The sequence below is a fragment of the Ruegeria sp. AI3 genome (assembly GCF_056541245.1).
Genome location: NZ_JBQFYA010000004.1, coordinates 1 through 228,674, shown reverse-complemented (window position 1 = coordinate 228,674; position 228,674 = coordinate 1). Strand labels below are relative to the sequence as shown.

The following is a 228,674-nucleotide window of genomic DNA, read 5'->3' as shown; positions in this document are numbered from 1 at the left end:
CGTCGACTGTAACAACGGCGCTCGCATTCACGCCGATGATCTTGTTGCCGGGACCCGCCGGCGACTTTGTCGGTGCCATCGCCATAGCCGTGGTGCTTATGCTTGTCTGGTCCCTAATTGTGGCCTTGACGGTGACCCCTGCGATTGCGGGCTGGGTACTGTCCGACCGCCCCGACGCAGGAATGCTTAGCCGCGGTATCGGCATCCCGCCGCTTGCTCGAGTGTTCGAGGCCTCAATTCGATTGTCAGTCACTAATCCGGTGCGCTCCATCGCGTTGGCAATGGTCTTGCCCGTGCTTGGCTTTGCGGCCTTTCCAACGCTGACCGCGCAATTCTTTCCGGGCGTCGACCGAAACCAATTCTATATCGAGGTCGACATGCCGGGTGGAACATCAATTGCCACCACCGAAGCAACCGCCCGCCAGATCGATGAGATGCTGCTGACTGATGACGGCGTCAAAAGTGTCTATTGGACGGTTGGAGAATCCGGCCCGGCATTCTACTACAACATCGTTGGCAACCGTTCACGCGAGCCCGGTTTTGCACAGGCCATGATCACGACCGACACAGCCGACGACGCAGCCCGCCTTGTCGGAGCCTTGCAGGGTCGTTTGGATACCGACTTTCCTGACGCGCAGATCATCGTTCGTGGTCTCGTGCAGGGCCCTCCGGTCGACGCACCAGTTGAAGTCAAGATTCAAGGGCAGGACATCACGGTTTTGCGCGATCTTGGCGACGAGGTGCGTTCAGTTATGGCCAATCTCGATCTGGTGACGCAGGCGCGCGCCAGCGTGAACGGCGGCAATCCTCAAATCCGGTTCGAGATTGATGAGGTCAAAGCCCGTCTGCTGGGACTGGACGTGGCGGATATAGCTGGTCAGCTGGACACGGCGCTTGTTGGCGTCACTGGTGGATCACTGATCGAAGGGACTGAACAGTTGCCGGTGCGTGTTCGTCTGGGTAACAAGGTGCGATCAGACCTAAGCGCCATTGTCAGTATGCCCATCCTGCTGCCCAATGCTGCCGCCATATCCGCCACTAGTGTTTTCCCTGCTGTGCCGTTGTCGGAACTCGCCAGACCGGTGATCGAACCTGCGGAGAGCGTAATAACCCGAACGGACGGCGTGCGCGAAAACACCATACAGGCGTTTATCGTCCCCGGTGTTTTACCCGAAGAGGCGTTGCAGGACGTTTTAGAAGCGCTTGAAGCGTCCGGATTTGTATTACCGCAAGGCTATTCGATGTCCTTAGGCGGCGACAGTGATGCCCGATCCAACACCGTGGGCAATCTGCTTGCCTCTGTCGGTTTGATTGTCACACTCTCCATCGCGACCATCGTTCTGACCTTTAACTCGTTCCGACTGACGCTCGTGACCTTGGTCGTGTGCGTGTTGTCTGCAGGCCTTTCAATGCTGTCGCTGGCGGTCTTGCAATTCCCGTTCGGAATTACTGCGATCATCGGAGTCATCGGCTCGATCGGGGTTTCGATCAACGCGGCGATAATAATTCTGACCGGGTTGCAACAAGACGTTGACGCAAGCCAAGGCGACCGAGCAGCCATGGCGCGCGTTGTGACTGGTTCAAGTCGGCACATCATCTCGACAACGGTCACAACCTTTGGCGGGTTCCTACCCTTAATCATAGGCGGTGGAGCATTTTGGCCACCATTCGCCGTGGCCGTCGCCGGAGGGGTACTTTTGTCGACCGTCGTATCCTTCTATTTTACGCCGCCCGTGTTCGCGTTGATGTATCGTGGATCATTCAACAAAAGACGTTTGGCCAATCACCCTCATTCCCAGCCCCACGAAGCCGTCGTCGCGCTTGTGGCGGAATGAGGATCTAGACCACTTCTTAAGAAGAATTATCATGCTTCAAAGCCGTTATTGTGTGAAGTAGGAAAAGGGCTGCTATCGGCCCTTAGTTGGCTTTTGCAAAGTCTGCTTTTGCGCTAAGCTGCCGTACTTGGCTATCCCAGCAATAGCCGTCTTGCGCTCACGGCGGCCGTTCTCTGCAAGTACGGTGAACGCCTGATGCAAGACAGAACCAAGTGAAATTGTGTTGGAGACACAGGCCGTTTGACCACTCAACCAGAGATCCTGTCAACTATAACCGGCCTAAGCGATCTTCACGGTTCGATATGACGCCAACAAAAACCCAATGGTTGTAAATCTCGCAATTCGAGTCGCATATCAACCTTGGCGACCTTGTAGAGCATAAAGCTATTCGGTTGGCGGAATTTGTGTACTTTTCCCGACAAAAGCTCGGACTGCTAGAACAGATCGGTCGCCGACACCAACCTGCCTCAAGTTGGCTTGTTCAGCTCATTTGCAAGGGTTGGCAAATGTTTGTGGACGCTTCAATTCGCGCTTGTTCGATGGTAGCTCTTTGCCCATCGGACGGCTTGTCGCCTGTTTGTTTTGTATGTGGTTGATGGGTATTTCAACCATTCGCAGGAAGGGCTGAAAGGTGAAGCACGCAGGGATTGTTGAGCCGTATTATGCCTAAATTAATTGGCTACTTTCCAGTTTCGTGCGATCGACTTTGGAGGCATGGCGCTTGTCCATAGGGATGCTCTCAATCGACACCACATTGGGAACGCCAAACCCAAGCGCAGAACGCTTCCAATCCTCGAGGTACTTTTGTGTTCCTTGGACGCAGAGTGTGGGGCCTACTTTCGTTGTGACAAAAGCGCATCGATCCACACCCGGCCATTGCTGGGCCGCGACTTCGATGGCAAAGGGGAAAAGCGTACCTGAAGCGACTTCAATTTCGGACCCGATACGCCCCCAAAGCCACAAACGTCCGTCATCATCCAGCGTGCCCGCGTCACCAGTCCGGTGCCAAACAATGTCACCTTCCTGGACTTTGTTTTGCCGTGAGTGATTTGGGTCCAAATACCCTTCATTCACATGTGCGCCGGCGACCTGAATCTCGTTGTCGCGAATGCGGAGCGTGATATCAGGGACCGGATAGCCCACGAGCAGCCCCCTTCCAGAAGCCATGTCGCGGTAATCCTCCTCCGAGATGTCGAGGGCATTGAGATGCGCGATTGGTTCAGCTTCGGTCGAGCCGTAGACGCACACAACCGACAGCCTGTGCCGGCTTCTCAATGTCTCCACCAGGTTTGGAAACACCGGGCCACCGCCGGTGAATACCGTGTGCAACGGCCCTGTGTCCTCGGATCGAACCAGCTTTTCGCACAGTGATGGCGGGATCAGAGCGCGGGTGACGTTCTGTGCCTGAATCCACCGTTCCAACTGCGTGGGTGATAGGCGGTCCAGTTTGCTGAGCTTCCAATTAGGTAAAACACTTGTGCGCCCGGCCGCCAGATTGATCAGGGTGAACACCGGAAAGGCGACCAGGTCCCGCTCGGAATTGCTGCTGTGGAGGAGGGGTGCGATCGCATCGTGCTGTGCCATCAGAAACGCGTGCGAGCGGGGAATGGCTTTGGGCTGACCTGTTGTGCCGGAGGTGAAGGAGATCAGGGCGATATCATCCGGTTGCACCTTGTGCACTGTCGGGGTGATGTGGCCTTCTCGGGGCGTGAGCAAGGGAAGGGTCCAAAGGCTGGGAAGCAGAAACTTTAGCAAGGAATACGGGCCCGCCGAACAGAACGCTTTTGGGTTTGTTGTCCGAATGGTATGGCGCAGACCGGCCAGTCCCATGGCTGGCTCCGGCAAGACTACGGTGGCGCCAAGGGACCACAGGGCGGCCAGGCTGGCATAGAGGTCCGCGTTGACCGGCATTGCCAACAGCACACGATCCCCCGGTTGGATGCCCCACTCTTGCCACCGACCCGCCAATTGTTGAACGCGTTTGTGTAGGGCATGAAATCTCACTTGGTGCCCTTTGCCGTCTACGATGGCGGTCTGGTTTGGAACCCGCTCAACCGCAGCGGCGAAATGGGACAACAGGTCAGCCATTCAGCTTGCGTCCAAGCAGGGTATAGCGCCGAAAAATCGTCGCACCTTCGGCGGCGCTGCGGTCCGCCGAGGTGTTGTCATCATGGATCAGCGCATGAATTGCCATGTCGTACCCCATGATGAAGGCTATCTTGTGAAACCTGTGGGCCAAATGCCGCCCAGCTCCCGGTTCGAGACTGGCGTAGGTCTTAAGGATGGCGGATTTCGGATTGGGGCCTTCGGCATAGTTGGGAATGCCGAACAAAAACCCTGCCAGGGTTCCGTCGTTGCGGCGCGCAAACAGGATCAGGTCGCGCTTCATTATCGGCACAACCGGCAAATACATGGCCAGAAAATCGGCCTCGGATATTGGCTTGTAGAACGCGTTGTTTGAGAACGCCCGGGTTGAGAGTTCAAAGACCTGACGAAACAGGGCCTCGGGGTCCGTTCCGTCCCAAGCTTCCACCACGAGCCCGTCGCCGTCCGGTGGTGCGGTCGCAGCAGCGGCCTGCAGCGGCACCCGGGCCGAGAAATACCGGCTGATCTCTGCAAACCCAGCCGACCGGAATACCTCGGGCTCATGGGACTTGTTGCTGGGTTCCATCAGGAACGGAGCGGACCCATCGCTGTCCGAGACGAACCGGTAGCTGTGCCAGGTATCGCCCGACATCGGCCCAATAATGCGGTCGAGGCCCGCGTCTTGTACCCGCTCGATCCCCTCGCGCAGGATTTCAGCACCGGCCCCAGACGTTTTGCAGGAAAAATCACCGAAAGTTGCTGTCGGCGCGCCCTCCCAGTGCGGGCCGTTCAGATAGACAGTCAATTTTGCATCCGCTGTTTTGATGGTCTCTTTGATCATGAACCAACTCCGGCAAAGACCCCTGCACCAAGTGATCTGGCAAGGAACCAAACGTAGTAAAACAAGGGCAGGGCGAGGGCCAACAGCGTGAGTCTAGACACTCTGTCTTTTTCGAACCATTGTGGTCGAGCCAACGGCACTGCGGCTGTAAGAAAGAGTGAAAACAGTGCCAAAGCCGTCAGAGGCTCGGCCCAGTTCGACTGTTCGGAATTCTGGTAAACAACCCAAGTCCGTATGGCGAACAAAACAGCTGCAGCAAGCGGTATCGCGATTGGGCTAGAACGCAGCGCCACCGCGATATGCCCCATGGCCAGCCCCATTGCACTTAGCCCAAAAAAGGAAATCGCATCCCATCCTGTTGCATTACCCATCGCAAGCCAACCAAACCCCAAAAGACCCAAGGCGGCGATGATATCCAGATCGGGGTACTTGCTGTCACAAGGAGAAGCAGTGCGCGCCCATCCGTGCGCAGCAAGAACCATGATCGGCAGTACTGTGTTCTGCAATTTTGCGGCGGCCAGCAGCAAAAAAACCGCAACAACATAAACACGGGTCGCATGTTTGGTCAGGCCCAGTTTGGTTCCAACCACGCCGAAACTGGTAAGAGCAGCAAAGAACAGAGCAGCCAACAGGGCGAGTTCTGCCAAAGAGCTGTGGTAGTGGCCGTTCAGAAAAATCAACAAGCCAAGCGGTAGGAACAGGTTGTCAAACCCGCGCCAACTCTGCGCTTCGACCAATGTGCCAAAACCCGCCACCATGAGGCACAACATCATGATGTTGGACGGTGGGAGGCTCGACATGAACAAGAAGCAGATGATCGCAACCAACAGCGTTACGACAAAAAACACGACTGAGCCTTCCAAGCTCTTGTCGCCATCCTCCACCACGTAGCGTTTGGTTCCATAGGTAGTTCCGGCCAGCGCAGCGGCGGCATCCGCCAGTGTCAGAACAGCAATCGGCAGGATGTAGAACAGTGTGTTTTCCCCAGCCAGCAGGAAGCAAAGCCCAACCGACAAGGCGAGCAGAAAGTCACCGTAGGACGTACGCTCTACCCCATGCAGAGTCGCGCCCAGACCCGATGAAAAGCGCGGAAGGCGGAGCACCAGCATCACCAGTATTGTGGCTGCAATCAGCATGTAAACCGGCCAACGATCGGGAAAGAGCCAAGGTAAAAGCAGTGCAAAGAGGCCGGTACTGACATGCATAAGTTTGCGCTGTACTTCGGCACTCAACCCCGCCGTTTTGGCCAGATACCGTATGACCATCATGACGCCGATCAAGGCGACCACGGACCCCGCCGCAAGCGGAATCTGCCCAAGAACAGTCACGGCAGAACCTCTTCGACGACGAAATCGGAATAGAAGAATGCCATGTCGCGGGCTTTCTGCTGGGTTTCGATGTTAGTCAGGGTTTTGACACGGTTTGAGTATTTCGAAGGAACTCGGCGGGGCGCCATCATGTTCCAATAGACCAATCGGGCGTTTGGTTCGGCGGCGGTCAGGATAGAGCCGTAAACCTGCGGGAAGGTCTCGGGGGACATGTATTCAAAGATGTCGGAAAGGTTGAAACCACTGGCTTTTTCACTGGTTGAAACAAAAGCCTCCAACGATCCGAGGCGTATGTCCAGACGATCCAACCGGGATCGGATCGCCTCATAGTGCTCGGGCCGCCAGGCCATCGGCAGCGCGTCGCCGTGGTTGCCCTTGAGAATCCAGTGCATATAGGGGTTTTGCGAGGGATCAGTGGTAACCCCTGCATGACGGATACGGCGGGCGACATGTTGGGCGGGGCTGCCCTCGACATGGTCGAAGAACGCACTGTCCCGACCCATGCGCCCCATGACGAAACGCGAGAAGAAGAGGTTCAGCAACAGCCGCCATCGAACCGTGTTGAACCGCGTGTCGAAAAAGGTTTGGCGCTCTGTCGGCGAGCGGGGGGTGAACACTGCGTCAATGGTCCTACGAGAATGCACCAGTGGCAGCAGCCAGCTTCGGAAGATGCGAAAATAGCGCTCGAACTTACCGACGCCGCCGATACCATGTCTTTCAACCTCCGGGGTTAGCGTCTGCCAGAAGGCGCGCGTCTCAGTATCGGTGGCCTCTAAAACCCGGTTCAATAATGCACCCCGTCGCGTACTTGCGCGCGAGCCTGTGAGTTCTACGAATTCCGGATGGGTCAGAACCTGATAGGCCGCGATCCGAAGCTTGAGGCAGGCAATCTGCGCCGGTGACAGGTCCAAAACCACAACGCGCGCAGGATCGAGTATCAGCATTGCCAGCGCATTGTCCCCGGCTGAGCAGATTGACACAAGTGTCTTGCCTGCACAATCACCCAGGGCTGAGGTGAGGACATCTGCGTCCTCCCACAGTTGGGCATAGCGGATATGGTCGAAATCCGCTTTTGTCTCGATCTCGCTGCTACCCATCGCACCGCTCCACTGCGCCGCTTGCCCCGTCTACACGGATCATCTCGCCATCTTCGATCCAGTGCGTGGCGCCTTTCAGGCCGACAACGCAAGGGATGCCCAACTCGCGCGCGACAATGGCCGAATGTGACAACAGCGACCCTCGTTCAACGACGATGGCGGAGGCGTTCGAGAACACGGCAATCCAGCCCGGGTCGGTGTGGCGGGCGACCAGAATGTCTCCGGGGTTCAGGGCTTCGTTGCGCGGGTCACGGATCACACGCGCGCGCGCTTTGATCTGTCCTGCGGAACAACCCGTGCCGTGTTTCACTCGTGCCGTATCTGCCTCGGCTTCCACATCTTCTGACCAGATCGGTGCGATAGCGGGACCACGGATTTCGATACGTTCGGGCGGTTCGGGGCGTCGGGAGGAGGCGTCATCCTCGCGTTTGCGCCGCGCAACGATGCCCTTTAGGTCAGGTGACAGGCTAAAGCCCTCAACCGCTCCGAGGACTTCATGTGTTGTCAGGAAGAATATATGCTTGGGTGAGGACAGCAGGTCGCGGGCGGCGAATTCCCGACCGATGCCTAAAAACACACGCCGGGCGTAGCCAAAAATACGCGTGCGCTCAAAGCGCAGGTTTTCCCGGTCGCGGACGCGCGCTTTGGTCCAGACCAAAATCCATTTGGCCAAATGCCGTTTGAAGGGGTTTGACGGAAACAGCGCCTTCCAGTCCGGCTCAGTACCTTCCTGACGCCCAGTCGTGGGACGTTCGGCGCTGGCTGCAATCGCTAGCAACAGGCTGGTCGGGTCGTCGCGCAGCGGAACGCTTTCCAGTTTGAGTTCCTCCGTACACCGGTCGCCGAACTTCTCAAGAAAGGCATCAATCTCGGCTTCGATCTGGGGGTGTCCGGACAAAACCGACAGTTCCGCACTGGCCTTTAGCGGCTCGGCAAGACCTGCCTGCCGGACCAGTTCTCCCATTCGGGCAATGCGTTGCGCGGGTTCCGCTGAAACGATATCGCCTTGCCCGATCATGAGGTCATTGTGCAGGGTCAACCCGTCCTCGCCCAGCCACTTTTGCAACAGGTTGCGAGAGCCGCCAAAGGCAATCATGCACAGGAAATCGTTGATCAGCGGGGCATCCCAACGATCCAGCAGGGTGCTTTCAATGCGACGATACTCGGCGGCCAGTTCGGTCGCATTTGAGGCATCCACATCCAGCCCTGTCTGTAAGATGTCGTTCAACCTGCGATAAAAATCACGCCGGGTCCGTGGCAGTCGGACGGCTTGCCAGATAAGGCCGCCCGCAACCTTTAACAGTTTCGCGTATTCCACAAGTTTGCGCCAGCCGGCGGCGGGCGGCGGGGCAAGAGCATCCGTAACCTCACGTGGCATCGGTTCAGAAACGCCCATCATCGTTTCCATGTAGTCGCGGTTTAGCGAAAACCCGGGCAGCAGCGCCAGCGCGCGATACCAGTTGATCAGATTATAATAGGCGCGCCCGTCCACCCGGCCCAGCAAGTTGTCAAACACGGTTGGGTTCCGGGCAATCGTATGCCGGGACACGCCCAGCAGCCTTACGAAAGCTCGATACACCTGAGAATATACATGCAGAGCAAAGGAATAAGTCAGCGGGCTGACGATCCCCGGATAGCTTTCGACGATATTGGAATTGTCGAAAATGGTCAGAGTCTGATCTGCAAGCGGCGCCGGGCGCAGGGTCGTGGTGATCGGTCGGGCCTGCAGAATATGCAGCCCTTGTGCATCGATCGCCCATTCGATGTCCTGAGGGGAACCGAACAGCGCCTCGGCCTTTCGGGCGAGGGCTGCAATGGATTGTGCCTCGGGCAGGGTCAAATGCGCGGGCGTGTCCAGAGTGTTTTCTGGTGTGCCATCCAAACCAATGACCCAGTCTTCTCCGTCCGCTTCGCCTGACACAAGCTGCTCCGCAAGCCCGTCAATGGCCGAGATCACGACCACATTGCGCCGACCACTGACCGGATCGGCGGAAAAGGCGACACCGGCCGCTTTTGCATCGATCATGCATTGCACGATGATCGCAGGGGCTTCGGCCTCACCGCCGGATTTGACCGCCCGATAAGTCTCAATCGTGGCTGAGAAACCGGATCGCCAGACCTGCTTGGCCGCTGCGATCACATCTTTGCCGGGAACTTTCAGGACCGTTTCGAACTGTCCTGCATGGCTGTGGTCCACACCATCTTCGGACCGGCCGGAACTGCGCACCGCGTAAGGTCCGGGTCCGAGTGTTTCAAGCGCGGCGGTCATAGCGGATTGCAGGCCCTTTCGCGCGATGGGTCCAGATTGCCCCATACGAAACGCATCGTTGGTGATGACAAAGAATAAGGGCGGGGAAAACCCGTGCTGCGCCAGATGCGAAAGGGCTGCCGCTTTCCCACCGACGACCGAGACATCGGTGGCATCCGATTGCGCAATGACGAAACTCATGCAACGGCTCCGATGAAGAAGGGTAGGAAACCAGCCGTAGCATAGCAGAAGAACACCCATAGGCCGGATACCGTGTCCATCCTGTGTTGAGCTTTTGCGATGGGTTTCTGAATGTAGCGGAGGGCGGCAAATCCGCAGGGCACAAGTGCCAGCGCGCCGATCAGGGCGGTGGGCCAGCCGACTCCGGTGGCGCTGCCAGTGCCGACAAGCAGGGCGTAGGAAACCAGGACGCAGCCGATCCAGATACGTCCCGCCAGACGCGGACCCCATAGGCCGGAGTAGGTGTCGACCCCGGTGATTTCGTTTTCTGGGGCCCATAATTTGCGCCCGATCTCAAGGACGCAGCCGTTCACAAAGGACAGTGCCAGGAACAGCCAGAGCGAGGGTGCTGCCCCACCTGCTGGCAGCCACTCGAGACCGGTTAGCAACAGGTCAATCAAGGGCATGATGGCCATATGGCTAAGCAGGTAAAGAACCGGTCGGGCCTTCAGCCAGACCGGGGCGCCAAATTCCACCGTCATTGCCGCGAGCCAAATCCAGACCGCACCCAACAGCCACAAAACGGGAGGGTGCGAGAACCATGCCGCAGCAAGCGCCAATGGGATGGTGAGCAATCCCAGGCTCAGGACTTCGCCTGGTGAGACCAATCCGCGTGGGATCGGCCTGTCCGGCCTGTACCGCCGGTCATCCTCGGCGTCCTTGAACTCATCGCAGACCCGCATCTGGAAGAACAACGCCATGGCCAGCACAAAACCGGCGGCAAAGGCGGGCCACTCGGGCAGGGGGCGGTCGGCCAGACGAGCGGACACGCAGATACTGGCCGAGGAAAACACCAGCAGCAGAGGGACGGTTTTCTTCAGCGGAAAACGCTCGGACTGGTAAATCCAGAATCGGTTCTGAATGCTCATCTGTGGCGGGCCAGGCTTTCATGGGCGCGGGTGAAATGGCCCGCTGCGATCGCGGCGACGATGGAGATTTCGCCGCACAGGCATGTGGCTGCGGCCACCTCGGCCAAAGCCGTGCCACATCCGTTGCCTTTGAGACCAAGTATATTCAGCGCCGCTGTCTGGCTGGGCAAACCGGTCCCGCCACCGACCGAGCCGACAAGGATGTTAGGAAGTGTCACCGAGCAGAACAGATCGTCGCCTCTAGGTTCCATGCGCGTGACGCCCATTGCGCTTTCGGCAACGCAGGCCGCGTCCTGTCCGGTTGCAATATAGAACGCCGCCAGCCCGTTTGCATAATGTGCCTGCGCGCCAAACTGGCCGGACAAGTGTGCCCCCAGATTGGCGACGCGCCCATAGTCCAGCATCGCCTCGACCGTGGTTCCCAGCGTCTTCTCGACAATCTCAGCTGGAAGCGTGACCGAAGCGCTGACCTTCCGCCCGCGCCCCGTCACCAACCCTAAAGCCGAGGCCTTTTTGTCGCCCGAGAAATTACCTTCGACATACCAGTTTTCAATCGCGACAGGGCAGCTATCTGCGATGGCGTGGCACAAGGCGTCGGTGGCGATGGTCACCATGTTCTGACCCGCAGCATCCCCTGTGGTATACCGACAAATCAGGAAAACGACGTTGGTGTCGATGAACGGCTCCAGTGAGACAAGCTTGCCATGACGGGTTGTCGCTTCGGCCGCAGATTGGAGTATGTCGACATTTGTCACCACCCAATCCACGAATTGCCCAGCCTTTAGCAGGCTCTCAAATACAAAGGCTGGTGTACGGAGCACACCTTCGTACAGAACGGCAGTGCTGACACCGCCTGAACGGGTGGCGGCGTAAGCGCCCCGGGCGTAAGACGCGACCAGCGCGGCCTCGGTGGTCGCGAGGGGGACATGGAAATCGCCATTTGCGTTCATCCCGTTTAAGCGCAAGGGGCCAATAACCCCGACAGGCAGCTTAACCGTCCCGATGAAATTCTCGATATTGGCACCGTAGATTTCGGCGTCTTTGATGGTCGCCGGATCCGCGATCTGTGCTTGATCGTCTGCGCTGGCTGTGGGTTTCAATTTGCCCCAAAAGCGTTCGACCATCTCTTTGGTCGGCTTGCGGGAGGGGCGCAGTGTTGAAAACTCCGCGTCGTTTGGCGCCATCTGATGGGGTATCTGATCGGCGTCAAATCGCGCTTTAATGCGTTGAAGCATTTCCCGAACGTGAAAAGGAATGACCAAAAGTGTGCTCCAATAGACTTTTCGTACATATGTTGTGCAGCTAAAAACCGATGCGAGGGCAAGGTATCAGTCGCGGGATCGAAATCCAGCCAAATGTTCGCTGATCATGTGTTTGATTCAAAGGGGTCTTGCATTCGTCAAAGAGCCCGAAGGATAAGTCTGTCAGAGGAAAGGGGGGGAGCAAGCCTTCTCCTCGATTTGTGCAACGAAGCCGCATGAATTCGAACAAAAAAACCAGCGGCGTTGTTCAAATTGGTGGATGCACCAACTCGCTTGAAAAATAGGCGTTTCTTCCAGAAGTGCTTACCAAAAAGGACCGAATGACTTGAAAACCCCGAATTGATCGTCAAACTTCTCGCATGAGTGAGTATTTTGATGAAATGTTCAACAGCGATGGATCGCTCCGAGGTCCATACGAAGAGATCGGTCGTTGGTTTGATGCGGAAGATGTATCGCGGCTAAGAGCTAAGCAGCGCGAGGCTGAGGAAGTCTTCAGGCTGACGGGCATAACCTTTAATGTCTACGGAAAAGCGGAAGCAGAGGAACGGTTGATACCGTTTGATATCGTGCCGCGCGTCATTTCCGCACGAGAGTGGCAGCGGCTGGAACGCGGCATCGAACAAAGGGTGCGGGCAATCAATGCCTTTCTTCACGACATCTACCACCGCCAAGAAATCGTAAGGGCCGGACGTGTACCGGCCGAGATGATCGCCGGAAACGAAGCGTTCCTGCCGCAGATGCTCGGTGTCTCGCCGCCCGGTCAGGTTTATACGCATATCGTCGGTGTTGACCTGGTGCGAACCGGACCAGATGAGTTCTTTGTGCTTGAGGACAACGCGCGCACGCCATCCGGTGTCAGCTATATGCTGGAGAACCGGGAAACGATGCTGAAGATGTTCCCCGAGCTCTTCAGTGCCACAAATGTTCGAAATGTTTCCGACTACCCGCGAAATTTGAGGCGGTCTCTTGCAACCTGCGCACCGGCCTGTGCAGAGGGAGAGCCCACGGTCGCGGTTTTGACCCCCGGTATCTACAACTCAGCCTACTACGAACATGCGTTTCTTGCGGATCAGATGGCAGTGGAGTTGGTCGAAGGACACGATCTGAGGGTTGTCGACGGCCGCGTTTGTATGCGCACTACACGCGGCTACAAGCCTATCGACGTACTGTATCGACGGGTCGATGACGATTTCTTAGACCCGCTGAATTTCAACCCTGATAGCGCGCTGGGCGTTCCTGGCATCCTGGATGTCTACCGCGCGGGGGGCATCACTATTGCGAACGCTCCGGGCACAGGAATTGCGGATGATAAGGCAATCTACTCCTACATGCCTGAAATCGTTGAATTCTACACGGGCGAAAAACCTCTGCTTCAAAATGTACCCACCTGGCGTTGCAGCGATCCAGAGTCTCTGTCCTACGTGCTGGACAACCTGTCCGACCTCGTGGTCAAGGAAGTACATGGGTCTGGCGGTTACGGCATGTTGATTGGCCCTACGGCCAGCAAGAAAGAGATTTCAGCTTTCCGTGAAAAGCTGAAGAAGAGACCCGGGAACTATATAGCTCAGCCGACTCTGTCGCTTTCAACGGTTCCAATTTTCGCGCGCTCGGGGCTCGCACCCAGGCACGTTGATCTGCGCCCCTTTGTTTTGGTGTCTCCAGATGGGGTTAATATCACGCCCGGCGGTTTGACACGCGTGGCGCTGAAGAAAGGGTCGCTCGTCGTGAACTCAAGTCAGGGCGGCGGGACCAAAGACACCTGGGTTCTGGAGGACTGACCATGCTGGGAAAAACTGCTGGCGGGTTGTTCTGGATGTCCCGTTACCTCGAACGGGCGGAAAACACGGCGAGGCTGCTTGAAACAGGTCAGAGGATGGCATTGACCCGTTCCAAGAACTCTGCCGAAGAATGGGGCTCTGTACTGAAAACGGCTGGTGTTTTGGATGGATACCACGCCAAGTACGATGACATTTCAAAAGACAACGCTGTGGATTGGGTGTTGCGCGATGCCGACAACCCATCCTCGATCAAGTCGGTCATCAAACAGGCAAGGAACAACGCACGCCTTGTTCGAACCGCACTGACCCACGATGTTTGGAGCGCGGTAAACGCAAGTTGGATGCAAATTGACGAGGCGATGAAGCGCCGCGTGAATGAGCGCGACTTGCCGGCCATGCTGGAGCTTATTCGCCACCAGGCCGCATTGGTCCGTGGCGCCACTTTGGGCACCATGCTGCGCAATGATATTTTCGATTTCACCCGCATCGGCACTTTTGTCGAACGGGCCGATAACACGGGGCGCATATTGGACGTGAAGTACTACGTTCTGTTGCCCACGGCGTTCTCAGTCGGCTCGTCACTGGACAACATCCAGTGGGAAAGCATCCTTCGCTCCGTCGGTGCTGGCGGCGGTTATCGAATGACCCACGGTCAGAAAACCCGACCGTCTGACATCGCTGAGTTTTTGATCTTGGATGAGCGGATGCCCCGCAGTCTTCACTTTTGTTGTAGAAAGATTCAAGAAAACCTGTCCTACCTGAAGAAAGACTATGGCTTTGCGGGTCCGTCATGCGCCGCGTCAAATGCACTGTACGAGAAATATCTGGACCAGAAGATATCTGATATCTTTGAGTTGGGGCTTCATGAATACATTCAGGATTTTCTGAAAGATCTCGGCAACTTAAGTCGCCAGATCGAGATTGACTACCGGTTCTATGAGTAGCCCATGAAACTGCACATTCGCCATGAGACACGATACGATTTCGACGCGCCGGTCCCCTTTGGACTCCAGCAGCTTAGAAAAACGCCAAAGTCATTTCGCAACCAGACCATTGAACGCTGGAGCACTGAAGTTATCGGAGGGGTCAAAGAGCTGAGCTTTGAAGACTACCACCGCAACACAGTGGAATTGATCAGTTTCGAAGCAAATACCCAAAGCATTTCCTTGATATCCGAAGGCGTTGTGGCGGTGGAAGACACACATGGTGTCCTGGGACGCCACGAAGGGTCGACACCGCTGTGGCTTTTTAATCGGAGCACGCCTCAGACAACGCCAGGAAAAGGGGTTGCCGACGTGATCGGCGCGCTGCCTGAAGGCGAACCGCTTCAACAGATGCACGCCTTGTCCGAAAGAATTCGATCTCGGGTCACCTATGAAGTTGGAAGTTCGCATCCGGGTTGGAGTGCTGAAGAGGCCCTCGCGGCTGGGTGCGGCGTGTGCCAGGACCATGCGCATATCTTCATTACCTGCGCTCGACAGATCGGACTGCCAGCTCGCTATGTTTCGGGTTACCTGATGATGAACGAAACGGAGCTGCAGGACGCGACCCATGCCTGGGCCGAAGTGCATTTGGACGGGCTCGGATGGGTGGGATTTGACGTTTCCAACGGGATCTCGCCTGATCATCGTTACGTACGCGTCGCAACCGGTCTGGACTATGCCCAAGCTGCGCCGGTAATAGGGAACCGAATTGGGACAGCGGGCGAGCAATTGACAGTACAGTTGCAAGTCGCACAGCAGTAACGGAGAACTTAATGACCTATGCTGTGGGCATGCGGCTGAACCGCGGACTGGTGTTCATGTCCGATACGCGGACGAATGCAGGCGTCGATAACATTTCGACCTTCAACAAGATGTTCAACTGGACGGTGGAAGGTGAGCGGTCGATCACTCTGCTGACCGCAGGCAACCTGGCAACCACTCAGGCCACAGTAAGCCTGCTTGAGGAGCGTACAAAGGCGCCGGAAGATCGTTCTCCCTCGATTCTGGAAGCGCCGACAATGTTTCAGGTCGCGCAACTGGTGGCGGCTACACTGAACGATGTCATCGAAGAGCACGCCCGGTCTGGGCAACAAGCTGACAGCGCCTTTCACGCGACACTCATTCTGGGTGGGCAGATTAAGGGTGGGCCGTCTCGATTGTTCCTTATCTACCCCGAAGGCAACTTTATCGAGGCAGGCGACGACACCCCATTCTTTCAGATCGGAGAGACAAAATACGGCCGCCCAATTCTGGTGCGTGCCTACGATCCCGAAATGAGCTTTCCAGAGACCGTGAAACTCTTGCTCGTCAGCTTCGATTCCACGATCAAGGCAAACTTGTCTGTTGGGGCACCGTTGGATCTACTGCTTTACGATGAAGACAGCCTTGAGGCTGGCACGAGGTCCAGGTTTGAGAATGACGATCAGTACTTTCGAACGATATCGGAAGGTTGGGGCGACGCCTTGAAGTCTGCCTTGTCCAAACTTCCAGAATACAAAGCGGTGTAAGAGCGAAATAGTCGATCCTCGGCTTAGTCCGCGCCCAGGTCATTGCCTGCTCATAGTTCACGCCCTCGCACTAATGTCTGTTGTTGCGCCTGCCGCCGCAGCAACTTGAAGGTTGGACGAACTGCCGCAAAGGGCCGTCGGTGTTTTGGGCTGCATGCGCGGTATAATTGCCCCAAAAGCGCGACCTTCACCTTAGAGCTGAGCGACATTCCACATCTGTCACCGTTCAGAAAGGGTGCCGTGCCCACGGTTCCAAATGCCGCCCAGAGCGCCGCCGGGGGCGGCATTTGATTGACATTTTGGGGATTTTGGCGCAGAATAATAGCATATTTTATTAACATTAACCCTATTTGAAATTTGCATATCACACTTGGTCGCCATTGGTGCAAAGCGTCCTTTTTGGCGCAATTCCCAAGTGAAATCAGCAGAAGTTCATATTTAAATCGGAGGCTTGTTTCAGCTATGCCTAGTCACTTTCAATTTGTTTTCGGTCGTGTCACTCAGAAGGGAAACGGCCAACCCGTACACGGACTACTGGTTAATATTCGCGCCGTTTTTGGCGACGTCTGGCACAAGCGAGATGACTGTAAGATCGACTTGGGGTGTGTATTGACGGCCGCTGATGGCCGATTTGTGCTCACAGTAGATCCGTCAAAAATCCCTGAGGATTGTAAATGCGAAGGCCCCATGGAACTTCGGATGAAGCTGCGCGATCGCGATGGAAAGCGCATTCACAAGGCCCGGCTCAAGGTAGAAGACTGTTCCTGCAGCGAAGGCATCAATTTCGACGTTGCCGTTCCGGCAGAAGAACTCATCTGCCACCTGAACCGCCCGTTAAGCTGGGTCGTACCCGACAAGCCATTTTTACCGGACAGTATCTTGGATGACATAGAGGAAGCACTTGAGCTTGCCGATGCCGGACGGCTGCAGCGAAAGCGCGTGGACCTCTCTGAGTGCGTTCGACCTACGCTTGCGATCTTCGGTAATGCGCTTGATGACGCATGGCACGTTATGAACGGAAATATTGCTGCCAAGGGGCGATTTGTGGATGTGTTAAATGCCCTTTGCGCCACGTCGTCAATGGGTTGCAGCTGTAACGGCGCGTCCGGCGAGGACGCTGGAACCGTGTTGCAGGATATTTTTGACGAAGATTGCAACAACGACGACTGCAAACCGGTCAAATCCAAACATAAGTCGGCCTGCTGCTCCGACCCTGTCTGTCCGACGGGAAAATCCCTGATCGCCGACGAAGACATGAGCCTGATGGTATTCGCTGCGATGCATGTGTCCTGCGGTCACCGTCCAACAATGGTCAAGTATGTCGGTGCGTTGTTGGAGCAACTATGTCGTTTCCAAGTGTTAACCGCGCTACACCAAGCAGCCGTCAACCTGATCTGCAAAAAGCCTCATTCAGAGCGGCACTTTATTGATTTGTTAGAATACGTGCTGTGTATCTGCACTGGTCAGGTCCACTGCGGTCAGGTGCCTTGCTGCCACCTCTGTGTCCGTCAGCCCATTTTGGATTGCATCACAGATGCCTATCGGAACTGGTGCGGTATCGACTGCTACACCGTGACCGAGATCAACCCCGAGCGTGCTTGCCCTGGTGATACTGTCGCTATTTGCGGATGCGGCTTTGGCGAAACAGCTGGGAAAGTGCAGTTCACTCAGCATGGAACGATGAATCCCGGCCCAATCGTGGAGCCGACCTCATGGTCGGGCAAACGCATCTGCGTGGTGGTGCCCACCAGTGCGGGGTGCGGATTGACGATCATCCCGCCTGCTCAGACCATCAACGTCTGTGATCGTTTTCTGGACTACCGCATAAGCGGAAAGATGTTGGCTGAGTTCGAAGGAACAAGCGCTGATATCCTCAAGTTCATCGTCAAAGGGCATCAAAATGACGACTGTCTGTTGCCTGGCGAGGTCCTCAAAATCCGCTGGAAAGTCTGTGCCGCAGACACCGTGACAGTTCGCATCGTGAACACCGAAACCGGTGCTGTCATTGCAAAGATTGCACCGGCTCCCGATCTGGGGCGTTGGGACTTTGATCAAACCGATTTCAATCAGACGACAAAGGTACGTGTCGAAATCGTCGCGACCGGGCAATGCAAACCATCTACCGTCAGTCAGGGTCTGGACCTCGTTTTCCAGAACCCGCCGGACCTGACCATCGACGGGATAGAGGTGACTCAGGCGATCCAGTATTACCGTGCCGCCCAGCATCTGACCGATCCTGCCGATCGGGGCCCAGACAACTCGTTGCAACTGGTGGCCAATAAATCGGCTTGGGTTCGGACATATTTGCGCAGCGGGCAGGATCCGAGTTTCGACAACGGACAGCTCGGCAATGTCGGCGGCACACTTCAAGTGGAACGCCGGGTTGGCGGAGTTTGGTCCACGGTGACCAATATCCCTCCGTTCAACGCCCCGATGACAGCCCAGGACAGTTTCTCCAGCTATGACGCAGAGCGCCGCGATATCGATGCGACTCTGAACTTCATCATCCCGGCAAATGTTATGACAGGGCTATTGCGTCTTTCGATCACCGTCTCTTCGCCGGATGATTGCTATGGCGGTAGTGACGCAGCCCAACAGCTTGTCGATGTCGACCTTGAGCAAGAGTTGCGCGTTGCAGCCGTCACGATCGGCTATCAAGGCCCACCAATGGGTGGTGGAGCGAATATTGCGTTGCCAGCCCCTAACGCAGCACAGGTGGCCGCTGACACAAGTTTTGCGCTTCGGGTCTTCCCCGTGGGCAGTACGCCTAACGTGCGGATCATCGACAGTCAGACCACAACACAGGGGCTGACAAACAATATGTTCCCGGCGGGCGGATGCGATCCCAACTGGACACCAATCCTGAATTTCGTGGCCAATGCGCGCACGAATGACGGCAATCAGGGCGACTGGCTTTACTATGGTCTGGTGAATGCGGCGATCCCGCGTTCGCATGGCAACACAGGATGCGCCAGCGGCGGCAGCGGTGCTGGCCTGTCCAACAATCCGGTCACGCTCGCGCATGAATTGGGCCATCAGGCGGGCCTGCCGCATGCCCCATGCGGAGCGGTTGGCACACCGAACGCGAGCTATCCGCTGTACGAACCCTACGATACCGGCATGACAACAACCAATTCCAGCGGCAATACAGTCTATTCGGATGCGAGCATCGGCGAATACGGTCTCGACACAAATGACGGGACCATACACCGACCGGCCAACAGCGAGGATCTGATGGGCTATTGCGGCCCGCGTTGGGTTTCGATCTTTACGCACAACTACATGCTGAACCGCGCCGAATTTGACCCGGTTGCACTGGCAACGGGCGTCTCTGGCGGCAATGCGACAGGGGCAGGTGACATGGAAGTCGACCGGCAAGACCAGATACGTCCATTCGTGACGATTGTCGGAGCGGTTGACAAAGACATGCAAGCATCAGTCGCAAGCCTCGTGCGGGTTCCAACGCGGCCCCTACGGATGTCTGGCGTGCGCACTGATCTTGTTATTCAATTGATCGGCGACAACAACGAGGTGATTTCATCCGCGCCGGTTTTCACAATGGATACGCACGACGCCAATGGTGATGACTGCGGTTGCGGCGGAGGCGGCAAAAAGGATCCGGCTGAACCGCCCTACAACTTCATTGCAGCAATGGGTGATGTCGACCTCGGAACCGCAATTCGAATTTGCCAGGGTGATACGACGCTATGGGAACGCAAACGGCCGGCGCGGTCCATTCAAGTAGCATCGGCCGAAGCCAGTATTGGCAAATCTGGTATAAAGGTTTCCTGGAAAACGAATGGAGCCAAACGAGGTTATGCCCCTGATGTCTGGCTGCAATGGTCCGCTGATGGCGAACGCTGGAACGGCCTGACCGTTGGCGTGACGGGTAACTCTGTTGAGATCGACCCAGCCGTCATCCCAGCCGACAAAGTCAGGATCAGGGTACTCGCGCATGACGGCTATTCCACCGCGACGGCCGACACCAAGCCAGTTAAACTACCCGTGGCGCCGCCCGAGCTTGCTATCATTCATCCCTTGGAGGGTCAGGTGGTGCGCGCAGACAGACCGCTACACCTCTGGGGCACATTCACAGGGCGAACAACAGTAAAACCTGTTGAATGGTATCTGGACGGTAAAAAGGTCGCGAAAGATCTGGATGCCTGGGTCGATGCATCCAAACCCGGTGAGCATGTGGCAGAACTGCGCGCAAAAGGTGCGAACCGGGTAGCCGTCAAGTTTTCTACAAGTGCCCGCTAGTTGACCACCTTTGATGCGCTGCAGAACACAACGTTCCAATGATCGCATCCAGGGCTGACGCCTGAAGTCCGGCGCGCGTAAGAAGTGATTGCAGAGTCCACATGGCAAGAGGCAATACGCGCAGTGTGCTGAGGACTGAGAAAAGCGACAAAGACCTAACTTAAGAGTGTCTCATCAAAATCTGCACATCTTGGGCAGGGGAAATGCGCATTTGCCAGTCACATCTGGCGGCATGAAACGTTTGACCGCAGATAACTTGGCATGGTGCGCCTTCGCGACCGCCTCCGCAATATTGGCAGCGCAGCCTTTGCAATGGCTTGCACAAAGCTGGCTTAGCCCGGCTTACGGGTCGCACGGATACATCTATGTTCTGCTGATTTTTGGTTTGGCCGGCATGAGCCTTCTGAGCGGCCGTTCGAATGTAGCGGGCTATCAAATACCAACGATTGCCTTGTTGTTACTGGCAGCTTTGATCCGATTTTTAGGACAGGTTTTGTCGGTCAATATCCTCAGTGCTTTCGCGCTTTCATTGGATGTTTTCGCGCTGGTTGGGGTCTTGCAGCTGCATCGGCGCCCCTTCGCGCTTTCGCCATTCTGGATGGCCACTCTGTTTTTGTTTTCCTTACCAGCCGAGATGGTCTTGCAGCGCACGCTTGGCTTCTCCATCGAAATGGCAAAGGCTATTCCCCGAAAGGCAAAGAGTGAATGGCGTGACCTACATTCTGAAAGTTGTTTTTAGATTTCAAGTTCACCCGGACACTAATAGAAATTGATCGGAATGGTTTCATAGAGTCCGCACGTGATCGATTGTCTAAATTTTTTTGTTTTCAATACAGTAAGGCGCTGTATCTTGAGGCTAACGGACCAGCGTTAGCACCCGGGAGATTTCACAATGGAATTGATTACAGAACAGCTTCGCGCCTTCCCGATCATGGCATTGTTTCTTTGTCTGGGTCTTGGATACGGCGTCGGAAAGTTTCGGGTCGGCAAGTTCGAATTGGGGGGCATCGCTGGCACTTTGTTGGTGGCCGTCTTCATTGGCCAGATCGGTGGGATCAACCTTAGTACCGATGTTCAGAATGTATTCTTTTCCCTCTTCATATTCATGGTCGGTTACAATGGGGGGCCTCAGTTTTTTGCGGCCTTGAACCGAACTGCGCTGACCAAGCTACTGGCCGCGTTTATGATGACCCTCTGGGGGTTGTTTTTTGTTATCGTTGTTGCTCGATTGGCGGGCTTGGACAAAGGGCTGGCCGCGGGGCTGGCCGCTGGCGGCCTGACACAATCTGCAATCATTGGCACCGCTGGAAACGCCATAGATCTGCTTGGGCTCGCCGCTGATGAGGCGGAAAAACTGAAAACCAACATCGCCGTAGGATACTCGGTTACTTACATCTTCGGCTCAATCGGCCCGATATTGGCAGTTAGCATCATTCCCATCATCATGCGTGTCGATCTGCGGCAAGAAGCGATTAAGTTGGCTCAGAAACTCGGCGGCGGTGGTCCCAAACTAGAGGAAGGTGAGTTCCTTCCCATGAATCGGTTTGACGCCCGCGCCTATCAAGTAAATGCCGATGCAAGCATTGCCGGAAAGTCCGTCAAGGACATCGAAAGCGGCTATGATGGCGATCTGATCGTAGAACGATTGCTCCACGATGGCGCTCCTGTAGATCCGACCCCCGAAACGATAGTCAATGCCGGAGACACGGTGGTCGTCTCCGGCCTCGTCGCGACTTTGACCCAGTTCGAGGGGAGCGCCAGTGGTGAAATCGGAGAGTATCCTCCTGAACTGACTGTTGTGGAGGAACGTCGCAACGTCGTGGTCACCAACCGCAAACTGACCGGTAAAACCTTGGCAGAACTGCGCGAGGCTCTGACGGCGGATCAAAGGCGCGGTGTTCATATCTCAAAGATCACTCGCATGGGCCATGATGTTCCCGTCCTGCACAATACTGAGATCCACGCAGGTGACGAGATCAGTATTGTCGGCCACAAGGACGACCTGAATCGAGTTGCCAAAGTTGCGGGCTATGTGCCGCCTTCGGCCTCGGTCACCAATTTCATTGCGTTGGGGATTGGCGTGGCCATCGGCTATCTGATCGGAGAGATCAGTTTCGTCATCGCAGGAACGAAGGTGGCTTTGGGGTCCGGCCTCGGTTGCCTGGTTACAGGATTGATCATCGGCTATTTGCGCATCCGGCAACCCAAGATCGGCGGTATCAACCGTGGGGCCGCGAATTTCCTTCAGAGCTTTGGTTTAGCTGTGTTTGTTGGTGTTGTTGGCCTAAATGCAGGCAAACCTGCACTAGAGGCAATTCAGGAATATGGGATCATACTTCTGCTTTTGGGTGTTGTGGTTACATTGATGCCCATGATCGTGCAGTTCCCAATCAACTATTTCGCCCTACGCATTAAGAACCCGGTTGAGGCCTGTGCGGTTGTGACCGGATCACGCTCGGGCAATCCCGGTTTTGCGACACTATTAGAAAAAGCCGGGAACTCGACACCCACACCCGCCTTTACCATGACCTATGCCGTGGCCAATATCTTCCTGACACTCTGGGGGCCGTTGGTTGTGGCTTTTGTTCCGTAAGTCAGACCGCACAACAACCGGGACCCTAGCTTGGAAGCGTGAGATCAGCATGTGTGTCAACCACCACGCTGATCCGTTGCTCTACGCCGTTGCGAGATCTCAACCGTGCAAAGGCAGTCCTTTCGAGGCACGGTAGGCCTGCACGTAACCAGTGGCCACTGCGCGTACAGCTCTTCCAATCTGGCGGTAAGCACTATCATCCAAGTTGGCGAAGGATACCCGCGCCGACCAGTTCGGCGCGTCAAAGCCCGATCCATTCAGCAACACGATCCCGTGGTCCTGAGCCAGTTTGAAGGATATATCCAGCGGGTGGACATTCTCTTTGATCCACTCGACCACCTCTTCGCCCACGTATTTGCGAAGCCAGAATTCGAAGTCGATAATACCGTAGTATTTGTCGAACAGCGGATTATCCGGAACTTCGATGCCCATTCCATCGACCAACTCGTCAAAGCGATGCTTCAGAATACCCCAGCAGAATTTCTGATAGGCCTTCTCGTCGTCCACAAGCTCGACCAACGAAAACAAAGTCATCATCACTTGTTGTGGCAGCGATAGGCCAGCAGTGTGGTTCAGCGCAACATCGCGGCTGTCGGCGACGATCCGGTCGATGAACTTGAACGAGGATGGGTCAGGCGTCAGCGTTTCGTAGCGTGCGTTGACGACGGCTTTGGTTTCATCGGGAGCATCCGCTATCATCTTGTCGAAGATGTTATTCTCAGCCACCAAAATCGCGCCTAAACGCCACCCTGTGCAACCAAAATACTTGGAGTAGGAATAAACCCCGATAGTGTTCTCAGGTAGATGCCCCAAGATAGACTGAAAGTTTGGAACGAAGGTCCCATAAACATCGTCAGTCAAAATGATCAGGTCCGGGCGGCGGGTCTTTACGAACTCAACAAGCCGAGCCGAGACTTCGGGGCTGATAGCGACTGAAGACGGGTTGCCCGGGTTGACCAGAAAGAGTGCTTTGACTTTTGGGTCGGACAGAATTTCGAAATCTTCGTCGTTGAGTTGGAAGTGGTCCTCTTCTTTCGAAGATACATCCACTGTGTTCAGCCCGTAGTCTTCAAGGACCGGCATTTCCAGATAGGGCGTGAAAATCGGTGTACCCAACGCAATCGTGTCACCGGCATTCAGCAATCTCTGGTTCTTGAGCGCTTTGAAGATGTAACACATCGCTGCGGTTCCGCCCTCAACTGCATAGATATCAAACTTTGCATCCGGTCGGTGCCCCGCGCACATCGCCCACATAACGTATTCGTGGACGATCGCTTCGTTGTGTTCCATGCAACGGTCGGGCATTGGGTAATGGTCGCCGACGATACCATCGGTCAACTCGAGCACGAAATCGTCTGGCGTAAACCCAAATTTCTCAATCGCAAAATCAACGACCGCCACCAAAGTATCTGCACCAGGAGGGCCGTTTTCTTCAACCGATTTGGCGCAATACTTTTTTAACCGGTCATAGCATCCTGGCCCTTGCGGCATCCCAGCCAGACCGACCTCCGGCTCATTCCGATGGCGCTGAGCTTCTGTCATGGCGAACTGCCCCAAAAGGAAAAATGCCTCACGCGCTTTGGTGGCGATCCAGTTTGGGTTCCCTCGACCGGCATTTAGATATGGCAAAGCCATCTGCCGCGCCTCTTTTTGCGCCAACTTGATAAGTTCGTCTTTGATTTGGAAAGGACTTAGGTTTTCAAATTTATGCAGATTGAGCGATTCTGGCATGACTTCCAATCCTTGCGTTAAAACAGATGACGTAGCTCAGCGGATCGCATGCAAGGCAATGTGTCAATGAAAACAACGCTAGTTGTAGGGGTCAGTGCGCAACCGAGGATTGGGTGTCGTCATTAGAAGCTTTGGCTGCAACCTTTTTTGCAAGGTAGTCAGAGTGATAGAAATTGCGCTGAGGCTCTGAGCTGACATGCCGCGAGAAGTTGCAATGGCCGAATAGGGGGCGTCACAATCATTCTGCGTGCGTATGATAAACGCCGCTTTCTGAGGGTCTGTCGAGAAGCGTTGGGTAGCGTGCAACTCTACTGAAAGTCGCTTCACAAAACACCCGGGCTGTGAAGTTCTTGTTTACGTTGATGTCCAAGGTTTAATTCTAGGCGAACAGAAGCGTTTGCTCCTAATGGTTCGAAATCTAACCAGAATGCGGTTGTGCCAATGGGAAAGGCCAGGTGATCTGCCGAAACCAATTTTTCTGAAATTCTAAGAAAATTCCAACGAGCATTGAGCAATCGACTCAAAACTCACGTTCTTCTTGTCGCTTCAAAAGATGTGTCTCAATCAGTTGAAAAGCATATCCGATGTAGACTCTCTGCAGAAATCCGACAGCGGCGATGTCTTCACGCTCCAGTGCGTTGGCCAAATCAGAGGTCTCTCGCACCAATGAGTCGTAGGCAATTATGCCAACAATCTGTTCCATACGATGCCAGACGCTGGACGACTGGAAATATGCCTGGTTCCAGAATTCGCGCAGAGAGTGGTTTCCGATCAGAGATGTGATCAGGGTCTGTAGTCGTTGGTTCAGTTTTACGTATTCCTGAGAGTCCAGCTGCTCGCGCAACGCGACGGCTTTTTCATGGATCGAACGCGCTTCTTCGCGGTGAAATTTTGTGACAGTGATCGGCGACAAGGTTCCGATCAACTGTGCAAGCTCCATCCTCATTTCGTAAAGATGGCGGACACGTTCTGCTGAAAGCTCGATGACAACGGTGCCGACACCATTGCGCGTCTCTACTAATCCAAGATGCCCGATGCGCGCGATGGCATCTCTGACGGGGGTTCTGCTGACACCGAATTCTGTGGCAAGCGCAGCCTCTTTCAGTTGAGTGCCCGGAGGGTAGTGCGCGAAGCAGATGCGCTCCAAGATTTGTTCTTGGATCTCGTCTACGGTTGCCTTTGAGGGCGTCGCAATTCCTGAATCTGCGATAGTCACGTTTCTGATCCCTCTGGGTGCTCTTTGCTGTCTTAGACTACCAATCAGTAGTCTCTCAACAACCGACCGTACCCAGTAATTTGGTCATCAACACCCGCTTTACGCAAGACATCCCAGGCCATGGCTTGATTGGAACAAACTACGGGTTTGTTCAGGGCGTCTTCGAGCCGTTCAATGACTTCGAGTGACCGCAACGCACTGCAGCTAATAAACACGGCATCGGCCGTCCGAGAATCGACCGAATGGGCCAACTGTTCGATCACGTCCGGGCGCACACGGATCATGTCGCTGTCTTTTTCCAGATTCAGGCCGAGTATATCAGTGACATGGAACCCTTGATTTTCAAGATATTGTTTTTCTCTCAGATTCACTTCTTCCAAATAGGGTGTGCACACCGCGATCTTTTCTGCCGCAAGTGTTTTGAGAGCGCGAATGGCGGAGGTGATCAAAGAGGTCGCGATCGCGTTGGGTGCGCCTTTGCGCAGTTCGCGAAATACGTTTTCTTCTCCTAGGACCAAACTGCCGGACGTGCAGGCATAGCTGATCACATCCAGACTACCATCTGGCAACAGGGTTGACGCAGCGCGTGCCAGGTCAGCCCCGACTGCGGTCAGACTGTCAACTGTGATGCTGTCTGGAATGGCCACTCGGGTGAAATGTGCGCCGACGCCTTCTGGCATCAGTTTCATCATATCGTCTTCGATTGTCTGCTCGGTCGCGAGTAGGACGAAACCCATTTTTGCCCGTTTGTGGCGGCCCTCATCGAACATGGATCCTGGATCAATTCTCATAGCCTGCATGCACCTTAATCATTTTGTCGTGAAAATAGTGAGTAAAATTGATCATTGACATTAAGCTGTATACAGGACAACTGTCCCGCCAGCCTGATTGGGGTTCCTCAAACACAGGCCGAGATTCGATCAAAGGGAGGTACCTTCGCAAATGCAGGTGTCAAAATTTCTGAAAACTGGGGCTGTCGCGCTCGGCTTTGCCGGGTTCGCCGCGTCCAGTGTATCGGCTCAGGACATCATTCTGGGCCACGTCATGGATCAGGAACACATCTTCCACAAAGTATCCGAACAGTTCATCGAACGGCTGGACGAGCTTTCTGGTGGAACCATGTCGGTTTCTTATCACCCCGGTGGTGATCTAGGCGATTGGACATCGATCGTTGAGCAGGTCGCTCAAGGCGCTGTTCAGATGACAATGTCGTGGAACCATTCCGAACTTGATCCGCGCTGGGACGTGTCCGTTCTGGGCTATGTCGCAAACGACTGGGAGTCGGGCAAGGAAGTCTACGGTCCCGGTTCGACGATGAACGAAGTCTACAACGGCATCATGAACGACCTGGGCATGGAGTTGCTGGGTACGATTCCAACGGACTTCACGGGTTTCGTTGTGCGCAAAGGCGTTGACGTTCCCGTAAACTTCCCGGCCGATGCAGAAGGTTTCAAGATGCGCGTTCCGGGTATGCCCATGGCGATCGAGCGGTACAAAGCAACCGGCTTTTCGGCCGTTCCGATGGCATTCTCCGAGGTGCATACAGCATTGCAGACCGGCGCCATTGACGGTCGGGCTTACTCGCCGCCATCCGAAGTTCTGTTGTTCAAGGACGTGTTGAGCGCGTACGTCTTCACGCGCGAGAACTTTGAACACACCTTCTGGACTGCAAACAAAGCCTGGTTTGATGGCCTGACAGCGGAGCAGCAAGGCTGGGTGAAAGAGGCGGCCAACGAGGCTGTTACTTGGGCGTGGGAAAACGCCGAGTCCGAAAGCCCCAAGTGGTTCGAGCAGATCGAAGCGGCCGGGATTGAAGTCGTTGAACTGACCCCCGAGCAGCTGGATGCCTACCGCTCAAAGGTTGTCGCCGTCGAATACCCCTACATGGAGGAGATCATCGGCACAGAAGTGATGGGTGCCATCAAGCAGGCGGCCGGCGTGGAATAGCGCCACTTACGAACACGCGCAAAGCCCGCTTTGCGCGTGTTTCCTTTTGGGGATGGGAGGGAAAATGACGAAGGATATCTTGCATACGGACAGTCTGGACGATGTCCTGGTGCCATCGCCGATCATACCGGTGCCTGCGGCAGAGGATCGCGAACTGCCTGTCTATCGCGGCCTGGATGGCCTGTACTCGCTGGAATCCCAAGTTGCGTGGCTGATGCGAGTCATCATGTTTGTCGCAATGCTTGCCCTTGGCCTGGTCATGGCCGCGCAGGTGTTCATGCGATATGTCATTTCGTCTCCGTTTCTCGGTATCGAAGAGCTGGCACCGATGATGGCCTTGTGGATCTACTTCATCGGAATGGCGTATTGCTCCCGCGAGCGTGACCACATCGAAGGTGGTGTAATGTCGCTGATCTTTCGGAATCGAAAGACATTGCTTGCCTTCCGTTTGTTCGGGTCGATCCTCTGCCTGGTCGCACTAGTCGTTTTCGCCAAATACGCGTGGGACTTTGCGCAGTTCAACATCAACCTGAACCGTAAAAGCTCGTATATGAAATTTCCAAAGTACATGTGGGATTTCAGTATGGTCTTCGGCTTCGTGCTGATGGGTTTCTACATGCTGCTTCAGATCTTTCTCGAAGCCCGCGCCCTGAACACTGGCAAGGGAGGAGAATGACATGACGCTGTTCTTCGTTGCTATCGCAATCGTCATTGTCCTGCTGCTGATCGAAGTACCCGTCGGCTTTGCCTTCGGCATCGGTGCGCTTGTCTTTGGCACTTTACAGGGCACAGACATCTCGTTTCATGCCGGGTTCGGCTATTCGCAGGTCAGTGCCTTCTCGCTTCTTGCCATTCCGCTGTTTATCCTGTCGGGCACCCTGATGGGCGCTTCGGGGATATCCGAGCGACTCCTGGATTTCGTTAATTCCTTCGTCGGACGCACCAAGGGCGGGCTTGGCGCAGTTACTGTTGTGACTTGTGCGTTGTTTGGCGCGATTTCGGGATCGGCCTCTGCTGCGATTGCGGCCATCGGGAAAATCATGGTCCCGCGCATGATCAAGGAAGGGTATCCGCCGGGCCATGCAACTGCGCTAGTGGCTGTTTCTTCTGTTCTTGCGCTGATGATCCCACCCAGCATTCCAATGATTGTCTTCGCGATTGCGATCCGCGAGTCAGTGGCCAAGTGTTTTCTTGCAACCATGGGCCCCGGGATCCTGCTTGCCGCGACCTATTGCGCGTTGAACTTCTGGTTTCTGCGCAACAATACGACGATCACAGTTTCAGAGAAACTTTCTTTTTCCGGCACCGTGAAGGAAATCGGCCAAACCGGTAAACGTGCGAGCCTTGCGATTATCATGCCTGTGATCATTTTGGGTGGCATCTACAGCGGCATCGCCACTCCGACCGAAGCAGGGTCGATGGCGCTGGTTTATACTCTGGCCGTTGGTCTGTTGATCTACCGTACGCTGCCGTTCGACAAACTGTTTGCCTCAACAGTCGAAGCCGCACGTCTGACTGGCGCGATCCTGATGGTTCTGTTTTTCCTGTTCGTCATGAGCCGCGGTATGGTTTTGGCCAAGGTGCCGACACAGTTTGCCGATCTGTTGCTGACCATATCGGAAAACAAGATTGTCATCCTGTTGTTGATCAATCTGCTGTTGCTGATCATGGGCATGATCATCGACGACGTTTCGGGTGGAGTTCTGGCTGCGATTATCCTGCTGCCGGTAACGCAGAAGATTGGTTTGGATCCGATCCATTTCGCTGCCATTGTCGGTACAAACCTGGGATTGGGCAACATCTCTCCGCCCTGTGCACCGCTGCTTTACATGGCCGGGGGCGTCACACGACAACCCCTGTCAACCTATGTCGGCCCGACCTTGAAGTTCCTGCTGTTGGGTCACCTGCCAATGGTCTTCGTTGTTACCTTCGTGCCGCCGGTCGCTCTTTTCTTGCCGGGTCTCCTAATCTGAGGCGCGAAAACGCCGCCCGCGTGGAAGGCGGGCGGCGTTGAAATTGAAAATCGAAATGGCCGCCCATGCGACAATGACAGGACGGCCTGAAGTTCAACCCTGCCATCGGTTTTGGTGTCATGCCGTTGGCTTTTCTCGAAGGAAAAAGGCACATGCTTGAACACGCAAAACAAAGAACGACTGAGCTTCAGAGCCGCATGAAGGATGCAGGCATTCAAAAGGCAGTGTTTACGGATGAAAGCTCAATGGCCTATCTGGCAGGTTTCTGGGGTTACCTGGGGATCGAGTTCGGGCGCCCAACGATGTTGGTGGTGGACGCGGATGACTCGCCTGTCGTCATCACACCGCTGATGGAGTCGGAGATGGTCGGTGCGATGACATGGGTCGAAGACGTGCGCACCTGGGAAGATATCGGACAACGCACATGGGGCCGCGCGCTGGCCGGTGCTTTGGGCGAGAGCCCATCCGAGATCTGGGTTGAAAAGGGTTCGATCCCTGCAATTGTCCGCAATCATCTGGACGAGACTTATCCGGGTGTTCCTCTCAAGGATATCTCTCCGGTATTGGGCGCGATGCGGACCATCAAGTCACCTTTCGAAATAGAAGTGATGAAACAGGCTGGAGAGATCGCTGGTGCGATGATGCTTGCGGCGCACAATTCCTTGAAAGAAGGCGCACAGGAATACGAGAGCGCGCTGGCGGTAATTGATGCAGGTTCGCGCAAGGCGGCCACTTTCTTGACTGACAAAGGTTGGGACAGCTTCGTCTCCCCTATGATCCACAACCTGCAGATTGTTCAAAGCGGCAAGAATACCTCGATGGTGCATGGTCGTGCCGGTGTGAAAGCATATGAAAAGTTTGATCCCGTCTATTTCTGCTTCTGCAACATGGCGCAGTTCAAACAGTACAAGCTGGGCTTTGACCGTATGTTCCACATCGGTGAAGTGAAAGACCTGGACCGCGAGGTGCAGCAGGCTGCGATTGACGCACAGCAAGCCGCGATCCACGCGATCCGCCCGGGCGTTCTGGCCGAAGACGTCGCTGCAGCCGCCAACGAAGTCTATCAAGAGCGTGGTTTTGAAACCGGCTACCGTACCGGTCGATCCATCGGTGTTGCATATCTGGAAGCGCCGGAGCTCAAAGCCGGAGACAAGACAGTTCTGCAGCCGGGCATGACCTTTGCGGTCGACGGCGGCATTTCGGTCGATGGTGTCACTGCAGGTCGGATTGGTGACTCGGTGGTCGTGACGGAAACCGGGTTTGACTACATCACCAACTTTCCGCGTGAGATCCTGCTTAGTAAATAGGCCTACAGACGGTGGTATCGGTCAGGGCAGCAGATTGCCAAATGGTTGAACTATCGCAACTGTGACGCACGAGTGCGGCGCGCGTCTTGGCGCGCCGGAGGATTCATCGGAACCTGCGTGGATGGGTAACATGCAAAAACTGAAAAAAGAGACTCTGAAAGGTATCTGCAACCAGATGGCCTCACACGACTGGAGCGATGCGGAAATAGACGAACTTGTAGACCCGAAACTGGGCATCATTACCGGATTTCAGGAGTTGCTGGACGAGTTGGAGGTCCTTCGCAAGATCGACCTTGGCACAATACCTCCGGCCCTGACTGTTCAGAAGCGATAGACAGATGACAAATGAAATAGCATTTGACACTGTCCGCGGTCTGAAATCCAGGCTCGATGCCGGTGACATAACGCCAACTGAACTCGTCGCGGTTTTTGCCGAGCGGATTGCAAGGCACAATGACCGATCCAAAGCCTTTATCACCGTGACAGATAAATCTGCGCGCCAGGTGGCCGAAACCCTCACGCGCGACGATCTGGAGCGGTCGCGTTTTGCGGGTATTCCATACGCATCCAAAGATCTTTTCGACATCGAAGGTGTTCTGACATCAGCGGGATCGCGCGTGTTTCATGACAGAATTGCATCGGAGGACGCCTTTGTCATCGCCCGTACGCGAGAGGCAAACGCGCTGAGCCTGGGCAAGACCAATCTTCATGAGTTTGCTTACGGCGCAACCGGCGAGAATGAGGTCTATGGAACTTGCGTGAACGCCTATGACCCAAGCCGACTGGCCGGAGGATCATCCAGCGGATCAGCGGCAGCTGTGGCCTTCGGCTTGGTCCCTGCCAGCCTAGGTACGGACACTGGCGGATCGGTGCGTGCTCCAGCAGCGCTGAACGGGCTAGTCGGACTGAAGCCAACCATTGGCCGAGTGCCGACGACGGGTGTGGTGCCGTATTGCTGGACGTTAGACCATGTGGGCATCATGACTCGGGACATCACAGATTGCGCTGATTTACTCGGGATCATTGCGGGCTACGATCCACGCGATCCGGGTTCGCAAAACCTTGCGGTCGAAGACTATGCCGCAGCGCTCGATGGCGATATCTCTGGGTCGCGCATCGGCATTCCCACAAATTTCTATTTCGAGCGAACTGATCCGGAAATCTTGACAGCATTGGAAGATGTCAAACGCTTTGTGACTGCGAAGGGCGCGGCCTTGGTCCCCGTGACCTTTCCGGATCTCGAATATAGCCGCGCCGTGTCTCTCGCCGTTCAGATGCCGGAAGCTCTGAGCGCGCATTCGGCCTATTTGCAAGACCGGGGTGAGCTTTATGGGCAGGACTTTCGCGCCGGATTGGCGCTGGGACAGACGCTCCTGGCGGAACACTACATTCGGGCCAAGCGCTTCGTAGAACTCTATCGGCAAGAGACCAACGCGTTGTTTGATGAGGTCGACCTGATCCTGACGCCGGCGACGCCGGAAATTGCGCAAAAGCTGGGAACTGTGAAGACAACCCGTGACGGTGTGGAAGAAGCAGTTGGCAATGCCATCACGCGCTTTACCACCTTCTTCAACATGTCCGGCCATCCTGCGCTGACGATGCCCTGTGCAATGCACTCGGAAGGATTGCCGATAGGGTTGCAGCTGGTTGGCAGGTATTTCGAAGAAAGCACAGTTCTTCGTGCCGCCTTTGCCATTGAAAACGACGGGGCGTTCACAATCCCGCGCCCGAATGTAGACGGCTAAGGATGAAACTTCGAACCTTTATTGTCGATGCTTTTTCCGACCGTACGCTTAGCGGAAACCCTGCTGGCGTTTGCCCACTGCATCAATGGCTGCCTGTACAGGTCATGCAATCCATCGCGAGTGAGCTGAACCAATCTGAAACGGTGTTTTTTGTTCCTCGCGCAATTGCGCGCAATCGCGCAGGGCATGCCGAATTCGACATACGTTGGTTCACCCCAACGCGCGAGGTGGATATGATCGGGCACGCGACCCTAGCGGCCGCTCACATCGTGTTTTCCAATCTCGAGGTCCGGTTGGAGGTGGTCACCTTCCATTCCAAGTCCGCCCGGATGACCGTTCGACGTGGGGAAAACGGATTGCGTCTGGATATGCCCGCACTTGTGCCAGAGGTGGTCGATGCCCCCACGGGTCTGATCGAAGCACTGGGGAAGAAGCCTTCAGCTTTATTGGCTGCAAAGCACTATCTGGCTGTTTTTGAGAGCGAAAATGATATTCTGAGCTGTGCTCCGGAATTTGCTGCTCTGGCAAAACTACCATTGCCCGCAGTGATCATATCGGCGCAAGGGACAGGGGAATTTGATTTCGTTTCACGGTTCTTTGCCCCGGCAAATGGTGTGCCAGAAGATTCCGTATCAGGCGTTTCACATTGCTGTTTGACGCCATACTGGTCTCGGAGACTGGAGAAAAAACATTTGTTGGCTCGTCAGCTTTCTGCGCGAGGCGGAGTCATTGCTTGTGAAGCGGATGGCAACCGCGTCATCCTTGAAGGCGTTGCTGTTACTTCGTTGGAGGGTTTTTTGTTCGCTCAATAGAGCGACTGCCAACCGACCCTGGGCGCCAAACGGACCGCAGAGGCTCTTAGGCACGTTTCTGCCGCGCTGATCGTGCTGGATGGCTTGCGACTTTTGGTGGTTTTGACATATAAGCCGAGATAACCTCTGGGGGGGATATAGAAAGGCCGCAGAGGCACTGACAACGTGAGAGCAGTTCAAAGATATACGCAGAATGCGATGGCAGCTTTACTCTGCCTGTCTTTGATCTTTTGGTCGCTTCAGCCAAACGTGGGCCATGCTCCGACAGTGATTGAAACCGTGCAGGAGCATTTGCAGATCATTGCAGAGCACGGGCATACCCATGGCTTTGAAGAAGATTTGTTGTGGGCGATGCACGGGCACAGTCATGATGGTGCAGATCACGACCACAGCCAAATGGTCATACCGGAACCGGAAAATGCGCTGTCACTAGCCTCGCTTTCTGATGACAGGGCGTTCGACCGAGTGCCGGACGGCCCAACCAAGAACTACGGTATAGACCGACCTCCGCGCATGTGACGTCGCCCCATTCGGGGTTTTCGACATCACATAACAACGGAGAACATCCATGAATCTAATCTCACGGGGTCTGGACAGGCGCGCGACGCTCCTGCTGGCCCTCATTATAACCAATCTGGCACTGAGTAGTCTCAGGTACTGGCTCATAACGTCACGGAAGGCGATGCGGGCTATATCCAGGAAATTTGGGGCGTGAACATCATTCCCTTCATGTATCTTGGCGCCAAACACATGGTCACAGGCTACGATCACATCCTATTCCTGCTTGGCGTTGTGTTCTTTCTCTACCGAGCCAAAGATGTCGGCATCTATGTCAGCCTCTTTGCGATCGGTCACTCGACAACAATGCTGTTGGGCGTTTGGTTCGGCTGGGGCGTAAACGCATATATCGTCGACGCCATTATCGGCCTTTCGGTTGTCTACAAGGCGCTCGACAATCTTGGTGCGTTCCAGCGCTGGTTGGGGTTTCAGCCGAATACCAAAGTCGCGACGCTTATCTTTGGCCTGTTCCACGGCATGGGTCTGGCGACCAAAATCCTCGACTACGATATCGCTCCGGAAGGGCTTCTTGCCAATCTGTTGGCGTTCAACGTGGGTGTGGAACTTGGCCAGCTTACGGCCCTTGCGATCATCCTTATCGTTATGGGGTTCTGGCGCAAAAGCCCTTACTTCTTCCAGCAAGCTTACAGCGTAAACGTCATCATGATGACCCTCGGGTTCATTCTGATGGGCTATCAGATGACCAGCTATTTTGTTGCCGCGTAACGGAGTTCAGAAAATGTTCAACACAGAAAGACCAAGTCTTGAAGAACTGCCAAGCTCGGCTCAGCTTATCCGCTCGACCGTCATTGCAGGTGCGTCTGCCGTCGCGATCCTTGTCACGGTGGTTCTGCCAGCCGAATACGGGATCGACCCGACCGGCGTTGGCCGCGTGCTCGGGCTGCAAGAGATGGGCGAGATTAAATCGCAACTTGCAGACGAGGCCGAAGCAGACCGCAAACTCGAAAGCCAGGATCAGTCGAGCTTGCTGAACGACGTCCTTGGCCTCTTTGTTGGGTCGGCTCATGCGCAAGAGGCCGAGGTCTGGCAGGATGAAACCAGCTTTATACTGACGCCCGGAGAGTCGACTGAATGGAAGCTGGTCATGGAAGAAGGCGCGACGGTTGAGTACCGTATGGTCGTTACAGGCGGTCGGGTGAACTTCGACCTGCATGGTCACGGTGGCGGTCAGTCGATCACCTATGAAAAGGGGCGTGGATCGACCGGTGCCGAAGGCACCATCGAAGCGGCCTTTGCCGGTGAACATGGTTGGTTCTGGCGCAACCGAGACTCTGGTGACGTATCAGTGATGGTTCAAGTCCGCGGGGACTACAGCGAGGTCGTCGATTAAACGAAGCATTCGTCGCGCAGGTTTTCTGCGCGGCGGATCATTTAGGCGAAGGGAGGTTTCGGGCCTTTAGTACCGCATCATGTCAACACGCTGTCCACGCCCGTCTTGGCGCCGTGCGGCGACGCGGTAGGACACTGTCGCCACTTTGCTCATCTATTGGCTATATGTCTCGCGCCCAATGTTCACCTCACAGGCCAAGCCCCCCAGGCGCTTCGATATTCCAAGTTCCAGCGTTCCACCGTAGGCGGCCAATAAATCAACGGAAATCGGCAGCCCCAACCCTGTTCCTTTTACAGAGGTATCGAGTCGACCGCCGGAACGCAGGACCTCAAGCCGGGCCTCCTCTGGGATTCCGGGGCCGTCGTCCTCGACGCGAAGTTCGATGCCTCTTTCCGTTCGCCTCGCGGTGATTTGGAATGTCGTCCGGCTCCACTTGAGGGCATTGTCGAGGAGGTTTCCGATCACTTCCTCGATGTCTTGGGGGTCCATGCGAACGTGAAGACCAGTCTCGCAATTCGAAACAAGCGTCTTCCCCTCGCGTTCGGCCATCACCGAGAACAACCGGGACAGTCGTTCCACCGAATTCGAAAGATCTGTCCTGGAATGCGTTAACTCTCCGGTGTTTGATGCGCGCATGCGCGCAAGTGAACGGCTAAGCTGGGCGTCAATTCGGGTTAGGGCTTCTTCCGCAGGTTCCGTATGTGCGCCGGCGTCTGCGAGTTCTGCCAATTCGTTTCGCAAGATGGCCGTCGGTGTCTTGAGGGCATGTGCCAGATCCGCTGCTTGCCTTCGCGAACCTGAGACAATCTCGCGGTTTCGATGCAGAAGTTTGTTGAGATCTTCCACCAGGGGAGAAACCTCCTCCGGGTAGTCTTCGGGAGCCAACTCATCGCCTCGATCCCAACGATGAGCGACATCGGCGCGCAATTTCCGGAGCGGGCCAACAATGGCGGACATCAACAAAAGAGAGCTTGCCACTCCGATCAACCCAACTAATCCGAAAACCGGGAGCAGGTATCTTTGTGCAGCGCTGCGTTCGTTGATCAGTTCGCTCCTGCTTTCGGCGACAGTTACGCCCCACTCCGTTCCATCTTCGAATGTGATCTTTTGATAGACGCTACGAATGGCTTCGCTATCTGGACCGGAGGTGTTCCAAATGATTGTTTCGTCATTTCCGCGCGGAGGCTCGGCGATCGTTTCATCGAAGAGTGAAGCGGATGTATAGATGGCGCCGGTACTGTCCGTTACTTGCCAATACCGCCCCGAATATGGCGTGCTATAGGCCGGGTCGAATACCAACTGCCGCAGGGTTTCAGGGTCATCCGTGGTGGCGCTGAGGCCAACAACAACCTGCGTGTGCCGGTCTTGTAGCGTTGCGTCGAACTGCTCCAGAACGCGCGTATTGATGTAGGAAAACACCATCAGCGTACCGACCCCTACGGACAGCGCTCCCGAAGCGATACCTCCGAGTAATGCCCGTTGGCGCAACGAGAGCATTAGGCGGAGTCAATCATATAGCCGCGACCCCGGACGGTTGTGATCAAATCGGAGCCCAGTTTCTTGCGCAGGCGGGTCACAAATACTGCAATCGTGTTGGAATCTCGGTCGCCGTCATATTCGTAGATGTGTTCAGACAACTCAGTACGCGACACCATGCGACCGATGTTGTGCGCCAGATAGGTCAGAACAGCGATCTCCTGCGCGGTCAAATCGACAGGTATGCCCCCAACGGTGACCCGACCATTCCGCGTATCCAGAGAAACCTCTCCCATTTCTATCACGGGGTTCAACTGACCGCTCTGACGTCGCAAGATGGCCCGTACCCGCGCCGCCAATTCAGGCATGTGAAACGGTTTGGTCATATAGTCATCCGCGCCAGCATCCAGACCGTCGACGCGTTCGCTCCAGCCATCTCTGGCCGTCAGGATCAAGACCGGGGTTTTGACACCCGCGCTGCGCCATTCGCGCAGGACCGAAATGCCGTCACGCTCAGGCAGGCCGATGTCGAGGATGATCATGTCGTACGGTTCAGTCGACCCCAGATGCAGGGCATCTGTACCATTGTGGGCCACGTCGACCACGCGACCTTCCGCACCCAATAGCTTTTTGACTTGCTCACAAAGCTGGGGTTCGTCTTCAGCAAGGAGTATTCGCATATCCAGAGACTACAGCTAAATCAGCGCGATCTTAACTCTAATTTTTTCCACCGCCATTGCCGCCGCCGTTGCCACCGCCATTGCCGCCGCCGTTGCCACCGCCATTGCCGCCGCCGTTGCCACCGCCATTGCCGCCGCCGTTGCCACCGCCGTTGCCACCGCCATTGCCGTTTCCATTTCCACCGCCGTTGCCGTTGCCGCCAGCATTGCTTCGGCCCGCACTGTTCCCACGGGTGGCAGAGGCGCTCTGACCGTTGTTGCTTTGGGATTTGGTCGAATTGCGTGCGGCTTCGGAAATCTCGCGCCCGGTACTTGAGCGGTTCGAGACGACTGTGCCGGTTTCGGCGTTCACGATCACGCTTACGATCTTTCCGCCCGGCTTTTTGACCAGAATACGATAGTAGATCTTGTCTGTTTTGAATGCGCGCGCATCAACAGGGGTTCCGCCGTATGCTTTCTTCACGCCTTTGATGACACGGTTCAGCCGTATTGCACTGCCTGACAACGTTGCCATACGCAGTTCAGACTGTTTGAGTTCGCGTGCATCTGCCGCCGCTTGTCCCCCGGACAAGGCGGTTAGCAAAGCTGCAACCAGAAAAAACGCTTTGGCCTGCATAACACCCTCAAACACCTTCATCGAAGACTACTAGGCCAGACATGAACCGATGATGAACAAGCAGTTAGCCCTGCGTTCAAGCGACCTCAAGTTAAATCAGTGGCAAGGGCTTTGATTCGGCTGCGAGTCATACTGCCGAAACACTGTGGTCAACCTCAGCACGCTGATTGCCGTTGCTGAAGGTTTTGAGGAGATTGAAAATGAAAACCACCAAGTGCGGACTGCTAAAAGCTTCGACGATCGCGATTGCCTTGTTGGGGTCCACGGCCATTGTAGCCACCGTCGCAGCTCCTGATTTTGCTTATGCCAAACCAGGCAACGGTAATGGTGGCGGCAATGGCGGTGGAAACGGTGGTGGTAACGGCGGCGGCAACGGCAATGGCGGCGGAAACGGCAACAGCGGCGGCAATGGCGGAGGCAATGGAAACGGCGGCGGGAATGGCAACGGCGCTCAGGGAGATCGCGGAGACAACAGCTCGGCTGGAAATGGTAGCCGTGGCAACGGGGCCGACAAAAGCCGTGGCGGCACCAGAGTCGGGATATTCGGACAAGGGAAAACAAAGTCTCAGTCTGCTCGGTCAGGTACGAAAAAAGGCGGAGGGTTCTCTCTGAAAGATCTGTTCAACGGGAATGGCAAAACCCGCCAAACGACAACCGTTCGAACGCAAAAGGCCAAGGTGCAAAGAACGGTTCGTCAGACTGTCATTGTAGAAGAGTCCAAGCGCCCTGTTTCCCGCACCAAAGGTAATCGTATGGCTGCGCTGCTTGGTGCACATCCGTCCGAGTTGGGTGCCCTGAACGCGGCCAATGCAAGTCCAACGGCCCTCGCCAATGCTGCGCCCAATTCACGGGTTGGCAGAATTGCCACGTACCGCGACACTGTGCTGGCCGGAGAACCCTTGCGTGAGGAACTGGAAGAACAGTTGGAGTTTCTCGAGGGACTGGAAGAGCCAGATCGTACAGTTCAAGAAATCGAGGATGACTTGGAAGTCGCATTGGGTGAGGTTCAAACCAATCGGGACACAGTCGCAGAGCTTGAACAGGCTTTGGAGGACGCGGGCGGTAGCGACCCGGATATCGAAGCACAGCTAGAAGAGGCCCAAGTTGAATTGGACGCTTCGATCGATGAAGCTCAGACTTTGAATGACGAGAGACAGGCAGCCATTGAATACAATGAAGCCGTTGAAGAGGTGGAAGAGCTGACAGAACTTGTTGAAGAGCAAGATCTGGCTGAACGTGAGGCCCTGGAAGCCGCTGCCAACAAGCCTGTCACCGATGCGGTTGAGGAACAGGTCAAAGCGCTGCTGGGACTGTGACCTGAGGCTTACTGGCCATCGCCCGCTTCCACTTCAGGATGAACTGAAGGCTGTAGCGCCGGCGAGCCTTTCGGATACCAAGTTGGCAGGTCGACCTAGTCGGCCTGCTAGGCGCAAACTCTTGATGATTGCGATGCGCAACAAGAAAATCCCGCCCCAATTTGGGGCGGGATTTGTGTTACAATTCCCATGTTTAGGACGATAATCGAGAATTGTCGGGGGGGTCAGCTGATTTGTCTTCAGACGTTCTGGTGAGCCTCGGATAGCCGCTTGTTTTTTATGATCTCTGTCAGTGCGTTTTCAATAGGAGGGAAGCGGCTATTGCTCGAATTCATTGTGGTTTGCAGGCGCTCTTCAGCAGATTCGCTAGAGGTCCTCATCGCAATTTCAGTGCTGCGATCTTCAGTCATAAAGGCAGGCTTGACCATTTTGTTCCCCTTGTTTTCGTCAAACGATGTACGTCTCGTTCGATCCAACTTAGTCAGTATGCCTAAAGTTGTTTGAACCCACTGCGAATACACTGTTCACGTTCGGTTAATGTTGTTTACGAAATAAGAACAAACGAATTGTCCGGCCGTGCGCTCCTTCAATTACCCCATTCCAACTTTGCGGTTTGAAAGGTCGTTAGCTGAGGCTGTCGTGCCAACGAACCATCGCGTCATAGTGGGAGACTTCAGCGGTAAGCCAGTCTCCGCCTATTGCATTGGCCAAATCCCGACGGGGATCATAAATGGAAGACGCAGTTAAAGGAGGCAAAAGGATGAAAACGGCTCTAGCAATCACAGCGACGGTGTTCGTAATGCAAACCGGGTCGGTTGCGAGTGCGAGTTTTGACATCCAGTCTCTTGATCTGAGACAGACTGTTGGGTCGCACAATGCTATGCAGCCTGTTCTCGTGAAATCAAAAGCAGGACATTGTCCACCGGGCTTGGCCAAAAAAGCAGTTCCGTGCGTCCCCCCCGGACAAGTCAAACGATACCGAGCTGGGGATTACATCTACGATGGCTATGTGCGCATCAACGATCCCTACAGATATGGTCTGAAAAGAAACGGTTACTATGTGCGGGCCGGAAACTATGTCTACGAGGTAGATCGACGAACGAACGAAGTGCTGAACTTGATCGGTGCAATAGCGGATATTCTCAACTGACGGCCAAATGGCGTAAAAAGAAAACTGGGGAGAATCGGCTGATCCGTAGGCCGTCACGTGCGGCCTTTTCCTGCCATGGGCCAACAACCTCAATTGCTACAATGCGACCCGCCAAAACTGACATTCGTTACAACCGCAAGATTGTGGAGTAGGTTGCGGACGCGGACTAAGCCGTCCTTCGATGTCTGGCAGTGAGCAATTTTGTTGCGCTTTATTGCCAGCAACTAAACCGAGGGAAAGCGCAGTAACGGGCACTACCTGCAGTCGCCGACCTGCAGGCAAAGACGTCGCGATCATTCTGCAAAGACAGTACTTTTTCTGATCCGTTGCATTCCATGACGCGTAGTCACTCAATGAATGACTTGGGTGAGGTGTACGGATTTGCAAGTCGTCTGGTTCAAGCGAGATCTCCGTGTTTTGGATCATGCGACCTTGGCACATGCGGCCAGGGTTGGTCCCGTGCTGCCGCTCTATGTTGTTGAACCCGAGTTTTGGCTGCAGCCCGATGCCTCAGAACGACAATGGAGCTTTGTTTCTGAGACACTTGCGGAATTGCGTGAGGCAACTGCTCAGTTGGGACAGCCACTGGTCGTTCGTATCGGAACAGTGATTGAGACACTTACGGAACTGAAAAAACAGGGATTTCTGGAGGCCTTATGGTCACACGAGGAGACGGGGAACGATTGGACCTATCGCAGGGATCGAGATGTCGCGGCTTGGTGTCGTGACGCAGGTGTCCCTTGGCATGAGATTCAAAACCACGGCGTTATCCGCCGACTGAAATCCCGAGACGGCTGGGCGAACCATTGGGACGCGCAGATGTCGCGACCAACAGAAAAGGCGCCGCAGCTTGCACCCTTGTCCATTGAGCTTGGTGCGCTCCCAAGCAGCAAAGATCTTGGCCTCGCAGGGGCCGTATGTACGGGTCGGCAAATGGGCGGGCGTCAAGTGGGGCTGGGGCTTTTGAACAGCTTTCTGAGCAACAGGAGCATTGACTACCAGCGTGCAATGTCCAGTCCCTTGAGTGGTGCGACGGCATGTTCGCGGCTGTCTCCCTATATTGCGTGGGGCGCGATCTCTGTTCGCGAAATTGCGCAACAGACGGAAAATGCGCGGCGCACGCTTCCCGTGGGCGCAGGGAAATGGCAGAAATCGATGCGATCCTTTTCAGCGCGTTTGCACTGGCATTGTCATTTCATTCAAAAGTTGGAGGACGAACCGCAAATAGAGTTCGAAAACCTTCACCCGCTCTATGATGGCTTGCGCCCCAAGAAACCGGATGCGGTGCTTCTACAAGCATGGTCAACAGGTGAGACAGGGTATCCTTTCTTGGACGCCTGCATGCGATCTCTGCGCGCGACAGGTTGGTTGAATTTCCGCATGCGGGCAATGGTGATGGCAGTCGCAAGCTATCATTTGTGGCTCCATTGGCGCTCGCCGGGCCTGCATCTGGCCAGGATGTTCACCGACTATGAGCCCGGTATCCATTGGAGTCAGGTCCAGATGCAATCTGGCACAACCGGCATCAACACCATCCGTATTTACAACCCCGTCAAACAAGGCCTGGATCAGGATCCGAACGGCATATTCATTCGTCGGTGGGTGCCGGAACTGGCAGAGATACCGGATGCACATCTGCATGATCCATGGAATGCGGATAACGCAGCTGCGGTTCTTGGCCGAAAATACCCAATGCGCGTCTTTGACCATCTGGCGGCGGCAAAGGCTGCGCGAGAAAAAGTGTGGGCGGTGAGGCGCGGGCCGGAATTTCGCGATCGAGCGCACGCAATCGCCACCAAACACGCAAGCCGAAAGGCTGAACGCTCTCGTAAAAGAAAAGCCAAAACACCGCGGAATGTGGCTCAACTTGACCTACCGTTCGGAGACCTCAAGTGAAAATGCGCAAGAAGGCGGATTTACCGCAAAAGATCTGTCCAGTCTGCCAACGTCCCTTCGTGTGGCGCAAGAAATGGGAGAAGGTCTGGGATGACGTCAAATACTGCTCGAAACGCTGCAAGGCTGCCGCATGACTTTGGAATTTCGTGTGGTGGATAACGCTTTTGCACAGCTGAGGTTCGAATCTACGCGCGCCGCAGGATTGAGGCGTTTGGAGCAATTCGTGCCCCGCACTGGACGCGACTATGCGCAAAGCCGAAATTATGACTTTGGCCCCGACCGACGCGGCAATGTATCTACTCTCTCACCCTGGCTGCGACACCGCTTGATAACTGAGGAAGAGGTTCTTTCACGCGTTCTGTCCGCACATGGTGAAATGGTTGCCGACAAGTTCATTCACGAAGTGTTTTGGCGCACGTATTTCAAAGGCTGGTTGGAGCAACGGCCAAGTGTTTGGTTTAGCTACCAAAGAAACTTGGTAGCGCAAGTGGAGCGTTTGGAAGCCGATACAACGTTGAATGCGGCGTATCGGGATGCTGTGTCAGGCCGCACAGGTATCGAGTGTTTTGATTTCTGGATGCGCGAGTTAAGCGCAACGGGATATCTCCATAACCACGTAAGGATGTGGGTGGCCTCCATTTGGATTTTCACGCTCAGACTCCCTTGGGAACTGGGCGCAGATGTCTTCATGCGCCACCTTGTCGACGGCGATCCGGCGTCAAATACCCTGAGTTGGCGTTGGGTGGCGGGTCTCCACACAAAGGGAAAAACCTATCTCGCGCGCGCCGACAATATCGCGAAATACACCGATGGACGGTTTCAGCCCCAAGGCTTGGCCAACGTCGCTGAGCCACTGGTTGAAGCAACAGATCATCCGCGCATCGAAATCCGCCCGCAGTCAGAAAAACCCCTCTCAAAGCCGTATCTGCTGCTGGTGACAGAGGAAGACATGTCCGCAGCAGATGCCGTCTCGTTGCGCCCCGCAAGCGTGGTCGGCCTAACGGCTACACATGGTCGTTCGCCGGGTCCGGTCGGTGACTTGCCGTCTGCTTTTGTCAAACAAGCAATGAATAGCGCACTCTCGCCGTTCGGAGAGATTGGACAAGTCAAGGACGATTGGTCCGAGCCCCTGATCAAGGCGGCTCATACAAATAAAGTTGATACGATTGTCACAGCCTATTGTCCTATCGGTCCGACACGGGTGCGCTTGGACCGTGCCGTACCAAAGCTGAACGAGGCCGGCATTGATCTGCGTCGTATCTGGCGCCCTTACGATGCGCACGCGTGGCCACACGCCAGAGCAGGGTTCTTTGGCTTCAAGAAGAAGATCCCGTCCATAATGCAGGTCCTGAATCTGACCCGCTAGCCGTGTAAACAAAACCGGGAAAACGCCGTGACATACGCCGCAATTGTGCTTCCAAATCAAATTTTTGCAGAACACCCCGCATTTGAATTGCCGTTGCAAAAGGTGATCTTGTTCGAAGATCCGTTGTTCTTCGGAGACCCGCAGTATCCCGCCAAAATGCACAAGCAGAAGCTCTGGCTCCATAGGGCGAGCATGGCTCGATATCGCCAAGAGCTCGAGATCAAGGGCTTTGATGTGGACCTCTTTAAGTATGAGCCCTCGACCAAAGCGTGCCTGCATTTGTTCGAGCGGCTTTCTCTGGATCAGATTTCTCGGGTCGCGATGGCTGATCCCGTAGATTCAGTCGTGGAAAAGCGTTTGAGTGAGGCATCGCAAGCAACAGGAATTGCGATCGAATTCCTTCCTTCGCCCGGCTTTCTGAACACACGTGCCAGCAATCAGGCCTGGTCTGCCGGCCGAAAACGTTGGTTTATGGCGGAATATTACAAAAGCCAGCGACGCCGATTGAACATTTTGCTTGAGAACGATATGCCATTGGGCGGCCAGTGGAGTTTCGACGAAGACAATCGCAAAAAGGTTCCAAAAGCCCTGCTACAAAGCTTGCCTTGGATCGACTGGCCGCAGCACGACAGTGTGGACCAAGCGGCGAAAGACAATGTTCTGTCTGAATTTCCCGACGCGCGCGGACATCTCGATACCCTTTATTATCCAACTTCGCACGCGGCTGCACTGGCGTGGCTTCACCAGTTTTTGGAACGGCGTTTCGACCGGTTCGGTGACTTTGAGGATGCGATTGTTGAGGGCGAAAGCTGGCTTTGGCATGCTGTCCTCACACCTGCATTGAACATTGGCTTGATCACGCCAAGGCAAGTCATTGACGCGACTCTGAACCATGCCCAGCGCAAGAAGACGCCCCTCAACTCTGTAGAGGGGTTTATCCGTCAGATCATAGGTTGGAGAGAGTTCATGCGCGCCACCTATGAAGATTTGGGCGTACGTATGCGCACAACCAATCATTGGCGTCACAACCGACCAATGCCTTCCTCCTTCTATGACGGCACAACAGGGATAGACCCGATTGACGATACGATCAGACGGATCCTGCAGACTGGCTACTGTCACCACATCGAAAGGCTGATGGTACTCGGCGGGTTTATGTTCTTGTGTGAAATCAAGCCAGACGACGTCTACCTGTGGTTCATGGAAATGTTCGTGGACAGCTACGATTGGGTCATGGTTCCAAATGTTTATGCAATGAGTCAAAACGCGGATGGGGGGCTGATCACGACCAAGCCTTATTTTTCCGGATCAAACTACATTCGGAAGATGAGCCATTGGGGCAAAGGCGAATGGGCCGAGATTTGGGACGGCTTGTATTGGCGCTTCATTTTCAAACATAGAGACACGCTTTCAAAAAATCCGCGTTGGGCCATGATGTGTCGCACAGGCGATAGGATGTCGCTGGAAACAAAAGAGAAGCATCTGGAAAAGGCCAACTCTTTTCTGGCCGAATTGAACTGAGTGCAACTACGGTTCCGCTCAATAAGGGTTAGGGAAGTTTACGCCCATTGCGTGTCACGATTAGTGTCGCTTTGCCTATGTGGTGGCATAGTCGGTAACCGCTGCTCGGCAACCAACTTGCCAGATTGTGGACAGCCAAGCGGAAAACGCTTCTGCAAACCGCGTGTTGCCAGCTAGCTCACCATAATACTGGCTTTGCTCGATCCACAATTTCGCATCGGCCTTGGAGGCCCGAGCAGTGTTTTGCAAATGCTCCCATTGGGGGTCGTTTGGCGCGATCTCCGAGCCATCTTCACGAACGCCTGCGCACATCCGGCACCAGAAGGCTTCGGCCAGTGCCAAACCAGTCAGAGAACGGCCGGAAGCAATGGCATCGCGCAACGAAGGCAGCAAGAACCCGGGATGTCGTGAAGACCCGTCAAATGCCACGCGACGTGTCGTGTCGCGGATGGTGCTGTTTGCAAATCGCTTTTCAACCAATCCAAGATATTCAGTTGGCGTGGTGCCAGGAACGGCTTCGACATAGGGCAAGATCTCTTCTGTCTGAACCTTCTTGAAAAACGCTACGATGTCCGGATCCTGCATGCAGTCTGAAATCGTCGGTACGTTCAGAATTTCCCCAATATTGGCAAGCAGCTGATGACCTCCGTTCAGGATGCGCAGCTTCATCATTTCATATCCGTGAACATCGTGTGTCATCGTGACCCCAGCCTGTTCGAGGGGCGGTCGCCCGGCACAGAAGTCATCCTCGACGACCCATTGACGAAAATTCTCATGCGAGACCGGAGCGCGATCGTCGATTCCAAGCGCCCGACATTGCGAAATGACCTGCTCGGTCGTCGCGGGCACGATGCAATCCACCATCGAGTTCGGGAATGCGCCCTTTTGGGCGATCCAATCCGCCAGCTCCGTGTCGACCAGACGTGCCAAACCAACAATGCAGGTTTTTAGTATTGCGCCGTTGCCCTGAAGATTGTCGCAGCTAAGCGCCGTAAACGGTTCCAATCCATTCTCACGTCTTTGCCTGTATGACTCGACCATCGCACCGAAAACTGTGCGTGGCTCATGCGGGTTCTTCGCGTCGTACCTTATGTCTTCATGATCCAAGTTGAACACGCCGGTGTTGGCATCCAGAAAATAGCCGCCCTCGGTTACAGTCAGGGACACAATTCTGATAGACGGATCAGCCATCCGGCGGATGAGTGCTGCGTTACCTGCCTCAATCGGCAGATAGTCGATCATCGGGCCTATGACCTCTGCGGATATTCCTTGTGGATCCAACTCGATCAACGTGGTCAGGCAATCCTGCGCCAACAGCCTCTCACGCATCTCAGCGTCGTAGCTGCGCACTCCGGCTCCGATAATGCCCCAATCGTAGGCTTGGCCCTGCTGCAAGAGCTGATGAATGTACCACGCCTGGTGGGCGCGGTGGAAATTTCCAAGACCGATATGAACAATGCCCGGCGTCAGCTCCGAACGCTTATAGTTAGGGGTGCCGACAGTCGCTGGGAGGTCTGCAAGCCTGTCTTGCCGCAGCTGGATCAGAGGGTTTGAGTGTGCCACAGGGTTCATCAGCTCATCCAATTTCCACCGTCGACATTGTAGGTTTGTGCAACGATGTATTTTGCCTCGTCCGAGGCGAGAAACACTGCCATGCCCGTCAGGTCTTCGGCCCGGCCCATGCGGCCATAGGGAACGGCAGCGGCCACTTCGCGTTTCTTCTGTCCCGGCAGTTTACCTTCGTGTTTGGCAAAGAACGCATCGACGCCGTCCCAGTGTTCGCCGTCCACCACACCTGGCGCGATCGCGTTCACGTTGATCCCGTGCGCGATCAGGTTCAAGCCCGCAGATTGGGTCAGGGAAATGATCGCGGCCTTGCTGGCACAATAGACGGCGACCAGCGGTTCACCGCGCCGCCCGGCTTGCGACGCCATATTGATGATCCGGCCTTTGGTGCCATGTGCGATCATATGGCGCGCGACGGCTTGCATGGTGAACAAGGCACCGGCAACGTTGATGTCAAAGACGCGCTCATAGTCGACGCGCTCAATCTCGACAATCGGGGCGGCTGTGAAGATCGCGGCGTTGTTGACCAGGATGTCAATTGGGCCGAAATGCGATGCCGTGCGGGCGACGGCGTCGTCGATACTCTGCTGGTTTGTCACGTCCATTTCGACAGCCAGAGCGGACGCGCCGATCTCGGCTGCGGCCTGTTTAGCGCGTTCGATGTCGATATCCGCGATGGCAACGCGTGCGCCTTCCGCGACATAGGATTTGGCAAAGGCCAGCCCGATGCCGCGCGCGGCACCGGTGATCAGAGCGATTTTGCCATTCAGACGGGTCATTCGATCCGCAGTCCTTTTTCATCGAAGCGGTGGATGACGTCGGCCCGTGGCGTCAGGTGAATACGATCCCCGTGACGGAACCCAACCTCGCCATCGGCGCGAACCGTGATCGTTTCGGCCAGTCCGGTGTCGTGGACATGGAAGAAGGTGTCTGAACCCAAATGCTCCGAGACGCTGACAACCCCGGACCACTCGCCCTCGGTTTCCGAAACAGCGATATGTTCCGGGCGGATGCCGATGGTTTTCGCGCCATGTTTTGCGGCCTCTTCACCCTCGATGAAGTTCATTTTGGGGGAGCCGATGAAGCCCGCAACAAACAAGTTACGAGGTGTACGATAAAGCTCCAGCGGGCTGCCGACCTGTTCGATCACTCCGGCCTGAAGGACGACGATCTTGTCAGCCATGGTCATGGCTTCGACCTGATCGTGGGTCACGTAGATCATAGTGGTCGCTAGACGCTCATGCAGCTCGCTGATCTCAAGCCGCATGCCAACGCGTAGTGCCGCGTCGAGGTTGGATAGAGGTTCGTCGAACAGAAACGCCGCAGGTTCGCGCACGATTGCGCGCCCGATGGCGACCCGCTGGCGTTGGCCGCCGGACAGCTGGCCGGGGCGACGGTCGAGATAATCGGTCAGGTTTAGGACGCTGGCGGCACCTTCGACCCGCTTATCGATCTCAGCCTGATCCAGCTTCGCCATCCGAAGAGGAAAGGCGATGTTCTTGCGCACGGTCATATGGGGGTAGAGCGCATAGGACTGGAAAACCATCGCCAGCCCTCGTTTCGCGGGAGGGACATCGGTGGCATCCGCGCCGTCGATGTCGATAGAGCCCGAGGTGATATCCTCTAACCCTGCGATCAGACGCAGCAGGGTGGACTTACCGCAGCCCGAGGGGCCGACGAAGACGGTGAACTCGCCATCTTCGATGGTCAGGTCCAGCGGTGGAATGACCTGCACGTCGCCGAAGCTTTTGGTCACGGACTTGAGTTGAATACGTCCCATGTGTCGTTTCCTTATTTCACAGCGCCGAAGGTCAGGCCGCGGACAAGTTGTTTCTGGCTGAACCAGCCAAGGATCAGGATTGGTGCAATCGCCATGGTCGAGGCCGCGCTGAGCTTGGCAAAGAACAGGCCTTCGGGGCTGGAGTAGCTGGCGATGAACGCTGTTAGCGGAGCCGCGTCGACGGCAGTGAGGTTGAGGGTCCAGAACGCCTCGTTCCAAGCCAGAATGAAGTTCAGCAGCACGGTCGAAGCGATGCCGGGGATGGCCATTGGCGTCAGGACGTAGAGAATTTCTTCTTTCAATGTCGCCCCGTCCATCCGTGCAGCTTCCAGAATTTCACCCGGAATTTCGCGGAAATAGGTGTACAGCATCCAGACGATGATCGGCAGGTTGATGAGCATCAGGACGACGACCAGCCCTCCGCGCGTATCCAGCAGGCCCAACCGAATGAACAGCAGGTAGATTGGGTAGAGAACGCCGACCGCAGGCAACATCTTGGTCGACAGCATCCAAAGCAGAATGTCCTTGGTGCGCTTGGACGGAACGAAGGCCATCGCCCATGCGGCGGGGACGGCGATGATGACGCCCAGAATGGTCGAGCCCCCGGCTATGATGACCGAATTCCATAGGAACCGCATATAGTCGGACCGTTCCTGCACGATGGCGTAGTTTTCCAGCGTCCAGTTGAAGTTCAGGAACAACGGTGGGCTGGCGATTGCCTGCGCCTCGGTCTTGAAGCTGGTCAGGATGGTCCAGAGTATCGGGAAAAAGATCAGCAAACCAACGGCCCAGGCGAGGGCGGTATTCAGCGATTTGCGGCGGGTTGTGACAGCGCGGGCCATGATCTTACCTCCTCACGCGTCCAGGTTCTTGCCGACGATGCGCATCAGGAAGATCGCAACGATGTTGGCTAAGATGATTGCGTAGACACCTCCGGCTGATCCGAGGCCAACGTTCTGGCTCTCCAGCACGCGCTGGAAGATCAGGTAGGTGAGTGTACGGGTGCCGAATGCGCCGCCGGTGGTCACGAAAATCTCAGCGAAGATCGACAAAAGGAAGATTGTCTGGATCAGGATCACGATGGTGATCGCGCGGCTCAGATGCGGCAGGATGATGTGGTAGAACCGCTTCAGGACCGGCGCGCCGTCCATCTCAGCCGCTTCCAACTGCTCACTGTCCAGCGATTGGATCGCGGTCAACAGGATCAGCGTCGCGAATGGCAGCCACTGCCAAGATACGATCATGATGATCGAGGTCATAGACGCCTCGGACAGCCACGAGATCGGCTCGGCCCCGAAAAAGCGCCACAGATGGGCCAACAGGCCGTTTACCGGATCCATGAACATGTTCTTCCAGACCAATGCAGACACGGTTGGCATGACGAAGAAGGGTGCGATCACGAGGATGCGGACAACACCTTGGCCCCACATCGGTTGGTCCAGAAGCATCGCCAGAAGGATGCCCAGGATAACGGTGATGACCAGAACCCCTCCGACGATCACAAGCGTTGCCTGAACCGCGGGCCAGAAGGAACTGGACGATACGAACCGGACGTAGTTGTCGAAGCCGACCCAGCCCAGATCCCCACCGCGCAGGGGCAGATATTTCTTGAAGGAAAAATACAGCGTCATCGTCAGGGGCACGAGCATCCAGCCAAGTAGCAGGACCACTGCGGGTGCCATCATCAGGCGCGCGACGGATCGGGAGTGTTGAGTAGCCATTACGCAAACCCTCTCTGTTCAGGCGTAGCTTAGCCTGCGAGAAAAATGTGGGTTGTGGAAGGGGTGAGCGGGGGGCAGCTCTTTGCCCGCCCGCGTGGGAGGATGCCTCAGTACCCTGCGGCTTCCATTTCTTCGGCGGTGAAGGCCTGAGCTTTGGCCAGCGCCTCATCCACCGTTTGTTGTCCGGCATAGACTGCCGAGAATTCCTGGCTCACCTGAGTGGCAATGCCAGCAAATTCGGGGATCGCGACAAACTGGATGCCGGTATAGGGCGTCGGTTGTGCGCAGCAGTTCTGCGGATCAGCCGCAAGGATCGATTCCAGCGTCATTTTCGCGAACGGAACATCCACGTAGTTCGGATTCTCGTACAGCGAGGTTCGCGCGCCCGGCGGGACGTTGGCCCAGCCTTCGTTTTCAGCCACCAGTTCGATGTAGTCCTTTGAGGTCGCCCATTCGATGAACTGCTTGGCGGCGTCTTCCTGTTGTGTACCCGCAGGGATCGCCAATGCCCATGCCCACAACCAGTTGGCGCGCTTGTCCACGCCTTCCGAATTCGGAGCCAGAGCAAAGCCGACCTTGTCCGCAACAGTCGAGTCATCCGGATTAGTCACGAAGGACGCGGCAACCGTTGCATCGATCCACATGCCGCATTTGCCTTGCTGGAACAGCGACAGGTTTTCGTTGAACCCATTGGTCGCGTAACCGGCCGGGCCGGATTCATTCATCATGTCTACAAAGAAGGTCAGCGCTTCTTTCCACTCGGGCTGATCGAACTGGGGTTTCCAGTCCTCATCAAACCAACGCGCGCCGAATGAGTTTCCGGTCACAGTGATAAAGGCACCGCCTTCACCCCAACCGGCCTTTCCGCGCAGGCAGATACCGTTGATGTCATTGTCCCGGTCGGTCATGGCCGCTGCCGCTTCGCGGATGAACTGCCATGTGGGGGCTTCGGGCATTTCTAGACCAGCCTTTTCCATCAGATCGGTGCGGTACATGATCATCGAGCTTTCGCCATAGAACGGAGCAGCGTATAGCGTGCCTTCGTGGCTCAGACCGCCAGCCATCGCAGGCAGAAGATCGTCAACGTCATATTCTTCTGACATCCCGTCGAGCGGAACTAGCCAGCCATTTGCGCCCCAAATCGGGGTCTCGTACATACCAATGGTCATGATGTCGAACTGACCACCTTTTGTGGTGATATCAGTGGTCACGCGCTGGCGCAGTACGTTTTCTTCCAGCGTCACCCACTCGACGTCGATACCCGTCGCTTCGGTGAATTTGTCAGTGTAGCCCTGCATCCGGATCATGTCGCCGTTGTTTACTGTGGCGATCGTGATGGATTGTGCGTGGGCCGCGGCCGTCGCGACGAACGTCAAAGCTGTCGCCGCACGAAGTGCGTGTTTCAAGTACATCCCTGTCCTCCCTGAGCTTGGATGCTGTGCAGAAAGACTAGTTCAAGATTTGTCGCGGCGTCAATAGAAACTTTACGCGCGTTAATTTTTGGCGCTATGCGGATTCCCTGAGAACCAATCGTGCCGGGAACAGGGTTTCTGTCCGCTTCTCAAATTTCCCACCGTTTTCAATAAGTTCGAAAAGCGTTTCGACACTTCGGGCCGCCACATTGTCATAGTCATGCGCCGCGGTTGTCAGTGAGGGGCATGTGAACTTTGCAAAGGGATGATCGTCGTTCGAGGCCACACGCAGCGTACAATCGGCTTTCCGCCCGACGCGAATCCCCTGCTCAAAACACGCTGCCAGAAAGCCGATCGCCAATCGGTCATTGCTGCACAAAACCGAATCCGTGCGTAACTTGCGTTCATCCAAAACCTTGAGCGCACCCAGTCGACCAATCTCCTCAAAGGCCCAGCCAGCGCCTTCGATTTTGATCACATGCGGCTCAAAACCCAAACGCTCCATCACCTCGACATAGGCCTTCCGCCGTTTGTTGGCGTTGGGGTTTGCAGGTGTCCGCATTTCGAAGAACGAGGGCGGCTCGCCAGTGCGGGTCATGTATTCCACGGTCTGAGACACAAAGCTGAAATTGTCGGAACCGATAAACGCCGCGCCCAAACCGTCGAGGTTGCTGTCGAAAAGAACTGTTGGCACACTGGCGCAGAATTTCTCGATCGCCGACTTGTCAGAGATACGCCCCAAAGGCGCCAACAACACGCCCGCAGGTTTCAGGGACTGTAAACCGTCCAGGATTTCGTTTTCCAGCTTTTGTTCACCGTGAGCGCTGAAAAGAAACGGACGATACCCGGCTGCGATACAGCTTTGTTCAAGATACCGAGCGATTTCAGCAAAGAACGGATCAGCCAGATAGGGTACGACAATGCCGATATTCTTGGTCAGTTTACGGTTCTGGTTCACCGCATAGATGTTCGGGCGATAGTCAAACCGCTCCAGCGCCTCTTCGATGCGCGCCCTCGTCGTTGGGCGAACGCTATCGGGGTCGTGGAAGTATTTGGACACCGTGGGCCGCGATATTCCGCTGAGCGCCGCGAACTCTTCCATATTCTTGATTTTGGTCATGCCAGTCTGCCTGCGGATCACAGCCGCTTTGATCTTATCTTACTTTTACATATTCTTTGCGCGCGCTAAAAAGATCAATAGCCAGGCAAGTTCTGTTTGTTTCCGTGGGCACAGGGTTTGAATGTATCTCGTGATTGATACCAGGACATCGGCGGTCAAGCTTGTTTGATCGAATTTTCGCGACGTCCTCAATGGGGACTACAACGTCTCCGCAACACCCCGGCTGGTCAGAGCAGCACCCAAACCTTTGGTGGAAGGCGACGCTTGATGAGTTGAACCAGCTTTCAGGGCCAATCGCACTATCAGTGCGATCGAATGACCTTGTTTCAGTCATTTTCTTTAGGCACGTGGGTCGGTTTTCTACCATCGTAGATAAACGCGTTTCAAACGCATTCGATCTGCTCGCATGTTTGCAGGAATTGGAACTCAGGGCTTTTGCAACGCAGGCAACCGGCATAACGTTCCTTTTTTTGATGAAATTGGCGACGAGTTGCAGATCTACGTGACGGAGAACCGAATTGAATTTCGGCAGCGAGCCCAAAGCAGATAACTTGAACGTCAGGGTCTTTGAAGATTTGCACTCGATTTTGCGACTTGCGATTTCGATGTGCCCTGCTAGCAATAAACTATGAAAAAGTGGATAATCTCAAATATTAGTTTTAGTTGCAGTATCGTCATTTATGGCGGGTCAGAAGTTTCACCAGTTTATGTACGATGATATTTGTTTGGACAAGGGTGGTGGGCGAAACCCGGGCGACTTTCCGATCTGCGTAGTTGAATAGCTCAACGACAGCTAAGTCCGCATAGCTGACAACTGTCCAAAAGGCTCCACTCTTTCTATTGAGACGGAACGGCTTGCCGTTTGGGCCAATATTGCGCGATGGACTGTTCTGATATGTCCCAGAAATCTCGCATCGAAGAGTGCGGCTGAAAAGCTGGTCAGAGGTGTCAAACGAAAGACACCCAAGCAGTACTTAGCTGAGGAGGAAATCAGGACTATATTTCGACCGACCTCGGTGGACAGACAAGTACTGCCACCCTGTGCTGCTGCTAAGTCGCAGAAAGCCTGTATTCCTTCTGATCGAAAGAGTTTTGCGAAGCTGGGAAGAACCGTATGGCGGGTGACACGGTCAATGAGGCTATCACGTCGGAAGTCAACGAGCGGCTATCCGAAGTTCCGACCCAGATGCGCGGCGTATGCCGCTTTTGCAATGGGCCTTTGAAGCAGGCAGAGCGTCCGAGCCTGCCTGCTTCTCTGCGTATTCAAGCGCGACTATGCGTCGGAGCGCAGGATGACGGGCGTGATCCGCGTGCCTTCGCCCTGAACATAGGCCATCTGAATGATCAACTCGGCCAGAGGTTCCAGATACCGTGCGCTCAGCATGGCCCCGCTATCGACCGGGTCATAATTGATGGCACGCACCAACTCGGCCACCGTTTCTTTTGCCCCAGCATCGTCCCCGGCAAGGAACACCTGAGGGCGGATGCCGCCATAGGTTGGATCCGAGTCAACGACATCAGCAAAGATCGCGTTGAAGGCCTTGACGACCGGAACGCCCGGCAGCTTCGCCTGGCAGACCTCGCCTGCGGACGTGGAATGCCCCAGGGTCAAAGCCATGTAGTCATCGGTCAGGGGGTTGGTGCAGTCGACCACCAACTTGCCTTCCAGTGACCCCAGAGCGTCCAATGTATCGTCCAGCGCCGTGAATGGGACGGCGATGAACACAACCTCGGCGTGTTGAACCAGATCGGCTGCAAGGCCACCTTTTATACCATGTCGGTCCGCGGCCTCGGCCCCCCGTCCGGCATCTCGCGAGCCTATATGAACCACATGATCCGTTGCAGAAAACCGGCGCGCAAGCGCGTTGGCGACATTGCCAGTTCCGACGATAAGCAAATTTCTTGAGTTGGGCACGACGACGTTCTTCCCCTTGATAATGTTGCGATTCCGAGGATAGTGGAATCGGTATCATGATGATAATTGTTTTTTGCGCTCTCTTTCAGATTGCAGCGCTTCAGGCGGGCGATTGGTGTGTTTCAGCCGCGCTGTAAGTGCCCGTTGGCAGGGTGAATGGTGAAATAACACGATGGCAATTGATCTCGACGATTGGCTGCGCGCGCTTGGAATGGAGCGCTACATCTCAGCGTTTCATGACCATGATGTGGATGGCAGCCTGTTGCCGACGATCACTGCAGAAGATCTCAGGGATATGGGGGTCGCGTCGGTTGGCCATCGCCGTCAGTTGCTGAACGCAATTGCTTTGCTCCGCAGTGGTCAGGCATCGGACCTGACAAACGGTCCATTTGCGGAAAAGGCGGATCGCAGTCACTCGGTCGCGCCGCAACAGCGGCGGCAGCTTTCAGTGGTGTTCACGGATCTTGTCGGCTCGACCCAACTGTCCGAACAATTGGATGCAGAAGAGCTTTCGACCCTGTTGACCAGCTACAAAAGCGCCGTGACCGAGATTGTCGAGGAATATGGCGGCTTTGTCGCGCAATATCTTGGTGATGGCGTTCTGGCCTATTTCGGCTGGCCGCAGGCCTATGATCATGACGCCGAACGGGCGATCCGATCGGGGCTGAGCATCGCCGATTCGATGCATTTTCTGGGGCGGCCGCATGGGGTCAAGCTGAATTGCCGCATTGGCATCGCAACGGGCAATGTCGTTGTCGGGGACCTGATCCGCAACTCGTATATCGAAGAGGATCAGGCCGTCGGGCGCGCGCCCAACCTGGCTGCCCGTATCCAGTTGATGGCAAAACCGGGCACCTTGGCGATTTCGGATGAAACCAAAAAGATCGTCGAAGGCAAATTCGATCTGACCGATCTGGGAAATCACAAATTGAAAGGCTTCCGGGGCGAGGTGCGTATCTGGCGCGTCGAAGGCGCAACGGACGGCCCCTCCCCCGATTTCAAGCGTCGGTCCAAAGAGAAGCTACCGATCATCAACCGCAAGGTTGAGCTGGGCCAGTTGGATAGCGCGTGGGAGCAGGTCGAGCAGGGCGTTCCGCGCTCGATGCTCATTTCCGGTGAGCCGGGGATCGGCAAGTCCCGACTGGTGGAAGAGTTCGTATCGCATGTGCTTGAGGCAGAGGGCGACGTTCTGCGCTTTCAATGCTCGCCCTTTCACACCAATGACGCCTTGTATCCGGTGCTGAACCAAATCTGGTCTATGGTTTTGGGCGGGGGGCAGCTTTCGGCCGGGGACACGGCCCAGCGGCTGGAACAGATTTTTTCGGCTACAACTCTGGATCCGAGCAAGACAGCCTCATTGGCGGATGCCTTGATGCAGTTTCGCGAACACGGGCGCGACACCACGCTGCCTCTTGATGCGCTGGGCCGGAAAGAGATGACGTTTCAGGCGCTGATTGCTCTGTTCGAATGGTATGTGCGCGACAAGAAAGTGCTGGTTGTCTTCGAGGACCTTCACTGGATCGACCCGACCACCAAAGAGCTATTGGGACGGCTGCTCGAGACGTTCAAAGATGAGCAGGTCATGGTACTGCTTACCTGCAGGCCCGCGTTTCAAACCGCGTGGGAGGTCAATTCCCGCGTCGAACTGACCCGGCTGTCCAACGAGGAAATCGGCGAGATTGCCGCACATGTCTACGATCTGAAACCAGTTCCGATGCCAGTGCTGGAATTGATCGCAGATCGGTCCGACGGGGTGCCGCTTTTTGCCGAAGAGCTTTCCAAGTCGTTCATTGAAACCGGGGTCTTTGACCGAACCGATGGGGGCGGCACCTCGATTGATGAGACGGCGGTACCGACCACGCTGAACGAGTTGTTGGTCGCCCGCCTTGATCGTCACCCCGAATCCCGCCGGATACTGCAGACGGCTGCGGCCATTGGTCGGGATTTTTCCTTCGACGTTCTGTCTGCCGTGATTGATGAATCCGATCATGCGCTGTCGGCTCATTTAAACACGTTGGTATCGGCGCAGATTATTGTTCCCGCCCCGGCTGCGGCTCGCAGATACTCATTCCGCCACGCCCTGATGCGCGATGCAGCGTATGAGACCATGCTGCGATCCGTGCGTGCAATGGTGCATGCGCGTATTGCGGCTGTACTTGGTGCGCGGTTTCGCAAAATCACGCCCGCTCATGTTCTCGGCAGCCATTGGGGGTTGTCCGGCAACCATGCGGAAGCGACTCGGTGCTTCCAACAAGCTGCGGAGCAGGCAAGTTCGCGCTATGCAAATACAGAGGCCACGGCCTATTTTAAATCCGCGTTGAACCATCTGGAACAGGTCACCCTTTCAGACGGGTTACACCCCGGCACCCTGCCGGAACGTGCCGATCTGCTGGAACAGCTTGGCACCGTCTTGACCTTGGTTCACGACCTTGACGGCGCGGTTGCGGCTTATCGTGAGGCCGTAGTGTTGGTTCAAGACAACCCGCGGAAAACTGCTCGGTTGCACCGTCTGACCGGCAATGCGTTGCAACAGGATCGCGCGGGATCACTGGCCGAACTTGCCGCCGCCGAGGCTGCGCTGGATCAAACCGCGTGGCGGGACGACGCCGAGCTGCTGCGAGAGTGGATCGACATCCAGCTTAATACGCTCAATGTTCACTACTGGAGCGGGGATGGCGAGGCGATGTCTCAACTGGCGGCCGGGCTTGCGCAGGATGTGGGCAGCATGACCGCAGAACAACGCGCCGAGTATTTCGATCAACTGGTGCTGCGTGACCTCAGAATGTCGCGCTATGATCCGACTGAAGACACGATTGGAACCGCATCGAACTATGTGTCTGCGGCTGAGGAAACCGGCAATCTCGCCATAGTTGCCTCGGCCCTGTTTATCCTTGGGTTCGTCAATCTGCACAGCATCCGCCTGCCTCAGGCACAGGAGGCGATGAGCGCAGGTTTGGAGGCCGCGCGCAAATCCGGTCACCGGAAGATCGAGGTGCGCTGCATGACCTATCTGTCGCTCGTCTACCGGCGCATGCACAACCCATCCGAGGCCACGCGCCTGTCTCATGAAAGCATTGCGCTGGCGCGGGAACTACAGATGCACGAATATATTGCATTGGCGACCGCCAACCTGTCGTGGGAGGCATGGCAGCGCAGCGCAGACAGTACCGCGTGCAAGCTGGCCCGCGACGCGATGGTTCAATTCGAGAAGACCTCGATCGCTTATCCGTTTGAATGGTCCGCGCTGTTGCCTTTGATTGCATCCAGCCAGACGCAGAAAGACCTGTCAGAAGTACCCAACCTGTGCGCCCGCCTTCTGGACAGCAGCCAGCAAAACCTGCCCGAGACGCTGCGCAATGTCGTGGCAGATATCGCCACCCTGACAGGCTCGGATGACATGCCCCTGATCAAACAGCGCATCGCTGCGTTGATCGACGCTGCACGCTATTCTGGGTTCCTCTAACACGGCCCATTGGCCCAAGACTGCCCCAGCCCGAGGGAAAGCTTGCGGCAACGGGTTCGATTTGCTGTAGTGAACGTGCCTGTATTGAGTGGAGGAGACATAATGTCCGAAAGCGATATTGAGAATTTTAGACACGACCTGATTATTGCAAGCGATGATGGCACAGTGCTGCATATCCCGCGTGAGGTCTGGGACAACAAAGCCTATCAGGTTGATCCCGAGAAGTACCAGAACGACAAGGGCTGGGCCTTGGTGCGAGAGCTTCTGGAATGTGGTGTGAACCTTGCCACCATCCCGCCCAAAGACTTCCTGCCGCCTGACAAGTTCGAACCCGAAGGGACCTGCTATCTGGTCAATATCGACGGGCTGAAACAGAGGCACAAATTCACACGCAGCTAGGATCAGCCCCTCTGACAGACATGGGGCAGGAGGGGGAAGACCAGCACCGAGCGCCTGCCCACGCGGTTCCGTCCGTACAGGTTCTGGACCGTGTCTTGCCCCATATGAAACGCCTTGGCGTCACCCGGCTGGCTGAACTGACCGGCCTGGATTGCATCGGCATTCCCGTCTACGCCGCGCATCGCCCGAATGCGCGGTCTCTGGCCGTGACGCAAGGCAAAGGCGCGACCGTCGCGGATGCAAAGGTTTCGGCCTTGATGGAGGCGGTCGAGCTCAGCTGCGCCGAAACTCCGGTTTTGCCCCTGCGTCTGGCATGCGCCGATGACTTGGCGAAGTCGGAAAAAGTGATTGATCTTGAGCGTCTGCCCAGGATCTCAGATCACCCCATTTCGCGCGGCAAACCCGTGCTTTGGGCCGAGGGAAAGGCGCTCTCAGATGATCATTCGGTCTGGGTCCCCTTTGAACTAGTCCACATGGATTACACGCTACCCCTGCAGCCCGGATTGGGGTGTTGTCTGATGTCGTCGACCGGCCTCGCCTCGGGCAGCAGCGTTGATGAGGCTACCTGTCAGGCTCTGGCCGAAACGCTGGAGCGTGATGCGGTGACTTTGTGGAAGCTCAACCCAAGCAACATGGCGTCCTGCCGGGTCGATCTGCACTCCGTCACAGACCCGACTTGCAAAGCGCTTCTTGACAGGTTTGACGCCGCAGGCGTGGCTTGCGCGATCTGGGACGTGACCTCGGACCTTGGAATTCCCGCATTCTTTGCAACAATCATCGACCGTCAGGATGACACGAGACGTGGCTTGCAGGCGGCCTCGGGGGCAGGGTGCCACCCTGCGCGGGGCATCGCCTTGTCTCGTGCCCTGACCGAAGCGGCGCAAAGTCGGCTGACCCTCATCTCAGGCGCGCGGGATGATCGCACGCGCGACTATTATGAAGCACGGCGTAATGCGGAAACGCTCTGGTCGCAGCGCGCCGAGATCGTTGAGGCGGACACGCCACACCGGTTCGATCGAGTGCCGTTTCATCAGGTCCGCTCCCCTCGTGATAGCCTTGACTGCATGCTGGCCGCGCTAGAACGGGCCGGGCTTGAGGTGCCGGTTGCAGTTGATCTTTCGGTTCCCGACCTGCCCGCAACGGTCATGCGGGTCATTGCGCCGGGGCTTGAAGGTACATCCTACGCGCCCGGATACCGCCCCGGAGCGCGCGCGCGGAAGGTGTCATGAGCCAAGGTGACATCGTCCTCTTTGCCGGTCCTTCCCTGCCGCGCCGGTGTGACGTGGAAGACCGGTTGCCGATCCGGCGTCTTGGGCCTGCGGCGCAGGGCGATCTGCTGAAGGCAGCGCTTGCTCGCCCGCGTGCCATCATCCTGCTGGATGGCTATTTCGAGGCCTTGCCTGCCGTCTACCACAAGGAAATCCTGTGGGCCTTGTCCGAAGGCATCCCCGTCTATGGTGCCGCCTCGATCGGTGCTCTGCGCGCGTGTGAGCTTGGCAGTTTTGGCATGGTCGGGGTCGGTGAGATCTTTGACGCGTTCGCCCAATTCCGGCTTGAAGCTGATGATGAGGTCGCCCTGATCCATGCGCCTGAAGAGGTCGGTTTTGCCAACCTTTCCGAGCCACTGGTGAACATCCGCTGGACACTGGATGCCGCTGTCGCCGCGCAGGTTGTTGAGCGGCAGTTGGCGGATGCCCTTGTCGCAGCCGCCCGTCGCAGGTTTTATCCCGATCGCAGCTTTGACAGCCTCTTGGAAGACTGTGCAGCTTTGGACCCGGTCGCCGCAGACCGCCTTGAGGCATGGCTTCCCGAGGGTCGAATTGATCAGAAAAACCGCGATGCACAGGCCTGTTTGAAGCGTGTGGAGAACGACTGGCGGAACGATACGCTTCCCGCCGCGCCAGCGTTCGAGTTCCGGCATACGGATGCGTTCGAAACCCTTCTGACAGGCGTGCTGTCTCATAACCCGCTGAATGATCCTGAGGTCCTTGCGCGATGCATGACCGCCTCCGGTGATCGGTTCGACGCGCTGCGCCTTGCCGCAGAGATCGACGCGCTGGCTCTTGCGCTGGACCAGCACTCCGGGCAACCCGTTCCGGGCGAAGACCTTGTGCTTGCAGTATCAGAGTTTCGGCAGCGGCACGGCCTGCTTGATCAGCAGGCGCTGCAGCACTGGCTGAGTCGAAACGGCGTGGATATCGACGCCCTGTCCCGCAAGTTGGAGGAAAGCGCGCGGATCGCCCGTGCGCGGCAACAGATTGAGCCCCACCTGAACGACCGTATGCGAGACTTGCTCGTCTTTGCACAGGGGTCGTCACAACCTGCGGACAAAGGCTAGCGCTGACGCCGTTTTCGTTCGACCTTACGCTTGATCTTGTCCTTCTTGCGCTTGGTGCTGACCGACTTGCGTCTGGTTGCGCGTCCCTTCGGCCCGCGTCCTCGGGGCAGGGCCTGATCGTCAATGGAGAGTAACTCCAATTCCAAGCCGCCCGTGACCGGTGTCGCCTCGGTCAATCGCACAGTGACACGTTGGCCTATTGCTATGATCAGACCGGTATCCGAGCCCATGAGGGTTCCCGCTTCGCGGTCGAAATGGAAGAACTCACGCCCCAGCGATCGGACAGGCACCAGCCCGTCCGCGCCGGTTTCGTCCATCTTCACGAAGGCCCCGAAGCGCGCGATTCCGCTGATCCGGCCCTTGAACTCATTGCCCACACGTTCGCTGAGATAGGCCGCCAAATAGCGGTCAGTCGTGTCGCGTTCAGCCATCATCGAGCGTCGCTCAGTGTCCGAGATATGGGTCGCGGTTTCGTCAAGCCGGGCGATTTCATCCTCGGTCAGACCGTCATCACCCCAGCCATGGCCCGAGATCAGCGCGCGGTGGACGATCAGGTCAGCATAGCGACGAATGGGCGAGGTGAAATGTGCATAGTTCCGTAATGCCAACCCGAAATGACCGAAGTTTTCGGGATTGTAATAGGCCTGCGCCATCGACCGCAGGGTCGTCAGGTTGATCAGTTCCGCATCCTCGGTACCCGCAGCCGCATTCAGCAGGGCGTTCAGGTGACGGGTTTGCAGAACCTGACCCTTGGCAAGGTTCAGGCCAGCGGCTTGGGCCGTTTCGCGCAAGCTTTCCAGCTTTTCAGGCGCGGGTTCTTCGTGGACGCGGAACAACAGTGGCCGACGTTTCGCAATCAGCGCTTCAGCTGCGGCGACGTTGGCAAGGATCATGAACTCTTCGATCAGCTTATGCGCGTCCAAACGGTCGCGGAAGGCGACGCTGGTGACCTCGCCCGTATCGGACAGAACAATCTTGCGTTCCGGTAGGTCCAGCTCCAGCGGTTGCCGCGCCGCGCGCGCGGTTTTAAGCGCGGTATAGGCGGCGTAGAGCGGCTTCAGAACCGTCTCCAACAACGGTCCCGTGCGGTCATTGGGGGAGCCGTCGATGGCCTCCTGCACCTCAGCATAGTGCAGCGACGCGGCCGAGCGCATCAAACCTCGCACGAAGCGATGGCCGATCTTGTTGCCCTCGGCGTCGATTTGCATCCGCACGGCGATACAGGCCCGCGGGACACCTTCGTGCAGGGAACACAGATCACCTGACAGGCGATCCGGCAGCATCGGCACGACGCGATCCGGGAAATAGCTGGAGTTGCCACGCTTGCGCGCCTCGCGGTCCAGTGCGGTGCCGGGCTGTACATAGGCGGCGACGTCGGCAATTGCGACCCAGATCACATGGCCGCGGGGGTTCTTGGGGTCGTCATCGGCATGAGCATAGCAGGCGTCATCATGGTCGCGCGCATCCGAGGGGTCGATGGTCAGCAGCGGCATGTCCCGCAAGTCTTCGCGACCCTTCAGACCAACGGGTTTGGCCTTGTCAGCTTCGGCGATGACCTTGTCGGGAAAATCGTCGGGGATGCCATGTTGATGGATCGCGATCAGCGACACAGCCTTTGGCGCGGACGGGTCGCCCAAACGTTCGACAATGCGGGCGCGGGGCAGGCCCATGCGAGATTTGGGTCCGGCCTGTTCGGCCTCGACCAGTTCACCGTCTTTGGCCCCATGCACCGCGCCTTCGGGCACTTGCCATTCGGTCTGGCTGGCCTTGTCGATGGGCACGATCCGCCCGCCTTCGGCCCCTTTGCGGAACAGACCTACGATCTTGCGCGGGTTGGTCCCGATGCGGCGGATCAGGCGGGCCTCGTAATTGTGGTCTTCTTCCTGCACCACAGTCAGACGGGCCAGAATCCGGTCGCCTTCGCCCAACGCGGGATCGCTGGCGCGGGTGATCAGGAGGACAATCGGCTCAACCCCTTCCCCATGCCATTCCAATGGCCGCGCGAACAGGTCGCCATCCTCATTGGGGGCCTTCACCTGCAGCACACTGACCGGAGGTAGGCGATCCGGGTCGCGGTAACTGCGCTTGCGCTTTTCCAGATGCCCTTCGGCCTCAAGCTCTTTGAGGATGCGTTTCAGATCAATCCGATCCGCGCCCTTGATGCCAAAGGCCTTTGCGATATCGCGTTTCGAGGTCAGGGTGGGGTTCGCCGAGATCCAATCCAGGACCTCTTGCTTGGTGGGGATGCGAGTCATGGGTTTGGCCTAGCACGGTGGTGAGACGGCGTCATGACTAAAATCGCAGCCCCCTGACCCAGTCAGGCGAAGTAGTCTTTCAGGATGCGGGTATAGATCGCCTTGAGCTGCTTGATCTGAGCTACCTCGACGCATTCGTCCACCTGATGCATAGTCCGCCCGACCAGCCCGAACTCGACCACCGGGCAGTGGTTCTTGACAAACCGCGCGTCGGACGTGCCGCCCGTTGTCGACAGCTCGGGCGTGATGCCAGTCTCGGCTTCGACGGCTTTTGACACCAGATCGGAAAGCGTGCCCGGAGGGGTCAGAAAGCTTTCGCCCGAGATCTTGATCCGTGTCTCAATCTCAACGCCGAAATCCTGCGCCACCTGATCGGCCTGCTGCAGCAACCAATCGCTAAGGGCAGCCCCGGAATGCAGGTCGTTAAAGCGGATATTCACCGCCCCGCTGCATTGCGCCGGGATCACGTTGGTCGCGGCATTGCCAGTGTCGATTGTCACTACGGCCAGCGTAGAGGCATCGAAGTGATCGCTTCCCTGATCCAACTCGTGACTGGCGAGCCGATCCATTAACCGCGCCATCGCCGGCAGAGGGTTCTTCGCCCGATGCGGATAGGCCGAATGCCCCTGCACCCCGGTCACTGTAAACCAAGCGGTCATTGAGCCGCGACGACCGATCTTGATCATCTCGCCCATACGGTTGGGACAGGTTGGCTCGCCCACCAGACAGACCGACATCCGCTCGTGCGATTGATCCATATAGTCCAGCAGGGCCGTCGTGCCGTCCAGCGCGTCGCCTTCCTCATCCCCGGTAATGGTCAGGATGATGGCCCCATCGGGTGGGGTATCGCGGACGAAATCAATAGCTGCGGCTGCAAAGGCCGCGACCCCGGATTTCATGTCGTTTGTGCCGCGTCCGAACATGACGCCGTCATGCACCTCGGCTCCGAATGGTGGCTTGGTCCATGCGGCCTCATCGCCTACCGGAACAACATCGGTATGGCCATTGAAGCCAAAACTGCGCGGATGCCCTTTGCCCCCCCAACGAGCGAACAGGTTGCTGATGCCGCCACGATCCACCCGCGTGCAGTCAAACCCCGCATCTGACAGCAGATTTTCCAACAAGACCAAAGCCCCCCCTTCAACGGGTGTGACCGATGGGCAACGGATCAAATCCGCTGTCAATTGAACTGCGTCCGTCATTTCGGGCCTCGGGGTTGGGTTTTCGTTCAGGTTACCGCACAGATTCAACGAATTGGCCGGATTGCCAACCCCAATCCGCCAGATTCCCCCGGTAATTCCCACAATGTGTCGAGTTGAGACGCCAATAAAACATGGTGCTTTACCCTGCGGTGACCTTGCTGTTTTGACCTCAATCGCGCTACAGGGCGGCGAAACAGGTAATTTGACCATGAAACGCGCCTTTTACGCATTGATCAGCCTGACTTTCGCCGTTCTCGCACAGCAAAGCCTGGCCCAAACCTTGAACGTCACCACGGTGACCCGCCCACCGTTTTCCTATGTCGAGGACGGTGCCGAGGCTGGTTTTTCCATGGATCTGCTAGCAGCGCTCGCCGAGTCGCTGGAGTGGGAGTATTCCGTCACCCGGGTCGAGGCCTTCGGTGACATGCTGGGGGCTGTGCAGGATGGAACGGCGGATCTGGCGATCGCAAATATCTCGATCACCGCGCTGCGCGAGACGCAGATGGATTTCAGCCAGCCGATCTTCGAGGCCGGGTTGCAGATCATGGTGCCCTCGGATTCGGCACGCAAGCCGTCGCTGCTGCAGGCGCTGCTGTCGGCTGAGCTGTTCTTTGCCATCGGCTTGGCCTTTGCCATCCTTCTTGGGGGCGGCATGCTGATGTGGGGGTTCGAACGTCGCGCGCAGCCCTATTTCGATCGGAAATTGAACGAGGCTTGGTTTCCATCCTTCTGGTGGGCACTGAATCTGGTCGTCAACGGCGGCTTTGAAGAGAGGATGCCCCGCACGCCCTTTGGCCGGATTTTGGGCGTCATACTGGTGGTGTCGTCCCTGTTCATCGTCTCGGTCTTCACCGCCCGTATCACCAGTGTCATGACTGTGGATGCGATCACCGGAAATGTGAACTCGGTCAATGACCTTTACGGCAAGAATGTCGGCACGATCGAGGGATCGACGGCGGCCAGTTTCCTCAACCGGCGCGAGATCGAATACGTCGCCTACCCCGGGCTTGATGAAATGTTGGAGGCTTTCAAGGCCGAAGACTTGAATGCCGTCGTATTCGACGCCCCGGTCCTGTCCTATTTCGCCGCCCATGAGGGTCGCCGTATCGCCACGATGACCGGAGGGATCTTCCTGCGCGAAAACTACGGCATAGCCTTCCCGACGGGATCACCCTTGGTGGAAGAGGTCAATCAGGCGCTGCTGGCTTTGCGCGAAGACGGTACCTATGACGAGATTTACCGTAAATGGTTCGGGTCGCGAAACTAAGGGGCAGGCCTCTGGTTTCACAGGGACAGCCAACTGAGCGGACCAGCTGAAACGCTTCAATTATCGCCTATGGACATCAGTGGTGCGGGTGGAGGGACTTGAACCCCCACGCCTTGCGGCGCCAGAACCTAAATCTGGTGCGTCTACCAATTTCGCCACACCCGCAACCGGACGCTTACGCGTCGAACTGGAGCGCTGGATAGCAAAGCTTTTCCTCCAGCGCGAGGGGTAAAATCCACCCAATGGCAAGTTTTTGCACTTGAACAAAACGCCATTGCGATTCGCTGGTATTTGCCAAGCGCTGCGGTATAGTCCGCCAACGTTGCCAATTTGCAGACTATGCGGTTTGTCGCGAGATAGATGTTTTTGAAGGACAACCCCGTACACGTAGGGGTTGAGGCATTCTTATGAATCGCGCGCCTTAATGGCGCCACATTTGAAACGCCAAAATATCTTATTCGCGTCAAAATAACACCGCCTTGAACGGGCTTCTTGGTCGCGTAGGAGTTAATGAGTCTTTTCTGCCACTTAGGCGCCCTTACGAGTTTTTTTGCTCAACTCCAGTCTCGAGGTTCTTTGCTGTGACCGATCCGAACAACTCCGCTGCCCACGAGCAGGATGCCGTCATCTTTGCACGTGAGAGTTTTCTGGGTGAACTCAAAACCCTGAACCGTGACTACCCCAATACCGGCTTTGGAATTTCACTGCGCACCCATTCGGGTCAGCACTATCTGCTGGCAAACGCGCGGATGCCGCTGCCCGCCAGCAAATCTGATGGCTTTCCGACCGGGCGTCGCGTTGCCTGCCTTGAAAACGGCGACCGCTTCAGCTCGATCGAGGTTCTGGCAGATTCCGAAGGCTACGAAACCATTACACCACGGGCCGAGGCCGAGATTCTGGGCAACGCCCTGAACCTTATTGCCCGTATCGACACCCTGACCGGGATCCCGGCTCAAGGCGCGGATCACGCGCACCGGATCGCGGCAACAGGAACCGGAGGCTAAACATGGCGCGCAATGACCACCTTTTGTCTGTGGGCAACGAAGCTCTGATGCCGATGACGTCGGCGATGACGTCGTTGACATCGCAGATCGACCAACTGACAGAGGTGGCGGATGCGCGCTCCTCGGCGCGTCTGGCGACGCTCAAAACGCGGATGGAGAACTTCACCGCCAGCGTGACGATGGTGGGGCAGGTCAAGGCCGGCAAGTCCTCGATCGTGAATATTCTGGCGGGCCGTCCTGCGCTGCTGCCTTCTGACGTCAACCCGTGGACCTCGGTGGTCACGACGCTGAACATCAATACGCGTCCGCCGGGCGACACCAAGTCCAAGTTCACTTTCTTCGAGCAGGAAGAATGGGACAACCTGATGGTGGGTGGTGGTCGTCTGGGCGAGCTGGCCAACCGCGCCGGTGCAGATGACGAAATGGACGATATCCGCCGCCAGATCGGTGAGATGAAGGCCAAATCAGAAGAACGTCTTGGCAAGCATTTCGACCTGATTCTGGGTCAAAGTCACCAGTACGACTATTTCGACGAAGAGCTGATCCAGCGCTACGTCTGTCTGGGCGATGAGGAAGATCCGGATATCGACCCCAAGACCGGACGGTTCGCCGATGTGACGAAGTCGGCCGAGCTCTACATGGACATCCCGCAATACCCGATTGCGCTGAAGCTCTGCGATACACCCGGTGTGAACGATACCTTCATGGTGCGCGAGCAGATCACGCTGCGCAGCCTGCGCGGGTCCGAGGTTTGTGTTGTCGTGCTGGCTGCAAGTCAGGCGCTGACCACAATGGATATGGCGCTGATGCGGATCATCGCTCAGTTCGAAAACCGTCAGATCGTCCTGTTCGTGAACCGAATTGACGAGCTGGCTGATCCGGTGAACCAGGTGCCCGAGATCCGCGACCGGATTCTGGACACACTGAAACAGAACAATATCGACGCCAACACGAGTGTTGTCTTCGGCAGCGCCCTCTGGGCCGAGGCGGCCTTGACCGGCAACCCGGATATTCTGACCGAGGAATCGCGCGAAACCCTGAACACCTTCTACCTTGCCGCAGGGTTCGGGGATCAGGCACCGTCGCTCGACAAGATTTGGGCGCTTTCGGGCTTGCCTGACTTGCTATTGGCAATGAACGAACGTATCGCCGAAGGGGCAGGGGCCAGGTTACTGGACCGCGTGCGCCACCGGGCGCGCAACATTGCCAGCCAGATTCGCGCCACCGCAGTTGCAAAGACTTTGTCCGGGGGTGAGGGTGTCGTCCGCGATCTTGACGGCGCGTCGCCTGAAGATGCGATTGCCGCTGTTTCCGCCGAGTATGACAAAAAGGCCGCCGACCTGACCGCCAAGCTGCGCGACAAGGTGCTGGAGCGTTTGAACTCGGCCGAAACGAGCTTTGTCAAAAGGGCCACGGACTCTCTGATTTCGCATCTGGAACAGAATGGTGAACAGGGTACGTGGCAGTATGACCCTGCAGGTCTGCGGACGCTGCAAAAAGCGGCGTATTTTAGTTTTGCCCGTTCGATGCGCAAAGAAGCCGGCGCGCTTTATTCGGCTGCGGCGGCGGATGTCGAGGCGCTCTATCATAAACTGCTTGGCAATCATCTGGGTGAATTCAACATCGAAGCCCCGATTGTGCCCCGTGTACCGCCCCCGCTGGGGATCGGTCGCACCATCGCGCTGGACCTGCAAAGCACATGGTGGCGGCGCTGGTGGCAGCGGCGTAAAGGTTTTGAAGCTTATGCATCTGACTATACCCGCCTGATCGCGTCCGAGGCGAACTCGATCACCAAAGATATCGAGGAAAATCAGGTTGCCGCCGTACTTGAAAACGTGCGGGCCGTCCTGACCGATTTCCTGCGTGAGCAAAAGGAAACCCTGCTGAATATCTCAGCAACGGCCGAGAAGGATGCAGGGCAGAATCCGGCGCTGATGGCGGGTCTGCAATTGCAGAAATCCCGTGATGAGATTCTGGGTAGCATCCTCAAAGATCTAAGCAACGAAGCGGCGTAAGTAGAAAAATGGCAAAAGACATCCAAAACCGTTTCATCACCCCCAAGGCATGGGAGCGTATCGAGCAGTGGTCGCGCCGTAAGCCGGTTTTCGCCCTTATGGGCGAGTTCAGCGCCGGTAAATCGACGCTTATGAATTTTCTGCTGCGCAAGCAGGCCTTGCCGACGCAAGTCACAGCAACCCAGCTGCCGCCGGTTTGGTTCAGCTATGGCAACCGCTCAGCTTACGTCAAACGCCATGATGGCAGCACCGAAGATATCTCGCTGGATCAGCTTGAGAGTGTGGGTGTCAATGACGCGCAGTTCATCCGAATTTTCCTTGAGGCTGATATTCTTGAGGCGGTGGATCTGATCGACACGCCTGGTATCTCGGACCCCAAAATCTCGACCGATGTTTGGCAGCGCGCTGTCGGGCAGGCTAATGGCGTTCTGTGGTGTACACATGCGACACAGGCCTGGCGGGAAACTGAACGTGCGACATGGGTCTCTCTGCCCGAACGGTTGCAGCACAATTCGATCCTGCTGATTACGCGCGCCGACGCGCTGGGCCAGAAGGACCGCCAAAAAGTTCTGCGGCGGGTCAACCGCGAGGCCGGGCATCTGTTTAACCGTTCGATCCTGTTTTCCGCCCGCGACGCGATTACCGCGCGTGACAAGACCGGCGACCCCGAGATGTGGGCGCGCAGCGGTGGCGGCAAGATGATCGACTGCTTCCTTGGGATCACCGAGCAGATCATGGACACCCGCGCCGGCCATCTGTCGCGGTACCAAATTGACAAGAGCCAGTCTGACGGCCCGCTGGTGCGCCCGACCCGGCCCAAGCGCAAGGATGAGACCGCTGAGGTCGCGCCGCTGCAGCTGGTGGATCCGGTTCCTTCGGAGACCCCGGAGGTGGCAGATCAGGACAGTGGCGTGGTCACCAATTTCCCAGTGCGCCCGTCCCGCGTCGAACGCCGCTCGGACGAGGTAGAGCGGGAGCGGATCAATGCGGACGAGGCCGAGCGCCTGCGCGCCGAAATGGTCCCGACGCCGGACCCTCAACCCGCCGAGACGGAAGAGGACCAGCTGCGCGCCCAGTTCAGAGAAGAGCCCAAAAACCCGCTGGACCTGTCCTCTTTCGCTGACACCGAGGCGGATCTGGACGTGTTCGAATTCTCAGGCGCAGAAGACGAAGATGAGAATGTCTTTGCCGAAGAGGAGGATACGCCTAGCTCGGCCAATGACGTGGTTGAGGCAGCGCCGGAGGCTGAGGAATCCGAAGACCTTCTGGTTTCGCTCAACAAGACCTTGTCCAACACACCCGAGGCTGCGCCGACAGAGATCGCCGAAGACCAGTCTGATGCGCCCGGGATCGAGGTTTCGGTCTCGTCGATCACGGCTTTGATGGCGGAACAGTCGGGCAGCGATGACGACGACTTTGAACCGGAGCCCGAAACTAACGGTCTGGTCGAAGTGCGTCTGATGCCGCAGCCCGAACCGGAAGAGGTTGAGGAAGATGCAAACGAGGGGCTGCTGGACATCCCCGCAGGCGAGCTTCCCAGCGCAGCCGCAATGTGGCGAGAGCTTGCCGCCGCTGGGGATCTGCCAACCGATGCCGAGGGGCTTACACGCGCGTTCTTGGCCTTCCTGGCCGAGTTCGACCAGATTGCCCACGAACACATCGAAACTCAGGCCAAAGAGGCGATCAGGTCCATTCCCAAAGCCGGGGAACACAGAGGGGCAGAATGGCATGTTCTATAGCCGACGCCGACAAGACACGAAGAAGGTCAGGGTTTAGATGTCTATTCAAGTTGCTCTGACCGCGGCGATGGAGACCATACCCGACTGCGTCGCAGCCGGGTATGTCGACATGGAGACGGGGATGTTGTTGGGCACCAGCGTCAAGGACCCTGATGCCTCAGACGTGCTGGACACGCTGGCTTTGGCCGCGGCAAACCTGTTTCAAGGGCGCGGGGTGGTGGCTTTTGAAACCATGCTGCGCGAGGCAGGCGGGGACGCTTCTGAAACACCGGGATTTGGGGAAATCGCGGTGTTTTCCGGCGACAGGTTGATCATTTTCCAGCGGACCCGGGAATATCCCGAACATGTGGTCTGCTACATCTGCAGCAACAGCGCGAATGTAGGGTTGGCGCTTACCAAATCACATCTCAGCTTAGGGCCGGTTGCGGCCGCAGTCTGAACGGGACCAGAGGGGGTCACGGTATGATGGATACGAACATACTCGACATGCTCGACAATATCGGGCGGTCCTCGGTTGCACGTTTGTCGCGCTCTGTCGCGGTCGAGGGCGAGACCTCGGTTGCGCGCCGAGCGGGTGTTCTGCGCGCAATTCGCGGTACCGTTCTGCCGCGCCGGTTGGAGTTCACCGCGGCCAACGGCGACGTGCTGGCGATCGAGGTTAGCAATGCTCGCGTGACCGATGTGTTCCGCGTGCGGTCGGGTATGGTGCCGGATTTTGAAACCGAACCACGCGAAGGGCTGATCGGCAAACTTGCGCAGCTGGTGTCGGACATCGCCGACGCGCCCGCGCCGCTGGAATTTGTCTCGCTAAAACCCGACGCCGAGCTTGAGGCCGATGACGTCGGTGTCACGCTTGGCGAAATCGAAACGGCCTGCGCCCGGATTGAACTCCCGGCGGAGCCGATTGTTTCGGTGGTACCGGATATTGAAGAGCCTGCGCTTCAGACAACGGATGCCACCTCTGCCGCGCGGGGGTTCTTTGACAGTGCCGAGCGTTTCGCGCAGGCGCGTGGCCTGATCGACGGAGGTGATCCTCAGTTCGAAGGAGACGCCGCACTGCGCCCGGATGCCGGTCTTCTGGCGCGTTTCATGGCGGATCTGACCGGATGGAACGATGATAACCAGTCCGAGCTGCAGCAACCTCAACTGATTGTCATGCGTCCTTCGGGGGGCAAGGGGGCCGCCGTGGCGGTGGTGCAGGATCAAGGTCAGACCGCTATTGCCGTCCATGACGCGCGCAAGCTGGGTGCCGTTGTTGGCCTGTGGACCAAACTTTCCGGGGGTGACTCATGAGCGCCTCCCGATCCTTCAAATTTTCCATCAATTCAAACCAGTGTTTCTTGTTGCCAGGGTAAAAAGTTATGAGTGAAACCAGTCGCCGCGAGCTTATTCGCGTTGCCGAAGACATGAACGAGACGAGTAACGACGAAACCCGTCAGTTCATCTCGCGCATTGTCGGAGACCTTTCGGGGTTGAAACCGTCGATCGCCTTTGTCGGGCAGATCAAGGCGGGAAAATCGCGTTTGATCAACGGCTTCACGGGGCAGGCCGAATACCTGCCCTCGGATGTGAACCCGTGGACGACGGTGATCACCGATATGCATTTCGGCCATCCTTCGGGCCGGACCGACGGGGCAGAGTTCCACTTCTTCGACAACCACCAGTGGCAGGCTCTGATCGCCGAGGGTGAAGAGCTGCGCAACATGTTCCCTGATGAAGAGGACAGCTATAAGCGCGAGATGATCGAAGAGCAGGTCGAGGCGATGAAAACCCGCGCCCGTCTGCGTCTTGGCGACAGTTACGAACAATTGTTGGGTCAGCACCACGATCTGGAAGACCTGAACTCGGACGATCTGGCCCGCTATGTCTGCGCGGGCGATGATCCGAGCGATAGCGAAACCCACGATCCCGGCTCGGATCGGGGGCTCTACAGCGATATCACCCGTAAGGCCGAGGTCTATTTTGACATCGGCCATTTCCCGTTTCCACTGACCGTTACCGACACGCCGGGCGTCAACGACCCGCTGCTGATCCGCGAGGAAATCTCGCGCCAGTACCTAAAGGAATCCGATTTCTTTGTGGTGGTTCTGTCTGCGCATCAGGCCTTGTCGCGGGCTGACCTGAAGCTGTTCCGCCTGATGCAGGCGCTGGAACTGGGTCAGATCGTCGTCTTCATCAACCGCGTGGATGAGCTGGGCGGCGGGGCCGAGGATGCAGGCAAGGTTCGCAGTGATGTTCTGGATGGTCTGGAGCAGGCGCTGGGGAATTCGGACATTGACGTGCTGATGGGCAGTGCCCAATGGGCGCATTATGCGCTGACCGGGGATGAGACCGGCGTCAATCACGATGACGTTCTGGCCTGGCTGCGTGCCCACCCCGAGCAGATGAAACAGTATCTGGACGGTGTGGAAGAGATCAAGCAAGGTCCCGGCCCAATCAGCCGCGAAGGCGTGCTGCGCTTTGCCGCCATGATCGCCTCGGGCCTGCCGGATCTGCGGCGGCATGTGACGCAGGCCTTGGCCGACGGCCCTCGCAGCGAACAGCTACGGATGGCGTGGCAACATCTGAACAGTTTCGCGCAAGGCGAATTGGAACGGTCGCAGGCCGAGCTGCGCGCGCTGGAGTCCGAGGATGGCTCGGCCACAGTCGATCTGGACGAAAACAACAAGACGCTTGGTGAACTCAGGGCGCTTGTCGCCGACAAAACCGAGGTGATGACGCGCGATATGGATGACGTGCTGGCCAATCTGCGTGGCGTCATGGATGACACGGTGGCCGAGGCGGTCTCGGCCGTGGTGCGTGGCCCGGATGGCAATTCGCCTCTGTTGGCCAAAGGCGCTGAGACCGAGCTGAACTTTACCCCTCTACGCGACCGGATGCGCGAGTTGATCCAGGGGGCCACGCAGGTCGTCCGCCAGCGCATGCTGAGCGAGCTTTACGCGATCGACATGCAGGCCAACGCGGCCCTGCGCGCCTTGCCCGGATGGCAGGACCCGGTCGACAACCGCATGAACACCAGCGCGGTGCGGTGGTTCCGTCCGGACACCACAGCTCTTACTCGCGGTATTACGGTGGAGTTGCGGGTGAACTGGCTGTCGCGCCTGATTTCGCGCAAAAGCGTCGTCACGCGCGCAGAGCGGATGATCGTGCAGGAATTCGAACTGATCGGGGATGATCTGATCGACACGGCTCGCGAAAACATGATGGAGCGGCTGAAAACGGTTCTGGACCACTATGTGGCGCTGTTGGGCGGCTATCTTGAACACCGGACCGGATCGGGTGAAACTAATGCTCAGGCCGAAGCGCAGGATGCGTTCGATCGGGCCCGTCGCATCGCCGATGAACTGGAAACGGTGTTCGGCCCGGTGCGCGCGGATGAAGGACAAGCAAAGGCAGCGGAATGATCGAATTTCCCGGAACCGAACAGGACGTCAGACAGCTTGAGCGCTTTCTGAACGCAACCGAATCCCTGCCAAAGGATTCGGCGCTGGAGGATATGCGCGCGAAGGCTTTGGCCCATGCCGAGCGTCTGTCCAATGCGGTCAATATCGGTTTTGCCGGGGAATTCGGGGCGGGCAAATCCAGCCTCGCCAATATGCTGGCCGGGGCGGACATCCTGCCTACCGGCCCACAGCATCTGAAGCTGCCGCTCGTGATCGTCGCCTACGCGGACGCACCGGAAACCACCGTCGGCTGGTGGGACAAGGAGCCCAAGACTTACTCGGGGATTGTGCTTGAGAAAGCGGCTGAGGATAAGCCGGACTTCATCTCCGTCGGGTTGAACACGCCCGCGCTGCGCGAGATATCCCTGTTCGATCTGCCCGGCTCGGGCGCGTTGGATGAGACTTACAAGCCAACGCTCGACCTGCTGCGTTTTGTGGACTGCGCCATCTGGTGTACCAACGGCACAAACGCCTGGCGCGAGACCGAACGTCATCTCTGGACACAGGTCCCGCAGGAATTGCGCGACAACAGTCTGCTGGCCGTTACCCATACCGATTTGCCTCACGTCCGTGATGCACTGGACCGTGTGCTTGCCCGGTTGAACAAGGAAAAAACAGGCCTTTTCAACGCCGTGGTTCCAATCGGTACACCTGTCGCCGTGAAAGCTATGGCGCAAGAGCCTGAACCAGATTTTGATCTGTGGGAAAACTGCGGCGGTCAGAATCTAGCCGAGAAGGTGCTCGAGGCGGCTTCCGCTCGTCGGATGCATGACCTGAACGCAGCCCGAAAAGACATCGCCGAGCTGTTCCAGCCATTTCTGGAAACTCTCGCTGGCCCCGAGTCAGAGCCGGAGACCGAGAGCCCTTCGGTTCAAGCTGCGCTCGGATCGGCCCTGCCACCGTTGAACAACCCGATCCTCGAAGACTGGCTGGCCGCGATTGCCAGCATCTATGAGGACCTGCGTGAATCCTCGGATATCGAACCGGCCGCGTTTCTGCAGAGCTGTCAGGAAATCGTCGAGGACTTTGCCGAACGTCTGGAACAGGGCGGTGAAATCGACCCCGATGCGGACTGGATTCCCGGTGAATTCGAAAAGGCCACCGACCTTCTGCTGCTGCTGCAATTCGAAAGCGGCGACGCGCCTTTGCGCGATGCCATCAGCATTCTGGCGCAGCTGAGCGACAACCTCGCCTGGGCTGGTAGCACTGTGGCGACCGAACAGTCCAAGACCGGAACCTGACGCTCTCCACCTGGAATTGAGCTGCACTGCGGCGATTCGAAGCCTGTCCAAAACGATTCCCTATTGTTTCGAATTCGTAGACCAACCGCGTGTTTTGGACGGTTCAGTTTTCGAATCATATATGTGAATTTACCACATATATGATTGCAATATGGGATCAACACTATATGTTGATTTAGGGGAAATACGATCCATAGTGAAGCCATGAGGCGGCCCCAATAAAGTCAAATTTGAAACGTCTAACCGGACTTAAGTGTCCTGCGGTTGTTTTTGGTTATGAGTTCGCGGGCTGATCGCCCAGTTTTCTGTACCGCGATTTGAGAAATACGGGCGGATAGAAATGAGCCATAACCAGGCTGTCGGTGCATCGCACGACGAACCAAAAATTGAAGGTCTGCAACCCGGAGCCAAGCTCCTGCGGGGGCAGTATGAAATCCTGAGCTATCTCAGCAATGGCGGCTTCGGAATCACCTATCTGGCCCGTGACAGCCTGGAGCGGGATGTGGTGATCAAAGAGTGTTTCCCCGGCGCGCTCTGCCGTCGCGATGGTGACTTGGTTGAAGCCGCTGATCCGTCCTACTCTGAAGATCTGCGCGCGATTGTGGACCTCTTCATTCAGGAAGCACGCAACCACGCGCGGCTGGTGCATCCCAACATCGTCGACGTTCATCAGGTGTTTGAGGACAACAACACCGCCTATATCGCTATGGACCTGATCCGCGGATGCGACCTGCTGGACTACATGGACAAGCCCGATAACGAAAGCGGCCCTGACTTCATCGTGCAGGTGACAGAAAAGATGCTGTCGGCGGTCTCGTTCATCCACCAGAGCGGCATGCTGCACCGGGACATTTCCCCTGACAACATCCTGATCGACGAGAATGGCGATCCGGTTCTGATCGACTTTGGTGCGGCACGCGAGCAGGCGGCGAACAAGTCGGCGGCGCTGTTGACGCTGCGGGTGATCAAGGATGGCTACTCGCCCCATGAATTCTATGTGCGCGGAGCTGAGCAAGGCCCCAGCAGTGACCTCTATGTGCTGGCGGCAACGCTGTATCACGCGATCAGCGGAGAGCGTCCGATTGACGGTCAAAGCCGCCTGAACGCGTTCAATAACGGTCAGGAAGATCCGTATACCCCGCTGACCGGTCGGTTCGAAGGCTATCCCGAGGGATTCCTGGAAGCGATCGACAAGGCGATGGAAGTTCACGCCACCGACCGTCTGCAATCGGCGCTGGACTGGCTGCGCATGTTCCGCGGCCCGGGAGTGATGTTCGATACATTCGCCTATCGTCCGGTCTCGGTCATCGTTGGTATGGACCGTGAAGACAAAGAGGCCGAGAAAGCTAGGATCAAGGCAGAAAGCGAAAATGCCGAGGCGGTTGTGACCGCTTTGTTGGCGGGCAATTCCGATATTGTCATGGGCAATGAGGACAAGGCCGAAGAGGATCTGTCCAAGCTCTCGCCCCGCGAGGAACCGGCGGTTGCCGTTGATACGGTTGTCAAAAGCGGATCGAGCGGCAATGGCAAGCTGTTGGCAGGCGTGGCTGTTGTGGCCATCGCATTGGCCGCAGGTGGGTATGTGATGATGTCCGGTGAAGCGGACAAGGTTGAGACCGCGGCGGCGGCCCCTGCGACGGAAGCGGCGGAACCCGCCACCGCAGCGGTGGCAACCGAAACAGCGGCCGTCGAACCGGCCCAAACGGAAGAGCCTTCACAGGAACTGGAACAAGTCAGCGCTGCAGTGCAGCCTGTCGAGCAGGAGCCGGTTGAAACTGCGGAGACGGTTGCCACAGAAGCAGCCCCCGCAGAAACGGTGATCGAAGAAGCAACGCCCGAAGAAACCGCTTCTGCGCTCGAAGAAACCGCAGCCGCGCCCGAAGAAACCGCGCCTGAGGCTGAGGCCCCGGCAGCTCCGGTCAATCTGGCAGAGGCTCAGGTTGCGTTCTCGCATTGGGATGTTGAGGTTCCGTTTGACACGTCCCGCCGTCGCGCCTCGACCGGCAATATGTTCTCGATCACGGGCGTGGATGCCAATCAGGACATGTCGGTGATCGGCGACTGGGTTCAGCGCGGGGCCACCATCTTTACTTTGAACGGCAAGCCGGTACGCGATGATGCCTCGTTTGCGGCACAGGTGCTTGAGAACCTGCAGGTGGATCCCGACGGGTATCTGCGCGTGGCTGCGCGCTACCGTCCTCTGGGTGAGACACGAGCGCAGAACGGATTGCTGGCGCTGCCTGCATTCCGCACGATCGGGTTGGAAAACGGCTACGGCTTTAGCGTCAACGGCAATGGGGCCGGTGGCTGGCAGACAGTGGTGACTGACGTGCCCGAAGGCGCGTCGGGCAGCTTGCAAACTGGGGATGTTCTGGTCAGCGAGGCCGAAACGGGTCTTGCGTTCGAAGGACCGGAAAGCCTCGATGCGGTGTTGGCGGAACTGGTGTCGGGCGAACAGCCTCAGGCGCGGTTTGCGGTATTGCGCAACGGTGCAGATGCCAACGCAACCATGCCTCTTGCGCAGGAGTGATCAGACCGGTTCGAACGTAATCTGCCAGCGTGTGTTTGCTGAGGGTGGCCCCCGAAAGACAGCCACCCTGACGGGATCCGGCCCGACGCAGAAAGGTAAAAAGTTTCCTGGTTTCAAGATTAAAGACTGCAGCGCGGACAGACGCGGTGCGGGTAGCGAAACGGCACAGAATTGCGTGCCAACAAGTTGAAGGTGTCGACACCATGTTCAAATACAAAAGCCCTCTCAGCCGGCTTCTAGAAGGTGCCGGCAAAGCCAAAGAAGAAGAAACGACCGAGGCAGCAACCCCGGCTGAGGAAAAGCCCGAACCGATTGCGGATTTCAACGCGCTGCGCGCGGCGCTGGGCGGTGGCAATCTGGCCTCTGAGGCGTATGAAGAGAATTATGACGAAGAGGATGAGCTGACCGCCGAAGGTGAGATGCCCGAGTTTTCAGATGCCGAAGACGTGGCCGAGGACATCGAGGAAGAGACTTCGATCTTCGCAGAAGAGGCTCCGGTGACCGAAGAGGTGGCCGAGGAAGTGGCGTTTGATGAGGCGGATGCCGATGAGCAGATCGTAACCTTGCATCTGTCCGAAGACGAGCGGGTCGAAGTGCCGGTTCAGGATGACGTCGACGTGGCTGAGCCCGAAGTGATCGAACCGGTCGCGGTCGAGCCTACTCCGGAAGCAACCTCGGCTCCGGTCGAGCCTGAGATCGAAGTTCAGGAACCGGTGGCGGAAGCCGCCGAACCGCAGCCTGAACCGCAGCCCGAACCCGAGGTGCAGGCCACAGCGGTTGAGCCGACACCGACACCAGCGCCGACTCCGGCCCCAGCCCCAGCCGAGGACCGCCGTTCGCGTGTTAAGACCACTTTCCTGGGTTTCGAACGCGCAGATACCCACGTTCAGGACCTGATCGAAACCGCCGAGCCGGTGGCTAAGACCGAAGCCGCGCAAGAGACCTTCCCGGTGGGTTGGCTGGTTGTCACCCAAGGCCCCGGCCGTGGGTCGAGCATCACCCTCACGGAAGGTCTGATGCAGATCGGTCGCAATGATGATCAGGCCATCCAGCTGGATTTCGGCGACACCGGCATCTCGCGCAGCAACCATGCCGTGATTGCCTATGACCCTGAAGATCGCAAATGCTATCTGGGTCATGGCGGCAAGGCCAATCTGGTGCGCCTGAATGGCAAGCCGGTCCTCAGCACCGTGGCGCTGTCCAATGGCGACCTGATCCGCATCAGCGAAACCTCGATCCGTTTCATGGCCTTCTGTGACGAAGGTTTTGATTGGCGGGATTCCTGATAGATGCTCGCGACTCCGGCATATGACGTTGCGCTGATCCTGAGTCAGGGTCAGCGGGACACGCAGGAGGATGCTATCGCTGCGCGTATGTTCGACGCGGCGGATGCAGGCTATGTGGTGATTGCCGACGGTATGGGCGGGCATGAGGCCGGTGAGGTCGCCTCAAGCCTCGTGGTTGCCGCCTGGCGCGAGGCGTTGGACGCCGAGCTGGAAAGCGACACTCTGTCGGAACGCGCGGCGATAGATGCGCTGCCTTTGGCGGCCATGCAGGCCAACGCGCTGATTTCGAACCGCAATGAAGAACAGGGCGATGGCTGCAACATGGGGTCCACCTTGCTGGGCACCTTGCTGTTGGGGCAGCGTTTGTTCTGGATTTCGATTGGCGACAGCCCGCTCTACCTGTTTCGGGACGGCGGGCTGATGCAGATCAATGAAGACCATTCAATGGCGCCGATGATCGACGCGCAGGTCGCCGACGGCACGCTGACCGAAGCGCAGGCGCGGTCTCATCCGGACCGCAATCAGCTGACCTCGGTCATCATGGGCGGTGCGATTCCCAAAGTGGATTGCCCAGAAGATCCGCTGGCAATGACGGCTGCAGATATCCTCATCCTCGGCAGTGATGGCCTGCAGACCCTGACGGATGACGAGCTTCAGGCGGTCGTAGGCAGCCACGCGCAGGCATTGGCGCAAGAAATCGCAGAGGCACTGCAGCAGGCGGTGCTGGCGAAGAACAACCCTGATCAAGACAACCTCTCAATCGCAGTCGTGAAACTTGCGAAACAATAATAAGGCAAAGCAACGGGACCCATGAAAAACACATTGATCATATCGAGCCTGGCCCTGGCGGCGGCGACAGGTGCAGCATCCGCGCAAGAGGCGTGCTCGAACTACGAGATTCAGCGCGGCGACAGTCTGCGAGAGCTGGCGATTCAGGTCTATGCGACGGAAGATTTCCGCATCATTTTTGACGCCAACCGCGATGTGATTGGATCCAATCCGAACATCATTCGGGTCGGTGACGTGCTGGCAATGCCTTGCCTTGAAGATATCGGTCGTACTCCGGTTCTGGCTGATACCGAGGCCGAGCGTCTGGCCGCCGAAATGGCTGCCGAACTGGTCAAAGCTGCCGAAGAGCGTGCGGAACAGGCAATCGCTGAGGCCGAAGCCCGTGTGGCCGCCGCCGAAGCCGAGGCCAAGCAGGTGAGTGAACAGGCCGTGGTTGAAGCCAAGGCCGCCGCGCGTGAAGAAATCGAGGCCGCACGCGCCGAAGGCGCCGCCCTGATCCGCGACGCCGGTGCAGGCGAACGCCCCGAGGTGCGTGACCGTCAGGTGCTATTGATCACCGGCGGCGACTATCAGCCATTCACGGACGAAGCTCTGCCACATCGGGGCCTCTATACGCATCTGGTGGAAACCGCGATGCTGCGCGCCGCGCCCGAGCAGGCCTACAAGATTCAGTTCGTCAACGACTGGAACTCGCATCTGGATCTGTTGATGCCGACGCTTGCGTTTGACGGAACTTTCCCCTGGTCGCGTCCGAATTGCGAAGAACCTGCGGCGCTCTCTGAAAACGACCGCAACCGCTGTGAGACCTACAACTTCTCGAACCCGTTCTACGAAGTGGTCGACACGTTCTTCGCCCGCGAAGGCACAAGCTATGTCGAAGCGCTCAGTTACGCTGATTTCGCCGGCACCACGATCTGCCGCCCTGAAGGTTGGTCGCTGTCACACATGGATGCGGTCAGCCTGTACGAGCCGATCATCACCTTGCTGCGCCCGGAATCGCCGGACGAGTGCTTTGAAGCAGTGATGACGGGCGAGGCCGACATTGTCGCAATCGAAGCGCACCTCGCCGACGGAGCCATCGGTCGCCTTGGTTACGAGCACCGCATTGTCGAGAACCCGAATTTGGCGGCGATCAAGTCGCTGAATGTCATGACGCATAAGGACAACCCGGACGGAGAAGCGATTCTGGAAACGCTCAACAAGGGTCTGGCGATCATGCAGCAATCCGGCGAATGGCGAGACATCGTCTCATCCGCTCTTCGCTATCAAATGGAAAACGGCTGAAAAAACTGAAAAGCCATCTCAAATTTTATCTGGAGAAAACACCGAATGCCCAACTTCACGCTCCAAAATGTTGCGTTGACAACCGCTGCCGTATTGACGGTCAGTGCCGGAGCCGCTGCCGCCCAACAAGCCTGTACGAATTATACCGTACAGGACGGCGATACCATGGCGTCCATCGCGTTGACCGCGTATGGCACGTCCAACTACCAGCCCATCTTCAACGCGAACCGCGATGCGATCAGCAACCCCAACGCGCTGGATCCCGGGCTGTCTCTGGTCCTGCCTTGTGAGGACGGAAACCTGCCAAACGGTCAGAGCGCAAGCGACATCATCGCGGCGCAGCAGGAACGTTTTGCAAATTCTGCGCAGAGCAGTGCGTTCAAACGGCCGATCAAACTGGTGACCGGCAATGGCTGGGCTCCGTTCGCGGATGAAACCCTGAACGGTGGCGGGTTCATCACTCGTCTGGGCACCACAACGCTGCAGCGTGGTGGCAATAACGAGCAATTCTCGATCAGCTTCGTGGATGACTGGAACTCGCATATCGAAACCCTGCTGCCGCTGGGTGCGTTTGATGTGTCGATGGCCTGGAATATCCCCGACTGCACCAACCGCAGCTATGAATGGTCATGGGAGACCGAGGTTCGCTGCACGCAGTTCCACGCCTCGGCCCCGGTCTATGACATTGTGTTCGGCTTCTACAGCGTGCCCGAAGGCAAATACGCCGGAGCCACCAGCTTTGATGATCTGCACGGCGCCACGATCTGTCGTATGGAAGGCTGGCCTCTGCACGATCTGGAACAAGAAGGTTTGCTGCGCGACGACACCATGACGGTTGTGCAGCCCGCCACCGCACGGGAATGCCTGGATGCGGTCATCACTGGAACAGCCGACATCGCCACGTTCGAATTGCAGCTGTTCGCAGACGCCATGAGCGAAATGGGCCTGAATGCCAACGACCTAGTCGAGAACCCCTATGTCTCGACGCTGTCGTCCCTTCGCTTCATCACTCACCGGTCCAATCCTCAGGGTCAAAGATACCTTGCCCTGATGAACAAAGGCCTGAACGAAATGCGTGAAACCGGGGAATGGTACGCCATCATCTCGGATAGCCTGAATGAGCATAACGAAAGACTGCTAGACGCAATCAACTGAAACCTCATCTCCACATTCCAACTTATGGGAGGAATTAAAAATGCTAAGAGAAAAACTCAATACCAAAGTGATGACGGCAACCGCCGTCCTCACACTCTCCGCAGGTGCTGCAGCAGCGCAGGAAGCCTGTTCAAACTACACCGTGCAGGACGGCGACACGATGGCAACCATCGCGATCGCAGCCTACGGCACATCGAACTATCAGCCGATCTTCAACGCGAACCGCAACGAGATCACCAACCCCAATTCGCTAGAGCCCGGCTTGGTCCTGGCTCTGCCGTGTGAGGATGGCAGCCTGCCCAACGGTCAGTCGGCGCAGGAAATCATCGCGGCGGAAGAACAGCGTGCGGCCAGCGTGAAACGGTCGAACGTCTATGCACCGCCGATCAAACTGGTTGCGGGCAACGGCTGGGAACCGTTCACGACAGAATCCCTGAGCGGTGGCGGCATCATGACCCGTCTGGCAACGACCAGCCTGCAGCGTGCCGGCAACAGCCGCGACTTCTCGGTCAGCTTCGTGGATGACTGGTCTTCGCACTTGGACACTCTGCTGCCGCTGGGCGCATTCGACATCTCGATCGCCTGGACGCTGCCCGATTGTACAAACCGCTCTTATGAGTGGTCTGAGGCGACCGAAGCTCGCTGCACACAGTTCGTGGCGTCTGTTCCGATCTACGACGTTGTTGGTGGCTTCTTCACGCTGCCCGAAAGCGAATATGCCGCCGCAACAGAGTTTTCGGATCTCGAAGGCGCAACCCTTTGCCGTATGGCGGGTTGGAGCATGGTCGTTCTGGAAGAAGTTGGCCTGAACGGCAAAAACCTGAACCTGGTTCATCCCAACTCAGCGCGTGAATGCCTGGACGCCGTTCTCACCGGCACAGCAGACGTTGCTGCATTCGAGGTTGAGTTGTTTGCTTCGACCATGAACGACATGGGTTTGACATCGGACGATATCGTCGAAAACCCCTATGTTTCGACACTCTCGTCGATGAGCTTCATGGCTCACCGTTCGAACCCGTTTGCCCGCGAATACATCGCGATGATGAACAAGGGTCTGAACGAGATGCGCCAGTCCGGCGAATGGTACGCGATCATCTCGGACACGCTGCGCGAGCAGAACGAAAAGCTGAACGCCGGTTCGAACTGATCCCTCGGTTCAACTGACGCAGAAGGGCCGGTTGTTTCAACCGGCCCTTTTTCTTGTCATGAAGACAAAACCGGTGTTTGAATTCGATCTGTTCGGCACGCCCGTGCAAGCTGTCCGAACGCTCTGACTTTCCACAGGACTGACCCATGATCCAAGACAACCCCGCGCTTATTGATGCCATTCGCGACAGGTTCGCCCATGTCGACACGTGCCCGTTTCAGGGCGAACGCATTTTCTTTGAGAATGCAGGCGGCGCCCTGACGTTGAAATCGGTGGCTGAGACCTCGGCTTTCTATGCGGCGATCCCGGACAATCCGGGCCGTATCAACCCTGCGGGGCAGGGTACGCAAAATGTGATCAACAAAGCCAAGCAGGATCTAGGCGTGTTCATGAACGCCTCTGGCGGTCAGTTCATTGCTGGCGAAAGCGGGACCGAGCTGTTGTTCCGCATGATCCGTACTGCGTGTTTGGCCGCACCCAAGGGGGTCAAAGTGATTGGCTCCTCCATCGAACACCCAGCCACCCGAAGCGCCGCGCGCCGCTGGGCCGAGATTGCTGGGCTGGACTATGTGAACGTGCTCCATGACAACGATACCGGTCTGGTTACACCCGACGACTACGCCGCACTGATGACCCCGGATGTGGCGGTGGCGACGATCCTGCATGCCTCACCTGTGACAGGCATGGGCATGGATGTGGCCGCGATCTCGGCCGCGATCCGGGCGGTTGCGCCGGATTGCATGATCATCGTCGATGGCATCCAGCACGCAGCCCATGGGCAGCTCGATCTGGATGCTTACAACGTCGATGGCTATGTGATCTCACCTTACAAAGTGTTCTCGCGCCACGGGTACGGGATTGCATGGATCTCTGACCGTCTGACCCATACGCCGCATGACATGCTGATCGACGCCCCCGCGACAGGGTGGGAGTTCGGCACCCGCGATACCGGTTCCTACGCGACGGTCTCGGATGTGGTGTCCTATTTCGACTGGCTGGGTGGGGAAGTATCGGACGAGACTGACCCGCGCGCCCGGATCGAGGCTGCGGGTCGTGCCATTCACGCCTATGAAACCCATCTGACCAACACAGCCATCAACGGCACCGGCAACCTGCCCGGTCTGCGCGATATGGATCATGTCACCATTCTGGCCGGGGCCGACAACCCAGCGCGCGAGGGGCTGGTGTCGATCGTGGTCAAAGGCAAGGCATCCGAAGATGTGGTCGAGACACTGAATCAGCAGGGCATCCGAACCCATACGCGCAAGGCCGACCATTACTCGGGCAATGTGCTGGGGCCATTGGGGCTATCGGATTGCATCCGCATTTCCTTCTGTCACTACAACACGGAACAGGAAATCGCACGCCTCTTGGCCGCCGTCAAAGAGCTAGGGGAAGACGCGTAGCGCTACAGTCTCTGACCGTCCTCGCCAAAGGCGAGGACGTTGGCCTGATCGAACGCGATCCCTGTCTGCGCGCCCGGTTCAACCCTGTGTTGACCGAAGGCGCGGATGGTGAAGGGTTTTCCGGTCCCGATATCGACCATGATGTTCGTATCCGCACCCAGGTTTTCCACATGCACCACGGTGCCGGATAGAGCCCCGGTTTCAGAATGGGTGGCGTATTCCGGACGGATGCCGAAATAGGTGCCCTTTGGTCCGCCGATCATATCCGCCGGGACAAAATTCATGGCGGGGGAGCCGATGAACTCGGCCACAAAGCGGTTGGCGGGGTTGTTGTAGAGGTCCATTGGGCTGCCGATCTGTTCCACGCGTCCATCCCGCAGAACCACGATCTTGTCGGCGAGTGTCATCGCCTCAGTCTGATCATGGGTCACGTAGATCATGCTGGCGTCAATCTGTCGGTGCAGATTGGCGATCTCGACCCGTGTGTTCAGGCGCAGGGCGGCGTCCAGATTGGACAGCGGCTCATCAAACAGGAACAGTTTCGGGTTGCGCACAATCGCACGTCCGATGGCGACGCGTTGCCGTTGGCCGCCTGAGAGTTCGGCGGGACGGCGCTCCAGATAGTCCTCAAGCGACAGCATCCGGCTGGCCTCGGAAATGCGGCGCGAGATTTCATCCTTCGGGTGCCCAGCCTGTTTAAGCCCAAGCGCCATATTTCCACGCACCGTGAGATGCGGGTATAGCGCGTATGACTGGAACACCATCGCGAGCCCGCGTTTCGCCGGTGGCACGGTATTGACCTGCTCGCCGTCGATTTCGACCGTGCCCGAGGTCGCATCCTCCAATCCCGCAATTACCCGCAGCAAGGTCGATTTCCCGCAGCCCGAGGGGCCGACAAAGACCACGAATTCGTTTTCCTCGACCGTCAGGTCGATGTTCTTCAACACCTCAACTGGCCCGAAGGATTTACACACTTTGCTCAACTTCAGGGCGGTCACGTCACGCCTCCTTCAGGTCAACCGGTTGCCCGGTTCTAATGCTTTCATCAGCCGCCAAGCAGATCCGCAGGGATTGCACCGCGTCGCTCATGTGGCGGGTCAGGTCGATATTCTCGGCGATGACGCGCAGCATGTAGGCTTGCTCTGCATCGCACAGCTCCTGATGGCCCGGTTCGCCGTCCATTTCGATCAGAGTGTCCCGATCCGGGCGATGTACTAGAATGCCGCCCACTTTGGTGTGCCCGTCCACATCGTCCGAAGCGCCTTTGTTGCCCTCGGTGATCGAAACGGCGCCATTGGGCGAGATGATGTCTTTCACGAAGAACGCGGTTTCGGACATCATCGGGCCCCATCCGGCCTCGTACCAGCCGACTGAGCCGTCCTCGAACACCACCTGGAACTGGCCGTAGTTATACATATCCGGTGCGATCTCGTCCGATAGGCGCAGGCCCATGCCGTTGACCCGAACGGGCAGGGCGTCGGTGATCTGGCACATCACATCCACGTAGTGCACGCCACAATCGACGATGGGCGAGGTGGTCTGCATCAGCGCCTTATGCGTCTCCCATGTCGGGCCGGTGGATTGCTGGTTCAGGTTCAGCCGGAACACGTAGGGGCCGCCCAGATCTCGCGCCTCGGATATCAATCGCATCCACGAGGGGTGGTAGCGCAGGATATAGCCGATCACCAGCTTGCGCCCCGTCTCGACCGCTTTGGCGACAACGCGGCGTGCATCCTCGACCGTGGTGGCCAGAGGTTTCTCGACAAACACATGCGCGCCCGCCTCCATCGCAGCGCAGGCATAGTCAGCGTGGCTATCGGAATAGGTCGCGATGACCACGAGATCAGGTGCGGTCTCTGCCAGGGCGGTGTGGAAGTCCGAGAAGGCGGGATAGCCCTGCAACTCCGACTGATCGACCTGGCCAGAGCGATTGACTAACCCAACAATCTGCGCGTCGGTATGATGATGATGCGCCAGCGCGTGGCTGAGGCCCATATTGCCCAGACCTGCGATAAGGACTCGGATCATTTGACCGCCCCCGAGGTGATGCCGCGGATCAATTGCCGCGAGAAGATGACATAGAGAACCATGACCGGCAGGATCGCCATGCTCAGCGCGGACAGAACCGCGTTCCAGTCGGTGACGAACTGCCCGATGAAGACCTGACTACCCAGCGTGAGCGTCTTGGTTTCCTCGGCCGGGGCGAGGATCAGTGGGAACCACAGATCGTTCCAGATCGGGATCATGTTGAACACCGCCACCGTCGCCATGGCCGGGCGCACAAGCGGTAGAACCAGCCGGAAGAAAATCGTGTATTCGCTGAGGCCGTCAATACGCCCCGCGTTTTTCAGATCGTCGCTGACCTGACGCATGAACTCGGACAAGATAAAGACAGCCAGTGGCAGGCCCTGCGCAGTGTAGACCAAGATCAGGGCCATCAGAGTGTTCACCAACCCGGTTGCGACCATCATCTCAAGGATGGCGACCGTGCCGATGCGGATCGGGATCATGATGCCCAAGGCCAGATAGAGGCCCATCAGGGTGTTGCCGCGAAAGCGATACTCGCTGAGGGCAAAGGCGGCCATTGCGCCGAACAGCAGGATGAAGAACAGCGACACAACCGTGACGATCATCGAGTTCTGGAAGTAGAGGAAGAAATCCCCTTGTTTCATCACCGTCTGATAGCCGATCATCGAGAACGTCTCGGCATCCGGCAGGGCCAGCGGCTCGCGAAAGATCGCTTTGCGGGACTTGAAGCTGTTGATCACGATCACGAAGACCGGGAACAGCGCGATCAGGGTGTACAGGATCAGCGCGCCATGCATGGCGGCGATATTGAACGGGTTTCTGCGGGCTTTGTTCATCTTGCTACCCTCAGAACTGATACCGGCGGATGCGGGTCTGGATCAGGAACAGATAGACGCAGACGCCGGTTAGGATGATCGCAAACATCCCCGTCGCAATGGCCGAGCCCATATGCGGATCGCCAAGCTGCAACTGGAACCCGAAGAAGGTGCGGTACATGAAGGTGCCCAGAATATCGGTCGAGAAATCGGGGCCTGCCAGAGCTCCTTGGGCGGCATAGATCAGGTCAAACGCGTTGAAATTCCCCACGAAGGTCAGGATCGAGATGATGCCGATCGACGGCAGGATCAGCGGCAGTTTGATCTTCCAGAAGGCGGCCATACCGGTGATGCCTTCGACCTCGGCGGCCTCAAGGATTTCTTCTGGGATTGAAAGCAGCGCGGCGTAGATCAGCATCATCGGGATACCGACAAACTGCCAGACTGACACGAGCGCCAGGGTGGTCAGGGCATACTCCTCTTTCCCCAACCACGGAGCATAGAGGGATTTCAAGCCAACAGCGGCCAGCATGTCCGGCGCAATGCCCCAGATCGGCGACAGGATCAGTTTCCAGGCAAAGCCAACGATTACGAAAGACAGGATTGTCGGAATGAAGATGGCCGAGCGGTAGAAAGCGGCAAACCTCAGCCGCGGGTGGCTGAGCATGGCGGCCAGAGCGATGCCGATCGGGTTCTGCACCAGCATGTGAATGAAGAAAAACCAGAAGTTGTTACCTAATGCATTCCAGAACGCATCCGACCATAAGGGATCGCCGAACAGGGTACGGAAATTGTCCAGCCCGACAAAGACGCGGGATTGATCGACCTCGGTATAAAGCGCCAGCCGCAGCGTGTTGAAAAGCGGCAGGATCATCACGGCAGTGTAAACCAGCACGGCGGGTGCAAGGAACACCACTATGTGCCATTTGATCCGGCTGTTGCCCATCTTGTGCCTCGACTTTTTTGGGTGGGTCCGGCCCGAAGGCCGAACCCGTTGGTTTCGTGAGTGGTTATTGGTGCGGCGCGTACCAGGAGGCGAGGCCATCCTGCAGGCGCTGCCCGGCGTCCTCGGGGCTTTCTTCGCCCTTGATGACCTGAGCCGAGGCGTTCCAGGTCTCGTTCTCAAGGTTCGGCGTGCCGCGCGACAGGATCTGGTAGGTCGAGCGGATGGTCGAGCCACACTCGCCACGCCAGCTTACGAACTCCTGCGCCAGTGGGTCATCCATCGCGACGTCAAAGCTGGACAGCGAGAAGAAGCCGGGCAGGGCGTTGGCGTAGATGGTTGCGAACTCTTCCGAGCCAACCCAATCCAGGAAGGTGCGCGCGGCCTCAGCGTTGGGCGAGGCTGCGTTCAAGCCGATGGCGATATCGGTGTGATCCGAGATATAGCACTCATCGCCCGCATTCTGGACCGGAGGTTTGAATGCGCCCATTTCGAAATCGGCCAGATTGTTGAAACCGCTGATCTCCCAGCTGCCTGCCGGATAGACGGCTGCGCGGCCCAGAGTGAACAGGTTCTGGCTGTCCGGATAGGTCTGGGCTTCGAACCCGTCGCCCATGTACTCACCCCATTTCGCCAATTGGCGATAGGGCGCGACCCAGGCTTCATCCGTCAGCTTTTGCGAGCCTTCGATCAGCGCCAGACGGCCTTCTTCACCTTTCCAGTAGTTCGGGCCGATATTGTTGTAGCCCATGGTGGCCGCTTCCCACTGGTCATTGGTGCCCATGGCCATCGGAATATAGGTGCCGTCCTCTTTGATCTTGTCGAGCGCGGCGAAGAACTCAGCCTCGGTTGTGGGCACGTCGATGCCCAGCTCGTTGAAGGCGTCTTTGTTGTAGATGAAACCGTGAATGACCGAGGCCATGGGAACGCAGAAGGTCGCCGCACCATCATCGGTCTGCCACGCAGATTTCGCAACGTCCGAGAAATTGGCCATGCCGCCCAGATCGGACAGATCCGTCAGGTGACCGGCCTCATAAAGACCAAGCGAAGTGTCAAACGGACGGCAGGTGATCAGGTCTCCGGCCGACCCGGCATCCAGTTTGGCGTTCAGGGCCGCGTTGTATTCCGCAGGGGCCGAAGGCGTGAATCGAATTTTGATATCCGGGTTCTGTGCCTCAAACGCGGGGATGATCTTTTCCTGCCAGAGCGCCAGATCGTCATTGCGCCAGCTTTCGATAGTCAGAACCGTTTCGGCATATGCGGCGCCTGCAAGGGCCGACGACGCCAGCAAAACGGCGCTTAGTGATACTTTCTTCATGGTCTTTTCTCCCTTGGTACTTTGTTTGGTTTTAAAGTTGTTTTAGCGCTGGGCGTAGGTGGCCATCAGATTGCGCCAAAAGCGCCTCGGCCCGGTCCGGGCTGTCGGCGCCCGCGGCCAGCAAGATTGCCTGTTTCACGTTACCGGACGCCTGCGTAAGCGCAGCACTGGCCTGCTCTGCCGAAACCCCGGCGATTTTTCCAACGATCCCTTCGGCGCGTTGGCGCAGTTTATGGTTGTCGGCGATGACGTTGATCATCATCCCGTCATGGACGTGGCCAAGGCGAATGCCCATCAGCGTGGACATCATATTCAGAGCCACTTTCTGCGCCGTCGCGGCCCCAAGGCGCGTTGAGCCAGCGATGGGTTCGGGTGGCGTGTTCAGGTGGACGGCGCAATCCACGTAGTCGAATAGCGGGGCCTCTGCGTTGTTGGCGATCCCGATGACCTTGGCACCCTGCGCGCGCGCATGACGGGCGAATTCGACGGCATAGGGCGTGCTGCCACTGGCGGAAAGGGCGATTACAGCGTCACTCGGTTGTACCTTGGCCGCCGCAGTTTGCGCCGCAGTTTCATCATCTTCGGTATGACCGGGCATCGCCGCGCCCTGTGGTACCCCGCCTGCCATGCAGATCGCCATGGACTCAGGCGAAAGGCCAAAGGTTCCGGACAGCTCGGCTCCGTCCGCCAGTCCCATTAGGCCCGACGAACCGGCCGCAGCGTAGTAAATCTTGCCGCCCAGACGCACCGTATCCGTAAGAATGGCAGCCCCCTCTGAAAGGGCATCCAAGCAGCCGTCAAGTCCGCGCAATGCCGCCTTCTGTGCCTCAAGCAGATAGCCCAGGATGTTGACATCCGGCCGCAGGTCCAGCCCTTCGACCTCGTCGCGCAGCATTTCGGTTTGCGGCAGCATTTGATTCCTCCCCAGATGAGAGTAATACCTATATAATACCTTTTGTCTACCTCTCGTTGGAAAAATATGCCAAAAACCCCTGAAATAACCAATAATTCTCAGTTTCTATAAGCTGAGGTCTTTTTTTTCGGCAAAAGGTATCTTAAAGGTATCTATATGGATGAGTCCTTCCAATACCTGATTGCAATCGACGGCGGTGGCACAAAATGCCGTTTCGCGATGGTCACACCTGACGGTCGGGTCGAGGTGACATTGGGTAGTGCCAATGCCTTCTCGGATCGTCAGAAAGCGCTGCGCACCCTCGATGAGGGGCTGCAGGCCTTGGCCTATAAGGCGCAATTGCCCCGAGCACATCTGGCCGAGATTCCGACCTACGCGGGGCTGGCTGGGGTGACGGATGCCGTTGCGGCGTCTGAGGTTGCGCGCAGCCTTCCCTCGCGGATTGTCGAGGTCGAAGATGATCGCAGATCAGCGGTTGTGGGCGCGCTGGGCGCGCAGGACGGTTCTGTGATTGGCGTTGGAACGGGGTCCTTTCTGGCCCGCCAGGCCGATGGGCGAACGCACTTTATTGGCGGCTACGGGGCTTTGATCGGCGATCAGGCCTCGGGCAATTGGTTGGGCGTTCAGCTGCTGCAACGCGTTCTATTGGCGATGGACGGCATTCAACCCCACGGCGCGCTGACCCGAAAAATCAGCACGGAATATGACGACGATCCCATGCAAATCGTTGCGTTTGTTGGTCAGGCGAACCCCTCTGATTTCGCAGGCCTTGCCCCCGAGATCATCGCGGCTGCGGCTGGTGGCGATCCCGTGGCGCAGGAACTGATGCAAGGCGGGGCCGACTATCTGGCGCAGGGGCTGCGCGCCCTCGGTCACACCGACGGATCGCCCATCTGCATGATCGGCGGGGTCGCACCGCACTATACAGATTATCTGCCCCCTCACATGCAGGCCTGCCTGACCGAGGCCAAGGGCTCGCCGCTAGACGGAGCCCTGATATTGGCGCGTCACCTGGCTGAGCGGGCAAAGGTAGGGGCGGGCTAGTGAGCGACACGATCGAGACATTCCTGAAACCCGCGGATTGGCTGCAGGAGGCCACAGGCCCTCTTTACGTTCGGTTGCGCAAGCGACTTGAGCAAAGCATTGAGGCCGGAGTTTTGGCCGAAAGCGCCCCGCTGCCAGGCGAGCGCGAGATGGCCCATCTGACCGGCCTGTCCCGTGTTACCGTCCGGCGCGCGCTGCAGGATTTGGTCGAGCGTGGCATCATCGTGCAGCGTCAGGGCTCGGGCAGTTTCGTGGCGGACGGAACGCCTCGGGTCGAACAATCGCTGTCTCTGCTGACCTCTTTTACCGAAGACATGACCCGCCGCGGATTGGATTCGACCAGCGAGTGGCTGGACCGGGGCATCCACACACCCTCACCGGAAGAGGTTATGGCACTGGCCCTGTCCTCGGGCGAAGAGGTGGCGCGGCTGTCGCGCCTGCGCATGGCCAATGACAGGCCAATGGCGATTGAGCACGCGGCCCTGCCGGTCGATATCCTGCCGCATCCCGAAGGCGTGACATCCTCGCTCTACGAGGTGCTGGAACGCGACGGCAACCGCCCGGTGCGCGCCATGCAGCGGATTTCAGCGATCAACCTTGAGGCCAACGATGCCGCCGTTCTGGGGGTCGAGCCGGGCGTGGCCGGGCTGCGGATCGTCAGGACCTCGTTCCTGTCCAATCGACGGGTGGTGGAATTCACCCGCTCTGTCTATCGCGGTGATGCCTACGATTTCGTGGCCGAACTGCGCCTTGCAAACAGCTAGGAAAGCACATGCAACAGCAGATCACCCGGATGCGCCGGGAAATCGATGAGATACCCGAAGCGGTCGAACGGCTGCTCAGCCTGGGTCAAAAGGACATCACGGCCACGGCCGAGGTCGCCCGGACCCTTGATCCCGCTTTTCTGACGAGCGTGGCGCGTGGGTCGTCGGATCATGTCTGCACCTATCTCAAATACGCGTCGGAAATCCTGTTGGGCCTGCCGGTGGCCTCGGTTGGTCCTTCTGTCGCGTCTATCTACAACGCGCCGCTTCGGTTGCAAAACAGCCTGTGTCTGGCCGTGTCCCAGTCCGGGCAAAGCCCGGATATCCTGGCGATGGTGCGCAGCGCGGATCGTGATGGCGCGCTGACCATCGGGCTGACAAATGACGCGGCCTCTCCATTGGCGGCATCCTGTGCCCACACCATTGATATACAGGCAGGCCCCGAACTGAGTGTGGCCGCGACCAAGACATTTGTGTCCTCGGCCGTGGCGGGCCTTTGGGTCTTGGCTGAATGGGCGCGGGATGAGGCGCTTTTGGCGGCCATTCGCGGCTTGCCAGAACGGCTGGCGCAGGCTGCGCGTATCGACTGGCCTGAGGTTCGGGCCGCGATTGGGGCAAACCCGTCGCTGTTCACGCTTGGGCGCGGGCAAGTGCTGGCCATGTCCAACGAGGCGGCGTTGAAGTTCAAAGAGACCTGCCAGTTGCACGCGGAGAGCTATTCTTCGGCCGAAGTGCTGCATGGGCCGGTCTCGATTGTCGAAGAAGGGTTTCCTGTCCTCAGCTTTGCTGCTGCCGACGCTGCGGAACCCGCGTTGTCCGAGGTCGCCGACGCGATCAGCGCCAAAGGGGCCCGCGTTTTTGCGACCACGATCAAGGTCAAATCTGCGTCGCCGGTCGAACATGTCCGCACGCAACACCCGCTGACCGACGCGCTGAGCCTGATCGTTTCGTTCTACTCCATGGTCGAGGTTTTCGCCGCCTCGCGCGGCATTGACCCGGATGCCCCCCGGCACCTCAAGAAGGTGACGGAGACGGTATGACGGAGACGACCCACGCCCTCATCGGAGCGGATATTCTGACGCCGGACGGCATCGTGAAAGACCACGCGCTGTTGCATCGGGGTGGGCGGGTTGATGGCGTCGTTCCCATGTCGGAACTTGGCTCTGGGCACGTGCCAGTCACGCTGGAGGGTGGACTTCTCGCGCCGGGTTTCGTCGATCTGCAGGTCAATGGCGGTGGTGGGGTGATGTTCAACAACCAGCCGGATGTTGACGCGCTACAGATCATGGCTGGGGCTCATGCGCAGATCGGGGCGACCTCGATCCTGCCGACCTTGATCACGGATTCGCCCCAGATCACCGCAAACGCCATCTCGGTCGCGATTGAGGCCGTGCGGCAAGGCGTTCCGGGCATCTTGGGTTTGCATCTGGAAGGCCCGCATCTGGCCGTCTCACGCAAAGGCGCGCATGACGCTGCCTTTATCCGCCCGATGGGGGATGCGGATGTCGCGGCCCTGCTTGAGGCCGCCGCCCAATTGCCGGTGCTTAAAGTGACACTGGCGCCCGAAAGCGTCACGAACGCCCAGATTGAAACACTGACGGCGGCAGGTGTATTGGTCTCCTTGGGGCATACCGATGCCAGTTATGAGGTCTGCGTTGCCGCCGCAAAGGCTGGTGCGCGCTGTGTGACGCATCTGTTCAACGCGCAAAGCCAGATGCAAGGACGCGCGCCGGGAACCGTTGGCGCGGCATTGGCCGAGGGAAAATTCTCGGCGGGTCTTATCGCGGACATGATCCATGTTCATCCCGCCATGATCCGCAATGCGTTGAATGCCAAGCTGGGACCCGGTGAGATTTTTCTGGTCAGCGATGCCATGGCGACGGCAGGGTCGGATATCCGCGTGTTTGAACTCAACGGCCGCGAAATCCTCCGCGACGACAACCGGCTGACGCTGGCCGACGGAACGCTGGCAGGCGCGCATCTGGAATTGCTTCAAGCGGCGCGGAATCTTACCGAACAGGTCGGTGTGTCGTTTGAACAAGCCCTGCACATGACCAGCCTTGTGCCTGCGAATCTGATCGGCAATCGTCAGATCGGACGTCTGACCAGAGGCGCGCTGGCACATGTCTTGCATATCGGCCCTGAGGGGGATCTGCTGGCCGTCTGGCAGAACGGGCAGAAAATCCTCGGATGACCCTATCGGCAGAACCGGTCTGCGTGCTTTGAAAACCGCCCATTTTGCGCTATCCTGAGGCGGAGCAGTAATCAGGAAAAAACGGAATGCGTAAATGCATAGGCGGCGTCATGACCGCCGCATTGTGGGCATCCATGATGCAGGCAGGTTCAGCAGAAACTTATCAAGGGTCAGAAAATCGACTTTTGGACAATACGATACAACTGGCCTCGGCGGATGTGGTGATCTCCCTCCGGCCGGTGCCGCGACCTTCGGCTGAGGCCGTTCGGGTGTCGGTAGAAGGCAATGCCCGCTTTCAGGCATGGCTTGGCGCGTTTCAGCGGAGGGCGGTTGCGCAGGGGATCACTCAGCAGACTTTGGACCAGGCACTAGCCGGGCTGAGCTATGACCAAAAGGTCATCAAGCGGGACCGTAATCAGGCAGAGTTTTCAAAGCCGATCTGGGAGTATCTGGACGCGGCCGTCTCGGACACGCGCATCTCCAATGGTCGCGCGGCATTGGACCGGCATCGGAAAGTCCTGCGGCAGATCGAGGCGCAATATGGCGTCGAGAAAGAGGTCGTAACTGCCATTTGGGGCCTAGAGACCTCCTTCGGGTCGTATCGTGGCAGCAACCAGACGATCCGCTCGCTGGCGACATTGGCCTTCGATGCCCGCCGCGCTTCGTTTTTCGAGACCCAGTTGATTGCCGCTTTGCGGATCATTCAGGCCGGGGATGTAAGTGCGGGTCGCATGGTGGGCAGCTGGGCTGGCGCCATGGGGCATACGCAATTCATGCCGACCTCGTATCTGGATCACGCGGTTGATTTCGATGGCGACGGTCGGCGTGACATCTGGTCTGAGGACCCGACGGACGCGCTTGCCTCGGCCGCCGCCTATCTGGCCCGGAATGGGTGGACTAAGGGGCAGCCCTGGGGTGTTGAGGTGCGTCTGCCCGAGGGGTTCGACTATGCGACTGCCAAGCGGGATTTCACTCTGATGCCGTCTGACTGGGCGGCACTTGGTGTGGTCGGGCTGGATGGCAACCCGGTGCGAGACCACGGTCAAGCTGCGATCTTGCTTCCCGCGGGCGGGCAAGGTGTAGCGCTGATGATCTTCGACAATTTCAGCGTGATCGAGGCGTACAATGGCGCGGATGCCTATGTGATCGGAATTGGTCACCTGTCGGATCGGCTGAGCGGAGATGCTCCGTTTCAGGCCGGTTGGCCGCGTGGCGACCGGGTGCTGAGTTTTACCGAGAAAAAGGAATTGCAAACGCGGTTAACGCAGGCCGGGTTTGATACCCAGGGCATAGACGGACGTACCGGACCGAATACGGTGAATGCGGTGCGGGCCTATCAACTGGCACAAGGACTGCTGCCAGATGGCTATGCGTCCATTCGTTTGCTTGAGCGGTTGAGGTAGAGGAGGGGCGCGCAGCCAAGCTGTCGATTGCACTATTGTTTGGTATTGCCTCGCACTTGCCAGCTTGGGCCAAATACCTTGGTGCTCTCGCACTTAGCCGAGCGCTAAGGCGAAAAACGCGATTGCATGCTAATCGTGTTTAGGGTGTTTGGGCGGCGCGGACTGCTCTTTTGCGCTCGTTGGCTGGACGGAAGCAGGTGCGGCGCGCATGCGGACAGCCTCGGCACTCCAGCTGAACTCGGTTCTTATGCCTAATGATCCTTCGTTACCATCAAAACCTCAGAGACAGGCATGACATGCCGCCATCCAACTTGGCGCAATCGGTGTTGTCGATCTGGATGACCTCATACCCAGCCTTGTCCAAAACATCTGCAGTACGCGAGAAACCGGCCGCCATGAGCACCAGATTGTTGAAACGTATTGCATTGGCGGCCGCTTCTTCACCGTCGGCAACATGCAGAACCCGGTAGCCTTTAAAACACCCGGACGTATCCAGGCGCTTGGTTGAAAGGATGGTTTCGGCATCCATCAGCGAACAATCGGTCTTGAAATGCAACACGCCTTCAGGCGTGAACACCTCGCGCAAAGTATGGCCCCACTCACTGGCGATTTCTGCCAGTTCGGCCACTCCTGCAGCGTCGGTTCGATCCGAGCGGCCGACCAGAATTTCCTTTCCGGTCACCAGAATATCACCTCCTTCGACATGGCCGGGCCCCTTGATCTCGCGGACGTCGTCGTAACAGGCACGGATCGTCGACGATATTTCTGCCACCTCACCCAGGCGGGAGGGCGCGCCAGGTCGCATCAGGATAGCACCTTGCGGCAGGCATAGCGCAGTGTCCTCGACGAACTGGGCGTCCGGGTACGCTTCCAGTGGGTGTAGCTCAATAACTTCTGCTCCAGTGCTCCGCAGCGCGCTGACATAGGCCGAATGCGCAGCCAGCATACCCTCTAGGCTGGGATTGCCGATATCCTCGGCACGCAGGCCGTCTGCAATGGTCGAGGCAGGCTTGCGCGTTATGGCACGGGTAAATTCAAAGGTCGGGTTTCGCATGAGTCACTCCTGATCCGAGCGGCGCCCGGCAGTATCAATTTCCAGAATCGAGGGGCCGTTTTGGGCATCGGCTTCTGCCAGTGCAGCGGCAACAGCTGTTGGATCTTGCCGAACGCGTTTGTAGGGGACGCCAAACGAGGCAGCAGTGGCCGCAAAGTCAGGTGGGGTTGGGTCGCAACCGATCACTTCGACGCCCACGCCCTCCATGGACGTGGCGATTTCGCCATAGCCACGATTGTTCCAAAGAACAAAGGTAATACGCAGGTTTTGCTCCACTGCGGCCATGATCTCGGGCAGTGAGAATTGGGCACCTCCGTCTCCGGCGATGCAAATCACGGACGCCTCCGGGTCGGCAATCGCGGCACCGATGGCGGCCGGAATGCCATAGCCAAGAGCCCCGTATCCGGTGGCCGCATTGAACCAACCGCCGGGACGGTCGTGATCATAGTAGAGGTTGCCCGCATAAATCGGCTGGGTGGAATCTCCGATCATGAGCGCATTCGGGACTGCGGCGCGCATGGCCGCCAGAATCCCGACTTGAGCGCGGTAGTCCGAACCTATCTCTTCGAACGCTGCGGCGCGGGTTCTTTCAGCGCGGTCCATTCCATCTCGCTGGTTGGATTTTCCGGGCAAGGCCGACAGCAAGGACGAAACAACCTGACCGGTCCGACCCTCTATGGTTATTGCGGCTTCGTGACGGGTCAATTGATCCGGACAAATATCCACTCGTATGAGCCCTGACATAGAGGCCATATCTCCGGTGGCATACATGTCATAGTCCGTTGGGCCCAACTCGGTCCCCAAAGCGAGGACGCAATCGGCTTCTTCGATCAATGCCCGGACGGCTTTCAAGCTTGGACTAGCGGGAACAGTCAGTGGGTGCCCATGCATCAGACCGCGCGCATTTACGGTTTGCACGACAGGCGCATCGAGACGCTCTGCGAGAGTTTGAAGACCTTCCTCGGTCGCTTTCGATCCGCCCCCTGCCAAGATGACGATTCTTCGCGCAGCCGACAACCGGTCTGCGGCTTGTTGGACTAAGTCGCGGTCCAATGCCTGATGGGGATGATCTTTCGAAGTCAGGGCGCTTTCAGCGACCAACCCCGCCACATCCAGCGGGATTTGGATATGGGTGGGGCCTGGTCGTCCAGCGGAATAGGGTGCAAACGTGCGATCCAATGCAGCGCTCAAATCACCGGGCTGGTCCACATGTTCGGACACCAGCGCAACAGTTTTGGCGAGCGCATGTTGGTCGGGCAGTTCATGCAAGTGGCCAAGACCCTTGTGTAGCGTGCTCTTCTCGTTGACGCCGGAAACCACCAGCATCGGAACGGAATCTGCGCGGGCCTGCGCCATCGGCGTCAGCGTATTTGTCAGGCCGGGCCCCGTGATCACGAAGGCCACGCCCGGCTTGCCTGAAACACGCGCATAGCCGTCAGCCATAAAACCTGCACCTTGCTCGTGCCTTGGGGTCACATGCTGAATGCCCGAGGCCGCAAGACCGCGGTACAGCTCAACTGTGTGCACACCGGGAATACCGAACACGCAGGATACGCCCCGTTGCTTCAACTCGGCGACCAGTGCCTCGCCCACTGTTTGGTTGGTCATGCAACACTCCGTTTGCTAAGGTTTGCATGGGCGACGATACGGTCTAGCGCAGTCGCGAATTGGCTGTCGTCGATGGTGAGGGCGACCCGAACCCAGTCCTTTAGGCTTTCACCAAAGGCCGAGCCGGGCATCACCGAAACGCCGTGTTCCAGCAGATCCCAGGCATAGGTGTCACCATCCATCCCAATGCCCGTCACGTTGACCAGCGCAAACATGCCCGCATCCGGTTGGTGGACAGTCAGCGGCGTTTCACTGTGAAGGCGGCGTGCCAGACCATCGGCGCGGGCTGCAAAACGCGACGCCATGCCTGCAGCGACCGATGATCCGTCTCGCACAGCTTTTTCGGTCATGTCTGCGATAAAGGGCTGGTTGCCAAACAGCATCGTTTCCGAGACCGGTAGCAACGCAGTACAGAACGCAGCTGGACCGACGCACCAGCCGCTGCGAAACCCGGGGGCTGCGTGCGATTTGGAAATCGACGACACGGCGATGACCCTATCGGCCAGATCCGGGTCCGACAGCGGAGAGACAAATTCCGCCCCTTCAAACACCAGATGCTCGTACACTTCGTCCGAGTTGATCCAGAGGTCGTGCTTGATCGCAAGCTCGCCGATTTTCCGCACATCTTCTGCGGTCAGGATCGCGCCCGTTGGATTATGCGGAGTCGTTAAAAGTATAGCGCGGCTGCGTGGGGTGATGCGCGCGGCGATGTCTTCGGCCTGCAACCGAAATCCGCTTTCCGGGCGCAGCGGCACCGGCACGGGTTCGGCGCCTGATGCGCGGATCACGCCCTCGTATGTGGCATACATCGGGTCGCCGACCAACACCTCGGACCCGGCTTCGGCAACGCCCTGCATCACCGTATAAAGCGCGGTCTGCGTGCCGGGAAAACAAAGGATATTCTCGGGCAAAAATTGCCGACCGCGGCTTTTGGTGTAGGACTCTGCCAAGGCATCGCAAAGCCCGGCCTCTCCGCGGCCGTTGGAATAGCCGGTACGGCCCGACTGCAGCGCCAAGGCAGCGGCATCGCAAAGCTCTGGTGGGGTTGGCACGTCGGGCTCGCCGATTGTCATTTCCACCAGATCAGCACCTGCCTCAACCATGGCTCGCGCCTTCAAGTGTACCTCCCACTTGCCGCCGCCCAATCCGGCCAGCCGGTCAGTGATTGCTGTCAACCTCATAGGGGCTCACTCTCCTGCGTTAGATTCAAATCGATAATGGCGGAAACGGATTGCAGCCCGATTTCGACCAGTTCACCCTGCTCAAAGGCATCGGGTAAAGCGCCGCCTTCCAGCCACAGACCGTCGATGACCGCGTTGCAAGCGATAGCCAGCTGCCGCAACTGGGCAGGCGAGACCGAGCGGTTCGCTTCTTTCAGAGAGGCCGCGATCAACCCTTCGAGCTGGTCCCGAAAATAGGCGTATGTGCGTTCGTGGGTCGCCTTCATTTGCTGGTCATTCTGTACTTTGTTCAAAAAGCTGGCCCAAAGAGCGATAGCACGGGGGTCGACAACCGGCGGCGTCAATGACGCGGTCACGAAAGCTGCCAACTTGGCTTGGGCGCTAGCTTCGACTTCGTTCGCAGGCGCGAATGTCTGATCTGTCATAGAGTTCATGTGGTGCTCATACGCCGCGACGATCAGCTCCTCTTTGGAGTTAAAATAATGACGGATGAGCCCCTGCGTAACATCCGCGCGGTCCGCGATTCCCCGCACTGTGGCGCCACGGACGCCTTGTTCTGCCACCAAATCAAGCGTCGCGAGAATCAGTGCGTGTTGTCTGGCTTCAGCCGACTCACGCTTAAATTTCTTGCGGTCTTCGCTCACGATTGGTCCTATTTTGCGGATGCTGTAATTATACGCTTGCATAATTACTATGCTCGCGGCTTACTGCAATCAGAAAGTTGGGGTCAAAGAAAAAATGGACACAGCCGCCGCTGACGCAGTTGCTCAAGAAACGGATACGCGCCGAGAGGCGATCCGCGTTGAGGACTTGCACAAGTCTTTTGGAAATCTCGAGGTGCTAAAAGGCGTGGATCTCACAGCACATCAGGGTGATGTCGTGGCGATCATCGGTGGCTCGGGGTCTGGCAAGTCGACCATGTTGCGATGCATCAATTTCCTTGAAACACCGACCTCCGGCAAAATCGTAATCGGAGGCGAGGAAGTGGCAATGCGGGCAGATGGCAGTCCCGCCAGCCAGAAGCAGATAGAGCGCATTCGAACAAAGCTGGCGATGGTGTTCCAGCAGTTCAACCTGTGGACCCACCGCACTCTTCTTGAGAATGTGATCGAGGTTCCGGTACATGTGTTGAAGGTGCCCAAACCCGAGGCGATCGAACGCGCGCGCGAATTGCTGGTCAGGGTAGGCCTGGGCGGCAAAGAGGACACCTTCCCAGCATATCTATCCGGGGGCCAGCAGCAGAGGGCCGCTATTGCTCGGGCATTGGCGGTTGATCCTTCCGCCATGCTCTTTGACGAGCCAACATCCGCACTGGATCCGGAACTCGTGGGCGAAGTGCTGACGGTAATCCGTGATCTGGCTGCCGAAGGGCGAACCATGTTATTGGTCACCCATGAGATGAAGTTCGCGCGCGAAGTGGCGAACCATGTCGTCTACCTCTACCAGGGGCGCATTGAAGAGCAGGGACCACCTGCCGACCTCTTTGGAAATCCGCAATCGGAACGACTGAAGCAATTCCTCAGATCCGTCGGATAGTATCAAAACACTAAATAACACCAACCGGGAGACTCCTAATGAAATTGAAAGCACTTTTGACTGCAGCAACAGCCGCAGCCGTTCTGACTGCCGGCGCGGCCGCAGCTGAACAAGTTAAGATCGGTATCGCTGCCGAACCCTATCCCCCATTTGCGTCACCCGACAGCTCGGGCAATTGGGTCGGATGGGAGATCGAGGTGATCAATGCCGTCTGCGCCGCAGCCGAGCTTGACTGTGTCATCACCCCTGTCGCCTGGGATGGTATCATTCCGTCGCTGACCGGCCAGCAGATCGACGCGATCATGGCGTCGATGTCGATCACCGAAGAGCGTCTGAAAACCATCGACTTCAGTGATGCGTATTACAACACACCCGCAGTGATTGTGGCCGACAAGTCGATGGATATCGAGCCCACCGCAGAGTCCCTTGCTGGCAAAATCATCGGGATCCAAGCCTCGACCATCCACCAAGCCTATGCCCAGGAATACTTCAAGGATTCAGAACTGAAAGTCTATCAGACTCAGGATGAGGCCAACCAAGACCTTTTCGCGGGTCGCATCGATGCCACTCAGGCCGACAGCATTGCCATGGCGGATTTTGTGAATTCGGACAATGGCGGCTGCTGTGAAATCAAAGGCGCTGTCGCGGATGATCCGGCAATCTTGGGCCGTGGCGTCGGTGCCGGTGTGCGCAAGGGCGATACCGAACTTCTTGAAGCGCTCAACAAAGGGATCGCTGCGATCCTGGCCGATGGGACCCACGAGAAAATCACCTCGGGTTATTTCACCACCAGCATCTACTAAGGCGTAGCTGTGACCGGACTGTTAGAGACACTGGGCCTTGGCACCAGCATGGAGTTGCTGTCGCTGTCTAGTTGGGGTGGCAACCTGTTACGCGGGCTTGCCAATTCCCTGCAAATCGCCTTCGGCGCATTTGGAATGGGGCTGGTTATCGGGCTGTTCGGAGCCTACGGAAAACTCTACGGTGGGAAGGTCACGCGTGACCTTCTTGCCATCTATACGACTGTGATCAGGGCGGTGCCTGAATTGGTGCTGATCCTGATCCTGTATTATGTCGGCAGTGATATCATCAACAAGATCTCTGAGGCGGTCGGTGGCGGTCGGGTTGAGATCAACGGTGTAGCCGCCGGTATTTGGGTTCTGGGCGTTGTACAAGGGGCCTATGCCACCGAGGTTCTGCGTGGAGCCATAAAGGCGGTGCCTGTCGGGCAGATCGAGGCGGCGAAGTCCTATGGAATGCCCGCTTTCATGATCATGCGTCGGGTGACCATACCAGCAATGATGGGATTTGCGGTGCCCGGGCTAGCCAATCTGTGGCTTATCGCCACCAAGGACACGGCCTTGCTCGCTGTCGTCGGGTTCAGTGAGTTGACGCTGGAAACACGACAAGCGGCAAGCAGTACCCGTGCTTATTTCACCTTCTTTTTGGCTGCTGGCTTTCTATACCTGATGGTCACCCTTTTCTCAGGAGTCGTTTTTGCGCGCATTGAGAAATGGGCGCGGCGTGGTCAACCTTCGTTGAAGGGGGGCTCGGCATGATCACTGTAAAAGCTCTTATGCAACCACACCGTATCGTCATGATGTTGCTATTTGCAGCATTGGTGATCTGGTGTGCGTTCTCGCTGCGTTGGGATTGGATTCCAAAATATGCCCCTTTGGCGTTGCAGGGTCTCTGGACCACAATCTGGCTCTTGGTGGTCACAACCGTACTAGGCTTTTTAATGGCTGTGCCTCTGGGATTGGCGCAGGCGGTGGGCCCTTGGTACTTGGCAACGCCCGCCAGGGTATTCTGCACGATAATTCGAGGCACACCGCTGCTGTTGCAGATATGGTTGCTATACTACGGGCTTGGTTCGTTATTTCCGCAGTTTCCCTGGATACGATCGTCTGAGCTTTGGCCCTACCTGCGTCAGGCTTGGCCCTACGCCGTCCTGGCGCTGACATTGTCCTTCGCAGGATACGAGGGCGAGGTCATGCGAGGCGCGTTCTCTGGTGTGGCAAAAGGTCAGCTGGAGGCTGCAAAGTCTTTCGGGATGCCACGATTCACAATGTTCCGCCGGATCTGGCTACCCCAAGCCGTACGCAATGTTCTGCCCACCTTGGGCGGTGAAACCATCTTGCAGCTCAAAGCAACGCCACTCGTAGCAACGATCACAGTGGTCGAGATATATGCTGTTTCGTCCCGGGTTCGAGCAGACACATTTGTGGTCTACGAGCCCCTGTTGTTGTTGGCTTTGGTTTACATGGCCATCGCCGGTTTAATTGCCTTGGCCTTTCGACGATTTGAGGAAGTTTGAAGTATTGGCAGCAGTGCTTACGTATGGTCGATAGGTGTTTTGGGTCAGAAATGCTTGATGTTTGGGTCAGACATGAATGACGTGATGCAATCATTCCTTGAGGTTTTGGCCATCGATTAAGTCAAAGATCTGTGACGTTCCACAATTATCGTGATCAACCGCCGCAGCCACCTGGATGGTTTCACTCTGATTGACGTGGTGTCCGACGCCAAGTGGATCACCTTCGCCGCCAAAAAAGGAACTTTGCGACGCGGTTATCCAACGCGACGGAATCAAGTGTGTAGGGCCGGTGAAGATTGACTGGAAAAGTGGCAATGTGGCGATCGAAACACTCACTGCTTTTGTTCAAGCCATGCCCGCGCGCCGTTATGTCGTGCTTTTCCCAGAGGGTACGCGCACTAACTCCGGAAGCCTCGGCAAGTTCAAGGCAGGAGCTATAATAGTAGCGCGCACCAACGGCCGAACAACACGACCCGTCGTAGTTCACGCATCCTACAAAAGCATGCCGCGCGACAAACACTTGCCCAAAAGCGGAACGATCCGGGTCGAGGTATTGCCGTCATTAAAATGCGATCACTCCGCTTCAGTGGACGAAGATATTGCTCACCTGCGAAGCGCAATGATGGCCGTTTTCGACGCCGGATTGTGTAGGTAGGTATGTGGTTCTTCGTTGCTCCTGCGACTCCAATAGTAAGACAAAGGTCCGCCCTGGGCCATAAGCCGACTTTCGATGCGGCCGACGCAAATGGCCGCCTTGGGCCGATTTTGATGTTAGTGCTTGGGCAATGCCAAAGGGATCGCAATCAGCGGTGATAACTTGTCGACCACAACTGAAAGTGCAACTAACGAGCGGGCTAAGGGCTCTGCCCCCGCCGCCTATCGGCGTCTCCCCCGGGATGTTTTAGCCAGATGAAGGGCGGATCAGGAGGCCGCTTTCATCAGGCCCTGCGCGATGATCTCGGCCTCGGCTTCATCCAATGATTTGTGGATGCGCACGAACATCTCGTCGATATCCGTTGGGGTCAGGATCAGAGGCGGAGAGATGATCATCCGGTCGCCCACATGCCGCATGATCAGGTTGTTGGCAAAGCAGCGGTCGCGGCAGATATAGCCTACCGTGCCGGGGTCGGAGGCGAATTTGGCGCGGCTGGCTTTGTCAGGGGTCAAAGCGATCGACGCCATCATACCGACGATCTTGGCCTCGCCCACCAGCGGGTGATCGGCCAGCGCCTCCCATTTCTGTTTAAGGTAGGGGGCGGCGACGTCGCGGACATGCTCGACGATCTTTTCTTCTTCAAGGATGCGTAGGTTTTCCAGGGCCACAGCCGCTGCGACCGGGTGGCCGGAATAGGTGTAGCCGTGGTTGAATTCAGTGCCGCCGATCACCTCGGCGATCTCGTCATTGACGATGGAGCCTCCGATAGGCGCGTAGCCCGAGCTGAGGCCTTTTGCGATGGTCATGATATGCGGTTTGATGCCGACGGTTTGCGATCCGAACCAGTTGCCGGTACGGCCAAAGCCACAGATCACTTCATCGGCGATCAGCAGGATATCGTATTTGTCGCAGATGCGCTGGATTTCGGGCCAGTAGGTATCAGGAGCGACGATCACGCCGCCTGCGCCCTGAACAGGCTCGGCGATGAAGGCGGCGACGCGGTCTTCGCCCAGTTCCAGAATGGCTTCTTCTAGTTCGCGCGCACGGGCGAGGCCGAACTCTTCGGGCGTCATGTCACCGCCTTCGGCCCACCAGTTGGGTTGATTGATGTGGTGGATGTTCGGGATCGGGATGCCGCCCTGCGCGTGCATTCCGGCCATACCGCCCAGCGAGGCAGAGCCCACTGACGAGCCATGATAGGCATTGTGCCGGCTGATGATGATGTTCTTGTCGGGCTGACCTTTTTCGGCCCAATAGGTGCGCACCAAGCGGATGTTGGTGTCGTTCGCCTCGGACCCGCCAGCGGCGAAGAACACGTGGTTCAGGTCGCCCGGGGCAAGCTCTGCCAGTTTGTTGGCCAGTGCAATTGCGGGAACGTGGGTCGTTTTGAAGAAGGTGTTGTAGTACGGAAGCTCGCGCATTTGGCGGGCTGCGGCGTCGGCCAGTTCATCGCGCCCGTAGCCGATATTCACGCACCACAGGCCGGCCATCGCGTCCAGGATCTGTTCGCCTTCGCTGTCTGTCAGATAGACGCCATTGGCGCGGGTGATGACGCGCGCGCCCTCTTTTCCCAACGCTCCGTTGGCGGAGAACGGGTGCATGTGGTGGGCGGCATCCAGCGCCTGCAATTCGGCGGTGGGCATGTGGTTTGTGATCGTGGACATCCGAAAGACTCCTGCAACGGTGGTTGCGAGTCACAATATGATCAAATTATTTCCTGTCAATCGAATCGGTGTTTTCTAAATGTCCGAGGCAGCGTCGATCATCAGTTCCATGCCTTGCTCGATATCCTGAGCGGTCGCTTTCGCCACGTTTTCCGCATCCACAGCGCGCAGCCCTGCGATGATGTCCTTATGGCGATCAGGCAGGCTTTGAGTGCCGAAGCGGCCGCAGACCACACGCAAGGATGGCCCGAATCGGAGCCACAGACGCTCGGCCAGATCGCTTAGGACGGGCGCATCGGCATGTGCGTAGAGCGTTTCGTGGAATCTGTGGTTCAAGTGCAGGTAGCCATGAACGTCACCATCCGCGATCATCTGGTCCAATTGCTGGTCGATTGATTCCAGTTGATCAATGTCGCTGGCGGACATTTTGGCGGTGGATCGCCTTGAAAGCTCTGATTCTATGGCAATTCTGGCGAAGATCACCTGCTCAACATCACCGCTGGACAACAAGGGTACACTGACCCGGCGATTGCCCTGAAACACCAATGCACCGTCCGAGATCAGACGTCGAATCGCCTCGCGCACGGGGGTCATGCCGACGCCGAGCGAATCAGTCAGGCCCTGAATAGTGACGGGCTGACCTGGTACCAGCTCGCCGAACATGATCATGGATTTCAGGGTGTGGTAGACCTGTTCGTGCGCGGGCCGTTTCCCGGCGTCAATATTGGGCTTAGGTGCCTTATTTTTGATCAAATCCAATTGGTTTGCCTTGTCTCGATGGGTGCCGACTTGCCGGGCTGTTGACCTTTTGGAACCATAGTTCAGAAAGTCGAAAAACGCAAAACTTGATCAAATCCAAAAAAACGGGACAATACCCACCATAATCGCAGGGAGAACAAAAATGATGTTCAAGACGCTGACACTGACAGCGGTTCTCGCATTGGGGACTTCGGCGGCCTTCGCCGAAGAGGTGCGAGTCTATAACTGGTCGGACTATATCGACGAGGAGCTTCTAACGAAGTTCGAGGAAGAGACAGGGCTGACCCTGATCTACGACGTGTTCGACAGCAACGAGTTGCTGGAGACCAAGATGCTGGCCGGTGGGTCGGGCTATGATGTCGTGGTGCCCTCGGGTACGTTCCTTCAGCGCCAGATTCAGGCCGGAGCGTTCCGGGAACTGGATACAGCTCAGCTGTCCAATGCTGGCAACCTGTGGGATGTCATCCAAGAGCGTACTGCCGGATACGACCCGAACAATGCTTATTCGATCAACTACATGTGGGGCACCACTGGCATTGGTGTGAATGTCGGCAAAGTCAAAGAAGCGCTGGGGGATGACGTTGCGCTGAACAGCATGGACTTGGTGCTGAAACCCGAAAATATGGAGAAACTGGCCGAGTGCGGAGTGCATTTCTTGGATGCTCCCGCCGAAATGATCCCGATGACATTGCAATATCTGGGTGAGGACCCGGACAGCCATGACCCGGACGTCATCAAGAAGGTCGAGGAAGTACTGACCGGCGTGCGCCCTTATATCCAGAAATTCCACAGCTCGGAATACATCAACGCGCTGGCCAATGGCGATATCTGCGTGGCAGTTGGTTGGTCGGGTGACATTCTGCAGGCCCGTGACCGTGCGGCCGAGGCCGACAACGGCGTTGAGATCGAATACCACCCCTTCGCCGAAGGCTCGCTGATGTGGTTCGACCAGATGGCTATTCCGGCGGACGCTCCGAACCCGGAAGGCGCGCATAAGTTCCTGAACTTCATCCTTGATGCCAACAACATGGCGGCGGCGTCGAACTATGTGTACTACGCCAACGGCAACAAGGCCTCGCAAGAGTTCCTTGAAGAAGACGTGATCGGTGATCCGGCGATTTATCCGGATGATGCGACGATGCAGAACCTCTACATCACCACGCCTTACCCGGCAAAAACACAGCGGGTTGTGACCCGTATGTGGACCAAGATCAAATCGGGCACCTGATCCGATTTCGCGCAAGGCGGCGGGGATCGCCTTGCGCCCACTTCCAGATTGTCGAACGGGGGCCGTTTTGAACTCTGACGTCTTTGCGCCGTGGGATGACCCGCAGGCGAAACCCTTGATCCAATTCCAGAATGTCACCAAACGGTTTGGAGATTTCACGGCCATAGACAATCTGTCTCTGGACATTTTTGAGAAAGAATTCTTTGCCCTGCTCGGTCCGTCGGGTTGCGGCAAGACCACGATGATGCGCATGCTGGCGGGGTTCGAAACGCCGACCGAAGGGCACATCATTTTGGGCGGTCAGGACATTGACCCGATCCCGCCCAACAAACGCGCAGTGAACATGATGTTCCAGTCCTACGCGCTGTTTCCGCATCTCAGCATCTGGGAAAACATCGCCTTCGGTCTGCGCCGGGACAACATGCCCAAGCATGACCTTGAGGACCGGGTGGAAGAGATGCTGCGCCTGACTCGGCTCGAGCAATTTGCTCGCCGCAAGCCGCATCAGATCTCGGGCGGTCAACGGCAACGGGTCGCGCTGGCGCGGTCGCTGGCCAAGGCGCCCAAGCTATTGCTGCTGGACGAACCTCTGGGTGCGTTGGACAAGAAACTGCGACAGGACACGCAGTTCGAACTGATGGATATTCAGGAGAAGACCGGCACGACCTTTGTGATCGTTACCCACGATCAGGAGGAAGCCATGACCGTCGCCAGCCGCGTGGCGGTAATGGATCAAGGTCGCTTGATGCAGGTCGCCACGCCCGATCGCATCTATGAAAACCCGAACTCGGTTTATGTCGCGGACTTCATCGGCGACGTGAATATCATCGAAGGCCACGCTACCGCGAATGGTGAGGAAACCTATCGGATCGACTGGGCCGAAGGGCAGGCTCCGCTGACGGCAACCTCGGCGAACGGCTTCTCGGAGGGTCAGGCCTGCCATCTGGCGATCCGGCCCGAGAAGGTGACGATCTCAACCGACCGCCCTGCCGAGGCAATCAATGCCGTGCAAGGCAGGGTGTTGGACATCGCTTATCTGGGCAACCTCTCGACCTATCATGTCGAGCTGCCGAACGGCACGATCATCAAGGCGCAAACGGCCAATACTCGCCGCATCTCGCGTCGGTCATTCACATGGGAAGACCCGGTCTGGCTGTCCTGGACAGCGACGGCTGCGGTCCTGTTGGCAAGCTGATGCGCCGCGCGCTGCTGATCGCAGTTCCTTATGTCTGGCTGTTGGCGCTGTTTTTGGTGCCGTTTTTCATTGTCCTAAAAATCTCACTTTCGGACACGGAACTGGCGATTCCGCCCTACACGCCGACGTTGGACCTGTCGCAGGGTTGGGCCGGGATCAAGGATTTCTTCAGCCAGCTGGATTTTGAGAATTTCGTCTGGCTGACCGAGGATGACCTGTATTGGAAGGCCTACCTCTCCAGCCTGAAGATCGCTGTGATCTCAACCTTTCTGACGTTGCTGGTGGGATACCCGATTGCCTATGGCATGGCGCGCGCGCCGGCCGAATGGCGACCGACACTGATGATGCTGGTGATCCTTCCGTTCTGGACCTCATTCCTGATCCGCGTTTACGCTTGGATGGGGATCCTGTCGAACGAAGGGTATCTGAACCAGCTCTTGCTGTGGACGGGTATCATCTCGACCCCGCTGACGATTCTGAACACCAATACGGCTGTCTATATCGGGATCGTCTACACCTATCTGCCGTTCATGATCCTGCCGATCTATTCGTCGTTGGAGCGCATGGACGAGTCACTGATCGAAGCCGCCGAGGATCTGGGGTGTTCGCGCCTCCAGGCCTTCTGGCTGGTAACGATCCCCTTGTCGCGCCCCGGCATCATTGCGGGCTGTTTCCTTGTGATGATCCCGGTGATCGGTGAGTTTGTGATCCCCTCACTTCTCGGCGGCTCGGGCACCCTGATGATCGGTAAGGTCTTGTGGGAGGAGTTCTTCTCAAACCGTGACTGGCCGGTGGCAAGCGCGGTGGCGGTGGTTCTGCTGCTGATCCTCGTGGTGCCGATTGTGTTGTTCCAGCGCAACCAGCAGAAACAGGCGGAGGCCGAGAAATGAACAGATTAAGCTGGTTCAACACGGTTTCCCTGACGCTAGGGTTCGCGTTCCTGTACATCCCGATGATTATCCTGATCATCTTCAGCTTCAATGAAAGCAAACTGGTGACTGTCTGGGCCGGGTTCTCGACCAAATGGTACGGAGAGCTGGCCCAGAACGAAGCGTTTCTGGACGCGGCATGGGTGACGATCCGGGTGGCGGTGTTTTCATCGACGCTGGCAACCATTCTGGGCACCGCCGCGGCCTATGTCCTGGTACGCGGAGGGCGCTTCTTTGGCCGTACCCTGTTCTCGGGAATGATCTACGCGCCGCTGGTCATGCCAGAGGTGATCACAGGCCTGTCGCTTTTGCTGCTCTTCATCGGGATCGGGTTGGACCGGGGGATTCTGACCATCGTATTGGCCCATACGACCTTTTCGATGTGCTTTGTGTCGGTGGTTGTCTCCTCGCGCCTTGTGACCTTTGACCAGTCGCTGGAAGAGGCCGCCTTGGACCTTGGCTGCTCGCCCGCGCAAGCGTTTCGACTAGTAACCCTGCCGATCATCGCACCGGCGGTGATCTCGGGCTGGCTGCTGGCGTTTACTCTGTCTCTTGATGATCTGGTGATCGCGTCCTTTACTTCGGGCCCGTCTGCCACGACCTTGCCGATCAAAATCTTTTCGGCCGTGCGGCTTGGTGTCAGCCCTGAGATTAACGCGCTGTCGACCCTAATGATCGCGGTTGTGACTATCGGCGTCATCACCGCCTCCTTGGTCACTAAGCGTGCGATGATGCGGCAAAAGCAAGATGAGATGGCCGCCATGCGCGCCGAATGAAACGGATATTTCCGGACTACACCTATGGTGATGGGCCAAGGCAGGGGTGCTGGTGGGACGAAACTATCGCCGCCCCCGACTGGCCTGAACAGAAGGGTGATTTGCAGGCTGATGTTGCCATTATTGGCGGCGGTTTCACCGGAGCTTCGGCCGCACTGCATCTGGCGGATGCGGCCGTGTCCGTCGCAGTGTGTGAGGCCGAAACACCCGGTTGGGGGGCTTCGGGACGCAATGGTGGGTTCTGCTGTCTGGGGGGATCAAAACTCAGCTACAAGGCCATGTGTCGTCGCTATGGTGAGGTTTCGGCGCAAGCCTATTCCGGGGCTGAAAGCGACGCTGTGCAACTCGTCGCAAGCCTTCTGGACAGCTACGGGATCGACGTGGATCGGCATTCAAAAGGTGAGACGCAACTGGCTCATTCCCGCCGCGCGATGGAGGCGCTGAGGCGCAGTGCAGATGAGAACGGTATACTGCATGAAGCTGCTGACCTGTCCGGTCTAGGCCTGAAAGGGCCATTTCACGGAGGGTACACGACACCTGTCGGGTTCGGCCTGAATCCTCGGAAATACCTTTTTGGCCTAACCCAAGCCGCGCAGGCGCAAGGCGCAATGTTTTTTCAGAACAGCCCCGTTCTGAGCATTGAGAAGACCGCGTCAGGTTTTGCTGTACAAACACCAAAAGGCCAAATCCGAGCCGACAAGGTATTGGTCTGCACCAATGGGTACTCCAGCGAAGATATCCCGTCCTGGATGTCGGCTCGTTACATGCCTGCCCAATCCACTGTGCTTGTCACCCGTCCTCTGACACCGGCAGAGAGGGCCGCGCAGGGTTGGACCTCAGATCAGATGTCCTACGATACGCGCAATCTCTTGCACTATTTCCGCCTGATGCCGGATGGCCGGTTCCTGTTTGGCATGCGGGGCGGGCTGCGGTCCTCACCCAAAGCCGAGGCAGCGATCCGCATGCAGGTGCAGCGCGACTTCAAGCGTATGTTCCCGGCGTGGTCTGAGGTGGACGTCACTCATATCTGGTCGGGCATGGTGTGCATGTCGCGCGAACTGGTGCCTTTTGTTGGGCCGGTTCCGGGACAGACCGGGATGTTCGCGGGCTTCGCCTATCATGGCAACGGGGTCGCCATGGGCACCTATAGCGGTCGGGCCCTGGCGCGGTTGGCCCTGGGTCAGACCAGCGGATTGCCAAATGTCATGTCCGAGACAGCCCGCCGCTTTCCATTGGGTCGTTGGCGGCGTGCCCTGATGCCGCCCGCCTATGCCGCTCTGGGACTAGCCGATCTGTAATACGCTTCTAAGAGCCGTGCGGAAACAACCCATCGGCGCTTGAGGCCTGCGTGAAAATACTGGAACGTGTGGCAGACCCCATGAAACCCGACCGGAGGGCAGAAGATGAAAATTGGCGGTGTTCACTACCACTCGATCTGGCGCGACGCTGAAAGCGGCGAGGTCAGGATCATCGACCAACGCTGGCTGCCGCACGATTTCCGAATCGCCACGTTGTCCTCTCTGGCCGCGTTTGAGGCCGCGATCCGCGAGATGTGGGTGCGTGGCGCGCCTTTGATCGGAGCGACTGCTGCCTATGGGATGGCGGATGGGATGTCTCGGGACCCGTCTGATCAGAGTTTTGAACATTCAGCCTCGGTTTTGAACGCGACCCGTCCAACGGCGGTAAACCTGAATTGGGCGTTGCAGCGCTGCCGGGAGGCCCTGCTGCCTCTGCCGCCCGATCAACGCGCCGCCGCGGCCTGGGCGTTGGCGGATGAGATCTGCGAAGAGGATGTCGAGATCAATCGCCGGATCGGAGAACATGGGCTTGCTTTGATCCGCGAGATCGCCGCCCGCAAACCCGCGGGTGAGCCGGTGCGATTGTTGACCCATTGCAATGCCGGGTGGCTGGCCACCGTGGATTGGGGCACTGCGACCAGCCCGATGTACCAGGCGCATAACGCTGGTTTGCCGATCCATGTCTGGGTCGATGAAACGCGACCCCGGAACCAAGGGGCCTTAACAGCGTGGGAACTGGGCGAACATGGCATCAGCCATCAATACATCGTCGACAATGCAGGCGGTCACCTGATGCAGCACGGTCTGGTCGATCTGGTGATCACCGGGACGGACCGGACCACCTCGACCGGCGATGTCTGCAACAAGATCGGTACCTATCTAAAGGCCCTGGCCGCGCATGACAACAACGTGCCGTTCTATGTGGCCTTGCCCTCACCCACCATCGATTGGACGCTGCGGGACGGGGTTGCCGAAATCCCGATCGAGGACCGACCGGACCGCGAAATCTCGCACGTGTTTGGCATGACGGAGGACGGTATTGGAGAGGTCTGTGTCGTCCCCGATGGCTCGGATGTAGGTAACCCGGCCTTTGACGTCACGCCGAACCGTCTGGTCACCGGTTTGATCACCGAGAGGGGCGTATGCGACGCCAGCGCCGAAGGTCTGGCGGCCATGTTCCCTGAAAAGGTTGGCCAAGCCGCCTGAGCGCAGAAAGACAAGGATACAAAAGACATGATCGAAAACATGTACAAGGCGCAGGCCGCCGCAGACTGGCGTGCGGCTGCCGGCGCCGATCCGGCTGATCAGGAATTGGCAGAGCGGGTCTACACTTCGCGCCTCATCGGTCAGAACCCGGATCTGCTGATGCATGGCGGTGGCAATACGTCGGTCAAGCTAGAGCGCCCCGATTTGTTCGGCGAGATGCGGCCGGTTCTGCACGTCAAAGGCTCGGGCTGGGATCTGGACACGATCGAAGCGCCCGGACTGCCGGGTGTCTGGCAAGAGCCGCTGTTGAAGCTGCGCGCGCTCGATAAGCTGTCGGATGAGGACATGGTGAACTATCAGCGCTCAAGCCTGCTGAATTCGGCCTCGCCCAACCCGTCAGTCGAAACGCTGTTGCATGCCTTCCTGCCACATATATACGTCGATCACACCCACGCCACGCCGTTTCTGATTCTGGCCGACCTGCCCAATGCTGAAGAGGTCTGTCGCGAGATTTTCGGCGACCGCTTGGGGATCGTGCCTTACATCATGCCCGGTTTCAGCCTCGCGAAGGCGGCGGCGGATGTGTACGACGCCAACCCTGATGTTGAGGGGCTGCTGCTGCTTAAACATGGTCATTTCGCCTTTGGCGCCACCGCGCAGGAAAGCTATGATAAGATCGTTCAGCATACCAATGAGGTCGCGGCTTATCTCGGCCTGACCGAACTGACGCCAATTGGTGAACGTCTGCCTTCCAACGGGCTGGACATGTTGCCCGTCTTGCGTGGCGTGATCGCTGAGGTCACTGCGGATCAGGACAGTCCGATGCCTGTCTTTGATCTGAGAAATGGCCCCGCGACACATGCGTTTATGGCGCGCGGCGATGTGGACGCGCTGGCGACCCGCGGCATGGCCTCACCGGATCACGTGCTGCGTACCAAGGGCTGGCCGCTGGTGCTGAAACAGGCGGACCTAACCGACCGAGAGAGCATCAAGGCCAAGGTCGAAGCCTTCGCTGTGGATTACCGCGCCTATTTCGACCGTCAGGCCCCTCAGGCCGCGGAACCCAAGACCATGCTGACCCCTGATCCCAAACATGCGTGGATCGAAGGGATCGGTGTGCTGGGGATTGGGGTGAACGCTAAGGCGGCCTCAGCCTCGGCTGATCTTGCTGAACAGAACATCCGCGTGCGCGCTGTCGCAGAAGATGCGGGCGGGTTCTATCCCATCGGTGAAAAGGACATGTTCGATTGCGAATATTGGTCGTTGGAGCAAGCAAAGTTGGGCAAAGGCACCCCTCCGCCGTTTCAGGGCCGGGTCGTCATGGTGACCGGAGGGGCAGGCGCGATTGGTCTGGCAACTGCCAAGGCCTTTGCGGCCAAGGGCGCGAATGTCGTTCTGGTGGATCGGGATCAAGCGGCTCTGGATGCCGCACTATCCCAGTTGGGTCGCTGGCATGCGGCCTGCGCGCTCGACATCACGCAAGCTAACGCTGCCGATACCGCGATGACCGATGCGGTCACGGCCTTTGGTGGGCTGGATATTCTCGTGTCGAATGCGGGTACGGCCACAGGGGGCGCTCTGGTCGAGCTGGAGGATGATGTCTTCCGAGCGGCTTTCGAGTTGAACTTTTTCGCGCACAAGGCTTTTGCCACCGCCGCTGCCAAGTTGATGCAGGATCAGGGGCGTGGTGGGCAGATACTGTTCAATATCTCCAAACAGGCGGTCAATCCCGGTCGCAATCTAGGCGCCTATGGAGCCCCCAAAGCCGCCACGATGTTCCTGATGCGGCAACTGGCGCTGGAACTGGCGGGGGCTGGTATTCGGGTCAACGGGGTCAATGCTGACAAGATCAGATCAGGCCTGCTGACGGATGCGTTCATCAAGGAACGCGCCGCCGCGCGAGGTGTCAGCGAAGAGGTCTATATGGGCGGCAACCTTCTGGGCCGCGAGGTCGAGGCGCATCATGTCGCCGAAGGGTTCGTCAATCTGGCTTTGATGGAGCGCACGACCGGCCACGTCATCACGGTCGACGGTGGCAATACCGAAGCCGAACTGCGCTAGCGTCACACCCTGAAAACACAAGCGCGCGACCGATGAACGGCCGCGCGCAGGAAAAACGTGTCAAATGCGGCGTTAGAAATGCGCCGATTGAGTGGCCGGGTTTTTCGCAACCGGCGGGGCGAACTTGGTCAGGTCGATCCCTTCAACCGAGGCTTTGTATTCCTCGATCGTGGGCGTCCGGCCCAGAATGGCCGACAAGACAACAACCGGGGTCGAGGCCAGCAGCGATTCACCCTTCTTGTCCGGCGCATCTGCCACGACGCGGCCCTGGAACAGGCGGGTCGAGGTGGCCAGAACCGTGTCGCCCTTGGCGGCCTTTTCCTGGTTGCCCATGCACAGGTTACAGCCGGGACGTTCGAGATACAGGATGTTCTCGTACTCGGTCCGCGCCTTTTCCTTCGGGAACAGGTCGTCGAATTCGAAGCCCGAGTATTTCTCGAGCACTTCCCAGTCGCCCTCTTCCTTCAACTCGTCTATGATGTTGTAGGTCGGGGCTGCCACGACCAGCGGGGCTTGGAACTCGACTTTGCCAGTTTCCTTTTCGAGGTTTTTCAGCATCTGGGCCACGATCTTGATGTCGCCCTTATGCACCATGCACGAACCCACAAAGCCCAGATCCACATGCTTTTCGGCATTGTAGTACGAGATCGGGCGGATTGTGTCATGGGTATAGCGTTTCGAGACGTCGGCGTTGTTGACGTCCGGGTCGGCGATCATCGGTTCAACGATCTGGTCCAGATCGACGACAACCTCGGCGAAATATTTCGCGTTGTCATCGGGGCGCAGCGCTGGCTTTTCGCCCGACTTAATCTCGGCAATGCGTGCATCGGCGATGTTGATCAGCTTTTGTAGCATGCCGTTCTCATGCTCCATGCCCTTGTCGATCATGATCTGGATGCGGGATTTGGCCAGTTCCAGCGAACCGATCAGAGTCTCGTCATTCGAGATACAGACCGAGGCCTTTGCTTTCATCTCGGCAGTCCAGTCGGTAAAGGTAAAGGCCTGGTCGGCCAGCAGCGTGCCGATGTGAACCTCGATCACGCGGCCTTGGAACACGTTGTCGCCGTGCTGTTCCAGCATCTGTGCCTGGGTGGCATGTACAACATCGCGGAAATCCATATGCTCGGCCATCTTGCCCTTAAAGGTCACCTTGACCGATTCAGGGATCGGCATCGAGGCTTCACCTGTGGCCAAGGCCAAAGCAACAGTGCCCGAGTCGGCCCCAAAGGCTACGCCTTTGGACATGCGGGTGTGGCTGTCGCCGCCGATGATGACCGACCAGTCATCCACGGTGATGTCGTTCAACACCTTGTGGATCACGTCGGTCATCGAATGGTAGACGCCCTTCGGGTCACGCCCGGTAACGAGTCCGAAGTCATTCATGAACTTCATCAGGCGGGGGGTGTTGGCTTGCGCCTTCGCATCCCACACAGAGGCCGTGTGACAACCGGACTGATACGCCCCATCGACGATGGGTGAGACAACGGTTGCCGCCATCGACTCAAGCTCTTGCATGGTCATCAGGCCGGTTGTGTCCTGTGAGCCGACGATGTTGACCTTGACGCGCACGTCCGATCCGGCATGCAGGGTCTTGCCGGGCGTGGTGCCAACGGCGTTCTTGTTGAAGATCTTTTCAACCGCGGTCAGGCCCTGGCCCTCGTGGCTGATTTCTTTCGACGGAGCAAAGACCAGCGGTGCCGCTACACCCAGTGCTTCGGCCGCGAATGTCTGCAGTTTCTTACCGAAAACGATGGCGTAGGAACCGCCTGCCTTCATGAATTCAACTTTTTGCGGCGTGAAGGACGAGTTCACGTCGACTAGCTCTTCCCCGTCTTCGCTCAGCAGTTTGTGGTCTTTGGTGTTGATCTTCAGAACCGTGCCAGTGGCAACCGAGTACTTTTCTTCCAGGATCGGGTTGCCGTCATTGTTCAGGATTGCGTTGCCATCCTCATCCACCTTTTTGACCCAGTTCTTCAGGTCCAGTCCGATGCCGCCGGTTACGCCGACTGTGGTCAGGAAGATCGGCGAAATGCCGTTGGTGCCAGCCACGATGGGAGCGTAGTTGACGAAGGGCACATAGGGGCTGGCTTGTTTGCCTGTCCACAGCGCCACGTTGTTCACACCCGACATACGGGACGATCCCACACCCATGGTGCCTTTTTCAGCGATCAGCATGACGCGCTTGCCGGGATGCTTCAGCTTGAGCGCTTCGATCTCTTGTTGCGCGGTCTCTGAGATCAGGCATTTACCGTGCAACTCGCGGTCCGCGCGCGAGTGTGCCTGATTGCCTGGCGACAGCAGGTCGGTCGAGATGTCACCCTCGGCGGCGACATAAGTGACGACTTCGATCTCTTCATCAATGTCAGGCAGTTTGGTGAAGAACTCGGCCTTGGCGTAGCTTTCAAGGATGTCTTTCGCCACCGCATTGCCAGCATCGAGCGCAGCTTTCAGCCGGTCCGTATCCGCGTCGTACAGGAAGACTTGAGTCTTCAGCACCTCAGCCGCTTTGCCCGCAATCGACGCGTCGTCACCCAAAGCCAGATCCAGCAGAACCTTGACCGAGGGGCCACCTTTCATGTGCGACAGCAGCTCGAACGCGAAATCCTGCGAGATTTCTTCGACATCGGCCTGACCCAGAATGATCTCTTTCAGAAACGTGGCCTTCTCACCCGCGGCGCTGGTTGTGCCAGGCAGGGTGTTGTAGATGAAGAAATGCAGCGAGTCCGCGCGGTGTTCGTTCTGAGGGTCGCGGATCTGGTCGATGATCTCTTTCGTTAGGGCACCGTCGTCGACGGGTTTGGGGTTCAACCCCTGCTCTTTGCGTGTTTTGATCTCGGCAAGGTAATCAGTATACAGGCTCATGGCTATCCCGACGTATTGGCGTTAGAAGGTGCTTGAGGTCCCGGTCTCAGACATGGATCTGACGCCCGGATCTTCTTTGTATGCGGCGGTATACTAAATCAGATGGGATTGCAAGTCACGACCCTGGGACAGGTTGCCCCAGGCGCGATGTGTTACTCCCGGAACGCCCGCGTGAAGTAGTCGGTCAGCGGCTTGGTCAGGTAGGACAGCGGGGTACGCTCATCCGTTTTGATCATTGCCTCGACCGGCATGCCCGGCAGAAGAGTTTGCCCATTCAGGCGATCCAGCTGACCGTCATCAGGGACCAGTTCAGCCCGATAGAAGGTAAAGCCTGTGCCCTCGTCGGTGAATGTGTCCGCTGAGACATTGATAACATGGCCATCCAGTTCCGGGGTTTCCCGCTGGTTGAAACTGGGAAAGCGCAGGGCGACCTCTTGCCCACGAAACAGCTGGTCCACATGGATCGCATCGACCTTGGCTGCCACTAGAAGCGGCGTATCCTGAGGCACCACATACATCATCTGTTCAGCCGGTTGGATGACCGACTGCAGGGCGAAAACCTGACTGTCATAAACGGTTCCAGAAACGGGCGCGCGAATATCCAGACGCGAAAGGCGCTCGGTCAGCGAGAGGCGTCGTTCAGCAAGCTCGGCGATGCGCGTCTGTGCGTCACGCAGCGTTGTGATCGCTTCTTCCCGGCGGGCCGCGTTCAGCTCCAATATCTGGATTTCGGTCGAGGCGATCTGCCCTTTGAGCCGGGCGATGGTCGCCTCGAGCCGCCCGATGGCACCGGTCAGGTTGGCCTCTTCCCGTTGCAGGGCAGAAACACGGCTGGCTTGTGTCAGGCCGCGCTCCAGCAGGTTTTCCTGATCCTTCAATTCTTCACTGATTAGCTCAACCTGTGCGCGCGCTGCGGTCAGTTGTGCTTGCGTACCGTCAATCTCGCTTTCGATTTGGGTCTTTTGCCGATTTAACTGTTCGGTTTTCTGCGCCAGAGTTTCTGCGCGGGCGTCAAACAAGCGCTGCTGACCAGCGATGAGGTTGGGACTGATAGATTCCCGATCTTGAACCTCGCGCAGTTTTGCTGCCAACTCCTCGGAGGTGGCGCCATCGCGTTCCGCTTCCAGCCGGGCCTGACGGCTGAGCAGTTCGAACAATTGCGTCTCGACCACAGTCTTTTCCGAAGCCAGAAACGTATCATCCAGACGCAGCAGAAGTTCACCGCTTTCCACCAGATCCCCATCGCGCACAAAAATCTCACCGACGACCCCGCCATCGGGATGCTCTACCACCTGACGGTTGCTTTGCACCTCGATCACGCCTTGTGAGATGATCGCACCGGCCAGTTGGGTTCGAACGCTCCAGATGCCGATGCCCACAACAAGGATGAGCAGCGCAAAAAAGCCCACAGTTGCGGGGAAGGTTATGCGCCAACTGCGGCGCGCAGGAGGGTTGCTCATTTCTCACCCACTTTATTGAGGTGTCGTTTGATCGCACCGGCATTCTGGACCATCGAACCCAGAACCTCGTCCCGGCTGCCTGCTTTGACGATCTGGCCTTTCTCGACCACAATCAGGTCATCACATTCCGAAATCGCTTGCGGGCGGTGCGTCATGATAATCGCGGCCTTGCCACTTTTCTTGAGGCTGCGCACCGCGCGGTTCAGCGCTTCAGTGCCGTCGGCATCCAGGGCCGAGTTCGGTTCGTCCAGGATCAGCAGAACAGGATCACCATATAGCGCCCGGGCAAGCGCGATCCGTTGTTTCTGACCGCCGGACAACTGGCTGTCATTGCCTTCTAGAAAGGTGTCGTAACCCTTCTCCAAAGACATAATCAGCTCATGTGCGTTGGCCTTCTTAGCGGCGGCGACAACGGCGGCGTCATCGGGTTGTTGCGACATCCGGGCGATGTTCTCTGTCACTGTTCCGTTGAACAGCGTGACCTGCTGCGGCAGATAGCCAATGTAGTGGCCCAGATCATCTGCTGCATATTGATCCAATGTCGCGCCACCCAAGCGAATCTCGCCCGCTGCGGGGGTCAACAGACCCAAAAGCGCCTTGGCCAGGGTCGTCTTGCCCGAGCCACTTTTACCGATTACACCCAGCGCCTTGCCGGGTTCCAAGATCAGTGAGGCATTGCGCAGGGTTGGCTTTTGAACGCCGGGCGGAATGACCGTCAGACTTTTCGCGACGAGACGCGCCTCGGGCACGGGCAGCTTGGTCTTGTTCTGCTCGGGCGGAGTTTCATCGAGGAAGGTGCCAAGACGAGACCACGCGGTTCGCGCGTTTTCGATCAGCCCCCATTGTCCCACCACCATTTCCACGGGTGCCAAAGCGCGGCCCAGCAAGATCGAACCTGCGATCATGGCCCCGGCTGTCATCTCGTTGCGCAACACCAGCCAAGCGCCAAGCGCTAGCATCGCGGATTGCAGGAACAGGCGCAGCGATTTGGTCAAAGACGTGAAACTACCGGTCCAGTCGCTGGCCGAGATGCTCTGCGACAAGGCGTTGCTGCGCTGTGATAGCCAGCGCTGTGCAACGTCGCCTTGCATGCCTTGCGACCGTACAACTTCGGCGGCTTGCCGTGCTTGTTCCGCAAAAGCATTGGCCCGGCCTGAGGCAACCTGCGCCTCGGCGACCTTCTGTTTGGTCAAGATCTGGTTGAGCAATGCGATGACGATCAGCAAGGACCCACCAGCAACCGCCAGCCAGCCGAGCAGCGGGTGAAACAGGAAGATCGCGGCCAGGAAAACGGGCGTCCAGGGAATATCCATAACGGCGAGGAATACGGGCGAGGCGCAAAGCGACCGCACGGCCTCCAGATCGCGCAAGGCCGTTGCCGGGGCGGAACGCACCTGTGGATACAGTGCGCGCCGGATGGTTCCGTCAAAAACCCTCTCGTCCAGCGAGGATTGGAACTTGGCCCCGAACCGCGCCACGATCCGGCCGCGCGCGTAATCCAGCATGGCCATCAGACCGTAGAGCAGCCCAACCAGCAGAAACAGCGCCGTCAGTGTTTCGACTGAACGCGAACTGAGAACACGGTCATAAACCTGCAGCATGAACAGCGGCCCGGTCAGCATCAGCAGATTGACGAAGATGCTGAATAGAAACGCGACACCCAGAAACGATACGCTCTGGTTGCGCACGCTCTGAAGCTCTCGCCTCGGGTTGGGCGGTTTGCGGTTTGTCTGTTTCAAATCAATGTCCCCGACACGATGTCCAGCCTGATGCGGCTACGTTTTTTTACCGCGAACCGAGTCTCGAAGAAAGAGTTAGGGTATGCAACTCGATCGTCAAAGGACCAGCGAAATCCGGCCAAACGGCCAAAATCTGGCCGGTTCCCGTCGGGTCCAGCAATCCAATTAGGCATTGCAAGTTTCAGAATGATTTGGATTATCAAGGGCACGTTGATCGCGCTTCGTCGATCACCCGCCATCCGTGCGGGTTAAAAAAAGAATTGGGGAGACTACAATGAAAGTGAAACACTTGCTGGTCGCAGCCAGTGCCATGGCCCTATTGGCTGGCACTGCCTCTGCGGAAACGCTGCGCTGGGCACGCGCAGGCGACTCGCTGACGATGGACCCGCATGCGCAAAACGAGGGTCCGACCTCGGCCATGGCGCATCAGATCATGGAAACGCTGGTGATGCGCGACCATTCCGGGGCGCTTGTGCCGTCGCTGGCGACCGAATGGGCCCCGTCTGAGGAAAACCCGAACGTCTGGGTGTTCAAACTGCGTGAAGGCGTGACCTTCCATGACGGCGCCGAGTTCGACAGCGAAGACGTTGTCTTCTCGCTCAACCGCGCGATGACGCCGGATTCGGACTACAAAGAGCTGCTGGCCTCGGTCAAAGAAGTGCGCGCGCCGGACAAATACACGGTTGAGATCGAAACCGACGGTCCGAACCCGATCATGCCCAACAACCTGACCAACATGTTCATGATGGACAAGGCCTGGGCCGAGGCGAATAACGCCGTGAAGGTGCAGGACTATGAAGGGGGCGAGGATACATTCGCCGCCAAGAACGCAAACGGTACCGGCCCGTACAAGCTGGTCAGCCGTGAACCCGACGTGAAAACCGTTCTGACCGCGAACGAGAACTACTGGGGCAAGGATGAGTTCCCCCTGGAAGTGACCGAGATCATCTATACCCCGATCCAGAACGCCGCGACCCGGGTTGCTGCTTTGCTATCGGGTGAGGTCGATTTCATTCAGGACGTTCCGGTACAGGATCTGGCCCGCGTTGCGGATACCGATGGTCTGGACGTGCGGACCGCGCCTCAGAACCGGGTGATCTTCTTCGGCATGAACATGGGTGATGCTGATCTGGGCTCGGATAATGTGGACGGGAAGAACCCGCTGGCCGACGTACGCGTGCGTCAGGCGATGTCCAAGGCCATCAACCGGGATGCTATCAAACAGGTCGTTATGCGTGGCCAGTCGGCCCCTGCTGGAATGATCGCACCGCCTTTCGTGAACGGTTGGGATGAGGGCATGGACAGCTCCTCCACGACTGATATCGAAGGGGCTAAGGCCCTGATGGCCGAGGCTGGATATCCGGATGGGTTCTCGATCACGCTGAACTGCCCGAACGACCGCTATGTCAACGACGAAGCGATCTGTCAGGCTGCCGTTGGCATGCTGGCGCAGATTGGTGTCACGGTGAATCTGGATGCCAAACCCAAGGCGCAGCATTTCCCGCTGCTCTCGAACCTCGAGACCGACTTCTACATGCTGGGCTGGGGCGTTCCGACCTACGATTCCGAGTATATCTTCAACTTCCTGGTTCACACCAAGGGTGAGAAATACGGCTCGTGGAATGCGACCCGCTATAACAACCCGGATCTGGACGCCAAGATTCAGGGGCTGGCCTCTGAAACGGACCTTCCGAAGCGTGACGCGCAGATCGCCGAGATCTGGCAAGTGGTGCAGGACGATCAGCTGTATATCCCGATCCACCATCAGGTGCTGAACTGGGGTATGAAGTCGAATGTCGGCACAATTGTTGAGCCGGAAGACTCGCCGAAGATCAAATACTTCACCATGAACTAAGGTTCAGGATCCAAGACAGGGCAGGGCGCAGACCAGCGCCCTGTCATTTGGTGTTTCACGACTGTTCACCCATAACAGAGAGGTATCGCCATGACCTTCAAGGCAACGGCCATCGGTTTGGTCTTTTTGGCCGCAAGCGCTGCTCAGGCAGCCGAGTTCAAATGGGCCTCGACCACCGATCCACAGACCATGGACCCGCATGCCGTCAATTCAGCTGCTGTTCTTGGCTTCCTCAACAATGTCTACGAAGGGCTGGTCCGCCGCGGCAAGGACATGAACGTAGAGCCCGCCTTGGCCACCAGTTGGGAACCGATCGGAGACGGCGAAGGCTGGCGGTTCACCCTGCGCGAGGGCGTGACGTTCCACGATGGCAGCACATTCGACGCGCAGGATGTTCTGTTCAGCTATCAACGCGCCTCGGATGAGGTCTCGGATACCCGCAGCTGGTTTGCACCGATCAGCGAGGTAAAAGTGGTCGATGACTATACCGTCGATTTCATGACCACCGCGCCCAACCCGCTTTTCCCGTCGTCCATTGCAAACTGGATGATCGTGGATCAGGGCTGGGCTGAGGCCAATGATGCCGCTCTGCCCGACAAGGAAACCGGGAACTACGCGACACTAAATACCAACGGCACCGGCGCGTTTCAGATCACCGCGCGTGAGCCCGGTCTGCGCACCGTTCTGGAACCTTTTGACGGTTGGTGGGGTGAAGCCGAGCACAACACTACCCGCGCCGAATTTAACCCGATCCAGAACTCTGCCACCGCTGTCGCGGCCTTGCTTTCCGGCGATGTCGATATGATTGAGCCCGTTCCGATTCAGGACGTGGCGCGCCTTCAGGGCAATGATGAGGTCGAGGTCATTCAGGGGATCGAGGCCCGCGTGATCATGCTCGGCTTTGATCATCAGGCTGAGGCTCTGAAATACACTGACGATGCTGGTAAACCCAACCCGTTCCGGGATGCACGTGTGCGTCAGGCAGTGGCGCATGCGGTGAATGTCGACGCCATCCTTGCCACGATCATGCGCGGCAATGCCGAGGCGGCGTCGCAACTCGTAAGCCCGGCGATGAGCGGTTACTCGGCGGCCAATGCAGAGCGCCCCGCCTATGATGTCGAGGCCGCAAAGGCCTTGCTGGCCGAGGCCGGATATGCGGATGGGTTTTCGTTCGGCCTGAAATGCCCCAATGACCGCTATCTGAATGACGAGGCCGTCTGTCAGGCGATTGTCAGCATGCTCGCACAGATCGGCCTAACGGCTGAGCTGGACGCGATGCCGGTGCGCAACTACTGGCCCGAGCTGCGCGAAGACAATTATGACATGTACCTGCTGGGCTGGAGCCCGGGCACGTTCGACGCCGAACACCCCGTGCGTTTTCTGGTCGCGACCCCAAACGAAGAAAAAAAGCTGGGCAGCTGGAATTTCGGCGGCTTCTCGAACGCACGTGTCGATGAACTTCTGCCGCAGATTCAATCCGAACTGGATGAAGGCACGCGTCAGGCCATGTTGGACGAGGTCACCAGCATCATTCAGGATGAACAGGTCTATGTTCCGATGTATGTGCAGCCTCTGGTCTGGGGGACGCGCAGCAATATCGAGTTGACCCAACGGCCGGACAACTTCTTCATCCTACGGTGGGTGACCGTAAACTGACAACGCGGTTCAAGGGGCCGGGTCGTTCTGGTCCCTGTTTCGTTAGCGGTATCTTGACCATTTGGTCAGACGCGGCCTAGACAGGCCGATCAACCGGGGATTCTGAATGTTCGCATATATTGTTCGAAGGATGTTCCAATCCGTGATCGTTTTGCTGGTCGTGGGTCTGGTCGCGTTCTCGATGTTTCGTTTTGTCGGCGATCCGATCGACAACATGCTGGGTCAGGAACGCACACAGGCCGATATCGACCGGCTGAGGACGGAACTGGGCCTCGATCAGCCATTTGTCGTGCAATACGCCAAGTTCCTGCAAGGCGCGGTTCAGGGCAATTTCGGCGTGTCCTACCGTCAGGGCCGTCCGGTCTCGGCCATCATCGCCGAACGTGCGCCCGCGACGCTGGAGCTGGCCTTCGTGTCAGGCTTCCTCGCCATCACCATGGGCATCGCGTTGGGCGTCTTCACCGCGATCCGACGACAAGGGGTTGCGGCGAATATCATCATGACGGTCAGTCTGATCGGGGTCTCTCTGCCCACCTTCCTGATCGGGATATTGCTGATCTACATATTCTCGGTCGAACTTGACCTCTTACCCAGTTTCGGCAGGGGTGAGACGGTCATGATCGGGGGCTGGTCAACCGGGTTTCTGACCACCTCGGGCCTCAAGGCACTGATCCTGCCCGCGATTACGCTGGGCCTGTATCAGATGACCCTGATCATGCGTCTGGTGCGGTCCGAGATGCTTGAGGTCCTGCGCGCCGACTACGTCCGTTTCGCCCGCGCCCGAGGGCTGTCGGACAGGGTGATCAACTTCCGCCACGCGCTGAAAAACACGTTGGTGCCGGTGATTACGATCACAGGTTTGCAACTGGGCTCGATCATCGCCTTCGCCATCATCACCGAGACCGTGTTCCAGTGGCCCGGTGTTGGACTGCTGTTCATCAACGCGATCCAATTCGTCGATATACCCGTCATGGCCGCCTATCTGATGCTGATCTCGGTCATGTTCGTGACGATCAACCTGATCGTCGATCTTCTCTACTATGCCATTGACCCGCGCCTGCGTGTCGACGCGAGGGCCACATGACCGATACGATCGAAACCCCGCAACCCGCCTCCAAATCGCGCTTTGCCAAAGCGTGGGACAGCGATTTCGCATGGTCCTTCCGGCATTCGCCCGTGGCTGTCATCGCCTCGGCCGTTGTGCTGATCCTTGTGTTTTGCGCCATTTTCGCGCCCTTGATCGCGCCTTACAATCCGTTCGACCCGGCCACGTTGAACCTGATGAACGGCTTCACTCCGCCGGGCACACCAAATGCGTTTACGCAGGAGACCTTTCTGCTAGGCACGGACGATCAGGGCCGAGATGTGTTCTCGACCATCCTCTACGGGCTGCGCATTTCCTTGTTCGTGGGGGCTGCCGCCGTATTGTTGGCCCTGATCATCGGAGTCGTTCTGGGGCTGGTCGCGGCCTATTTTGGCGGCTGGGTCGAAACGCTGATCATGCGGATCGCCGACGTTCAACTGACCTTTCCGGCCATTCTGGTCGCCATGCTGATCTTCGGCATTGCCAAGGGCGTGACCCCGCCTGAATATCGCGATGAGATGGCAATCTACGTTTTGATCATCGCCATCGCCTTGTCAGACTGGGTGCAGTTTGCGCGCGTCGTCCGCGGGGCGGCGCTGGTCGAGAAGAACAAGGAATACGTGCAGGCGGCGCGGCTGATCGGTCGCGGTTCGATCCCGATCATGTTCCGTCATATCCTGCCTAATGTCCTCAGCCCGGTTCTGGTCATCGCGACGATCTCGCTGGCGCTGGCCATCATCGCTGAGGCGACGCTGAGCTTCCTTGGTGTCGGCGCGCCTCCGACCCAACCTTCGCTGGGAACGCTGATCCGTATCGGGCAGGGGTTCCTGTTCTCGGGAGAGTGGTGGATTCTGTTCTTCCCTGCCTGCACCCTTCTGGCCCTCGCCCTGTCCGTGAACCTGCTGGGCGACTGGCTGCGCGATGCGCTGAACCCAAAACTACGGTGATTTCATGAGCCTTCTGACCATCCAAGACCTCACCGTCGAATTCCCGACCCGCCGCAAGCTGTTCACTGCGGTGGATCATGCAAACCTGTCCGTCAAGCCGGGTGAAATCCACGGTTTGGTGGGCGAATCTGGTGCAGGCAAATCCACTATCGGTGCGGCTGTCATGGGGCTGCTGGAACGCCCTGGACGGATCGCAAGCGGCCAGATCAAGCTGGGCGGCGAGCAGATCAGCGGCCTTGACGCCGAGGCGATGCGCGGCCTGCGCGGCAAGAAGATCTCAATGATCTTTCAGGACCCGCTGACCTCGCTGAACCCTTTGTTCACGGTCCGAGAGCAGCTGACCGAAACCATTCTGGCCCATCTGGGGTGCACCGACGCAGAGGCCAATCAACGCGCCCGAGATCTGATTGACCGGGTGGGTATCCCGGACCCCGATACGCGCTTGGACCAATATCCGCACCAATTCTCGGGCGGGATGCGCCAACGGGTTGTGATCGCCTTAGCGCTGTGTACCGAACCGGATGTGATCATCGCGGATGAGCCGACCACGGCATTGGATGTCTCGGTTCAGGCGCAGATTCTGGACCTGATCAAGGAATTGGCGCGGGAACGGCAGGTCGGTGTTATTCTGATCACCCATGACATGGGCGTCATTGCCGATACGACCGACCGCGTGACCGTCATGTATGCTGGCAAGGTTGTCGAAACCGGAACAACCGCGCAGGTGATGGGGCAGCCGCAACATGAATACACGCGGTCGCTGATCGCGGCGGTGCCACGGCCGACGCTCAAGCTGCACCGGTTCCCTCAGATCAGCTATGGCGGGCGTGAGACGCGCTTTGCGATCGAGGATATGGCGCGCCATTGGCCGAAAGTGGACAATGACACGTCCAAGCCCGTGTTCGAAATTCGCAACCTGACCAAACGCTTCCTGCAACGGCGCGGTCTTTTGCCTTGGGATCGGACCTATTTCACCGCTGTCGATGATGTGAGCTTTGATATCCGTGCGGGCGAAGTTTTCGGCGTGGTTGGTGAGTCCGGCTCAGGCAAGTCCACTGTGGCGCGGATGATTGCAGGATTGTACCCGATCGATGGCGGCTCGATCACGTTTGACGGGCAGTTGGTAAGCGATCTGGGCGACAAAGCAGTGCAGGACGCATACCGCAAGAACATCCAGATGATCTTTCAGGATCCCTATTCCTCGCTAAACCCCAGAATGCGCGTGGACGAGATCGTGGCAGAACCGATCCGCCATCACCGACTCATGAGCGGTTCAGATGTCAAGCGTCGGGTGGATGAGTTGTTGGATCAGGTTGGGCTGGGTTCGGAAGCGGGCCTGAAATACCCGCATGAGTTCTCGGGCGGGCAGCGTCAGCGTATCTCCATCGCGCGCGCCTTGGCGACGCAGCCTCGGTTCCTGATCTGCGATGAGCCGACCAGTGCGCTAGACGTCTCGATCCAGGCGCAGATCCTGAACATCCTGAAGGACCTGCAAGAGCATCTGGGCCTGACGATGCTGTTCATCAGCCACGATCTGCCGGTCGTGCGGCAGATGTGCGACCGCGTTGCCGTGATGAAGGCAGGGCAGATGGTCGAGATCCAAGAGACCGATGCCCTGTTCGCCAACCCGCAGACGGACTACGCCAAGGAACTATTGCACTTAATGCCGCGACTTGATGATCTGTCGACCGAAGGACTGGGCGTTTAGGTCTTGGTTTTGGGGTCCACATAAGTCCAGCGATAGGCGGGCGGGGTTGGTCCCTTGTTGCGGCCACCTTGCTCCATCTGCTCCCATGCGTGAGTCAGGATGCCGACAGAACGGGACAAGCAAAACAACCCGCGCGCCAAGGGTGGGGCAAAGCCTAATTCGGCATAGATCACGGCCGTCGCGCCATCGATATTCATGGGGACGGGTTTGCCTTTGCGATGGGCCAGCTCGTCTTCAATCGCCTGCCCGATCCGCATGAAATCACCGCTGCATGCCCCTTGATCGACGGCTTCGGCGACCAGCGCCATCAGGCGCGGGGCGCGCGGATCGGTCGGGGTGTGAAAGCGATGGCCAAAGCCCGGCAGGATCTTTCCGTGAGTGGTGATCCAGTCGTCCAACGCTTGCCCCAAATCGCCCGAATGCCCTGCAACAAAGTGATAGAGCTGCACCGCCTGCTCTCCGGCCCCGCCATGCACATCGCCCAGCATGTTGACCGCGCTGGCCATCGCGTTGTTCAGGGGCAGTCCGCAGGTCACGGCCATTCTGGCGGCAGCGATTGAGGGCGCTTGCGGGCCATGATCAACGGCCGCGACCAAAGCCGCTTCGAACAAACGGGCTTTGGCTTCGGTCGGTTTCTCGCTACGCAGCATGAACCAGATCATTTCGGCGAAACCCAGATTGCCGATCAAATCCTGGATTGGCTCTCCGCGCAGGTGTATCCGGCCAGGCTCCATGTCGATGATCGAGGTTTGCCACCAATCGGATACATCGCTCATATGATGCCCTCCTTTTTCAAGGCGTCGATCTCATCCTGCGACAGCCCGAGTTCAGACCAGATTGCGGAATTGTCTGCGCCCAATTCCGGCGGTGCAGTCCCAGGATGTTTGCGCGAGCCGTCCATGACAATAGGGCTGCCAGCGAGCTGTAGGTCTTCACCGTGAATGTCCAGCGTACCGATCAAACCCCGCCCAGATAATTGCGGGTCGTCGAGCGCATCGGAGACGGTTAGAACCTGCCCGGTGGGCACTCCAATATCATTCAACTCTCGAACCCATTCCTTTGCCGGTCGCGTGGTCAGCGTGTGCTCCAAATCCGCGCGCAAGGCGTGACGGTTGGTCTTGCGATCCTCTCGTGTTGTGTAGGCTGGATCGTCCAGCAGGTCGTCCCGGCCCAGATGCTGAGCAAGCGCCTGCCATTGTTCATCGCGGTTGGCGGCAATGTTGATCGGACTGTCTGCAGTAGCAAAGGTGCCCGAGGGGGCCGAGGTTGTGTTTTCGTTCCCATGCGCGGCAGGCGTAACGCCACCGATCAGGTGGTTCGAGACGACCCAACCCATCGTAGAAATCACCGCCTCGGTCATAGCAACATCCAGAAACGCGCCACGTGGGGTCGCGTTCAGGGCGGATGAGATGGCGAATGCTGCGGTCAGGCCACCGACCGTATCCGCCAGTGGGTAGCCAACGCGGTAGGGCGCCGTATCTGGCGCGCCGGTGATCGACATGACACCGCTGACCCCTTGAACGATCTGGTCATAAGCGGGATCATCGCGGCGGGGTCCGTTCTGCCCAAAGCCACTGATCGCGCAGTAGATTAGTCGCGGGTTTTCAGCTTTCAGGGTTTCATAGCCCAGACCCAATCGATCCATAACGCCGGGCCTGAAATTCTCGACCAATACATCCGCCGAGTGAACCAGACGTTTCAGCAGCGCCTTGCCCCGGTCGGATTTCATGTCCAGCGTGACGGATTTCTTCGCGGCATTCTGCGCCAGAAAACTGATCCCCATGCCCGCCTTATTGCGCTCAGGATCGGCGCCCAACACCCGGGCAAGATCGCCCGAGCCGGGGCGTTCGACCTTGATCACCTCGGCGCCCATCAATGCGAGCTGGTAGCAGCAATAGGGGCCGGCAAGCACGTTCGTCAGATCTAGAACGCGGATGCCGGCCAGAGGGTCAGTCCCCATCCGCAATCCCCGCGGCCCGTGCCCGCGCACGGCGAGCGCGGTAGCTTGGCAGCAGAACCAGAAGGACGGCGATCACCAGCAGGCCTAGGGTCATCGGGCGTTCCCAGATGAAAGCGATACCGTCATAGAGCTGCATCGAGCGGGCAAAGTTGTCCTCCATCATTCCTCCAAGGATGAACCCGATCAGAAGCGGGGCGAGGGGGTAGTCCGCGAATTTCAATGCGGTGGCGCAGATGCCGAAACCGACGAGGAGCAGTAGCTCGGTCGCGTTGTTCTGGCCGATATAGGCGCCCATCAGGGTGAAGAACAGGATGAACGGGATCAAGAAGTTGCGCGGTACGGCCAGCACTTTGGCGATGTAGGGGATCAGCGGCAGGTTCAGGATCAGCAGCACCAGGTTGCCGATGAACATCGACATGATGACGGCCCAGAAAATCTGCGGCTCATCCACCATCAGGCGCGGGCCGGGTGTCACGTTCAGCGCGATCAGAGCACCCAGCAGGATGGCCGTTGTGCCCGACCCCGGGATGCCCAGCGTTAGCAGGGGCACGAATGACCCGGTACAGGCCGCGTTGTTGGCAGATTCCGGTGCGGCCAGACCTTTGATCGAGCCTTTGCCAAACTCTTCCTGTTCCTGCTTCGGTGCAATATTGCGTTCGACCGCGTAGCCAAGGAAGCTGGCAATTGTCGCCCCCGCACCCGGTAGGACGCCGATGAAGAAACCTTGCACGGATTGGCGACCGATCACGGGCGCGATGGCTTTCGCTTCGTCCTTGGTGATGCGGAGGTCCTTGATTTCTCCGTCGTCGCCTTTCAGGTCTTTGGGTTTCAAGACGAGAAACAGCGCCTCGGGCAGGGCGAACATCGCCATAGCCAGCGTAATGAAGCCAAAGCCGGACTGAAGGTCCATGATCCCCATGGTGAAGCGCGGCAGGTTGAACAAAGCGCCTTCGCCGACGGTTGCCATGATCAGGCCGAGGATTGTCATGATCATGGCTTTGGCGACCTGACCTGACCCCGCAAAGGCCGCGATAGCGGACAGGCCCACGACCATAAGGGCGAAGTACTCGGCCGAGTGGAACAGCAGCGCGACCGAAGAAAGCGCGGGTGCGAACACCATCAATAGAATGGCGCCCAATGTGCCACCCGCGAAACTGGCGATGGCCGCGATGGTCAGCGCCTTACCTGCCTTGCCTTGCCGCGCCATCGGGTAGCCATCGAAACTTGAGGCCACGGTGCCCGCAACCCCCGGTGCGTTCAGCAGGATTGAGGAGGTCGAGCCGCCGAAAATCGCGCCGTAGTAGACGCCTGCCAGCAGGATCAACGCCGCCGACGGATCGCCCATCGAAATTGCGACCGGGATCATGATAGCGATGATCGACATCGGGCCGAGGCCCGGCAACATGCCAATGAAAGTGCCGATCAGGCAGCCGGCGATGACCATCAGCAGGTTTTGGATTGAGAATGCCGTTTGCAGGCCGATCAGAAGTCCTTCAAGCATGTCAGCCTCCGAAAATGCCCGGCAGGGGGCGCATGTAGATGCCCAGCACTTCCTGAACCAGATACCAGACCGCGCCGGTGGCGATGAAGGCGACCGGCAGCATGATGTGCCACTTGCGCTCGCCCAGGATGAAGGAGCCGAGGATCAGGAAGGCAGAAGTTGAGATCAGAAAGCCGACGGGACGAAGGCACAGGGCGTAGATCACCATTAGGGCCAGCAGCATCAAAGCTTGATCAAGGTGGTAGTCGCCCAGACGGCGGTAGTCGATATCCGCCGCTTTCGGTTCGGACTTTTCGAAGCCCAGCAGGATGATCGTGCAGGCGATGATGCCCAGAACAGATAGCACTTTAGGGAAGGTGCTTGGCCAAATGGGGTTGCGTTGCATGAAGGGGGGCAGGCTGCCATCCATCGTAAACCAGGCGGCGTAGCCATAGGCCAGACAGACCCCAAGCAAAACAAGCGCGATCCAGCGATCCAGCGCCATGACATCCCCTCCCTCGTGTTTTTTGTTGATTGTGGCAGAGCGGGCGGGCCGCTCTGCCGTGAGTGGTGCTTAGAGGAAGCCCAGTTTTTTCATCAGATCGCTGATCTGCTGCTCTTGCTGCTCGAGGAAAGTCGAGAAATCGTCGCCCGAGTTGTGGATGTTCACCCAACCATTGCGCGCGCGCACTTCTTCCCACTCGGGGGTGTCATACATCTTGGCGATGGCGTCTTGGTAGGCGGCCAGCTTGTCTTCGGGCAGGCCGGGCGCTGCGAAGAAACCGCGCCAGTTGACGAAGGTGGTGTCGATGCCCTGTTCCTTCATGGTCTGTGCGTCGGGCGCTGCGTCTACACGCTCATCCGCAGTCACACCGATGATTTTCACCTCGCCTGCATTGGCCAGATCAACCGCTTCCGAGAAGCCGGTGGACAGCGCTGCGATCTCACCCGACAGCAAGGCTGCCATGGCTTTGCCGCCTGCATCATAAGGAATGTACTTGACGCCAAGCGCGTCCTTGCCTGCTGCTTCCATCACCATGGCCGCGACCAGATGGTCCATTCCGCCCGGAACCGAGCCACCGCCGATAGCTGTTGCACCCGGGTCCGCGTCATAGGCGGCCAGCAGGTCCGCCATCGAATTGATCGGGCTGTCCTTACCGACAACAATGGCCGCGTAGTCGCCGATTGTGCCCGAGACCAGCGTCAGGTCGCGGAAGTTGTGCGGGAAAACACCCGTCAGTGAGCGGATCACGATGGGTGTCGAGTTCACCATCAGCGTACCGTGGTTGCTGTCGGCGTTTTCGATCAGGTAACCGATGGCTTTACCACCGCCGCCGCCCGACATGTTCTCGTAGGACGCGGTACCGACAAGCCCCGCTTTGGTCAGCGCCTCGCCCGTTCCGCGGGCCGTACCGTCCCAGCCGCCGCCTGCGCCGCCGGGGATCAGGAAGTGGATGCTGTCCACGACCTGGTGGCCGTCAGCCAAAACAGGTCCCGCAAGACCAACAGCGGCCACAGCCGCGATCAGGGCGCGACGGCCCAGTTTGAAAGTTGTCATGATGTCCTCCCATTTGACAACTGGCCGCTTGGCGGCACAGATTGTGGTCAAGAAAACACATCAACCTGACATCAACCTGTCATGCGCGAAAATACTGCGAACGCCTCATGAAATTCCTGCTGGTCGAAGACAATATGGACCTCGCGAACGCTATCGGTTCGCGGATGCGACTGGACGGCCATGTCGTTGATCATGCTGCAACTTTGGACGATGCGACCGCGTTTGTCGAGGCTGAGGAATATGACCTGATCCTGTTGGACATCATGCTGCCCGATGGGGATGGGCGCGATTTCCTCAAACGCCACCGTGCAAGTCATCTGGACACACCTGTCATCGTTTTGACCGCGCGCAGCCAGGTCTCGGATCGAATCGGGTCGCTGGATCTGGGGGCCGACGACTACGTCACCAAACCCTTCGATCACGCAGAGCTTGAGGCCCGCTGCCGCGCCGTTTTGCGCCGTAAATCAGGGATCGCCAAATCGACGATCGAGATCGGCGGTATCGTCTTCGACCCGGTGGCCGGTCATCTGATTGTCGGCGGTGAAACCCTGTCGCTGCGTAACCGGGAACTGCGCCTGTTGGAGTTCTTCATCAACGCGCCCGGTCAGGTGTTTTCGAAACAAAAGCTGGCGGACAGGCTATTTTCCTACGACGACGATGTCTCGGACAATGCTATCGAGGTCTATGTCGCTCGCCTGCGCAAACATCTGGAGCGATCGGAGCTGAAGATTACCACGTTGCGTGGCTTGGGCTACAGGCTGGATCATGTCAGCTAGCCCCGCGGTTTCAGGATCCCTGCGCAACCGTCTGGTGCTGACCTTGATTGGGGGCGCGGCCATTCTGGCGTTGCTTTTGTTCTTTACAGTGCGCAGCTATGCCGCTCGCGTCGCGCAGCAAGGGCAGGACAATATCCTTGGCGCCTCGGTCACCTCGATCCTCGATGCCGTCGCTCTGCGGGACGGAGAGCTTGAGGTCGACATCCCCTACGCCGCCTTCTCGATGCTAAGTACGCCGTCGGATGATCGGGTGTTTTACGCCATCTTTCAGGACGGAGAACTGTTGTCCGGCTACGACGATCTTTCAGCCACGAATGGAACGCCCAAGGGCGAATGGACTTTTCAATCGGGCGAGGTGCGCGGAGAGACCATTCGCCAGGTCAGCGCCAGCCGCACTTTGGTAGGGCTAGGAACCCGGACCGAAGTCGAAGTGGCCCTTGGTCAAACGCAAGACGCATTGGCCGAAACCCTCAGGCAGATTTCACGAAACGCGGCGTATCTGGGGATCGGCTTTTTTACCTTGGTCGCCGGGTTATCATTCTGGGCAACGTCAGCCACAATCGGACAGTTGAACAAGCTGACGACGTCGGTGACTCGCCGGGGCCCACAAGACCTCAGCCCATTCAGAAAACCGGTGCCGCGGGAAATGGCCCCGCTAGTGTCGTCGCTGAACTCTTTGATGGGGCGTTTGGATCAGTCGCTCAGCCAGTCCGAGGATTTCATAGCCGAGGCGGCACACCGGGTCCGGACGCCATTGGCAACGGTTCGATCCTATGCGGATACAACCTTGCAACGTGTTGAAAAAGAAGAGAATAGAGAGGCTTTGCGTTCAATGGTTCGGGCGATTGACGAAAGCTCTCGGGCGGCGGGGCAATTGCTGGATCACGCAATGATCACTTTTCGCGCCGATCATCTGGAGCGGGAAGAGATTGATCTTGTCGCTCTCGTCCGCGATCTGGTTCAGCGCCTTACACCCATTGCCGAGATGAAGGACCTTTCCCTGACATTGGTCGGAGACCCCGTTGTGATCTATTCGGGCGATCCGATCCTGATCCAGAATGCGGTACGCAACATGGTCGACAACGCGCTAAAATATGCCCCTGCCGAAAGCGTGGTCGAGATCGAGGTCTCGCAAGGGACGCAAGCGCAGATCAGCGTGCGCGATCAGGGGCCGGGCTTTCCACCAAGCGAAATTGACACGCTCACCCGGCGGTTCGAGCGCGGTAAGAATGCGGCCGGGACTATTGGCTCGGGGCTTGGTCTAACCATCGTTCAGGATGTCGCGAAGGCCCATGGCGGCGATCTGATCCTGACCAACCGAAAAGGCAAAGGCGCATGCGTTACCTTATTGCTTTGATCCTCACACTTCTGGCCTCAGTCTGCGCGGCCGAGGAGTGGGAAGACCAGCGGGTGTTCAACGCTGCCGCTGATGGTCCGCGTTTGCGCATCATCTCCAGCACCGACACCGCGCTTTTCGCGCCGTTGATCGAGGGGTTCCTGACGCAAAACCCGGACGTCTCCGTAGAGTATCTGGTGACCGGAACCGCCGATCTGAATGCGCGTATGCGGGCAGCGCCTGAGGCGTTTGACATTGTCATTTCCAGCGCGATGGATTTACAGCTGAAACTTGCCAATGATGGGTTCGCAATGCCGCTGGAGAATATGCCCGGTTCGGACTGGGCCCAGTGGCATGACAGCCTTTTCGCCTTTACGCAGGAACCTGCGGCTATCGTCATCAACCGTGCGGCCTTCGCTGGGTATCCCGTTCCGCAAACCCGGCAGGAACTTATCGAGGCCCTGCGCGCGCGCCCCGAAGCCTTTCGTGGAAAGGTCGGCACCTATGATATCCGGCAATCTGGCTTGGGTTATTTGTTCGCTACGCAAGATGCTCGCGCGTCTGAGACCTTTTGGCGTCTGATGGAGGTCATGGGCGGGCTGGACTTGCGTCTGTATTGCTGCTCGGGCGACATGATTGACGATCTGACAAGCGGTTCAATCGCGGTCGCATATAACGTGCTTGGCAGCTACGCAACGGCGCGGGTTGAAGGCAAAGAAGCGCTCGAGGTCATTCTGCCCAGCGATTTTCAGACCACCATGATGCGAACGGCAATGGTGGTGAAAAACACGCAATATCCTGCCGCCGCCGAGGCGTTTGTCCGCCACCTGATCGTTGCAGGGCCTGAGCTGGCACCTTTACCCTTGCTCACGTCACAGCAGGAGCAAGAGGCCGCAGTTATCACGCTGGAGCCCGCTTTGTTGACCTATCTCGACACGCTCAAACGCAAGAAATTCCTGACGGCCTGGGAAGATGCCGTCATTCAGAAATAGCGTGGCCCTCAAGCGCCTTTAGCTCAAGCTGCAGGCCCTTTTCATAGTCTGTTGATCCGTTCTCAAACCGCCACAGGCAATAGGCTGCCATTCGCCACGCATACCACGGACGCAATGCTTCGTAGCGGGCAGCTGTTTCGTGCTCGCCATACGCGGTTAGGAACTGCGCGTGCTCATCTGGGTTCAGTGGTGCGCCGCGATACAGATGCTGCATGGCAGGCGATAGGAACAGGGCCAGATCCTCGCAGGGATCGCCAATTGCCGGGCATTGCCAGTCGATCAGGGTCAGGTTGGAACCGTCCACCAGAATGTTCCCGGCCACAGGGTCGCCGTGGATAAGACACGTTCTTTTTGTTGGCGGCACAGGGTCCTCGGGCCGCATCGCGGTGACGCGATCTTTAAAGCCAGAGGAACACAACGCCAAAAGCTCGGCCCCGTGGCGAGCCAGATCAGCGCTGCCGTTCCGTCCTGTAGGCAGCGGCAAGTCGACCGTAGCGCCATGCAATCTGCGCAGCAAAGAGGCGACCTGAGCCGTGTCACTTTCCCACGGGCGACCCGGCGCGTGATCGTACAGAACCCAGGCGTCGCCCTGATGTTGCCCCGTTGCCCGCAACCGGGGTACGAACCCGTCCTGCTCAAACGCGCGCAGGCACAGCGCTTCGAGGTGGGCATCATTGCGGAACAAGGGGTTGCGCAGTTTGGTTCGGTAAAGCTTCAATACCGTGTCGCCACTCTCCCCCAGAACCTTCCACACCATATTGGTCCGACCCCCAAACAGGGGTTCGAACTGCACGGACCCCGTGATCAGCCCGCGCGAGCGCAGCTGGTCAATCAAGTCTGGTAGAGGCGCGTTGGCATGGGGCAGAGGACGTACCGCTCAGCAAGGGAATCGTGATTTGCCAAGGTTTGGACTGCCTGCCCGACCAGATCAAGCGCCTGTTCGGATCGCCGTCACCTCATCCGAGCGGACAGTGGCCCCACTTTGCAGGGACAGATGCACCGTCCCATCAGCGACTTGGGCCTCAACCACGCGGTTATAGCTGGCGGCCAGACGTTGCGACAACAACTCGTCATCCCTGTAGCTCTCCAACGTGGCGGAATAGGTGCCTTGTCCCAGCGGATTGCCAGAAGCATCGGTTCCAGCCCAGAGGAATTCAGTGTCTGTGTGATTGACTGGAATGCGGTCGATCACGGTACCGGTTGAATTGCGGATCACCATGATGGCCTCATCACTTGTTGCATCGGCCTGAGCAAACAGAGTGACCGGCTGGCCTTCGAATCGAAAGGCCGAGGCTGATCGAACATCAACGCCCACCCAATTGGACAGCTCACTCAGCTTTTGCCCGCCCAAAGCCGTGCTCAAGGAAGACAGCAGGTCATTGGTTTGAACCTGCTGTTCAACCATCGAGAATTGAGCCAATTGAGACGCGTATTCCGAGGAATCCATAGGCTCCAGCGGGTCCTGGTTTCGTGCTTGTGCGGTGAGCATCAGCAGAAAGGTTTCAAAATCCGAGGTCAGCTTGGACGCTTGTGATGCGGCCGAGGTCGGGGTCTGTGCTGCCGTCTGGGCGGAACTTGTAGGAGTGATCATTGGTCAAAGCCTCATATCAATGCCACGGCCCGAAAGATTTCGGGAAATGACCGGAGCGTTTGGCGTATCCGATTCAGCCGAAAGGGAAGGGCCATAGTCGCTTGCCTTCGGGTTTGCGGTATCATCCTGCGCATCGTCCGATGTGCTTAGATCAAACGAGATGTCGCCATATCCAAGGCTTTGGAATTCGGCCTCCAACACGGCAAGATGCCGGCGCATCAGGTCCAGTGTTTCGGGGCGCTCGGCGGCTATTGCCAGGACCATTCCGTCCTCGCGACCGTTGAGCGTAATGGAGACCCGCCCCAGTTCCTCGGGGCTGAGTGCAATCTCGATCGTACCGGAACCCGCGCGAACCTGAATCGCTGCCGCCATCTGCCCGGCGATGGTTCGGGTGATTTCAGCCTTGGCAGCCTGTGTGGCTGGATGCGCAACCGAAGCCGTGTCGCGGACGTTCTGAGACAAGGGCTCTTCGCGCGTGGCAATCACGCCGTCAGTTTCGCGGATCTCTGTGGCAGTTTCGGAATCTGCGTTCCGCACAGACGCCATCACCTGCATCTGCGCGAGAGTTGGTGTGGGTTTGGAGGGCTGAGGCGCAGTTGTCACTGCATTGTTCTGGGGGGCAGCGGCCGGTTCAGTAGGTTGCATCGCAGCCAAGGTTTGTGCCCTCTCAGTTGGAACAGGCTGCCCCGCAATCGGCTTCGCAGACAGGACGTGACCGTCTGAGGCTTTGGTTGAGACCGTTTGGACGGTGTTGGGTTGTGGCTGAACAGGTGAATTGTGCTTGTTTTCGACCTCAAGCCGCTGCGGTGAAGCAACTGAAACCTTATGCATTGCGCCAGAGTCGGTCTTAGGTGCTTCTGCACCCTCGAGTTTCGATGGAATAGGTACAGTTTCAGACCCTTGCGTTACCTGCGTCTCGCTCGGCACTGGCAGTGCGGCCAAGTCCCCAAACACGTGTTCCTCAGGAGCGTCAGGCTGGGTTGGCAGAGGGTCTGCAAGAACTTCTTCTAGGGCAGAATCCTCTGGCACAATGTCCCGTGCAATGGCGGTTTCATCCTCGGCTGCTACCTCGACTTCAGGCTGCGGCGTTTCTTCCTCAAGAACATCCTGAAAGCGCGTGGACGTCTCCGATGTGGTTTCGCGCGTCCCCGGTTTCGTGGCCGTGTTTTGCGTGGGTGTCATCAGCGTAAGAGGGTTAGGCATTTTGCTCCGGCTCCGTCGTGGTTGACGGTCAAACTGCCCAAAGGAGGTTACGTTTATTTTAACCGCTTTCGTCTTTGATCAAGAAAGTTCGATGCAATTTTCGGAGAAGCCGATGAAAATCCCTCCCCTCCAGTCGATGCCGCCGCCGCCCTCAACCCATGAGCGCCTGCAAGCCGCCACAGTCGAGCTCGAGGCGGCGTTTCTGGCCGAAATGCTGAAATCCGCAGGCTTGGGAAAAGCACGCGATTCGTTTGGTGGCGGTGCCGGTGAGGACCAGTTCTCGTCCTTTCTTGTTCAGCAACAGGCCCGGCAAATGGCGCAATCCGGAGGTGTTGGCATGTCTGAACTTCTGTTTCAATCCTTGATGGAGAATTCCGATGACACATCAGCCTAACCTTCTGATCAAATCACTGGAGGAGGTCCTTGACCTTGAGCGCGCCGCGCTTGTGGACGGTGATCTAGAGCGTCTCAATCATATGGTCCCTGAAAAAGAGAAACTGATCGGTGCGATTAACGATCTTCAGGTGCTGAGCAGCGATGATCTGCTTCGCGTCCATCAAAAGGTGGAGCGCAATCAGGCGCTGCTGAACAGCGCGGCCGAGGGGATTCGCGCGGTGGCCAACCGTATGGCGGAGCTGCGCCGCGTGCGGCAGGAATTCAGCACCTATGGGGCCGACGGGCAACGCAACGGATTCACCGTGCGAGGTCAGGCAAAGCTGGAAAAACGCGCATAGGACCAGAGTTGATTCAAATCTGAAATTTCGAGTTGGGCCGCTTTAGCACTCCGTTAGGGGATCGAGGTCAAAGGTGGTGCTGCACCTGAAACAGCGGGTGGCGCGAAGGGCCGGACGGCGCATCGCACAGGTCAGAAAGACACCAAAGCCCGCTGGTCTAGCGGGGTGATCTTGGGCGCTGAAGCCCTAACGCAAAAGGATGGAACTATGTCCAGTATTCTGACAAATAACGGCGCGATGGTTGCGCTTCAGACCCTGAAATCGGTCAACAAAAACCTCGAGATGACCCAAAATGCGATCTCGACCGGCAAGGATGTCGCAACAGCAAAAGACAACTCGGCCGTCTGGGCGATTTCCAAAGTTATGGAATCGGACGTCAAAGGCTTCAACGCGATCAAAGACAGCCTCTCGCTGGGTGAATCGACGGTCGCCGTTGCGCGGAACGCGTCTGAAACTGTCACCAACCTTCTGACCCAGATGAAGGAAAAGATCGTTGGGGCGCAGGAAGACAACGTGGATCGCGCCAAGATCAACGCTGACGTGAGTGCGCTGAAGGATCAGATCGAATCTGTTGTTGGTGCGGCGCAGTTCAACGGTCTGAACCTGGTGAACGGGTCCTCGGGTCCGGCGTCGATCCTGGCGTCTCTGGATCGTGATGCGGCGGGTGACGTGACCGCGTCTTCGATCAGCGTCGCTGCTCAGGATCTTTCGGTTGGTGGCTACACCGCCAAGGGTGTTCTGGCAGGTTCGGACAACGTGACAACTGACAACGACACTGCTGGTTTCACCATGGATAAGACCGGTGGCAGCGGTGACATCGTGATCGACAGCTCGACCGACAACTTCGAAGCGGGCGACAAGATTTCAATTGCGGTGGGTGATCAGGTTGCGACCTATACCGTTCAAGACTCTGATCTCGATCCCTCGGGAACCTATGATGCCGCTTACACGGATGCGATCGTCGCCGTGGGGCTGAAGAACAAGATCGACTCCTTGGGCATCACGGGTGTCGCGATCGACTATGACTCCGGCAGCCCGGGAACCCTGAGTTTTGTGACCGGTACCGCAACGGCTGGTGCTGATGCCGATCGTGACGTGACCATCGCGGCCCAATTCACAAATGCCGGCGCGGGTGGCCTTGGTGCTCTGGATTCGATCGACGTTTCGACCGACGCAGGGGCACTGGCTGCTCTGGGTACCATCGAGGGTCTGATCGACACGGCCATCGATGCTTCGGCCTCTTTCGGTTCGGCGCAGGGCCGGATCGAGACACAGAAAGAGTTCATCTCGAACCTGTCGGACTCGTTCAAATCGGGCATCGGCTCTCTGGTGGACGCCAATATGGAAGAAACCTCGGCCCGGTTGCAGGCGCTGCAGGTGCAACAGCAGCTGGCCACCCAGTCGCTGTCGATTGCGAACCAAGCGCCGCAGTCGATCCTGTCTCTGTTCCGTTAAATCCGGAACCTGGCCGGGGCGTGAATACCGCGCCCCGGTCGTGACTGCCTGAAGACGGCCTATTGGAAGGATTTCAAGTGACACTGCAAAGCTACGCTCAACGCGCCTATGCGCAATCTACCGCTCCGACCCGCACGCCGCGGGATACGGAGTATGAGGCGATCTCGAAAATCACTCATCGGCTCAAAGCAGCAGCGGCCCGGAAGGCAACGGATTTTTCCGGATTTGTTCAGGCATTGCATGAAAATCGGCGGTTGTGGACAGTGCTGGCGACCGGCGTGGCGGACTCGGATAACTCGCTTCCGAAGGATTTGCGCGCGCGGATTTTCTACCTGGCCGAATTTACGGAGCAGCACAGCGCACAGGTTTTGGGGAACACCGCGACGGTAGAACCTTTGCTCGAGATCAACATGGCCGTTCTGCGGGGTCTGCGACACATGAGGGCCGCCGGATGAGTGGCCTGGTCCTGAAACTTGCCCCGAAAGAGCGGGTGTTGATCAATGGTGTGGTGATCGAGAATGGAGACCGCCGCAGCCGGTTTTCGATCATGACACCGCAAGCTAACGTTTTGCGTCTGCGAGATGCGATCCACCCAGACGAAGTCACAACGCCTGTGCGCCGCGTTTGCTATGCCGCGCAGTTGGTACTGTCCGGTGATATGGAGCCTGATCAGGCGCGTCAGCAATTGCTGCGCCGGGTTGAGGAGTTGAGCCAGGTGTTCACGGATTCAGACAGTCGCCGAGTCCTGAGCGAGGCGACCGAAGCGCTGGTGGCCGAACAATACTATAAATGCCTCAAGTCTCTCCGCTCCTTGCTGCCGCGGGAAGAGCGGCTGATGGCGTACCAGCAATGACGTTCCAGCCTGTCATACCCTCTGGCGGCATTGTGGGCTGGCGTTTTTTGCAGCGGACCTATGACGCACAACTGGAGAGCTTTACGAACTCCAGCGTCAACCAGAGGGACAGGCAGTATTTTCTGGAAAACATAAGCAAGGTTCAATCCGCCGAAGACTTGGTGTCGGATCGCCGGTTGCTACAGGTGGCCTTGGGCGCCTTCGGGTTGGAAGAGGACATCAACAATCGGTTCTTTATCCAAAAGATATTGGAGGATGGAACCAGAGCCGATGATGCTCTGTCCAACCGGTTGTCCGACAAGCGGTATCGGGAGTTTTCTCAAGCCTTCGGTTTTGGCCCCGGCGAGGTGCGCAAAACCGGACTGATCACGAATATGGAGCAGATTGCCGAAGACAATCTGGTGTCCCGTTTCGAAGTTTCTGTCGGTGAGACAAATGAGACAATGCGGATTTCCCTCTATGCGCAACATGCGCTTGGCGAATTGGCTGCCGGTGACAGCAGCGCGGATACGAAATGGTTCGATTTGATGGGCTTGCCGCCCTTGCGTCGCATGATGGAGACCGCGCTTGGCCTGCCATCCTCGTTTTCGCAGCTCGATCTGGACAGGCAGCTTGAGGTGTTCAAGGACCGTTTGTCAGGCTTGACCAGATCGGATGATTTGGCCCAATTCACCGAGCCTGAAGCTATTCAGAAACTGACGGATACCTATCTGGCTCGCAGTCAGATCGCGCAACTGCAAAGCACAATATCACCGGCGCAGACCGCTTTGATCTTGTTGGGTGCGGGCTAGAGTTGTTGCATTCTGCACCAATCTTCAGGGCGGCGGGATAGGCCCCAGCTTACGTTGCGCCCCCCTTTTGTCGAAGCAGATCAAACGCAGCGAGCTTAATAATTCGCCGAGGTTAAGCTGGATCACCGACCTCAACATCAGCCGCCGTTCGTAACGCAAAACATGTGACCGGCTGGGACACGTTGCGCAGTTTGATATCGCCGAGCGGGATTGCATTGCAGCATGCGGGCTCAATATCTTGCGAGACGACAATGCGGTACCCGGTCGATTTACTATGCTCACCCAGACGCGCTGCGACGTTGGCGGCTTGTCCGATAACGGTGAAATCCAGCCGCTCGCGCGAGCCGACATTGCCATAGGTCACCCGGCCATAGGACACGCCGATTGAGCAGTCGCAGTGGATATTAGGATCCGCTGAACGCAGTTCGGCGAGTTTTTCGACGATTTCCGTTGCCGCCTGTTGGGCATTCGCGCGGGCCTGCGCGGGTTCTTCGCCCGCTGGGAAAACGGCCAGAACGGCGTCGCCGATGAATTTCAGAACTTCGCCCCCGTTTTCATCCACGATACCCGAGACCGTTTCAAAGAACTCGTTCAGCAGATTGATATAGGCATCCCGGTCAAGGCTCTCCTCCAGGCTGGTCGAGTTTCTCAGATCGCAGAACATGATGGCCGCATCAATCTCATCTCCGTCGCCGCGTCGGATCTCTCCGCCCAGCACGCGCGCGCCTGACCGTTTGCCGACATAGGTTTCCAGCAGAACTTGCGCATTTTCGCGCTGCATAAACACCTCGTAAAAGCGGGCAATAACGGCAGAGCATTCGAACACTAGACCAAGGTTCTCTGTCGTGAACCCATCGGGATGATCGCAGCTGAGCGTAAGTACGTTTGTTCGACCGTCCGAGAAGGGCAGCGGCATGGCGACATAGTCTGTGGCCCCTTTGGCGCGCAGATCCTCGATGATGGGAAAGCTGTTATGTGGGTTCTCGTCGTTCACCCTTTGGCGCACGCCTCCCAGCCCGTTCGAGACATGGCGCAACGGGCTGTTGATAAATGCGGGGTGGTCGTAGATTTCATAAGTGGGCGCGCGGGTCAGGATCTCATCCTCACCCTTTTCCCAAATGAAGTGTTTGCCCGCGATCAAGGGGTGCAAGGACCATGCAAGAATGCTGAGGCGCTGGATCGCTATACCGTGTTCCAGCATCTTTTCGGCCAGCGCCTTGGTGAATGCTTCGGGTGTATCCGAAAGGGACGCCCCACGCATAAGCCAGTCGATCAGCGGACCGCTGATATTGGTGTCTTCGGTGTCGCGCAGTTGGTTCTTGCCCAGGTCGATATCCGTATAGGCACTGGGCATGAACCCAATATGCCCTTGAATTGCAGCACTCTCTGGCAGGGCGTCGTCATAGGCCCATACCGAATTGGCCAGGCGATCTCCGGGCAGATTGATATCGTGATAGGTCGCGGTTCCTTTGAAAGGGCAAAAGGTTTGCAGGCCGGTTTCTCCGCTCAGGTCGACGCAAACATCCGAACGAGGGACGTAGATCGTCGGCGGCAGCCGGGTTTCATACATCACCTTGGCATTCTGGCTTTCGGCCAACAGAAGGCCATCGCGAAAAATCGCGATCCTGTCGGACAGATGTTCGACCGAGATGTCATAACCGTTGGATTTTGGTGTGGTGTGGACGTTCATCGCCATCCCTCCCTTGCCCGGGGTCCCTATAGAATGGGCGTTTTGGTCGGGCATTCCAAGAGGGGCGCGGGTTTTACTGCGGCCAAAAGCGTTTCAAGTTTATGTTGTATCGCTTATTCGCTGCCTCTCCCTTCGGTCGAACGCGAAAAGCGATACAGGGCGCTTCAACGAAAACTCGAAACGCTTTAAACCATCTGGATGACGTCTTTTTCGATCGAAAGCATATAGCCCTTTTTGGCGATGTTCTTGACCAGCAACTCACTGACCATCTGATTGCCCAAGGCGTCGCGCAGCCGTTTGATGCGGGTGGCGCCTGCGGCCTCGTCACAATCGGCTGCATCGCGCCCCGATATCGTCGCCTCGATCTGAGCGCCTGATAGGACCTCATCATCCAAACGGGATTCCGCCAGCACCGAGAGGGTCTCCATGGCCGCAGGGGTCAGTTTGAAATCCATGTTGTTGAGGTAGACGGTGTTCTCTTCGCGGCTAATCAGCAGGGATGTCACCTGGATGCCGGTGCGTTCGATCTGTGCCATGCGCCGGTTCAGCAGTGCAAGCATCACCAGAAACACGAGGGCCGAGATCATCATTGCGCATGCAAAAACCAGCAGCACGTAAATCACCATGCGGTAGCTGGACAGCGTATCGGCAAAGGCCGTCCCCGATTGGGCCAGAATCTCGAGCAACCGGATTTCGGTTTGTGAGGTCAGATCCGCCTCAACAAATAACCGTTCGACGCGGGCGTTGAAGGCATTGGCATCGGGCAGTGTCCAGAACAGGAACAGCGCGGCGGTGATCAGGATCACGACAATGGCGGCAATGCCCAGACCGACAAGGCGCACGCCCGAGCGTCGCGCCTCAGAAACGGAGATAGAATTTTCCGGCATTGGCCTTCCTTTGATCCAACCCTTCCGGCCCGAAAACGGACTGGACATTCAGCAGGGTCCACCCTGAACCGCTGAGGCGCTGGGCGACTTCACTCGTTGCCTGACCCTTGTCGCAGGACGACACCTGCATCACGCCGTAGTGCAGGCGCAGCGGGTTGTCCTGTTTGGCCTTGTAATCGGCATAACATTCCGCGGCCAAAGCCACCGGGGCCACCGATATCAGCGCAGCTGCGACCAGAGAAGAGAAGATCTGTTTCATAAGCTGCATCCTGCGCATGGCTTGGGCTGATATTCAATGACCAAAGGGGTTTGCAGCGCCTGATATCCAATAACACGGGGCCGATATTGCTTGTCTGAGGGGGGTGGACCCAGTGTTGAGGCATCAAAGACGCGGTCCATCACGGGGTCGCCAAAAATCTCGGAAAGGACAGGCATCATGCACAAGAAATTCATCGCTCTGATCATCGCGACGGCTATGGCGATTACCGGCGTATCGGCCTCAAAGGCGCGTGCTGCGGATACGGGGGATATCCTCGGGGGGTTGGCCGCGATCGCGATCATTGGCGCGGGGGTGCATTACTATAACAAGGAAAAGCGCAAGGACCGTGAGAAGGCCGCGCGACAGTACAACCACGTGCAAACCGCGCCTCAGGTCAAGCATACCAAGGTGAAGCCTTTGCCCAGACACGTGGCACGCTATGACCTGCCACAACGCTGCCTACGCCAGCATGACAATTATGGGCAGCGTCCGCTGCTGGGCACAAAGTGCCTCAAAAAGCACTACAAACATGCCAACAGCCTGCCGCAAGAGTGCAAGGTCGGGTTCTGGAATGGCAACAAGGTGAAGCGGGCGTATGAACCTGCATGCCTGCGCCATCACGGATACCGCGTCGTTTACAAGTAACACGGTCGAGCAGGAGCGGTGCGAAACAGCACCGCGCTGAGAGAGGGTGGCGCATGCTGCCCTCTCTTTTTTGTTGCGGCGGCTTTGAAAACGCGGTTTTCCGAAGGGATGACAAAACCGACTTTTGAAATCGAACAGGGGCTGTGCGCGCAGGGCCATATCCGGATTGCAGGCGTTGATGAGGTTGGGCGCGGCCCGTTGGCCGGACCTGTGGTTGCCGCCGCCGTGATCCTGAACCCAGACGATATTCCCGAGGGGCTGAACGATTCCAAGAAGCTCTCGCTCAAGCGACGCACAGCGTTGGAGGCAGAGTTGCGGGAACGGGCCGAGATCGCCGTGGCCGAGGCCTCGGTCGCCGAGATTGATGCGCTCAACATCCTGCGCGCCTCGCATCTGGCCATGGTTCGCGCGGTGCAGGCACTGGAACCAGCGCCCGATTACCTTTTGATCGACGGGAACATGATTCCCAATAACCTGCAGATCCCGTCCGAGGCCGTGATCAAGGGGGATGGCAAATCTGTGTCGATTGCGGCGGCTTCGATCATCGCGAAAAACTGGCGCGATCAGCTGATGGTGGATTTAGCGCAACAGCATCCCGGCTACGGCTGGGAGGCAAACGCCGGATATCCGACAAAACAGCACCGCGAGGCGCTGCAAAATCTTGGCGTGACCCCACATCATAGGCGTTCGTTCAAGACGGTACACAATATCTTGTATCAAGAGTAAATCGTAAGTCGCTGATTCAAAAAAGAAATTGACGGCGAATCGTCTTTGACTCATCCTTGTCTCAACCAAATGAGCGCAAAAGCGCCGTGGATACTTGAGGCAGTGATATGACAACGACCACCAAAAAGGGCGCAAAAGCGCTCCCTTTAAACACGATTCTATCTGGGGACTGCATCGATGTGATGAACAGTCTCCCCGAGGCGTCGGTTGATCTGATCTTTGCGGATCCGCCCTATAATTTGCAGCTAAAAGGCCAGTTGCATCGCCCCGATAACAGCCAGGTGGATGCGGTCGACGATCACTGGGATCAATTCTCAAGCTTCGGTGCTTATGACCAGTTCACGCGTGAGTGGTTGAAGGCGGCGCATCGTCTGCTCAAGCCGAACGGCGCGATCTGGGTGATTGGCTCGTACCACAACATTTTCCGCGTGGGCTCGGCCCTGCAGGATGCGGGATATTGGATTCTGAACGACGTCGTATGGCGCAAGTCGAACCCGATGCCGAATTTCCGCGGCAAGCGGTTCACCAATGCGCATGAAACGATGATCTGGGCGTCGAAGCGCGAAGGCGCGAAATACACGTTCAACTACGAAGCTCTGAAAGCGCTGAACGAGGGCGTGCAGATGCGCAGTGACTGGGTTCTGCCGATTTGCACCGGGCATGAGCGCCTGAAGGACGAAAACGGCGACAAAGCGCATCCGACACAGAAGCCCGAGTCTCTGCTGCACCGCGTTCTGATTGGCTCGACCAATCCGGGTGACGTGATTTTGGATCCGTTTTTTGGCACAGGCACAACAGGGGCTGTCGCCAAGATGCTGGGCCGTGAGTTCATCGGCATCGAGCGCGAGGAAAGCTATCGCAAAGTGGCCGAGAAGCGGATCTCGAAGGTGCACAAATTCGACCGCGAGGCGCTGGAAGTCAGCGCCAGCAAACGCGCCGAGCCGCGTGTTCCTTTCGGTCAATTGGTCGAACGTGGGATGCTGCGCCCGGGCGAAGAGCTGTATTCGATGAACCAGCGCCACAAAGCCAAAGTTCGCGCCGATGGCACGCTGGTTGGCGACAACGTCAAAGGCTCGATCCATCAGGTTGGCGCACATCTTGAGAACGCCCCTTCCTGCAACGGTTGGACCTATTGGTGCTTCAAGCGCGACGGCAAAACGGTGCCGATCGACGTTCTGCGCCAGCAGATCCGGGCCGAGATGCACAACTGATATCACGAAAACCGCCGGTGCCTGTGGCCTGACACAAGGCACTACGCCTTGCCCCGCCGTTCTCGGCGGGGTCTTTTGTTTTCCGATCAGAGGTGATTGCATGGGCGCGTCGCCAGCACCGCCTCAGAGGTTCCTGTCATGAGCGAGACAACTGCCAGCCCATCCAGACTGGAACGGTTCGCCGTTACGCAGCCGGATGCTGTGGATATGGACAACAAATACACCGAAGCCGCGATGCAACGGCACAAGCAGGAGGGTCTGGAACTGGCCGTCCGCGCACGGTGGATTGCTATGGCCTTGACCGGCGTTCTACTGATCTTTCTGAACCCGCAATGGGAGGTGCTGTGGTATCATTTCATCCTGCTTCTCATCTGCGCCAATGGCTGGTTGATCCGGCGGGCAGGGCGGGTTGGCCAATCGCGAACCGAGCTGTTGCTGATCTTTGTCGATCTTCTGATCATGACGCTTGGGATGATTGTTCCGAACCCGTTCAGCGATGATGTGCGGCCGCTGGCCATGCAGTACCGGTTCGACAATTTTCAATATTTCTTCATTATTCTGGCCGCAGGCACGTTGGCCTATTCGTGGCGCACGGTTGTGGCAATCGGCTCCTGGACAGCACTGATCTGGACGGCGGGTTGGATCATTGCCTGGTGGGTGGCCACGCCGATACCGGGGATCAGCCAGAAGGTGGCGGCGGCTTTGCAGGGCTATCCGGACGTCGCAGAGCTGTTGGATCCCAACAGTTTCGATATTCCGCAGCGCGTTCAGCAGGTGATCGTGTTCGTCATGGTTGCGGTGACGCTTGGCGTGTCGATGCGACGGCTAAATCGCTTGTTGATGAGCAATGCAGGGCTGGAGCGGGAGCGGGCCAACCTGTCGCGTTACTTCTCGCCCAATGTGGTCGATGAGCTCAGCCAGAACGACGAGCCGCTAAAGCAGGTGCGCAAGGCGGATATCGCGGTGCTGTTTATCGACATTGTGGGCTTTACGAAATTTGCAGCCGGACGGGACCCCTACGAGGTGATCGAGGTTTTGCGCGGGTTTCATGCTCGGATGGAGGCTGAGGTGTTTCGCCATCATGGCACTTTGGACAAATATCTGGGTGACGGGCTAATGGCGACTTTCGGCACGCCGGTCGCAACGCCTTTGGACGCAAGCAATGCGCTGGGCTGTGCGCGCGCGATGGTTGGCGTCATCGACGATTGGAACCAGGAACGGCTTCGTGCGGGAGAGCATGATATCCACGTCGGGATCGGCGTGCATTTTGGTTCGGTCGTTCTGGGGGATATCGGGGCCAACCGGTTGGAATTTGCTGTGATTGGCGATGCGGTGAATGTCTCGGCCAAGCTGGAGGCGATGACCCGTGATTTTAACGCCCGGATCGTGGTCAGTGATGCGTTGCGGGAGCGGGCGTTGCGCGAGAATCCGAATGGTGGAGCGTTTATGGATGGGTTCCAGAAACGCCTGGGTCAGACCGTTCGCGGTGTCGAAAACCCTATGGATATCTGGGTGTTGTGAACGGCTCCCGCCTGTTTGGACAGCATCAATGATGCAGCCCCTCCAGTTGGGCCGGGCAGCGCGCGGTGCGCGCTGCGGTCACGCCCTTGGGCAGGGGTTCAGTGCTTTGTTATAGGGGTGCCAGTCCGTGATCTCGGGGTAGTAGTGCCGCCGCCAGACGCGCACGCGCGGGTTCATAACGCGGCGCCATAAGGGTGGGATCATCGCGGCGACTGTCATGACCGGGTAGCCGAAGGGCAGTTGCGGCGCGTCCTCTTGCGCGTGGTTTTGCAGCAGCGGGAAGCGACGGTTGGGTTTGTAGTGGTGGTCCGAGTGTCGCTGCAGGTTGATCAACAGCCAGTTCGACGCTTTTTGTGAGGCGTTCCATGAATGCCGGGGTAGAACGTGTTCGTATTTGCCCTCGCCCAAGTGTTTTCGCGTCAGCCCGTAGTGTTCCACGTAGTTGACCAGCTCTAACTGCCAGATCGCGACGCCCGCTTGCAGCAGGAATAGGGCGAGGCCGGGCCATCCTCCGATCAGGGCAGCGAGGATCAGCATGCCGGTTTGCAGGGCCCAGTAGCGCCAGAACGGGTTAGAGCGGTCAGTCCAGGGGCGATCCTTGCGGGCCAGCTTGTCGCGCTCGGCCCGGAAGGCCGAGATCAGGCATTGCCTCAGGACACGGGGGTAGAAGCGGTGGAAGCCTTCGTTGTAGCGCGCTGTCACCGGGTCGCGCGGGGTGCCGACGTGGCGGTGATGGACCAGCAGATGCTCGGACCGGAAATGAGAATAGAGGACCATCGCGAGAAGGAGATCGCCCAACCAACGCTCGGACCGCGATTTCTGGTGCATCAGCTCGTGACTGTAATTGATGCCGATCGTGCCTGAGATGACGCCCATGCCGAAGAACAGCCCGATTTTCGACCAGCTCGACAGGTGATCGCTGTGGGTTGCGTACCAGATCAGGCCAAACAGCGTGAAGAATTGGACAGGCACCCAGAGCTTGGTCAGCAGGATGTACCAATGCAGCGCATCATCGGGGGTTTCAGGGTCGGCGTTTTGCAGGTTTAGGCCGGTCAAGCGGTCCAGAACCGCAAAGGCCCACCATGTGGAGAGGGGGATCAGCAAAACCCACCACCCCCCTGCAAAGGCCGTGGCCCAGATCAGCGGGATCAGCAGGAAGGACACCCAATAGGGTAGGGCGGCTTGCCAGCGCGAGAGGGTTTGAGTCGCGATCATCCATGATGCTCCGAATAGGCAGGTGAACCCTAGCCGGACGGACCGGGCTTGCCCAGCGGGCTTATTGACCCCGCCACAGGTCGTAGGCTTTGCGCATCACCGTTGGCAGGTCGCTTGGTTTGAAGTCATGCTTGGGCAATATCGTCAGCCCATCGGGTTCGGTGCCCTCGGGCAGCGGTGCGATCCAGATCCGCAACACCAGATGGAAATGCGTGAACGTATGGCGCACCTCACCGTTCAGCGCGCGCCACTCTGCCGAAAACGGAGGGGTCTCGGGCGGGGCCTCGGACCAGTCCGAGCCGGGCCAGCCCAGCATGCCGCCCAGAAGACCCTTGTCGGGGCGGCGTTCCAGCAGCAACGCTCCGTTTTGGTGTTGCGCGATGTAGACATGGCCGAATCGCGTGGGTTTCGGCTTTTTGGGCGTCTTCTTTGGCAGTTCCGGCTGCGTGCCAGCAGAGCGGGCAAGGCAGGGGGTCTGTACGGGGCAGATTCCACAGGCCGGGGATTTGGGTGTGCAGATTGTGGCTCCCAGATCCATTACGGCCTGCGCGTAGTCTCCGGGGCGCCGCTCGGGTGTCAGAGCGGCCGCTTTCTCTTTCAGAACAGGTTTTGATCCGGGCAACGGGTCGTGAATGTCGTAGAGCCGCGCCATCACCCGCTCGACATTGCCGTCGAGCACGGTTTCGGGCCGGTCAAATGCAATGGCCGAGATCGCGGCGGCAGTATAGGGGCCTATACCCGGCAGGTCCAACAGCGCGACATAGGTGTCGGGGAACCGTCCGTTGTGCTTATCCGCCACTACACGGGCGCATTTCAGCAGGTTGCGGGCGCGGGCGTAGTAGCCGAGGCCCGCCCATTCCCCCATGACCTGATCATCGGGGGCGGCAGCCAGCGCCTGCACGGTCGGCCAGCGCGTGGTGAAGCGGGTGAAATAGTCCCGCACGGCGGCGACGGTTGTCTGTTGCAGCATAACCTCGGACAGCCAGACCCGGTAAGGGTCCGGCACCACGCCTGCAGCGCGATCGGCGGGGCCAACACGCCATGGCATCTCGCGCGCGTGGCGGTCATACCAGTCGAGCAATTCAGCGCTCAGGTTAAATTCGGGGCTGTCACGCAAGTTTTATCTATCTCACTGTCGGGTTTCGCTGGCGCCTGCTGGCCTGCCTACTACAATAGCGGTGCAGGAGTTGGAAACCAGATGCAGCGCAAACGTTCTTCGACACGCGGGTTCAAACGCACCGCGACATTGCTGAACGATCAGATCAGACGCGCCGGCGAAAGCCGGGGCTTTGCGGTTTCGCGCCTTCTGACGCACTGGGCTGAGATCGTGGGCCAGGACACTGCCGCCATCGCAAGACCCGTGAATGTGGGCTATGGCAGGAACGGAATGGGTGCGACCCTGACCGTCCTGACAACCGGGCCACAGGCCCCAATGCTGGAAATGCAGAAAGAACAACTGCGCGGGAAGGTGAACGCCGTTTACGGCTACAACGCGATCAGCCGTGTGCGCATCACCCAGACCGCTCCGACCGGATTTGCCGAGGGGCAGGCCAGTTTCGAGCACAAGCCGAAACAAGCGAAACCAGAGATCAAACCTGAAATCATGGCCGAAGCGGGCAGAGTCTCGCAGGATGTCCATGATGAAGATTTGCGTGCGGCCCTTGAACGTCTGGGCCGCAACGTTTTATCCAAGCAGAAACGCTGAGAAAGGGCTGAGAATGAGCCGTATTGCAACCGTAATCTGTGCGGCTGTCGCCGTGGCCGCTGGTGGTTATTGGATGACAGCTTCGAACACGACCTCCGTCAATCCTCTGGTCGGCAGCGCCATTGCGCAAGAGGCCGATCTGGACACCTCCACGATCATCGAGATGGTGCAGGGGGCCGAGGACGCGCCGGTCGAGATCATCGAATATGCCTCCTACACCTGTCCGCATTGCGCCACCTTCCATCAGGGTGCGTATAAGCAGCTGAAGAAGGACTTCATCGACACCGGCAAGGTCAAGTTCATCTATCGCGAGGTCTACTTTGACCGCTATGGCCTGTGGGCGTCGATGGTTGCGCGCTGCGCAGGGCCCGAGAAGTTCTTTGGCATCACCGATCTGATCTATCAGGGCCAGTCCGAATGGACCCAAGCAGGTGGTCCAACCGAGATAGTGGACGAGCTGCGCAAGATCGGCCGTCTGGCGGGTATCGACAATGACCAACTTGAGGCCTGCCTGCAGGACGGCACACGCGCCCAGACTCTGGTGGCGTGGTATCAGGAAAACGCTGAACGCGATGATGTGACGGGCACTCCGTCCTTTGTTGTGAACGGCAAGAAGGTTTCGAACCAGTCCTATGAGGACTTCAAGCAACTGATCGAAGACGAATTGGGCAGCTAATTGCCTTTTGGTCGGCCTGTTCTCAGGCCGACCATTCCGGTCAATTGGGAGATGGGGCCGCCTTCAGGATCATCTCTCTGACCTGCTCTGGGTCATTCACTTGCAGCCGGACGGGCAGGGTGACGACCTTGTTGCGAAAAGCTTGCGGTAAGCGCACTGCGTCTTTTTCCGTTGTAACCATCTGAGCGCCAAGCAGGCGGGCCTCGTTTTCAAGCCGGGTCATCAGAGCCGGGGTTAGCGGTTGATGATCGTCGAGTGCCTCGGCACGCAAAAGTTCGGCCCCTTGCTGGCGCAGGTTTTGAAAGAACTTCTCAGGGTGGCCGATCCCAGCAAAGGCCAGAACCCGCGATCCAGCCCAGTCCATACCGGTTTGCAACGGCGCGACAACGCCCGTTGCATGAGGCGCTGATAGCTTGTGGTCCCATTGCGCCACGAAGTCTTCTTGCGCTTGCGTATCGCCCAATGAAAGAATCAGATCGGCGCGTTTCAAGCCGACCTCTACGGGTTCGCGCAGGGGACCGGCTGGCAGGCACAAGCCGTTGCCGAACCCACGCTGGGCATCCACCACGATGATCGAGAAATCCTTTGCGACCGACGGATTCTGGAAGCCATCATCCAGAACAATCACGCTTGCGCCCGCCTCTGCCGCGGCGCGCGCACCTGCGGCACGATCCTTGGCGACCCAGACCTCGGCGAACATGGCCAGCAGAAGCGGCTCATCCCCGACCTGAGCGGCGCTGTGTTTGGCGGGGTCAACCCGAACTGGGCCTTCCAGCGACCCGCCATGTCCGCGCGTGACGACATGCGGCTCGTGCCAGGCGTTGCGCAGCTGTTCCAGTACCCAGATCACCGTGGGGGTCTTGCCGGTTCCGCCTGCGTTCAGGTTGCCGATGCAGATTACCGGCACACCCGGTTTCAACCCGGGATGAGAGCTGACCCGGCGAGCCGTCGCCGCCGCATATAGCCGCCCCAATGGGCTGAGTAGTCGGGCACGCAGCGCCGGGCGTGCGGGGTCCGAGTTCCAGAAGTCAGGGGCGCGCATCGTGGTTACTCCGCTGGTCCAAAAGGTCCTGCAGCATGTCGACTAGCCGCTCGGCCTGTGGTGCACCTTCGGTGATCGCCTGCCAACCTGCCAGCGCCATCCCCGCCGCGCGATCCGGGGCCAGAAGGGCGACGACCGCATCTCCAAGCTCGGTCGCGGTTTTGACAGGATGGGCGGCACCGGCCTCGGCAAGGCGGGCATAAACCGTCTGATAGATATCGACATGAGGGCCATAGATAACCGCCGATCCCAACGCGACAGCATCCAGCGGGTCCTGCCCGCCCGCGCCGCGTTCCAGCGAGCTGGCCATGAAGGACACAGGTGACACACGCTGCCAAAGGCCAAGATCTTCGGGCTCAGAGCTGACAATCACCTGCGTCGTGTCCTCGATAGGGCCGCCGTCATCCCAATTGGAACAGCGCAAGTCCATGGTTTCAAGCCGTCGCTGCAGCGGAGCGGCCTCGGCCCGGTCTGCCACCTGCAAGATCAACGCCAATCGCGGCAGAATGCGCAGCGCTTGCCGATGGGCGCTGAGGACCGAGATGAACTCCTTCGCCTGAACCCGCGCCGCCAGCCAAACCGGACGTCCGGCGAGGGCGTGGTTGGTCTCGATCAACTCGTCCTCGGGCCAGGGTTGCGGGTTCGGGCTGAACTGCAGCGGCGGCGCTTTGCGCACTTTGGAGGAGGCAACCCCCATTCGCCGGATCTGGCGGGCCGTTTCGTCGGTGGTGGTGAGTATATGTTCGAAGCAATCGAACGTATATCTGCTGATATCCGGCAGCCACCGCGCATTGCGGGACAAGACGACATCCAACTGCGCCTCAATCAGAAGCATCGGGATTTTGCGCTCTTCCGCGCGGGTGATGATGCTGGGCATCAATCCCCCTCCGACCCACAGACCCAGATCGGGTTTCCAATGGCCCAGAAAAGCCCGCGCTGCGCCGGTTTGTTCGGCGGGCAGGTTGACCATGGGAAAGGGGCTTCCTGTCCAGCGGCTCAGGTCGATCTCGGGCGGGGCGCTCAGCAGGATCGACAGGCCGGGTCGGGCCTGTTGCAGTCTGAGGCAAAAGTCACTGATTGCACGCAAGCGGTCGCGTGTTGCGATGTGAACCCAGACAAGCTCTCCGTCCGGGCGGGGCTGATCTGGTCGGATGTTTTGCTGTGCACCCCCCCAGGACAGGACCCGGTAGGCCGCAAGGCTTAGAGATCGCGGTTTGCTCATGGGGCGATGCCAGGGCCGTTCGGATCAAGCCGGGACGAAAGCTGGTTGTGGATATCCTGCGCCGTGGCAAGAACGCCATTCAGCTGGGGGCGCGCGTTGTTGAACCGCAGGGGCTGGCCAGCGCGGTCGGTGCATATCCCTCCAGCCTCGCGAATGATCAGGTCGCCCGCCGCGATATCCCATTCCCAACTGGGTCGCAGGGTCAACATGCCGTCAAAACGCCCCTCGCCGACCAAAGCCATGCGATAGGCCAGCGAAGGGCGATAGGCACGGTCAAACACCGGCACGTCACCATCGCGCCAATGGTGGCTGTTCATGTTGGGCTTGGCGGCAAGAATTGTGGCAGCCCCAAGCGTCGAAGCCTCCGAGGCGCGGATTGGCGCACCGTTCAGGGTGGCGCCCTGACCTTTCGCCGCCGAATAGAACAGGTCGCGCAGGGGCAGGTAGATCACAGCTGCGGTGACTTCTCCGTGCTCAGTAACGGCCAACGAATGTGCCCAGGTGCGCGAGCCTTCGGCAAAACTGCGGGTGCCGTCAATCGGGTCGATAATGAAGGCGCGGTCCCGCGATAGGCGGTCCGGACTATCCTCGGTCTCTTCGCTGAGCCAGCCATAGTCGGGCCGCGCCGTGGGCAGCATCTGTTCCAGCATTTCGTTGACGGCCAGATCGGCCTCGGTCACCGGTCCGGCACCGTCGGGCTTGTCCCAACGCTGGGCCTGCGCGCCCGAGAAACGGGTCGCGATCTCTCCGGCCTTGCGTGCGGCGTCAATCAGCAGTGGCAGGTCAGTTGCCGGCAAGGGTCATCCCTTCGATCAGCACCGAGGGCACAACGCGCGACAGATAAGTGCGCGCGTCATTGGCCGGGATGATCCGTTTCAGCATGTCGCGCAGGTTGCCCGCGATGGTGCATTCATTGACTGGATGCGTGATTTCACCATTCTCGACCCAAAAGCCAGAGGCCCCGCGCGAGTAATCCCCCGTATTGGGGTTGATCGTCGATCCGATCATCGAGGTGACCAGCAACCCGGTTCCCATATCGCGCATCAGATCCGCGCGGCTTTGGGTGCTCTGGGTCAAGCTGAGGTTCCAGTTGCTTGGCGAGGGCGGCCCCGAGACACCGCGCGCTGCATTGCCGGTTGAGGTCATGCCAAGCTTGCGGGCGCTGGCCAGATCCAGCGTCCAGCCGGTCAGCACTCCGTTCTCAACAATCGCCCGGCGGCGCGTTGCCAGCCCTTCGGCGTCAAACGGGCGTGAGCCTGAGATACGTGGGCGGTGCGGGTCTTCGATCAGCGACAGATGCTCGGGCAATACCTGTTCGCCCAGACAATCCTGCAGCCACGACGCCCCACGCGCGATCGCCGCGCCGTTGCTGGCGGCCAGCAAGTGCCCGATCAAAGATGATGAAATGCGCTCGTCAAACAGTACTGGAAAACTGCCCGTTGCGGGCTGTCGCGCGCCAACCTGTCCGACCGCGCGTTCTCCGGCCAAGCGCCCGATCTCCTCGGCGTCCCGCAGGTCGGCTTGGAAGGTGCGGCTGTCGCCGTCAAAGTCCCGCTCCATCCCGGTGCCTTCGCCCGAGATCGCAACGCAGGATGTTGACCGGCTGCTGCGCGCATACCCGCCCGAGAATCCGTTGGTGGCCGCCAGATGCACCATATGTGTGCCATAGCCCGCCGCCGCATCCGAGACTTGCGATACGCCGGAAACAGCCAGAGCTGCGGCCTCAGCCGCCAGCGCATCTTGCATCAGCGCTTCGGCAGAGGGTTCGGGGGAGGGATCAAAGAGCTCAAGCGCGTCGAGATCCCAGCCGTTGGTCAATTCCTCGCTGGCCGCCAGACCGGTAAAAGGATCTTCGGGCGCTTCGCGCGCCATGGCGATGGCCCGTTCGGCCATGGCCGTCAGCGTTTCGGGACGGCTGTCAGAGCTTGAAACAATGGCCTGTTGCTTTCCCAGAAACACCCGAAGCCCCAGATCGGTGCCTTCTGAGCGTTCCGCATGTTCCAGCGCGCCGCCACGTACCTCGACCGATACGGAAGATCCGTCGATCACGATGGCATCTGCCGCCTCTGCCCCGGCGAGGCGTGCGGCGTCAAGCAATTGCTGGCTGATTTCTTCTGGTGTGCGGGTCATGCGGCCTCCGGATGTGTTGCCAAGGACCTAGCCTTGCACCGCGCCTCTCGCAAGACCCTGACGGTATTGTGTGGGAGGGCCGATCACTGGCGGCCCTCTCTGATATCATTACTTAATGCGCTGACCATTGGCCTTAATCTGACCGTCTTCAGTGAATTCGATTGTCGAATTCAGCGTGTCGGGTTCATCACCCGGAACAGCCATCATGCCCATCATCATACGCGCACCCAAGGCGTCGTTGTCGGACATCAGGCCCATGCCGATCAGTTTGTCGATCAGTGCGTTGGCCCCAACCAATTGCAGGTTCGCAACGCCAGTCGGAATGGGCATGCCGAATTCGTCGAGATTCTCGTTGTCCAACGTGAAATCACCGTCCCCGGTCAAGCGCGCGCCAACCATCGAGACCAGCAATTCGTTGATTTTCAGCGAATGCAGCTCGGCTGGGACTTCTGCTTCTTCTTCAAGGGCTGCAGCCTGTTCCGGATCGAAGATGTTCAACAGAACTTTCGCCGTGCCGGTCGTGTCCAGCGCAATGGTGGCCGGATCGCGCGGCAGGTTGCCTGCCGGGTCGAAAATGCTCCAGAGGACATCTGACATGGTGAAATCGGTCAGGTTCAGGCCGAAGGCGAAGGGTGCGGCCTCCTCCGATTCCTGCACCGGGATGTCTAGGTTCAGACCCGCCTTCGCCATTGCGATTTCGATCGGAAAGGGCAGGTCGCCCGTAGTCACTGCCAGTTTCGCGTCATTCTGTTCTAGATCATAGGCCACACGCTCGCCATCTACGCTGGCCTCAAGTCGGCCACCTTGGGACGAGCTTGCCATGGTGAATTGCTCACCTTCGCTGACGCCGCTGATGTCTGTCTTGCCCGAGCCATAGGCGACCATGCCGGAAAAGGCGAAGCCTGCGTCATACAATGCCTGCGGGTCGGCCAGATCGAACCCAGAGGGCAGGACACTGTCGCCGCTGGATGTCAGGCCGTTCAGTAACCCGTCAATCAACCCAGATTCCCTGGTTTCGGGGTCTTTGAAGCTAAACTTATAGGCCATTTGGTCGGCGTCGAGCGTCTGCGTGATCTCGCGATTGTCGCCGATCAGCATGCGCGATGTGCCAGCCATACCTGTAAATTCGATACCACCTTCCAGCGCATCTTCGGGAATTGGCTCGTCTCCGCCCTCGATCGAATCCAACACAATCCCGAGGGCTGCTGCCGAGTAGTCATAGGTCATGTCGGACGGATCACCTGACACAACCATTTCCAAATCTGTCTGGCTGTAGGTCAGATTTGCTGTGAATTTTTCATCTTCAACGCCGCCCGAAATGACCATCGGAAAGCTACCGGGGAAGCCGACGTTGACGGTGCCATCGCCGTTTTCGGTCAACGTGACCTCGGGCATGGTCATCTGGAACTGTCCGTCCTCTTCGGGGAAGTCCATGGACAGGGTCATATCGTTGATGGTCATGACATCGCCAGCGCTGCTGGGTTCGCCCTCGACCGTGTAACCTACGGACCGGAAATACTCTTGCCAGTCGTTCCAGACGTCATTTGCAGTCAGGTCGGCATATGCACCTTGAGTTGCGACGGCATAGGCCAGAACGGCGCCACAGCTGCGGCGGATGAAAACAGACATAAGGTAACCCTTCTTGATCAATTTGCGCGCATGGTCGGGCTTGTGGCAGGCATCGTCAAGGGGGCAAGGGCTGGACCCTTTCCCCGTTTCCGCGTTACGCCTGTAGCCAAAGGTCAGCCCAAGACGTGAGGAGCGTTAAATGCAGGGAAAAACAGTACTCATAACAGGGGCCAGCCGCGGAATCGGCGCCGAGGCCGCGCGCGTGTTTGCCGCAGCGGGGGCGAATGTCGCGCTGGTGGCCCGTAGTCATGATCAAATTGATACGCTTGCGGCTGCGTTGGGTGACAATGCGATGGCACTGGCCTGCGACGTCAGCGATTTCGCGCAGGTCGAACAAGCGGTGGCCGATTGCGTCGCGCGTTTCGGCGGTTTGGACGTTCTGATCGGCAATGCCGGTGTGATCGAGCCGATCTTTCACCTGTCAAATGCCGATGTCAGCGCCTGGAGCCAAGCCATTGATATCAACCTCAAAGGTGTATTCTACGGGATGCGTGCCGCTCTGCCAGTGATGCGGGCGGCGGGTGGAGGGACGGTTCTGACCGTCTCGTCCGGCGCGGCGTCGAACCCGGTTGAGGCGTGGAGCCACTATTGCGCCTCGAAAGCCGGTGCGAAAATGCTGACGGAATGCCTGCATCTGGAAGAGGCTCATAACGGCATCCGCGCCATGGGCCTGTCGCCGGGAACAGTGGCGACCGATATGCAGCGTGTCATCAAGGCCAGCGGCATAAACCCTGTCAGCCAGCTGGACTGGGATGTCCACATCCCGGCGGATTGGCCCGCACGGGCACTGCTGTGGATGTGTTCTTCTGATGCCGACGAATACTTGGGGGCCGAGATTTCCCTGCGCCAGGACGACATTCGCCAAAGGATCGGCCTGACGTGATTGAACTGACCAAGGAAGACGGGTTGTGGACCGTCACGATCAACAATCCAGGCAAGGCCAACGCACTGACCGGCGCGATGTTGACCGAGCTGGTCGAAATTTCTGAGGCCGCGACTGAGGCGCGCGCCTTGATCCTGACCGGTGCGGGCAAGGTCTTCAGCGCCGGTGCTGATCTGGAAGAAGCCCGCGCGGGGCTTGCAACCTCGGACGTCTGGGAAAGGTTGTCAGGTGCAATCGCGGCGCTGCCATGCCTGACCGTTGCGGCATTGAACGGAACGCTTGCGGGCGGTGCAAACGGCATGGCCTTGGCCTGCGACCTTCGAATCGCGGTGCCTTCGGCCAAGTTCTTCTATCCGGTGATGAAGCTGGGCTTTCTGCCGCAGCCCTCCGACCCGAAGCGCATGGCCGCTTTGATCGGGCCGGCGCGCGCCAAGCTGATTCTGATGTCGGGCCAGAAGATCTCGGCAGAGGAGGCGTATGCGTTCGGTCTGGTGGATCGCATCGCCTCGCCGGACGATTTGATGCCGACGGCGCGCGCGCTGGTGGCCGATAGCCTCGCGGCCAAACCAGAGATCGCAGCAGGGATTGCAGAGCTTTGTCGCTGAGGTTGTCCGCAGTCAGGCTGCGCGTCGCACATCCGGCTCGTCTGGCCGGGTTCTATCGAGATACTTTGGGTATGTCGGTCCAGGAAATCGGCGATTCCCGGCGTGTAGGATATGCCGGCGAAGATGCTGATCTGCTGCTGCTGCCGGGGGGTAGGGGGTATTCCCACGATCGGGGGCATCGCTATTGGAAGGTCGGGATCACTCTGCCTGATATCGATCTGGCCGCCGAGGCGCTGCGGGCCAAAAGCTACGCTGTCAGCGAGCCGCGTCAGTTCCTCGATATCGGGTATATGGCGCATCTCAGCGACCCCGAAGGCTTTGTGATCGAGCTTTTGCAGCATGACTTTGAAGGCAACCGCCCGGAAAATTCCGCCGACCCTGCGGCCCCGTTCGCCGGCGCGCGAGTGGGTCAGATCACCTTGCGCACTGGGGATATCTCCGTCGAGGATACGTTCTGTCGTGCTCAGGGTATGAAGCTTCTGTCGATGCAGGACGTAGCGGCCTATGGGTTTGACCTGCATTTCTATGCCTTCACGCAAGAGGCTCCGCCTGATCCTGACCTTTGGACGGTCGAGAATCGCGAATGGCTCTGGAAACGCCCTTACACAACGCTCGAGTTCCAGCATGTGCAAGGAGCCCAATTTGCGCCTATTCCCGACTATCAGGGGATCGAGGTCGAGGGTCTGCCCTCCGCGCTTTCGGATGCGTTTGGCGATCCGGTTCTGCCTAGCTGATCAGCGCCCGCGCCGTTTGCCCGGAACTTTCGACCGGAAAACAGGCGGACGCTTGCGAACCCAGTTCAGGAATTTCTCAAGCCTTGGATGGGCGCGCAGGGCCTCGACCGTGTTGAAGCTGCGCGCCAGCTCTGCCTCGGACAGGGTGGCGTGGACTTCTTTGTGGCAGATCTGGTGCAGTAGAACGGTCGGCCCGCCCTTGCCTCCTTTGAGTTTTGGGATCAGATGATGCAGGCTGCCGCCGCCATCGGGAATGGGGCGGTCGCAAAGCGGGCAGATCGGATTGCTGTTCGTCATGGTTGGGAATGATGCGCCTGCGGGCGGCGAAGGCAAGAGGGTGAGGATGGCGCAGGCAGTGGTGATCGGGGCAGGACCGGCCGGGCTGATGGCGGCCGAGCAGCTTGCCCTTGCCGGTCACTCGGTTCTTGTGGCCGAGGCCAAGCCCTCGGTCGCGCGCAAGTTCCTGATGGCCGGAAAGTCGGGTCTGAACTTGACCAAGGATGAGCCCCTTGAGGCACTGATCCAATCGTATGAAGAAGCCGCAGACTGGCTGCGCCCGATGCTGGCTGAGTTTGATGCGCAGGCCGTGCAGAACTGGGCGCGCGCCTTGGGGCAAGAGCTTTTCACCGGTTCAACAGGGCGTGTGTTTCCAACCGCTATGAAGGCCTCACCCTTGCTGCGTGCATGGCTCGCGCGTCTGGCTGATCGCGGTGTCGAGATCCGAACCCGCTGGCGATGGACCGGGTGGGAGGGGGAAGCGCTGGTTTTTGATACCCCGGATGGTCCGCAACGGCTGCAGCCCGACGCAACCGTGCTTGCCATGGGCGGGGCCAGCTGGGCGCGGTTGGGCTCGGATGGAGCCTGGGCGCCATGGCTGGCAGAAAAAGCTGTGCGGCTTGCGCCATTTGCACCCGCAAATGCTGGGCTTTTAGTCGACTGGTCGGATCACATGACCGTGCATTTTGGCGCGCCGATCAAAGGGGTCGCGCTACAAGCCGGAACCCGGCGCACACGGGGCGAGGCGGTGATCTCGGCCCGCGGCTTGGAAGGCGGGGGTATCTACTCTATCTGCAAGCCGGTGCGAGAGGGGGCGCCCCTGACGATCGACCTGATGCCTGACCTACCTGTCTCAGAAGTGGCGGCACGCCTGGCAAAACCGCGCGGCAAGGCGAGCTTGTCCAATCACCTGCGCAAAGCCCTGAAACTTGGACCGGTGCGAACTGCTTTGCTGATGGAGTTTGCCCGCCCCCTTCCAGACGCACCCGACGACGTGGCCGCACTGATCAAAGCCCTGCCGGTACGCCACGCAGGATTGCGCCCGATGGATGAGGCGATTTCGACCGCCGGAGGCATCACACGCGCTGCTGTGAACGACGAATTGATGCTAGCCGCGATGCCCGGAGTGTTCTGCGCTGGTGAGATGTTGGATTGGGAGGCACCTACCGGCGGCTATCTTCTCACCGCCTGTCTGGCGACGGGGCGCTGGGCAGGAAGGTCGGCGGGCGACTGGCTGAACCGCTAACGCGACCGGGCCAGCATCGCCAGCCGGATCATCGCGCGTTCGACCAAGGCCATCGCGGGGGCCGTTTGCCCTGCCGAGCGCAGCGACAGGTCGGTATCTGTCAGCACTGTAAGCGCCGTCTGCAGCTTTGGCGCACCCCAACCTTGAGCCTGCCGCAAAATACGGTCGCGTCGTTTGCCATAGACCGGCGGGCGCAGCTTGCCGATTCCCTGCGCTGCTCCGCCGGGGTCGGAGGCACAGGCGTAAAGCGTGCGGAAATGCCGAGTCGCGCCGATACACAGCGTCACCCCGTTGGTGCCCTGCGCCTGCAGGCGACGGATCAGCGGCCCGATCTCTCCGGCGCGGCCTTCGGCGACCACATTCAATACATCATCCAGCGCCGCTTCGGTTGAGCGGGGCGCGCAGGCTTCGATATCTTCCAGGCTGAGCTCGCTCTCGTCGTCGCGTTTATACAGCGACAGCTTTTCGACCGTTTGGGTGAAATCTCCGGGGCTGAGGCTGACCGCCAACTCTCCCAGCGCCGACATCGCGTCGCGTGGGATGTTCTGCAATCCGGCTTGAGTCAGAATCCGTTCAACCTCGGCCCGAGAGGGCGGATCGTCATAGATGCCCACCGCATAGGCTGCTGGATGCGTTTCGAAGGCCTTGCGGATTTTCGAGCTGGCTTTCAGCTGGCCAGCCGTCACGATGATCTGAGCATCTCCGGGCGTCCAATCCTCAAGCGCAGCAAGGATCGAGGGTGCGGCGGTATCGGTTGCCTCTTCCACGAACACCGCGCGGGGGCCGGGGAAAAAACCAACCGCTTTGACCGCATCCAGCAATAGCGCCGGGTCGCCGCGCAGATCGCTGCCAGGCATTCGGGTCAGACGCATCTCTTCTTCGGCATTTGCCCCAAGCAGGGCGGTCAAGACCTGTTGGCGCTTCAAAGCCACGCGCATGGTATCGGCGCCGTAGATCAAAAGCCCGGTTTTGTCCGCGTCCGGTCTGGCAAAATACCCGTCAGCCTCGCGCGGGCTCAACTTCATGAGGTCAGGTCCGGCGTCGCATAGAGGCGATTGACGATCTGGTCGGACAGAATCACCATCAGGCGCTCTCGGGCGTCGCGCTCATCCGCCAGGGTCGAAACGGTGGAACCTGCCGCCGAATAGCCCACGAAATCCGTGACTTCGCCCGAGGCCAGAATCTGCCCGGTTTCATTCGATTTCAACGTGTATTCGGCGCGCCCGTCGATGGACAAACGGTTGATTTCGTTGGTGGACGTGATCGCAGCAGCCTGGACGGCGGTCTCAACACGGACATCCAGACTGTAGGCATTGCCTGAGGTCGCGCTGCGCCCCAGCTTTTGTTCGAGGTTTTGAACCAGCAGGTAACTCTCGACCGTGTTCGGGGCCGATACCTCAACCTTGCCAAACAGTTCCGAGCCCGCCCCACCGGGCGCATAGATCGGTTCAAACCCGCAGGCGGCCCCAAGAAAACAGGCAGCCAGCGGGGCAAACAAAAAACTTCTGCGGTTAAACGACGACATTCACGATCCGGCCCGGGACAACAATCACCTTCTTCGGCGCGGCTCCCTCCAACGCCTTTTGCACAGCTTCGGTGCTGAGCGCGATTTTTTCAACCTCATCCTTAGGCATATCCTTGGGAACGCTGATTTCCGCGCGGCGTTTGCCGTTGATCTGGATCGGCAGGGTGATCGTATCATCGACCAACATCGCCTCATCCGCGACCGGCCAAGCAGCTGTTGCCACAAGACCCTCACCACCCAGCAGCTGCCAGAGTTCCTCGGACAGGTGCGGCGTCATCGGCGACATCAACTGTGCCAAAGTCTTAGCGGCTTCGCGCTTGGCCTCGGTCCCTGCTTTCGACTTCGCCAGAGTGTTGGTGAAGGCATAAAGCTTGGCAATCGAGGCGTTGAAGCCAAAGGATTCGACTCCGCCCGAGACATCATGGATCGCTTTGTGCATCTCGCGCAGCAGAGTTTCGTCTTCTCCATTGGCCGGAACGTCCGACTCGGCGATTTCGGACGCGATGCGATGGACACGGCTAAGGTGCTTGAACGCGGCCTCGGCGCCGGAGGCTGTCCATTCCACATCCCGCTCGGGCGGCGAATCGGACAGGACGAACCAACGGGCGGTATCTGCGCCGAAGGCCGAGATGATGCTGACCGGGTCCACGACGTTTTTCTTGGATTTCGACATTTTGGCCGAAGGGATGACTTCAACCTGTTCGCCCGTTGCTTTGAGAACGAAACTTGTTTCCCTGGAAACTCGGGGCGATCCGTCGGGCTTAATCACCAACCCATCGCCAGAAACCTGCACCGCTTGGGTGTTTTTGGCGAGGTTCGCTTCGTAAGCTGCCGTTGTCGTCACATCCTCGGGCAGGTGATAGACCGGGCGACCATTGGCGTCGCGCGTCTGGTAGATCTCATGCGTGACCATGCCTTGGGTGAAGAGTGCGTTGAACGGCTCGATGGCCTTTTTCGGCAGATGGCCGGTGATCTGCATCGCGCGGGCGAAAAAGCGGGAATAGAGCAGGTGCAGAATCGCATGCTCAATACCGCCTATATACTGGTCGACATTCATCCAGTACTCGGCCTCTGCCAGATCGGTCGGCGTTTCCGCGCGTGGGGCGGTGAAGCGCGCGTAGTACCAGGACGAATCGACGAACGTATCCATCGTGTCTGTTTCACGCTTGGCCGGTGAGCCACAGGACGGGCAGGACGTATCCCGCCAGCTAGGATGACGGTCGAGCGGATTGCCGGGAATCGAGAAGTCGATGGCTTTGCCGTTTCCGTCATCATAGGGCAGCTCGATCGGCAAATTTTCTTTCTTCTCGGGGACCGTGCCGCATTTTTCGCAGTGGACCACGGGAATCGGGCAGCCCCAGTAGCGCTGGCGGCTCAGACCCCAGTCGCGCAGACGGAATTTGGTGACACCTTCGCCCCAACCGGCCTTCTCGGCAAAATCGACGGTGGCGTTGATGGCCTCTTCGCCGGTTGCCTCGGTCAGACCCGCGAAATGGTTCACCCAGCGGACTTTCTCGGTTTTTGGCGGAACGAATGCGAGCTTGTCGACCGGAGTATCATCGTCCAGCGCAAAGAACGTATCGACCACGGGCAGGCCGTATTTGCGGCAGAAATCCAGATCGCGCTGGTCATGGGCCGGGCAGGCGAAGATAGCGCCGGTGCCATAATCCATCAGGATGAAGTTCGCGATCCAGACCGGCAGTTCCCAATTCGGATCCAGCGGGTGCTTGACCTTGATGCCAGTGTCATAGCCCAGCTTCTCGGCAGTCTCGATGGCCTCTTCTGTGGTGCCACCTTTGCGGCATTCAGCAACGAATTCAGCGACTTCTGAGTTTTCAGCCTCAAGCTGTTTGGCAATCGGGTGATCTGGTGAGATACCGACAAAAGACGCGCCCAGCAGGGTGTCGGGGCGAGTCGTGTATACGGTGATCGGCTCACCTCCATCGGTGCGTTCAAAGCCAAATTGCAGGCCACGCGACTTGCCGATCCAGTTCTCCTGCATCAGTCGGACTTTGGCGGGCCAGTTTTCAAGCGTGTCCAAGGCGTCCAGCAGCTCCTCGGAATAGTCCGAGATCTTGAAGAACCATTGCGTCAGCTCGCGCCTTTCCACCAAAGCGCCCGAGCGCCAGCCGCGTCCGTTTTCGACCTGCTCGTTGGCCAGAACGGTCATATCGACCGGGTCCCAGTTCACGACGGCGTTCTTGCGGTAGACCAGACCGGCTTCGAGCATATCGAGGAACAGTGCTTGTTGCTGGCCATAATATTCCGGGTCACAGGTGGCAAATTCGCGCAACCAGTCGATCGACAGACCCAAAGGCTTCATCTGCCCGCGCATGTCGGCGATGTTGCCATAGGTCCAGTCTTTTGGGTGGCCGCCAATCGCCATCGCAGCGTTTTCTGCCGGCATCCCGAACGCGTCCCATCCCATCGGGTGCAAGACGTTATGGCCGGTCGCCAGCTTGTGCCGCGCGATCACGTCACCCATCGTGTAGTTGCGCACGTGACCCATGTGGATTCGGCCAGACGGGTAGGGGAACATCTCAAGCACGTAGTATTTCGGCTTGTCCGCCTTGTGGTCGGCGGTGAAGATTCCGGCCTTGTCCCAGGCCTCTTGCCATTTTGCTTCGATTTCACTGGCCGAGTAGCGCGACATCATGCGGTCCTTCGTAACTGAAAACGCCGGGTAGGAACCCGGCGTGGTCTTTAGAGCGATTTTGAGCGGGTTGCTAGAACTTGTTGTCTGCAATCCGTAGCTGTCTTGCGCGCGAGAGGATCGCATCCTCAACCGCGCGAGTGGTTGCGGCGCTGACCGGAGAGCCCCCGCTGGACTGCAGCGCAACCGAAAGGGAGCGCGCGGCAAGCGCTGGGTCACTTATATGCACGGTGGCGCGATACTGCCGCCCACCGCCCGGAGGGGTGCCGTAACCCGTTACGATTACTCCGGTAAAGGGATCGACCTCTTGCACGGGCAGGAAATTCAGAACATCCAGCGACGCCGCCCATAGGTAACGGTTCACGTTGGTAGTCTGCTCGGCATTTTTGGGGCCAAAGACATCCCAGATGGTTGTGCGTTCTGGATCATCCAGCTCGCGCTCTTCCGTGCGGGTGCTGCCGGTACTTAGCAAATCCGGGTTGGTGACGGCACTGCGATTCTGTCCGCATGCTGCAAGAGTGGCAGTCAGAAAGATCAAACCCAAAGTCGTCGGCAAGCGCATCGTCGGTCGGTCCTGTTTCGCTATATTTGCGGTCATTGGAAGCTACTCCTAGCCAAGGACCCTTTGCGCAACAAGCCTATTCTTATCAAATCCCACTATATCCGCGTGACAGGGCGGTGATCAGGACTGTGGCATCCTTGCACCAATCCAACTTCAATGCGGTCCTGTTATTTAGGCCAACCTTGCGCAAAGGGGGGGAAAAGAGCGAAACGATGTCCGTGCTGAGACATGTGCTTTGCATGTGTCGAGTAGAAAAACTTTTTGAAACCGAGGGAAACAAGATGAAAAAAGTTCTCTTTGCAACGACGGCGCTGGTAGCGACCGCAGGCGTTGCAGCAGCTGAAGTGAACTTCAGCGGTTATGGTCGTTTTGGTATTGGTTACCAAGAAGACCGCACTGAAACCCAAACCTTTGAAGGTCCTGGTGCAGACGGCGTATCCGGAACTGCCGATGACGTCTTCGCGGCAGGTGTCAATGAAGACGTTGACGACACCATTTTGGTTTCGCGCTTCCGTCTGAACATCGACGCAATCGCTGAAACCGACGCTGGTGTCCGCTTCGAGGGTCGTATCCGTCTGCAAGCCGACGACGATGCTCTGGGTGAAGCCGCAGAGGATCAGGCAACCCTGAACGGCGCGCGTTACTCGGTCATCTTCGGTGGTCTGCGTGTTGACGCCGGCAACATCGCCGGTTCGTTCGACAACCTTGCAAACTACTACGGCTACGAAGTTGGTCTGGAAACATTCCTGGGTCAGTACTCGGGTGTTGACTATGGCTTCGCAACATACAGCTCGACCGGCGAAGGCGTAAACGGCGTCTTCTTCCAGTACGCTGTTGGTGACTTCGCGTTTGGCGCGTCCTACGACCAAGCGGCCACCACTGTGGCAACAGTCACCGGTACTGGTACTGTTCCTCCTGCTGATCCTGCTCCTGCAACGATCGTCAGCACTGACGCAGACCGTTGGGACATCAGCGCGACCTACACCTTCGACAACGTTACTGCCGCTCTGGCCTACGGTCAGACCGACGGTGGTGATGGCGACGACCCAAGCCTGCTCGTTTTCACCTTGGGTGCTGAGTTTGGTGACTTCGCAGGTACTCTGTTTGTTGCAGACGATAACACCGAAGTAGATGCCACCGACGGCACTGCATACGGTTTGTCGGTTGCCTACAACGTTGGCGCTGCGACCACCATCCAGTTCGTCTACGGTGACGGTTCGGCTGATGGCGATACCCGCAACGTTGGTATCGGCGCTCACTACGACCTGGGCGGTGGTGTATCGCTGCGCGGTGGTATCGGCCAGATCAAAGAAGGTGAAGCAGACAGCTATGTCCGCGCCGACTTTGGTGCCCAGTTCAACTTCTAAGTTGATCTGAACCAGACGGTTCTAGGGCGGGTCTTCGGACCCGCCCTTTTCTTTTGCACCGACTTGGTGTTTGTCTCGCTGCAAACCAGATTTGAGGATCATCATGTCGCTGTCAGAGATTTCCGCCCGTATCGCAAAAGCCGAAGCCAAAGCAGGGCGGGCTGCCGGGTCGGTGAAGCTGATCGCCGTATCCAAAGTGCAACCAAACGAGCGTGTGCAGGATGTGCTGGAACAGGGTCACCGGTGCTTTGGCGAGAACCGCGTGCAGGAGGCCGCCGGTAAATGGCCCGCGTTCAAGGAACAATTCGCCGGAATTGATCTGCATTTGATCGGCCCTTTGCAAACCAACAAAGCCCGTCAGGCGATGGAGCTTTGCGATGCCATCCACTCTGTCGATCGCCCGAAACTGGCGAAGACTCTGGCGCGGTTGACGCAGGAGCTCGGGTTCTGCCCGGACCTCTTCATTCAGGTCAATACGGGAGAAGAGGAACAGAAGGCCGGTATACTCCCCGCAGATGCGGATGGGTTCATTGCGGAATGCCGGGCGCTGGACCTGCCCATACGCGGTCTGATGTGCATCCCGCCGGTCGAGGAAGAACCCGCACTGCATTTTGCCTTGCTGGCGAAGATTGCCGCCCGCAATGACCTTAAGGGTCTTTCAATGGGCATGAGCGGCGATTTCGAACAGGCGATTGCGCTTGGGGCCACCCATGTGCGCGTCGGATCGGCGATCTTTGGCGAACGGATCAGACCTCAGGAATGATCAGGCGGGTGCCGGGCGTGATCCGCTCGGCTATCCAGCGCAGGTGATCGCGCCGGAAGGCGATACAGCCCTCGGTCGGATAACCCGGTCGCCGCCATTGGTGCAGGAAGATGGCAGAGCCTTTGCCCGGCACCGCATTCGGCCAGTTCCAATCGGTCAGCAGCACCAAGTCATAGAGAGGGTCCGCGCGGCGCAACCGTTCATGGCTGAACGGATAGGGGGCGGTGACCAGTTGGTTGTAGTGATTGTCTTTCGAATCGTCTGACCACAGGTCTTGCGGGCCGATTGGAATGGCCCATGACGCAGGCGCCGATATCCGATCCGCGCGGTAGAGCATTCCAACAATGCGATGAACACCGACTGGTGTGGCGCCATCGCCTTCGCGTTTGGTGGTACTCCGCCTACCTTTCCCGATTGAGCAGGGAAAGGACCGTCCCCGGAACCGAACGCCTCGTGGGGTCAGCACCAAATCTGTGGGTGTCACAGCAAATGTCCGGATTTCGCAGCCTTGGTCTCAAGATATCCGCGGTTATGGGCGGTCTCCCCGACTTTCAGCGGAACCCGCTCGGCGACGGCGATCCCTGTGCGCTCCATCATGGCGATCTTCGCGGGATTGTTGGTCAGCAACCGGACCGAGCTGAAGCCCAGAGATTTCAGAATATCCGATCCGAGGCGAAAATCGCGCTCATCATCTTCAAATCCGAGGCGATGGTTGGCTTCGACCGTGTCAAAGCCCTGATCCTGCAGGAAGTAGGCGCGCATCTTGTTGGCCAGCCCGATTCCACGTCCTTCTTGATTCAGATAGAGCAACACGCCTGCGCCCTCGGCACCCATCTGAGCCAGTGCGCCGCGCAGCTGAGGGCCGCAGTCACATTTCAGGCTGCCCATGATGTCGCCGGTAAAACAGGCCGAATGAAGCCGAGCCAAGACGGGCTTGCTGCGATCCGGTCGCCCGACCTCGACCGCGTAATGCTCTTCCCCGCCGTCTTCAGGGCGGAAAACGTGCAACCGACCGGCCTCGGACACCTCCATCGGCAAGCGCGCGGCGACAACCGGGTGCAGGGCGCTGCGATCTGCCAGATGCGGCGCGGCCCGGGAGTGATCTATGCAAGTCAAACCGTGGGTCGCCACAAAACTACGGCCGTCTTCGACTGGCAGCACCACGGCAGCAGGCAGCAATCGGGCGGATTTGGCCAGAGCGATGGCAATGCGGTGCAGGTTGGCATTGCCCTGCCTTTCCGTCATCAGCGGGCCTTTCATCGGCGCATTCAGATCGTCCGATGGATCCGCCACGGCCTGCACCCATGCCATGTCTGCATCTGCCGGAATCAACACCCGCGCCAGATCGCCGTCGTAAGCGCGCGCTTTCAGCGTTTCCGCCCGTCGCCCGGTGATGGCCACCACAGGTGCCCCACCCAAACTGCGCAGATCGGCCAGTCGCTGGGGCGTAATCGTCTCGGCCGAGATGGCCAGAACGCTGCCGCCATTGTCATCCACCAGCACGATTGGCACGCCCATCCGCAGGTCAGCCCGCGCGCGCGCCAGCAATTCGGTGATATCGGGGATGAGACTCATCTATGTTACCCTATAACGTTCGACCCTTTTCCTAGCGCTTTCGGCTGGAATTGTGAAACATTTCCGCTGCGTCTGACACGAAGGCGTGAAACGGTTGCAGTAAATCTTGTTGATTGCATATTCCACACGCAAGTGATGGGAAAGGCTTTGGAGGACCCAAGAATGGCTCAGCTCAAGAAAATCCTGTTGGTGGATGATGACGAGGACCTGCGCGAGGCGCTCAGCGAGCAACTTGTGATGACCGAGGATTTCGACGTGTTCGAAGCCTCTGACGGAGCGTCCGCGATGGAGCGCGCGCGCGAAGCGATCTATGACCTCGTGATTCTGGATGTGGGTCTTCCCGACACGGACGGTCGAGAGCTGTGCCGCCTGATGCGCAAGCAGGGTGTCAAAAGCCCGATCCTTATGCTTACGGGCCATGACAGTGACGCCGACACGATCCTGGGTCTTGATGCCGGTGCCAATGACTATGTCCCCAAGCCCTTCAAATTCCCGGTTTTGCTGGCCCGCATCCGCGCGCAGTTGCGTCAGCATGAACAGTCCGAAGATGCCGTATTCGTACTTGGCCCCTACACGTTCAAGCCTGCAATGAAGATGCTGATCACCGAGGAAGACCGGAAAATCCGTCTGACCGAGAAGGAAACCAACATCCTCAAGTTCCTCTACCGCTCGACCGATGGTGTGGTGGCGCGCGACGTCCTGCTACATGAGGTCTGGGGCTATAACGCGGGTGTGACGACCCACACGCTCGAGACGCACATCTACCGCCTGCGTCAGAAAATCGAGCCTGATCCGTCAAATGCTCGCCTTTTGGTCACAGAGTCAGGTGGATATCGACTGGTATCTTGATCCGAGGTGGATTGATTTGGATCAAAGTGATACGCTGAAGTCATAATTAGGTTACTCCCAACCCGTGCATGTCCGGGTAATGACATGTACCTCCCTGTTGGACTGCCGGGCCAGATGGCCCGGCTTTTTTTCGTTGAGCGTGTCCACAATCGCTCATGCCCCGGCGTTGGGCTGCCTATCACTACCCGCTCAGAAAATGTTTGTTCAATCGGCAAGATGCGTCAGTTGAACCAGTGTCTGAGGTATGGGTCCTTTTGCGACCTCCGCAATTCAGGGGTTGCACTACGGTCGACGGAATGTCATTTGTTCCTGATATGTTCCATATATTTCGCGAGGTATACTATGTCCCTAAATTACGTGATGATCGGTTCAAACGATGTAGCAAAGGCGAGGGATTACTTCGATGCCGTCTTGCCCCTGATTGGTGGAACGGTGGTCATGGAATTCATGCCCCATGGGTTTTGCTATGGTCTGCGCGGTGGTGGGCGGATTTGGGTCGCTCCGCCGTACAACAAGGAAGCAGCAACGCCAGGCAATGGGAATATGGTCGGTTTGCTGTGCGAAAGCGAAGAAGAAGTGCAGGCAGCCCATGCGGCGGCTCTCTCTGCTGGCGGAACCAACGAAGGGGAGCCGGGACCACGCCCGCAATATGGCCCTGACTTCTATGGAGCTTACGTCCGAGACCTTGATGGCAACAAAATGAGTTTCGTCTATTTCGGCGACGCGGACTGAGCGCATCAAAAGCTCGTATCGCCCGCATAGCAGTCATTGACGAACCCTAGACGTTTATGGCCTGTTCTCGTGGCGCCCAACGCCGTGCCACGCCAAGCCCGGCTTCGACAAAGGATTCCCCTATTATGCCCTTCACCCTTGCCACCTGGAACATCAACTCGGTCCGCCTGCGCGAGCCTATCGTGCTGAAATTGCTGCAGGAAGAGGCTCCGGATGTGCTGTGTTTGCAGGAATGCAAGTCTCCGGTTGAAAAGATTCCGACCGAAGGGTTTGCTGAGCTGGGTTATACTCACATGGTGGCCCGTGGGCAGAAGGGATACAACGGTGTCGCCATTCTGTCGCGCATCCCGATGGAAGAGGTCGGCGACAAAGATTTCGCCGGTCTTGGCCATGCTCGTCACATCGCGGCGCGCTTGGAAAATGGCGTCACCATCCAAAACTTCTATGTCCCTGCAGGCGGGGATGTGCCGGATCGAGAGGTGAACGAGAAGTTCGGGCAAAAGCTCGACTACCTAACCGATATGCGCGACTGGTTCCATGCGGAAAAGCCTGAAAAATCCATTCTGGTTGGTGATCTGAACATCGCCCCGCGCAAGGACGATGTGTGGTCGCACAAACAACTGCTCAAGGTCGTCTCGCACACGCCGATTGAGGTTGAGGCATTGGCTGAAACACAAGATGCGGGCGGTTGGATCGATATCACCCGGCAGGACATCCCTGAAGGGCAGCTTTATAGTTGGTGGTCCTACCGGGCGCGCGATTGGGACGCTGCTGACAAGGGCCGGCGACTGGATCACGTTTGGGCCACCCCGGATATTTCGAACGCGGGGCATTCCAGCCGTGTCCTGCGCGACGCGCGCGGGTGGGAAAAACCAAGCGATCACGCCCCCGTTTTCGCCAGTTTCGACCTTTAGACCTGCAACTCGGCCCTTGGTTTCTGCAGCAAGGGACTGCATATAGGGCGCACGTTTGAACCGGAGAGTGAATGCCATGGACCTTCTGAGCGGCGCGGAAAGCACCTCAGCCACCGATCTGATCAAGGACAGCAGCGAAGCCACCTTTATGGAGGATGTTGTCGAGGCGTCTCAGGATGTTCCGGTGATCGTGGATTTCTGGGCCCCTTGGTGTGGCCCGTGCAAGACGCTTGGGCCTGCGCTTGAAGAGGTGGTGACCGCAGCCAAAGGCGCGGTCAAGATGGTAAAGATCAACGTGGACGAGGCGCAAATGATCGCATCTCAGATGCGCATTCAGTCGATTCCGACCGTCTATGCATTCTTCAAGGGTCAGCCGGTGGACGGCTTTCAAGGCGCTTTGCCGAGTTCCGAGATCAAAGCATTTATCGACCGCGTGATCGAGGCGGCCGGTGGCGAAAGCCCCGGTGGTCAACTGGAGGATGCCGTGCAGGCGGCCGAAGAAATGCTGGCAGAAGGTGCAGCCGTAGATGCGGCGCAGACCTTTGCCGCGATTCTGGGCGAAGACCCCAACCATGCTGCCGCCTATGGTGGTTTGGTGCGTGCGCATATTGCCTCGGATGATCTGGAACAGGCCGAGGCGATCCTGAACGGTGCGCCTGCCGAGATATCCAACGCTCCGGAACTCGAAGCCGCTCATGCCCAGTTGGAACTGGCCAAGCAGGCGGCGGATGCGGGTCCGGTGGCCGAGCTGACCGCAGCCGTTGAGGCCGAGCCGGACAATCATCAGGCTCGGTTCGATCTCGCACAGGCCCTACATGCCAATGGCGATGTGGAAGAGGCTGTGACGCAACTGTTGGAGCTGTTCCGCCGCGATCGTGAGTGGAACGAGGGTGCTGCCAAAACGCAGTTGTTCACGATCTTCGATGCGCTCAAGCCTAACGATCCGATTGTTCTGAACGGGCGGCGCAAACTCAGCTCGATGATATTTGCCTAATTTCGGATCAGAGCTAGACTCGGGTCTATGATTCATCCCGCCGACTTGCCGGATACGATATCCGTGTTTCCACTGCCCGGGGCGTTGCTGCTGCCCCGGTCTCGATTGCCGTTGCACATCTTCGAGCCACGCTACCTGCAGATGCTTGACGATGCCTTGAAAACAAAGGAGCGGCTGATCGGAATGGTTCAGCCGAACCCCTCGCTGAGCGATGACACAAAACTGCATCGCATTGGTTGCGCCGGTCGTGTCACGCAATTCTCAGAGACTGAGGATGGCCGCTATCTGATCACTCTGACCGGTGTTTCCCGATACCGCATCAAGTCCGAACTGGATGCATTCACGCCTTACCGCCGGTGCGAAGTGTCCTGGGAGGGGTTTGACCGCGATCTTGGCAAGGCCGAGAAGGACGATGTGTTCGACCGCAGCCGCTTTCTGAACCTGCTGGAACGCTTCTTCGAATCGCGTGATCTGTCGACGGATTGGGACTCGCTGAAAGAAGCTGATGATGAGCTTTTGGTGAATTCCCTCTCGATGCTGATGGATTTCGATCCCGAAGACAAACAGGCCCTGCTAGAGGCCCCCTGTCTGCGCACAAGGCGTGAGACACTGGTGACATTGATCGAATTCGCGCTGCGGGGCGGATCAAATGAGGAAAAACTGCAATGAGCGAGCCTGAACACGCTTTTGACCGCCACATGCTTGAAGCGTTAATTTGCCCTCAGACGCATACGACGCTGCACTATGATGCGGACAAGCAGGAGCTGGTGTCGAAGGCTGCCGGTTTGGCCTTTCCGATCCGCAACGGCATCCCCGTGATGCTGGTCGATGAGGCGCGCACGCTGGACTGACCGTTTTTGAACGCTCAAGTACGCTCTAGATTGCCCGTCCTTGCAACAGCTTCGGCAGGTCGCCGGTCAACCCGGCGGCTTCGCGAACGAAGCCCCGGCGTAGGCCGGGCAAGGATCCGACAATGCCCATCCCGATGTCCCGCCCAAGGCGTAGCAGCGGGTTGTCATTCGAAAACAGCTTGTTGAACACATCGGTCGCCATCGCCAGTGAGGCTGTGTCGAACCGCCGCCATTCCTGATAGCGCTCCAGCACCAGAACCGAGCCGATATCCTCGCCGCGCCGTCCGGCCAAGGTCAGCACTTCGGCCAAGGCACCCACGTCCCGCAGCCCGGCGTTCAGGCCCTGGCCTGCAATGGGGTGCATCCCGTGTGCGGCATCCCCCACAAGGGCAAGGCGATCGGAGATGAAGGAATTGGCGATGGTCAGGTTCAGCGGATAGGTAAAGCGGTCACCCTGCAAGCGGATATCGCCCAGAAAATCCCCGAACCGAGGGCGCAAGACCTGCAGATACTCGGCCTCGGGCAGGGCATTGATGCGCTGTGCTGCCTCGGTGCGTTCGCTCCAGACGATCGAGCTGCGATTGCCAGTCAGTGGCAGGATCGCAAGTGGGCCGGGGGGCATGAAGAACTGATGTGCAATGCCGTGATGCGGCAGGTCGTGTTCAATCGCGCAGACCAGGGCGGTCTGGCCGTAATCCCAGCCGGTACGCTTGATCCCGGCGCGGGCCGCGGTTCCGCTGCTGCGCCCGTCGCAGCCTACGATCAGATGACCCTCAACACGCGCACCATCATCCAGCGTCAACGTTACGCCGGTTGCATCGACCTGTTGCGAAACGACCGTTCTGCCGTTGATTTGGGTGATCGCTTTGTCTTTCGCCATCGCCTCAAGAAACGCGCGGCGCAGGTGGCGATCTTCGACCATGTAGCCCATCGGGCCTTCCTCGATCTCGGCATGGTCGAAATGCATGAAAAAGGGGGACGGCCCGATACCCGCATGGCCATCGGTGACCTTGATCTCAAGCATGGGCTGAGCATGGTCCTCAACCCGCTCCCACACGCCGATTGCGTCCAGCAACCGCTTTGACGCCAGCGCGAGTGCATAAGACCGCCCGTCGAATGCCGCGTTCTTGCGGAGCTTTTCGCCCAACGTGTCAATCACGCAAACAGAATGCCCGGTTTGCGCCAGTGCCAATGCCAGGGCCGCGCCGTTCAGGCCTCCGCCCACGATCAGGATATTCGATGCCCGTGTCATGCCCTGCAATATGCGCGCCCTTTCGGGATTGTCCATGTGCGGTCCTGTCGCTACCGTCCCAGAAAGTCAGACGCAAGGAGGGGTGTGATGCAGGAATGGCTAACCATGACGGCCTGTGATTTGGGCCGTGGGATCGGGAAGGGGCAAATCGACCCCGTTGAACTGACCGAGACCTATCTGGCCGCCATTGACGCCCATCCCCATCGCGACCGTATCTATGCGCGCGTCACCCATGATCGTGCCCGTTCTGAGGCAAAAGCCGCGAAAGAGCGCGCCGCCTTGGGTCTGCGTCGGTCCTTGCTGGATGGCGTGCCGATCAGCTGGAAGGATCTGTTCGACACGGCTGGTATCGGAACTGAGGCAGGCTCGGCCTTGTTGAAAGGGCGCGTGCCGGACGCGGACGCGGTGGTCCTACGCAACGCAACGGCTTTGGGCACCGTGTGCCTCGGCAAAACCCACATGAGCGAGCTGGCGTTTTCTGGGCTTGGTCTGAACCCGATCACGGACACGCCGCCCTGTGTGGACGATGAGGATGCCGTACCGGGAGGATCATCCTCGGGTGCCGGGGCCTCGGTGGCTTGGGGGCTGGCGGCTTGCGGGATTGGCTCGGACACAGGTGGGTCGGTGCGAATTCCGGCGGCCTGGAACAATCTGGTGGGGCTTAAAACCACGGCCGGGCGGCTCAGCCTTGAAGGGGTCGTGCCGCTCTGTCTGCGGTTCGACACGGTTGGCCCTCTGGCGCGTTCTGTCGAAGATGCCGCCCATATGCTGGCCTTGCTGGAAGGCGGCTCACCTGCGGATCTGCGCGGTGCCAGCCTGAAAGGTCGCCGCTTTGCCGAGTTGCAGAACGTCGCCAAAGGCGACCTGCGAGATGCGCCGCGAAAGGCGTTCGACGATGCGCTGGATCGCCTGCGCGATGCCGGGGCCGAGATTGTGCCGCTGGAGGTGCCTGAACTGGACGATGCAATGGCGCTTTCGGGTGTTCTCTATACGACCGAGGCCTACGGGCTGTGGAAAGACGTTATCGAGGCCAACCCCGAGGCGATGTATCCCGAGATTCTTGAACGGTTCCGCACCGGAAAAGATGTGTCAGGCCCCGACTATGTGGCCGCGTGGTCCAAGCTCAAGGCCTGTCGCGCGGCATGGGATGCAGCGACCGCCGGGTTTGATGCGGTTCTGGCGCCAACCGCACCCATCCTGCCGCCCAACCTGGAACGGCTCCTCAGTGATCACGACTATTACGTGACCGAGAATCTGCTGGCTTTGCGCAACACGCGCATCGGCAATCTGATGGGGCTTGCGGCGCTGACCCTGCCGACGGGAACTGCGGGTTGTGGGTTGATGATGCTCGGCTATCCCGGCTCGGAAGAAGCACTACTGCGGTTGGGTTCGGCGGCGGAAACCGCATTGGCGTGAATGCCACAATCCCCTGATTCGGAACCTCTTTGTCTGGACGGGGCGGGGTCTGATCTGTAATCTGCCAATCAAACGGGGCGAAAACGATCCCGATATTGAGGCAGTAGATATGAATTTCCCCGAGCGGTTTTCGAACCTACCGGAATACGCATTCCCGCGTCTGCGCACCCTGTTGGACCATCATCAACCGGGCGGAGACGTGATTCACATGACCATCGGCGCGCCGATGCATGACTTTCCCGCTTGGGTCACAGACGTCATCACAGAAAACGCGGCCGGGTTTCAGGGCTACCCCCCGAATGAAGGCTCGCCCGAGCTGCGAGGTTCGATCACCGACTGGATCAAGCGTCGCTATGGCGTGACGATGGACCCCGATACCAACGTGATGGCCCTGAACGGCACTCGTGAGGGGCTTTACAATGCTGCCATGGCGCTGTGCCCCGAACAGAAGAACGGGCAAGATCCCATCATTCTGTGTCCGAACCCGTTTTATCAGGTCTATATGGTCGCCTCGATCTCGGTCCGGGCGCAGCCTTATTTTGTGTCCGCTACCGCCGCGACCGGCCATTTGCCGGACTATGCCAGCCTGTCTGGGGATGTGCTGAACCGGACGGTTGCCGCCTATATCTGCTCGCCCGCGAACCCGCAGGGTGCTGTCGCCTCGCGCGACTATTGGGCCGAGTTAATCGACTTGGCCGAAAAATACGATTTCCGTATCTTCGCAGACGAGTGCTATTCCGAGATCTATCGTGATGAGGCACCGACAGGTGCTTTGACCGTCGCACAAGAGTTGGGCGCCGATCCTGAGCGGGTCTTGCTGTTCAACTCTCTGTCCAAGCGCTCGAACTTGGCAGGGCTGCGCTCGGGCCTGATTGCGGGCGGGCCGGACAGTATCAAACGGGTCAAACAGCTGCGTAACTATGCGGGCGCGCCTTTGCCGCTGCCGCTGCAGGCTGCCGCCGCGCGCGTCTGGGCCGACGAGACGCATGTGGTCGAGAACCGCGCGCTCTATCAGGAAAAATACGCCATCGCGGATGAGGTCTTCTCAGGCCTGCAGGGCTATATGCCGCCCGAGGCCGGGTTTTTCCTGTGGCTGCCCGTCGAGAACGGCGAGGAAACCGCATTGAAGCTGTGGCAGGAGACCGGCGTTCGGGTCCTGCCGGGCGCATATCTTTCTCAAGGTGATCCGGGGCAAAACCCGGGCGAGCAATTTATCCGGGCCGCTTTGGTGGCTCCAAAAAAAGAGTTGCAGCAGGGGCTGATCAAGCTTCGTGACTGCATCTATTCGTGAGGTACGAGGGCAAAATGGCATCATTGAACGCGCGCAACCGCGATCCGTTACTGGACAGCACGACTCAGGCCGCGATTGAGCGGCGTACTAAGGAACTGATCGGGATCGCTCTGATTCTGTTGGGGCTGGCCGCTGCGGCAATGATCTGGTCCTACACGCCGGAAGATCCGAACTGGATGGTCTCAACCGACGCGCCGGTGCAGAACTGGATGGGCCGGATCGGCGCCTCGATCGCTGCGCCGTTGTTCATGATCGTCGGCTGGGGCAGCTGGGGGATCGCGCTGGTTCTGATCGGCTGGGGTGTGCGTTTTGCCGGTCATTTCGGCGAAGATCGCGCCGTGGCTCGGCTGATCTTTGCGCCGATCTGGATTGCCATTGTCTCGGTTTACGCCGCCACTCTGGTTCCGGGCGAGGTCTGGCGCGCGACCCATAGCTATGGGTTGGGCGGACTGTTTGGCGATACCGTCATGGGGGCTTTGCTGACGCTTCTGCCGATCTCTTCGCATTTCCTGGTTAAGCTGATGTCGCTGGCCATGGCCGTCGGAATGCTGGCGCTGGGTATCTTTGTTCTGGGCTTCACCAAAGCTGATGTCGCGCGTGGAACGCGGGCGTTCCTGCTTGGGCTGGTCATGTCTTACGACATGCTGATGAACCTGTTGGGTCGGGGTGCCTCGGCCACGGTACAGTCTGCGCGAGAGCGTCGCGAGCAATGGAAAGAAAACCGCGCCGCGCGGATCGAGCCCGTTTTCGACGACGAGATCGCATTCGAAGACCCAATCTTCGAAGAGGTCGAGGAAGAACCCGAACCCGCCCCCAAAACCGGCCTGCTGGCCCGGATGCCCGCGCTGATCCGTCGCCCCGAGCCGCTGCCAGAGCCTGAATTGGTCGAAGCCATGCCTGTGCAGGGTTTCGATGAAATGCCGGGTGAAGATCGCATCCGCTCGAAGATTTCGGCGGCGGTGCGCAATCGCAAGGTGGCGACCGGCGAGATGGCCCCGGAATATGACCCCAACCTGCCTCTGACCAAGGGCCGGGGTCGTGGGCCGGACCCGCTGATCTTTAATCCCAGAGGGGCGGATGAATTGCCGCCCGAGCCGCCCATGACCGCTGCTGGCCTGCCCCCCGAACCTGTTTTGTCGGCTGAGCCGAATTGGCAGGACACGGCGCATGACTATCAGCCAGAGCCGGGCTATGCGCCCGAGGATGACTATGCCGCGCATGCCTACGACGATGACGCCGTGTTCGAAGATACGGCGACACCTGAGCCGGTTGTGCCGCAGCGCCCGGCTGTGAAAATCCCGGTGGCCGAGCCGCGCAAGCCGGTAGTGGCCCAACCCGTCCGTCGCACTCCGCCACCGTCCCGTCGGGCACAGGCCGAGGCGCAGCCCACTCTGTCCTTCGAGGAACGGCATTCCGATTTCGAACTGCCGCCGTTGGGCCTGTTGTCCAACCCGGCCAGCATTCAGCGTCACCACCTGAGTGACGAGGCGCTGGAAGAAAACGCACGGATGCTGGAGAATGTGCTGGATGATTATGGCGTGAAGGGTGAGATCGTCAGCGTCCGCCCCGGCCCCGTGGTCACCATGTACGAGCTGGAACCTGCTCCGGGCCTGAAAGCCAGCCGGGTGATCGGTCTGGCCGATGACATCGCGCGGTCTATGTCGGCGCTGTCGGCACGGGTTTCGACCTTGCCGGGCCGCTCGGTAATCGGCATCGAACTGCCCAACGAAAACCGTGAGATGGTGGTGCTGCGTGAAATTCTCGCCAGCCGCGATTTCGGGGATGGCAACCATGCGCTGCCTCTGGCGCTGGGCAAGGATATCGGGGGTGAGTCCGTTGTCGCGAACCTGGCGAAGATGCCCCACCTGCTGATCGCGGGGACGACCGGCTCGGGTAAGTCGGTGGCGATCAACACCATGATCCTGTCGCTGCTCTATAAGCTGACCCCGAACGAGTGCCGCCTGATCATGATCGACCCAAAGATGCTGGAACTGTCGGTTTATGACGGCATCCCGCATCTGTTGTCGCCCGTTGTGACCGACCCGAAAAAGGCGGTTGTGGCCTTGAAATGGGTCGTTGGCGAGATGGAGGATCGCTATCGCAAGATGTCCAAAATGGGTGTCCGCAACATCGCAGGCTACAATGGCCGGGTGAAAGACGCGCTGGCTAAAGGCGAGATGTTCAGCCGCACGGTCCAGACGGGCTTTGACGATGAAACCGGGGAACCCACCTTCGAGACGGAAGAGTTCGCGCCTGAGGCGATGCCCTATATCGTCGTCATCGTCGACGAGATGGCTGACCTGATGATGGTCGCAGGCAAGGAGATCGAAGCCTGCATTCAGCGTCTGGCGCAAATGGCGCGGGCTTCGGGTATCCACCTGATCATGGCCACGCAGCGCCCCTCGGTCGACGTGATCACCGGTACGATCAAGGCGAACTTCCCGACACGGATTTCGTTCCAGGTGACATCGAAGGTCGACAGCCGCACCATTCTGGGTGAGATGGGCGCCGAGCAACTTCTGGGGCAGGGTGACATGCTGTATATGGCTGGCGGTGCCAAGATCACCCGCTGCCACGGCCCGTTTGTCTCGGACGAAGAGGTCGAAGAAATCGTCAACCACCTGAAGCAATTCGGTCCGCCCGATTACATGAGCGGTGTGGTCGATGGCCCGGCTGAGGAAAAGGCAGATAACATAGACGCCGTCTTGGGTTTGAGCACCGGTGGCAACACCAACGGCGAGGATGCTCTATATGACCAAGCGGTGGCGATTGTGATCAAGGATCGCAAATGCTCGACCTCTTACATCCAGCGGAAACTTGCCATCGGCTACAACAAGGCCGCCCGGCTGGTTGAGCAGATGGAGGACGAAGGCGTTGTTTCGGCAGCAAATCATGTCGGTAAGCGGGAAATCCTCGTCCCCGAGCAGTAGGATATTTAATAACAAGGTCAGAAGCCTTATCTGAGACGTATGAAACAGATTGCTTTTGCCCTTGCTTTGACACTGGCCGCGCCTGCCGCTTGGGCGGCGGACAAGCTGCCGCTGTCGGAGATCTCTAGTTATCTGAACAAGATGAAAACGGTTCAGACCAGCTTTACACAAGTAAATGATGATGGCTCGCTGAGTACCGGCAAGCTATGGATCCAACGACCCGGAAAGATGCGGTTCGAATATGATCCGCCCGACAGCGCGGTTGTCCTTGCGCGTTCGGGGAGTGTTCAGATCTTTGACCCGAAATCCAACCAGCCGCCCGAACAATACCCGCTGAAGCGGACGCCTCTGTCACTTGTGCTGGCCCGGAATGTGAATCTTGGGCAGGCCAACATGGTCGTTGGTCACGACTTTGACGGGACCGCGACCGTGGTAACGGCTCAGGATCCTAAAAACCCCGAGTCCGGGCGGATTGAGCTGATGTTCACAGACAACCCGGTCGAGCTGCGGAAATGGGTCATCTATGACAACGCAGGCACGCAAACCACGGTTCTTCTGGGGGAACTGACCGAGGGGGGACGCCTCGATCAGAGCTTGTTCTCAAACGGAAAACGGGTCGGGTCCAGCGACCGCTGACCCGCCCAAGTCAGTAGCGGCAGCTGGCCAGCTGAGCTTGATACAGGTTGGCCCGTGCATCGACATCGCTGGCCACATTCAATAGCCAGGATTTCTGGTTGTAGCTGCCGCGCGCATAGCCTGTATGACCTTCGTGATAGGCCAGATACTGGTTGCGCGTGTCGCCCAGGTTGATGCCGTTCCGCTCGTAGGTTTTGTTCATGTACCAGCCGATGAAATCGGACGCGTCGCGAATTCGGTCCCGCTTGGCGCGGCGTTTTCCGGTTTCACGCTGGTATTCTTCCCAAGTGCCGTCCAGAGCCTGGCTGTAGCCAAAGGCGCTGCTCTGCCGACCCATCGGGATCACGCCCAGCACATAGCGGTGCGGGGTGCGCGCATCATGACGATAGCGGCTTTCCTGATAGATCGTCGCCATCTGAACGTGAACGGGGACACCCCATTTCCGCTCGGTTTTTTTGAAGGCTTTGATGTAGTCAGGTTTCTCGCGCGCAATGCTGCACGCGTCATTTAGTCTGCTGGGTGGCTGTTTAGACCCGCCACCACAGGATGCCAAAAGCAGCACCCCTAGGAGTACGAATAGAATTCTGCTCATGTGCCTCGTGCCTTTTTTCTGGCATTCTAGCGCAGATTGAGCGCTGAGGAAATCACAATCGTTACAGAACGATAGCCAAAACACCCGGTAACGCGGCGACAGACAGCACCGTTGAGACCATAACCATGCCTGCTACGGCGTCTGCGTCGGCCTCAAACCGCTCGGCCAGCAGGTATGAAGTGACAGCGACCGGGGTACACATTTGCAAGACCAGAACACCGAATGCGATGGTTTCAAGCCCGAAGAGGATGGCAACGCCCCATCCGAGGGCAAAGCAGACCACCAGCTTGAGAAGCGACAGCCAAATGGCCTGGTGAAGACTGCGAGAGGTTAGTCGCGCGATTGCCACACCAACGGTTACAAGCATCATCGGAACAGCCATTTGCCCCAGCAAATCCAAGGTGTTGGTTAGGAACAGAGGTGTTTCCCAGTCTTGCCACAAGAACAGCGCCCCCAGCAGCGTGGCCCAGACCATGGGCTGACGGATGACCTGTCCAAAAGCGCCTTTACCCGCGACCAGATAGATCCCGTAGGTAAAGGAAAACAGCGCGGTCACGGCCAGAAAGATCACGGCATATCCCAAACCGGCCTGACCAAATGCAAAGATGCATAGGGGAAGGCCCAAATTGCCGGTGTTTCCGAAGATCAGCGGCGAAAGGTAGGTGCGTTGCTCAAGCTTTAGCACCTTTACAATAAACCAGAACACGACCGCGAGAACCAGATTGGCCGCAATGGTGGCCAGAGTGAACCTTGACAGGTCACCACCCGGAATTTCGGTCTGCATCAAGGCCACGAAAATCAGGCTGGGGACTGCCAGCGTCATTGCAAAGCGCGTCACAAATTGTAGGCGGTATTCAAAGCCAAGCTTGACCCAGACAAAGCCGATTGCTGACAAAAGGAACACGGGTGCCGCAATTTCGAACACTGTCAGTAAGAGGTTCACAGACTGTTTCCCTTAATTTCACATCAATGATTGGCTTTTCTGCCCGGAAAGAGGTAGTAACTTCTTTGGGGGCTGAAACAATGCTAAAGACACGCGCCAAGTACGGCCTGGGACAAGTAGTGCGACATAAAAAACATCCCTTCCGAGGGGTGATTTTTGACGTGGATCCAGAGTTTTCGAATACCGAGGAATGGTATGAAGCCATTCCCGAAGACAGTCGGCCGATCAAGGATCAGCCGTTCTATCACCTGTTGGCTGAGAACGACCAATCCTTCTATGTAGCTTATGTTTCTGAACAAAATCTGATCGAGGACCGATCGGGTGAGCCGGTTGAGCATCCTGACATCCCCAACATGTTCGGCCCTTTCGAGGATGGGTCCTACCCGCTGCACTTCCATCTGAACTGATCGGGGCGTCGCGTCGGCGCGTTGATCAATATCCCAACGCGCAACCGTCCTTTCTGGGGTCACTGGCCCCCTCCAAAACACCGTCTTCACGGATTCGTATGGCCTGTGCGCCACCCAGTGGAGTTTCTGGGGCCTCCACAGTGTGACCCATTTCGCTTAATTGTTGAGCAACCGCTTCGGGGAACCCGCGCTCGAGCTTCAGAATACCTCCGTCGGCGAAGGCGCGGGGGGCGTTGATGGCCTCTTGCAGGTCAAAGCCGAAATCCATCAGGTTTGACACGAACCGCGCATGTCCTGTGGGTTGATACGCCCCGCCCATTACGCCGAAGGGCATCGTAACGCGGTTGTTCTCGGCCAGTATGCCGGGAATGATCGTGTGCATCGGGCGTTTGCCTCCGCCCAACTCATTTGGGTGCCCGGCTTGTAGGGTAAAGCCTGCGCCGCGGTTTTGCAGCAAGATCCCGTATTTCTCGGACGCGATCCCCGAGCCGAAGCTGTGGAAGATCGAATAGATCAGAGACACGGCCATCTGATCGCGGTCGACGACGGTAATGTAGACGGTGTCCTTGTGAATCGCTTCGGTCAGCCGGGCGGCAGCGGGCATGGCCCGTTTAGGGTCGATCAAAGCCGCGAGGGATGCGGCGATGTCTTTGTCCAAAAACCGCTCGGCCCGCGCCATATGGTCGGGATCTGCGATGAAACGGTTGCGTGCGTCATAGGCCAATTTTGTCGCTTCGGCCTCTATATGCACCCGTTCCGCGCCCAATGGGTCCATGCTGGCAAGGTCAAAATGCTTGAGAATATTGAGCAGCAAGATCGCCGTTGCGCCTTGGCCGTTGGGGGGATGCTCGACCAGATCAACGCCGTGATAGGTGCCGCGCATCGGTTCGGAGGGGGTGCATTGGGTCGATTGGAAATCCTCGGCGGTGTGGAGGCCCCCCAAGGCAGAAAGGGTGTTGATCATGTCCTCCGCGATTTCACCTGAATAGAAGGCATCCCGCCCATCTTTTGCGACCCGTCGTAGAGCCTCGGCTTGTTTTGGCGCGCGGAAGACCTGGCCTGTCTTTGGGACTTGCCCATGGATCAAAAAGTGATCCCGCGCAGCCCCCTGAAGGGTCGGTTCGCCATTGCGCCAGTCAAAGGAAACGCGTGGAGCAACCGGCACACCCTTTTCTGCATAGTGAATGGCCGGTTGCAGAATGGCATCCAGCCCCAGTCGGCCTTCGGTCTGGCTGAGATGACAGAACGCGTCGACCGCGCCCGGGATCGTAACCGCGTCTGGGCTGGTCAGAGGCACCGAGGTCAAGCCTTGTTCCCGCAGCGCGCTGGCTTGCGCAGCAGCAGGTGCCCGGCCCGAGCCATTTAACGCTCGGATCTGGTTTTCCCCCGCACGGTTGTAGAGGACAAAGCAATCGCCACCCAAACCGGTCATCTGCGGCTCGCAAATCCCCAGCAAGACCGCTCCGGCAATGGCTGCATCCATGGCATTACCGCCGCGTTCCAGAATGTCGACGGCGGCTTTCGCGGCAAGGGGGTGCGAGGTCGCGCACATCCCGTTTGTGGCCAAAACTTCGGAGCGGCCCGGCTTGTGTAGATCCCGCATCATCATCCCCTTACTTTGAACATAGCGAAACTATCGCGCAGGGAATGATTGTCCAGTTCTTCAAAGAGAGGAGGGAGGTTCCTCGGCGCCGTTCACTGGGTGGGGGCTGTGACACTTGACGCCGAGGGAAGCTATCTGAGCTACGGTGATATGTTTGACAGTCGTTTGGGGCGGCGCAATGGTTCGAAAAAGGCCTTATTGTGGCCATTTCGCGTCAAATCCCTTGGTTCATTCGGGCATAGGGACGTCGAACCGCAGTGACAACAGATTGCAACCATCGCGACGCTCATACCGAATCTCGCTTGTCAGTTCGTGAATCAGATACCAACCAAAACCCCCTTCTGGCAGGTCCTGCAGGCTGGTCTCAACCGAGGCCGGGGTCCCATCTGGAGGTTTGCATCCGGGCAGTGGCCGCCCCGTATCCGATATCAGAATGTCCAGCTGGTTGTGCTCCAACCGGCAACAGACCTGCACTTTGGCGGGTTCAATACCAGAATAGGCATGTTCGACGACGTTGTTGATCGCTTCCGCCAAGGCAATCTTCACGTCGTCCGCTTTTTCGACAGGCAAGCCGTGGTGGGCCAGGCCTGCGCTCAACTCCGCAATGCCAGCGCTGGCTTCCCCTTCAATCGCCGGAAAACTCAGTTGCAGGCAGGTTTGATCACTGGACGGCGTTACACACATCTACGTTGGCCGCATTACTCTGGCTTCGCCGACAACGCGTCGTCGAGGGAGTCGAACAACCTGAAAACGGTGTCCATTCGCGTTAGGCGAAACACTTTTTCGACCACGGGTTGCACCCCGGCCAGATCCAGCCGGCGTTCGCCGCCGATTTGTTTCATCGAGGCGACGATGGCTCCCAAACCACTTGAATCAATGAATTCCACGCCTGCCAGATCCAGAACGATGCGCGTTGCGTCGGTTTCTGTTTCGCGGCGCATGTCTTCCTTGAACTGGATCGCGATGGCCGCATCTATCCGTTCCGAATGAACGGTGATAATCTGTGCCCCTTCGGTAGTTGTGCTGGTCAGCCCCATGATTGACCGCCCTTTTCAGCTGAAATTGCGTCGTAGAAATACGCTAGACGGCAAATCTTACCATTCGGTATTCAAGTTCCGGCAAGAGGAGGGAATTCCGATGAAAAACGTAGTGATCGCAGGCGCGGCCCGTACACCTATGGGAGGGTTCCAGGGCATGTTCGATGGTGTTCCCGCTGCTGACCTTGGCGGAACCGCGATTCGCGGCGCCTTGCAGCAGGCGGGTGCGGAGACTGTCGACGAAGTCCTGATGGGCTGCGTGCTTCCTGCAGGTCAGGGACAGGCCCCGGCGCGTCAGGCGGGGTTTGCCGCCGGTTTGGGAGAAGAGGTGCCCGCCACGACCCTCAATAAGATGTGCGGTTCAGGTATGAAGGCCGCCATGATCGCGTTTGATCAGATCGCTTTGGGCCACACAGATACCATGATCGCGGGCGGGATGGAGAGTATGACAAACGCGCCCTACATGCTGCCGAAGATGCGCGGCGGAGCGCGGATCGGGCACGGACAGGTCGTAGACCATATGTTTCTGGACGGGCTTGAAGATGCCTATGACAAAGGCCGCCTGATGGGAACGTTTGCCGAAGACTGCGCCGAGACCTATCAGTTCACCCGCGAAGCGCAGGATGAATACGCGCTGCGATCTCTCTCGAACGCGCTGGCCGCTCAGGACAGTGGCGCTTTTGATGGGGAAATTGCTGCGGTCACCGTGCAAACCCGCAAGGGGACGCTGGTGCTTGAGGCGGACGAGCAACCCAAATCCGCCCGACCCGAGAAAATCCCGACGCTAAAACCGGCCTTCCGCAAAGACGGCACGGTGACGGCGGCAAATTCCTCCTCCATTTCCGACGGAGCGGCGGCTCTCGTTCTGGCCTCTGCAGACGCCGCTGAGGCGAAAGGACTAACCGTCCGCGCGCGCGTTTTAGGCCACGCCAGCCATGCGCAGGCCCCGGGCCTGTTCACAACCGCTCCGGTTCCTGCGGCGCAAAAGCTGCTTGAGCGTCTGGGCTGGACCAAAGATGATGTGGACCTGTGGGAGGTGAATGAAGCCTTCGCCGTGGTTCCGATGGCTTTCATGCACGAAATGGGGCTGCCGCGTGACAAGGTCAACGTCAATGGTGGCGCCTGCGCCCTGGGCCATCCAATCGGCGCATCTGGTGCCCGGATCATGGTCACCCTTCTGAATGCCCTGGAAAAACGCGACCTGAAACGCGGGATCGCAGCGATCTGTATCGGTGGCGGAGAGGGCACGGCAATCGCCATCGAACGCGTTTGACCCTCTGCGCTTTTGCAAATACTCCGGGGACTGGGGTCGTCGCCCCCCAAGACCTGGATCGGAGCAACGCCAATATGACCGTCGACTATGACACCCTCGCCAAAACCATCGCCTCCCTGACCGAAGGCGAAACCGATCAGGTCTCCCTGATGGCGACCATCGCGTGCGAGGTGCATCACGCCGATAATCGCTTTGACTGGACGGGGTTCTACCGCGTCACCGAACCGGGCCTGCTGAAGATCGGCCCGTATCAAGGCGGTCACGGCTGTCTAGTCATCCCGTTCGAGCGCGGCGTGTGCGGCGCAGCCGCGCGCACGGGTGAGGTGCAACTGGTTCCGGATGTGGATGCCTTTCCTGGTCATATCGCCTGCGCATCTTCCACAAGGTCAGAGCTTGTTTTGCCCGTACGCGATGCCTCGGGCGCCGTTGTTGCCGTGTTTGACATCGATAGCGACCAGCCGGATGCTTTCACGGATGTTGACGCGTCCGAACTGACCAAAATTCTTCAGAACGTTTTCTCCGCCTAGCTGCAACCCTAACTAAATCCTTGTGTTACTTGGGTTTGGTCTCTGGTCTATGATTTGTCGTGAAAAAATGCTTTGAAATTTCACGGAACTGAGGCATCGTGAAAAACGTAGAAGGAATTTCACGAGAATCGGAGTCTGGCTTTGAACACGCAAACCCCTCAGCGCGCGACGCTCGGAGCGGACTTGCGAGCCTTGCGAAAGGCAAGGGGTTTGACGCTGACTGAAATTGCCGATCGCCTGAACCGCTCGGTCGGCTGGCTGAGTCAGGTCGAGCGGGACATGTCCGACCCTTCAATCTCGGACCTGCGTCAGATCGCGGAATGTCTGGGTGTTCCCATGTCGATGCTGTTTTCGCATTCTGCCGCTCCGGTTGAGGAGCAAGGCTATGTGGTTCGCGCCGTTTCACGACGTCCTATGGGCTCGGGTGAAGAAGGTCTGATCGAAGAACTGCTGTCGCCAGACCTGACCGATGATTTCGAGATGGTGCATTCCACGTTTGAGCCCCGATCCAAAATGCAAAAACCCGCGGACCGACCTACGCAGGAGGTCGGATATATGATCTCGGGCCAACTGGACCTGACGATCGGCGCGCGGCACTTCACGGTCGGCCCGGGCGACAGTTTCCGGATCAAGCACGAACCCTATCAATGGGCAAACCCCTATGATGAGCCCGCCGTGGCCATCTGGGTCATTGCACCACCGGTATACTGATGAGCTTTGAGGCCTGGACCATATTCGCGCTGTTCTGGGTGGTGTTCGTCATCACTCCGGGGCCGAACGCGGTCAATTGTATCTCAAACGGCATGAGCTTGCCCTTCCCGAAGGCGATGCTTGGTGTGCTTGCGATCCTGACGCAGGCCAGTGCGTTTTTGAGCTTGTCGGCATTGGGCGTAACCGCCCTGATCGCAGCCTCACCCACCGCGTTCTTCATTGCCAAATTGGTCGGGGCGGGGTTTCTGATCTGGGTCGGTATTCGCGGATGGATCAACGCGAAACGGCCAGCGCCTGCCACTGAGCGCCCTGCGCGGCATGTCTATCTGCATGCGCTGGCGGTGGCGACGATCAACCCCAAAAGCGTTGCTGGCTATCTGGCGGCTTTCTCGCAATTTGTGCAGCCCGACGTGCCGATCTGGCAGCAGATGGGGGTGATCATGCCGACCGCTCTGATCATCACGACGCTCAGCTATACCGGCTTTACCCTGCTGGGCGCGCTGATGGGCAAGGCGGCATTGGGGGCTGTGTTCAATATCTGGGTCCGCCGGATCATGGCGACCTGTTTCATCATCTATGGCGTGTTGCTGGGTGCCAGCTCTTCGCCCGCAGCAAGGGGGTAGCGATATGCAGACGGGATCCTGCCTTTGCGGCAAAGTCGCGTTTACGATTGACGGAGACCTCTCGCCGCCCTCTGCCTGCCATTGCGGTCAGTGCCGCAAACAATCGGGTCATGTCTGGTCATCGACTTGGACACATCAGGACAACTTAAGCTTCACCGCCAGTGACACGCTACGTTGGTTCCGCTCCTCAGAAACGGCACGGCGCGGGTTCTGCAGCGAATGCGGCTCATTCCTGTTCTGGCAGCACAATGAAGAAGACACGATTTCGATCTCGATGGGGGCGCTCAGCGAACCGACGGGACTGAAACTCTCAAAGCACATCTTTGTCGCGGACAAGGGTGACTACTACGACATCTCAGACGATCTGCCCCAGCGGGCACAGTAACAGAGGATCAAAACACATGAGTGATTTTCCAACCAAGGCCCGTGTGGTCATCATCGGTGGCGGCGTTGTCGGCTGCTCGTCCTTGTATCATCTGGCGAAAAAGGGCTGGACGGACTGCGTTCTGCTGGAAAAGAACGAACTGACTGCGGGGTCTACATGGCACGCGGCGGGTAACGTGCCGACCTTCTCGACTTCGTGGGCGATCATGAACATGCAGCGCTATTCGACCGAGCTGTATTCGCGTCTGGCCGAAGAAGTCGACTATCCGATGAACTACCACGTTTCGGGGTCTATCCGTTTGGCGCACAGTAAAGAGCGCATGCAGGAATTCGAACGCGCGATGTCGATGGGTCTGTACCAGGGCATCCCGATGGAGATGTGGACCCCAGAGCAGGCGAAAGAGCGCTACCCGTTCCTTGAAACCCATGATCTGGAAGGCGTGCTGTACGACCCGACCGATGGCGACATTGATCCGGCGCAGCTGACACAAGCCTTCGCCAAAGGCGCGCGTGATCTGGGCCAAAAAATCATCCGCTTCTGCCCGGCCACCGATGTAACGCAACACGATGACGGCACTTGGACCGTTCACACCGAAAAGGGCGACATTGCCTGTGACTATGTCGTCAACGCAGCCGGATATTACGCGCAGCGTGTGGGTGAGATGTTCAAACCCTATGGCGGCCGCATGGTGCCCGCCATGGTCATGAGCCACCAGTACCTGCTGACCGATGAAGTCCCCGAGGTTGAGGCATGGTCGAAGGAGAACGGTGGCAAACTGCCTCTGCTGCGCGACGTGGATATCTCATACTACCTGCGTCAGGAAAAGAACGGCTTCAACCTTGGCCCCTACGAGCCCAACTGTAAGGGCGAATGGATGACCGAAGACGACCCGATGCCCGAGGATTTCAGCTTCCAACTTTGGAACGACGATCTGGACCGGATTGAGGACATCATCACGGACGCGATGGAACGGGTTCCGCTGATGGCAACCTCGGGGGTTGGTCGCGTGATCAACGGCCCGATCCCTTACGCGCCGGACGGTCTACCGATGATCGGCCCAATGCCCGGTGTGAACAACGCATTTGAAGCGCACAGCTTTACCTTCGGCATCGCGCAAGGTGGTGGTGCAGGCAAAGTACTGGCCGAATGGATCGTTGATGGCCACACCGAGTGGGATATGTGGGCCGTCGATCCGCGCCGCTACACCGACTACACCGATCAGGACTACTGCAACCAGAAGGGCATGGAGGTCTACGGCAACGAATATGCCATGCACTTCCCGCACCACGAATGGCCTGCTGCGCGCGACAAGAAGCTATCGCCAGTCCATGCCAAGGTCAAAGAGCTCGGCGGTGTCATGGGGGCCTATAACGGCTGGGAACGTGCCAATTGGTTTGCCAAGCCGGGCGACGACACCTCGCTTGAGGCCACGCATACATGGGGTCGCTCGGGCCCGTGGGAGCAGCGCATCAAGGAAGAATGCGAAGCCGTGCGCGACAATTGCGGTGTGCTGGACCTGCCGGGCTTCTCGCGTTTCATGGTCAAAGGTGAAGGTGCTGCCGAAACTCTGCGTGGCCTGATCACCGGTGGTCTGCCCAAGATTGGCCGCATCAACCTCGTCTACATTTCGGACGACCGTGGCCGTATCCTGACCGAGATGTCCTGTATTCGCCTGGGCGAGGATGAGTTTGTGATGATCACAGCCGCCACCGCGCAGTGGCACGACCGCGACATCCTGATGTCCGCCATGCCCTCTAGCGTTTCAGTCGAGGACGTCACTACCACTCGTGACACGCTGATCGTGACCGGCCCGAAATCGCGCGAGATCCTCTCGGGCCTCAGCGATGCGGACCTGTCCACTGGCTGGCTAACGCATCAGTCCGCGACGGTTGCGGGCAAACCAGTCTTCCTGATCCGCGTCTCCTTCGCCGGAGAGCTGGGTTGGGAGGTTCACGCCCTCAACGAAGACATGCCCGCGATCTACGAAGCGATCCTCGACGCGGGTGCGACCCCGTTCGGCATGTACGCCCTGAACTCTCTGCGTATCGAGAAAGGCTACCGTGCGTGGAAGGGCGATCTGTCGACCGACTACTCGCTACTGGAAGGCGGGCTGGAGCGGTTTGTTAAACTGGACAAACCGCAAGACTTCCCCGGCAAGGCCGCGATCCTGAACGAAAAGCAACAGGGCGTGAAGAAATCCTTTGTCACGCTGACAGTGGACGCAGGCGATTGCGACGCGCCTTACATGTCCTGCATCTGGCAGGGCGATCAGATCGTGGGCGAGACCACCTCGGGCGCATGGGGCTATCGCGTTGGCAAGTCCATCGCGTTGGGCATGGTCAAGACCGACGTCGCAAACCCGGGTACTGAGCTTGAGGTTGAGATCTACGGCCAGAAGTACCGCGCCGTTGTTCAGGAAGACCAGCCGCTCTGGGATCCCGCCAACGAGCGTCTGCGCGCTTGATCCCTTTGGGGATTGCCAAATTGGCACAAAACTCCAAGCTGGGGCCCATGGTGGGCCCCAGTCTGCCTTTCACCAAAGTCCAAATCGGAAGGCTGAAATGACGATCCCTGCACATATGTCCGGCGTATACCTCATTCATCACGGCGGGCCGGAGGCTTTGCAGTGGCGCGAGGATATTCCCGTTCCAACGCCCGGTCCCGGGCAGGTTCTGGCCCGCGTCGCAGCTGCCGGGGTCAACAACACCGATATCAATACGCGGGTCGGGTGGTACTCCTCGGACGTGACCGGGGCCACCGATGACGTCGATCAGGATGTCGACGCCGGAGGGTGGGGCGGTGCGCTACAGTTTCCTCGAATTCAAGGCGGCGACCTGTGCGGCATTGTCGAAGCAGCCGGTCCGGGTTCAGGGTTTCAACCCGGTCAGCGCGTGACCTGCCCGATCAATCTGCCGCGCCCGCGACCTGGCCATCCACAGGGGTTTATTGCCTTAGGCTCTGAGATTGATGGCGCCTTTGCCCAATATTGTCTGGTCGAGGCGGATGTTCTCTACGATGTCTCTGCCTCGCCCCTGTCAGACACCGAGATCGCGGCCATTCCCTGCGCCTTTGGCACGGCCGAGAACCTTTTGACCCGCGCCGGGGTCACTGCTGGCCACAAGGTGCTGATCACGGGGGCTTCGGGGGGTGTCGGTCTGGCGGCAGTGCAACTGGCCCGCCTGCGCGGCGCGTCCGTCTGGGGCATAACCAGTGCCGCCAAGGCCGAGGTTGTGAAATCCCAAGGCGCGGTTGAGACCTTTGATCGCGATGCTGTGTTGCCTGCAGATATGTTCGACGTCGTGATCGACGTGGTTGGAGGCCCTAAATGGGCGGGCCTCGTGCTGGCCCTGAAACCCGGCGGGCACTACGCTGTATCAGGTGCGATTGCAGGCCCGATGGTGCAGGCCGATCTGCGCGACATCTACCTGCGCGATATCACCATTCACGGCTGCACTCACCAATCGCCTGAGGTGTTTGGCCGTCTGGCTGAGCTAATGAATGCCGGTCGGATCAAGCCTTTGATTTCCCGCACCTATCCCCTAAGGGATATTGCTAAGGCACAAGAGGATTTCCAATCCAAAGCGTTGCCGGGGAAATTGGTGCTGATCCCGTAAGGAGTTTATGACATGGCCGAAATTACTCTGTTAGATGGCTCGATCGGGCAGGAGCTGGTCAAGCGCAGCGGCAAACAACCGACGCCGCTCTGGTCGACGCGGGTGATGATCGATCATCCGGAGTTGGTGCGTGAGGTGCATGCCGAATACTTCCGGCGTGGGGCTACTGTTGCGACGACCAACACCTATGCCGTCCACCGCTCGCGCCTTGTGCGCGAAGGGATCGAGGATCAGTTGGCGCAATTGATCCATACGGCCGTATCTCAGGCCGATCTGGCGCGCGAAGGAAGTGGTGGGCGCATCGCAGGAGCGCTTGGGCCGTTATTGGCCTCCTACAGACCCGATCTTGAGCCTGATCCGGAGGAGGCCGGACGCAAATTCGCTGAACTGGTCGCGCTTATGGGGGATGGTGTGGACCTGATCCTGATCGAAACCGTCTCGTCGGTGATGGAGGCCGAAGGCGCCCTGAGGGGCACTGCTGGCTGCGGGAAACCTGTGTGGCTGGCACTGTCTCCGATGGATGAAGACGGAACGCGTCTGCGATCTGGTGAGCCGTTGGATCAGATTGCCCCCTTGGTCAAGCGTTACAATCCGCAAGCCGTGCTGATCAACTGCACCCGTCCCGAAGCGGTTCCAGCCGGGCTTGAAATATTGTCAGGGATGGGACTGCCATGTGGTGCCTATGCAAACGGCTTCACCCATATCGCCGAGGGGTTTTTGCAAGATGCCCCCACGGTTGATAGTCTCGCACAGCGCCACGACCTAAGCCCCGAGGCCTATGCCGACCACGCGATGGCCTGGGTCGAGCAAGGCGCAACAATCGTTGGCGGATGCTGCGAGATCGGCCCGGATCATATCGAGGCCCTCGCGCGCCGCCTGGAATCAGCCGGTCATCGGATCGTCTGAACCGACAAGGGAACGGTATGTCCGAGACATCATCGCCAGCCACTGACAGGCGTCAGACCAACCCCGTGCATTTCGACATTCTGGTCGCGCCGGGCTTTGTGCTGCTGGAACTCGCGTCGCTGGTGGATGTTCTACGGATTTCCAATCGGGTGTCTGCAACGCCACCGTTCACCTATACCTACCGATCCCTACGCGGTGGTCCAATTGCCAGCAGCAGTGACGCAACGGTTCAGACCGAAACCGTGCCAACCCAACCCGATGCCACCTATCTGTTTGTGATCGGCAATTCGGACCCGGATCACCCCGACCTGTCTTTGGGTCGGGTGGTGTCGAACTATACCTATCGCGGCGCGCAGGTGTTTTTGTTGGCCGAAGCGGCAAGCCGGTATATCGACGAGCAGGGCACAGCCGATCTGGCAACCCATTGGGAAAACGCCTCATTCCTGCGTGAACGCGGCGCGCGGTTCGAGGCGAAACTGTCCATCGCAACCGAGCGCGGCGCAGTCGTCACTTGTGCAGGTATGGGGGCCACCACCGATATCGCGCTGGTCGTGATCGGGCGGCATATCTCGGGGCCCACGCAATTGACCGTGGCGGACGTCATGCTGCATGAAAATATACGCGATTTTTCGTCGATGCAGCCGTTCTCAGGCGCAAAAAACACCGCGACTGGGGACAAGAAACTGGATCATTGCATCAAGCTGATGCAGGCCAACATCGAAGACCCTTTGCCAATCCAGGACCTTGTGGACAGCCTGAATATCTCGAATCGATCGCTCGAGAGGAAGTTCAAGGCGTTCTTCGGCACCACACCCAATGGGTTCTATCGTGAAATGCGGTTGGCCAAAGCGAACAACCTTTTGCTGAACACCACTATGAGCGTGCGCGAAATAGGTTTGGCCTGCGGTTTCCCGAACGGGTTCTCATCAGTTTACCGGAGTTTTTTCGGTGTGACGCCGTTTGTGATGCGCCAACAAAAGCGACAAGCCGCGCAGAGATGATTTTTGCGGATGCGATGACGTTTTTGATGGATTCCGCGCCGATTTTTCATGCCATTCAGGGACAAACCTGAACGAACGGAGTCTTCACTATGGTTGATCTTCCCAGCAAGACCCGCGTGGTCATTATCGGCGGCGGCGTGATCGGATGCTCGGTTGCCTATCACCTGACCAAGAAGGGCTGGAAAGATGTTGTGCTGCTTGAGCGCAAGCAACTGACCAGCGGTACAACCTGGCATGCGGCTGGTCTGATCGCGCAGCTGCGCGCGACGGCGAACATGACCAAGCTGGCGAAGTACAGTCAGGAGCTCTACGGCTCGCTTGAGGAGGAAACCGGTGTCGCGACGGGCTTCAAACGCTGCGGCTCGATCACTGTCGCGCTGACCGAAGAGCGTAAGGAAGAGATCTACCGCCAGGCCGCCATGGCCCGCGCCTTTGGGGTCGAAGTCGAAGAGATCTCGAATGAGCGCGTGGCCGAGCTATTTCCGCACCTCAACATCGAAGACGTCAAAGGGGCTGTGTATCTGCCGCTGGACGGGCAGGGCGACCCGGCGAATATCGCGCTGGCTCTGGCCAAAGGTGCGCGCCAGCGCGGTGGCATCGTGAAAGAGCGTGTGAAGGTCACCGATATCGTCAGGCAAGGTCGCAAGGTCACCGGCGTTGACTGGGTTGCCGACGATGGCAGCGCCTCGGGCCATATCGAATGCGATATGGTGGTGAACTGCGCCGGGATGTGGGGCCACGAAGTGGGTCGCATGGCGGGCGTGAACGTTCCTTTGCATGCCTGCGAGCATTTCTACATTGTCACCGAGGGCATCGATGGCCTGACACAGCTGCCGGTTCTGCGCGTCCCGGATGAATGCGCTTACTACAAGGAAGACGCAGGCAAAATTTTGCTCGGCGCGTTTGAACCGAACGCTAAGCCCTGGGGCATGAATGGTATCCCCGACAGCTTTGAGTTCGATCAACTGCCCGAGGATTTCGACCATTTTGAACCAATCCTCGAAGCGGCGGTGAACCGTATGCCGATGCTGGCCGAAGCCGGTATCCACACCTTCTTCAACGGACCTGAATCTTTCACTCCCGATGATGCCTATCACTTGGGTCTTGCGCCCGAGATGGACAATGTCTGGGTCGCGGCAGGCTTCAACTCGATCGGTATCCAGTCGGCCGGTGGCGCGGGCATGGCGTTGGCCGAATGGATGGACAGCGGTGAGAAGCCGTTTGATCTGGGCGATGTCGACATCAGCCGGATGCAGCCCTTCCAAGGCAACAAGCAGTACTTGTTCGAGCGTTCGAAAGAGACGTTGGGCCTGCTCTACGCCGATCACTTCCCCTACCGTCAGAAAGCCACGGCACGCGGAGTGCGGCGAACTCCGTTCCACCATCACCTGTTGGAACAAGGCGCGGTCATGGGGGAATTAGCCGGTTGGGAGCGGGCCAATTGGTTCGCCAACGACGGGCAGGAACGCGAATACCAGTATAGCTGGAAGCGTCAGAACTGGTTCGAAAACTCTGCCGCAGAACACCGCGCTGTGCGCGAGAATGTCGGCATGTATGACATGTCCTCCTTCGGGAAAATCCGCGTCGAAGGTCCGGATGCCGAGGCATTCATGAACTACATCGGCGGCGGCGACTACTCGGTGCCGAACGGCAAGATTGTCTACACCCAGTTCCTGAACCGCACCGGCGGGATCGAGGCCGACGTAACCGTGACCCGCCTGACCGAGACCGCCTATTTAGTCGTCACGCCAGCCGCGACCCGTCTGTCAGATCAAACATGGATGCAGCGCTATGCAGGCAACTTCAACGTCGTCATCACGGATGTGACCGCAGGCGAAGGCGTTCTGGCCATCATGGGACCGAACGCGCGCGCTTTGCTCGAAAAAGTCTCGCCCAACGATTTCTCAAACGCGACCAACCCATTTGGTACCGCGCAAGAGATCGAGCTTGGCCTGGGCCTCGCCCGCGCGCACCGCGTCACCTATGTGGGAGAGCTGGGGTGGGAGATCTATGTCTCCTCTGATATGGCAGGTCATGCCTTCGAGACGCTGCACGCAGCCGGGCAGGATATGGGTCTAAAACTGTGCGGCATGCACATGATGGACAGCTGCCGCATCGAAAAGGGCTTCCGCCATTTTGGGCATGACATCACCTGTGAAGACCACGTGGTTGATGCCGGGCTTGGTTTTGCCGTGAAGGTCGACAAGGGCTGTGACTTCATTGGCCGCGAAGCCGTGATTGCGCGCAAAGAGACTGGCCCCAAAAACCGCCTCGTGCAGTTCAAGCTGACTGAGGCCGAGCCGCTGTTGTTCCACAACGAACCTATCGTGCGTGACGGTGAATATGTCGGCTATCTGAGTTCCGGCAACTACGGCCACACTCTGGGTGGTGCTATCGGTCTGGGCTATGTGCCGTGTGAAGGTGAAAAAGCTGCGGATGTTCTGGCATCGAGCTACGAGATCGACGTTTGTGGTGTCAAAGTGAAGGCCGAGGCGTCTTTGAAGCCCATGTATGATCCCAAGTCCGAGCGCGTGAAAGTTTAACCCGCAGAACAGGGGGCTCTGCCCCCGTCGCGGTAAGCCGCGACTCCCCTGAGATACTTAGGGCCAGATGAAGCAGGGGATCCAGTCTTCATCTGGCTAAAAATATCCCGGAGCGCGAGGCAGAGCCTCGCAAAATTGCGCGGTTTCGAAGTCGACCCATCACAATTCGTTATGTGCGACTTCACTGTTTTCAGAGTTTTCAACCCTTCCGGAACTGCCGTAAATGGGTCCGATACTTGTCGGAGATTTCCCGTGGCGACTGCCTCCTCACCTTTACAAAACGCGGACACTCCAAAGGGGTTTGTACTGGCGGTTTCAGCCTATGTCATGTGGGGTTTCCTGCCTCTCTATATGAAAGCGCTGAGCCATATTGGCCCGGTTGAGGTTGTGGCGCATCGGGTCATCTGGTCGGTGCCGGTGGCAGGGCTTCTTCTGGTCATTCTGGGGCGGACCCGAGACCTTAGGGCCGCGTTGGGCAATCCCAAGATGTTGGGAATGGCGGCTTTGACGGCGGCGCTGATCTCGGTGAACTGGGCGATTTATGTCTGGGCGATCTCAACCGGCCATGCGTTGGATGCGGCGCTCGGGTATTATATCAACCCTTTGTTCAGTATCGCCTTGGGCGCTGTGTTGCTGCGAGAACCTCTGACGCGCATGCAATTGGTTGCTGTCGGTCTGGCGGCTTTGGGCGTTTTGGTTCTGGTGGTCGAGGCTGGGCGTCTGCCTTGGGCGGCGCTGGGTTTGATGGTGAGTTGGGGTTTCTATGCCTTCTTCAAAAGGTCTCTGCCGATTGGTCCCAATCAGGGATTTCTGCTTGAGGTTCTTATCCTTTTGATCCCCGCAATCGCCTATGTGACGTGGCTGGGTGTTCAGGGAACTGGGCACTTCGGGATGTTGGCCTCGGATACTCTCTTGCTGTCCTGCGCTGGTGTCGTGACGGCGGTGCCGTTGCTGGTCTATGCCAATGGGGCCAAGCTCGTCAGGCTGTCGACGATGGGTATCCTGCAATACATCGCGCCCACCATGATCTTCATCACCGCAGTCGCCGTGTTCGGAGAACAGATTGACCGCGGCCGCATGATTGCCTTCCCTCTGATCTGGGCAGCGCTTGTGGTGTATTCGATCCCGATGATCCGGCAGGCGCGGGCTCAGGCCTGAAGGAGAAGCCGCGCTGCGCTTTCGGCCCAAATCGCGTAGGTTTTGGGGCTGGGGTGGTATCCATCCGGCGCCGCCAGAGCGGGATCATCCGGTAAATCCAGTGACAAGTGTCGGAGTTGCGGATGGGCGGCAACGACCTGTTGCAGACCCCGATCCAGGCGCGCGGATTGTCGACCCAAAACCCAAGCCAAGGGATGGGGCAGGGACGGAAAGCGGTTCATCTGCGGCACTGCTGTCGCCACAACGCGTCGCGCGCCGAGGTGTTGGGTCAATATCCTGGCCAACTGGTTTTGCCGTTCGACGAAGCGTTTGTAGGTCACGCCTCGGGTCACGTCGTTTACGCCGAGCGCTGTCACAACCGCATCGAATGTGCCATCAATCGCTTGCAACCTCTCAAGCGTGTCTCGTGTCGTGTGTCCGGTTGTTGCCTCCAACCGCCATTCGACCGAGTGATGCCGCGCCAAGTGTTTGACCAAATGGCCTGACAGCGCCTGTTCTTGCGTGCCCGCGCCTACGCCGGCGGCAGAACTGTCGCCCGCTATCAACAGGCGCAGGCGAGGCCCACGGCCCGTTCGCCCTTCGCGTGGACCGATTGGTTCCGGCAGCAGCTGGGCCTTGCGGCGCACAGCCAATCCCTGCGCCGCCAGAACCGGCAGAAGGGGAACACGCAGAATCTGATCGGCGGCAAGCGGATTTGACATGATCAGCTTAGGGCGGATTTGAATTCCAGAAACCGCGGGTCGGTCATCACACGGGCCATCATCGCCTCACGCAGGGCGCCGATGGTCTTGTGAGGGCGCATGACGACTTCAAATTGCTGGATCAATCCGTCGTCGTTCAGTGTGATCAGGTCCACGCCAACCGCATCCAGATCTCCGACCTTGCATTGAAACTCCAGCGCCCAGTCATTGCCACTGCCCATGATCCGTCGATAGCGGAAGTCGGCAAATACCTTGCCCACATGGCCCAACACGGCCGCGACCGGCGCGCGGCCGGTCCATGTGCTGTAGTAGGTGGGCGGCATGAAGCGGACGTCCTCGGCCAAAAGCGCGTGAATGAGGTCTTCGTCCCCTTTGGCGACAACCTCTTGCATGCGTTCGATTGTTGGATGCATGACCTCTCCCCTTTTGCCTCAACGGTTCACGATACGCGTGCCGCGCGCAAGGACGACGTTGCGGGAAGTGGCGCTGTGGGATAGGCACGCGGGCATGAATGAGACCTACGATCCCCCCCAGACACCGCTGGATGTGCTGCATGAAGATGCGCAACTCATTGTGGTGAACAAGCCCTCGGGCTTGTTGTCGGTGCCGGGGCGAGGTGCGCATTTGGCGGATTGCCTGCTGACCCGCGTGCAGGCGGTGTTCCCTCAGGCCCTGTTGGTGCATCGGTTGGATAGGGATACCTCGGGCGTGATGGTGTTTGCGCAGACACCCCACGCGCAACGCAACCTGAGCATGCAGTTCGAGCAGCGCCAAACCCGTAAAACCTACATAGCGCGCGTTTGGGGGCGGCTGGAGGCCAAGACGGGCACGGTTGATCTGCCGCTCATCGTCGACTGGCCGAACCGACCGCGTCAGATGGTGTGTCATGATACAGGCAAGCAAGCCGTCACTGACTGGCGTGTTGTCAAATACGAAGGTGATACGACGCGCGTACGTCTGTTTCCGAAAACCGGCCGCTCGCATCAGTTGCGCGTTCACATGCTGGCCTTGGGCCACCCGATTCTGGGTGACCCGTTTTACGCCGAAGGCGCAGCGCGCGATTTCCCGCGCCTTATGCTGCATTCTGAAGAGCTGCGCCTGAAAAGCCCCGAAGGGGGCGTGGCGATGAAGTTTCGTGCCAAGGCGGATTTCTAGGTTCAGGCCACGTTGGTCCACAACAGTTTCAGGTTCCCGAGGGAAAACCGCCGCGAACGTTTGCGGCGCGCGGGTTGTGCGCGGTGTCGATCTGCGGCTAGTTCACGCTCGATCTCATAGGCGCGAAGGGTGTGATCCTGCGACCAACGTTCAAGTTTCAGGTGCATCAGAACATGGTTGTCTAGACTGGGCATATTGGGCCTCCGGGTTTTTGAAATCTGACCCAATCTCGCGCACCACTCCTGACACCCCCTTGTCAGGGGGATGTGCTAGGTTGTCAGCAGTTTGACAGGAGACCCCGACATGAGCCGCTCGACCCGGTTGTTCGAAATCATCCAGATGCTCAGGGCCGCAGATGCGCCCGTGACGGCCGATCAACTGGCCGAAAAGCTCGAGGTCTCCACGCGCACGGTCTACCGTGATATCGCCGAGCTACAGGCGCAGCGCACGCCGATCGAGGGCGAGGCAGGCGTTGGCTATCTGATGCGGCGCGGCTATGATCTGCCACCGTTGAATTTCGACGCCGAAGAGGTTGAGGCGCTGTGGGTCGGGCTATCGATGCTGGCGCGCACCGGTGACAGTCATCTGCAACGGGCAGCGCGGCGCATCTGTGACAAGATCGACGCGCTCCATTGTCCTGCCGATTGGCTGCAGGTCTCGACCTGGGGTGCGCCGGTTGATGATCCCGCGAAAGGATGCATCCCTGTGGCCAGTTACCGCGAAGCGATACGGGCCGAGCAGAAACTGCGCATCACCTATGTCAACGGTGCGGGCGAACGCTCTGAGCGAGTCATTCGGCCTGTGGCTCTGATCTACCACATCGAATGCACGATGCTGGCCGGGTGGTGCGAGCTGCGGGGCGGGTTCCGGCATTTCCGGACCGACCGTATCTGGGCCTGTGAAGACACGGGCCAAAGTTTCCGTGGCCAAGGCAGTTCGCTCCGGGATTTGTGGAACGAGCAGGAGGGCAAAGATCCGGCCGCGCAGACCGTCTGAACAAGTATGGGCGGGGATTCGCCGACTTCACCGCTTTGTTGCTTGAGCCCGCGCAACGCTGCCGTGATATACTGATCTGCAACAAGGCAAACCCGATCAACGGGTGCCCGAGCAGAAGGTGATACCATGACGATTTCCAAGTTTTTTCTGGCAACCGGGCTATGCTCGGCCATGACTCTGGCGGCCTGTACCGATCCGGGCACGTTGAACCTGCCCTCCGATCCGAATCAGAATGCCAAGCAGGGCGCGGTTTTGGGTGGTTTGGTTGGTGCTGGTGTCGGCGCAATCGCGAACAACTCGAACCCTCTTTTGGGCGCGGTAGCAGGCGGTGCGATCGGTGCGGCTGGTGGAGGCCTGATCGGCAACCAACTTGATAAACAGGCGGCAGAGTTGCGTCAGCAGCTGGCCAATGACGGGATCACCATTGTCAACTCGGGCGACCGGCTGATTGTGACCGTTCCCAATGACATCACCTTCGACACTGACAGTGCGACGGTCCGCCCGGCCTTGCGCGCCGATCTGGTGCGGGTTGGTCAGAACCTCGTGAATTATCCGAACTCCAACGTGCAAATCATCGGTCACACCGACAGTGACGGCGAGGCCTCGTACAACCAAGGCCTGTCCGAGCGTCGCGCCAATGCGGTTGCAGACGTCCTTCAGGCGAACGGTGTGAACTACAGCCGGATCGTCACCATCGGGCGCGGTGAAGATAACCCGGTTGCCTCAAACCTAACGCCGGAAGGCAAATCGCAGAACCGCCGGGTCGAGATCGTGATCGTACCCAGCGCAAACTCGTAATCCTATGTGCATTTCGGGCGGCCTTCGGGCTGCCCCTTTGCGCACGATCTGTGCAAGAAATGGGGTTTGGATCGGGCGCGTCTCGGTCTACCTATTGGGAAACACTGAAACGGAGTTTCCCGCAATGTCCCAACCGACCCTTCTTGGCCTGTCCGGTTCCCTGCGTCAGTCAGCAACAAACCGTAAACTACTGCGAGAGGCGGCTCGCCTTTTTGATCCTGCCAGCTTTGTCGAAGCGGATCTGAACCTGCCCCTCTATGATGGGGATCTGGAAGAGGGTGAGGGTATCCCAGCCGCCGTGCAAACGCTGGCCGACCAGATCGCGCAAGCGGATGCGGTGATTATATCCACACCGGAATACAACAAGGGGCCGTCGGGCGTGCTGAAAAACGCGCTGGACTGGGTCAGCCGCACGTCGGGCAAACCTTGGGCCGACAAGCCGGTTGCAGTAATGTCAGCCGCAGCGGGCCGGGCCGGAGGGGAGCGCGCCCAGATGGTCCTTCGCGCCTATTTGGTGCCGTTCCAACCGCGCATTCTGCAAGGCCCCGAGGTCCATCTGGCCGACAGCTCCAACGCGTTTGACGACGTGGGACGGCTGACAAGTGAGCGCTATGAAAAGACCATACATGCGTTGATGCAAAAACTACGGGCTGAGGTCGGGCGTCTTTAGGCGGGTACGGTATGCGTGAGGATCGGCAAAGCGATGTGATGGACCCGGCCCGGGCAGCGGCCTTGCAGGTTGCGCTGGGGTTAGAGCCTACGATCTCTGACGGTTCTGCGTTGCCGCCGTTCTTTCATCAGCTTTATTTCTGGTCCCCGCGCGCGCCGTCTGATTTGGGGCGCGATGGGCACCCTCGGGTCGGGATTGATCTGATCCCGGACATGGGCCTGCCGCGCCGGATGTGGGCCGGGGGGCGGTTGCACTTCCATACCCCCTTGCGGGCAGGCGCAGAGGCACAGCGGCATTCCGTTCTCGAGAAGCAGAGCCGAAAAACCGGGCGCACTGGGCCGTTGGGGTTTGTCACGCTCAAGCATGAGATCTGGCAGGATGGTGCGCTCTGCGTCACCGAATGGCAGGATCTGGTCTATCGTGAAGATCCCGCTCTGGACGAGGTGAAGCCAACGCCGCCCATGGCGCGACGTGACGAAACTGAGCGCCGCGAGGTGCGCTTCGACAGCACCCTGTTGTTCCGATACTCCGCACTTACCTTCAATGGCCACCGGATCCACTACGATCTGGACTATGCGCGCGATGTCGAAGGGTATGGCGGGCTGGTCGTACACGGGCCGCTATTGGCGCAGTTGCTTATGTTGTTTGCGGAGGAGATGATCGGCCCGCTGACGCGCTTTTCGTTCCGGGCAACCGCGCCGCTTTTGCACTTTGAGACGGCCACACTCTGCCGCAACGGGCCGGACCTGTGGGTTCGAGGCCCCGATGGGCGGCAGTGCATGCAGGCAGAAGCGCGGTCAGAGTGATGCTTCGGGCCGAAAATCGTCGGGGATTACATCGCGACCGTCCAGCATGAGGTCCGCCATCACCTCGGCCACTTTCGGGGCCATGCCGAAGCCGATCTTGAAGCCGCCATTGGCGATGAACTGACCGTCGTGCAGCGGGTGTGTACCCAGCATCGGAGCGCGGCTTTTGCTGCGGGGGCGAACGCCGGCCCAACGCTCGATCACCTCGGCTCCGTGCAGCACGGGAACGGCGCGGGTGGCGCGGTCGATCAAATTGTTAAGCGCGTCGTCAGTGCTGGTCGGATCATCATAGTCTCGCTCAGAGGTCGAGCCGATGGCGAGCGTTCCGTCTCCATGCGGAACGATATGGATCGCATCTGCGAAAAGCTGCGGCACTTCGCCCGCATCAAAGCGCAGCAGGGCCGCCTGTCCCTTGATGCCATTGCCAACAGTTTTCCCGAAGCTCTGGCTGAGCTCCTGCAATCCGGCGACACCTGTTGCATGTAGAACGTGGCCCTTGTCGGGGGCCTCAGCGACCACCTCAACCCCCATGACCGAGAGCGCCGCAACCAGCGCGGCACAGGCCCTGCGCGGGTGCATCCGCGCGGTCAGGGTGTCGTGGATGACATAGCCGGTCGGGCTGGGCGGGCACCATTGGCCTGCCTCCGTCGTGGATAGCACCTGCCACTCGGCCTGGCCTTGCCAGAGCTCTTGCGCGGTGGCATGCCGTTGGTGCGCCAGCTGCAGGCTGCGCTCATCCATGATCGGTTGCAGACGTCCCAGACGCCCATAACCGGCTGAGACCCCTCCGGTCGCTTCGACCTGCGCCCAAAAGGGTTCGGCCATGATCAGGCTATCGAACTGAAAAGCTTTCTTGGCATTCCAGTTCTCGGGCACATGCGGGGCCAGGGCGCCGACCAACCCTCCGCTGGAGCCCGCGCCGGGGCCAAAGGGATCGACAACCTGCACCTTTGCGCCGCGCCGGGCGCAGGTCCAGGCGATGGACAGGCCAAAAATGCCCGCGCCGCGTACCGTCACATCGACCATTGCCAAACCCCTCTTCCTTGTTCAGTGTCGCGCCGCTTAGCTACAGGATTCCCCGATGGCAGACCAGCACGCCGAATTGACATGGAGAGAGGACCGGATTCCGGTTTCGGACCAGTTCGATGACCCCTATTTCTCGTTGCAGAACGGGTTGGAGGAGACGCGGCATGTCTTTCTGTCGGGTAACGATCTGCCCGCACGCTTTGCTCCGGGGTTTCATATTGCCGAACTGGGCTTTGGCACCGGCCTCAACCTGCTGACTGTCTGGTCCACGTGGGAGGCCGCGGGCCAGACCACCCCGCTGCGATTCACCAGTTTTGAGGCCTTCCCCATGGCCCCCGAGGATATGGCGCGCGCCTTGGCCGCTTTCCCCGAATTGCAACCTTGGACCGACCGCTTCCTGTCGCAATGGCGCGGCGGATCCTGTCAGTTCGACACGCTGCACCTTGAGGTGATCGAGGGCGACGCTCGCCAAGCGCTGCCGGGCTGGATCGGCAAGGCCGATGCGTGGTTTCTGGACGGCTTCTCGCCCGCCAAAAACCCCGAACTCTGGGGCGCGGATCTGATGCAGCAGGTATCCGATCACACGACACCGGGCGGCACCGCGGCCACCTACACCGCAGCAGGTTTTGTCCGTCGCGGGTTGGAAGAGGCCGGTTTCGCAGTCACCCGCGCGCCCGGATACGGTCGCAAACGGCATATGACACGGGCGGTAAAGGCGTGACGCAGCAGAACAATATCTCGGCCGGGATCGCGCTGATGGTCGCCTCGACAGTGGTTTTCGCCTTGCAGGACGGGATCTCGCGCCATCTGGCGGGGACGTATAACACCTATATGGTGGTGATGGTCCGCTATTGGTTCTTCGCGGCTTTTGTCATCGCATTGGCGGCGCGCGCTCCGGGTGGCTTGAAGGCTGCGGCGCGCACCGATCAGCCGAAACTCCAGATCTTTCGTGGTGTTCTGCTGGTGACTGAGATCTGTGTCGCCGTTTTCGGCTTCACCAAGCTGGGTCTGATAAACAGTATGGCGGTCTTTATTTGCTACCCCCTTTTGGTCGCGGCCCTCAGCGGCCCGGTTCTGGGTGAAAGCGTGGGTTGGCGACGCTGGACGGCGATCGGGGTCGGCTGCGTCGGCGTGCTAATCATCCTGCAACCGGGGGTCGGCGTGTTTAACCCGTGGGCGATCATTCCGCTGATCTCGGCCTTTCTGTTTGCGGTTTATTCGCTGCTCACCCGCTATGCCGCGCGTCGAGACAGCGCCGCCACCAGCTTTTTCTGGACCGGCGTCAGCGGAGCCGTTGCCATGACGCTGGTCGGCATGTGGTTCTGGGAGCCGATGGCAAAGGCAGATTGGGCCTGGATGGCAACGCTCTGTGTCAGCGGTGCCTTTGGCCATTGGCTACTGATCAAGTGCTATGAGGCGGCCGAGGCCAGTGCGGTGCAGCCCTTTGCCTACCTCCATCTGGTCTGGGTGGCGATCCTTGGCATCGCAATCTTCAACGAGGTCCTGCGCCCCGAAGTTGTTGTCGGCGCAGGGCTGGTTGTTGCTGCGGGGCTGTTCACCCTATGGCGCGAACGCCGCAAGGGTTGACCCGGTCAGCTCCTGTGAGAAGGGCACGGGCAGGGCGGGTTTGCCCAATCGAGCGCGGTAGACCGGCAGGCTTTCGGTCACGCGCATCACATAGTTGCGCGTTTCGCTGAAGGGGATGGTCTCGATCCAGTCGACCACATCCACCTCACCGGCGCGGGGGTCGCCATAGCGCTCCATCCATGAGATCGGCCGCCGGGGTCCGGCGTTGTACCCGGCAGCCATCATGACCACATTGCCGTTGAAATCCGACGCAAGGCTGGACAGGTAGTTGGCCCCCAGCTTGGCATTGTATTCCCAGTCCGTGGTCAGCCGCCCGGTCTGATGCCCGCTGAGGATCCCCAGCTCCTGCGCGACCAGTTTGGCCGTCGCTGGCATCACTTGCATCAAGCCGCGCGCGCCTGCGCCGCTGATCACCACCGGATCAAATTCGCTTTCACGCCGAGCAATGGCCAAGGTCATCTCTTTGGCCATCGGCAGGCCGATATCTGCGACCGGATGCACGGGGTAATAGGCTGCGGGCAGAACCGTTCCTGTGGTCGCGGCGCGTTTGGCGATCATCACGGCCAGATGTGGCTCTTTCAACTCGATGACCAGATCGCCCAGTTGATTGGCTTGCGCTGTATCGAGGCTTTCGACCAAATGGGTCAAAAACCGTTCAGAGAGGTTATCCTCCCCTGCCTTGAGCAGTAGCAGACCGGCCTCCAACACGCTGGAGTTCGCAAATTCGGCTTGCCGCCAATGCGCGGCGCGGGGCGGGTTGGCGAGGGTGCTGTCAAACGGTCGCCCGATCTGCTCGGCTGCCAGAATGCCGTAGAAAGACGTCTGATAATCTGCACCCATTGCATAAGCGTCATAGGCTTTCTCAGCATCCCCTTGTGCCGCGTAGGCGCGACCCAGCCAATAGCCAGCGCGGCCACGTGATATCGGAGACTTCACTGCGCCTTCGAAGTTCTGGAAATGCCGAACCGCCGTCGCGGGGTCGTTCAGTTTGCGCAAAGCCAAAAACCCGGCCAGCCATTCCAGATCGGCGTATCCATAGCCCATCTCGGGCGTCATGTGGTGGTTGGCGGCGACTTCATAGGCACGGGCCGCACTGCCCTGCCGCATCTCAAGCCGGGCCAGTCGGCGTCGCCCCTCGGCCCATTTGTCGGGCTCACCCAGGGCGTCTGGGCCAGTTGAGCGCGCCAACATCAGATCAATGGCGCTGTCGTCCAACTCTTTCTTGTCGCGCCAGACAAAGCGATCAAAAGCCAGTCCCGGAGACCCTGCCAGAGCCTTGGGTACGGCGGAAATCTTGCCGTCCACGCCCGGTTCGCGTTTTTGCAGGGCAATTCGGGCTTCCGCCAGCTTGCGCTGATCGGCGCTGACCAGAGGCAGCATACGCCCGGCGCTGACCAGATGATTGTCCCACAGCATCCGATCCAGTCGGGCAGTGTGGTGCGGTTTTAGCAACTTGCCGAAATTCTCAAGATAATCCTTCTGCAAGCCCGAGCCCATGGGCATGGTGCGCCAGGCCGTTACGATATCGGCCTCGGCGTCCCCAATCCGGCCCTTGGCTTTCAGGGCAACGGCATAGTTCAGCGCGCCTTCGGCCGTTTGCGGCGGCTGGTCGGCATAGAAGTTCACCACCCGATCCGGATCGGCCCCGGTAAAGGCCGGCTCGCTCTTGCGGCGCAACCAGGCCAGTCCGGGCCAGTCGGGGCGACGTTCCAGAAACACGAGAACATCGCCTGAGCTACCAAAGCCCTCTCGCAGCCAGTGCCACACGATGATGTCACGCGTAACCGAGCCGCGTGCGCCAGAAACCGCTAGCGCTTCGTTCCAGTCACCTTTGCGCATTTCGGCCAGCCCGGCGCGCAGATCACCGGCAGCATCGGCCCGCGCGACGCTTGCCTGCATCCCAAAACACAGAATCACTGTTGCCAAAAAGGCCAGAACGCGTGTCATCCCTTGCATTTCCCAACCAACCGAGGATAGAGCCATTCAGGATAAACCTTGCGCCGCCAGTATCAACTCACAAAGCCAAAAACGTGAGCGAGGATGGCGCAAATACTGCAACCGCACTTCAAGGAGCGCGACCCATGTTCAAAGGCTCAATGCCAGCCCTCGTCACCCCGTTCAGCAACGGCGAGTTGGACCTGGATACGCTCAAACACTTGGTAGAGTGGCAGATAATGGAAGGCTCAACTGGTCTGGTTCCCGTAGGCACCACTGGCGAAAGCCCGACACTAAGCCACGAAGAGCACGAAACCGTCGTAGCCGAAGTGGTCAAAGCTGCCGCAGGTCGGGTGCCGGTGATTGCGGGCGCAGGTTCGAACAACACGGTCGAGGCAGTTCGATTCGTCCAGTTTGCCAAGAATGTCGGGGCCAATGCGGCACTGGTGGTCACACCATATTATAACAAGCCGACCCAGAAAGGTCTGTTGGCCCATTTCCGCGCCCTGCACGATTGCGCCGAGATTCCGATCATCATCTACAACATCCCGGGCCGTTCGGTCATCGACATGACCCCCGCGACCATGGGTGAACTGGCAAAACTGCCACGGATTGTCGGTGTCAAAGACGCGACGGGCGATCTGGCGCGCGTCAGCCAGCAGCGCGCAAGCTGTGGCGCCGACTTCTGTCAGCTGTCGGGCGAAGACGCCACCGCGCTGGGCTTCAACGCGCATGGCGGGGTAGGCTGTATCTCGGTCACGGCCAACGTGGCTCCGAAACTTTGCGCTGAGTTCCAACAGGCCACGCTGGCGGGCGACTATGCCAAGGCTCTGGACTATCAGGACCGCCTGATGCCTCTGCACGAAGCCATCTTCATCGAGCCCGGCCTGGTCGGCGCGAAATACGCGCTGAGCAAACTGGGCCTGTGCAGCACCGAAGTTCGTTCGCCTTTGACCGAACTGGAAGACAGCACCAAGACTGCGATCGAAGCCGCGATGGCGCATGCAGGTCTGATCTAAATTAGACTTTCTAATGAAAAGGGCGGCCTCGAATATCGAGCGCCGCCCTTTTTTGTGTGTTGCAAAGGTTCTCACCGCTTGCCGTAGTAGAGCCCGACAACATGCTCCGCCTGCGCGAAGAACAGCCAGCGTGACGCGGCAACCCCAGCCAAGTGCGAAACCACGGCCAGCAGCGCAAGAAGGTGTTTTAGTGCGAACCCTTCCAATGGGATCGCGATGAAGACGACGGGCAGAACAAAAGCCAACAGAAACGAGATGATCCGCAGCTTCTCGGCATGTTTGCGGCCAACCACGTGGACGAACTCGCGTAGCAAGTAGTTGGTCCCGGTATGCGGAGGCTCAAACGCCCGCACCGACCCGCGCTGACCCAACCCTGTTGCTGTCCCAAGGTCAGTCCCCGAACTGGCAAGCGCCTTGCCCCCCTGACGCCAGTACAGAATCTGCACCAGAGCAGCGATCAACAGCAAGGGTAGAGCGACCGAGGTCTGCCCGGCCATCAAGGCCCCACCGGCCAGGCTGAAGCTGAGGAACATGGCCGGTGTCAGTTTCATGTTCCAACGGGGGATCGTCTTGAGTTGGGTGTAGATCATTGATGTGGTGAACACCGTGGCCAGCGAGAACAACGCGCCGAGCCAACCCAAAAGGCTCCAGCGTTCGCCCATGAAAACTGAACCGATTGCGAATAGGCCCATTAGGACCAGTGCGATCACCGCGCACCAGCCCTCGCGGCTGAGCCAGCTAGAGCGCCATTGCGTGAACGCTTTCCACGCCCGTTCTGGGTGACCGAGGTGGAAGGTCGATGCAAGCAACCCGCCAACAGCCAGCCCGTAGGCAATCAGGAAAAATACAAAGGCGACCCAGCCTGTAACCTCGGGCATGCCAAGGCCCAGGAAGAACAGCAGTCCAAAGCCGAGGCCGGACAGTGTGGTGAAGATGATAACGGAAGGGGCCGGATGCATCAGAGCTTCTCCAGAGTTTTGTCGAGCCAGCCGAGGAACCCTTTGGGCTCTTCCGCGACGGGGGCCAGCAGTGGGGCCAGAATGTCGATCTGGTCCTCGATCTGATCCTTGGGGCGGGGCGGCAGGTATTTGTTGACGGGCTTGGTGCCCATTTCGGGCATCAGGTCCATGCCGTCCCGTTCAGCGACCAGCTTGCTGACATCGCTGTCTGGATCGCCGAGGTCCCCGAAATGGCGGGCACCGGCCGGGCAGGTGCGGACGCAGGACGGAACACGATCTACTTCGGGCAGGTTTTCGTTGTAGATGCGATCGACGCAAAGAGTGCATTTCTTCATCACGCCCTCGGCCATGTCCATTTCCCGCGCGCCATAAGGGCAGGACCAGGCGCAGAGGCCGCAACCGATGCAGTCGCTTTCGTTGACCAAAACGATCCCATCCTCGACCCGTTTGTAGCTGGCCCCGGTTGGGCAGACCGTGACGCAGGGAGCGTCTTCGCAATGCAGGCAGGATTTGGGGAAGTGGATCAGTTGGGCGGGGCCCTCGGTCGGTGTGACCTCGTAGGAGTGCACACGGTTCAGGAATGTGCCCGAAGGGTTGCCGCCATAGGCATCCTGATCAGACAAGGGTGCGCCGTAGTTTTCGGTGTTCCAGCCTTTGCAGGAAATCACGCAGGCGTGGCACCCGACACAGGTGTCGAGGTCGATGACGAGGCCCATTTTGCGTTCGGTAGATTGGGGGAGTTGCGTCATGTCAGGGAACCTCGGCTTTGGTGGGCGGGGCAGGGGGCCAGCCCCCTCTTGAGCCTTCGGCTCAATTCACCCCCGAGATATTTTTGGCCAGATGAAGATTGGATCATTTGCCTACCTTCCACGCAATATCCTTCGGGCCGGTGCCGACGGGAGAATTGATCGGGGCGAATTCGGGTTGGCTTTCGGTATCCGCCGGAGGGGCGGCCTTTTCGATCCTGACTTTCAGGTCGAACCATGCGGCCTGGCCGGTGATCGGGTCCGAGTTGGCCCATCGCATACCGTCGCCCTTAGGCGGTAGCAATTCGTGGATCAGGTGGTTGAGCAGGAAACCCTTGGTCGCCTCAGGCGCGTCTTCCTGCAAAGCCCATGCGCCTTTGCGTTTGCCGATGGCGTTCCATGTCCAGACGGTGTTTTCATTCAGCGCGGCCATTTCCATCACGAGTACGGTGATCTCGCCGTGAGGAGAGGTAACCTTGGCCCAGTCGCCGTCTTGCAGCCCGTGTTCGCGCATCAGCTTGGTGGGGACGTAGAGCGGGTTGCGCCCGTGCAGTTGCCTTAGCCACGCGTTTTGGGTGCCCCAGCTGTGATACATCGCCATGGGGCGCTGAGTAAGAGCGTTGACGGTGAAGCCCTCGTTGCCTTGCTGGTCGGTCTCGTACCAAATGGGCAGTGGGTCCATGGCATCCTTGATGCGTTGTCGCAAGTGGTCGGGGGGCTGGTTCGGTCCGTGCCCTTCGGCAGCCAGTTGGAATTTGCGCATCGGCTCAGAGTACAGCTGAAACAGGTAGGGCTGCGGGCTGTCATAAAGACCCATTCCAACGGCCCAATCCTGATAGGCGGCGTTCCAAGGTTTGTAATAATCCGCGCCTTCGGGGATATGCGCGACGTAGAAGCCTCCGTTGTCGATATAGCGGTTCAGTTGGTCCGGGTTGACCTCTCCGCGGCCTTCCTTGGAGCCGTCCTCGCCCCGGAACCCGGCCAGAGGGCCGATGCCCGGCTTGCGCTGGTGATTGACGATATAGTCGGCATAGTCCTTCCACTTGGGTGTGCCGTCTTCGTTGGTAAAGCCAGGCAGGCTCATGCGGTTGGCGAGTTGGATCAGAACCGACTGGAACCCGCGCACGTCGCGGTCGGGTTCGACAACTGGCCAGCGGATGGCATCGGCGGCGGCGTCGGCCTCGCAGATCGGGCGATCCAGCAGCGAGATACAGTCGTGCCGTTCCAGATAGGTCGTATCTGGTAGGATCAGGTCGGCGTAGGCGACCATTTCCGAGGAATAGGCATCCGAGTAGATGATATGCGGGATGACGTATTTGCCATCTTCGGTCTTGGCCGACAGCATCTCCATCACACCTTTAGTGTTCATGGAGGAGTTCCAAGACATATTCGCCATATACATGAACAACGTGTCGATCTTGTAGGGATCGCCTGCGGCGGCGTTCGAGATCACCATATGCATCAGCCCGTGGGCTGACATCGGGTTTTCCCACGTAAAGGCTTTGTCGATACGCTGAGCGGTGCCGTCTTCGTCTAGCAGCAGGTCCTCGGGGCCGCGCGGGAAGCCAAGGTGAGGGCCTTCCAGCGGGCGGCCCGGGCGGCGGTCTCCGTGTGGCGTCGGGTGCGCCTCGACGGGTTTGGGGTAGGGCGGTTTGAAGCGAAAGCCGCCGGGAACCTCGACCGTACCCAGCAGGATCTGCAGCACATGCAGCGCGCGACAGGTCTGGAAGCCGTTGGCATGGGCCGAGATTCCGCGCATGGCGTGGAAGCTGACCGGGCGGCCTGTCATTTTGGAGTGCTTTTCGCCGCGGAAATCGGTCCATTCCTGGTCAAGCTCGATGGCCTCATCAAAGGCGACGCGGGCGATTTCGGCGGCGATGGCGCGGATTTTCTGGGCCGGAATACCACAGCGCTCGGCCACCTGTTCGGGGGCGTGATCGTCCGAGAGGTATTTCTCGGCCATCTGATGGAAGACCGGTCGGTGAGTTACGCCATCTTTGTCGTAGGTGGCGGACAGATCCGGGCGCACGCCGGGTTTGTCAAAGGCGGTCGGCTCACCGGTCACACGGTCGATCACCAAAGGCTTTCCGTCTGCATCGCGCAGGAACAGGCCCTTCTCCGGGCCGTCAGAAGCATTCACCAGAACCGGCGCGTTGGTGTAGCGGGCAAGGTAGTCGAGGTCGATCTTGCCAGCCTTCATCAGCACATGGATCAGCGACAGGATGAAAAGCCCATCGGTGCCCGGCGTGATCCCGACCCAATCGTCAGCCACCGCGTTGTAGCCCGAGCGGATCGGGTTCACCCCGATCACCCGCGCGCCACGCGCCTTGATCTTGCCGATGCCCATCTTGATCGGGTTACTGTCGTGGTCTTCCGCCACGCCGAACAGCATGAACAGCTTGGTGTGGTCCCAATCGGGCTGGCCGAACTCCCAAAACGCGCCGCCCATTGTGTAGATGCCGCCCGCTGCCATGTTGACCGAGCAGAACCCGCCATGGGCTGCATAATTGGGCGTACCGAAATTCTGTGCCCAGAAGCTTGTGAAGCTCTGACTCTGGTCGCGGCCGGTGAAGAAGGCCAGCTTGTGCGGGGCAGTCTCGTGCAGCTCGTTCAGCCAACCGACGGCGGTGCTGATCGCCTCGTCCCATTCTATCTCGCGGAACTCGCCCGAGCCGCGTGGACCGACGCGCCGCAGAGGCTTGCGTAGACGCGAGGGCGCGTTGACCTGCATGATGCCGGCGCTGCCCTTGGCGCAAAGCACGCCTTTGTTGACTGGATGGTCGCGGTTGCCTTCGATATAGGCAACCTTTCCGTCCTTCATGTGAACATTAATGCCGCAGCGACAGGCGCACATATAGCAGGTGGTGCGCCGGATCTCGTCCGAGACTTTCGGGCTGGTGTCGATCTTCGGTTGCTGGATTGTCATCTGGCGTCCTTATGTCGGGGCGGCGGGTCAGGTTAGGAATGTTAGTCCGGCGAGGATAATTCCTGCAATAAAAAGAGTTTCCACGACGATCAGGGCGATGGCTGCGCCTCCGACCGATAGGATTTGTTTCAGGTTCGTCTTCATTCCAACCGCCGCGATCGCGATCAGAAGCAACCAGCGGGAGGTCTGGCTCAGCAACTCGGACAGGAAGGGCGGGATCAGGCCGAATGAGCTGGCCGCAGCCAGCACCAGAAACCCGATCACAAAGCCGGGCAGGATCGGAGGGCGCTTGCCTGCTTCGTCCATGTCGGTGACGCTGCGGATGATCAGCGAGGCGACCAGAACCACCGGGGCCAGCATCGCCACGCGGAACAGTTTGACCAGCGTGGCGGTGTCGCCGGTTTGTTCCGAGATTGAGAACCCCGCGCCGACAACCTGTGCCACGTCGTGGATCGTGCCACCCAGAAATACGCCGCCTGCCACGTCATCCATGCCCAGCGTGCGCACCAGAATCGGATAGGCGATCATGGCGATGGTCGACAGGACGGTGACGCCCAGAACGGTAAAAATCAGGCGTTCTTCGGATCGTTCGTCCTTGGGCAGGATGGCGCTGATCGCCATTGCCGCAGACGCGCCGCAGATGGCGACAGAGCCCGCCGTCAGGAATGCAAAGCGCCATTTGTGACCAAAGAACCGTGCGATCAAAAGGCCGAATCCAATGGTGGCCAATACGCCGCCAACCACAAGGGCGATCAGGTCCCAACCCAATCCCATCATCAGCGTCATCGAGATACGCACACCCAAAAGCGCCACGCCAAGGCGCAGCAGGGATCTGGCTGCAAAACCAATGCCGGGGACGGTTTTTCCGTCTTCGCCCAGAAAACTGAGCGCGATGCCAAGCAGCAAGGCCATCAGCATGGCTGGGGTCGCGTAATGCTCCGACAGGAATTTTGCCGTTACAGCAACAGTGATTGCCACCATAACCCCGGGGAACAATGTTCGAGCCGTCTGGGCGACATCCGCGCCGAAGGAGCTTTTGAGTTCAGTCTTACCCAGCATCGGTTCGTTGATCTTTCTTGAACACGTTTATAGTTAAGCGGCAAAGCCGCAGAGGTTATGCAGTAGCTGGATGAGCTGGCTCTTGCGATGAACCCACTTGTTGTGCCTGCACGGCGGTCACGGCGATCATGTGCAGCACATCGTCCGAAGAACAGCCGCGCGAGAGGTCGTTTGCGGGTTTGGCCAAGCCTTGTAGAACGGGCCCAATGGCCTCGGCCCCGCCAATGCGTTGGGCGATCTTATACCCTAGGTTGCCCGCATCGAGGTTGGGGAAGACAAACACGTTTGCTTTCCCTTCCAGTGGCGAATTCTTGGCCTTTTTACTGGCGACCTCTGGCACATAGGCCGCGTCGAACTGCAACTCTCCGTCGATGATCAGGTCCGGCTTAGCGGTTTTGGCAATTTGTGTAGCCTCAACCACCTTGGACACTTTCGGATGGCTGGCACTGCCGCTCGTCGAGAAAGACAGCATCGCAACACGAGGCTCTTTTCCGGTGAGTGTAAGATAAGACGCAGCAGAGGCCTGAGCGATCTCAGCCAACTCGCGTTCGTTCGGATCAACGACCAATCCGCAGTCGGCGAAAATATGGGCGCCCTGAACTGTGTGATGGTCGCGGTCATAGATCATCAGAAAGAAACTAGACACCATATGGGCGTCAGGTGCTTTGCCGATGATCTGCAAAGCGGCACGAACAGTGTCCGAAGTGGTTTCCACAGCACCGCCGACCGTGCCGTCAGCCAGCCCGAGATGGACCAACATGGCGGCGTAGTTCAGACGGTTTTGGACCAGCGACTTCGCAGTCTCAGGCGTTACGCCTTTGTGTTTGCGCAGTTCGAAATAGGCATCGGCAAAGCGATCCAAGTGGGGCGAAGTTGCCGGATCGTGAATGTCTATCCCGGCTACATCGGTTCCGCCTTTTTCAGCCAGCAAAGAGGCAACTTTGGTCTGATCGCCGACAAGGATAATATCGGCTGCATCTTCGGCACGTGCTTTCAACGCACCTTCTACAACACGTGGATCATCGCCCTCAGCAAGGGCGATGATCTTTTTGGAACTGGTCGCAGCCCCGAGAATTTGATGTAGGGGCTTCACCGCGATCAGGCCTCGACTTGCGGCTTCATGTCTGCTGCTTCGATACCCGCAACCGCAACCGGCTTTTTCATCGCGTCGCGGCGGAACGGCTCACCCAGTTCTTGATTGATCATGGCTTCGATCAAGGTGGTGATACCGTTCTTCTGGTCTTCGATGGCCTGGTTCAGAGCCGCTGTCAGTTCGTCCTGCGTACGTGCGACAACGCCTTTCAGGCCACAGGCCTCTGCGATACCGGCGTAAGAGACCTTGGTATCCAACTCGGTGCCGACGAAGTTGTCGTCGAACCAAAGGGTCGAGTTCCGCTTTTCCGCACCCCACTGGTAGTTGCGGAAGACGATCTGGGTCACGGCGGGCCATTCCTCACGTCCGATCGCCGTCAGCTCGGTTACGGCGATGCCAAAGGCACCGTCGCCCGAGAAACCAACAACGGGCACATCCGGGCAGCCGATCTTGGCGCCGATCACCGACGGCAGACCATATCCACAGGGGCCGAACAGGCCAGGGGCCAGATATTTTCGACCTTCTTCAAATGAGGGGTAAGCGTTGCCGATGGCGCAGTTGTTGCCGATGTCGGACGAGATGATCGCCTCTTTCGGCAGTGCGGACTGAATCGCACGCCACGCCATGCGCGGGCTCATCCAGTCCGGCTTGGCTGCACGGGCGCGTTCGTTCCAGGTGGTGCCCGGGTCGTCCTGCTCGTGGTCCATAGAGGTCAGTTCCTGCGCCCAACGCGACTTGGTTTCAGCGATTTTCGCCTTACGCGCATCGCGGCCTTCATCGCCCGCAGTGCCCGAAAGCTGTGCCAGGATGCTGGTTGCAACGGTGGCTGCGTCGCCAACGATACCAACGGAGACTTTCTTGGTCAGGCCGATGCGGTCTGGGTTGATGTCGACCTGAATGATTTTTGCTTCGGTCGGCCAGTATTCCATACCGTATCCGGGCAGGGTCGAGAACGGGTTCAGACGGGTGCCAAGGCACAGAACAACGTCCGCTTCCTTGATCAGCTCCATCGCAGCCTTCGAGCCGTTGTAACCCAGAGGGCCGGCAAACAGCGGGTGCGAGCCGGGGAAAGCGTCGTTGTGCTGGTAGCCAACGCACACTGGGGCGTCCAGACGCTCGGCCAGTTCTTTTGACGCTTCGATGCCACCTGCTGACAGCACCGTGCCAGCACCGTTCAGAATGACCGGGTTCTTGGCATCGGACAGCAGAGCGGCGGCTTCGGTCACGGCAGAGGCGCCGCCCGAAGGCAGTTCGAATTCGACCACGGCAGGCAGTTCGATATCGACGACCTGAGTGAAGAAGTCACGGGGCACGTTGATTTGTGCCGGGGCTGAGGCGCGCTTGGCTTTGGTGATCACGCGGCTAAGAACTTCCGCCATACGCGACGGGTCGCGCACTTCCTCCTGATAGCAGACGCAGTCTGCGAACATCCGCATCTGTTCCATTTCCTGGAAACCGCCCTGGCCCATGGTCTTGTTCGCGGCCTGAGGAGTGACCAGCAGCAGCGGGGTGTGGTTCCAGTAGGCGGTTTTGACGGCGGTAACAAAGTTGGTGATGCCGGGGCCGTTCTGCGCAATCATCATCGACATTTTGCCGGTGGCGCGGGTGTAGCCGTCGGCCATCATGCCGCCAGAGCCTTCATGCGCGCAATCCCAGAAGGTGATGCCAGCTTTCCCGAAAATATCCGAGATCGGCATCATGGCAGAACCGATGATGCCAAAGGCATGCTCGATCCCGTGCATCTGCAGAACCTTAACAAAGGCTTCTTCCGTGGTCATTTTCATCGGTGGCTCTCCAAAACTGAATGCGTGAATTGGCCGGGGGGTTCAGCCCGGCCTTTGATACGGTTTTGGCGTATGGGTGCGGATGGCGTTAGGGCCAGATGAGGCGGCGGAATACGTCCAGCCGAGGGTTAACTGGCCCGGATCGCATCCGCGATCAGCTTCACCCCGGCCTCGATACGGTCAGGCGCAATTGAGGAATACCCAAGACGGTAGAAATTCCGAGGCGGCTTCGGCCCTGAAAAGAAGGGCGCGCCGGGTTCGATATGCACCCCTTGCGCCTGCAATGTGGCGGCCAGTTGCGCGGTGTCCACATGCGCGGGGGCCTGCATCCATATGGAGGACCCGCCGAGCACGCCGCGCCCCGCGACCTGCAGCGCATGGGTCTGAACGGCTTCGTCCAACGCCTCGCGCCGTTGGGCCAGGGCGTTAGACATGCGCCTGATCTGAGCGTCGTAGTGCCCGAGTGACAGGAAATAGGCCGCCGTGCGCTGAACATGCCCCGGAGGATGCCGCAACACGAGCGACCGCAGCGCGCGGGCTTCGCGGATGAAGGTCTCGGACCCGACCATGTAGCCCAGACGCAACCCCGGAAATAGCGATTTAGAGAAGCTGCCCACATAGATTACTCGCCCGTCGCGATCCATCGACTTGAGCGCGGGTGAAGGCGCGCCCAGATAGGCCATCTCGAACTCGTAGTCGTCCTCAACAATCATGGCGTTCAGCGCGGACGCGCGTTCCAAGAGGGCGGTTCTGCGGCTGACGGGCATGGTGGCCGTTGTGGGGCTTTGGTGGCTGGGGGTGGTAAAGATAACATCGGTGTAGTCTGGCAAAGCCCCGGGCGGCAGCCCGTCGCCATCAACGCGGATTGGGGCCATGGTGCAATCCGAATGGCTTAGCAGCTCACGCAGAGCGTAGTAGCAGGGGTCTTCGATTGCCGCGGTGCGCCCTCTTTTCAAAAGAATGCGCGAGGCCAGCCACAACGCGTTCTGCGCGCCCAGCGTGATCAGGATCTCTTCGGGGCGGGCGGTGATGCCTCGGCGTGGCAGGGTGTGGCGGGCAATAAACTCGACCAGCAGAGGATCGTCCTGATCAGCGTAGTCAGTCGTAAGGGACTCGAAATCCTTGTGTCCCAGCGCCCGAACCGCGCAAAGTCGCCAGTTCGCGTGGTCAAACAGTGTCCTGTCGGCCTGCCCGTAGATGAACGGGTATTTGTAGTTGCGCCAGTCCTGAGGTTTGGTCAGCACATTGCCGCCCGAGAACCGCCGGGCCAGCGCGTTGTCCCAGTCGACCGTCTCTTCGCTGCGCGGGACGGGCGTGTATTTCGGCGGGACCGGCGCGTTTTCGGATACATAGTAGCCCGAACGCCCTTTGGCGGTCAGGTAGTCATTGGCCAGAAGTTCGGTATAGGCCAGTGTCACCGTAATCCGACTGACGCCCAGATGGGTTGCCAGCTTGCGGGACGACGGTAGCTTTTCCCCAATGTGGAACCGACCCGACAGAATGCCTTCGGCGATCATCTGCTGGATTTGCGCCTGCAGAGTCCCCTGTCCGTTCAGCTCAAGAAAAAAAGTGTCAACCGAGATAGCCATGAGCGCTTATAGATTGGACTTAAGGCGGTGGCAATCTGGACTTACATGCCTCGGAGTGAATTTGTGATGCGGCTTGACGAGGAAATTCGAATCGCCTAAATAACTAGAAATCTAGTTTAATGGAGAATTCAGATGTGGGAAACCGCTGCAGCAGGATTTTCGGCCATGGGGTCCGAGGCCCGGTTGAAGGTTCTGAAAACACTTGTGAGGGCCGGGCAGGCCGGTCTGACCGTGGGTGAGATCCAGACACGTACCGGCATCGCCCCCTCCACCCTTGCGCATCACCTTCGGTTTCTGGCTGCAGGTGGTGTGGTTGAACAGGAAAAGATCGGGCGCACGACGATCAATCGCGCCTGTTTCAACGAGTTGCGAAACCTGGCGCAGTTTATTCTAAGCGAATGCTGCGCAGACGAAGTCGGAAAGGCCGCAAACGATGGCTGAACTATCACAAAACCCAAAAGCCTCGGCCAAACTCGCGCTGGATGTGATCAAAACGCCTTGGGCTTTGATCGTCGCGATACTGGCGTTGGTCGCAGTTTTCGATCCGGGCAACTGGGCTGAGGTCGTAACCTTTGCCGCCAAGGCGCTGGCGCATACGGGCCAGTACATCCTGTTCGCCGTTCTCCTGCTGTCCTATCTCAAGGCCACCGGGGCGGAAGTCATGGTAGCGCGCGCCTTTGAGGGGCGAGAAACCCGGATGATTTTTCTGGCCGCCCTGTTCGGAGGGCTTGCGCCGTTTTGTTCCTGCGAGGTGATCCCGTTCATCGCCGGGCTTCTGGCACTGGGCGCGCCGCTCTCGGCCGTGATGGCCTTCTGGCTCAGCTCGCCACTGATCGACCCGCCGACATTGCTGATCACCGCAGGCGCATTGGGGTGGCCCTTTGCCATCGGCAAGGCCGTTGCGGCGGTTGCCTTGGGTCTGTTCGGCGGGTTCGCCGTGCGCCTTCTGATGCGCAACGGAGCCTTCGCACAGCCCCTGCGCGAATACAAACCCGCCGGATGCTGTGGGTGCGGCCCCAAGCTGGATGACAAACCCGTCTGGACATTCTGGCAGGAACCCGAACGCCGTCAGCGTTTCCGGTCAGAGTTCGTGCATAACGGTCTCTTCCTGCTGAAATGGCTTGCTCTGGCCTATGTGCTTGAGGCGCTTCTGGTCAGCTATGTGCCTGCAGATCTGATCGCGCGCGTCGTCGGCGGAGAAGGTGTCCTGCCCATCGTCGTTGCCGCGCTGGTCGGAATGCCCGCCTATCTGAACTCCTATGTCGCGCCGCCGCTTCTGGCGGGACTGATGGAGCAAGGCATGACGGCGGGCGCGGCCATGTCCTTCATGGTGGCCGGGGCGGTCAGCTCAATCCCGGCCATGGCTGCGGTCTGGTCATTGGTGAAACCGCGCGTCTTTGCAACCTATCTGACCCTTGGGGTTGGGGGCGCGATTGTCGCCGGGATCCTGTTCCAGATGCTCTGAAAAAGAAAACGCCCGGCGTATTGCCCGGGCGTTTTTCCCTGGTCCGCTAGGGATCACCCAGCCTCGCAGAACCGAGGCAGTTTGAACCGGTATCGTGCCTCTCCGCTGTCCACGTAGACGCGTTTTTCCACGCAGGCGCTGGTGCCCACCGATTGGGAAACCGGCGCCTCGGTCGAGGTGATCGACGTGGCCGTCCCATCGGGCAGACGAACCGAAGCGATGACCCCGTTCTTTAGATCCCCATTGATCGCCGTAGCTGACAGAACCGGGACTGTTATGAAGGAATGATGCTCATGCTCTCCGTCATCCCCCAGCAGGAACAGGCCGCCGACAATGACCGCCATAACCACAGCAGCAGCCAGACCCAACCCCCAGGTTTTAAGGAAGGCATAGATCGTTACGGCGCGGTGTGGGCCAAAGATGGCAGATAGAATGCTGAGCATGAGAGGTCCCAAGAAAACGCCCCGGCCAGTTTAGACTGGGACGGGTCAGAAATCAGGGGCGCAGATCGTCTTCTTCTTCGTCGTCCCCACCGCCTTTGGGCAGGTTGAAGAAGCTGTCGGCGTCCACGATCGGATCACTGTCTTCCTTCTCGGCTTCCGGCTCGTCCGACAGCGAGAAGGTTTCCAGACCTTCAATCGCGGTCGGGATCTTCGGTGCTGCGTCCATTTCCAGCGACTGCTCGGTCGAGACCAGCTTGCGGCGCTCGTCATCGCTCATCACGCCGCCTTCAGCGGCTTTCTTCGCAGCGGCCTTCTGCACTACGGCGTCCAGCTCGGACTGTTTACACAGGCCAAGGGCAACCGGGTCGATGGGCTGCATGTTGGCGATGTTCCAGTGCGTACGCTCGCGGATCGACTGGATGGTGGGCTTGGTGGTGCCAACCAGCTTGGCGATCTGACCGTCGCTAAGTTCGGGGTGGAACTTGACCAGCCACAGGATCGAGTTCGGACGGTCCTGACGCTTGGACAGTGGGGTGTAGCGCGGGCCACGGCGCTTTTCCTCGCCCGTTGCCGACGGGTTGAACTTGAGCTTCAGTTTGTGCAGCGGGTTGTTCTGCGCTGCATCGATCTCTTCCTGCGTCAACTGGTTGTTGGCAAGCGGGTCGAACCCTTTGACACCAGCGGCCACATCGCCATCGGCAATGCCCTGCACTTCAAGCTCGTGCATCCCTACGAAATCCGCGATCTGCTTGAAGCTGATCGTGGTGTTGTCCACCAGCCATACGGCTGTTGCCTTGGCCATAAGCGGTTTTGCCATCAGCCCGTCTCCTATACATACATCTGTCCCGTCGCCGGAATTCGGCGGCCCCGGGGTTTTGGGGCAGGTTTCCGTTGTCGGGGAACTTGGGGTGTATATAGTCGCCGCGACGCAAGAAGGGAAGAGGCGAATGCGCCAAGGGTTTTTAGCGCTGGTTTTGTGGGCCATAAGCGCAGTCGCCGCGCTGGCCGAGGGCGAAAAAGCGGGTGAGTTCGACTATTACGTCCTCGCGCTGAGCTGGTCTCCGAACTGGTGCGCGCGCGAAGGGGATGCGCGTGGATCAGATCAATGCGACGCCCGGCATGACCACGGTTGGATATTGCACGGGCTCTGGCCGCAGTTCCATCAGGGCTGGCCCTCCTATTGCCGCACGCCCGAGGCCCCGCCGTCGCGCGCGATGACCCGCGCGATGGAGGATATTCAGGGCAGTGCCGGCCTTGCATGGCATCAATGGAAGAAACACGGCACCTGTTCGGGCCTGTCGGCGCGGGGCTATATGGATTTGTCGCGCTTAGCGTATGGTCGCGTGACCCGGCCCGAGGTGTTCCGCCAGCTTGATACCTCGGTCAAACTGCCCGCGTCGATCGTCGAAGAGGCCTTTCTAAAGGCCAACCCTAAGCTCGAGCGCGACATGATCACCATCACCTGCAAACAGGGTTACATCGAAGAGGTGCGCCTGTGCCTGTCCCGCGACCTTGATCCTGTGCCCTGCGGCCGCGATGTCATCCGGGACTGCTCGGCCAAAGACGCCCTTTTCGACCCGATTCGTTAGAGCTTTTTGTTCTGACAGTCTCGCGCGTATTCCAGCGCTTTGGCGGTGCCTTTGAGGTCGATGGCCATCACCACCTCGCCCGCCGGGTTGTAAACGGTCATCGTCTTGTTCTGAGCAATCGCGGTCACGAAATTCCTGTCAGTGAAAAAGACGGTCGCGCCGGGGACGTCACGCTCGTTGAAGCCAATGGCGGTGGCGTCATAGCTTTTGCCGTCCAGAGCAAATCGGATCGGATAAGATTTGCCCTGTTCGATTTCGCCCCAGGCCTTGTTGTAGACGGCGAAATACCCGCGATTGCCTAGCGCGTCGTAACCGATCCGCACCACCGAGAGGTCCTGATACACCGTCTGGATCAGACACCCATTGCCCAACGCCGGGTCCATCATGATGTTCCAGCCGTCGACAAAGCCTTTATCGATCAGTTGCTGAGAAATCGCCGCAGTGGCTGTAAAGGCGGCAAGTGTGAGGGCAAAAAGGCGTTTCATAACAGTTCCTAAAATCAAACGGATGAAGTCTTAGCCATAGTACACGCCGCGTGCGGCAGGCAAAGGCCATTCTTGACTGATGGCACCACGAAAGAAGACCTGTGTGCATGGCGGAGCCCGGCTATGCCCTACCAGGTAGGCGCTTGAAACTCGGCTGCGGCACAATAGTTTTCGCCCCATAAAACAAGGAGCGAGCCATGCCGCAACATCCAAGAACATTCTCTCACATCGGATTGTCCGTCCCAAACGTTGATGAGGCCGTAAAGTTCTACTCCGAAGTCCTTGGTTTCTACGTGATCATGCCACCGACTGATGTTGTAGAGGATGACACGGATATTGGTGTCATGTGCACAGATGTGTTTGGTCCGGAATGGAAAAAACTACGTATCGCGCATCTCGCGACTGCTGATCGCATCGGGTTCGAGCTTTTCGAGTTTGACGGGAATTATGTACCGGAAAACAATATCGATTTTCGCCAGAATGGGACGTTCCATTTTTGCGTCCAAGACCCGGATGTCGAAGGCCTCGTAGAAAAAATCGTTGCAGCGGGTGGCAAACAACGTATGCCGATTCGATACTATTATCCCGGAGAGAAACCTTACCGAATGGTCTACGTCGAAGACCCCTTTGGTATTGTCTTCGAGATCTACAGCCATTCCTACGAATTGACGTACTCGTCTGGTGCTTACTCCTGAAAAACGAGGCAGAGTCTCGTGTGCAACCGGAAGGGGTGAAAGCGTTCCGGTTGCTGTCATATCGCTATACTCAGAGCTCTTTTCGGGCTCTCAGTGCTGCTGTAATCGTTCCGTCATCCAGATAGTCCAGCTCTCCCCCAATCGGCACACCTTGCGCTAGTGAGGTCAGGCGGACCTGCCCCTCCAACTGATCGGCAATGTAGTGCGCCGTGGTCTGGCCGTCGACAGTGGCGTTCAAGGCCAGAATGATCTCGGTTACGCCTTCGGCCACCACCCGGTCTTTGAGGCGGGGGATGCGCAGCTCATCCGGGCCGACGCCATCCAGCGCCGAGAGCGTGCCGCCCAACACGTGATAGCGGCCTTTGAACACGCCTGAACGCTCCATCGCCCAGAGGTCGGCGACGTCCTCGACGACGCAAAGCTCTCCGGTCGCGCGGGCCTCATCGTTGCAGATGTCGCAAATGTCGGTGGTGCCCACATTGCCGCAATTCAGGCACTCGCGGGCAGTGATGGCGACCTGCTGCATAACGTCGGACAAGGGGGTCAGCAGCAGGGACCGTTTGCGGATCAGGTGCAGCACCGCGCGGCGGGCCGAGCGAGGGCCGAGGCCGGGAAGTTTGGCCATCAGGTCAATCAGATTGTCGATGTCGCTGTTGGAGCTCACGGCCTGTCCTGTCTGGCGCCGGAGGGAGCCTCCGGCGGTAGTATTATTGAAAAGATGGAGATCAGAACGGCAGCTTGATGTCTGCGGGCAGGCCCATGCTTTCGGTCAGTTTGGCCATCTCGGCCTGCGAGCGCTCGGCGGCTTTGGTCTGAGCGTCCTTGATGGCCGCAAGGATCAGATCCTCGACCACTTCCTTGTCGTCGCCATTGAAGATCGACGGGTCGATATCCAGGCCCTTCAGCTCTCCCTTGGCGGTTGCGGTTGCCTTGACCAACCCTGCGCCGGATTCACCGACAACCATAAGGTTGTTCAGCTCTTCCTGCATCTCGGTCATCTTGGTCTGAAGATCCTGCGCGGATTTCATCATCTTGGCCATATCGCCCAGGCCGCCTAGTCCTTTGAGCATGTTGCTTCTCCTGTAGGTCCGGTTTTTGACTAGATACGGGGGTCACCGTGGTGACACAAGAGCAGAGCACACTCCCGCCCGTCGTCAAGGTCTTGGGCAAGACCTTTCCTCCCGTTGGGCCCGGCAGCGCTCGGGCAAAGCCCGAGCGC

At 58.4% G+C, this 228,674-nt stretch carries 208 protein-coding genes and 1 tRNA gene (1 of these 209 running past the window's edge); 120 read left to right on the top strand and 89 right to left on the bottom strand.

Going from position 1 to position 228,674, the window contains the following annotated elements:
- Positions 1-1,835 carry the 3' portion of an efflux RND transporter permease subunit gene (locus ACRZ95_RS09115; protein WP_170678210.1) on the top strand. The gene continues 1,309 nt to the left of window position 1, outside the view, so the window shows 1,835 of its 3,144 coding nt (coding positions 1,310-3,144); its start codon lies off the left edge, out of view; its stop codon occupies positions 1,833-1,835.
- A gap of 666 nt (positions 1,836-2,501) precedes the next feature.
- On the opposite strand, the gene ACRZ95_RS09110 is transcribed toward ACRZ95_RS09115, so the two are convergent.
- The 7 genes from ACRZ95_RS09110 to ACRZ95_RS09080 are packed head-to-tail and all read right to left on the bottom strand — an operon-like array spanning position 2,502 to position 11,778.
- Positions 2,502-3,923, bottom strand: coding sequence for an AMP-binding protein (locus tag ACRZ95_RS09110; protein WP_480554840.1), 1,422 nt, complete (start codon positions 3,921-3,923; stop codon positions 2,502-2,504).
- Positions 3,916-4,761 (bottom strand): hypothetical protein, encoded by an 846-nt coding sequence (locus ACRZ95_RS09105; RefSeq protein WP_170678206.1) that lies wholly within the window; start codon positions 4,759-4,761, stop codon positions 3,916-3,918. The genes ACRZ95_RS09110 and ACRZ95_RS09105 overlap by 8 nt, the downstream gene beginning before the upstream one ends.
- Complete coding sequence (locus tag ACRZ95_RS09100) at positions 4,758-6,089, bottom strand: hypothetical protein (RefSeq protein WP_170678204.1); 1,332 nt, start codon at positions 6,087-6,089, stop codon at positions 4,758-4,760. Before ACRZ95_RS09100 ends, ACRZ95_RS09105 begins: the two co-directional genes overlap by 4 nt.
- On the bottom strand, positions 6,086-7,186 hold the full coding sequence (locus ACRZ95_RS09095) for a DUF3419 family protein (protein ID WP_170678202.1): 1,101 nt from the start codon (positions 7,184-7,186) through the stop codon (positions 6,086-6,088). The genes ACRZ95_RS09100 and ACRZ95_RS09095 overlap by 4 nt, the downstream gene beginning before the upstream one ends.
- Positions 7,179-9,635 (bottom strand): PEP/pyruvate-binding domain-containing protein, encoded by a 2,457-nt coding sequence (locus ACRZ95_RS09090; protein WP_170678201.1) that lies wholly within the window; start codon positions 9,633-9,635, stop codon positions 7,179-7,181. The genes ACRZ95_RS09095 and ACRZ95_RS09090 overlap by 8 nt, the downstream gene beginning before the upstream one ends.
- The gene (locus ACRZ95_RS09085) at positions 9,632-10,543 is read right to left on the bottom strand and encodes a UbiA family prenyltransferase (RefSeq protein ID WP_170678199.1); all 912 of its coding nucleotides are present in this window, start codon (positions 10,541-10,543) and stop codon (positions 9,632-9,634) included. Before ACRZ95_RS09085 ends, ACRZ95_RS09090 begins: the two co-directional genes overlap by 4 nt.
- Positions 10,540-11,778 carry a hydroxymethylglutaryl-CoA reductase gene (locus ACRZ95_RS09080; RefSeq protein ID WP_170678197.1) on the bottom strand — a complete coding sequence of 413 codons (1,239 nt, stop codon included), beginning with the start codon at positions 11,776-11,778 and terminating at the stop codon, positions 10,540-10,542. The genes ACRZ95_RS09085 and ACRZ95_RS09080 overlap by 4 nt, the downstream gene beginning before the upstream one ends.
- 386 nt (positions 11,779-12,164) lie before the next feature.
- Here ACRZ95_RS09080 and ACRZ95_RS09075 point away from each other — a divergent pair, with 386 nt between their 5' ends.
- The 7 genes from ACRZ95_RS09075 (at position 12,165) to aspT (ending at position 22,927) form a co-directional block, all read left to right on the top strand.
- The gene (locus tag ACRZ95_RS09075) at positions 12,165-13,583 is read left to right on the top strand and encodes a circularly permuted type 2 ATP-grasp protein (protein ID WP_480554837.1); all 1,419 of its coding nucleotides are present in this window, start codon (positions 12,165-12,167) and stop codon (positions 13,581-13,583) included.
- Between the two features lie 2 nt (positions 13,584-13,585).
- Positions 13,586-14,527 carry an alpha-E domain-containing protein gene (locus ACRZ95_RS09070; protein ID WP_170642552.1) on the top strand — a complete coding sequence of 314 codons (942 nt, stop codon included), beginning with the start codon at positions 13,586-13,588 and terminating at the stop codon, positions 14,525-14,527.
- Positions 14,528-14,530: 3 nt separating this feature from the next.
- Positions 14,531-15,328, top strand: a complete 798-nt coding sequence (locus ACRZ95_RS09065; protein WP_170678195.1) for a transglutaminase-like domain-containing protein — start codon at positions 14,531-14,533, stop codon at positions 15,326-15,328.
- Positions 15,329-15,339: 11 nt separating this feature from the next.
- Positions 15,340-16,074: a proteasome-type protease gene (locus ACRZ95_RS09060; RefSeq protein WP_170678193.1), complete on the top strand. Its 735-nt coding sequence runs from the start codon at positions 15,340-15,342 to the stop codon at positions 16,072-16,074.
- A gap of 687 nt (positions 16,075-16,761) precedes the next feature.
- Positions 16,762-20,334: a hypothetical protein gene (locus tag ACRZ95_RS09055; protein WP_170678191.1), complete on the top strand. Its 3,573-nt coding sequence runs from the start codon at positions 16,762-16,764 to the stop codon at positions 20,332-20,334.
- Positions 20,335-20,566: 232 nt separating this feature from the next.
- A complete protein-coding gene (locus ACRZ95_RS09050) occupies positions 20,567-21,073 on the top strand; it encodes a hypothetical protein (RefSeq protein WP_170678189.1) in 507 nt (168 codons plus the stop codon).
- Between the two features lie 153 nt (positions 21,074-21,226).
- Entirely contained in the window at positions 21,227-22,927 is a 1,701-nt protein-coding gene (aspT, locus tag ACRZ95_RS09045; RefSeq protein ID WP_170638020.1) for an aspartate-alanine antiporter, read from the top strand.
- A gap of 99 nt (positions 22,928-23,026) precedes the next feature.
- Here aspT and ACRZ95_RS09040 read toward each other — a convergent pair whose 3' ends face one another.
- The 3 genes from ACRZ95_RS09040 to ACRZ95_RS09030 all read right to left on the bottom strand — a co-directional run bounded on the left by ACRZ95_RS09040 (position 23,027) and on the right by ACRZ95_RS09030 (position 26,644).
- A complete protein-coding gene (locus ACRZ95_RS09040; RefSeq protein ID WP_170678187.1) occupies positions 23,027-24,658 on the bottom strand; it encodes a bifunctional aspartate transaminase/aspartate 4-decarboxylase in 1,632 nt (543 codons plus the stop codon).
- Positions 24,659-25,178: 520 nt separating this feature from the next.
- The gene (locus ACRZ95_RS09035; RefSeq protein WP_480554833.1) at positions 25,179-25,874 is read right to left on the bottom strand and encodes a GntR family transcriptional regulator; all 696 of its coding nucleotides are present in this window, start codon (positions 25,872-25,874) and stop codon (positions 25,179-25,181) included.
- A 44-nt stretch (positions 25,875-25,918) separates the two neighbouring features.
- The gene (locus tag ACRZ95_RS09030; protein WP_170678185.1) at positions 25,919-26,644 is read right to left on the bottom strand and encodes an aspartate racemase/maleate isomerase family protein; all 726 of its coding nucleotides are present in this window, start codon (positions 26,642-26,644) and stop codon (positions 25,919-25,921) included.
- 172 nt (positions 26,645-26,816) lie between these two features.
- Here ACRZ95_RS09030 and dctP point away from each other — a divergent pair, with 172 nt between their 5' ends.
- From dctP to ACRZ95_RS08980, 10 genes are all read left to right on the top strand, one after another.
- The gene (gene dctP / locus ACRZ95_RS09025) at positions 26,817-27,821 is read left to right on the top strand and encodes a TRAP transporter substrate-binding protein DctP (RefSeq protein WP_170678183.1); all 1,005 of its coding nucleotides are present in this window, start codon (positions 26,817-26,819) and stop codon (positions 27,819-27,821) included.
- Between the two features lie 64 nt (positions 27,822-27,885).
- Positions 27,886-28,497 (top strand): TRAP transporter small permease, encoded by a 612-nt coding sequence (locus tag ACRZ95_RS09020; protein WP_170678181.1) that lies wholly within the window; start codon positions 27,886-27,888, stop codon positions 28,495-28,497.
- 1 nt (position 28,498) lies between these two features.
- Positions 28,499-29,794: a TRAP transporter large permease gene (locus ACRZ95_RS09015; protein ID WP_480554830.1), complete on the top strand. Its 1,296-nt coding sequence runs from the start codon at positions 28,499-28,501 to the stop codon at positions 29,792-29,794.
- Positions 29,795-29,946: 152 nt separating this feature from the next.
- On the top strand, positions 29,947-31,101 hold the full coding sequence (locus tag ACRZ95_RS09010; RefSeq protein WP_170678177.1) for a M24 family metallopeptidase: 1,155 nt from the start codon (positions 29,947-29,949) through the stop codon (positions 31,099-31,101).
- A 130-nt stretch (positions 31,102-31,231) separates the two neighbouring features.
- Positions 31,232-31,435, top strand: coding sequence for a hypothetical protein (locus tag ACRZ95_RS09005; RefSeq protein ID WP_170678175.1), 204 nt, complete (start codon positions 31,232-31,234; stop codon positions 31,433-31,435).
- Between the two features lie 4 nt (positions 31,436-31,439).
- Positions 31,440-32,846: an amidase gene (locus ACRZ95_RS09000; RefSeq protein ID WP_170678173.1), complete on the top strand. Its 1,407-nt coding sequence runs from the start codon at positions 31,440-31,442 to the stop codon at positions 32,844-32,846.
- 2 nt (positions 32,847-32,848) lie between these two features.
- On the top strand, positions 32,849-33,658 hold the full coding sequence (locus ACRZ95_RS08995; RefSeq protein WP_170678171.1) for a PhzF family phenazine biosynthesis protein: 810 nt from the start codon (positions 32,849-32,851) through the stop codon (positions 33,656-33,658).
- A 198-nt stretch (positions 33,659-33,856) separates the two neighbouring features.
- Entirely contained in the window at positions 33,857-34,177 is a 321-nt protein-coding gene (locus tag ACRZ95_RS08990) for a hypothetical protein (RefSeq protein ID WP_170678169.1), read from the top strand.
- A 192-nt stretch (positions 34,178-34,369) separates the two neighbouring features.
- The gene (locus ACRZ95_RS08985; protein ID WP_480554827.1) at positions 34,370-34,942 is read left to right on the top strand and encodes a HupE/UreJ family protein; all 573 of its coding nucleotides are present in this window, start codon (positions 34,370-34,372) and stop codon (positions 34,940-34,942) included.
- Positions 34,943-34,955: 13 nt separating this feature from the next.
- Positions 34,956-35,567 (top strand): transmembrane anchor protein, encoded by a 612-nt coding sequence (locus tag ACRZ95_RS08980; RefSeq protein WP_170666236.1) that lies wholly within the window; start codon positions 34,956-34,958, stop codon positions 35,565-35,567.
- A 153-nt stretch (positions 35,568-35,720) separates the two neighbouring features.
- On the opposite strand, the gene ACRZ95_RS08975 is transcribed toward ACRZ95_RS08980, so the two are convergent.
- The 3 genes from ACRZ95_RS08975 to ACRZ95_RS08965 all read right to left on the bottom strand — a co-directional run bounded on the left by ACRZ95_RS08975 (position 35,721) and on the right by ACRZ95_RS08965 (position 38,360).
- Complete coding sequence (locus ACRZ95_RS08975) at positions 35,721-36,989, bottom strand: sensor histidine kinase (RefSeq protein WP_170678167.1); 1,269 nt, start codon at positions 36,987-36,989, stop codon at positions 35,721-35,723.
- A 74-nt stretch (positions 36,990-37,063) separates the two neighbouring features.
- Positions 37,064-37,723, bottom strand: a complete 660-nt coding sequence (locus ACRZ95_RS08970; protein WP_170642565.1) for a response regulator transcription factor — start codon at positions 37,721-37,723, stop codon at positions 37,064-37,066.
- A 37-nt stretch (positions 37,724-37,760) separates the two neighbouring features.
- Positions 37,761-38,360: a PepSY domain-containing protein gene (locus ACRZ95_RS08965; RefSeq protein ID WP_480554824.1), complete on the bottom strand. Its 600-nt coding sequence runs from the start codon at positions 38,358-38,360 to the stop codon at positions 37,761-37,763.
- Positions 38,361-38,539: 179 nt separating this feature from the next.
- Here ACRZ95_RS08965 and ACRZ95_RS08960 point away from each other — a divergent pair, with 179 nt between their 5' ends.
- Complete coding sequence (locus ACRZ95_RS08960; protein WP_170677866.1) at positions 38,540-39,655, top strand: hypothetical protein; 1,116 nt, start codon at positions 38,540-38,542, stop codon at positions 39,653-39,655.
- A gap of 239 nt (positions 39,656-39,894) precedes the next feature.
- Here ACRZ95_RS08960 and ACRZ95_RS08955 read toward each other — a convergent pair whose 3' ends face one another.
- Positions 39,895-40,083, bottom strand: a complete 189-nt coding sequence (locus ACRZ95_RS08955; RefSeq protein WP_170375770.1) for a hypothetical protein — start codon at positions 40,081-40,083, stop codon at positions 39,895-39,897.
- 302 nt (positions 40,084-40,385) lie between these two features.
- Between ACRZ95_RS08955 and ACRZ95_RS08950 the strand changes: the two genes are divergently transcribed.
- The 5 genes from ACRZ95_RS08950 (at position 40,386) to ACRZ95_RS08930 (ending at position 45,588) form a co-directional block, all read left to right on the top strand.
- Positions 40,386-40,805: a hypothetical protein gene (locus ACRZ95_RS08950; protein WP_480554822.1), complete on the top strand. Its 420-nt coding sequence runs from the start codon at positions 40,386-40,388 to the stop codon at positions 40,803-40,805.
- A gap of 357 nt (positions 40,806-41,162) precedes the next feature.
- Positions 41,163-42,701, top strand: coding sequence for an FAD-binding domain-containing protein (locus ACRZ95_RS08945; RefSeq protein ID WP_170678163.1), 1,539 nt, complete (start codon positions 41,163-41,165; stop codon positions 42,699-42,701).
- Positions 42,702-42,703: 2 nt separating this feature from the next.
- The gene (locus tag ACRZ95_RS08940) at positions 42,704-42,835 is read left to right on the top strand and encodes a DUF2256 domain-containing protein (protein ID WP_170552600.1); all 132 of its coding nucleotides are present in this window, start codon (positions 42,704-42,706) and stop codon (positions 42,833-42,835) included.
- Positions 42,836-43,077: 242 nt separating this feature from the next.
- Positions 43,078-44,067, top strand: coding sequence for an FAD-binding domain-containing protein (locus ACRZ95_RS08935; protein ID WP_480554820.1), 990 nt, complete (start codon positions 43,078-43,080; stop codon positions 44,065-44,067).
- 27 nt (positions 44,068-44,094) lie between these two features.
- Positions 44,095-45,588: a cryptochrome/photolyase family protein gene (locus ACRZ95_RS08930; protein ID WP_170678159.1), complete on the top strand. Its 1,494-nt coding sequence runs from the start codon at positions 44,095-44,097 to the stop codon at positions 45,586-45,588.
- 75 nt (positions 45,589-45,663) lie between these two features.
- On the opposite strand, the gene ACRZ95_RS08925 is transcribed toward ACRZ95_RS08930, so the two are convergent.
- The 8 genes from ACRZ95_RS08925 to ACRZ95_RS08890 all read right to left on the bottom strand — a co-directional run bounded on the left by ACRZ95_RS08925 (position 45,664) and on the right by ACRZ95_RS08890 (position 55,102).
- Positions 45,664-47,160 (bottom strand): mannitol dehydrogenase family protein, encoded by a 1,497-nt coding sequence (locus ACRZ95_RS08925; RefSeq protein WP_170678157.1) that lies wholly within the window; start codon positions 47,158-47,160, stop codon positions 45,664-45,666.
- Complete coding sequence (locus tag ACRZ95_RS08920) at positions 47,160-47,933, bottom strand: L-iditol 2-dehydrogenase (RefSeq protein ID WP_170678155.1); 774 nt, start codon at positions 47,931-47,933, stop codon at positions 47,160-47,162. The genes ACRZ95_RS08925 and ACRZ95_RS08920 overlap by 1 nt, the downstream gene beginning before the upstream one ends.
- Positions 47,930-48,934 carry an ABC transporter ATP-binding protein gene (locus ACRZ95_RS08915; protein ID WP_170375758.1) on the bottom strand — a complete coding sequence of 335 codons (1,005 nt, stop codon included), beginning with the start codon at positions 48,932-48,934 and terminating at the stop codon, positions 47,930-47,932. Before ACRZ95_RS08915 ends, ACRZ95_RS08920 begins: the two co-directional genes overlap by 4 nt.
- An 11-nt stretch (positions 48,935-48,945) precedes the next feature.
- Positions 48,946-49,776, bottom strand: coding sequence for a carbohydrate ABC transporter permease (locus ACRZ95_RS08910; RefSeq protein WP_068333782.1), 831 nt, complete (start codon positions 49,774-49,776; stop codon positions 48,946-48,948).
- A 12-nt stretch (positions 49,777-49,788) separates the two neighbouring features.
- Positions 49,789-50,655, bottom strand: a complete 867-nt coding sequence (locus ACRZ95_RS08905; RefSeq protein ID WP_170375757.1) for a carbohydrate ABC transporter permease — start codon at positions 50,653-50,655, stop codon at positions 49,789-49,791.
- Positions 50,656-50,762: 107 nt separating this feature from the next.
- Entirely contained in the window at positions 50,763-52,067 is a 1,305-nt protein-coding gene (locus tag ACRZ95_RS08900) for an ABC transporter substrate-binding protein (RefSeq protein ID WP_170678153.1), read from the bottom strand.
- A gap of 94 nt (positions 52,068-52,161) precedes the next feature.
- Positions 52,162-53,187, bottom strand: coding sequence for a LacI family DNA-binding transcriptional regulator (locus ACRZ95_RS08895; RefSeq protein WP_170678151.1), 1,026 nt, complete (start codon positions 53,185-53,187; stop codon positions 52,162-52,164).
- Between the two features lie 1,273 nt (positions 53,188-54,460).
- Positions 54,461-55,102 carry an NADPH-dependent F420 reductase gene (locus ACRZ95_RS08890; RefSeq protein ID WP_480554817.1) on the bottom strand — a complete coding sequence of 214 codons (642 nt, stop codon included), beginning with the start codon at positions 55,100-55,102 and terminating at the stop codon, positions 54,461-54,463.
- A 172-nt stretch (positions 55,103-55,274) separates the two neighbouring features.
- On the opposite strand from ACRZ95_RS08890, the gene ACRZ95_RS08885 reads away from it, so the two are divergent.
- The 4 genes from ACRZ95_RS08885 to ACRZ95_RS08870 all read left to right on the top strand — a co-directional run bounded on the left by ACRZ95_RS08885 (position 55,275) and on the right by ACRZ95_RS08870 (position 61,302).
- Positions 55,275-58,565, top strand: a complete 3,291-nt coding sequence (locus ACRZ95_RS08885; RefSeq protein WP_170678149.1) for an adenylate/guanylate cyclase domain-containing protein — start codon at positions 55,275-55,277, stop codon at positions 58,563-58,565.
- Positions 58,566-58,667: 102 nt separating this feature from the next.
- Entirely contained in the window at positions 58,668-58,964 is a 297-nt protein-coding gene (locus tag ACRZ95_RS08880) for a hypothetical protein (RefSeq protein WP_419739375.1), read from the top strand.
- Positions 58,965-58,984: 20 nt separating this feature from the next.
- Positions 58,985-60,193, top strand: a complete 1,209-nt coding sequence (locus ACRZ95_RS08875) for a YcaO-like family protein (protein WP_480554815.1) — start codon at positions 58,985-58,987, stop codon at positions 60,191-60,193.
- Positions 60,190-61,302: a TfuA-like protein gene (locus ACRZ95_RS08870; RefSeq protein WP_170678145.1), complete on the top strand. Its 1,113-nt coding sequence runs from the start codon at positions 60,190-60,192 to the stop codon at positions 61,300-61,302. Before ACRZ95_RS08875 ends, ACRZ95_RS08870 begins: the two co-directional genes overlap by 4 nt.
- Here the strand turns inward: ACRZ95_RS08870 and rnr are convergent.
- On the bottom strand, positions 61,299-63,557 hold the full coding sequence (gene rnr, locus ACRZ95_RS08865; protein ID WP_170642576.1) for a ribonuclease R: 2,259 nt from the start codon (positions 63,555-63,557) through the stop codon (positions 61,299-61,301). The two genes, ACRZ95_RS08870 and rnr, sit on opposite strands and share 4 nt — an antisense overlap.
- Before the next feature lie 62 nt (positions 63,558-63,619).
- On the bottom strand, positions 63,620-64,759 hold the full coding sequence (gene dapE / locus ACRZ95_RS08860; protein WP_170678143.1) for a succinyl-diaminopimelate desuccinylase: 1,140 nt from the start codon (positions 64,757-64,759) through the stop codon (positions 63,620-63,622).
- A 208-nt stretch (positions 64,760-64,967) separates the two neighbouring features.
- Here dapE and ACRZ95_RS08855 point away from each other — a divergent pair, with 208 nt between their 5' ends.
- Complete coding sequence (locus ACRZ95_RS08855; RefSeq protein WP_170678141.1) at positions 64,968-66,026, top strand: transporter substrate-binding domain-containing protein; 1,059 nt, start codon at positions 64,968-64,970, stop codon at positions 66,024-66,026.
- A gap of 80 nt (positions 66,027-66,106) precedes the next feature.
- On the opposite strand, the gene ACRZ95_RS08850 is transcribed toward ACRZ95_RS08855, so the two are convergent.
- Positions 66,107-66,191 (bottom strand) — tRNA-Leu (locus tag ACRZ95_RS08850).
- A 416-nt stretch (positions 66,192-66,607) separates the two neighbouring features.
- Here ACRZ95_RS08850 and ACRZ95_RS08845 point away from each other — a divergent pair.
- The 14 genes from ACRZ95_RS08845 to ACRZ95_RS08780 all read left to right on the top strand — a co-directional run bounded on the left by ACRZ95_RS08845 (position 66,608) and on the right by ACRZ95_RS08780 (position 85,065).
- Positions 66,608-67,030, top strand: a complete 423-nt coding sequence (locus ACRZ95_RS08845) for a hypothetical protein (RefSeq protein WP_170459901.1) — start codon at positions 66,608-66,610, stop codon at positions 67,028-67,030.
- Between the two features lie 2 nt (positions 67,031-67,032).
- Entirely contained in the window at positions 67,033-69,045 is a 2,013-nt protein-coding gene (locus ACRZ95_RS08840; protein WP_170678139.1) for a dynamin family protein, read from the top strand.
- A gap of 8 nt (positions 69,046-69,053) precedes the next feature.
- Positions 69,054-70,784, top strand: coding sequence for a dynamin family protein (locus ACRZ95_RS08835; protein WP_480554812.1), 1,731 nt, complete (start codon positions 69,054-69,056; stop codon positions 70,782-70,784).
- 37 nt (positions 70,785-70,821) lie between these two features.
- Positions 70,822-71,223 carry a hypothetical protein gene (locus ACRZ95_RS08830; protein WP_170678135.1) on the top strand — a complete coding sequence of 134 codons (402 nt, stop codon included), beginning with the start codon at positions 70,822-70,824 and terminating at the stop codon, positions 71,221-71,223.
- Between the two features lie 23 nt (positions 71,224-71,246).
- On the top strand, positions 71,247-72,077 hold the full coding sequence (locus tag ACRZ95_RS08825) for a hypothetical protein (protein WP_170678133.1): 831 nt from the start codon (positions 71,247-71,249) through the stop codon (positions 72,075-72,077).
- 68 nt (positions 72,078-72,145) lie between these two features.
- On the top strand, positions 72,146-74,188 hold the full coding sequence (locus tag ACRZ95_RS08820; protein ID WP_170678131.1) for a dynamin family protein: 2,043 nt from the start codon (positions 72,146-72,148) through the stop codon (positions 74,186-74,188).
- Positions 74,185-75,468 (top strand): dynamin family protein, encoded by a 1,284-nt coding sequence (locus tag ACRZ95_RS08815; RefSeq protein ID WP_170678129.1) that lies wholly within the window; start codon positions 74,185-74,187, stop codon positions 75,466-75,468. Before ACRZ95_RS08820 ends, ACRZ95_RS08815 begins: the two co-directional genes overlap by 4 nt.
- A 340-nt stretch (positions 75,469-75,808) precedes the next feature.
- Positions 75,809-77,998 carry a serine/threonine-protein kinase gene (locus ACRZ95_RS08810; RefSeq protein WP_170678127.1) on the top strand — a complete coding sequence of 730 codons (2,190 nt, stop codon included), beginning with the start codon at positions 75,809-75,811 and terminating at the stop codon, positions 77,996-77,998.
- A 203-nt stretch (positions 77,999-78,201) separates the two neighbouring features.
- A complete protein-coding gene (locus ACRZ95_RS08805) occupies positions 78,202-79,284 on the top strand; it encodes an FHA domain-containing protein (RefSeq protein WP_170678125.1) in 1,083 nt (360 codons plus the stop codon).
- A gap of 3 nt (positions 79,285-79,287) precedes the next feature.
- Complete coding sequence (locus ACRZ95_RS08800; RefSeq protein WP_170678123.1) at positions 79,288-80,073, top strand: protein phosphatase 2C domain-containing protein; 786 nt, start codon at positions 79,288-79,290, stop codon at positions 80,071-80,073.
- A gap of 21 nt (positions 80,074-80,094) precedes the next feature.
- Positions 80,095-81,357: a transporter substrate-binding domain-containing protein gene (locus ACRZ95_RS08795; RefSeq protein ID WP_170678121.1), complete on the top strand. Its 1,263-nt coding sequence runs from the start codon at positions 80,095-80,097 to the stop codon at positions 81,355-81,357.
- Between the two features lie 45 nt (positions 81,358-81,402).
- Complete coding sequence (locus tag ACRZ95_RS08790) at positions 81,403-82,512, top strand: LysM peptidoglycan-binding domain-containing protein (protein ID WP_170552166.1); 1,110 nt, start codon at positions 81,403-81,405, stop codon at positions 82,510-82,512.
- Positions 82,513-82,552: 40 nt separating this feature from the next.
- On the top strand, positions 82,553-83,659 hold the full coding sequence (locus tag ACRZ95_RS08785; protein WP_170552169.1) for a LysM peptidoglycan-binding domain-containing protein: 1,107 nt from the start codon (positions 82,553-82,555) through the stop codon (positions 83,657-83,659).
- 146 nt (positions 83,660-83,805) lie between these two features.
- Entirely contained in the window at positions 83,806-85,065 is a 1,260-nt protein-coding gene (locus ACRZ95_RS08780) for an aminotransferase class V-fold PLP-dependent enzyme (RefSeq protein ID WP_170678119.1), read from the top strand.
- Between the two features lie 2 nt (positions 85,066-85,067).
- Here ACRZ95_RS08780 and ACRZ95_RS08775 read toward each other — a convergent pair whose 3' ends face one another.
- The 6 genes from ACRZ95_RS08775 to ACRZ95_RS08750 all read right to left on the bottom strand — a co-directional run bounded on the left by ACRZ95_RS08775 (position 85,068) and on the right by ACRZ95_RS08750 (position 91,082).
- Positions 85,068-86,063, bottom strand: coding sequence for an ABC transporter ATP-binding protein (locus ACRZ95_RS08775; RefSeq protein WP_170471518.1), 996 nt, complete (start codon positions 86,061-86,063; stop codon positions 85,068-85,070).
- Position 86,064: 1 nt separating this feature from the next.
- Positions 86,065-87,093 (bottom strand): Gfo/Idh/MocA family protein, encoded by a 1,029-nt coding sequence (locus tag ACRZ95_RS08770; RefSeq protein WP_170678117.1) that lies wholly within the window; start codon positions 87,091-87,093, stop codon positions 86,065-86,067.
- Positions 87,090-87,929, bottom strand: a complete 840-nt coding sequence (locus ACRZ95_RS08765) for a carbohydrate ABC transporter permease (RefSeq protein ID WP_170375704.1) — start codon at positions 87,927-87,929, stop codon at positions 87,090-87,092. The genes ACRZ95_RS08770 and ACRZ95_RS08765 overlap by 4 nt, the downstream gene beginning before the upstream one ends.
- 10 nt (positions 87,930-87,939) lie before the next feature.
- On the bottom strand, positions 87,940-88,854 hold the full coding sequence (locus ACRZ95_RS08760; RefSeq protein WP_170459957.1) for a carbohydrate ABC transporter permease: 915 nt from the start codon (positions 88,852-88,854) through the stop codon (positions 87,940-87,942).
- A 64-nt stretch (positions 88,855-88,918) separates the two neighbouring features.
- On the bottom strand, positions 88,919-90,169 hold the full coding sequence (locus tag ACRZ95_RS08755; RefSeq protein WP_170678115.1) for an ABC transporter substrate-binding protein: 1,251 nt from the start codon (positions 90,167-90,169) through the stop codon (positions 88,919-88,921).
- A gap of 31 nt (positions 90,170-90,200) precedes the next feature.
- On the bottom strand, positions 90,201-91,082 hold the full coding sequence (locus ACRZ95_RS08750) for an N-acetylmuramic acid 6-phosphate etherase (protein WP_170678113.1): 882 nt from the start codon (positions 91,080-91,082) through the stop codon (positions 90,201-90,203).
- Positions 91,083-91,238: 156 nt separating this feature from the next.
- Between ACRZ95_RS08750 and ACRZ95_RS08745 the strand changes: the two genes are divergently transcribed.
- The 5 genes from ACRZ95_RS08745 (at position 91,239) to ACRZ95_RS08725 (ending at position 96,487) form a co-directional block, all read left to right on the top strand.
- On the top strand, positions 91,239-92,126 hold the full coding sequence (locus tag ACRZ95_RS08745; protein ID WP_170678112.1) for a BadF/BadG/BcrA/BcrD ATPase family protein: 888 nt from the start codon (positions 91,239-91,241) through the stop codon (positions 92,124-92,126).
- A complete protein-coding gene (locus ACRZ95_RS08740; protein WP_170638126.1) occupies positions 92,126-92,890 on the top strand; it encodes a GntR family transcriptional regulator in 765 nt (254 codons plus the stop codon). The genes ACRZ95_RS08745 and ACRZ95_RS08740 overlap by 1 nt, the downstream gene beginning before the upstream one ends.
- 8 nt (positions 92,891-92,898) lie before the next feature.
- Entirely contained in the window at positions 92,899-93,930 is a 1,032-nt protein-coding gene (locus ACRZ95_RS08735) for an SIS domain-containing protein (RefSeq protein WP_170678110.1), read from the top strand.
- A complete protein-coding gene (nagA, locus tag ACRZ95_RS08730; protein ID WP_170678108.1) occupies positions 93,927-95,084 on the top strand; it encodes an N-acetylglucosamine-6-phosphate deacetylase in 1,158 nt (385 codons plus the stop codon). Before ACRZ95_RS08735 ends, nagA begins: the two co-directional genes overlap by 4 nt.
- 86 nt (positions 95,085-95,170) lie before the next feature.
- Positions 95,171-96,487 carry a lytic murein transglycosylase gene (locus ACRZ95_RS08725; protein ID WP_170678106.1) on the top strand — a complete coding sequence of 439 codons (1,317 nt, stop codon included), beginning with the start codon at positions 95,171-95,173 and terminating at the stop codon, positions 96,485-96,487.
- A 271-nt stretch (positions 96,488-96,758) separates the two neighbouring features.
- Here the strand turns inward: ACRZ95_RS08725 and ACRZ95_RS08720 are convergent, their stop codons facing one another.
- From ACRZ95_RS08720 to ACRZ95_RS08705, 4 genes are read right to left on the bottom strand one after another with little or no spacing between them, the layout of a single operon-like run.
- Positions 96,759-97,541 carry an arginine deiminase family protein gene (locus ACRZ95_RS08720; protein ID WP_170678104.1) on the bottom strand — a complete coding sequence of 261 codons (783 nt, stop codon included), beginning with the start codon at positions 97,539-97,541 and terminating at the stop codon, positions 96,759-96,761.
- 3 nt (positions 97,542-97,544) lie between these two features.
- On the bottom strand, positions 97,545-99,149 hold the full coding sequence (locus ACRZ95_RS08715) for a 5-guanidino-2-oxopentanoate decarboxylase (RefSeq protein ID WP_170678102.1): 1,605 nt from the start codon (positions 99,147-99,149) through the stop codon (positions 97,545-97,547).
- A complete protein-coding gene (locus ACRZ95_RS08710) occupies positions 99,146-100,330 on the bottom strand; it encodes a pyridoxal phosphate-dependent aminotransferase (RefSeq protein ID WP_170678100.1) in 1,185 nt (394 codons plus the stop codon). Before ACRZ95_RS08710 ends, ACRZ95_RS08715 begins: the two co-directional genes overlap by 4 nt.
- A complete protein-coding gene (locus ACRZ95_RS08705; protein ID WP_170678098.1) occupies positions 100,327-100,974 on the bottom strand; it encodes a TetR family transcriptional regulator C-terminal domain-containing protein in 648 nt (215 codons plus the stop codon). The genes ACRZ95_RS08710 and ACRZ95_RS08705 overlap by 4 nt, the downstream gene beginning before the upstream one ends.
- Positions 100,975-101,068: 94 nt before the next feature.
- On the opposite strand from ACRZ95_RS08705, the gene ACRZ95_RS08700 reads away from it, so the two are divergent.
- From ACRZ95_RS08700 to ACRZ95_RS08685, 4 genes are read left to right on the top strand one after another with little or no spacing between them, the layout of a single operon-like run.
- The gene (locus ACRZ95_RS08700; protein WP_170678095.1) at positions 101,069-101,866 is read left to right on the top strand and encodes an ATP-binding cassette domain-containing protein; all 798 of its coding nucleotides are present in this window, start codon (positions 101,069-101,071) and stop codon (positions 101,864-101,866) included.
- 38 nt (positions 101,867-101,904) lie between these two features.
- Positions 101,905-102,669 carry a transporter substrate-binding domain-containing protein gene (locus ACRZ95_RS08695; protein ID WP_170678093.1) on the top strand — a complete coding sequence of 255 codons (765 nt, stop codon included), beginning with the start codon at positions 101,905-101,907 and terminating at the stop codon, positions 102,667-102,669.
- Positions 102,670-102,678: 9 nt separating this feature from the next.
- Entirely contained in the window at positions 102,679-103,425 is a 747-nt protein-coding gene (locus tag ACRZ95_RS08690; protein ID WP_170552217.1) for an ABC transporter permease subunit, read from the top strand.
- Positions 103,422-104,183 carry an ABC transporter permease gene (locus tag ACRZ95_RS08685; RefSeq protein ID WP_170552219.1) on the top strand — a complete coding sequence of 254 codons (762 nt, stop codon included), beginning with the start codon at positions 103,422-103,424 and terminating at the stop codon, positions 104,181-104,183. The genes ACRZ95_RS08690 and ACRZ95_RS08685 overlap by 4 nt, the downstream gene beginning before the upstream one ends.
- 90 nt (positions 104,184-104,273) lie before the next feature.
- Here the strand turns inward: ACRZ95_RS08685 and ACRZ95_RS08680 are convergent, their stop codons facing one another.
- Complete coding sequence (locus ACRZ95_RS08680) at positions 104,274-104,519, bottom strand: hypothetical protein (RefSeq protein ID WP_480554850.1); 246 nt, start codon at positions 104,517-104,519, stop codon at positions 104,274-104,276.
- On the opposite strand from ACRZ95_RS08680, the gene ACRZ95_RS08675 reads away from it, so the two are divergent.
- Positions 104,473-104,838, top strand: a complete 366-nt coding sequence (locus ACRZ95_RS08675) for a lysophospholipid acyltransferase family protein (RefSeq protein ID WP_480554806.1) — start codon at positions 104,473-104,475, stop codon at positions 104,836-104,838. The two genes, ACRZ95_RS08680 and ACRZ95_RS08675, sit on opposite strands and share 47 nt — an antisense overlap.
- Before the next feature lie 266 nt (positions 104,839-105,104).
- On the opposite strand, the gene ACRZ95_RS08670 is transcribed toward ACRZ95_RS08675, so the two are convergent.
- Positions 105,105-106,502: an aspartate aminotransferase family protein gene (locus ACRZ95_RS08670; RefSeq protein ID WP_170678089.1), complete on the bottom strand. Its 1,398-nt coding sequence runs from the start codon at positions 106,500-106,502 to the stop codon at positions 105,105-105,107.
- A gap of 75 nt (positions 106,503-106,577) precedes the next feature.
- Positions 106,578-107,261 carry a GntR family transcriptional regulator gene (locus tag ACRZ95_RS08665; protein ID WP_170678087.1) on the bottom strand — a complete coding sequence of 228 codons (684 nt, stop codon included), beginning with the start codon at positions 107,259-107,261 and terminating at the stop codon, positions 106,578-106,580.
- 142 nt (positions 107,262-107,403) lie between these two features.
- On the opposite strand from ACRZ95_RS08665, the gene ACRZ95_RS08660 reads away from it, so the two are divergent.
- From ACRZ95_RS08660 to ACRZ95_RS08630, 7 genes are all read left to right on the top strand, one after another.
- On the top strand, positions 107,404-108,489 hold the full coding sequence (locus ACRZ95_RS08660; protein WP_170375682.1) for a polyamine ABC transporter substrate-binding protein: 1,086 nt from the start codon (positions 107,404-107,406) through the stop codon (positions 108,487-108,489).
- A gap of 67 nt (positions 108,490-108,556) precedes the next feature.
- Positions 108,557-109,684, top strand: a complete 1,128-nt coding sequence (locus ACRZ95_RS08655; protein ID WP_170678085.1) for an ABC transporter ATP-binding protein — start codon at positions 108,557-108,559, stop codon at positions 109,682-109,684.
- Complete coding sequence (locus ACRZ95_RS08650; RefSeq protein ID WP_170376046.1) at positions 109,684-110,574, top strand: ABC transporter permease subunit; 891 nt, start codon at positions 109,684-109,686, stop codon at positions 110,572-110,574. The genes ACRZ95_RS08655 and ACRZ95_RS08650 overlap by 1 nt, the downstream gene beginning before the upstream one ends.
- Positions 110,571-111,389 carry an ABC transporter permease gene (locus ACRZ95_RS08645; protein WP_170638159.1) on the top strand — a complete coding sequence of 273 codons (819 nt, stop codon included), beginning with the start codon at positions 110,571-110,573 and terminating at the stop codon, positions 111,387-111,389. The genes ACRZ95_RS08650 and ACRZ95_RS08645 overlap by 4 nt, the downstream gene beginning before the upstream one ends.
- Entirely contained in the window at positions 111,386-112,687 is a 1,302-nt protein-coding gene (locus tag ACRZ95_RS08640) for an NAD(P)/FAD-dependent oxidoreductase (protein WP_170678083.1), read from the top strand. The genes ACRZ95_RS08645 and ACRZ95_RS08640 overlap by 4 nt, the downstream gene beginning before the upstream one ends.
- A 105-nt stretch (positions 112,688-112,792) precedes the next feature.
- Positions 112,793-113,893, top strand: a complete 1,101-nt coding sequence (gene mtnA / locus ACRZ95_RS08635) for an S-methyl-5-thioribose-1-phosphate isomerase (protein ID WP_170678081.1) — start codon at positions 112,793-112,795, stop codon at positions 113,891-113,893.
- Positions 113,894-113,920: 27 nt separating this feature from the next.
- Positions 113,921-115,954: a bifunctional aldolase/short-chain dehydrogenase gene (locus ACRZ95_RS08630; protein ID WP_170678079.1), complete on the top strand. Its 2,034-nt coding sequence runs from the start codon at positions 113,921-113,923 to the stop codon at positions 115,952-115,954.
- 72 nt (positions 115,955-116,026) lie between these two features.
- Here the strand turns inward: ACRZ95_RS08630 and ACRZ95_RS08625 are convergent, their stop codons facing one another.
- From ACRZ95_RS08625 to ACRZ95_RS08615, 3 genes are all read right to left on the bottom strand, one after another.
- Complete coding sequence (locus tag ACRZ95_RS08625) at positions 116,027-118,816, bottom strand: bifunctional aconitate hydratase 2/2-methylisocitrate dehydratase (RefSeq protein ID WP_170678077.1); 2,790 nt, start codon at positions 118,814-118,816, stop codon at positions 116,027-116,029.
- Positions 118,817-118,968: 152 nt separating this feature from the next.
- Positions 118,969-120,276, bottom strand: a complete 1,308-nt coding sequence (locus tag ACRZ95_RS08620) for an HlyD family type I secretion periplasmic adaptor subunit (protein ID WP_170678075.1) — start codon at positions 120,274-120,276, stop codon at positions 118,969-118,971.
- Complete coding sequence (locus tag ACRZ95_RS08615; RefSeq protein ID WP_170678073.1) at positions 120,273-122,015, bottom strand: type I secretion system permease/ATPase; 1,743 nt, start codon at positions 122,013-122,015, stop codon at positions 120,273-120,275. The genes ACRZ95_RS08620 and ACRZ95_RS08615 overlap by 4 nt, the downstream gene beginning before the upstream one ends.
- Positions 122,016-122,289: 274 nt before the next feature.
- Here ACRZ95_RS08615 and ACRZ95_RS08610 point away from each other — a divergent pair, with 274 nt between their 5' ends.
- From ACRZ95_RS08610 to ACRZ95_RS08590, 5 genes are all read left to right on the top strand, one after another.
- Entirely contained in the window at positions 122,290-123,870 is a 1,581-nt protein-coding gene (locus tag ACRZ95_RS08610) for an ABC transporter substrate-binding protein (protein WP_170678071.1), read from the top strand.
- Positions 123,871-123,960: 90 nt separating this feature from the next.
- A complete protein-coding gene (locus ACRZ95_RS08605) occupies positions 123,961-125,526 on the top strand; it encodes an ABC transporter substrate-binding protein (protein WP_170678069.1) in 1,566 nt (521 codons plus the stop codon).
- 106 nt (positions 125,527-125,632) lie between these two features.
- Entirely contained in the window at positions 125,633-126,610 is a 978-nt protein-coding gene (locus ACRZ95_RS08600) for an ABC transporter permease (RefSeq protein WP_170678067.1), read from the top strand.
- Positions 126,607-127,557, top strand: coding sequence for an ABC transporter permease (locus ACRZ95_RS08595; protein WP_170471477.1), 951 nt, complete (start codon positions 126,607-126,609; stop codon positions 127,555-127,557). Before ACRZ95_RS08600 ends, ACRZ95_RS08595 begins: the two co-directional genes overlap by 4 nt.
- A gap of 4 nt (positions 127,558-127,561) precedes the next feature.
- Positions 127,562-129,265, top strand: coding sequence for an ABC transporter ATP-binding protein (locus tag ACRZ95_RS08590; protein ID WP_170678065.1), 1,704 nt, complete (start codon positions 127,562-127,564; stop codon positions 129,263-129,265).
- Here ACRZ95_RS08590 and ACRZ95_RS08585 read toward each other — a convergent pair.
- The 5 genes from ACRZ95_RS08585 to ACRZ95_RS08565 form a co-directional block, all read right to left on the bottom strand.
- Positions 129,262-130,041, bottom strand: coding sequence for a citryl-CoA lyase (locus ACRZ95_RS08585; RefSeq protein ID WP_170666140.1), 780 nt, complete (start codon positions 130,039-130,041; stop codon positions 129,262-129,264). The two genes, ACRZ95_RS08590 and ACRZ95_RS08585, sit on opposite strands and share 4 nt — an antisense overlap.
- The gene (locus ACRZ95_RS08580; protein WP_170678063.1) at positions 130,038-131,225 is read right to left on the bottom strand and encodes a CoA transferase; all 1,188 of its coding nucleotides are present in this window, start codon (positions 131,223-131,225) and stop codon (positions 130,038-130,040) included. Before ACRZ95_RS08580 ends, ACRZ95_RS08585 begins: the two co-directional genes overlap by 4 nt.
- Positions 131,215-132,726 (bottom strand): tripartite tricarboxylate transporter permease, encoded by a 1,512-nt coding sequence (locus ACRZ95_RS08575; RefSeq protein WP_170471470.1) that lies wholly within the window; start codon positions 132,724-132,726, stop codon positions 131,215-131,217. The genes ACRZ95_RS08580 and ACRZ95_RS08575 overlap by 11 nt, the downstream gene beginning before the upstream one ends.
- Before the next feature lies 1 nt (position 132,727).
- A complete protein-coding gene (locus ACRZ95_RS08570) occupies positions 132,728-133,210 on the bottom strand; it encodes a tripartite tricarboxylate transporter TctB family protein (protein WP_170460001.1) in 483 nt (160 codons plus the stop codon).
- 69 nt (positions 133,211-133,279) lie between these two features.
- A complete protein-coding gene (locus tag ACRZ95_RS08565) occupies positions 133,280-134,263 on the bottom strand; it encodes a tripartite tricarboxylate transporter substrate-binding protein (RefSeq protein ID WP_170678061.1) in 984 nt (327 codons plus the stop codon).
- A gap of 107 nt (positions 134,264-134,370) precedes the next feature.
- On the opposite strand from ACRZ95_RS08565, the gene ACRZ95_RS08560 reads away from it, so the two are divergent.
- The 3 genes from ACRZ95_RS08560 to ACRZ95_RS08550 are packed head-to-tail and all read left to right on the top strand — an operon-like array spanning position 134,371 to position 137,367.
- The gene (locus tag ACRZ95_RS08560) at positions 134,371-135,039 is read left to right on the top strand and encodes a response regulator transcription factor (protein ID WP_170460004.1); all 669 of its coding nucleotides are present in this window, start codon (positions 134,371-134,373) and stop codon (positions 135,037-135,039) included.
- Complete coding sequence (locus ACRZ95_RS08555; protein WP_170678059.1) at positions 135,029-136,396, top strand: sensor histidine kinase; 1,368 nt, start codon at positions 135,029-135,031, stop codon at positions 136,394-136,396. Before ACRZ95_RS08560 ends, ACRZ95_RS08555 begins: the two co-directional genes overlap by 11 nt.
- Positions 136,375-137,367 (top strand): ABC transporter substrate-binding protein, encoded by a 993-nt coding sequence (locus tag ACRZ95_RS08550; protein WP_170678057.1) that lies wholly within the window; start codon positions 136,375-136,377, stop codon positions 137,365-137,367. Before ACRZ95_RS08555 ends, ACRZ95_RS08550 begins: the two co-directional genes overlap by 22 nt.
- Here the strand turns inward: ACRZ95_RS08550 and ACRZ95_RS08545 are convergent.
- The 3 genes from ACRZ95_RS08545 to ACRZ95_RS08535 all read right to left on the bottom strand — a co-directional run bounded on the left by ACRZ95_RS08545 (position 137,354) and on the right by ACRZ95_RS08535 (position 140,161).
- Positions 137,354-138,202, bottom strand: coding sequence for a phosphotransferase family protein (locus ACRZ95_RS08545; RefSeq protein WP_480554802.1), 849 nt, complete (start codon positions 138,200-138,202; stop codon positions 137,354-137,356). The two genes, ACRZ95_RS08550 and ACRZ95_RS08545, sit on opposite strands and share 14 nt — an antisense overlap.
- A gap of 93 nt (positions 138,203-138,295) precedes the next feature.
- On the bottom strand, positions 138,296-138,958 hold the full coding sequence (locus ACRZ95_RS08540) for a flagellar hook capping FlgD N-terminal domain-containing protein (protein ID WP_170678055.1): 663 nt from the start codon (positions 138,956-138,958) through the stop codon (positions 138,296-138,298).
- Between the two features lie 3 nt (positions 138,959-138,961).
- Positions 138,962-140,161: a flagellar hook-length control protein FliK gene (locus ACRZ95_RS08535; protein ID WP_170678053.1), complete on the bottom strand. Its 1,200-nt coding sequence runs from the start codon at positions 140,159-140,161 to the stop codon at positions 138,962-138,964.
- 112 nt (positions 140,162-140,273) lie between these two features.
- On the opposite strand from ACRZ95_RS08535, the gene ACRZ95_RS08530 reads away from it, so the two are divergent.
- From ACRZ95_RS08530 to ACRZ95_RS08505, 6 genes are all read left to right on the top strand, one after another.
- Complete coding sequence (locus ACRZ95_RS08530) at positions 140,274-140,555, top strand: rod-binding protein (RefSeq protein ID WP_170678051.1); 282 nt, start codon at positions 140,274-140,276, stop codon at positions 140,553-140,555.
- Positions 140,539-140,895 carry a flagellar biosynthesis protein FlgN gene (locus ACRZ95_RS08525; protein WP_170552283.1) on the top strand — a complete coding sequence of 119 codons (357 nt, stop codon included), beginning with the start codon at positions 140,539-140,541 and terminating at the stop codon, positions 140,893-140,895. The genes ACRZ95_RS08530 and ACRZ95_RS08525 overlap by 17 nt, the downstream gene beginning before the upstream one ends.
- Positions 140,896-141,102: 207 nt before the next feature.
- Complete coding sequence (locus ACRZ95_RS08520) at positions 141,103-142,350, top strand: flagellin (RefSeq protein WP_170678049.1); 1,248 nt, start codon at positions 141,103-141,105, stop codon at positions 142,348-142,350.
- 77 nt (positions 142,351-142,427) lie between these two features.
- Entirely contained in the window at positions 142,428-142,805 is a 378-nt protein-coding gene (gene flaF / locus ACRZ95_RS08515; RefSeq protein WP_170678047.1) for a flagellar biosynthesis regulator FlaF, read from the top strand.
- On the top strand, positions 142,802-143,203 hold the full coding sequence (gene flbT, locus ACRZ95_RS08510; protein ID WP_170375637.1) for a flagellar biosynthesis repressor FlbT: 402 nt from the start codon (positions 142,802-142,804) through the stop codon (positions 143,201-143,203). Before flaF ends, flbT begins: the two co-directional genes overlap by 4 nt.
- On the top strand, positions 143,200-143,994 hold the full coding sequence (locus ACRZ95_RS08505; RefSeq protein ID WP_170678045.1) for a DUF1217 domain-containing protein: 795 nt from the start codon (positions 143,200-143,202) through the stop codon (positions 143,992-143,994). The genes flbT and ACRZ95_RS08505 overlap by 4 nt, the downstream gene beginning before the upstream one ends.
- A gap of 112 nt (positions 143,995-144,106) precedes the next feature.
- Here the strand turns inward: ACRZ95_RS08505 and ACRZ95_RS08500 are convergent, their stop codons facing one another.
- From ACRZ95_RS08500 to ACRZ95_RS08490, 3 genes are all read right to left on the bottom strand, one after another.
- Positions 144,107-145,684: a DUF427 domain-containing protein gene (locus ACRZ95_RS08500; protein ID WP_170678043.1), complete on the bottom strand. Its 1,578-nt coding sequence runs from the start codon at positions 145,682-145,684 to the stop codon at positions 144,107-144,109.
- 185 nt (positions 145,685-145,869) lie between these two features.
- The gene (locus tag ACRZ95_RS08495; protein WP_170460025.1) at positions 145,870-146,571 is read right to left on the bottom strand and encodes a winged helix-turn-helix domain-containing protein; all 702 of its coding nucleotides are present in this window, start codon (positions 146,569-146,571) and stop codon (positions 145,870-145,872) included.
- Positions 146,543-146,830 carry a hypothetical protein gene (locus ACRZ95_RS08490; RefSeq protein WP_170375633.1) on the bottom strand — a complete coding sequence of 96 codons (288 nt, stop codon included), beginning with the start codon at positions 146,828-146,830 and terminating at the stop codon, positions 146,543-146,545. The genes ACRZ95_RS08495 and ACRZ95_RS08490 overlap by 29 nt, the downstream gene beginning before the upstream one ends.
- A 177-nt stretch (positions 146,831-147,007) precedes the next feature.
- Between ACRZ95_RS08490 and ACRZ95_RS08485 the strand changes: the two genes are divergently transcribed.
- The 4 genes from ACRZ95_RS08485 to ACRZ95_RS08470 all read left to right on the top strand — a co-directional run bounded on the left by ACRZ95_RS08485 (position 147,008) and on the right by ACRZ95_RS08470 (position 150,933).
- Positions 147,008-147,475, top strand: coding sequence for a hypothetical protein (locus ACRZ95_RS08485; protein WP_170678041.1), 468 nt, complete (start codon positions 147,008-147,010; stop codon positions 147,473-147,475).
- Positions 147,476-147,583: 108 nt separating this feature from the next.
- Complete coding sequence (locus ACRZ95_RS08480) at positions 147,584-148,201, top strand: ribonuclease HII (RefSeq protein WP_170678039.1); 618 nt, start codon at positions 147,584-147,586, stop codon at positions 148,199-148,201.
- A 107-nt stretch (positions 148,202-148,308) separates the two neighbouring features.
- The gene (locus ACRZ95_RS08475) at positions 148,309-149,412 is read left to right on the top strand and encodes a site-specific DNA-methyltransferase (RefSeq protein ID WP_170678037.1); all 1,104 of its coding nucleotides are present in this window, start codon (positions 148,309-148,311) and stop codon (positions 149,410-149,412) included.
- A 138-nt stretch (positions 149,413-149,550) separates the two neighbouring features.
- Complete coding sequence (locus ACRZ95_RS08470; protein WP_170678035.1) at positions 149,551-150,933, top strand: adenylate/guanylate cyclase domain-containing protein; 1,383 nt, start codon at positions 149,551-149,553, stop codon at positions 150,931-150,933.
- Between the two features lie 78 nt (positions 150,934-151,011).
- Here ACRZ95_RS08470 and ACRZ95_RS08465 read toward each other — a convergent pair whose 3' ends face one another.
- Positions 151,012-152,148 (bottom strand): alkane 1-monooxygenase, encoded by a 1,137-nt coding sequence (locus ACRZ95_RS08465; RefSeq protein WP_170678033.1) that lies wholly within the window; start codon positions 152,146-152,148, stop codon positions 151,012-151,014.
- 61 nt (positions 152,149-152,209) lie between these two features.
- On the bottom strand, positions 152,210-153,265 hold the full coding sequence (gene mutY / locus ACRZ95_RS08460; protein ID WP_170678031.1) for an A/G-specific adenine glycosylase: 1,056 nt from the start codon (positions 153,263-153,265) through the stop codon (positions 152,210-152,212).
- 81 nt (positions 153,266-153,346) lie between these two features.
- Here mutY and ACRZ95_RS08455 point away from each other — a divergent pair, with 81 nt between their 5' ends.
- Both ACRZ95_RS08455 and ACRZ95_RS08450 read left to right on the top strand, forming a co-directional pair.
- Positions 153,347-153,853 carry a DciA family protein gene (locus tag ACRZ95_RS08455; RefSeq protein WP_170678029.1) on the top strand — a complete coding sequence of 169 codons (507 nt, stop codon included), beginning with the start codon at positions 153,347-153,349 and terminating at the stop codon, positions 153,851-153,853.
- A gap of 13 nt (positions 153,854-153,866) precedes the next feature.
- Positions 153,867-154,529 carry a DsbA family protein gene (locus ACRZ95_RS08450; protein ID WP_170678027.1) on the top strand — a complete coding sequence of 221 codons (663 nt, stop codon included), beginning with the start codon at positions 153,867-153,869 and terminating at the stop codon, positions 154,527-154,529.
- A gap of 40 nt (positions 154,530-154,569) precedes the next feature.
- Here ACRZ95_RS08450 and lpxK read toward each other — a convergent pair whose 3' ends face one another.
- The 5 genes from lpxK to ACRZ95_RS08425 form a co-directional block, all read right to left on the bottom strand.
- The gene (gene lpxK, locus ACRZ95_RS08445) at positions 154,570-155,571 is read right to left on the bottom strand and encodes a tetraacyldisaccharide 4'-kinase (protein WP_170678025.1); all 1,002 of its coding nucleotides are present in this window, start codon (positions 155,569-155,571) and stop codon (positions 154,570-154,572) included.
- Positions 155,558-156,793 (bottom strand): glycosyltransferase N-terminal domain-containing protein, encoded by a 1,236-nt coding sequence (locus ACRZ95_RS08440; protein ID WP_170678023.1) that lies wholly within the window; start codon positions 156,791-156,793, stop codon positions 155,558-155,560. The genes lpxK and ACRZ95_RS08440 overlap by 14 nt, the downstream gene beginning before the upstream one ends.
- Entirely contained in the window at positions 156,790-157,590 is an 801-nt protein-coding gene (locus ACRZ95_RS08435) for a 3'(2'),5'-bisphosphate nucleotidase CysQ (protein ID WP_170678021.1), read from the bottom strand. The genes ACRZ95_RS08440 and ACRZ95_RS08435 overlap by 4 nt, the downstream gene beginning before the upstream one ends.
- Positions 157,577-158,923 (bottom strand): TldD/PmbA family protein, encoded by a 1,347-nt coding sequence (locus ACRZ95_RS08430; protein ID WP_170678020.1) that lies wholly within the window; start codon positions 158,921-158,923, stop codon positions 157,577-157,579. The genes ACRZ95_RS08435 and ACRZ95_RS08430 overlap by 14 nt, the downstream gene beginning before the upstream one ends.
- Positions 158,924-159,031: 108 nt before the next feature.
- Positions 159,032-160,552 (bottom strand): DUF2125 domain-containing protein, encoded by a 1,521-nt coding sequence (locus tag ACRZ95_RS08425; protein WP_170678018.1) that lies wholly within the window; start codon positions 160,550-160,552, stop codon positions 159,032-159,034.
- Positions 160,553-160,691: 139 nt separating this feature from the next.
- Between ACRZ95_RS08425 and ACRZ95_RS08420 the strand changes: the two genes are divergently transcribed.
- Genes ACRZ95_RS08420 through ACRZ95_RS08410 form a run of 3 tightly spaced genes read left to right on the top strand, consistent with a single transcriptional unit; the run spans position 160,692 to position 162,774 of the window.
- Positions 160,692-161,435 (top strand): SDR family oxidoreductase, encoded by a 744-nt coding sequence (locus ACRZ95_RS08420; RefSeq protein ID WP_170678016.1) that lies wholly within the window; start codon positions 160,692-160,694, stop codon positions 161,433-161,435.
- Entirely contained in the window at positions 161,432-162,040 is a 609-nt protein-coding gene (locus tag ACRZ95_RS08415; RefSeq protein ID WP_170678014.1) for an enoyl-CoA hydratase/isomerase family protein, read from the top strand. The genes ACRZ95_RS08420 and ACRZ95_RS08415 overlap by 4 nt, the downstream gene beginning before the upstream one ends.
- Positions 162,031-162,774, top strand: coding sequence for a VOC family protein (locus tag ACRZ95_RS08410; RefSeq protein WP_480554798.1), 744 nt, complete (start codon positions 162,031-162,033; stop codon positions 162,772-162,774). Before ACRZ95_RS08415 ends, ACRZ95_RS08410 begins: the two co-directional genes overlap by 10 nt.
- Here the strand turns inward: ACRZ95_RS08410 and ACRZ95_RS08405 are convergent, their stop codons facing one another.
- Positions 162,775-163,071 (bottom strand): HNH endonuclease, encoded by a 297-nt coding sequence (locus ACRZ95_RS08405; RefSeq protein ID WP_170678012.1) that lies wholly within the window; start codon positions 163,069-163,071, stop codon positions 162,775-162,777. It abuts the gene before it with no gap.
- A 46-nt stretch (positions 163,072-163,117) separates the two neighbouring features.
- On the opposite strand from ACRZ95_RS08405, the gene ACRZ95_RS08400 reads away from it, so the two are divergent.
- Positions 163,118-164,296: a TIGR03862 family flavoprotein gene (locus ACRZ95_RS08400; RefSeq protein WP_170678011.1), complete on the top strand. Its 1,179-nt coding sequence runs from the start codon at positions 163,118-163,120 to the stop codon at positions 164,294-164,296.
- Here the strand turns inward: ACRZ95_RS08400 and holA are convergent.
- The 4 genes from holA to ACRZ95_RS08380 form a co-directional block, all read right to left on the bottom strand.
- Complete coding sequence (holA, locus tag ACRZ95_RS08395) at positions 164,293-165,321, bottom strand: DNA polymerase III subunit delta (protein ID WP_170678009.1); 1,029 nt, start codon at positions 165,319-165,321, stop codon at positions 164,293-164,295. The two genes, ACRZ95_RS08400 and holA, sit on opposite strands and share 4 nt — an antisense overlap.
- Positions 165,318-165,821, bottom strand: a complete 504-nt coding sequence (lptE, locus tag ACRZ95_RS08390; protein ID WP_170375600.1) for an LPS assembly lipoprotein LptE — start codon at positions 165,819-165,821, stop codon at positions 165,318-165,320. The genes holA and lptE overlap by 4 nt, the downstream gene beginning before the upstream one ends.
- Complete coding sequence (gene leuS / locus ACRZ95_RS08385) at positions 165,808-168,474, bottom strand: leucine--tRNA ligase (RefSeq protein ID WP_170678007.1); 2,667 nt, start codon at positions 168,472-168,474, stop codon at positions 165,808-165,810. Before leuS ends, lptE begins: the two co-directional genes overlap by 14 nt.
- A 73-nt stretch (positions 168,475-168,547) precedes the next feature.
- Positions 168,548-169,036 (bottom strand): DUF3576 domain-containing protein, encoded by a 489-nt coding sequence (locus tag ACRZ95_RS08380; protein ID WP_170552624.1) that lies wholly within the window; start codon positions 169,034-169,036, stop codon positions 168,548-168,550.
- 281 nt (positions 169,037-169,317) lie between these two features.
- On the opposite strand from ACRZ95_RS08380, the gene ACRZ95_RS08375 reads away from it, so the two are divergent.
- Complete coding sequence (locus ACRZ95_RS08375; protein WP_170678252.1) at positions 169,318-170,403, top strand: porin; 1,086 nt, start codon at positions 169,318-169,320, stop codon at positions 170,401-170,403.
- Positions 170,404-170,506: 103 nt separating this feature from the next.
- Positions 170,507-171,166, top strand: coding sequence for a YggS family pyridoxal phosphate-dependent enzyme (locus ACRZ95_RS08370; protein WP_170678005.1), 660 nt, complete (start codon positions 170,507-170,509; stop codon positions 171,164-171,166).
- Here ACRZ95_RS08370 and ACRZ95_RS08365 read toward each other — a convergent pair.
- Together ACRZ95_RS08365 and ribA are read right to left on the bottom strand one after the other, a co-directional pair.
- Positions 171,150-171,650: a L,D-transpeptidase family protein gene (locus ACRZ95_RS08365; RefSeq protein ID WP_170678003.1), complete on the bottom strand. Its 501-nt coding sequence runs from the start codon at positions 171,648-171,650 to the stop codon at positions 171,150-171,152. The genes ACRZ95_RS08370 and ACRZ95_RS08365 overlap by 17 nt on opposite strands.
- Positions 171,647-172,741, bottom strand: a complete 1,095-nt coding sequence (gene ribA, locus ACRZ95_RS08360; RefSeq protein ID WP_170678001.1) for a GTP cyclohydrolase II — start codon at positions 172,739-172,741, stop codon at positions 171,647-171,649. Before ribA ends, ACRZ95_RS08365 begins: the two co-directional genes overlap by 4 nt.
- Positions 172,742-172,903: 162 nt before the next feature.
- Here ribA and ACRZ95_RS08355 point away from each other — a divergent pair, with 162 nt between their 5' ends.
- From ACRZ95_RS08355 to ACRZ95_RS08330, 6 genes are all read left to right on the top strand, one after another.
- A complete protein-coding gene (locus ACRZ95_RS08355) occupies positions 172,904-173,590 on the top strand; it encodes a response regulator transcription factor (protein ID WP_170375588.1) in 687 nt (228 codons plus the stop codon).
- A 342-nt stretch (positions 173,591-173,932) separates the two neighbouring features.
- The gene (locus ACRZ95_RS08350) at positions 173,933-174,322 is read left to right on the top strand and encodes a VOC family protein (protein ID WP_170471399.1); all 390 of its coding nucleotides are present in this window, start codon (positions 173,933-173,935) and stop codon (positions 174,320-174,322) included.
- A 125-nt stretch (positions 174,323-174,447) separates the two neighbouring features.
- The gene (locus tag ACRZ95_RS08345) at positions 174,448-175,236 is read left to right on the top strand and encodes an exodeoxyribonuclease III (protein ID WP_170552374.1); all 789 of its coding nucleotides are present in this window, start codon (positions 174,448-174,450) and stop codon (positions 175,234-175,236) included.
- A gap of 76 nt (positions 175,237-175,312) precedes the next feature.
- Positions 175,313-176,230, top strand: a complete 918-nt coding sequence (gene trxA, locus ACRZ95_RS08340; RefSeq protein WP_170677999.1) for a thioredoxin — start codon at positions 175,313-175,315, stop codon at positions 176,228-176,230.
- A gap of 27 nt (positions 176,231-176,257) precedes the next feature.
- Entirely contained in the window at positions 176,258-176,899 is a 642-nt protein-coding gene (locus ACRZ95_RS08335) for an LON peptidase substrate-binding domain-containing protein (RefSeq protein WP_170677997.1), read from the top strand.
- Positions 176,896-177,081 carry a Trm112 family protein gene (locus tag ACRZ95_RS08330; RefSeq protein WP_170471391.1) on the top strand — a complete coding sequence of 62 codons (186 nt, stop codon included), beginning with the start codon at positions 176,896-176,898 and terminating at the stop codon, positions 177,079-177,081. The genes ACRZ95_RS08335 and ACRZ95_RS08330 overlap by 4 nt, the downstream gene beginning before the upstream one ends.
- A 25-nt stretch (positions 177,082-177,106) precedes the next feature.
- On the opposite strand, the gene ACRZ95_RS08325 is transcribed toward ACRZ95_RS08330, so the two are convergent.
- The gene (locus tag ACRZ95_RS08325) at positions 177,107-178,369 is read right to left on the bottom strand and encodes an FAD-dependent monooxygenase (protein WP_480554795.1); all 1,263 of its coding nucleotides are present in this window, start codon (positions 178,367-178,369) and stop codon (positions 177,107-177,109) included.
- Positions 178,370-178,420: 51 nt separating this feature from the next.
- Between ACRZ95_RS08325 and ACRZ95_RS08320 the strand changes: the two genes are divergently transcribed.
- The 4 genes from ACRZ95_RS08320 (at position 178,421) to ACRZ95_RS08305 (ending at position 184,606) form a co-directional block, all read left to right on the top strand.
- Positions 178,421-179,749, top strand: coding sequence for an amidase family protein (locus ACRZ95_RS08320; protein ID WP_170677995.1), 1,329 nt, complete (start codon positions 178,421-178,423; stop codon positions 179,747-179,749).
- 109 nt (positions 179,750-179,858) lie between these two features.
- Positions 179,859-181,040, top strand: coding sequence for an aminotransferase class I/II-fold pyridoxal phosphate-dependent enzyme (locus ACRZ95_RS08315; protein ID WP_170677993.1), 1,182 nt, complete (start codon positions 179,859-179,861; stop codon positions 181,038-181,040).
- A gap of 14 nt (positions 181,041-181,054) precedes the next feature.
- Positions 181,055-183,970 (top strand): DNA translocase FtsK, encoded by a 2,916-nt coding sequence (locus ACRZ95_RS08310; RefSeq protein WP_170677991.1) that lies wholly within the window; start codon positions 181,055-181,057, stop codon positions 183,968-183,970.
- 39 nt (positions 183,971-184,009) lie between these two features.
- Positions 184,010-184,606 (top strand): outer membrane lipoprotein carrier protein LolA, encoded by a 597-nt coding sequence (locus tag ACRZ95_RS08305; RefSeq protein ID WP_170677989.1) that lies wholly within the window; start codon positions 184,010-184,012, stop codon positions 184,604-184,606.
- A 10-nt stretch (positions 184,607-184,616) separates the two neighbouring features.
- Here ACRZ95_RS08305 and ACRZ95_RS08300 read toward each other — a convergent pair whose 3' ends face one another.
- Positions 184,617-185,198, bottom strand: a complete 582-nt coding sequence (locus ACRZ95_RS08300; protein WP_170375559.1) for a transglycosylase SLT domain-containing protein — start codon at positions 185,196-185,198, stop codon at positions 184,617-184,619.
- A 61-nt stretch (positions 185,199-185,259) separates the two neighbouring features.
- Positions 185,260-186,141 carry an AEC family transporter gene (locus ACRZ95_RS08295; protein ID WP_170552416.1) on the bottom strand — a complete coding sequence of 294 codons (882 nt, stop codon included), beginning with the start codon at positions 186,139-186,141 and terminating at the stop codon, positions 185,260-185,262.
- Between the two features lie 80 nt (positions 186,142-186,221).
- Between ACRZ95_RS08295 and hspQ the strand changes: the two genes are divergently transcribed.
- Entirely contained in the window at positions 186,222-186,548 is a 327-nt protein-coding gene (gene hspQ, locus ACRZ95_RS08290; protein ID WP_170677987.1) for a heat shock protein HspQ, read from the top strand.
- 25 nt (positions 186,549-186,573) lie between these two features.
- Here the strand turns inward: hspQ and ggt are convergent, their stop codons facing one another.
- The 3 genes from ggt to ACRZ95_RS08275 form a co-directional block, all read right to left on the bottom strand.
- A complete protein-coding gene (ggt, locus tag ACRZ95_RS08285) occupies positions 186,574-188,151 on the bottom strand; it encodes a gamma-glutamyltransferase (protein WP_170677985.1) in 1,578 nt (525 codons plus the stop codon).
- Positions 188,152-188,379: 228 nt separating this feature from the next.
- A complete protein-coding gene (locus tag ACRZ95_RS08280) occupies positions 188,380-188,835 on the bottom strand; it encodes an ATP-binding protein (protein WP_170677983.1) in 456 nt (151 codons plus the stop codon).
- Positions 188,836-188,849: 14 nt separating this feature from the next.
- Positions 188,850-189,188 (bottom strand): STAS domain-containing protein, encoded by a 339-nt coding sequence (locus ACRZ95_RS08275; RefSeq protein WP_170638267.1) that lies wholly within the window; start codon positions 189,186-189,188, stop codon positions 188,850-188,852.
- 100 nt (positions 189,189-189,288) lie between these two features.
- Between ACRZ95_RS08275 and ACRZ95_RS08270 the strand changes: the two genes are divergently transcribed.
- The 11 genes from ACRZ95_RS08270 (at position 189,289) to rarD (ending at position 201,929) form a co-directional block, all read left to right on the top strand.
- Positions 189,289-190,461: an acetyl-CoA C-acyltransferase gene (locus tag ACRZ95_RS08270; protein ID WP_170677981.1), complete on the top strand. Its 1,173-nt coding sequence runs from the start codon at positions 189,289-189,291 to the stop codon at positions 190,459-190,461.
- A gap of 74 nt (positions 190,462-190,535) precedes the next feature.
- Positions 190,536-190,988, top strand: coding sequence for a GAF domain-containing protein (locus ACRZ95_RS08265; RefSeq protein WP_170677979.1), 453 nt, complete (start codon positions 190,536-190,538; stop codon positions 190,986-190,988).
- Between the two features lie 141 nt (positions 190,989-191,129).
- A complete protein-coding gene (locus tag ACRZ95_RS08260) occupies positions 191,130-191,699 on the top strand; it encodes a helix-turn-helix domain-containing protein (RefSeq protein ID WP_170375545.1) in 570 nt (189 codons plus the stop codon).
- Positions 191,699-192,322, top strand: a complete 624-nt coding sequence (locus ACRZ95_RS08255; RefSeq protein ID WP_170375543.1) for a LysE family translocator — start codon at positions 191,699-191,701, stop codon at positions 192,320-192,322. The genes ACRZ95_RS08260 and ACRZ95_RS08255 overlap by 1 nt, the downstream gene beginning before the upstream one ends.
- Positions 192,323-192,326: 4 nt before the next feature.
- The gene (locus ACRZ95_RS08250) at positions 192,327-192,707 is read left to right on the top strand and encodes a GFA family protein (protein WP_170677977.1); all 381 of its coding nucleotides are present in this window, start codon (positions 192,327-192,329) and stop codon (positions 192,705-192,707) included.
- 16 nt (positions 192,708-192,723) lie between these two features.
- Entirely contained in the window at positions 192,724-195,171 is a 2,448-nt protein-coding gene (locus ACRZ95_RS08245) for a GcvT family protein (RefSeq protein WP_170677975.1), read from the top strand.
- 97 nt (positions 195,172-195,268) lie between these two features.
- Positions 195,269-196,321: a zinc-binding dehydrogenase gene (locus ACRZ95_RS08240; protein ID WP_170677973.1), complete on the top strand. Its 1,053-nt coding sequence runs from the start codon at positions 195,269-195,271 to the stop codon at positions 196,319-196,321.
- A 12-nt stretch (positions 196,322-196,333) separates the two neighbouring features.
- Positions 196,334-197,227: a homocysteine S-methyltransferase family protein gene (locus tag ACRZ95_RS08235; RefSeq protein ID WP_170677971.1), complete on the top strand. Its 894-nt coding sequence runs from the start codon at positions 196,334-196,336 to the stop codon at positions 197,225-197,227.
- A 17-nt stretch (positions 197,228-197,244) separates the two neighbouring features.
- The gene (locus ACRZ95_RS08230) at positions 197,245-198,228 is read left to right on the top strand and encodes a GlxA family transcriptional regulator (RefSeq protein ID WP_480554792.1); all 984 of its coding nucleotides are present in this window, start codon (positions 197,245-197,247) and stop codon (positions 198,226-198,228) included.
- Between the two features lie 89 nt (positions 198,229-198,317).
- Positions 198,318-200,771: a GcvT family protein gene (locus ACRZ95_RS08225; protein WP_170677967.1), complete on the top strand. Its 2,454-nt coding sequence runs from the start codon at positions 198,318-198,320 to the stop codon at positions 200,769-200,771.
- 252 nt (positions 200,772-201,023) lie between these two features.
- A complete protein-coding gene (gene rarD / locus ACRZ95_RS08220) occupies positions 201,024-201,929 on the top strand; it encodes an EamA family transporter RarD (protein ID WP_480554790.1) in 906 nt (301 codons plus the stop codon).
- Here rarD and ACRZ95_RS08215 read toward each other — a convergent pair.
- Both ACRZ95_RS08215 and ACRZ95_RS08210 read right to left on the bottom strand, forming a co-directional pair.
- Positions 201,920-202,630 carry an SGNH/GDSL hydrolase family protein gene (locus tag ACRZ95_RS08215; RefSeq protein WP_170642652.1) on the bottom strand — a complete coding sequence of 237 codons (711 nt, stop codon included), beginning with the start codon at positions 202,628-202,630 and terminating at the stop codon, positions 201,920-201,922. The two genes, rarD and ACRZ95_RS08215, sit on opposite strands and share 10 nt — an antisense overlap.
- A gap of 2 nt (positions 202,631-202,632) precedes the next feature.
- A complete protein-coding gene (locus tag ACRZ95_RS08210; protein WP_170677965.1) occupies positions 202,633-203,043 on the bottom strand; it encodes a nuclear transport factor 2 family protein in 411 nt (136 codons plus the stop codon).
- 94 nt (positions 203,044-203,137) lie between these two features.
- Here ACRZ95_RS08210 and ACRZ95_RS08205 point away from each other — a divergent pair, with 94 nt between their 5' ends.
- Positions 203,138-203,785, top strand: a complete 648-nt coding sequence (locus ACRZ95_RS08205) for an RluA family pseudouridine synthase (protein ID WP_170677963.1) — start codon at positions 203,138-203,140, stop codon at positions 203,783-203,785.
- 2 nt (positions 203,786-203,787) lie between these two features.
- Here the strand turns inward: ACRZ95_RS08205 and ACRZ95_RS08200 are convergent, their stop codons facing one another.
- Positions 203,788-203,979, bottom strand: coding sequence for a hypothetical protein (locus tag ACRZ95_RS08200; protein ID WP_170471344.1), 192 nt, complete (start codon positions 203,977-203,979; stop codon positions 203,788-203,790).
- 109 nt (positions 203,980-204,088) lie between these two features.
- On the opposite strand from ACRZ95_RS08200, the gene ACRZ95_RS08195 reads away from it, so the two are divergent.
- The 4 genes from ACRZ95_RS08195 to ACRZ95_RS08180 all read left to right on the top strand — a co-directional run bounded on the left by ACRZ95_RS08195 (position 204,089) and on the right by ACRZ95_RS08180 (position 207,055).
- Complete coding sequence (locus tag ACRZ95_RS08195; RefSeq protein ID WP_170375494.1) at positions 204,089-204,781, top strand: helix-turn-helix transcriptional regulator; 693 nt, start codon at positions 204,089-204,091, stop codon at positions 204,779-204,781.
- A 126-nt stretch (positions 204,782-204,907) separates the two neighbouring features.
- Positions 204,908-205,579 (top strand): YiaD family glycine zipper/OmpA-like lipoprotein, encoded by a 672-nt coding sequence (locus ACRZ95_RS08190; RefSeq protein ID WP_170471320.1) that lies wholly within the window; start codon positions 204,908-204,910, stop codon positions 205,577-205,579.
- A 124-nt stretch (positions 205,580-205,703) separates the two neighbouring features.
- Positions 205,704-206,249 (top strand): NAD(P)H-dependent oxidoreductase, encoded by a 546-nt coding sequence (locus ACRZ95_RS08185; protein ID WP_170677961.1) that lies wholly within the window; start codon positions 205,704-205,706, stop codon positions 206,247-206,249.
- 11 nt (positions 206,250-206,260) lie between these two features.
- Entirely contained in the window at positions 206,261-207,055 is a 795-nt protein-coding gene (locus ACRZ95_RS08180) for an FAS1-like dehydratase domain-containing protein (protein ID WP_170677959.1), read from the top strand.
- Here ACRZ95_RS08180 and ACRZ95_RS08175 read toward each other — a convergent pair.
- The gene (locus ACRZ95_RS08175) at positions 207,047-208,081 is read right to left on the bottom strand and encodes an NAD(P)/FAD-dependent oxidoreductase (RefSeq protein ID WP_170677957.1); all 1,035 of its coding nucleotides are present in this window, start codon (positions 208,079-208,081) and stop codon (positions 207,047-207,049) included. The genes ACRZ95_RS08180 and ACRZ95_RS08175 overlap by 9 nt on opposite strands.
- A gap of 55 nt (positions 208,082-208,136) precedes the next feature.
- Here ACRZ95_RS08175 and mnmC2 point away from each other — a divergent pair, with 55 nt between their 5' ends.
- Positions 208,137-208,802 (top strand): tRNA (5-methylaminomethyl-2-thiouridine)(34)-methyltransferase MnmC2, encoded by a 666-nt coding sequence (mnmC2, locus tag ACRZ95_RS08170; RefSeq protein WP_170677955.1) that lies wholly within the window; start codon positions 208,137-208,139, stop codon positions 208,800-208,802.
- Positions 208,799-209,668, top strand: coding sequence for a DMT family transporter (locus tag ACRZ95_RS08165; protein WP_480540233.1), 870 nt, complete (start codon positions 208,799-208,801; stop codon positions 209,666-209,668). Before mnmC2 ends, ACRZ95_RS08165 begins: the two co-directional genes overlap by 4 nt.
- On the opposite strand, the gene ACRZ95_RS08160 is transcribed toward ACRZ95_RS08165, so the two are convergent.
- Complete coding sequence (locus ACRZ95_RS08160) at positions 209,642-211,615, bottom strand: lytic transglycosylase domain-containing protein (RefSeq protein ID WP_170677953.1); 1,974 nt, start codon at positions 211,613-211,615, stop codon at positions 209,642-209,644. The two genes, ACRZ95_RS08165 and ACRZ95_RS08160, sit on opposite strands and share 27 nt — an antisense overlap.
- Positions 211,616-211,749: 134 nt before the next feature.
- Between ACRZ95_RS08160 and dapA the strand changes: the two genes are divergently transcribed.
- Entirely contained in the window at positions 211,750-212,622 is an 873-nt protein-coding gene (gene dapA, locus ACRZ95_RS08155) for a 4-hydroxy-tetrahydrodipicolinate synthase (RefSeq protein WP_170677951.1), read from the top strand.
- Between the two features lie 71 nt (positions 212,623-212,693).
- Here the strand turns inward: dapA and ACRZ95_RS08150 are convergent, their stop codons facing one another.
- From ACRZ95_RS08150 to pdxR, 7 genes are all read right to left on the bottom strand, one after another.
- Positions 212,694-213,581, bottom strand: a complete 888-nt coding sequence (locus tag ACRZ95_RS08150; RefSeq protein WP_170677949.1) for a DmsC/YnfH family molybdoenzyme membrane anchor subunit — start codon at positions 213,579-213,581, stop codon at positions 212,694-212,696.
- Entirely contained in the window at positions 213,581-214,330 is a 750-nt protein-coding gene (locus ACRZ95_RS08145) for a 4Fe-4S dicluster domain-containing protein (RefSeq protein ID WP_170677947.1), read from the bottom strand. Before ACRZ95_RS08145 ends, ACRZ95_RS08150 begins: the two co-directional genes overlap by 1 nt.
- Positions 214,331-214,433: 103 nt before the next feature.
- Positions 214,434-217,253: a molybdopterin oxidoreductase family protein gene (locus ACRZ95_RS08140; protein ID WP_170677945.1), complete on the bottom strand. Its 2,820-nt coding sequence runs from the start codon at positions 217,251-217,253 to the stop codon at positions 214,434-214,436.
- Positions 217,254-217,280: 27 nt separating this feature from the next.
- Positions 217,281-218,312: a putative sulfate exporter family transporter gene (locus ACRZ95_RS08135; RefSeq protein ID WP_170677943.1), complete on the bottom strand. Its 1,032-nt coding sequence runs from the start codon at positions 218,310-218,312 to the stop codon at positions 217,281-217,283.
- A gap of 55 nt (positions 218,313-218,367) precedes the next feature.
- Positions 218,368-219,405 (bottom strand): phosphate acetyltransferase, encoded by a 1,038-nt coding sequence (gene pta, locus ACRZ95_RS08130; RefSeq protein WP_170677941.1) that lies wholly within the window; start codon positions 219,403-219,405, stop codon positions 218,368-218,370.
- 5 nt (positions 219,406-219,410) lie between these two features.
- On the bottom strand, positions 219,411-221,189 hold the full coding sequence (gene xsc, locus ACRZ95_RS08125; RefSeq protein WP_170642664.1) for a sulfoacetaldehyde acetyltransferase: 1,779 nt from the start codon (positions 221,187-221,189) through the stop codon (positions 219,411-219,413).
- A gap of 128 nt (positions 221,190-221,317) precedes the next feature.
- Positions 221,318-222,778: a MocR-like pyridoxine biosynthesis transcription factor PdxR gene (gene pdxR, locus ACRZ95_RS08120; protein ID WP_170677939.1), complete on the bottom strand. Its 1,461-nt coding sequence runs from the start codon at positions 222,776-222,778 to the stop codon at positions 221,318-221,320.
- A 132-nt stretch (positions 222,779-222,910) separates the two neighbouring features.
- Between pdxR and ACRZ95_RS08115 the strand changes: the two genes are divergently transcribed.
- Both ACRZ95_RS08115 and ACRZ95_RS08110 read left to right on the top strand, forming a co-directional pair.
- Complete coding sequence (locus ACRZ95_RS08115; protein ID WP_170375462.1) at positions 222,911-223,219, top strand: ArsR/SmtB family transcription factor; 309 nt, start codon at positions 222,911-222,913, stop codon at positions 223,217-223,219.
- Positions 223,212-224,243, top strand: a complete 1,032-nt coding sequence (locus tag ACRZ95_RS08110; protein WP_170677937.1) for a permease — start codon at positions 223,212-223,214, stop codon at positions 224,241-224,243. The genes ACRZ95_RS08115 and ACRZ95_RS08110 overlap by 8 nt, the downstream gene beginning before the upstream one ends.
- 53 nt (positions 224,244-224,296) lie before the next feature.
- Here ACRZ95_RS08110 and ACRZ95_RS08105 read toward each other — a convergent pair whose 3' ends face one another.
- Positions 224,297-224,686, bottom strand: a complete 390-nt coding sequence (locus ACRZ95_RS08105; RefSeq protein ID WP_170677936.1) for a hypothetical protein — start codon at positions 224,684-224,686, stop codon at positions 224,297-224,299.
- A 52-nt stretch (positions 224,687-224,738) separates the two neighbouring features.
- Positions 224,739-225,503 (bottom strand): DUF1013 domain-containing protein, encoded by a 765-nt coding sequence (locus tag ACRZ95_RS08100; protein ID WP_170375456.1) that lies wholly within the window; start codon positions 225,501-225,503, stop codon positions 224,739-224,741.
- 130 nt (positions 225,504-225,633) lie between these two features.
- Here ACRZ95_RS08100 and ACRZ95_RS08095 point away from each other — a divergent pair, with 130 nt between their 5' ends.
- Complete coding sequence (locus tag ACRZ95_RS08095; protein WP_170677934.1) at positions 225,634-226,275, top strand: ribonuclease T2; 642 nt, start codon at positions 225,634-225,636, stop codon at positions 226,273-226,275.
- On the opposite strand, the gene ACRZ95_RS08090 is transcribed toward ACRZ95_RS08095, so the two are convergent.
- The gene (locus ACRZ95_RS08090) at positions 226,272-226,760 is read right to left on the bottom strand and encodes a hypothetical protein (protein ID WP_170677932.1); all 489 of its coding nucleotides are present in this window, start codon (positions 226,758-226,760) and stop codon (positions 226,272-226,274) included. The genes ACRZ95_RS08095 and ACRZ95_RS08090 overlap by 4 nt on opposite strands.
- Positions 226,761-226,957: 197 nt before the next feature.
- Between ACRZ95_RS08090 and ACRZ95_RS08085 the strand changes: the two genes are divergently transcribed.
- Entirely contained in the window at positions 226,958-227,455 is a 498-nt protein-coding gene (locus tag ACRZ95_RS08085; protein ID WP_170677930.1) for a lactoylglutathione lyase family protein, read from the top strand.
- A gap of 70 nt (positions 227,456-227,525) precedes the next feature.
- Here ACRZ95_RS08085 and recR read toward each other — a convergent pair whose 3' ends face one another.
- Both recR and ACRZ95_RS08075 read right to left on the bottom strand, forming a co-directional pair.
- Positions 227,526-228,119: a recombination mediator RecR gene (gene recR, locus ACRZ95_RS08080; RefSeq protein WP_170677928.1), complete on the bottom strand. Its 594-nt coding sequence runs from the start codon at positions 228,117-228,119 to the stop codon at positions 227,526-227,528.
- A 61-nt stretch (positions 228,120-228,180) separates the two neighbouring features.
- Entirely contained in the window at positions 228,181-228,525 is a 345-nt protein-coding gene (locus ACRZ95_RS08075) for a YbaB/EbfC family nucleoid-associated protein (protein WP_170328851.1), read from the bottom strand.
- Between the last annotated feature and the right edge of the window lie 149 nt (positions 228,526-228,674).

Coding starts and splice junctions, on each gene's coding strand:
- ACRZ95_RS09110 (WP_480554840.1), bottom strand. CDS start 3,923: ATGGCTGACCTGTTGTCCCATTTCGCCGCTGCGGTTGAGCGGGTTCCA.
- ACRZ95_RS09105 (WP_170678206.1), bottom strand. CDS start 4,761: ATGATCAAAGAGACCATCAAAACAGCGGATGCAAAATTGACTGTCTAT.
- ACRZ95_RS09095 (WP_170678202.1), bottom strand. CDS start 7,186: ATGGGTAGCAGCGAGATCGAGACAAAAGCGGATTTCGACCATATCCGC.
- ACRZ95_RS09090 (WP_170678201.1), bottom strand. CDS start 9,635: ATGAGTTTCGTCATTGCGCAATCGGATGCCACCGATGTCTCGGTCGTC.
- ACRZ95_RS09085 (WP_170678199.1), bottom strand. CDS start 10,543: ATGAGCATTCAGAACCGATTCTGGATTTACCAGTCCGAGCGTTTTCCG.
- ACRZ95_RS09080 (WP_170678197.1), bottom strand. CDS start 11,778: ATGCTTCAACGCATTAAAGCGCGATTTGACGCCGATCAGATACCCCAT.
- ACRZ95_RS09075 (WP_480554837.1), top strand. CDS start 12,165: ATGAGTGAGTATTTTGATGAAATGTTCAACAGCGATGGATCGCTCCGA.
- ACRZ95_RS09070 (WP_170642552.1), top strand. CDS start 13,586: ATGCTGGGAAAAACTGCTGGCGGGTTGTTCTGGATGTCCCGTTACCTC.
- ACRZ95_RS09065 (WP_170678195.1), top strand. CDS start 14,531: ATGAAACTGCACATTCGCCATGAGACACGATACGATTTCGACGCGCCG.
- ACRZ95_RS09060 (WP_170678193.1), top strand. CDS start 15,340: ATGACCTATGCTGTGGGCATGCGGCTGAACCGCGGACTGGTGTTCATG.
- ACRZ95_RS09055 (WP_170678191.1), top strand. CDS start 16,762: ATGGAACTTCGGATGAAGCTGCGCGATCGCGATGGAAAGCGCATTCAC.
- ACRZ95_RS09050 (WP_170678189.1), top strand. CDS start 20,567: ATGAAACGTTTGACCGCAGATAACTTGGCATGGTGCGCCTTCGCGACC.
- aspT (WP_170638020.1), top strand. CDS start 21,227: ATGGAATTGATTACAGAACAGCTTCGCGCCTTCCCGATCATGGCATTG.
- ACRZ95_RS09040 (WP_170678187.1), bottom strand. CDS start 24,658: ATGCCAGAATCGCTCAATCTGCATAAATTTGAAAACCTAAGTCCTTTC.
- ACRZ95_RS09030 (WP_170678185.1), bottom strand. CDS start 26,644: ATGTTCGATGAGGGCCGCCACAAACGGGCAAAAATGGGTTTCGTCCTA.
- dctP (WP_170678183.1), top strand. CDS start 26,817: ATGCAGGTGTCAAAATTTCTGAAAACTGGGGCTGTCGCGCTCGGCTTT.
- ACRZ95_RS09020 (WP_170678181.1), top strand. CDS start 27,886: ATGACGAAGGATATCTTGCATACGGACAGTCTGGACGATGTCCTGGTG.
- ACRZ95_RS09015 (WP_480554830.1), top strand. CDS start 28,499: ATGACGCTGTTCTTCGTTGCTATCGCAATCGTCATTGTCCTGCTGCTG.
- ACRZ95_RS09010 (WP_170678177.1), top strand. CDS start 29,947: ATGCTTGAACACGCAAAACAAAGAACGACTGAGCTTCAGAGCCGCATG.
- ACRZ95_RS09005 (WP_170678175.1), top strand. CDS start 31,232: ATGCAAAAACTGAAAAAAGAGACTCTGAAAGGTATCTGCAACCAGATG.
- ACRZ95_RS09000 (WP_170678173.1), top strand. CDS start 31,440: ATGACAAATGAAATAGCATTTGACACTGTCCGCGGTCTGAAATCCAGG.
- ACRZ95_RS08995 (WP_170678171.1), top strand. CDS start 32,849: ATGAAACTTCGAACCTTTATTGTCGATGCTTTTTCCGACCGTACGCTT.
- ACRZ95_RS08990 (WP_170678169.1), top strand. CDS start 33,857: ATGGCAGCTTTACTCTGCCTGTCTTTGATCTTTTGGTCGCTTCAGCCA.
- ACRZ95_RS08980 (WP_170666236.1), top strand. CDS start 34,956: ATGTTCAACACAGAAAGACCAAGTCTTGAAGAACTGCCAAGCTCGGCT.
- ACRZ95_RS08975 (WP_170678167.1), bottom strand. CDS start 36,989: ATGGTGTTTTCCTACATCAATACGCGCGTTCTGGAGCAGTTCGACGCA.
- ACRZ95_RS08970 (WP_170642565.1), bottom strand. CDS start 37,723: ATGCGAATACTCCTTGCTGAAGACGAACCCCAGCTTTGTGAGCAAGTC.
- ACRZ95_RS08965 (WP_480554824.1), bottom strand. CDS start 38,360: ATGAAGGTGTTTGAGGGTGTTATGCAGGCCAAAGCGTTTTTTCTGGTT.
- ACRZ95_RS08960 (WP_170677866.1), top strand. CDS start 38,540: ATGAAAACCACCAAGTGCGGACTGCTAAAAGCTTCGACGATCGCGATT.
- ACRZ95_RS08955 (WP_170375770.1), bottom strand. CDS start 40,083: ATGGTCAAGCCTGCCTTTATGACTGAAGATCGCAGCACTGAAATTGCG.
- ACRZ95_RS08950 (WP_480554822.1), top strand. CDS start 40,386: ATGGAAGACGCAGTTAAAGGAGGCAAAAGGATGAAAACGGCTCTAGCA.
- ACRZ95_RS08945 (WP_170678163.1), top strand. CDS start 41,163: ATGACTTGGGTGAGGTGTACGGATTTGCAAGTCGTCTGGTTCAAGCGA.
- ACRZ95_RS08940 (WP_170552600.1), top strand. CDS start 42,704: ATGCGCAAGAAGGCGGATTTACCGCAAAAGATCTGTCCAGTCTGCCAA.
- ACRZ95_RS08935 (WP_480554820.1), top strand. CDS start 43,078: ATGGTTGCCGACAAGTTCATTCACGAAGTGTTTTGGCGCACGTATTTC.
- ACRZ95_RS08925 (WP_170678157.1), bottom strand. CDS start 47,160: ATGAACCCTGTGGCACACTCAAACCCTCTGATCCAGCTGCGGCAAGAC.
- ACRZ95_RS08920 (WP_170678155.1), bottom strand. CDS start 47,933: ATGACCCGTCTGAATGGCAAAATCGCTCTGATCACCGGTGCCGCGCGC.
- ACRZ95_RS08915 (WP_170375758.1), bottom strand. CDS start 48,934: ATGGGACGTATTCAACTCAAGTCCGTGACCAAAAGCTTCGGCGACGTG.
- ACRZ95_RS08910 (WP_068333782.1), bottom strand. CDS start 49,776: ATGGCCCGCGCTGTCACAACCCGCCGCAAATCGCTGAATACCGCCCTC.
- ACRZ95_RS08905 (WP_170375757.1), bottom strand. CDS start 50,655: ATGGCTACTCAACACTCCCGATCCGTCGCGCGCCTGATGATGGCACCC.
- ACRZ95_RS08900 (WP_170678153.1), bottom strand. CDS start 52,067: ATGTACTTGAAACACGCACTTCGTGCGGCGACAGCTTTGACGTTCGTC.
- ACRZ95_RS08895 (WP_170678151.1), bottom strand. CDS start 53,187: ATGACCAAAATCAAGAATATGGAAGAGTTCGCGGCGCTCAGCGGAATA.
- ACRZ95_RS08885 (WP_170678149.1), top strand. CDS start 55,275: ATGGCAATTGATCTCGACGATTGGCTGCGCGCGCTTGGAATGGAGCGC.
- ACRZ95_RS08880 (WP_419739375.1), top strand. CDS start 58,668: ATGTCCGAAAGCGATATTGAGAATTTTAGACACGACCTGATTATTGCA.
- ACRZ95_RS08875 (WP_480554815.1), top strand. CDS start 58,985: ATGGGGCAGGAGGGGGAAGACCAGCACCGAGCGCCTGCCCACGCGGTT.
- ACRZ95_RS08870 (WP_170678145.1), top strand. CDS start 60,190: ATGAGCCAAGGTGACATCGTCCTCTTTGCCGGTCCTTCCCTGCCGCGC.
- rnr (WP_170642576.1), bottom strand. CDS start 63,557: ATGACTCGCATCCCCACCAAGCAAGAGGTCCTGGATTGGATCTCGGCG.
- dapE (WP_170678143.1), bottom strand. CDS start 64,759: ATGACGGACGCAGTTCAATTGACAGCGGATTTGATCCGTTGCCCATCG.
- ACRZ95_RS08855 (WP_170678141.1), top strand. CDS start 64,968: ATGAAACGCGCCTTTTACGCATTGATCAGCCTGACTTTCGCCGTTCTC.
- ACRZ95_RS08840 (WP_170678139.1), top strand. CDS start 67,033: ATGGCGCGCAATGACCACCTTTTGTCTGTGGGCAACGAAGCTCTGATG.
- ACRZ95_RS08835 (WP_480554812.1), top strand. CDS start 69,054: ATGGCAAAAGACATCCAAAACCGTTTCATCACCCCCAAGGCATGGGAG.
- ACRZ95_RS08830 (WP_170678135.1), top strand. CDS start 70,822: ATGTCTATTCAAGTTGCTCTGACCGCGGCGATGGAGACCATACCCGAC.
- ACRZ95_RS08825 (WP_170678133.1), top strand. CDS start 71,247: ATGATGGATACGAACATACTCGACATGCTCGACAATATCGGGCGGTCC.
- ACRZ95_RS08820 (WP_170678131.1), top strand. CDS start 72,146: ATGAGTGAAACCAGTCGCCGCGAGCTTATTCGCGTTGCCGAAGACATG.
- ACRZ95_RS08815 (WP_170678129.1), top strand. CDS start 74,185: ATGATCGAATTTCCCGGAACCGAACAGGACGTCAGACAGCTTGAGCGC.
- ACRZ95_RS08810 (WP_170678127.1), top strand. CDS start 75,809: ATGAGCCATAACCAGGCTGTCGGTGCATCGCACGACGAACCAAAAATT.
- ACRZ95_RS08805 (WP_170678125.1), top strand. CDS start 78,202: ATGTTCAAATACAAAAGCCCTCTCAGCCGGCTTCTAGAAGGTGCCGGC.
- ACRZ95_RS08800 (WP_170678123.1), top strand. CDS start 79,288: ATGCTCGCGACTCCGGCATATGACGTTGCGCTGATCCTGAGTCAGGGT.
- ACRZ95_RS08795 (WP_170678121.1), top strand. CDS start 80,095: ATGAAAAACACATTGATCATATCGAGCCTGGCCCTGGCGGCGGCGACA.
- ACRZ95_RS08790 (WP_170552166.1), top strand. CDS start 81,403: ATGCCCAACTTCACGCTCCAAAATGTTGCGTTGACAACCGCTGCCGTA.
- ACRZ95_RS08785 (WP_170552169.1), top strand. CDS start 82,553: ATGCTAAGAGAAAAACTCAATACCAAAGTGATGACGGCAACCGCCGTC.
- ACRZ95_RS08780 (WP_170678119.1), top strand. CDS start 83,806: ATGATCCAAGACAACCCCGCGCTTATTGATGCCATTCGCGACAGGTTC.
- ACRZ95_RS08770 (WP_170678117.1), bottom strand. CDS start 87,093: ATGATCCGAGTCCTTATCGCAGGTCTGGGCAATATGGGCCTCAGCCAC.
- ACRZ95_RS08765 (WP_170375704.1), bottom strand. CDS start 87,929: ATGAACAAAGCCCGCAGAAACCCGTTCAATATCGCCGCCATGCATGGC.
- ACRZ95_RS08760 (WP_170459957.1), bottom strand. CDS start 88,854: ATGGGCAACAGCCGGATCAAATGGCACATAGTGGTGTTCCTTGCACCC.
- ACRZ95_RS08755 (WP_170678115.1), bottom strand. CDS start 90,169: ATGAAGAAAGTATCACTAAGCGCCGTTTTGCTGGCGTCGTCGGCCCTT.
- ACRZ95_RS08750 (WP_170678113.1), bottom strand. CDS start 91,082: ATGCTGCCGCAAACCGAAATGCTGCGCGACGAGGTCGAAGGGCTGGAC.
- ACRZ95_RS08745 (WP_170678112.1), top strand. CDS start 91,239: ATGGATGAGTCCTTCCAATACCTGATTGCAATCGACGGCGGTGGCACA.
- ACRZ95_RS08735 (WP_170678110.1), top strand. CDS start 92,899: ATGCAACAGCAGATCACCCGGATGCGCCGGGAAATCGATGAGATACCC.
- nagA (WP_170678108.1), top strand. CDS start 93,927: ATGACGGAGACGACCCACGCCCTCATCGGAGCGGATATTCTGACGCCG.
- ACRZ95_RS08725 (WP_170678106.1), top strand. CDS start 95,171: ATGCGTAAATGCATAGGCGGCGTCATGACCGCCGCATTGTGGGCATCC.
- ACRZ95_RS08720 (WP_170678104.1), bottom strand. CDS start 97,541: ATGCGAAACCCGACCTTTGAATTTACCCGTGCCATAACGCGCAAGCCT.
- ACRZ95_RS08715 (WP_170678102.1), bottom strand. CDS start 99,149: ATGACCAACCAAACAGTGGGCGAGGCACTGGTCGCCGAGTTGAAGCAA.
- ACRZ95_RS08710 (WP_170678100.1), bottom strand. CDS start 100,330: ATGAGGTTGACAGCAATCACTGACCGGCTGGCCGGATTGGGCGGCGGC.
- ACRZ95_RS08700 (WP_170678095.1), top strand. CDS start 101,069: ATGGACACAGCCGCCGCTGACGCAGTTGCTCAAGAAACGGATACGCGC.
- ACRZ95_RS08695 (WP_170678093.1), top strand. CDS start 101,905: ATGAAATTGAAAGCACTTTTGACTGCAGCAACAGCCGCAGCCGTTCTG.
- ACRZ95_RS08685 (WP_170552219.1), top strand. CDS start 103,422: ATGATCACTGTAAAAGCTCTTATGCAACCACACCGTATCGTCATGATG.
- ACRZ95_RS08670 (WP_170678089.1), bottom strand. CDS start 106,502: ATGTCCACGATCACAAACCACATGCCCACCGCCGAATTGCAGGCGCTG.
- ACRZ95_RS08660 (WP_170375682.1), top strand. CDS start 107,404: ATGATGTTCAAGACGCTGACACTGACAGCGGTTCTCGCATTGGGGACT.
- ACRZ95_RS08650 (WP_170376046.1), top strand. CDS start 109,684: ATGCGCCGCGCGCTGCTGATCGCAGTTCCTTATGTCTGGCTGTTGGCG.
- ACRZ95_RS08645 (WP_170638159.1), top strand. CDS start 110,571: ATGAACAGATTAAGCTGGTTCAACACGGTTTCCCTGACGCTAGGGTTC.
- ACRZ95_RS08640 (WP_170678083.1), top strand. CDS start 111,386: ATGAAACGGATATTTCCGGACTACACCTATGGTGATGGGCCAAGGCAG.
- mtnA (WP_170678081.1), top strand. CDS start 112,793: ATGAAAATTGGCGGTGTTCACTACCACTCGATCTGGCGCGACGCTGAA.
- ACRZ95_RS08630 (WP_170678079.1), top strand. CDS start 113,921: ATGATCGAAAACATGTACAAGGCGCAGGCCGCCGCAGACTGGCGTGCG.
- ACRZ95_RS08625 (WP_170678077.1), bottom strand. CDS start 118,816: ATGAGCCTGTATACTGATTACCTTGCCGAGATCAAAACACGCAAAGAG.
- ACRZ95_RS08620 (WP_170678075.1), bottom strand. CDS start 120,276: ATGAGCAACCCTCCTGCGCGCCGCAGTTGGCGCATAACCTTCCCCGCA.
- ACRZ95_RS08610 (WP_170678071.1), top strand. CDS start 122,290: ATGAAAGTGAAACACTTGCTGGTCGCAGCCAGTGCCATGGCCCTATTG.
- ACRZ95_RS08605 (WP_170678069.1), top strand. CDS start 123,961: ATGACCTTCAAGGCAACGGCCATCGGTTTGGTCTTTTTGGCCGCAAGC.
- ACRZ95_RS08600 (WP_170678067.1), top strand. CDS start 125,633: ATGTTCGCATATATTGTTCGAAGGATGTTCCAATCCGTGATCGTTTTG.
- ACRZ95_RS08595 (WP_170471477.1), top strand. CDS start 126,607: ATGACCGATACGATCGAAACCCCGCAACCCGCCTCCAAATCGCGCTTT.
- ACRZ95_RS08590 (WP_170678065.1), top strand. CDS start 127,562: ATGAGCCTTCTGACCATCCAAGACCTCACCGTCGAATTCCCGACCCGC.
- ACRZ95_RS08585 (WP_170666140.1), bottom strand. CDS start 130,041: ATGAGCGATGTATCCGATTGGTGGCAAACCTCGATCATCGACATGGAG.
- ACRZ95_RS08580 (WP_170678063.1), bottom strand. CDS start 131,225: ATGGGGACTGACCCTCTGGCCGGCATCCGCGTTCTAGATCTGACGAAC.
- ACRZ95_RS08575 (WP_170471470.1), bottom strand. CDS start 132,726: ATGCTTGAAGGACTTCTGATCGGCCTGCAAACGGCATTCTCAATCCAA.
- ACRZ95_RS08570 (WP_170460001.1), bottom strand. CDS start 133,210: ATGGCGCTGGATCGCTGGATCGCGCTTGTTTTGCTTGGGGTCTGTCTG.
- ACRZ95_RS08565 (WP_170678061.1), bottom strand. CDS start 134,263: ATGACAACTTTCAAACTGGGCCGTCGCGCCCTGATCGCGGCTGTGGCC.
- ACRZ95_RS08560 (WP_170460004.1), top strand. CDS start 134,371: ATGAAATTCCTGCTGGTCGAAGACAATATGGACCTCGCGAACGCTATC.
- ACRZ95_RS08555 (WP_170678059.1), top strand. CDS start 135,029: ATGTCAGCTAGCCCCGCGGTTTCAGGATCCCTGCGCAACCGTCTGGTG.
- ACRZ95_RS08550 (WP_170678057.1), top strand. CDS start 136,375: ATGCGTTACCTTATTGCTTTGATCCTCACACTTCTGGCCTCAGTCTGC.
- ACRZ95_RS08540 (WP_170678055.1), bottom strand. CDS start 138,958: ATGATCACTCCTACAAGTTCCGCCCAGACGGCAGCACAGACCCCGACC.
- ACRZ95_RS08535 (WP_170678053.1), bottom strand. CDS start 140,161: ATGCCTAACCCTCTTACGCTGATGACACCCACGCAAAACACGGCCACG.
- ACRZ95_RS08530 (WP_170678051.1), top strand. CDS start 140,274: ATGAAAATCCCTCCCCTCCAGTCGATGCCGCCGCCGCCCTCAACCCAT.
- ACRZ95_RS08525 (WP_170552283.1), top strand. CDS start 140,539: ATGACACATCAGCCTAACCTTCTGATCAAATCACTGGAGGAGGTCCTT.
- ACRZ95_RS08520 (WP_170678049.1), top strand. CDS start 141,103: ATGTCCAGTATTCTGACAAATAACGGCGCGATGGTTGCGCTTCAGACC.
- flbT (WP_170375637.1), top strand. CDS start 142,802: ATGAGTGGCCTGGTCCTGAAACTTGCCCCGAAAGAGCGGGTGTTGATC.
- ACRZ95_RS08505 (WP_170678045.1), top strand. CDS start 143,200: ATGACGTTCCAGCCTGTCATACCCTCTGGCGGCATTGTGGGCTGGCGT.
- ACRZ95_RS08500 (WP_170678043.1), bottom strand. CDS start 145,684: ATGAACGTCCACACCACACCAAAATCCAACGGTTATGACATCTCGGTC.
- ACRZ95_RS08495 (WP_170460025.1), bottom strand. CDS start 146,571: ATGCCGGAAAATTCTATCTCCGTTTCTGAGGCGCGACGCTCGGGCGTG.
- ACRZ95_RS08490 (WP_170375633.1), bottom strand. CDS start 146,830: ATGAAACAGATCTTCTCTTCTCTGGTCGCAGCTGCGCTGATATCGGTG.
- ACRZ95_RS08485 (WP_170678041.1), top strand. CDS start 147,008: ATGCACAAGAAATTCATCGCTCTGATCATCGCGACGGCTATGGCGATT.
- ACRZ95_RS08480 (WP_170678039.1), top strand. CDS start 147,584: ATGACAAAACCGACTTTTGAAATCGAACAGGGGCTGTGCGCGCAGGGC.
- ACRZ95_RS08475 (WP_170678037.1), top strand. CDS start 148,309: ATGACAACGACCACCAAAAAGGGCGCAAAAGCGCTCCCTTTAAACACG.
- ACRZ95_RS08470 (WP_170678035.1), top strand. CDS start 149,551: ATGAGCGAGACAACTGCCAGCCCATCCAGACTGGAACGGTTCGCCGTT.
- ACRZ95_RS08465 (WP_170678033.1), bottom strand. CDS start 152,148: ATGATCGCGACTCAAACCCTCTCGCGCTGGCAAGCCGCCCTACCCTAT.
- ACRZ95_RS08455 (WP_170678029.1), top strand. CDS start 153,347: ATGCAGCGCAAACGTTCTTCGACACGCGGGTTCAAACGCACCGCGACA.
- ACRZ95_RS08450 (WP_170678027.1), top strand. CDS start 153,867: ATGAGCCGTATTGCAACCGTAATCTGTGCGGCTGTCGCCGTGGCCGCT.
- lpxK (WP_170678025.1), bottom strand. CDS start 155,571: ATGCGCGCCCCTGACTTCTGGAACTCGGACCCCGCACGCCCGGCGCTG.
- ACRZ95_RS08440 (WP_170678023.1), bottom strand. CDS start 156,793: ATGAGCAAACCGCGATCTCTAAGCCTTGCGGCCTACCGGGTCCTGTCC.
- ACRZ95_RS08430 (WP_170678020.1), bottom strand. CDS start 158,923: ATGACCCGCACACCAGAAGAAATCAGCCAGCAATTGCTTGACGCCGCA.
- ACRZ95_RS08425 (WP_170678018.1), bottom strand. CDS start 160,552: ATGTCTGTTTTCATCCGCCGCAGCTGTGGCGCCGTTCTGGCCTATGCC.
- ACRZ95_RS08420 (WP_170678016.1), top strand. CDS start 160,692: ATGCAGGGAAAAACAGTACTCATAACAGGGGCCAGCCGCGGAATCGGC.
- ACRZ95_RS08405 (WP_170678012.1), bottom strand. CDS start 163,071: ATGACGAACAGCAATCCGATCTGCCCGCTTTGCGACCGCCCCATTCCC.
- ACRZ95_RS08400 (WP_170678011.1), top strand. CDS start 163,118: ATGGCGCAGGCAGTGGTGATCGGGGCAGGACCGGCCGGGCTGATGGCG.
- holA (WP_170678009.1), bottom strand. CDS start 165,321: ATGAAGTTGAGCCCGCGCGAGGCTGACGGGTATTTTGCCAGACCGGAC.
- lptE (WP_170375600.1), bottom strand. CDS start 165,821: ATGTCGTCGTTTAACCGCAGAAGTTTTTTGTTTGCCCCGCTGGCTGCC.
- leuS (WP_170678007.1), bottom strand. CDS start 168,474: ATGTCGCGCTACTCGGCCAGTGAAATCGAAGCAAAATGGCAAGAGGCC.
- ACRZ95_RS08380 (WP_170552624.1), bottom strand. CDS start 169,036: ATGCGCTTGCCGACGACTTTGGGTTTGATCTTTCTGACTGCCACTCTT.
- ACRZ95_RS08375 (WP_170678252.1), top strand. CDS start 169,318: ATGAAAAAAGTTCTCTTTGCAACGACGGCGCTGGTAGCGACCGCAGGC.
- ACRZ95_RS08370 (WP_170678005.1), top strand. CDS start 170,507: ATGTCGCTGTCAGAGATTTCCGCCCGTATCGCAAAAGCCGAAGCCAAA.
- ribA (WP_170678001.1), bottom strand. CDS start 172,741: ATGAGTCTCATCCCCGATATCACCGAATTGCTGGCGCGCGCGCGGGCT.
- ACRZ95_RS08355 (WP_170375588.1), top strand. CDS start 172,904: ATGGCTCAGCTCAAGAAAATCCTGTTGGTGGATGATGACGAGGACCTG.
- ACRZ95_RS08350 (WP_170471399.1), top strand. CDS start 173,933: ATGTCCCTAAATTACGTGATGATCGGTTCAAACGATGTAGCAAAGGCG.
- ACRZ95_RS08345 (WP_170552374.1), top strand. CDS start 174,448: ATGCCCTTCACCCTTGCCACCTGGAACATCAACTCGGTCCGCCTGCGC.
- trxA (WP_170677999.1), top strand. CDS start 175,313: ATGGACCTTCTGAGCGGCGCGGAAAGCACCTCAGCCACCGATCTGATC.
- ACRZ95_RS08335 (WP_170677997.1), top strand. CDS start 176,258: ATGATTCATCCCGCCGACTTGCCGGATACGATATCCGTGTTTCCACTG.
- ACRZ95_RS08330 (WP_170471391.1), top strand. CDS start 176,896: ATGAGCGAGCCTGAACACGCTTTTGACCGCCACATGCTTGAAGCGTTA.
- ACRZ95_RS08325 (WP_480554795.1), bottom strand. CDS start 178,369: ATGGACAATCCCGAAAGGGCGCGCATATTGCAGGGCATGACACGGGCA.
- ACRZ95_RS08320 (WP_170677995.1), top strand. CDS start 178,421: ATGCAGGAATGGCTAACCATGACGGCCTGTGATTTGGGCCGTGGGATC.
- ACRZ95_RS08315 (WP_170677993.1), top strand. CDS start 179,859: ATGAATTTCCCCGAGCGGTTTTCGAACCTACCGGAATACGCATTCCCG.
- ACRZ95_RS08310 (WP_170677991.1), top strand. CDS start 181,055: ATGGCATCATTGAACGCGCGCAACCGCGATCCGTTACTGGACAGCACG.
- ACRZ95_RS08305 (WP_170677989.1), top strand. CDS start 184,010: ATGAAACAGATTGCTTTTGCCCTTGCTTTGACACTGGCCGCGCCTGCC.
- ACRZ95_RS08300 (WP_170375559.1), bottom strand. CDS start 185,198: ATGAGCAGAATTCTATTCGTACTCCTAGGGGTGCTGCTTTTGGCATCC.
- hspQ (WP_170677987.1), top strand. CDS start 186,222: ATGCTAAAGACACGCGCCAAGTACGGCCTGGGACAAGTAGTGCGACAT.
- ggt (WP_170677985.1), bottom strand. CDS start 188,151: ATGCGGGATCTACACAAGCCGGGCCGCTCCGAAGTTTTGGCCACAAAC.
- ACRZ95_RS08280 (WP_170677983.1), bottom strand. CDS start 188,835: ATGTGTGTAACGCCGTCCAGTGATCAAACCTGCCTGCAACTGAGTTTT.
- ACRZ95_RS08275 (WP_170638267.1), bottom strand. CDS start 189,188: ATGGGGCTGACCAGCACAACTACCGAAGGGGCACAGATTATCACCGTT.
- ACRZ95_RS08270 (WP_170677981.1), top strand. CDS start 189,289: ATGAAAAACGTAGTGATCGCAGGCGCGGCCCGTACACCTATGGGAGGG.
- ACRZ95_RS08265 (WP_170677979.1), top strand. CDS start 190,536: ATGACCGTCGACTATGACACCCTCGCCAAAACCATCGCCTCCCTGACC.
- ACRZ95_RS08255 (WP_170375543.1), top strand. CDS start 191,699: ATGAGCTTTGAGGCCTGGACCATATTCGCGCTGTTCTGGGTGGTGTTC.
- ACRZ95_RS08250 (WP_170677977.1), top strand. CDS start 192,327: ATGCAGACGGGATCCTGCCTTTGCGGCAAAGTCGCGTTTACGATTGAC.
- ACRZ95_RS08245 (WP_170677975.1), top strand. CDS start 192,724: ATGAGTGATTTTCCAACCAAGGCCCGTGTGGTCATCATCGGTGGCGGC.
- ACRZ95_RS08240 (WP_170677973.1), top strand. CDS start 195,269: ATGACGATCCCTGCACATATGTCCGGCGTATACCTCATTCATCACGGC.
- ACRZ95_RS08235 (WP_170677971.1), top strand. CDS start 196,334: ATGGCCGAAATTACTCTGTTAGATGGCTCGATCGGGCAGGAGCTGGTC.
- ACRZ95_RS08230 (WP_480554792.1), top strand. CDS start 197,245: ATGTCCGAGACATCATCGCCAGCCACTGACAGGCGTCAGACCAACCCC.
- ACRZ95_RS08225 (WP_170677967.1), top strand. CDS start 198,318: ATGGTTGATCTTCCCAGCAAGACCCGCGTGGTCATTATCGGCGGCGGC.
- ACRZ95_RS08215 (WP_170642652.1), bottom strand. CDS start 202,630: ATGTCAAATCCGCTTGCCGCCGATCAGATTCTGCGTGTTCCCCTTCTG.
- ACRZ95_RS08210 (WP_170677965.1), bottom strand. CDS start 203,043: ATGCATCCAACAATCGAACGCATGCAAGAGGTTGTCGCCAAAGGGGAC.
- ACRZ95_RS08205 (WP_170677963.1), top strand. CDS start 203,138: ATGAATGAGACCTACGATCCCCCCCAGACACCGCTGGATGTGCTGCAT.
- ACRZ95_RS08200 (WP_170471344.1), bottom strand. CDS start 203,979: ATGCCCAGTCTAGACAACCATGTTCTGATGCACCTGAAACTTGAACGT.
- ACRZ95_RS08195 (WP_170375494.1), top strand. CDS start 204,089: ATGAGCCGCTCGACCCGGTTGTTCGAAATCATCCAGATGCTCAGGGCC.
- ACRZ95_RS08190 (WP_170471320.1), top strand. CDS start 204,908: ATGACGATTTCCAAGTTTTTTCTGGCAACCGGGCTATGCTCGGCCATG.
- ACRZ95_RS08185 (WP_170677961.1), top strand. CDS start 205,704: ATGTCCCAACCGACCCTTCTTGGCCTGTCCGGTTCCCTGCGTCAGTCA.
- ACRZ95_RS08180 (WP_170677959.1), top strand. CDS start 206,261: ATGCGTGAGGATCGGCAAAGCGATGTGATGGACCCGGCCCGGGCAGCG.
- ACRZ95_RS08175 (WP_170677957.1), bottom strand. CDS start 208,081: ATGGTCGATGTGACGGTACGCGGCGCGGGCATTTTTGGCCTGTCCATC.
- mnmC2 (WP_170677955.1), top strand. CDS start 208,137: ATGGCAGACCAGCACGCCGAATTGACATGGAGAGAGGACCGGATTCCG.
- ACRZ95_RS08160 (WP_170677953.1), bottom strand. CDS start 211,615: ATGACACGCGTTCTGGCCTTTTTGGCAACAGTGATTCTGTGTTTTGGG.
- dapA (WP_170677951.1), top strand. CDS start 211,750: ATGTTCAAAGGCTCAATGCCAGCCCTCGTCACCCCGTTCAGCAACGGC.
- ACRZ95_RS08150 (WP_170677949.1), bottom strand. CDS start 213,581: ATGCATCCGGCCCCTTCCGTTATCATCTTCACCACACTGTCCGGCCTC.
- ACRZ95_RS08145 (WP_170677947.1), bottom strand. CDS start 214,330: ATGACGCAACTCCCCCAATCTACCGAACGCAAAATGGGCCTCGTCATC.
- ACRZ95_RS08140 (WP_170677945.1), bottom strand. CDS start 217,253: ATGACAATCCAGCAACCGAAGATCGACACCAGCCCGAAAGTCTCGGAC.
- ACRZ95_RS08135 (WP_170677943.1), bottom strand. CDS start 218,312: ATGCTGGGTAAGACTGAACTCAAAAGCTCCTTCGGCGCGGATGTCGCC.
- xsc (WP_170642664.1), bottom strand. CDS start 221,189: ATGAAAATGACCACGGAAGAAGCCTTTGTTAAGGTTCTGCAGATGCAC.
- pdxR (WP_170677939.1), bottom strand. CDS start 222,778: ATGGCTATCTCGGTTGACACTTTTTTTCTTGAGCTGAACGGACAGGGG.
- ACRZ95_RS08115 (WP_170375462.1), top strand. CDS start 222,911: ATGTGGGAAACCGCTGCAGCAGGATTTTCGGCCATGGGGTCCGAGGCC.
- ACRZ95_RS08110 (WP_170677937.1), top strand. CDS start 223,212: ATGGCTGAACTATCACAAAACCCAAAAGCCTCGGCCAAACTCGCGCTG.
- ACRZ95_RS08105 (WP_170677936.1), bottom strand. CDS start 224,686: ATGCTCAGCATTCTATCTGCCATCTTTGGCCCACACCGCGCCGTAACG.
- ACRZ95_RS08100 (WP_170375456.1), bottom strand. CDS start 225,503: ATGGCAAAACCGCTTATGGCCAAGGCAACAGCCGTATGGCTGGTGGAC.
- ACRZ95_RS08095 (WP_170677934.1), top strand. CDS start 225,634: ATGCGCCAAGGGTTTTTAGCGCTGGTTTTGTGGGCCATAAGCGCAGTC.
- ACRZ95_RS08090 (WP_170677932.1), bottom strand. CDS start 226,760: ATGAAACGCCTTTTTGCCCTCACACTTGCCGCCTTTACAGCCACTGCG.
- ACRZ95_RS08085 (WP_170677930.1), top strand. CDS start 226,958: ATGCCGCAACATCCAAGAACATTCTCTCACATCGGATTGTCCGTCCCA.
- ACRZ95_RS08075 (WP_170328851.1), bottom strand. CDS start 228,525: ATGCTCAAAGGACTAGGCGGCCTGGGCGATATGGCCAAGATGATGAAA.